194 protein-coding genes, 1 tRNA gene and 2 pseudogenes (1 of these 197 cut by a window edge) are annotated in these 228,557 nt (G+C 70.5%); 123 read left to right on the plus strand and 74 right to left on the minus strand.

Annotated features, from left to right (window positions below; translation table 11 throughout):
• Positions 1 to 73, minus strand: the start of a protein-coding gene (locus tag D0T12_RS20565; RefSeq protein ID WP_117401278.1) for a hypothetical protein. 164 nt of this gene lie to the left of the window's left edge; only the first 73 of its 237 coding nucleotides appear in the window; the start codon lies at positions 71 to 73; its stop codon lies off the left edge, out of view.
• A 278-nt stretch (positions 74 to 351) separates the two neighbouring features.
• On the opposite strand from D0T12_RS20565, the gene D0T12_RS20570 reads away from it, so the two are divergent.
• Positions 352 to 2,163, plus strand: a complete 1,812-nt coding sequence (locus tag D0T12_RS20570; RefSeq protein ID WP_199487588.1) for a DUF2334 domain-containing protein — start codon at positions 352 to 354, stop codon at positions 2,161 to 2,163.
• Positions 2,164 to 2,433: 270 nt separating this feature from the next.
• Here D0T12_RS20570 and D0T12_RS20575 read toward each other — a convergent pair whose 3' ends face one another.
• Positions 2,434 to 3,303 carry an alpha/beta fold hydrolase gene (locus D0T12_RS20575; protein WP_117401279.1) on the minus strand — a complete coding sequence of 290 codons (870 nt, stop codon included), beginning with the start codon at positions 3,301 to 3,303 and terminating at the stop codon, positions 2,434 to 2,436.
• Between the two features lie 292 nt (positions 3,304 to 3,595).
• Here D0T12_RS20575 and D0T12_RS20580 point away from each other — a divergent pair, with 292 nt between their 5' ends.
• From D0T12_RS20580 to D0T12_RS20600, 5 genes are all read left to right on the plus strand, one after another.
• A complete protein-coding gene (locus D0T12_RS20580; protein ID WP_158581557.1) occupies positions 3,596 to 5,341 on the plus strand; it encodes an amidohydrolase in 1,746 nt (581 codons plus the stop codon).
• Between the two features lie 404 nt (positions 5,342 to 5,745).
• Positions 5,746 to 7,284, plus strand: a complete 1,539-nt coding sequence (locus tag D0T12_RS20585) for a peptidase inhibitor family I36 protein (RefSeq protein WP_117401281.1) — start codon at positions 5,746 to 5,748, stop codon at positions 7,282 to 7,284.
• On the plus strand, positions 7,281 to 7,898 hold the full coding sequence (locus tag D0T12_RS20590) for a helix-turn-helix transcriptional regulator (RefSeq protein WP_117401282.1): 618 nt from the start codon (positions 7,281 to 7,283) through the stop codon (positions 7,896 to 7,898). Before D0T12_RS20585 ends, D0T12_RS20590 begins: the two co-directional genes overlap by 4 nt.
• On the plus strand, positions 7,898 to 8,512 hold the full coding sequence (locus tag D0T12_RS20595) for a DUF4255 domain-containing protein (protein WP_117401283.1): 615 nt from the start codon (positions 7,898 to 7,900) through the stop codon (positions 8,510 to 8,512). The genes D0T12_RS20590 and D0T12_RS20595 overlap by 1 nt, the downstream gene beginning before the upstream one ends.
• A complete protein-coding gene (locus D0T12_RS20600; RefSeq protein ID WP_117401284.1) occupies positions 8,509 to 10,500 on the plus strand; it encodes an ATP-binding protein in 1,992 nt (663 codons plus the stop codon). Before D0T12_RS20595 ends, D0T12_RS20600 begins: the two co-directional genes overlap by 4 nt.
• A gap of 47 nt (positions 10,501 to 10,547) precedes the next feature.
• Here the strand turns inward: D0T12_RS20600 and D0T12_RS20605 are convergent, their stop codons facing one another.
• Entirely contained in the window at positions 10,548 to 11,999 is a 1,452-nt protein-coding gene (locus tag D0T12_RS20605) for a COG1470 family protein (RefSeq protein WP_147339563.1), read from the minus strand.
• Between the two features lie 386 nt (positions 12,000 to 12,385).
• Between D0T12_RS20605 and D0T12_RS20610 the strand changes: the two genes are divergently transcribed.
• The 12 genes from D0T12_RS20610 to D0T12_RS20670 all read left to right on the plus strand — a co-directional run bounded on the left by D0T12_RS20610 (position 12,386) and on the right by D0T12_RS20670 (position 26,456).
• Complete coding sequence (locus D0T12_RS20610; protein ID WP_158581558.1) at positions 12,386 to 13,225, plus strand: toxin glutamine deamidase domain-containing protein; 840 nt, start codon at positions 12,386 to 12,388, stop codon at positions 13,223 to 13,225.
• Positions 13,226 to 13,365: 140 nt separating this feature from the next.
• Positions 13,366 to 14,934 (plus strand): phage tail sheath family protein, encoded by a 1,569-nt coding sequence (locus tag D0T12_RS20615; protein ID WP_117401287.1) that lies wholly within the window; start codon positions 13,366 to 13,368, stop codon positions 14,932 to 14,934.
• Between the two features lie 44 nt (positions 14,935 to 14,978).
• On the plus strand, positions 14,979 to 15,428 hold the full coding sequence (locus D0T12_RS20620) for a phage tail protein (protein ID WP_117401288.1): 450 nt from the start codon (positions 14,979 to 14,981) through the stop codon (positions 15,426 to 15,428).
• Positions 15,428 to 15,832, plus strand: coding sequence for a hypothetical protein (locus D0T12_RS20625; RefSeq protein WP_233526189.1), 405 nt, complete (start codon positions 15,428 to 15,430; stop codon positions 15,830 to 15,832). Before D0T12_RS20620 ends, D0T12_RS20625 begins: the two co-directional genes overlap by 1 nt.
• Positions 15,829 to 15,972, plus strand: a complete 144-nt coding sequence (locus D0T12_RS35945; RefSeq protein WP_170180762.1) for a DUF6760 family protein — start codon at positions 15,829 to 15,831, stop codon at positions 15,970 to 15,972. The genes D0T12_RS20625 and D0T12_RS35945 overlap by 4 nt, the downstream gene beginning before the upstream one ends.
• 3,354 nt (positions 15,973 to 19,326) lie before the next feature.
• Positions 19,327 to 19,752: a phage tail protein gene (locus D0T12_RS20635; RefSeq protein WP_117401290.1), complete on the plus strand. Its 426-nt coding sequence runs from the start codon at positions 19,327 to 19,329 to the stop codon at positions 19,750 to 19,752.
• Positions 19,752 to 20,456 (plus strand): CIS tube protein, encoded by a 705-nt coding sequence (locus tag D0T12_RS20640; RefSeq protein WP_117401291.1) that lies wholly within the window; start codon positions 19,752 to 19,754, stop codon positions 20,454 to 20,456. The genes D0T12_RS20635 and D0T12_RS20640 overlap by 1 nt, the downstream gene beginning before the upstream one ends.
• Positions 20,457 to 20,458: 2 nt before the next feature.
• Positions 20,459 to 22,294 (plus strand): VgrG-related protein, encoded by a 1,836-nt coding sequence (locus D0T12_RS20645; RefSeq protein ID WP_117401292.1) that lies wholly within the window; start codon positions 20,459 to 20,461, stop codon positions 22,292 to 22,294.
• Between the two features lie 13 nt (positions 22,295 to 22,307).
• On the plus strand, positions 22,308 to 22,745 hold the full coding sequence (locus D0T12_RS20650) for a GPW/gp25 family protein (RefSeq protein ID WP_117401293.1): 438 nt from the start codon (positions 22,308 to 22,310) through the stop codon (positions 22,743 to 22,745).
• A complete protein-coding gene (locus D0T12_RS20655) occupies positions 22,745 to 24,697 on the plus strand; it encodes a putative baseplate assembly protein (protein WP_117401294.1) in 1,953 nt (650 codons plus the stop codon). The genes D0T12_RS20650 and D0T12_RS20655 overlap by 1 nt, the downstream gene beginning before the upstream one ends.
• On the plus strand, positions 24,694 to 25,245 hold the full coding sequence (locus D0T12_RS20660; RefSeq protein WP_117401295.1) for a phage tail protein: 552 nt from the start codon (positions 24,694 to 24,696) through the stop codon (positions 25,243 to 25,245). Before D0T12_RS20655 ends, D0T12_RS20660 begins: the two co-directional genes overlap by 4 nt.
• Positions 25,242 to 26,456 (plus strand): NADase-type glycan-binding domain-containing protein, encoded by a 1,215-nt coding sequence (locus tag D0T12_RS20670; RefSeq protein WP_147339565.1) that lies wholly within the window; start codon positions 25,242 to 25,244, stop codon positions 26,454 to 26,456. Before D0T12_RS20660 ends, D0T12_RS20670 begins: the two co-directional genes overlap by 4 nt.
• 74 nt (positions 26,457 to 26,530) lie before the next feature.
• Here D0T12_RS20670 and D0T12_RS20675 read toward each other — a convergent pair whose 3' ends face one another.
• The 5 genes from D0T12_RS20675 to D0T12_RS20695 all read right to left on the minus strand — a co-directional run bounded on the left by D0T12_RS20675 (position 26,531) and on the right by D0T12_RS20695 (position 31,066).
• A complete protein-coding gene (locus tag D0T12_RS20675; RefSeq protein ID WP_117401298.1) occupies positions 26,531 to 27,115 on the minus strand; it encodes a hypothetical protein in 585 nt (194 codons plus the stop codon).
• A complete protein-coding gene (locus D0T12_RS20680) occupies positions 27,112 to 27,330 on the minus strand; it encodes a hypothetical protein (protein WP_117401299.1) in 219 nt (72 codons plus the stop codon). Before D0T12_RS20680 ends, D0T12_RS20675 begins: the two co-directional genes overlap by 4 nt.
• 339 nt (positions 27,331 to 27,669) lie before the next feature.
• A complete protein-coding gene (locus tag D0T12_RS20685) occupies positions 27,670 to 28,635 on the minus strand; it encodes a hypothetical protein (RefSeq protein ID WP_117401300.1) in 966 nt (321 codons plus the stop codon).
• A gap of 344 nt (positions 28,636 to 28,979) precedes the next feature.
• A complete protein-coding gene (locus D0T12_RS20690) occupies positions 28,980 to 29,888 on the minus strand; it encodes a DUF5753 domain-containing protein (RefSeq protein WP_199487589.1) in 909 nt (302 codons plus the stop codon).
• A gap of 362 nt (positions 29,889 to 30,250) precedes the next feature.
• Entirely contained in the window at positions 30,251 to 31,066 is an 816-nt protein-coding gene (locus tag D0T12_RS20695; protein WP_233526190.1) for an SAM-dependent methyltransferase, read from the minus strand.
• Positions 31,067 to 31,351: 285 nt separating this feature from the next.
• Between D0T12_RS20695 and D0T12_RS20700 the strand changes: the two genes are divergently transcribed.
• Positions 31,352 to 32,380: a LacI family DNA-binding transcriptional regulator gene (locus tag D0T12_RS20700; protein ID WP_117401302.1), complete on the plus strand. Its 1,029-nt coding sequence runs from the start codon at positions 31,352 to 31,354 to the stop codon at positions 32,378 to 32,380.
• A gap of 94 nt (positions 32,381 to 32,474) precedes the next feature.
• Here D0T12_RS20700 and D0T12_RS20705 read toward each other — a convergent pair whose 3' ends face one another.
• Positions 32,475 to 32,939, minus strand: coding sequence for a cupin domain-containing protein (locus tag D0T12_RS20705; protein ID WP_117401303.1), 465 nt, complete (start codon positions 32,937 to 32,939; stop codon positions 32,475 to 32,477).
• A 251-nt stretch (positions 32,940 to 33,190) separates the two neighbouring features.
• On the opposite strand from D0T12_RS20705, the gene D0T12_RS20710 reads away from it, so the two are divergent.
• From D0T12_RS20710 to D0T12_RS20725, 4 genes are all read left to right on the plus strand, one after another.
• On the plus strand, positions 33,191 to 34,714 hold the full coding sequence (locus tag D0T12_RS20710; protein WP_117401304.1) for an ABC transporter substrate-binding protein: 1,524 nt from the start codon (positions 33,191 to 33,193) through the stop codon (positions 34,712 to 34,714).
• A 132-nt stretch (positions 34,715 to 34,846) separates the two neighbouring features.
• Positions 34,847 to 35,767 (plus strand): ABC transporter permease, encoded by a 921-nt coding sequence (locus tag D0T12_RS20715; RefSeq protein ID WP_233526191.1) that lies wholly within the window; start codon positions 34,847 to 34,849, stop codon positions 35,765 to 35,767.
• A gap of 8 nt (positions 35,768 to 35,775) precedes the next feature.
• Positions 35,776 to 36,666: an ABC transporter permease gene (locus D0T12_RS20720; protein WP_117401595.1), complete on the plus strand. Its 891-nt coding sequence runs from the start codon at positions 35,776 to 35,778 to the stop codon at positions 36,664 to 36,666.
• Position 36,667: 1 nt separating this feature from the next.
• Entirely contained in the window at positions 36,668 to 38,446 is a 1,779-nt protein-coding gene (locus tag D0T12_RS20725) for a dipeptide ABC transporter ATP-binding protein (RefSeq protein WP_117401306.1), read from the plus strand.
• A gap of 96 nt (positions 38,447 to 38,542) precedes the next feature.
• On the opposite strand, the gene D0T12_RS20730 is transcribed toward D0T12_RS20725, so the two are convergent.
• The 7 genes from D0T12_RS20730 to D0T12_RS20760 form a co-directional block, all read right to left on the minus strand.
• Positions 38,543 to 41,005, minus strand: coding sequence for a M28 family peptidase (locus tag D0T12_RS20730; protein WP_199487590.1), 2,463 nt, complete (start codon positions 41,003 to 41,005; stop codon positions 38,543 to 38,545).
• A 298-nt stretch (positions 41,006 to 41,303) separates the two neighbouring features.
• Positions 41,304 to 42,491 (minus strand): ABC transporter permease, encoded by a 1,188-nt coding sequence (locus tag D0T12_RS20735; RefSeq protein ID WP_117401307.1) that lies wholly within the window; start codon positions 42,489 to 42,491, stop codon positions 41,304 to 41,306.
• Positions 42,488 to 43,195 (minus strand): ABC transporter ATP-binding protein, encoded by a 708-nt coding sequence (locus D0T12_RS20740; protein WP_456318668.1) that lies wholly within the window; start codon positions 43,193 to 43,195, stop codon positions 42,488 to 42,490. The genes D0T12_RS20735 and D0T12_RS20740 overlap by 4 nt, the downstream gene beginning before the upstream one ends.
• Positions 43,192 to 44,274, minus strand: coding sequence for a peptidoglycan-binding protein (locus D0T12_RS20745; protein ID WP_117401308.1), 1,083 nt, complete (start codon positions 44,272 to 44,274; stop codon positions 43,192 to 43,194). The genes D0T12_RS20740 and D0T12_RS20745 overlap by 4 nt, the downstream gene beginning before the upstream one ends.
• Entirely contained in the window at positions 44,271 to 44,672 is a 402-nt protein-coding gene (locus D0T12_RS20750) for a hypothetical protein (protein ID WP_117401309.1), read from the minus strand. The genes D0T12_RS20745 and D0T12_RS20750 overlap by 4 nt, the downstream gene beginning before the upstream one ends.
• Before the next feature lie 67 nt (positions 44,673 to 44,739).
• Complete coding sequence (locus D0T12_RS20755; RefSeq protein ID WP_117401310.1) at positions 44,740 to 45,648, minus strand: hypothetical protein; 909 nt, start codon at positions 45,646 to 45,648, stop codon at positions 44,740 to 44,742.
• On the minus strand, positions 45,645 to 46,202 hold the full coding sequence (locus tag D0T12_RS20760; RefSeq protein ID WP_233526192.1) for an RNA polymerase sigma factor: 558 nt from the start codon (positions 46,200 to 46,202) through the stop codon (positions 45,645 to 45,647). Before D0T12_RS20760 ends, D0T12_RS20755 begins: the two co-directional genes overlap by 4 nt.
• Before the next feature lie 346 nt (positions 46,203 to 46,548).
• Between D0T12_RS20760 and D0T12_RS20765 the strand changes: the two genes are divergently transcribed.
• Positions 46,549 to 47,277 carry a L,D-transpeptidase family protein gene (locus D0T12_RS20765; RefSeq protein ID WP_117401311.1) on the plus strand — a complete coding sequence of 243 codons (729 nt, stop codon included), beginning with the start codon at positions 46,549 to 46,551 and terminating at the stop codon, positions 47,275 to 47,277.
• A 21-nt stretch (positions 47,278 to 47,298) separates the two neighbouring features.
• Here D0T12_RS20765 and D0T12_RS20770 read toward each other — a convergent pair whose 3' ends face one another.
• A complete protein-coding gene (locus D0T12_RS20770; RefSeq protein WP_117401312.1) occupies positions 47,299 to 48,558 on the minus strand; it encodes an alpha/beta hydrolase family protein in 1,260 nt (419 codons plus the stop codon).
• 180 nt (positions 48,559 to 48,738) lie between these two features.
• Between D0T12_RS20770 and D0T12_RS20775 the strand changes: the two genes are divergently transcribed.
• The 9 genes from D0T12_RS20775 to D0T12_RS20815 all read left to right on the plus strand — a co-directional run bounded on the left by D0T12_RS20775 (position 48,739) and on the right by D0T12_RS20815 (position 62,565).
• Complete coding sequence (locus D0T12_RS20775) at positions 48,739 to 49,938, plus strand: sensor histidine kinase (protein WP_117401313.1); 1,200 nt, start codon at positions 48,739 to 48,741, stop codon at positions 49,936 to 49,938.
• Positions 49,935 to 50,726: a response regulator transcription factor gene (locus D0T12_RS20780; protein ID WP_117401314.1), complete on the plus strand. Its 792-nt coding sequence runs from the start codon at positions 49,935 to 49,937 to the stop codon at positions 50,724 to 50,726. Before D0T12_RS20775 ends, D0T12_RS20780 begins: the two co-directional genes overlap by 4 nt.
• Before the next feature lie 395 nt (positions 50,727 to 51,121).
• Complete coding sequence (locus tag D0T12_RS20785) at positions 51,122 to 51,892, plus strand: AAA family ATPase (protein WP_158581559.1); 771 nt, start codon at positions 51,122 to 51,124, stop codon at positions 51,890 to 51,892.
• Between the two features lie 321 nt (positions 51,893 to 52,213).
• Positions 52,214 to 55,048 (plus strand): AfsR/SARP family transcriptional regulator, encoded by a 2,835-nt coding sequence (locus D0T12_RS20790; protein WP_117401316.1) that lies wholly within the window; start codon positions 52,214 to 52,216, stop codon positions 55,046 to 55,048.
• A 322-nt stretch (positions 55,049 to 55,370) separates the two neighbouring features.
• On the plus strand, positions 55,371 to 55,748 hold the full coding sequence (locus D0T12_RS20795) for a hypothetical protein (RefSeq protein WP_117401317.1): 378 nt from the start codon (positions 55,371 to 55,373) through the stop codon (positions 55,746 to 55,748).
• Positions 55,749 to 55,804: 56 nt separating this feature from the next.
• Entirely contained in the window at positions 55,805 to 57,328 is a 1,524-nt protein-coding gene (locus D0T12_RS20800) for a DUF3375 domain-containing protein (RefSeq protein ID WP_117401318.1), read from the plus strand.
• A complete protein-coding gene (locus D0T12_RS20805; RefSeq protein ID WP_117401319.1) occupies positions 57,321 to 57,992 on the plus strand; it encodes a DUF4194 domain-containing protein in 672 nt (223 codons plus the stop codon). Before D0T12_RS20800 ends, D0T12_RS20805 begins: the two co-directional genes overlap by 8 nt.
• Positions 57,989 to 61,333, plus strand: a complete 3,345-nt coding sequence (locus D0T12_RS20810; protein WP_117401320.1) for an ATP-binding protein — start codon at positions 57,989 to 57,991, stop codon at positions 61,331 to 61,333. The genes D0T12_RS20805 and D0T12_RS20810 overlap by 4 nt, the downstream gene beginning before the upstream one ends.
• Entirely contained in the window at positions 61,330 to 62,565 is a 1,236-nt protein-coding gene (locus tag D0T12_RS20815; RefSeq protein WP_199487591.1) for a Wadjet anti-phage system protein JetD domain-containing protein, read from the plus strand. The genes D0T12_RS20810 and D0T12_RS20815 overlap by 4 nt, the downstream gene beginning before the upstream one ends.
• Positions 62,566 to 62,583: 18 nt before the next feature.
• Here D0T12_RS20815 and pntB read toward each other — a convergent pair whose 3' ends face one another.
• Entirely contained in the window at positions 62,584 to 64,041 is a 1,458-nt protein-coding gene (pntB, locus tag D0T12_RS20820) for a Re/Si-specific NAD(P)(+) transhydrogenase subunit beta (RefSeq protein ID WP_117401322.1), read from the minus strand.
• A 3-nt stretch (positions 64,042 to 64,044) separates the two neighbouring features.
• A complete protein-coding gene (locus D0T12_RS20825) occupies positions 64,045 to 65,574 on the minus strand; it encodes a Re/Si-specific NAD(P)(+) transhydrogenase subunit alpha (protein WP_117401599.1) in 1,530 nt (509 codons plus the stop codon).
• Positions 65,575 to 65,959: 385 nt separating this feature from the next.
• On the opposite strand from D0T12_RS20825, the gene D0T12_RS20830 reads away from it, so the two are divergent.
• Both D0T12_RS20830 and D0T12_RS20835 read left to right on the plus strand, forming a co-directional pair.
• Complete coding sequence (locus D0T12_RS20830; protein WP_158581560.1) at positions 65,960 to 66,511, plus strand: DUF305 domain-containing protein; 552 nt, start codon at positions 65,960 to 65,962, stop codon at positions 66,509 to 66,511.
• Positions 66,512 to 66,605: 94 nt separating this feature from the next.
• A complete protein-coding gene (locus D0T12_RS20835; protein ID WP_407642100.1) occupies positions 66,606 to 66,977 on the plus strand; it encodes an SCO4402 family protein in 372 nt (123 codons plus the stop codon).
• Positions 66,978 to 66,984: 7 nt separating this feature from the next.
• Here the strand turns inward: D0T12_RS20835 and D0T12_RS20840 are convergent, their stop codons facing one another.
• The 4 genes from D0T12_RS20840 to D0T12_RS20855 are packed head-to-tail and all read right to left on the minus strand — an operon-like array spanning position 66,985 to position 72,199.
• On the minus strand, positions 66,985 to 67,224 hold the full coding sequence (locus D0T12_RS20840; RefSeq protein ID WP_117401325.1) for a hypothetical protein: 240 nt from the start codon (positions 67,222 to 67,224) through the stop codon (positions 66,985 to 66,987).
• 9 nt (positions 67,225 to 67,233) lie between these two features.
• Positions 67,234 to 69,366: an alpha/beta hydrolase family protein gene (locus tag D0T12_RS20845; RefSeq protein WP_117401600.1), complete on the minus strand. Its 2,133-nt coding sequence runs from the start codon at positions 69,364 to 69,366 to the stop codon at positions 67,234 to 67,236.
• Positions 69,363 to 70,952 carry a peroxidase family protein gene (locus D0T12_RS20850; RefSeq protein ID WP_117401326.1) on the minus strand — a complete coding sequence of 530 codons (1,590 nt, stop codon included), beginning with the start codon at positions 70,950 to 70,952 and terminating at the stop codon, positions 69,363 to 69,365. Before D0T12_RS20850 ends, D0T12_RS20845 begins: the two co-directional genes overlap by 4 nt.
• A 2-nt stretch (positions 70,953 to 70,954) precedes the next feature.
• Positions 70,955 to 72,199 carry a cytochrome P450 gene (locus D0T12_RS20855; protein WP_117401327.1) on the minus strand — a complete coding sequence of 415 codons (1,245 nt, stop codon included), beginning with the start codon at positions 72,197 to 72,199 and terminating at the stop codon, positions 70,955 to 70,957.
• A 196-nt stretch (positions 72,200 to 72,395) separates the two neighbouring features.
• On the opposite strand from D0T12_RS20855, the gene D0T12_RS20860 reads away from it, so the two are divergent.
• The 5 genes from D0T12_RS20860 (at position 72,396) to D0T12_RS20880 (ending at position 77,177) form a co-directional block, all read left to right on the plus strand.
• Positions 72,396 to 73,373 (plus strand): acyl-CoA desaturase, encoded by a 978-nt coding sequence (locus tag D0T12_RS20860; RefSeq protein WP_117401328.1) that lies wholly within the window; start codon positions 72,396 to 72,398, stop codon positions 73,371 to 73,373.
• 83 nt (positions 73,374 to 73,456) lie between these two features.
• Positions 73,457 to 73,939 (plus strand): MSMEG_6728 family protein, encoded by a 483-nt coding sequence (locus tag D0T12_RS20865; protein ID WP_117401329.1) that lies wholly within the window; start codon positions 73,457 to 73,459, stop codon positions 73,937 to 73,939.
• A gap of 127 nt (positions 73,940 to 74,066) precedes the next feature.
• Positions 74,067 to 74,633 (plus strand): response regulator transcription factor, encoded by a 567-nt coding sequence (locus tag D0T12_RS20870; RefSeq protein ID WP_158581561.1) that lies wholly within the window; start codon positions 74,067 to 74,069, stop codon positions 74,631 to 74,633.
• On the plus strand, positions 74,620 to 75,162 hold the full coding sequence (locus D0T12_RS20875; RefSeq protein ID WP_233526193.1) for a helix-turn-helix transcriptional regulator: 543 nt from the start codon (positions 74,620 to 74,622) through the stop codon (positions 75,160 to 75,162). Before D0T12_RS20870 ends, D0T12_RS20875 begins: the two co-directional genes overlap by 14 nt.
• A 140-nt stretch (positions 75,163 to 75,302) precedes the next feature.
• Entirely contained in the window at positions 75,303 to 77,177 is a 1,875-nt protein-coding gene (locus D0T12_RS20880) for an AfsR/SARP family transcriptional regulator (protein WP_158581562.1), read from the plus strand.
• Between the two features lie 444 nt (positions 77,178 to 77,621).
• Here D0T12_RS20880 and D0T12_RS20885 read toward each other — a convergent pair whose 3' ends face one another.
• From D0T12_RS20885 to D0T12_RS20910, 6 genes are all read right to left on the minus strand, one after another.
• On the minus strand, positions 77,622 to 79,589 hold the full coding sequence (locus D0T12_RS20885; RefSeq protein ID WP_117401333.1) for a TOMM precursor leader peptide-binding protein: 1,968 nt from the start codon (positions 79,587 to 79,589) through the stop codon (positions 77,622 to 77,624).
• A gap of 101 nt (positions 79,590 to 79,690) precedes the next feature.
• A complete protein-coding gene (locus D0T12_RS20890) occupies positions 79,691 to 79,906 on the minus strand; it encodes a hypothetical protein (RefSeq protein WP_199487592.1) in 216 nt (71 codons plus the stop codon).
• A 13-nt stretch (positions 79,907 to 79,919) separates the two neighbouring features.
• Complete coding sequence (locus D0T12_RS20895; RefSeq protein WP_117401601.1) at positions 79,920 to 80,093, minus strand: thiazolylpeptide-type bacteriocin; 174 nt, start codon at positions 80,091 to 80,093, stop codon at positions 79,920 to 79,922.
• Between the two features lie 43 nt (positions 80,094 to 80,136).
• A complete protein-coding gene (locus D0T12_RS20900; RefSeq protein WP_117401335.1) occupies positions 80,137 to 80,316 on the minus strand; it encodes a thiazolylpeptide-type bacteriocin in 180 nt (59 codons plus the stop codon).
• Positions 80,317 to 80,349: 33 nt separating this feature from the next.
• Entirely contained in the window at positions 80,350 to 80,526 is a 177-nt protein-coding gene (locus tag D0T12_RS20905) for a thiazolylpeptide-type bacteriocin (protein ID WP_117401336.1), read from the minus strand.
• An 11-nt stretch (positions 80,527 to 80,537) separates the two neighbouring features.
• Positions 80,538 to 80,720: a lantibiotic protein gene (locus tag D0T12_RS20910; protein WP_117401337.1), complete on the minus strand. Its 183-nt coding sequence runs from the start codon at positions 80,718 to 80,720 to the stop codon at positions 80,538 to 80,540.
• A gap of 218 nt (positions 80,721 to 80,938) precedes the next feature.
• Here D0T12_RS20910 and D0T12_RS20915 point away from each other — a divergent pair, with 218 nt between their 5' ends.
• From D0T12_RS20915 to D0T12_RS20950, 8 genes are all read left to right on the plus strand, one after another.
• On the plus strand, positions 80,939 to 81,832 hold the full coding sequence (locus tag D0T12_RS20915) for an ABC transporter ATP-binding protein (RefSeq protein WP_117401338.1): 894 nt from the start codon (positions 80,939 to 80,941) through the stop codon (positions 81,830 to 81,832).
• 25 nt (positions 81,833 to 81,857) lie between these two features.
• Positions 81,858 to 82,598: an ABC transporter permease gene (locus D0T12_RS20920; RefSeq protein WP_117401339.1), complete on the plus strand. Its 741-nt coding sequence runs from the start codon at positions 81,858 to 81,860 to the stop codon at positions 82,596 to 82,598.
• A 137-nt stretch (positions 82,599 to 82,735) separates the two neighbouring features.
• Positions 82,736 to 84,955 (plus strand): TOMM precursor leader peptide-binding protein, encoded by a 2,220-nt coding sequence (locus tag D0T12_RS20925; RefSeq protein ID WP_147339566.1) that lies wholly within the window; start codon positions 82,736 to 82,738, stop codon positions 84,953 to 84,955.
• A gap of 2 nt (positions 84,956 to 84,957) precedes the next feature.
• Positions 84,958 to 86,937 carry a TOMM precursor leader peptide-binding protein gene (locus tag D0T12_RS20930; RefSeq protein ID WP_117401341.1) on the plus strand — a complete coding sequence of 660 codons (1,980 nt, stop codon included), beginning with the start codon at positions 84,958 to 84,960 and terminating at the stop codon, positions 86,935 to 86,937.
• Between the two features lie 26 nt (positions 86,938 to 86,963).
• Positions 86,964 to 88,601, plus strand: coding sequence for a nitroreductase family protein (locus D0T12_RS20935; protein ID WP_117401342.1), 1,638 nt, complete (start codon positions 86,964 to 86,966; stop codon positions 88,599 to 88,601).
• Between the two features lie 27 nt (positions 88,602 to 88,628).
• Entirely contained in the window at positions 88,629 to 91,463 is a 2,835-nt protein-coding gene (locus D0T12_RS20940) for a lantibiotic dehydratase (protein WP_233526194.1), read from the plus strand.
• Positions 91,464 to 91,488: 25 nt separating this feature from the next.
• Complete coding sequence (locus D0T12_RS20945; RefSeq protein WP_117401343.1) at positions 91,489 to 92,628, plus strand: lantibiotic dehydratase C-terminal domain-containing protein; 1,140 nt, start codon at positions 91,489 to 91,491, stop codon at positions 92,626 to 92,628.
• Complete coding sequence (locus D0T12_RS20950) at positions 92,625 to 93,782, plus strand: zinc metalloprotease (protein WP_117401344.1); 1,158 nt, start codon at positions 92,625 to 92,627, stop codon at positions 93,780 to 93,782. The genes D0T12_RS20945 and D0T12_RS20950 overlap by 4 nt, the downstream gene beginning before the upstream one ends.
• 4 nt (positions 93,783 to 93,786) lie before the next feature.
• Here D0T12_RS20950 and D0T12_RS20955 read toward each other — a convergent pair whose 3' ends face one another.
• Positions 93,787 to 94,143, minus strand: coding sequence for a hypothetical protein (locus tag D0T12_RS20955; protein ID WP_117401345.1), 357 nt, complete (start codon positions 94,141 to 94,143; stop codon positions 93,787 to 93,789).
• Between the two features lie 105 nt (positions 94,144 to 94,248).
• Positions 94,249 to 94,821, minus strand: a complete 573-nt coding sequence (locus D0T12_RS20960; RefSeq protein ID WP_117401346.1) for a hemerythrin domain-containing protein — start codon at positions 94,819 to 94,821, stop codon at positions 94,249 to 94,251.
• Between the two features lie 199 nt (positions 94,822 to 95,020).
• Between D0T12_RS20960 and D0T12_RS20965 the strand changes: the two genes are divergently transcribed.
• Positions 95,021 to 96,214: a hypothetical protein gene (locus tag D0T12_RS20965; RefSeq protein WP_117401347.1), complete on the plus strand. Its 1,194-nt coding sequence runs from the start codon at positions 95,021 to 95,023 to the stop codon at positions 96,212 to 96,214.
• A 166-nt stretch (positions 96,215 to 96,380) separates the two neighbouring features.
• Positions 96,381 to 96,731 (plus strand): NlpC/P60 family protein, encoded by a 351-nt coding sequence (locus tag D0T12_RS20970; RefSeq protein WP_199487593.1) that lies wholly within the window; start codon positions 96,381 to 96,383, stop codon positions 96,729 to 96,731.
• A 4-nt stretch (positions 96,732 to 96,735) separates the two neighbouring features.
• Here D0T12_RS20970 and D0T12_RS20975 read toward each other — a convergent pair whose 3' ends face one another.
• Positions 96,736 to 97,158, minus strand: a complete 423-nt coding sequence (locus tag D0T12_RS20975) for a MarR family winged helix-turn-helix transcriptional regulator (protein ID WP_117401349.1) — start codon at positions 97,156 to 97,158, stop codon at positions 96,736 to 96,738.
• Positions 97,159 to 97,239: 81 nt separating this feature from the next.
• On the opposite strand from D0T12_RS20975, the gene D0T12_RS20980 reads away from it, so the two are divergent.
• Both D0T12_RS20980 and D0T12_RS20985 read left to right on the plus strand, forming a co-directional pair.
• Positions 97,240 to 98,232 (plus strand): quinone oxidoreductase family protein, encoded by a 993-nt coding sequence (locus tag D0T12_RS20980; RefSeq protein ID WP_117401350.1) that lies wholly within the window; start codon positions 97,240 to 97,242, stop codon positions 98,230 to 98,232.
• Between the two features lie 98 nt (positions 98,233 to 98,330).
• A complete protein-coding gene (locus tag D0T12_RS20985) occupies positions 98,331 to 100,295 on the plus strand; it encodes a pectate lyase family protein (protein ID WP_147339567.1) in 1,965 nt (654 codons plus the stop codon).
• Positions 100,296 to 100,320: 25 nt separating this feature from the next.
• Here D0T12_RS20985 and D0T12_RS20990 read toward each other — a convergent pair whose 3' ends face one another.
• Positions 100,321 to 102,768, minus strand: coding sequence for a CHAT domain-containing protein (locus D0T12_RS20990; protein ID WP_147339568.1), 2,448 nt, complete (start codon positions 102,766 to 102,768; stop codon positions 100,321 to 100,323).
• Positions 102,769 to 102,851: 83 nt separating this feature from the next.
• Between D0T12_RS20990 and D0T12_RS20995 the strand changes: the two genes are divergently transcribed.
• Both D0T12_RS20995 and D0T12_RS35435 read left to right on the plus strand, forming a co-directional pair.
• Positions 102,852 to 103,331 carry a hypothetical protein gene (locus D0T12_RS20995; RefSeq protein WP_117401353.1) on the plus strand — a complete coding sequence of 160 codons (480 nt, stop codon included), beginning with the start codon at positions 102,852 to 102,854 and terminating at the stop codon, positions 103,329 to 103,331.
• A gap of 4 nt (positions 103,332 to 103,335) precedes the next feature.
• Entirely contained in the window at positions 103,336 to 104,829 is a 1,494-nt protein-coding gene (locus tag D0T12_RS35435) for a CpaB family protein (protein ID WP_158581563.1), read from the plus strand.
• Between the two features lie 6 nt (positions 104,830 to 104,835).
• Here D0T12_RS35435 and D0T12_RS21005 read toward each other — a convergent pair whose 3' ends face one another.
• On the minus strand, positions 104,836 to 106,068 hold the full coding sequence (locus D0T12_RS21005) for an acetyl-CoA hydrolase/transferase family protein (RefSeq protein ID WP_117401354.1): 1,233 nt from the start codon (positions 106,066 to 106,068) through the stop codon (positions 104,836 to 104,838).
• A 176-nt stretch (positions 106,069 to 106,244) separates the two neighbouring features.
• Between D0T12_RS21005 and D0T12_RS21010 the strand changes: the two genes are divergently transcribed.
• From D0T12_RS21010 to D0T12_RS21035, 6 genes are all read left to right on the plus strand, one after another.
• A complete protein-coding gene (locus D0T12_RS21010) occupies positions 106,245 to 108,617 on the plus strand; it encodes a phosphoketolase family protein (protein WP_233526195.1) in 2,373 nt (790 codons plus the stop codon).
• Between the two features lie 24 nt (positions 108,618 to 108,641).
• Entirely contained in the window at positions 108,642 to 109,742 is a 1,101-nt protein-coding gene (locus D0T12_RS21015; RefSeq protein ID WP_117401355.1) for an acetate/propionate family kinase, read from the plus strand.
• A 378-nt stretch (positions 109,743 to 110,120) separates the two neighbouring features.
• On the plus strand, positions 110,121 to 111,002 hold the full coding sequence (locus D0T12_RS21020; RefSeq protein ID WP_117401356.1) for a universal stress protein: 882 nt from the start codon (positions 110,121 to 110,123) through the stop codon (positions 111,000 to 111,002).
• Positions 111,003 to 111,110: 108 nt separating this feature from the next.
• Positions 111,111 to 111,995 (plus strand): universal stress protein, encoded by an 885-nt coding sequence (locus tag D0T12_RS21025; RefSeq protein WP_117401357.1) that lies wholly within the window; start codon positions 111,111 to 111,113, stop codon positions 111,993 to 111,995.
• Positions 111,992 to 112,495, plus strand: a complete 504-nt coding sequence (locus D0T12_RS21030; RefSeq protein ID WP_199487594.1) for a flavodoxin domain-containing protein — start codon at positions 111,992 to 111,994, stop codon at positions 112,493 to 112,495. Before D0T12_RS21025 ends, D0T12_RS21030 begins: the two co-directional genes overlap by 4 nt.
• Before the next feature lie 32 nt (positions 112,496 to 112,527).
• Complete coding sequence (locus tag D0T12_RS21035; RefSeq protein ID WP_117401359.1) at positions 112,528 to 113,568, plus strand: zinc-dependent alcohol dehydrogenase family protein; 1,041 nt, start codon at positions 112,528 to 112,530, stop codon at positions 113,566 to 113,568.
• A 70-nt stretch (positions 113,569 to 113,638) separates the two neighbouring features.
• On the opposite strand, the gene D0T12_RS21040 is transcribed toward D0T12_RS21035, so the two are convergent.
• A complete protein-coding gene (locus D0T12_RS21040; RefSeq protein WP_117401360.1) occupies positions 113,639 to 114,325 on the minus strand; it encodes a response regulator transcription factor in 687 nt (228 codons plus the stop codon).
• 190 nt (positions 114,326 to 114,515) lie between these two features.
• Here D0T12_RS21040 and D0T12_RS21045 point away from each other — a divergent pair, with 190 nt between their 5' ends.
• Positions 114,516 to 115,520: an Acg family FMN-binding oxidoreductase gene (locus D0T12_RS21045; RefSeq protein ID WP_117401361.1), complete on the plus strand. Its 1,005-nt coding sequence runs from the start codon at positions 114,516 to 114,518 to the stop codon at positions 115,518 to 115,520.
• A gap of 215 nt (positions 115,521 to 115,735) precedes the next feature.
• Positions 115,736 to 116,299, plus strand: coding sequence for a DoxX family membrane protein (locus D0T12_RS21050; RefSeq protein ID WP_117401362.1), 564 nt, complete (start codon positions 115,736 to 115,738; stop codon positions 116,297 to 116,299).
• On the opposite strand, the gene D0T12_RS37415 is transcribed toward D0T12_RS21050, so the two are convergent.
• A complete protein-coding gene (locus tag D0T12_RS37415) occupies positions 116,188 to 116,532 on the minus strand; it encodes a universal stress protein (RefSeq protein ID WP_117401363.1) in 345 nt (114 codons plus the stop codon). The two genes, D0T12_RS21050 and D0T12_RS37415, sit on opposite strands and share 112 nt — an antisense overlap.
• A 174-nt stretch (positions 116,533 to 116,706) precedes the next feature.
• On the opposite strand from D0T12_RS37415, the gene D0T12_RS21060 reads away from it, so the two are divergent.
• The 5 genes from D0T12_RS21060 (at position 116,707) to D0T12_RS21080 (ending at position 120,859) form a co-directional block, all read left to right on the plus strand.
• Positions 116,707 to 117,192: a cyclic nucleotide-binding domain-containing protein gene (locus tag D0T12_RS21060; protein WP_199487595.1), complete on the plus strand. Its 486-nt coding sequence runs from the start codon at positions 116,707 to 116,709 to the stop codon at positions 117,190 to 117,192.
• A gap of 156 nt (positions 117,193 to 117,348) precedes the next feature.
• Positions 117,349 to 118,257, plus strand: coding sequence for an ABC transporter ATP-binding protein (locus D0T12_RS21065; protein ID WP_117401364.1), 909 nt, complete (start codon positions 117,349 to 117,351; stop codon positions 118,255 to 118,257).
• Between the two features lie 9 nt (positions 118,258 to 118,266).
• On the plus strand, positions 118,267 to 119,004 hold the full coding sequence (locus D0T12_RS21070) for an ABC transporter permease (protein ID WP_117401365.1): 738 nt from the start codon (positions 118,267 to 118,269) through the stop codon (positions 119,002 to 119,004).
• Positions 118,995 to 120,206, plus strand: a complete 1,212-nt coding sequence (locus D0T12_RS21075) for a sensor histidine kinase (RefSeq protein ID WP_117401366.1) — start codon at positions 118,995 to 118,997, stop codon at positions 120,204 to 120,206. Before D0T12_RS21070 ends, D0T12_RS21075 begins: the two co-directional genes overlap by 10 nt.
• Positions 120,203 to 120,859, plus strand: coding sequence for a response regulator (locus tag D0T12_RS21080; protein WP_117401367.1), 657 nt, complete (start codon positions 120,203 to 120,205; stop codon positions 120,857 to 120,859). The genes D0T12_RS21075 and D0T12_RS21080 overlap by 4 nt, the downstream gene beginning before the upstream one ends.
• A gap of 18 nt (positions 120,860 to 120,877) precedes the next feature.
• On the opposite strand, the gene D0T12_RS21085 is transcribed toward D0T12_RS21080, so the two are convergent.
• Positions 120,878 to 121,732: a universal stress protein gene (locus D0T12_RS21085; RefSeq protein WP_117401368.1), complete on the minus strand. Its 855-nt coding sequence runs from the start codon at positions 121,730 to 121,732 to the stop codon at positions 120,878 to 120,880.
• An 18-nt stretch (positions 121,733 to 121,750) separates the two neighbouring features.
• A complete protein-coding gene (locus tag D0T12_RS21090; protein WP_117401369.1) occupies positions 121,751 to 122,026 on the minus strand; it encodes a hypothetical protein in 276 nt (91 codons plus the stop codon).
• Positions 122,027 to 122,231: 205 nt separating this feature from the next.
• On the opposite strand from D0T12_RS21090, the gene D0T12_RS21095 reads away from it, so the two are divergent.
• From D0T12_RS21095 to D0T12_RS37175, 4 genes are all read left to right on the plus strand, one after another.
• Entirely contained in the window at positions 122,232 to 123,107 is an 876-nt protein-coding gene (locus D0T12_RS21095) for a universal stress protein (protein ID WP_117401370.1), read from the plus strand.
• 233 nt (positions 123,108 to 123,340) lie between these two features.
• Complete coding sequence (locus D0T12_RS21100) at positions 123,341 to 124,189, plus strand: universal stress protein (RefSeq protein WP_117401371.1); 849 nt, start codon at positions 123,341 to 123,343, stop codon at positions 124,187 to 124,189.
• 15 nt (positions 124,190 to 124,204) lie between these two features.
• Positions 124,205 to 125,533 carry a sensor histidine kinase gene (locus D0T12_RS21105; protein WP_267900416.1) on the plus strand — a complete coding sequence of 443 codons (1,329 nt, stop codon included), beginning with the start codon at positions 124,205 to 124,207 and terminating at the stop codon, positions 125,531 to 125,533.
• A gap of 174 nt (positions 125,534 to 125,707) precedes the next feature.
• Positions 125,708 to 128,359, plus strand: a complete 2,652-nt coding sequence (locus tag D0T12_RS37175; protein ID WP_158581564.1) for a LuxR C-terminal-related transcriptional regulator — start codon at positions 125,708 to 125,710, stop codon at positions 128,357 to 128,359.
• An 8-nt stretch (positions 128,360 to 128,367) separates the two neighbouring features.
• Here D0T12_RS37175 and D0T12_RS21115 read toward each other — a convergent pair whose 3' ends face one another.
• The 3 genes from D0T12_RS21115 to D0T12_RS21125 all read right to left on the minus strand — a co-directional run bounded on the left by D0T12_RS21115 (position 128,368) and on the right by D0T12_RS21125 (position 130,969).
• A complete protein-coding gene (locus D0T12_RS21115; protein ID WP_199487596.1) occupies positions 128,368 to 128,601 on the minus strand; it encodes a hypothetical protein in 234 nt (77 codons plus the stop codon).
• Positions 128,602 to 128,642: 41 nt separating this feature from the next.
• A complete protein-coding gene (locus D0T12_RS21120) occupies positions 128,643 to 129,200 on the minus strand; it encodes an HdeD family acid-resistance protein (protein WP_158581565.1) in 558 nt (185 codons plus the stop codon).
• A gap of 149 nt (positions 129,201 to 129,349) precedes the next feature.
• On the minus strand, positions 129,350 to 130,969 hold the full coding sequence (locus D0T12_RS21125) for an MFS transporter (RefSeq protein WP_117401373.1): 1,620 nt from the start codon (positions 130,967 to 130,969) through the stop codon (positions 129,350 to 129,352).
• A gap of 206 nt (positions 130,970 to 131,175) precedes the next feature.
• On the opposite strand from D0T12_RS21125, the gene D0T12_RS21130 reads away from it, so the two are divergent.
• Positions 131,176 to 131,589: an SHOCT domain-containing protein gene (locus D0T12_RS21130; RefSeq protein WP_117401374.1), complete on the plus strand. Its 414-nt coding sequence runs from the start codon at positions 131,176 to 131,178 to the stop codon at positions 131,587 to 131,589.
• 85 nt (positions 131,590 to 131,674) lie between these two features.
• Here the strand turns inward: D0T12_RS21130 and D0T12_RS21135 are convergent, their stop codons facing one another.
• Positions 131,675 to 132,385 carry a hypothetical protein gene (locus D0T12_RS21135; RefSeq protein ID WP_117401375.1) on the minus strand — a complete coding sequence of 237 codons (711 nt, stop codon included), beginning with the start codon at positions 132,383 to 132,385 and terminating at the stop codon, positions 131,675 to 131,677.
• Positions 132,386 to 132,636: 251 nt separating this feature from the next.
• Between D0T12_RS21135 and D0T12_RS21140 the strand changes: the two genes are divergently transcribed.
• The 6 genes and pseudogenes from D0T12_RS21140 (at position 132,637) to D0T12_RS21170 (ending at position 143,481) form a co-directional block, all read left to right on the plus strand.
• Entirely contained in the window at positions 132,637 to 133,227 is a 591-nt protein-coding gene (locus tag D0T12_RS21140; RefSeq protein ID WP_117401376.1) for an RNA polymerase sigma factor, read from the plus strand.
• A complete protein-coding gene (locus D0T12_RS21145; RefSeq protein ID WP_117401377.1) occupies positions 133,224 to 134,189 on the plus strand; it encodes a hypothetical protein in 966 nt (321 codons plus the stop codon). Before D0T12_RS21140 ends, D0T12_RS21145 begins: the two co-directional genes overlap by 4 nt.
• Before the next feature lie 542 nt (positions 134,190 to 134,731).
• Positions 134,732 to 135,259: pseudogene (locus tag D0T12_RS37420) on the plus strand (TerD family protein); the annotation flags it as partial.
• Between the two features lie 1,639 nt (positions 135,260 to 136,898).
• The gene (locus D0T12_RS21155; RefSeq protein ID WP_147339569.1) at positions 136,899 to 137,366 is read left to right on the plus strand and encodes a hypothetical protein; all 468 of its coding nucleotides are present in this window, start codon (positions 136,899 to 136,901) and stop codon (positions 137,364 to 137,366) included.
• Positions 137,367 to 137,593: 227 nt separating this feature from the next.
• Positions 137,594 to 139,642 (plus strand): M48 family metalloprotease, encoded by a 2,049-nt coding sequence (locus tag D0T12_RS21160; RefSeq protein WP_158581566.1) that lies wholly within the window; start codon positions 137,594 to 137,596, stop codon positions 139,640 to 139,642.
• Positions 139,643 to 140,523: 881 nt separating this feature from the next.
• The gene (locus D0T12_RS21170) at positions 140,524 to 143,481 is read left to right on the plus strand and encodes an AfsR/SARP family transcriptional regulator (protein WP_117401382.1); all 2,958 of its coding nucleotides are present in this window, start codon (positions 140,524 to 140,526) and stop codon (positions 143,479 to 143,481) included.
• A 122-nt stretch (positions 143,482 to 143,603) separates the two neighbouring features.
• Here the strand turns inward: D0T12_RS21170 and D0T12_RS21175 are convergent, their stop codons facing one another.
• Positions 143,604 to 144,065, minus strand: coding sequence for a hypothetical protein (locus tag D0T12_RS21175; RefSeq protein ID WP_117401383.1), 462 nt, complete (start codon positions 144,063 to 144,065; stop codon positions 143,604 to 143,606).
• A gap of 298 nt (positions 144,066 to 144,363) precedes the next feature.
• The gene (locus D0T12_RS21180) at positions 144,364 to 144,996 is read right to left on the minus strand and encodes a hypothetical protein (protein ID WP_147339571.1); all 633 of its coding nucleotides are present in this window, start codon (positions 144,994 to 144,996) and stop codon (positions 144,364 to 144,366) included.
• 351 nt (positions 144,997 to 145,347) lie between these two features.
• Between D0T12_RS21180 and D0T12_RS21185 the strand changes: the two genes are divergently transcribed.
• Both D0T12_RS21185 and D0T12_RS21190 read left to right on the plus strand, forming a co-directional pair.
• Positions 145,348 to 145,560 (plus strand): hypothetical protein, encoded by a 213-nt coding sequence (locus D0T12_RS21185; RefSeq protein WP_117401385.1) that lies wholly within the window; start codon positions 145,348 to 145,350, stop codon positions 145,558 to 145,560.
• Between the two features lie 518 nt (positions 145,561 to 146,078).
• Positions 146,079 to 146,276 carry a hypothetical protein gene (locus tag D0T12_RS21190; protein WP_117401386.1) on the plus strand — a complete coding sequence of 66 codons (198 nt, stop codon included), beginning with the start codon at positions 146,079 to 146,081 and terminating at the stop codon, positions 146,274 to 146,276.
• A 405-nt stretch (positions 146,277 to 146,681) separates the two neighbouring features.
• Here the strand turns inward: D0T12_RS21190 and D0T12_RS21195 are convergent, their stop codons facing one another.
• Positions 146,682 to 147,365 carry a LysR family substrate-binding domain-containing protein gene (locus D0T12_RS21195; protein WP_233526197.1) on the minus strand — a complete coding sequence of 228 codons (684 nt, stop codon included), beginning with the start codon at positions 147,363 to 147,365 and terminating at the stop codon, positions 146,682 to 146,684.
• 55 nt (positions 147,366 to 147,420) lie between these two features.
• Between D0T12_RS21195 and D0T12_RS21200 the strand changes: the two genes are divergently transcribed.
• Positions 147,421 to 147,804 (plus strand): DUF5997 family protein, encoded by a 384-nt coding sequence (locus D0T12_RS21200; protein ID WP_117401387.1) that lies wholly within the window; start codon positions 147,421 to 147,423, stop codon positions 147,802 to 147,804.
• Positions 147,805 to 148,337: 533 nt separating this feature from the next.
• On the opposite strand, the gene D0T12_RS34920 is transcribed toward D0T12_RS21200, so the two are convergent.
• From D0T12_RS34920 to D0T12_RS21220, 5 genes are all read right to left on the minus strand, one after another.
• Positions 148,338 to 149,162 (minus strand): alpha/beta hydrolase family protein, encoded by an 825-nt coding sequence (locus D0T12_RS34920; protein WP_147339572.1) that lies wholly within the window; start codon positions 149,160 to 149,162, stop codon positions 148,338 to 148,340.
• Positions 149,163 to 149,203: 41 nt separating this feature from the next.
• Positions 149,204 to 151,171 carry an NACHT domain-containing protein gene (locus D0T12_RS21210; protein ID WP_117401389.1) on the minus strand — a complete coding sequence of 656 codons (1,968 nt, stop codon included), beginning with the start codon at positions 151,169 to 151,171 and terminating at the stop codon, positions 149,204 to 149,206.
• Positions 151,168 to 151,515, minus strand: coding sequence for a hypothetical protein (locus tag D0T12_RS21215; RefSeq protein ID WP_147339573.1), 348 nt, complete (start codon positions 151,513 to 151,515; stop codon positions 151,168 to 151,170). Before D0T12_RS21215 ends, D0T12_RS21210 begins: the two co-directional genes overlap by 4 nt.
• Before the next feature lie 611 nt (positions 151,516 to 152,126).
• Complete coding sequence (locus D0T12_RS35445) at positions 152,127 to 152,270, minus strand: hypothetical protein (protein WP_158581567.1); 144 nt, start codon at positions 152,268 to 152,270, stop codon at positions 152,127 to 152,129.
• A 312-nt stretch (positions 152,271 to 152,582) separates the two neighbouring features.
• Complete coding sequence (locus tag D0T12_RS21220) at positions 152,583 to 152,876, minus strand: hypothetical protein (protein ID WP_117401391.1); 294 nt, start codon at positions 152,874 to 152,876, stop codon at positions 152,583 to 152,585.
• A 263-nt stretch (positions 152,877 to 153,139) separates the two neighbouring features.
• Here D0T12_RS21220 and D0T12_RS21225 point away from each other — a divergent pair, with 263 nt between their 5' ends.
• Positions 153,140 to 154,501, plus strand: a complete 1,362-nt coding sequence (locus tag D0T12_RS21225; RefSeq protein ID WP_117401392.1) for a flavin monoamine oxidase family protein — start codon at positions 153,140 to 153,142, stop codon at positions 154,499 to 154,501.
• 101 nt (positions 154,502 to 154,602) lie between these two features.
• Here the strand turns inward: D0T12_RS21225 and D0T12_RS21230 are convergent, their stop codons facing one another.
• A complete protein-coding gene (locus D0T12_RS21230; protein ID WP_117401393.1) occupies positions 154,603 to 155,118 on the minus strand; it encodes an Lrp/AsnC family transcriptional regulator in 516 nt (171 codons plus the stop codon).
• A 99-nt stretch (positions 155,119 to 155,217) separates the two neighbouring features.
• Here D0T12_RS21230 and D0T12_RS21235 point away from each other — a divergent pair, with 99 nt between their 5' ends.
• Genes D0T12_RS21235 through D0T12_RS21245 form a run of 3 tightly spaced genes read left to right on the plus strand, consistent with a single transcriptional unit; the run spans position 155,218 to position 158,110 of the window.
• Complete coding sequence (locus tag D0T12_RS21235; protein ID WP_117401394.1) at positions 155,218 to 156,261, plus strand: threonine ammonia-lyase; 1,044 nt, start codon at positions 155,218 to 155,220, stop codon at positions 156,259 to 156,261.
• Complete coding sequence (locus D0T12_RS21240) at positions 156,258 to 157,322, plus strand: alpha/beta hydrolase fold domain-containing protein (RefSeq protein WP_117401395.1); 1,065 nt, start codon at positions 156,258 to 156,260, stop codon at positions 157,320 to 157,322. The genes D0T12_RS21235 and D0T12_RS21240 overlap by 4 nt, the downstream gene beginning before the upstream one ends.
• Complete coding sequence (locus D0T12_RS21245; RefSeq protein WP_117401396.1) at positions 157,319 to 158,110, plus strand: NAD(P)-binding domain-containing protein; 792 nt, start codon at positions 157,319 to 157,321, stop codon at positions 158,108 to 158,110. The genes D0T12_RS21240 and D0T12_RS21245 overlap by 4 nt, the downstream gene beginning before the upstream one ends.
• Before the next feature lie 561 nt (positions 158,111 to 158,671).
• Here D0T12_RS21245 and D0T12_RS21250 read toward each other — a convergent pair.
• Both D0T12_RS21250 and D0T12_RS21255 read right to left on the minus strand, forming a co-directional pair.
• Positions 158,672 to 159,304 (minus strand): isochorismatase family protein, encoded by a 633-nt coding sequence (locus D0T12_RS21250; RefSeq protein WP_117401397.1) that lies wholly within the window; start codon positions 159,302 to 159,304, stop codon positions 158,672 to 158,674.
• A gap of 49 nt (positions 159,305 to 159,353) precedes the next feature.
• Positions 159,354 to 159,914 (minus strand): NAD(P)H-dependent oxidoreductase, encoded by a 561-nt coding sequence (locus D0T12_RS21255; RefSeq protein ID WP_199487597.1) that lies wholly within the window; start codon positions 159,912 to 159,914, stop codon positions 159,354 to 159,356.
• Positions 159,915 to 159,954: 40 nt separating this feature from the next.
• Between D0T12_RS21255 and D0T12_RS35450 the strand changes: the two genes are divergently transcribed.
• Entirely contained in the window at positions 159,955 to 160,104 is a 150-nt protein-coding gene (locus tag D0T12_RS35450) for a hypothetical protein (protein WP_158581568.1), read from the plus strand.
• Positions 160,105 to 160,188: 84 nt separating this feature from the next.
• Here the strand turns inward: D0T12_RS35450 and D0T12_RS37425 are convergent.
• A pseudogene (locus D0T12_RS37425) lies at positions 160,189 to 160,413 on the minus strand (LLM class flavin-dependent oxidoreductase); the annotation flags it as partial.
• Between the two features lie 195 nt (positions 160,414 to 160,608).
• Between D0T12_RS37425 and D0T12_RS21265 the strand changes: the two are divergent.
• The 9 genes from D0T12_RS21265 (at position 160,609) to D0T12_RS21295 (ending at position 175,626) form a co-directional block, all read left to right on the plus strand.
• Positions 160,609 to 161,073 carry a MarR family winged helix-turn-helix transcriptional regulator gene (locus D0T12_RS21265; RefSeq protein WP_117401399.1) on the plus strand — a complete coding sequence of 155 codons (465 nt, stop codon included), beginning with the start codon at positions 160,609 to 160,611 and terminating at the stop codon, positions 161,071 to 161,073.
• 2,247 nt (positions 161,074 to 163,320) lie between these two features.
• Complete coding sequence (locus tag D0T12_RS35455; RefSeq protein WP_158581569.1) at positions 163,321 to 163,479, plus strand: hypothetical protein; 159 nt, start codon at positions 163,321 to 163,323, stop codon at positions 163,477 to 163,479.
• Positions 163,480 to 163,653: 174 nt separating this feature from the next.
• Positions 163,654 to 166,707: a CHAT domain-containing protein gene (locus tag D0T12_RS21270; RefSeq protein WP_158581570.1), complete on the plus strand. Its 3,054-nt coding sequence runs from the start codon at positions 163,654 to 163,656 to the stop codon at positions 166,705 to 166,707.
• Entirely contained in the window at positions 166,704 to 167,456 is a 753-nt protein-coding gene (locus D0T12_RS35460; protein WP_158581571.1) for a hypothetical protein, read from the plus strand. Before D0T12_RS21270 ends, D0T12_RS35460 begins: the two co-directional genes overlap by 4 nt.
• A 14-nt stretch (positions 167,457 to 167,470) precedes the next feature.
• Entirely contained in the window at positions 167,471 to 169,456 is a 1,986-nt protein-coding gene (locus D0T12_RS34925; protein ID WP_158581572.1) for a caspase family protein, read from the plus strand.
• A gap of 306 nt (positions 169,457 to 169,762) precedes the next feature.
• Entirely contained in the window at positions 169,763 to 170,032 is a 270-nt protein-coding gene (locus D0T12_RS21280; RefSeq protein ID WP_407642102.1) for an integrase core domain-containing protein, read from the plus strand.
• Positions 170,033 to 170,805: 773 nt separating this feature from the next.
• Complete coding sequence (locus tag D0T12_RS21285; RefSeq protein WP_147339576.1) at positions 170,806 to 171,948, plus strand: GTPase domain-containing protein; 1,143 nt, start codon at positions 170,806 to 170,808, stop codon at positions 171,946 to 171,948.
• Positions 171,945 to 172,571 (plus strand): hypothetical protein, encoded by a 627-nt coding sequence (locus tag D0T12_RS21290; protein WP_117401403.1) that lies wholly within the window; start codon positions 171,945 to 171,947, stop codon positions 172,569 to 172,571. Before D0T12_RS21285 ends, D0T12_RS21290 begins: the two co-directional genes overlap by 4 nt.
• A gap of 508 nt (positions 172,572 to 173,079) precedes the next feature.
• Positions 173,080 to 175,626, plus strand: coding sequence for a hypothetical protein (locus tag D0T12_RS21295; protein WP_117401404.1), 2,547 nt, complete (start codon positions 173,080 to 173,082; stop codon positions 175,624 to 175,626).
• Here D0T12_RS21295 and D0T12_RS21300 read toward each other — a convergent pair.
• From D0T12_RS21300 to D0T12_RS35465, 3 genes are all read right to left on the minus strand, one after another.
• Complete coding sequence (locus D0T12_RS21300; RefSeq protein WP_117401405.1) at positions 175,607 to 179,908, minus strand: nSTAND1 domain-containing NTPase; 4,302 nt, start codon at positions 179,906 to 179,908, stop codon at positions 175,607 to 175,609. The two genes, D0T12_RS21295 and D0T12_RS21300, sit on opposite strands and share 20 nt — an antisense overlap.
• Positions 179,905 to 180,228, minus strand: a complete 324-nt coding sequence (locus D0T12_RS21305) for a CU044_2847 family protein (RefSeq protein WP_117401406.1) — start codon at positions 180,226 to 180,228, stop codon at positions 179,905 to 179,907. The genes D0T12_RS21300 and D0T12_RS21305 overlap by 4 nt, the downstream gene beginning before the upstream one ends.
• Before the next feature lie 116 nt (positions 180,229 to 180,344).
• On the minus strand, positions 180,345 to 180,722 hold the full coding sequence (locus D0T12_RS35465; RefSeq protein WP_158581573.1) for a PAS domain-containing protein: 378 nt from the start codon (positions 180,720 to 180,722) through the stop codon (positions 180,345 to 180,347).
• Positions 180,723 to 180,932: 210 nt separating this feature from the next.
• On the opposite strand from D0T12_RS35465, the gene D0T12_RS21315 reads away from it, so the two are divergent.
• Positions 180,933 to 181,634, plus strand: coding sequence for a GNAT family N-acetyltransferase (locus tag D0T12_RS21315; RefSeq protein ID WP_158581574.1), 702 nt, complete (start codon positions 180,933 to 180,935; stop codon positions 181,632 to 181,634).
• Between the two features lie 328 nt (positions 181,635 to 181,962).
• Here the strand turns inward: D0T12_RS21315 and D0T12_RS21320 are convergent, their stop codons facing one another.
• The 3 genes from D0T12_RS21320 to D0T12_RS21330 all read right to left on the minus strand — a co-directional run bounded on the left by D0T12_RS21320 (position 181,963) and on the right by D0T12_RS21330 (position 184,158).
• Complete coding sequence (locus D0T12_RS21320; RefSeq protein WP_199487598.1) at positions 181,963 to 182,301, minus strand: helix-turn-helix domain-containing protein; 339 nt, start codon at positions 182,299 to 182,301, stop codon at positions 181,963 to 181,965.
• 463 nt (positions 182,302 to 182,764) lie between these two features.
• A tRNA-Lys gene (locus D0T12_RS21325) sits at positions 182,765 to 182,840 on the minus strand.
• 43 nt (positions 182,841 to 182,883) lie between these two features.
• Positions 182,884 to 184,158, minus strand: a complete 1,275-nt coding sequence (locus D0T12_RS21330; protein WP_117401610.1) for a cytochrome P450 — start codon at positions 184,156 to 184,158, stop codon at positions 182,884 to 182,886.
• Positions 184,159 to 184,182: 24 nt separating this feature from the next.
• On the opposite strand from D0T12_RS21330, the gene D0T12_RS21335 reads away from it, so the two are divergent.
• Both D0T12_RS21335 and D0T12_RS21340 read left to right on the plus strand, forming a co-directional pair.
• The gene (locus D0T12_RS21335; protein ID WP_199487599.1) at positions 184,183 to 184,578 is read left to right on the plus strand and encodes a PaaI family thioesterase; all 396 of its coding nucleotides are present in this window, start codon (positions 184,183 to 184,185) and stop codon (positions 184,576 to 184,578) included.
• A 1-nt stretch (position 184,579) separates the two neighbouring features.
• A complete protein-coding gene (locus tag D0T12_RS21340) occupies positions 184,580 to 185,257 on the plus strand; it encodes a dienelactone hydrolase family protein (protein ID WP_117401409.1) in 678 nt (225 codons plus the stop codon).
• Positions 185,258 to 185,502: 245 nt separating this feature from the next.
• Here the strand turns inward: D0T12_RS21340 and D0T12_RS21345 are convergent, their stop codons facing one another.
• Positions 185,503 to 188,289, minus strand: a complete 2,787-nt coding sequence (locus D0T12_RS21345; protein WP_117401410.1) for a helix-turn-helix transcriptional regulator — start codon at positions 188,287 to 188,289, stop codon at positions 185,503 to 185,505.
• Positions 188,290 to 188,390: 101 nt separating this feature from the next.
• Here D0T12_RS21345 and D0T12_RS21350 point away from each other — a divergent pair, with 101 nt between their 5' ends.
• On the plus strand, positions 188,391 to 189,464 hold the full coding sequence (locus tag D0T12_RS21350) for an alkene reductase (RefSeq protein WP_117401411.1): 1,074 nt from the start codon (positions 188,391 to 188,393) through the stop codon (positions 189,462 to 189,464).
• Between the two features lie 701 nt (positions 189,465 to 190,165).
• Here the strand turns inward: D0T12_RS21350 and D0T12_RS21355 are convergent.
• Entirely contained in the window at positions 190,166 to 190,510 is a 345-nt protein-coding gene (locus D0T12_RS21355; RefSeq protein WP_233526199.1) for a C40 family peptidase, read from the minus strand.
• A gap of 947 nt (positions 190,511 to 191,457) precedes the next feature.
• On the opposite strand from D0T12_RS21355, the gene D0T12_RS21365 reads away from it, so the two are divergent.
• The 3 genes from D0T12_RS21365 (at position 191,458) to D0T12_RS21375 (ending at position 193,147) form a co-directional block, all read left to right on the plus strand.
• Complete coding sequence (locus D0T12_RS21365; RefSeq protein WP_117401414.1) at positions 191,458 to 192,057, plus strand: nucleotidyltransferase; 600 nt, start codon at positions 191,458 to 191,460, stop codon at positions 192,055 to 192,057.
• Positions 192,058 to 192,128: 71 nt separating this feature from the next.
• Positions 192,129 to 192,389, plus strand: a complete 261-nt coding sequence (locus D0T12_RS21370; RefSeq protein WP_117401415.1) for a BON domain-containing protein — start codon at positions 192,129 to 192,131, stop codon at positions 192,387 to 192,389.
• Positions 192,386 to 193,147, plus strand: coding sequence for a metallophosphoesterase family protein (locus D0T12_RS21375; protein ID WP_117401416.1), 762 nt, complete (start codon positions 192,386 to 192,388; stop codon positions 193,145 to 193,147). Before D0T12_RS21370 ends, D0T12_RS21375 begins: the two co-directional genes overlap by 4 nt.
• A 3-nt stretch (positions 193,148 to 193,150) precedes the next feature.
• On the opposite strand, the gene D0T12_RS21380 is transcribed toward D0T12_RS21375, so the two are convergent.
• Entirely contained in the window at positions 193,151 to 194,173 is a 1,023-nt protein-coding gene (locus tag D0T12_RS21380; protein ID WP_233526200.1) for a DNA topoisomerase IB, read from the minus strand.
• 33 nt (positions 194,174 to 194,206) lie between these two features.
• A complete protein-coding gene (locus D0T12_RS21385) occupies positions 194,207 to 195,055 on the minus strand; it encodes an SDR family oxidoreductase (RefSeq protein WP_117401418.1) in 849 nt (282 codons plus the stop codon).
• A gap of 249 nt (positions 195,056 to 195,304) precedes the next feature.
• Between D0T12_RS21385 and D0T12_RS21390 the strand changes: the two genes are divergently transcribed.
• From D0T12_RS21390 to D0T12_RS21410, 5 genes are all read left to right on the plus strand, one after another.
• The gene (locus tag D0T12_RS21390) at positions 195,305 to 196,078 is read left to right on the plus strand and encodes an SDR family NAD(P)-dependent oxidoreductase (RefSeq protein ID WP_117401419.1); all 774 of its coding nucleotides are present in this window, start codon (positions 195,305 to 195,307) and stop codon (positions 196,076 to 196,078) included.
• Between the two features lie 9 nt (positions 196,079 to 196,087).
• Positions 196,088 to 196,900 carry a crotonase/enoyl-CoA hydratase family protein gene (locus tag D0T12_RS21395; RefSeq protein ID WP_117401420.1) on the plus strand — a complete coding sequence of 271 codons (813 nt, stop codon included), beginning with the start codon at positions 196,088 to 196,090 and terminating at the stop codon, positions 196,898 to 196,900.
• Positions 196,901 to 196,996: 96 nt separating this feature from the next.
• Positions 196,997 to 199,915 (plus strand): helix-turn-helix transcriptional regulator, encoded by a 2,919-nt coding sequence (locus D0T12_RS21400; protein WP_117401421.1) that lies wholly within the window; start codon positions 196,997 to 196,999, stop codon positions 199,913 to 199,915.
• 328 nt (positions 199,916 to 200,243) lie between these two features.
• Complete coding sequence (locus tag D0T12_RS21405) at positions 200,244 to 202,049, plus strand: M4 family metallopeptidase (RefSeq protein WP_233526201.1); 1,806 nt, start codon at positions 200,244 to 200,246, stop codon at positions 202,047 to 202,049.
• A 96-nt stretch (positions 202,050 to 202,145) separates the two neighbouring features.
• A complete protein-coding gene (locus D0T12_RS21410) occupies positions 202,146 to 202,949 on the plus strand; it encodes an SAM-dependent methyltransferase (RefSeq protein WP_117401422.1) in 804 nt (267 codons plus the stop codon).
• 32 nt (positions 202,950 to 202,981) lie between these two features.
• Here the strand turns inward: D0T12_RS21410 and D0T12_RS21415 are convergent, their stop codons facing one another.
• Positions 202,982 to 203,350, minus strand: a complete 369-nt coding sequence (locus tag D0T12_RS21415) for a nuclear transport factor 2 family protein (protein ID WP_117401423.1) — start codon at positions 203,348 to 203,350, stop codon at positions 202,982 to 202,984.
• A 102-nt stretch (positions 203,351 to 203,452) separates the two neighbouring features.
• Between D0T12_RS21415 and D0T12_RS21420 the strand changes: the two genes are divergently transcribed.
• Entirely contained in the window at positions 203,453 to 203,950 is a 498-nt protein-coding gene (locus tag D0T12_RS21420; RefSeq protein ID WP_117401424.1) for a winged helix-turn-helix transcriptional regulator, read from the plus strand.
• On the opposite strand, the gene D0T12_RS21425 is transcribed toward D0T12_RS21420, so the two are convergent.
• The 7 genes from D0T12_RS21425 to D0T12_RS21450 form a co-directional block, all read right to left on the minus strand.
• On the minus strand, positions 203,951 to 204,544 hold the full coding sequence (locus tag D0T12_RS21425; protein ID WP_147339577.1) for a hypothetical protein: 594 nt from the start codon (positions 204,542 to 204,544) through the stop codon (positions 203,951 to 203,953). It lies immediately after the preceding gene.
• Between the two features lie 259 nt (positions 204,545 to 204,803).
• Positions 204,804 to 205,229 (minus strand): alternative ribosome rescue aminoacyl-tRNA hydrolase ArfB, encoded by a 426-nt coding sequence (gene arfB, locus D0T12_RS21430; protein WP_117401426.1) that lies wholly within the window; start codon positions 205,227 to 205,229, stop codon positions 204,804 to 204,806.
• 203 nt (positions 205,230 to 205,432) lie between these two features.
• The gene (locus D0T12_RS37055) at positions 205,433 to 205,558 is read right to left on the minus strand and encodes a hypothetical protein (RefSeq protein ID WP_267900412.1); all 126 of its coding nucleotides are present in this window, start codon (positions 205,556 to 205,558) and stop codon (positions 205,433 to 205,435) included.
• Positions 205,559 to 205,825: 267 nt separating this feature from the next.
• Entirely contained in the window at positions 205,826 to 207,370 is a 1,545-nt protein-coding gene (locus D0T12_RS21435) for a sensor histidine kinase (protein WP_325050831.1), read from the minus strand.
• Positions 207,370 to 208,098, minus strand: a complete 729-nt coding sequence (locus D0T12_RS21440; protein WP_117401427.1) for a response regulator transcription factor — start codon at positions 208,096 to 208,098, stop codon at positions 207,370 to 207,372. Before D0T12_RS21440 ends, D0T12_RS21435 begins: the two co-directional genes overlap by 1 nt.
• Before the next feature lie 102 nt (positions 208,099 to 208,200).
• On the minus strand, positions 208,201 to 208,731 hold the full coding sequence (def, locus tag D0T12_RS21445; protein ID WP_233526202.1) for a peptide deformylase: 531 nt from the start codon (positions 208,729 to 208,731) through the stop codon (positions 208,201 to 208,203).
• A gap of 78 nt (positions 208,732 to 208,809) precedes the next feature.
• Positions 208,810 to 209,790 (minus strand): DivIVA domain-containing protein, encoded by a 981-nt coding sequence (locus tag D0T12_RS21450; RefSeq protein WP_117401613.1) that lies wholly within the window; start codon positions 209,788 to 209,790, stop codon positions 208,810 to 208,812.
• Positions 209,791 to 210,093: 303 nt separating this feature from the next.
• Here D0T12_RS21450 and D0T12_RS21455 point away from each other — a divergent pair, with 303 nt between their 5' ends.
• From D0T12_RS21455 to D0T12_RS21475, 5 genes are all read left to right on the plus strand, one after another.
• The gene (locus D0T12_RS21455) at positions 210,094 to 210,615 is read left to right on the plus strand and encodes a gamma carbonic anhydrase family protein (RefSeq protein ID WP_117401428.1); all 522 of its coding nucleotides are present in this window, start codon (positions 210,094 to 210,096) and stop codon (positions 210,613 to 210,615) included.
• A 122-nt stretch (positions 210,616 to 210,737) separates the two neighbouring features.
• Positions 210,738 to 214,655, plus strand: coding sequence for an AAA family ATPase (locus tag D0T12_RS21460; RefSeq protein WP_147339578.1), 3,918 nt, complete (start codon positions 210,738 to 210,740; stop codon positions 214,653 to 214,655).
• Between the two features lie 212 nt (positions 214,656 to 214,867).
• On the plus strand, positions 214,868 to 215,050 hold the full coding sequence (locus D0T12_RS21465; RefSeq protein ID WP_325050832.1) for a hypothetical protein: 183 nt from the start codon (positions 214,868 to 214,870) through the stop codon (positions 215,048 to 215,050).
• 420 nt (positions 215,051 to 215,470) lie between these two features.
• The gene (locus D0T12_RS21470; RefSeq protein ID WP_117401430.1) at positions 215,471 to 216,088 is read left to right on the plus strand and encodes a DUF47 domain-containing protein; all 618 of its coding nucleotides are present in this window, start codon (positions 215,471 to 215,473) and stop codon (positions 216,086 to 216,088) included.
• Positions 216,085 to 217,281: an inorganic phosphate transporter gene (locus tag D0T12_RS21475; RefSeq protein ID WP_233526203.1), complete on the plus strand. Its 1,197-nt coding sequence runs from the start codon at positions 216,085 to 216,087 to the stop codon at positions 217,279 to 217,281. Before D0T12_RS21470 ends, D0T12_RS21475 begins: the two co-directional genes overlap by 4 nt.
• Positions 217,282 to 217,309: 28 nt before the next feature.
• Here the strand turns inward: D0T12_RS21475 and D0T12_RS21480 are convergent, their stop codons facing one another.
• The gene (locus tag D0T12_RS21480; protein WP_117401431.1) at positions 217,310 to 218,989 is read right to left on the minus strand and encodes a bifunctional metallophosphatase/5'-nucleotidase; all 1,680 of its coding nucleotides are present in this window, start codon (positions 218,987 to 218,989) and stop codon (positions 217,310 to 217,312) included.
• A 98-nt stretch (positions 218,990 to 219,087) separates the two neighbouring features.
• Here D0T12_RS21480 and mshD point away from each other — a divergent pair, with 98 nt between their 5' ends.
• From mshD to pstB, 5 genes are all read left to right on the plus strand, one after another.
• Positions 219,088 to 219,948, plus strand: a complete 861-nt coding sequence (gene mshD / locus D0T12_RS21485) for a mycothiol synthase (protein ID WP_117401616.1) — start codon at positions 219,088 to 219,090, stop codon at positions 219,946 to 219,948.
• Between the two features lie 909 nt (positions 219,949 to 220,857).
• Positions 220,858 to 221,961 carry a phosphate ABC transporter substrate-binding protein PstS gene (gene pstS / locus D0T12_RS21490; protein WP_117401432.1) on the plus strand — a complete coding sequence of 368 codons (1,104 nt, stop codon included), beginning with the start codon at positions 220,858 to 220,860 and terminating at the stop codon, positions 221,959 to 221,961.
• A 92-nt stretch (positions 221,962 to 222,053) separates the two neighbouring features.
• Positions 222,054 to 223,049 carry a phosphate ABC transporter permease subunit PstC gene (gene pstC / locus D0T12_RS21495; protein ID WP_117401433.1) on the plus strand — a complete coding sequence of 332 codons (996 nt, stop codon included), beginning with the start codon at positions 222,054 to 222,056 and terminating at the stop codon, positions 223,047 to 223,049.
• Complete coding sequence (pstA, locus tag D0T12_RS21500) at positions 223,046 to 223,951, plus strand: phosphate ABC transporter permease PstA (protein ID WP_233526204.1); 906 nt, start codon at positions 223,046 to 223,048, stop codon at positions 223,949 to 223,951. The genes pstC and pstA overlap by 4 nt, the downstream gene beginning before the upstream one ends.
• Positions 223,952 to 223,969: 18 nt before the next feature.
• A complete protein-coding gene (gene pstB, locus D0T12_RS21505; protein ID WP_117401434.1) occupies positions 223,970 to 224,746 on the plus strand; it encodes a phosphate ABC transporter ATP-binding protein PstB in 777 nt (258 codons plus the stop codon).
• Positions 224,747 to 224,752: 6 nt separating this feature from the next.
• On the opposite strand, the gene D0T12_RS21510 is transcribed toward pstB, so the two are convergent.
• Positions 224,753 to 225,469, minus strand: coding sequence for a winged helix-turn-helix transcriptional regulator (locus D0T12_RS21510; protein ID WP_117401618.1), 717 nt, complete (start codon positions 225,467 to 225,469; stop codon positions 224,753 to 224,755).
• 200 nt (positions 225,470 to 225,669) lie between these two features.
• Here D0T12_RS21510 and D0T12_RS21515 point away from each other — a divergent pair, with 200 nt between their 5' ends.
• The 5 genes from D0T12_RS21515 (at position 225,670) to D0T12_RS21535 (ending at position 228,468) form a co-directional block, all read left to right on the plus strand.
• On the plus strand, positions 225,670 to 225,930 hold the full coding sequence (locus D0T12_RS21515; RefSeq protein ID WP_117401435.1) for a MoaD/ThiS family protein: 261 nt from the start codon (positions 225,670 to 225,672) through the stop codon (positions 225,928 to 225,930).
• Between the two features lie 116 nt (positions 225,931 to 226,046).
• Positions 226,047 to 226,745, plus strand: a complete 699-nt coding sequence (locus D0T12_RS21520; RefSeq protein ID WP_117401436.1) for an LmeA family phospholipid-binding protein — start codon at positions 226,047 to 226,049, stop codon at positions 226,743 to 226,745.
• Positions 226,746 to 226,793: 48 nt separating this feature from the next.
• The gene (locus D0T12_RS21525; protein WP_325050833.1) at positions 226,794 to 227,309 is read left to right on the plus strand and encodes a sigma-70 family RNA polymerase sigma factor; all 516 of its coding nucleotides are present in this window, start codon (positions 226,794 to 226,796) and stop codon (positions 227,307 to 227,309) included.
• Entirely contained in the window at positions 227,306 to 228,007 is a 702-nt protein-coding gene (locus tag D0T12_RS21530) for an anti-sigma factor family protein (protein WP_117401438.1), read from the plus strand. The genes D0T12_RS21525 and D0T12_RS21530 overlap by 4 nt, the downstream gene beginning before the upstream one ends.
• A gap of 38 nt (positions 228,008 to 228,045) precedes the next feature.
• Positions 228,046 to 228,468 carry a thioredoxin family protein gene (locus D0T12_RS21535; protein ID WP_117401619.1) on the plus strand — a complete coding sequence of 141 codons (423 nt, stop codon included), beginning with the start codon at positions 228,046 to 228,048 and terminating at the stop codon, positions 228,466 to 228,468.
• Positions 228,469 to 228,557 lie beyond the last annotated feature (89 nt).

Consider the following 228,557-nt stretch of genomic DNA (forward strand, 5'->3'; position numbering starts at 1 on the left):
TCTCCTCCGGTGATGCCAGGATCCCGGTGAAGACCAGCAGGACGCCGATCGTTGATTTCAGGTACACCGCCACTGACCCCCGCTTCCTTACATGACGATGAGTGGACGCTCGGCTACTTCGCAGCTCCCCACTACGAAGCAGAGCGTCCGGCGGCCCAACCGGACCGAGGCTCCGCAAGTGTTCCGAGGAAACGGTACCTCGAAGTAAAGTCCCTTCAAAATCCAGAGGATGGGAAAGCTGCGAAACGGCCGGATCGTGCCACCCTGAACCGATTAACCGGGCTCCCGGCACGGTATGCCGTCAGAGTACGGAGCTTTTCACTCTTCGTTAATGGACGTGGAGGCATGACCATGAAATGGCGCAGCCGAAAAGCGGCGGCCCTGCTGGCGGCGATGCTGTCGCTGGCCCTACCGGCGGCGGTGACCCCGGCCGCCGCCGCGACCGGGAACACGGCCGCACCGCATCGGGACGGCCCGAAGTGGCGGCATGGCGACGAGTTGGCTCCCACCCGCCCGGCGTCCTCGCTGAAGCTGCGGGACTGGGCGAAGGCGCAGGTGGCGGCCGACCAGCGCAGGATGCGCGGATCCACCACGATCCGTCCGCTCCGGGGCGTCAAGGTCGCGCCCCGCACGAAGGCGGCGCGCAAGGCCGGGGCCACCTCGGCCCTCGTGCTCTACGACACGACCGGCCCGTACGGGTTCCTCGGGGAGCTGTACGGGATGGCCACCGCGAACCTGGCGGGCCACTTCGGCGCGGTCACGGCCAAGCCCGTGTCGCAGTACGCCACCGGGGAGGTCGAGCAGCACACCGCCACCATCTACATCGGCTCGACCTACTACGGCGGCGACATCCCCGACGCCGTCCCGAACGCGTTCTACGCCGACGTCGCCGCCACGGCCCGGCCCGTCGTGTGGATCAACGACAACATCTGGACGCTCGCCGGGAAGATCGGTACCTCCGCGTTCGTCCGCAAGTACGGATGGGACCCGACCCGGTCGTCCTTCGACCCGATCGGCGCCGTGAACAGGGTCGACTACAAGAGCACCCCGCTGACCCGCATCATCCCCACCGGGGGCGACGGCGGCATCCTGCGTCCGCACATCAACGACCCGGCGGCGGTGACCACGCTCGCGACGGCGCACGACACGAGCACCACACCGGCCACCACGTTCCCGTGGGCGATCAGGTCCGGCAACCTGACCTACCTCGGTGAGATCCCGTACGCCTACACCAAGGAGACCGACCGGATCATCGCCTGGCACGACCTGCTGTTCGACGTCCTCGCGCCGGACACGCCCACCCGGCACCGCGCGGTGCTGCGGCTGGAGGACATCAGCCCGGCGAGCGACCCGAACGAGCTGATGGCCGTCGCCCAGTACCTGGCCGCGCAGCAGATCCCCTACGCGTTCCAGGTGATCCCCGTCTACACGGACCCGAAGGGCGTCTACAACGGCGGCGTCCCGGAGACCATCACGCTGGCCCAGCGGCCGCAGGTGGTCAACGCCCTGAAGTACATGGTCGCCAACGGCGGCAAGATCGTGGCGCACGGCTACACGCACCAGTACAGCGACGTCAAGAACCCCTACACGGGTGTGACGGGCGACGACTTCGAGTTCTTCACCTCGCACGTCGACGCGAACGACAACGTCATCTTCGACGGACCGGTCCCGGAGGACTCCGCCACCTGGGCGGCGACGAGGATCAACACGGGCAAGGCCGCCTACGGGCCGGTCGGGCTCCCCACGCCCACGCTCTGGACGACCCCGCACTACGCGGCCTCGGCCGTCGACTACGGCGCCGTCAAGGACTCGTACGCCGCCCGGCTGGAGCGCAGCCTCTACTTCTCCGGCCAGCTCTCCGGCGGCCCCATCGACGGAAAGCGGTACATCGGCCAGTTCTTCCCCTACCCGGTCCGTGACGTCGGCGGCGCGACCGTCCTGCCCGAGAACCTCGGGAACTACGAGCCCGACGCGCAGAACAACAACCCGCCACGTCTCCCCGCCGACATCGTCCGGGCGGCCCAGTACAACCTCGCGGTCCGTGACGGGTTCGCGAGCACCTTCTACCACCCCTACTACGGAACCGGCCCGCTCACGCAGATCGTGAACGGCATCCGGGACCTCGGTTACACCTTCGTCGACCCGACGACCCTGACCCCCTAGGGCAGGACGGCGAGTCCTCCGGCACACCGGCGCCGCGCCCATAGCGGCGCGGCCCCCGCCGCCGGAGGACTCGCTTCTCCCCGTCGAACCTCACCCGACGTCGCCAAGAACCCCCCAAAGCCCACGGCCGAGCGCCCCGCGCCCGGCGTAGCCGAGTTCACTGCCGGGGGAACCCGTCGTGGTGGCCGGGGTGTCCCTATGTGTGCTGGCCGAACGTTTCCGCCGTGGCGGCTGTGGTTCGTCCGGTGGAGGTGTTCGCGGGTCCCTCGCTCAGTCGGTGTCGTCGAGGACCTCGTGGAGCTTGCGGGCGAAGGCTTCGGGTTGTCCGGCGTAGCCGAATTCGCCGCCGAGGAAGCCGCCGTGGTGGCTGGGGAACACCGTTGCCTGCTGGCCGAGCGCTTCCGCTGTGGCGACCGCGGTACGTCCGGTGAAGGTGTTCGCGGACTCCTCGCCCACCGCGATCACGATCCGGGTCGGTGCCGCGGTGAGCGCGGCGATGTCGGGACGGTAGTCGGTGACGGCCCACGACCGGTCGGAGAGCAGCGGGTCGTCGCGGGAGCCGTCGTCCTCGGTCGGCAGCCCGAACGCGCTCGGGTCCGGGGCGGGCTGGGCGAAGTAGTCGTCGGTGAGTTCGCCCTGCCAGGACGTCATCGCGATGAACCTCGCCATGCCCGCCCCCATGCCGTTCTTCTCGTAGGCGTCCCGGATGTCGGCGCGGGCGCGTTCGACGGCCTTCGCGTCCGGCAGCACCGACATCAGCGGCGGCTCGTGCGCGACCAGCGTGGTCACGTCGTCGGGATGCGCGGTGACGAGGGCCAGCGACGTCACGGCGCCGCCGCTGCTGGCGAAGATCTCGACCGGGCCCGCGCCGAGCGCCTCGATGAGGGCGTGCAGGTCGGCGGCCTGGGTCTCGGGCGAGTTGTCGGTCCGGCCGTCCTTGCGGGTGCTGCGGCCGAGCCCGCGCGGATCGTAGGTGATCACGGTGCGGTCGGCGAAGTGCGAGGCCAGGGTGGTGAAGCCGGACGCCTCCATCGGCTGGCCGACCATGAGCAGCGGGGGGCGCCCGTCGGCGGTCGGCAGCGGGCCGTGCACGTCGTAGACGAGGTCGACTTCGGGTGTCTCAAGGGTTCGAGTGTCCATGCCCGTGGAGACCCTCCGCGCGTCCGAAACTCATCGGTCCCGACTGTGAAATCTCGCGTGATGACGTCGGCAACACCAGCGCCGCTTGTCCCTTGGGGCAGGGCGTTGACGAGCCTGATCAGGCATGGTGACTGTTGACTTTATCAACAGCACGGCGGAGACTACTTCCATCCGGCGCGGCCATCCGTCCAGGGGTTACGGACATGCCGCCTCTGCCGTTCGTGGCGCCGTCCCTGGACACCGGTCATGTGCCCCGGTGTCGAACGAGACGGGACGAGCACGGAGGAGAAGGATGACGCGGACCGACCACGCGGACGGTGACGCCGATCTCGTCGTTCACCACGGACGCGTACTCGTCCTCGACGAGCACTTCCGCGAGGCGGAGGCCGTCGCGATCCGCGACGGCCGGGTCCTCGCCGTCGGAACGGCCCGGGACATGCTGCGGCACGCGGGCCGCCGCACGGACGTGATCGACGCGGGCGGCGGCACGGTTCTTCCCGGCATCAATGACGGCCACCTGCACCTCAACGCGCACGGGCTGAGCGTTCCGCCGTTCACCGTCGATGTCGACAAGGCCTCGATCGGGGAACTCGTCGCCGAGGTGCGGGCCGCCGTTGACACCGCGCGGGCGCCGGACGCGTGGATCCGGGGCCGGGGCTGGCAGGAGCTTCGCCTGCCGCGTGCTCCGATCGCCGCCGACCTAGACCCGGTCTCGGGAGACCGCCCGGTCGTCCTGGACGACTTCTCCGGGCACGCCGTCGCCGTCAACTCGGCCGCGCTGCGGAGGGCGGGCATCACGCGCGACACCGTCCCGCCGTCCGGTGGCGTCATCGACCGGGACGCGGACGGCGAACCCACGGGTGTGCTGCGCGAGACCGCGCAGGACCTGGTTCGTCGCGTCGTCCCGTCCTTCACCCGCGAGGAACGTTCCCGGGCCGTCGACGCGGCGGTGCGGATCCTGCACTCCCAGGGCATCACGAGCACCACCGAACCCGGCATCGACCTGGCGACTCTCGCGCTCTACGCGGAGAAGGCCCGCGTCGGCGACCTGCCGCTGCGCCTCACCGCCCTGCTGAGCGCCGGCACCGGACCGCGGTCGCTCCGCGACGTCCTCACCGGCTACGAGCCCCCGCACGGCGTCGACCCGCGAACGCTTCGCGTCGCCGGAGTGAAGGTCTTCGCCGATGGGATCCCCCGGTTCAGGACCGCCTGGATGAACAGGCCGTACCTCGACGGCGAGAACGGCGCTCTCACCATCGACGGAGCGTCGCCCGAAGAGCAGATCGCGAACCTCCGCGAGATGGTCGAGATCGCGGCGCGGGCCGGGCTCCAGGTCGGGACGCACGCCTGCGGCGACGCCACGACCGACGCGGTCGTCGCCGCCTACGCCAGGGCGGGCCGCCACCGGCCTCCGGCGGATCCGCGCCACTACGTCATTCACTGCAACTTCCCGTCCGCCCGGACGCTGTGGACGATGGCGCGGCACGGCATCGGCGCCAACATGAACGCGGAACTGCTCCACCTCCAGGGGCGCGTCCTCGAATCGATCATCGGGTCCGACCTGGCGGAGTACCAGTGGCCGTACCGCAGCGCGCTGGGGGCCGGGGTCAACGTGACCTCCGGTTCGGACGCGCCCGTGGTCGCTCCGCACTGGCTCCGCGGCGTCATGACGGCCATGCTCCGCGAAGGAGCCGACGGTAGTGTCGCCGGGGAGGCGGAGCGCGTCACGCTGCCGGAGGCGCTGGCGACCTACACCCGCACGGTCGCATGGCAGGACCACGCGGAGCACTGGAAGGGCACCCTCGAACCGGGAAAGGTCGCCGACATCTGCGTCGTCGACGGCGACCTTCTCGACGTGGCCCCGCGTGACCTCCCCGACCTTCGGGTGACCACGACGCTGGTCGGCGGACGCGTGGTCTACGAACGGGCGAGAACGACCACCGCCACTCTGGCGTTCACCGCGCCCCGCACGAACGGGCACGCCTGCGATGACGGCGAGAAATGCTGTTGCCGGGTTTCCGAAGAGATTCTCCGGTAACGGGCAAGGGCACCGTTGAGCCGGGGAGGTGACCGAGACCTCCCCGGCGTTCCGCGAGACCACCCTATGCCCACGATCATGGAATAGCGGTCCCGGCCATCCGTGGCCATCCGTGGCCATCGCGTGCCTCCGCGCCGGACAGGGCCTGAACTGCGTGATCGCCGGTCGCGTATAGGAGGCTGTACCGCGGTTGGGCAGCCTACGGGGCTGTGGTGGAGAACGGGGTTCGCGAGGCTGATCCCCATGAAGTCGACGTGTGAACGCGGCGGCCCGCGGGGCGGTCGTGCGGGGGGCACCGGGCGAACCGGGGGCGGGGGCGTCGGGGTGGACGCCGTCGAGGGTGAGCGGTGGTCAGCCGTGGAAGCGAACGCGGGCGTTCCTGCGGCGCGGGGGTCGAGCGGGGCATGAGGGAAGCGTTGCCGGGCCCATGGTCGAGCGCCGGTGCGGTGTGCGGTGTGCTGGCCGTGGCGTTCGCGGTGGTGGGTCTCCCGGGCGGCGCCGTCCGGGCCGACGCGCGGGCCGACACGACGTGCCGCGACGATGACGGCTGGTGGTGCCTGTACGGGAAACCGGACCTGAAGGACGGCGGCGGGCTCATCGCCACCAACAACCCGGACACCGACCTCAAGATGAACGAGAACTGGTCCTTCTTCAACGACGCGACCCGCTCGGCGAGTAACCGGACCAGCAGCTTCGTCGGGCTGTACGACGATATCGAGTTCCGGGGGATGATGGCGTGCCTGCCGCCCGGAACGTGGGTGGGAGGGCTCCGCGCGGGTGTCAGTTCCCTGCGCATCCATCCCGGCCGCGACGAGGCGTGCACCGGTCCCCGAAGCGAGGCGCTGCCCCGGCCGGTGAGGTTCGACCAGGAGACCGAACCGACACCGGAGGGCGTCGAGGAGACCGGGAAACGTGAGGCCCCGAAGTCCCCGTCGGTGAAACCCAAGCCCACCAAGAAGCCCGTCAAGCCGAGCGCGTCGCCGGAGCTCGACCTGCCGCCCATGGTCGCCCCGTCGTCGCTGCTGCCCCAGGCGCCGCCCCTCGCCGTGCCCAGGGCCGCCGCCGGGAAGGACGACGGTGTCCCGCCGGCGCTCGCGATCGCCGTGGTGGCGTTCCTGGCGCTCGCCGGGCTCGGGATCGGCGGATGGCTGTTCGGCCGGCGGCGTTACGGCGCCGGCCCGGTGCCTCGGACCGCCACCGACCCGGGCGCGATCTTCCGCGTCCACCACGCGCTGCTGTGCCTGGCGGACTGGTGCGAACAGGACGGACGTGACGTGCCGCGGGTACGCGCCGTGACCATCGACGCCACCGAGGTGACCCTGCACCTCGCGGCCTCCGACGTGGAGGCTCCCGGGCCGTGGCGGGTCGCTCCCGGGGGGAGGACCTGGCACCTGTTCTTCTCCGACATCGACGGGCTCACCATCGGCACCGACCGGGTCGCGCCGTATCCGCTGCTGGTGCTGGTGCGTCCCGGCATGTGGCTGAACCTGGCGGCGTTCCCGGGGCCGGTCGCGCTGACGGGCCATCGGAAGGCCGCCCGCGGCGCCGCGGTGACGCTGGCGCGGCGGCTGCGGGAGAGCCCGTGGCGGGAGGGTGTCCGCGTCCGGACGGTGGGCTTCCCGCCGGAGGCGTCGGTCGAGGCGGAGGCGGGGACCGAACTAGCCCGGGTCGTGTTCATCAACGACGGCATGCAGGTTCCCGGCAAGATCCCGCCCGGTTCGGCGGTCGTCGCGGTCGGCCGGCCGGACGGCGCCGGAACGGTGTGGCGCGTCCGGTTCGGCGGCTCCGTCGTGCCGCCGGCCGAGGTGTTCGGGAAGAGCCCGGACCGGACTCCGGTCGGTGTCGGCACCCAAGGCTCCGGCCCGCACGCGGACGGCTCGGGCTCGGACGGCTCGGGCTCGGACGGCTCGGCTTCGGACGGTACCGGTGGAGGGGACGGATGACGATGGAGACGATTCCCGTGGCGGTCCACGCGCCCGACCCCATCACCTACGAGGGAGTGGTCGGCGGGCTGCGCCGCCGCCCCGAACTGACCCTGGTCGCCGAGACCGACGCCGTCGTCGCCGTCGTCGTCGCCGAGGCCGTGGACGACCAGGTCAAGGGGGTCCTGCGGCGGTTCTCGCGGTCGATCGGCGCCCGACCGGTGCTGATCGTCAGCGATCTGAAGGAGGCGCACCTACTGGAGATCGTTGAGTGCGGCGTCGTCGCGGTGCTGTGGCGGCGTGAGGCCGGGCCCGACGGCATCGCCCGCGCCATCGTCGCGGCGGCGGGCGGCGACGGCAGCCTGCCCCCGGACCTCCAGGGCCGCCTGCTGAAACAGGTCGCCCGGATCCAGCGCCGCATGGACGCCCAGGGGCTCAGCGCCACCGGACTCGCCGAACGGGAACGCGAGGTGCTCTGCCTCATCGCGGACGGCCTGGACACGTCCGAGATAGCGGGGAAGCTCGCCTATTCGGAACGGACCGTCAAGAACGTCCTGCACGGCCTGATGACCCGTTTCCAGCTGCGCAACCGGGCCCACGCGGTCGCCTACGCCCTCCGCGAGGGTTACATCTGATGTTCCACGAGGTCGACGAGGCGTTGCGGAAGCTGGTGACGACCCGCGCGTTGGGCGGCGGCGACGTGCGCCTGGTCTTCGACGCGCCGACCCGTGACTGGGCGGCGCAGCGCAACACCCCCACCGTCAACGCCTACCTCTACGACATCCGCGAGGACGTGGCGCGCCGGGAGCACGGGCCGGTCCGCGTGCGGGAGGAGAACGGCCGGGTGACCCGCTACCGGCAGCCGCCCCGCCTCTACCGGCTCTCCTACCTGATCACCGCGTGGACGAAACGGCCCGAGGACGAGCACCGGCTGCTGTCGGCGGTGCTGGGCTGCCTGCTGCGGCATGACACGCTGCCCGCCGACATGGTGCCGCCCGGCGGCCTGCTGGCCACGGCCGGCATGTCCATCCCGATCTTCGCGGCCGTTCCGCCGATGGACCCACGGTCGATCAGCGACCTGTGGTCGGCGCTCGGCGGTGAACTCAAACCGTCGCTGGACCTCGTGGTCGTCGCGCCGTTCCCGGCGTCGCCGGAGATCCCCGCGGGACCGCCCGTCACCGAGCTGGAGGTGACGGTGCGCGACGGCGTGCACGAGGTGTCGGAGACCCAGCGGAAGTCACTGGCGTGACCGACTCGACCGGTTACCTGCTGGCCCGGGTCGAGGCGCTCCGCATCCGCGTCCGGCTGCTGGTCGAGGCGCGGTCGGGCGCCGACCCGTCCGCCGACGACCCGTTCCGCGGCCTGCACGTGACGCCGGAGACGGCACTGCGGCTGGCCGCGGGACCGGGCGCCGCACCGTCCCGTGACGGGGAGTACGAACGGGCCGTCGAGGAGCTCGCGGAGACCGCGGGCACCGGGACCCGCCTGCACCGGCTCGCCGGGGCGTTCGGCCTCACCGAGCTCGACCTGGAGATCCTGCTCGTCGCGCTCGCGCCCGACGTGGACCGCACGTTCGAGCCGCTGTACGGCTACCTCAACGACGACGTGAGCCGCCGCCGCGCCTCCGTCGGCCTCGCCCTGGACCTGTGCGGCACGGCCGTGGCCTCCGCGCGGGCGCGGGCCCGGTTCGCGGTGGGCGCTCCGCTGGTCTCCGGTCGTCTCGTCGTCGTGCGGGACGAGGACCGTCCGTTCCTGAGCCGCGCGCTCCAGGTCCCCGACCGGGTCGCCGCGTTCCTCCTCGGCGACGACACGCCGGACGGCGACCTGGCCGGCGTGGTCCGGCCGGCCGAAGCCGCCGCCGCGGACCCCGCGGGGCTCGCAGGGCTCGCGGCCCGGCTGCGGTCCGACGATCCGCCGCTGGTCTACCTGCACGAGGCCCGTCCCGGCTCGGGCGTCGCGGCGGCACGGTCCGCCGCGACGTCCGCCGGGCTGCCCGTGCTGGTCGCCGACCCGGCCCGGCTGGACGCGGCGCTGGTCCCGGCCGTGCTGCGCGAGGCCACGATGCGGGGCGCGGCCGTGGTGGCCGGGCCGCTGCCGGACGGCGCCCTGGTGCGGGCCTTCGCGGAGGCGTCCGCACGGGTGCCGGTGCTGCTGGCGGGGCCGCAGCCGTTCGACCCCGGGTGGACCGAGACACAGCCCCTGGTCCTGGACGCTCCGGCGTGGGAGCACGCCGCCGGCGCGTGGCACGCGGAACTGCCGGGCGAGCTCGGCTTCGACCTGGACGAGGCCACCGCCACCTACCGCTTCACCACCGACCAGATCCGCCGCGCGGTGCGCTCGGCACGCGACTACGCCGCACTCGACGGCGCGCCCCTGGCGGCCGGGCACCTGCATCGCGGTGCGCGGCTCCAGAACTCCGGGGGCCTGCACAAGCACGCCGAACGGATCGTGCCCGCGGTCGGCTGGAACGACCTGGTGCTGCCCGACGAACCCGCGGGGCGGCTCCGCGAACTCGTCCAGCGGGCCCGCCACCGCGACCTGGTCCTCGGGGAGTGGCGGCTGCGCAGCGGCGGCGGCCGGGGCCGCGGCGTGGTGGCGCTGTTCGCCGGGGAGTCCGGCACCGGCAAGACCATGTCCGCGGAGGTGCTCGCCGCCGAGACCGGCCTGGACCTGTACGTCGTCCAGCTCCCGGCCGTGGTCGACAAGTACGTCGGCGAGACCGAGAAGAACCTGGAGCGGATCTTCACCGAGGCGGACCGGATGGACGCCGTGCTGCTCTTCGACGAGGCCGACGCGGTGTTCGGCAAACGCTCCGACGTCAAGGACGCCCGTGACAGGTACGCCAACCTGGAAAGCGCCTACCTGCTGCAACGGCTGGAGTCGTTCGGGGGGATCGCGGTGCTCACCACGAATCTGCGCGCCAACATCGACGACGCCTTCACCCGGCGCCTGGACCTGGTCATCGACTTCCCGTTCCCCGACGCGGCGCAGCGCCGGGCGCTGTGGGAGCACTGCCTGGCCCCACCGGTCCCCGTCGCCGACGACGTCGACCTCGACAGGTGCGCGCGGGAGTTCGAACTGGCGGGCGGCGCGATCCGCAGCGCGGCCGTCACCGCGGGCTACCTCGCGGCCGCCGCCGACCGCCCGGTCGCCATGGACGACCTCCTGGCCGGCGCGCGCCGCGAGTACCGCAAACTGGGCCGCCTGCTGCCCGGCGACATCCCCACCCTCGCCTGACCGCCCCGCCGCGCTCGCCCGTCACCCGGGGGCCGCGGGCTCGGGGGCTAGGGGATCGGGTCGAAGGGGATGCGGAGCGCGGCGATCATTTCCTGGTCCACCGGGACGTTGGAGCGCACCTCGATCGGGGAGTCGCCCGACCTGACCCAGAACCCGACGCTCAGCTTGCCGCCCTTCAGGTCCTGGAACTCCTCACCATCGGTGAACTCCAGGCCGACCTCCTCGGTGTACTTCTGCCATTCCTGGTTCGGCTCCAGTTTGAACGGCTTGAAGACCTCGCGGCGCTGGAGCTTCTCCTTGCCTCCGTCGAAGTTCCAGTCGAAGATCACCGAGACGCTGGCGTCGGGGTCGCCGTTGGACCGGACCCAGAAGTCGAAGGTCGTCTCGGTCTCCCCGTTGTAGGTGTCGTTCATGCCGCAGAGGGTGTACCGCACGGGACTCCAGGTGCACCCCCAGTCGTCGCCGACCTTCTCGAACCCCGGGCTCTTGACGGGGAAGCTCCAGACGGCGGGCTCCTCTCCCGGCTCGGGCGGCACGGGCCACGGGCTGGACTTGCTCAGATAGAACAGATTGTTCCCGGGGCCGCCGAGGGGACGCTCCTCGCCGTCGCCGTCGCTCGCCGGGGGAGGCTCGGCGCCGCCGCCTTCGGGCGGGGCCGAGGACTCCTGCCGGGGCTTCTGGTCGGGTGGCGGGGCCTTGTCACCCGGGAGGCTCAGCGGGTTGCCCACCGGGACCATGGCGCCGTCCCTCGCCCGTGAACCGAACTTGGGCGTGAACGTGAACCAGGCGATGGTGAACGCGACGGCGGTCGCCACCAGCAGGCCCAGGAACCCCAGCAGCCAGCGCGGCATGACCGCCCCCTGCACGAAGACGCCCCCGACCTCGACCGGCTCGACCCCCGAGCGCAGCACGTTCAGCGTGTAGGGGTGCGACTCGCGGTGCCCGAACCAGGTGATGGCGCCCGGGGTGATCCGTCCCTGGACCCATGCGGCCCGGCCCGGTTCGATCTGCACGTGGGCCGGACGCAACTCGAAGCCGAGCCGCCCGCTGTTGTCCTTGCCGGTCAGCGACGCGGTCAGCCGGGTGTTGCCGAGGTTGTCCACGGCGAACTTCGGCTTGGCCCGGAACCGGCCGCGCACGGTGTGCGGCAGCAGCTCCGCCCGCACTTCGGTGAACGGCGTGACCGTCAGGTGTCCTTCGACGACGGTCTTGCCGGCGGGCTGTTCGGTCGGCGTCACCTCCACCGCGAACGGGTGCCCGCCCGCGACCGCGTCCGGCGTCCTCGGCGGCCGGAAGGTGATCTCCGCCGTTCCGGTCGTGCCCGGGTAGAGCCGCAGCGTCCGCGGCTCCACCCGGGCCCACATGCCGGGCCCGCCGGCGACCCCGATCCGGTACTCCTCGACCAGATCGGTCGTGTTGCGCAGCTTCAAGGTGACGGTCGCGGCGTCGCCGGGGTCCACGGTCGCCGACGCCGGATCGAGAGAACTCCAGATGCTCACCGATCGGACGCTAGTTCGCCGCGAAAAGCACTGGTATGTCCCCGCGTGCACCTTCGGATGCACGCCTCCCTGCCCGTACGGCCGCGCGGTGCCCGCCGTGCGCGCACGTGCCCGTGGCCGCGTCCGTCCGGCGCCCAGGTTCTGGCACCGGACGGCCGAGCGGTCGGCCACGAGGTCCCGCGATGGTGCCCTTCCGGACCTCCCGCTGACGCGCCCCACCCGGTAGGTGTACGACGAAACGGTAGGAAGGTGATGCTGCCATGGATCTCAGTGAACGGCGAGAGCGGTCCCGATCCGGTGCACGCGCCCCATCGACCACATCCGCACGCGCGGGCGAGGAGCGGGCGAACCCCGCGCTCCCCGGCCGACCCTTAGGTGTGTCCGACATGCTGGCGCTCCAGCGGTCCGCGGGCAACGCGGCCGCGTCCCAGGCGGTGGAGGGCCGGCGGCCCGGTCACGGGCCCGGGGTGACCGTGCAGCGAGCCCCGACCAGGCCGATCGGCGCCCTGCCGAACTTCCCGCGGGACTACGGCACCAGCAATCTGGCCCCGCCCAGACCGCAGGACCAGCAGAACCTGGAGAACACCTTCCCTTCGTCCGGCGGCGTCTACAAGCAGTTTCCCGACCCGACCACTTTGGGCTTCTCCCTCGTCGGGGGCGTCTCCAAAGCGCTCAAGAAGGTCTCACCCCACGGCTCCGGTGGTCCCGCCGGTTCCGGTTCGACCGCCGCCGACTGGGTGAAGGGGATCAACTCTCAGCGGGACGAGCCCGGGGACGCCTACCGGCGCAACTGCATCGACGCCGCGCGGAGCTTCATCGCCTCGTGGTCCGGCAACCCGACCGCGGCCGCCCCGATCGCCGCCGGGGGAGTGGAAGCGGACGGCCCTAACCGGACGAAGGCCTGGCTGGGGACCGAATGGAAGACCGATGACCATGTGGCCGGCTCGCATGAGCAGGTCGATGGTGTGTGGGGGGCCGTGGCGACCCGATTGAAGGGGGCGGGGCACGGCGCGTCGAGCATCGTGGTGTTCAGGCGAGTGGAGTCGGGGAACGTCCACGCCGTCTGCGGTGTCAACCACAAGGACAAGGTGGTGTGGATCGACCCGCAGATCGGGCGGGTCAGCTCGGAGCCGATGTACAACGGCCAGCTCTTCATGACGATCACACTCACGCCTCAGGGAGCGCCGGTCGACGCGCCCCAACACACACTGACCGGGGCGCCGTGAGGGCTCCGACGAGCCGCCGGGTGGCCGCGCGGGCAGCGGACGGTGCCCTCCGGTAGGGACGGACGGACGTTCCGGGCGGGGCGCCTGGACGGCAGGGTTTCGATGAACCCACATCCGTTCGACCGGGGGAGTAGCTGCCAATGCCCACGTATCTGTCACCCGGCGTCTATGTCGAGGAGGTGGCCAGCGGGGCCCGCCCGATCGAAGGGGTGGGCACGGCTGTGGCGGCCTTCGTCGGATTCGCTCCCGAGGGCCCACTGAACGAGCCCGTGCTGGTCACCAACTGGTCGCAGTACGTCGCCTCGTTCGGGGACTTCACCGACGGCTACTACCTCGCCCACGCGGTGTACGGGTTCCTCAACAACGGCGGCAGCACCTGCTACGTGGTCCGCGTCGGCGGGGCGCCGCAGAACGGGGTGCGGAACGGCGCGAACACCGCGCCCAGGGAGATCGCCGCGGCCGAGCCCAGCCGGCTCGGCGGATTCCACGTCGCCGCGATCCCCTCCGGCGCCGACGGGACCGTCACCGTCGAGGTCGCCGACATCGACGGCGGCGACAAGGGCGGCGACAAGCCCGACGACCGGTTCAAGCTGATCGTCAAGGTCGACGACACGGTGGCGGAGAGCTTCAACGTGTCGACCAAGAAGAACACCCGCACCTACATCGTCACGCAGGTGAAGGAGCGTTCGAAGCTCATCACCGTGACCGAGGCGGCCTCCGGGCAGGTCGCCAGGCCCGACAACCAGAGCGTGACGCTGGCCGTCCCCCCGGCGCCCGCCGCGCCGACCGCCGACGGCCAGGCGGTCACCCCCGAGCACTACCTCGGCGACGCCGCCGACCGCACCGGCTTCGGTGGCCTGGAGGCCCTCGACGCGGTCACCATGGTCGCGGCCCCGGACCTGATGAGCGCCTTCCAGCGCGGCGCCATCGACCTGGAGGGCGTCAAGGCCGTCCAGCTCGGCATGATCGCGCACTGCGAGCTGATGGGCGACCGGGTGGCCATCATCGACCCGCCACCCGGTCTGAACGCCCGGCAGATCCACGAATGGCGGCAGGACACCGCCGGATACGATTCGCGCTACGCCGCCCTCTACTACCCGTGGATCAAGGTCTTCGACCCGTCGTCCGGGAAGACCGGGCTGATCCCGCCGAGCGGTCACATGGCCGGCATCTGGGCCCGCAGCGACGTCGAGCGCGGCGTCCACAAGGCCCCCGCCAACGAGGTCGTCCGCGGCGCCGTGGACCTGGGCCTCCAGGTCACCAAGGGCGAGCAGGACCTGCTGAACCCGATCGGCGTGAACTGCATCCGCTCGTTCCCCGGCCGCGGTGTGCGGGTGTGGGGCGCGCGGACCCTGTCGTCCGACCCGGCCTGGCGCTACCTGAACGTCCGCCGGTACTTCAACTACCTGGAGGAGTCGATCCTGCTCGGCACCCAGTGGGTGGTGTTCGAGCCGAACGACCACGCGCTGTGGGCACGGATCCGCCGCAACATCGCCGCGTTCCTGGTGACCGAGTGGCGCGACGGCGCCCTGTTCGGCGCCGGCGAGGAGCAGGCCTTCTACGTCAAGTGCGACGAGGAGACCAACCCGCCAGAGTCGGTCGACCTGGGCCGCGTGGTCTGCGAAATCGGCGTCGCGCCGGTCAAACCCGCCGAGTTCGTCGTGTTCCGGCTGGCGCAGATCTCCGGCGGCGGCGAACTAGAGGAATAAGGCATCCCCGTCAATAGACGACTTTCTCAGGTAGGAGGAGAACCATGGCATTCGAAAAGGGCGACTCTGCCGTCTCGCACAATTTCGGGATCCAGATCGACGGCGTGATGGTCGAGTACGTGCACCGGGTGACCGGGCTCGGTCAGCGGCAGGACGTGATCGAGTTCAAGCAGAACACGGCCCAGGGCGAGCCGGTCACCGCGAAGATGCCCGGCGTCCCGCAGGCGGGCGAATGCACGGTCGTCCGCGCCGCGACGGGCAGTTCGGCGTTCACCGAGTGGATCAAGAAGTCGTTCGAGGGCGACATGAGCTCGGCCCGCAAGGACGCCACGATCATCATGATGGACTACCAGCAGAACCCGGTCCGGCGCTTCAACCTCCGCAACGCGTGGTGCAGCGACCAGCAGTTCGACGACCTGGAGGCCGGTGGCACCTCGCCCGTCACCGAGACGGTCACCATCACGTACGAAGAGATGAAGATCGAAGAGGGCTGATGCGCCGCTCAGCCCCCATCGTGGACACGGTCCGGATGCAGACCGAGTTCACCTTCGAACTTCCGCGCGGGTACGTGGACGACGCCGGAACCGTCCATCGCGACGGCACGATGCGCCTCGCCACGGCGAAGGACGAACTGGTCCCCCTCCAGGACGTGCGCGTCCGGGAGAACCCGCCCTACCTCTCGGTGGTGCTGCTCGCCCGGGTGATCACCCGGCTGGGGTCGCTGCCGAGCGTCCATGACGGCGTCGTGGAGAGCCTGTTCGCCTCCGACCTGGCGTTCCTGCAGGACTTCTACCGGCAGATCAACACCGAGGGCCACACCCTGGCCACCGTCGACTGCCCCTCCTGCGCGGAGTCCTTCGAGGTGGACCTCGCCGGGAGCCGCCTGGGGGAATCGTGACGTACCCGCCGGAACGCCTGCACCGGGAGATCGCCTACATCGCCTACCACTTCCACTGGTCCCTCGACGAGATCATGGACCTGGAACACCCGGACCGGCGCCGGTACGTCACCCAGATCGCCTCGCTGGTGAGCGGCTGACCATGGGCATCCGTGATCTGTTCTCCCGCCGCCCCCGCACGGCGGCGGGACCCGGCAGCCCCGGGGTCCCCGACGCCGGTTGGCGCGCCCTGCCGCCGCCACGCCGCCCACCCTCGATGGGCACGGTCACCGACACCTCCTTCGGCGCGTCCCTGTCGACGTGGCGGAACCCCTATCTGTCGGGGGAGATGGCCCGCCAGGTACGTCTGGACGCGCCGAGCAGCGTCGGTGAGGACCTGCCGCGCCCGCGCCACGCGGGCACGTCCCCGCCCATGCCGCAGGCGCCCGCCCCGGAACCGCCCCCGGCGACGCCGCTGACCAGCGCCCGCGGGCCCGAGCGCCCACCCCGCCAGGTCCGCGCACTGAGGCCCCGGCCCCCGTCACCGCACGCCCCCGCGACCCCCGCCGAACCCGAGCTCCAAGCCGCTCCGGAACCAACGCCCGGCACCAATGCCCCCGCAGTCCCCCCGGTGCAGCGCACGCCCGCACCCCCACGCGTGCGTCCGCCGGATTCTCCGCCCCCGCAGTCCCCGACCACCGCCGGTTCCGAACTGCCCGACGTTCCAGGCCACCCGCCTGGATCGAATGCCCCCGCGCGCCGTCCGGTGCAGCGCACGCCCGCACACCCACCCGTGCGTCCGCCGGATTCTCCACCCGCGCAGTCTCCGGGTGCCTCGCCGGGCACCTCCGGTCCTGAGTTGCCCGACGTTCCGGAAGCGCCGGCCGGATCGAGTGCCCCGGCGCGTGGTCGGGTTCAGCGTCGGCCCGCTTCCGAGGGCGTGGGCCCGCCGGATTTTCCGGCGGCGCAGTCTCCGGGTGCCTCGCCGAGCACCTCCGGTCCTGAGTTGCCCGACGTTCCGGAAGCGCCGGCCGGATCGAGTACCCCGGCGCGCCGTCCGGTGCAGCGCCGGTCTGCAACTGGAAGTGGGCGCCCTTCAGACCCTTCGCCCGGCGCCCCACCGGAGCCGTCTGGACTGCCGGTCCAGCGCTCGACAGCGGGCGAGACGCGAGGACGGGACGCCGGGTGGCCGGCGACGACGGGGCAAAGGTCGTCGGCAGCGCCGAACGAGGACACGCAGGACTTCGCAGGGGAAGACGGCCCGGCGCGCAAGACCGGGGAGAGGCCCTCCGACCTGTCAGGGCCACGGCCTGAACGTCCGGCGCCCACGGCGCCGGGATCTGTTCGGAGTGTCGGGCTGGGTGCGCCTCTGCCCGCGGTTCCGTCCACGGGACGTCCGGTTCAGCGCAAGCCCGCGAGTCCGTCCGATGGCGTCCGGCCGCCGATCACGGGCTCTGCGCGCTCTCCTGAGCCCCCGTCGTCTCCGCATGAGGCCGCGTCGTCAGGGGAGTCCACGCCCTCCAGCCCCGAGCCCACGTGGTCCACGGCCAAGGACGCGCCGCCTTCGTATGAGGCCGCGCCGTCCACTGGCGAGCCTGCGTCACCGTCCAAGACCCGCCTGCCCGCGCCGAAAGCCACGCCTTCTTCAGGCGGGGTCGGGTCGTCTACGCCGACGGCGCCGGGATCTGTTCGGAGTGTCGGGCTGGGTGCGCCTCTGCCCGCGCTTCCGCCCACGGGGCGTCCGGTTCAGCGCAAGCCCGCGAGCCCGTCCGATGACGCCCAGCCACCGATCACGGGCTCTGACCACGCTTTCCGATCCCCGTTGTCTCCGCAGGGGGCCGCGCCGGCGGGCGAGCGCGCGCTACCGGCCAAGGCCAAGCCGTCCACGTCCACGGGGGCGGGGTTCGTCCGGCGCGCTGGGCTGGGTGCGCCCTTGCCCGCGGCTCCACCCGCAGGGCGTCCGGTTCAGCGCAAGCCCGCGAGTCCGTCCGATGATGCCCAGCCACCGATCACGGACTCCGCGCCTTCTGCCGAGTCCCCGTCGTCTCAGCAGGGAGCCACGCCGTCGTCAGGCGAGTCCACACCTGACGCCGCGCCGGCGGGGGAGCGCGCGCTACCGCCCAAGGCCAAGCCGTCTACGCCCGCGGGGGCGGGGTTCGTCCGGCGTGCTGGGCTGGGTGCGCCCTTGCCCGCGGTTCCGTCCGAGGGGCGTCCGGTTCAGCGCAAGCCCGCGAGCCCGTCCGATGGCGCCCAGCCGCCGATCACGGACTCCGCACGCGCTCCCGAATCCCCGCCGCCTTCACTGCGAGCCGCGCCGACCCCAGAGCCCACCCGGTCCACGCCCAAGGACGCGCCCTCCGACGGGACAGGGCCGTCGACGGGTGAGGCGGCGTGGTCTGTGCAGGCGTCGCCTGTGCGGCGCCCTGCTCCGTCGACTCCGGGGAGTCACCCCGGCTCGCCGACCGCGTCTGCGGCGCGGCGGGCCGAGCCGGAAGGAACGCGGGAACCTTCTGATCGCCGTCCCGCACTGCCGGGACGGTCGGCACCTGGATCAGCGGGGGAGGACATCGGACACGGCCTTCCTCGCGTTCCAGGGGCCCCGCCCGCCGCCTGGCCGGGGCGGCGGGCGGGGCCTGGCGAACCGGGCCGGCGGTCGGCCGCCGGGCGCCCGGCCGGGAGCGAGAAAACGGGACGCCGCCAGGCCACCCCGCCGGGGACGACTCCCGGCGGGGAGCCGCGTACCGAACCGTCCGATTCAGGTCTTCCGCCCGCCGCGTCCCGGAAGGGTGCTCGTGAGGCCCGGCGGGCGGCCCCCGCACAGCCGGGGCGGGCGGCCCCCGTGCGTCCGGTCCAGCGGTCGGTGATGCCCGGCGCGCCGCCTTCCGGGCCCGTCGAGGCCGGTGCGAAGGTGGTTCGGCCGCGTGCCGCTGCGCGTCGGGCCGATCGCGTCCCGGGAGCGGCGGCCGTCCCGACGGGACCGGCCGGAGGGGGCCGTCCGGTCCGGCGGCCGGCGCGTGCGGCCGCTCCGCGCGTCCCGCGCGTGGGGGCCGTTCGGACCGCTCGACCGACCGCCATCAGGCGGCCACCGGTTCAGCGCGCCGCGGTGCCTCTGCTCACCACCGCGTCGCATGATCCGGTGAGCCGGGTCCCCGGAGTCGGATCCGCTCCGGGCGTGCCCGTCGCGAGCCCGGGGGGCTCCTCCGGGAGCTCCCTCGCTCCGGAGACCCCCGGGCTCGCATCCGACCGTCCCGTGCAACGCGAGGCGGTGCCGCCGGCGAAGCGGGAACCGGCGCTCTCGCCCGTGGCGACGCCGCCGCCCGTACCGGTTCAGCGTGAACAGGCGCCGGCGCCGCCTCCGGCGAAGGGCGGGGCCGAGCGGCCGGGGGACATGGATCTGGATGAACTCGCCAGGCGCTTGGTGGGGCCGATGTCACGGCTGCTGCGGGCCGAGTTGCGGATGGACCGGGAGCGGGTCGGGCGGTTGCGCGACCAGCGGAGCTACTGAACGGAGTGCGATGACGACGAAGAAGGACCCGGGCTCGACGGTCTTTTTCCGGCTCACCATCGACGGGCAGAGCCTGGGCAGTTTCAACGGGTGCGACGGGCTCGCCGCCCAGGTGGACATCGAACAGCGGGAAGAGGGCGGCAACAACGGGCACGTGTGGCAGCTGCCCTCCCGCGTGCGGCACTCCAACGTCCGGCTGACCAGGCCGCTCACCGAGGAGACCACCAGGGTGATGGCCTGGATCTCGTCGGTCGCCACCGGGATCAAGCGGCCGACGGCGCAGATCGAGGCGCTGCGCGCGGACGGATCGCTGGTCGCCCGCTGGGGGCTGCTGGACGTGGTGCCGGTGAGCTGGACGGGCCCGACCCTCGACCCGAACAGCCCGGCGGTGGCGACGGAAGTACTGGAGATCGCGCACCACGGGTTCACGAGCTGATGGCGGGCAGGACGAGCCACGTCCGGGCGACGCTCAGCATCCACAACCCGCCGGCGGGCGCCGGGACGCGTCCGGGCGGGCTGATGAGGCGGGTCAAGTTCCAGTTCAACCCGGCGCAACTGGAGCTGACCAAGTCGGCCAACTGGCAGTACACGCCCGCGGTCGCGACCCGGGCGGCGGCGAAGGTGGAGTTCCTCGGCACCAACCAGCAGACACTTGAACTGGAAATGTTCCTCGACTCCTCCGACCGTCCCGGGCGCCCGAAGGTGCGCAAGGACGTCGAGGCGGTGCTGGCGTGCCTGCGGCCCGCGCCGTCCAGCCTGCCGGACCGCGCGTCGCCCCCGTGGGTGATCTTCGAGTGGGGCGGGTTCACCACCGTGCGGTTCGTCGCGTACGTGCGGCAGGTGAGCGCGTCGTACACGCTGTTCAGCTCGACCGGGGAACCGGTCCGCGCGGTGTGCCGGTTGTCGCTGGAGGAGATCCCGCGGGACACGCCCGGTCAGAACCCGACGTCGGGGGCGCTGACCGCGCGCAGCGTGCACACGCTGGTGGCGGGCGACACGCTGGCATCCCTGGCCTGGCGGGAGTACGGCGACGCGACCGCGTGGCGGGTGATCGCCGAGGCCAATGAGATCGACGACCCGATGCGGCTGGTACCGGGGCGGGAACTGCTGCTGCCCGCCGCCGAGGAAATGAGGGCCTGACGGTGGGGGGACAGGAGCCGGCGAGCTCGTACACCAACCAGCTCGTGGTGACCATCGACGGGCGCCCGCTGACGCCTGAACAGAAGGGAAGTCTGGTGGAGGGGTGGGTGGATTCCAGCGTGAACATGCCCGCCTCCTTTCAGCTGAGCTTCCGGGACCCGCACCAGCGGGTGCTGGGGGAGCTCAAGGTGAAGCTCGGGTCGAAGGTGGTGCTGCGCGCCATGGCCGTCGGCAAGGACGGCGGCAGGCCGCTGTTCACCGGGGAGGTCACCGCGCTGGAGGCCGACTTCGACGGCACCGGGAAGTACAGCGTGGTGCGGGGCCACGATCCGGGGCACCGGCTGCTGCGCAACCGGCGGGTCGAGGGGTACGAGAACATGACGGCGTCCGACATCGCCCGCAAGCTGGCGAGCCGGAACAAGCTGAAGGTCGGCCGCATCGACCCGACCAGGACGGTGTACGACAGGATCACCCAGCCGAACGTCACCGATTGGGACTTCCTCACGAGGCTGGCCCGCGAGAACGGCGTCGACGTCTACTTCTCCGACCAGGGGATGTTCCAGTTCGTCGAGCCGAAACCGGCGTCGGGCGCGCCGGGCAAGGGCACCAAGGCCGGGTCCAGCCCGTACGTGCTGGAGTTCGGCGTCAACCTGCTGCGCTGCCGGACCGGGGTGACCGCGTCGGACCAGGTCGACCGGGTGCGGGTGCGGGGCTGGGACGTCCGCCTGAAGAAGGGCGTGGTCGGGACCGCGACCGCCACCACGAACCCCGAACTGGCCATCGGCCTGACCGGCAAGGCCGCGACCGGGCCGTTCGGGAAGGCGGAACTCGTCGAGACCGGCGTGCCCTACGACACGTACGCGCAGGTCCAAGAGGCCGCGAACTCGCTCGCCGCCGATGTGAGCGCCGCGTTCGCCGAGCTGGAGGCCGAGGTGCGCGGCGACCCGAAGCTGCGCCCGGGGCTGCCGGTCGCGTTGAACGGGATCGGCCGCCCGTTCGAGGGCAAGTACACCGTCACGTCCGCCCGGCACGTGTTCATGAACGGGGAGCGGTACGAGACATGGCTGACGGTGTCCGGCCGCCAGCACCGCTCGCTGTTCGGGCTGGCCTCCGGCAGCGCCGGGCCCGCCGCGCCGAAGGTCCCGGGAGTGGCGTCGGCGATCGTCACCGACATCCAGGACCCGCGGAACGAGGGCCGCGTCAAGCTGCGGTTCCCCTGGCTGGACGGGACGTACGTCAGCGACTGGGCGCGGGTCGTGCAGTTCGGCGGGGTGCGCGGCGGCGGGCTGCTCATGCCCGACGTGAACGACGAGGTGCTGGTGGCGTTCGACCGCGGCGCCCTCGACCACCCCTACGTCATCGGCGGCCTCTACAACGGCCACGACCGGCTGCCCCGGTACCAGCCGATGCCGGTGGTCGGGCCGTCCGGCAGGGTGAACTGGCGCAGCGTCGCCTCCCGCACCGGCAACCGGATCGAGTTGCTGGACGCGCCCGCCCGCCAGGGCGTCAAGATCTCCAGCGGCGACGACCGGATGACCGTCGAGATGCGGGAGACCGGCACCCGGCTCACCGTGCGGAGCGACGGCACCGTCGACATCTCCGGCACCCGGGCGGTGACGATCGACGGCTCGGTGGTGACGATCAAGGCCGCCACCCGGCTCGACCTGCGGTCGGCGAGCATCGGGCTGAACGCGGCGAACATCGCGCTCAACGGCGCGAGCATCGCGCTGACCGGGGCGAACATCAGGCTCACCGGGATGGTCGAGGCCACGGGCAAGATGAACGTCACGCCGATGCTCACGATGAACAACAAGCTGGTCATGATCGTGCCGGTCTGAGCGAGGGGACGTGATGGGCGAACAGTTCGTCGGCGCGGGATGGGGATTTCCGCTGCGGGTCAGCGCGTCCGGCGGGATCGTGCTGGTCACCGGGGAACGGGAGATCGAGGAGGCGATCCGGCTGGTGCTGGCGACGGCGCCGGGCGAGCGCCCGGTCCGGCCGGAGTTCGGCTGCGCGATCCACGACCTGGTGTTCGCGCCCGCCAACGAGGAGACCGCGGGCCGTATCGCCTACGAGGTGCGCGCCAGCCTGGACCGCTGGGAGCCGCGCATCGACGTCTCCGACGTGCGGGTGAGCACGTCGCCCGATGACGGCGCGGTGCTGTTCGTCGACGTCACCTACGAGATCCGCGGTACCAACAACCCGCGCAACCTGGTCTTCCCGTTCTACGTGATCCCGTCGCACGACGACCCGTCGGAACCCGGCCCGTCCCCCGAGAGCGGAACCTGATGACCCTGCCCGCGCCCAACCTCGACGATCGGCGTTTCCAGCAGTTCGTCGACGACGCCAAGCGCTACATCCAGCAGCGCTGCCCCGAGTGGACCGACCACAACGTCTCCGACCCGGGCGTGACGCTGATCGAGGCCGTCGCGCACATGGTCGACCAGCTCGTCTACCGGCTCAACCGGGTGCCGGAGAAGAACCATGTCGCGTTCCTCGACCTGCTCGGCATCACGCTGCTGCCGCCCGCCGCGGCCCGCTCGGACGTGACGTTCTGGCTGTCGGCGCCGCAGGAGCAGGACGTGCTTCTGCCCACCGGCGTGGAGGTCGCGAGCGAACGCACCGAACACGAGGAGGCCATCGTGTTCACCACCGAACGCGACCTGCGGATCGTGCCGTGCGAGTTGACGGCGATCGCCGTGCAGCCGGAGGGGAGACCCGCGGTCGACCACACCGCCGACGTCCAGGGCGGGGAGGACTTCGCCTGCTTCTCCGCCGTGCCCCGTCCGGGGGACGTGCTGGCGTTCGGGCTGTCGGCGGCGGTCCCGTCCTGCGCGGTGCTGCTCACGCTGGACAGCCGGGTCGACGGCGTCGGCGTCGACCCCCGGCAGCCGCCGCTGCGCTGGGAGGCGTGGACCGGTGAGGGCTGGCGGTGGTGCGAGGTCGAGTCCGACGGCACCGGCGGGCTGAACCGGCCGGGCGAGGTGATCCTGCACGTCCCGGACGGGCACGTGAAGTCCCGGCTGGGCACCCGGGAGGCCGCGTGGCTGCGCTGCCGGGTGACCGATCCGCAGTCCGGGCAGCCGTTCTACTCGGTGTCGCCGACCGTCCGATCCGCCGAGGCCGCCACGATCGGCGGCACGACCGGCGCGGTCCACGCCGAGACGATCCTGGACGAGATGCTCGGCGAGGCCGCGGGAGTGCCGGGGGAGCGGTTCCGGACCGAGCACGCCCCCGTGGTGGCCGGAGACCCGCCGCTGGTGCTGGAGTCGTCCGACGGCGATGGCTGGGAGGAATGGCAGGTCGTCGAGCATTTCTCCGTGTCCAGGCCCACCGACCCGCATTTCCGGCTCGACGCGGCGACGGGCGAGATCTCCTTCGGCCCTGCCGTCCGCACCCCGGACGGGAGGCTCCAGCAGCACGGCGCCGTCCCGGCCAAGGGCGCGGTGCTGCGCGCGAGCCGCTACCGGACGGGCGGCGGCCGCGCCGGGAACGTGGCGCGCGGGGCGTTGAGCGTGCTGCGCACCTCGATCCCGTACGTCGCGCGGGTGGAGAACCGGGAGGCGGCCCGCGGCGGCGTCGACGCCGAGACGCTGGAGGAGGCCAAGGTCCGCGCCCCGATCGCGTTGCGCGCCCAGGACCGGGCGGTGACCCCCCGCGACTACGAGGAGCTGGCCCGCCGCGCCGCGCCGGACGCCGCCCGCATCCGCTGCCTGCCCGTGGACGGTTCCGGCGCGGGCGCCGTGCGCGTCCTGGTGGTGCCGCAGGCGGTCGCCGACCCGGGCGGCCGGTTGCGGTTCGAGCAGCTCGTGCCGGGCGACGACCTGCTGCGCCGGGTCACCCGGCACCTGGACGAACGGCGCCCGATCGGGATCAGGCTGGCCGTTGGCCCGCCGTTCTACCAGGGCGTCACCGTGGTCTCCACGCTGCACGCGTTCGGCGGCACCGAGGCCGAACGCGTCCGCCTCGCCGCGCTGGACGCCCTGTACGCCCACCTCGACCCGCTGACCGGCGGCGCGGACGGCCGGGGCTGGCCGTTCGGGCGGCCGCTGCAGTCGGGCGAGGTCTTCGCCGTCCTGCAGCGGGTGCCTGGGGTGGAGCTCGTCGACGAGGTGCGGCTGCACGCCGCCGACCCGCTGACCGGCAAGCGCGGCGAACCCGTCGACCGGATCGACCTGGACGCCACCGCCCTGGTGTTCTCCTACGACCACAAGGTCCGGGTCCTGGGTGGCGCGTCATGAGAGGCGCCGTCGACGGCCTGCTCTCGCCGCTGCCGCTAGGCCCGGCGCTGCCGTCGGTGTTCGCGGAGGACGACCTGATCCAGCGGTACGTGACCGGTCTCGACGACCTGTTCGCCCCGCTGCTGTCGGTGCTGGACTGCCTGGAGGCGTACTTCTCACCGGACCTCGCCCCCATGGACTTCGTCGGCTGGCTCGCCGGATGGGTCGGCGCGGAGCTGCACGGTGAGGAGTCCGAGCGGCAGGCCCGCGGCGCGGTCGCGGCGGCGACGGCGCTGCACCGGATGCGCGGCACCCGCCGCGGGCTGGCCGCCGCCGTCCGGATGGGATTCGGGGTGACGCCCGAGATCGCCGAGAGCGGCGGCGCGGCCTGGTCGGAACGGCCGCGCGGCGAGTTCCCGGGCGACCGGGAACCGCGCCTCGAAGTGTTCGTGAGGGTCCCCGACCCCTCCACGGTGGACGTGCGGAGACTGGACGCCCTGGTCGGCGCCGTCCGTCCCGCCCATGTCCCCTACGCCGTACACGTTGTGAAGAAAGGGGCCGAGCAGTGACGACGGCCGGAATCTGCGGGAACTGCGGGGCCACCCATCAGGGCGGCTCGTTCTGTGACCGTTGCGGCGCGGTGCTGAGCTGGGCGAAGTCCGAGGACCCCGCCCGGCCCACCGCGTCCTCCACCCATCCCGACCCGGTACCCGGGCCGCCGCCCCCCGACCGGGTACCCGGGCCTCCGAACCCGGCGCCCGCGCCGCCCACGGCACCGCCCCCGCCCGCGGTGTCCTCGGAGCCGCCGCCCACGGCGATCCCCGGGCAGGAGCCCGGGGACGTGCGGGTCTTCCCGCAGCCGGGACGGCGGCCCGCCGGGGACGAGCGGGCCCGGCGGCTGGTGATCCCGGTCGCTCCCGAGAACCCGGCCGCCGCCGTGGCCGGCCCCGCTCCCGTGCTGCCCGGCCGTCCGGAACCCGCCAGGCCGCAGGTGCGGCGCGCCGAGCGCGCCGACTGGTCCGGGGGCATCCCCTGCCCGTGGTGCGACACCCCGAACCCGCCCGGCCGGAACTTCTGCCGCCAGTGCGCGATGGCGCTGTCGGCGGCGGACAAGGACGGGTACCGCACCCGCACCTGGTGGCAGCGGCTCTTCGGCGGTGACGTCCACCGGGAGGCGCCCTGGGCGGGGGAGCGGCCGAGGCTGCGCCGCGGTGGCCGTGCCCGCCTGCTGTCCTGGGCCGCGCTGGTCCTGCTCGCCGTGCCGCTGGTCTGGACGGCGGCGGTGAGGACTGATGACGCGGTCAACGGGGTCGTCGACCATTTCGTCAAGCGGGCGCCCGCGCCGACGAGCGCGGCGAAGGCGTCGCACACCGACCCCAAGCACGGGCCCAAGTTCGCGTTCGACGCGCTCAAGAACACCTTCTGGGGCACCGGTCACGGCGGCGGCGGGCAGGGCATCTTCCTGGAGGCGACGTTCGCGCAGCCCCGCCGCCTGCTCAACGTGATCATCACTTCGGGGATGTCGACGCAGCCGGACAAGTACGCCACGCAGGCCCGTCCGCAGGTCCTGCACGCGACCGTGTTCTCCTCCGACGGCAGCAGCAGGACCACGACGCTGCAACTCGACGACGTCCCCGGCCCGCAGAAGCGGAAACTTCGCGGTGATAACGTCGTCCGGGTCCGGCTGACGATCCGTTCCGCCTACGGCGTCGCGGACGACCGGCAGGTCTGCATAGCCGAGGTCGAGTTCTTCACCCGGTCCACCGCCAAGACGCTCTGACTCCGAGGGGAGGACGGTCGCCCGGGGGCGTGCCTCGTCGACGGCGCCGACCATCCGAAGGCTTGGTCATCGCCTCACGAGCCGGACGGGATGTAGGTCCAGGCGTGGGTGCGGGTTTCCTTGACGTCCACGCAGGTCGCGGTGAAGTCCTTCGAGTCGATCAGGCGGTATCCCGTGGCGGTCCGGTAGACCGAATCGGAGATGATCAGCCCGAAGTCGGCGGTGCTCTCCTTCAACTGCCGCTTGAAGGTCTCCGCCTCCAAAAGGCGGAAGAGCAGGTTGACGGCCTCCCCGGTCACGCCGTAAGGGTCCTGGTGCACATAGCCGTCGTTGAGCGCCATGCGTAGCTGGAGCTCGTGTTGCGGATCGATGACGCTCCGGTTGTGGCGCCTGATTCCGGCGAGGGTCTCCCGTAGGAGGGGCGTCAGCAGCGTTTCCAGACCCGCCGAGTTGAGGATCATGAAGATGCCGTCGCCGCGGTCCTCGTGCCGGATCGCGCGCCAGCGGACACCGGCCGCCTCGCACGCGTTCTGCGTGATCGTGTACAGGGCCTGACGGACGGCGATCTTCGCGGCCTCGTCGCGCCGGGAGAATCCGGGGATGTCGTTGGCGACCAGCAGGCGATGGCGCGGCTTGGCCTCGATGAGGTTCTCGTTCAAAGGGCACCTGCTGTTTTCGTGAGTGGTTCGGCGAACGGGTCGTCCCAGAACTCGACGAGTTCCTCGGCGCTGAGCTCGTGCAGTAACGGCCGGCGGTCGATGAGCCGGCCCGTCCTGAGCATCCACACGGTCGTCAATGCCATCGCCAGCGCGGACTCGTCCGCGCACCGGGGACCGGTGTCGTCGGCGGGCACCTCGTTCTCCCGGTCGAACACTCGATTACCGCATGGCCGTGAACGAGACCGGAAAGCGCAATGGGCCGCACGGCGAACGGTGGTCCTGAGTGGCATCAACGAATTTCTCCAGCATGGTCTCGCCCATCGGGAGTTCAGCGACGCGACGAACTATTCCGTGCTGCTCGTGACCGTCGCTCATGCTTCACCGACAATGGTCGATCGGCGGACGAGAATTAACGTCCGCGGACGGCGGTGAACGCCGGTGAACGCTCGTGAACGATCGCGTATGCCCGCGAACGAACGACAACGCCGCCGACTTGTAGTGATATGTCCGTATGTGCACGCCGTGCCGGGGTCGGGGGGCGCGAACCGGGCCCGTCAGCGCGGCTCGTCGCCCTCCGCCGCGACGGGGACCGCCCTGAGAGCGGCCTGCTGGACGCAGGACAGGAAGAACTCCAGCGCCGCCTCATGCCCGCAGGCCTCGGCCCGGCGGGCCAGCTCCTTGGCGCGGGCACGGGCATCGTGGACGTCGATGCTCCGGCCGGGTTCGGGAACCAGGTCGGCGGCCGCGGGATGCCGAGCGGCGGTGGCGCTGACCAGCCAAGACTGGGCCCGTGCACAGTGATCCGGGTCGAGGGCCAGAGCGACGGCGAGCTGGTAGAGGGCCTCGCGGTCCCCGATCCTGGCATGCTCGGCGAGGACGAGGCCGTAGTCGCCATGGGCGACGAGCGCGGCCGACTCGTCGGGCGTCAGATGCACCGGATCGGCGCGGCGGGCGGTGCCCGGCGGAACCGGCGACGACGCCGACGGCATCACCGACAGCCGACTCCCGCCTTCCATTGGGCCGGGCGCGACGTCCGGTGCGGTGGTGCCCCCGCTGCCGGGGGGTTCGGTCGTGCCGGTGGCGGTCGAGGAGGTGTCGGTGTCCTGCCGTCCACCGTGCCGGGGGAGCGGCGGCTCGGGCCGGTTCTGCCGCTTGGCCTCGCGGAGCCGCGCCTGCCAGGCCTCCAGAACGCATTCCCAGTCGTGCGGGGTGCCGGTCTCCGGGTCGGATCTGATGCTGCCGTTCTCCACCGCGCAGCGCAGATAGGCGAGAACGACCACGGCGACCAACCGGGCCGACGGCGGGGTGCCCTTGGAACCGGTGAAGAACTGGCTCACGGCCGAACGTGACAGGCTGTCCGGCAGGCTCTCACGACCATGCTTGAGCGGGAATAACTCTTCCAGCCGCTCGACGTTGTGGATGACACTGGAGGAGTCGGGCTCACCACAGTCGGTGCGGAACTGCCGGAAATCCTCGAAGATGTTCTCATGCCCTGCGGGATAAAATGGCCGATGAGTCATGTCGTCCCGATCGGTAGCACTGTCGTATCGCCTGGTGGGGTTCCGCTGCCGGGCGGATGTCACATGGTGAAGGGCACCGGTTACGCGGGGCGCTCGTCACAGGTGAGCGGTACGGCCGCCGCTACGGGTTTCACGGTGCGGCGCACTGCGCACGTCGTGGGCGTGACCAACCGAGTCAACACGCCTCCCTCGCCAGATCCGGCTACGACCGACCGATCGGACACCGCTCATGGGTGCCGCCGGGACTCCGCGGTCGGACGCGTCCGCGTGGACCGCTGACGTCCACCCTGACATGGGGTGAGGCGTGACGTCTGTGCCATATGACACCTTACGATGTCATTTGATCACAGCGCGTCGATCATTTGGCCCAGGACGACCTCGGTCCGCTCGGGGGGCAAAGCCTGCGTCCCCAGAAGGTTCATCACGTGACGGTAGAAGTCGCCGTCACCGGGCCGGCGCGGATACACGGCGTTGCCGAGCTGCTCCAGGAAGACGAGATCGGCCAGTTCGGACTCGCGCCACCGCAGCAGGGTGATCGGTCCGGCCAGCGCCGGATGTCCCCCATGGGCGAACGGCAGGATCTGGACGGTGATGTGCGGTAACGCGCACATTGCGCGCACATGCTTCAGTTGGGCGCGCATCGTTCCCGTCCCGCCCACGGGCCGGCGCAGTGCCGCCTCGTCGATGACCGCCCAGAGTCGCGTGGGCGGATCCTGGTGAAGGATCCGCTGGCGTCGTATCCGCAACCGCACCCGGGACTCGATCTGCCTCTCGTCGGCCCCGCCGGACAGCAGCCTGATCTGGGCGCGTGCGTACTCCGGGGTCTGGAGCAGGTCCGGAACCGCCTGGACGCTGTAGGTCCGGACGATCGCCGCCGTCTGTTCGGCGCCCAGGTACGGCAGGAACCACGCGGGGATCACCATGCGGAAGGGCTGCCACCAGCCGGGACGATGCGTGTGGCGGGCCATCTCCACCAGGGCGACGCGGGTGCCGTGCTCCTCGACCTCGTAGAGGTCGCACAGCGCCACCACGTCGACGAGCCGAGAGCCGGTCAGGCCCAGTTCCATGCTCACCAGCCGGGCTTCGGAGCCGACCACCTCGGCCGCGTGGAGCCTGTCCAACCCGCGTTGCCTGCGCAGCCGCCGCAGCCGGGCCCCCAACAGCAGCCGCGGCATCGTCGGCCCCGGCGCCTTGTCGGCGCTCATCTGATCCGACAGTTGGGCGATGAGCAGGCCCCCCGGCGCCACGGTCACTCGTCCTCCCTCGCACGTGCCACTACGGCCGCATCGGCGGCGCGCCGCCACTTCTCCCACGTTTCGAGTGAGGTGTGGGACGCGTGGTTCTCATTCCCGGCCGTACCGGTTCGCGCCTCTCCCTCCAGCGCCATAGAAGTACAACCCGCGAAACCGGCCCGGACGGTTTTACGGCCGGGGGATGAATACCATCAGGCATCCTTCTCCCCGCCAGAGGCCTCGCGTCTACCGGGCCCCCGATCGCCGACCGGTGAGGTTTCGCATGACCTGCCGATGATGGCGTGCCCGCGCCGTTGTGCGCAAGGAACAGTCAAGGCCATAAGGGGCCACGGAAAAAGTCATCCGGATGTCGGCCGACCCGATCAGGGTTTGCGTGCCACCCCGCAGTACTGATCGGACTCGGCCGGTTCACCGAACGGCAGCGCCTCGGGACGCCAGCGCGTGCACGACACGACTCCGGGCTCGACCAATTCCAGCCCTGTGAACAGGGCCTCGATCTGTTCCGGACTACGGTGGATTCCCGGTGGCTTCCCGAACCGGTTCCATTGGCGGATCGCCTCGGCCATCCTCTCTCCGGTGACCTCGATCGTGGGGTGGGCGATGGCCAGGTGGCTGCCGGGCGCCGTCTCGTCCATCAGCCGACCGATGATCCGGAGGGCCTCCCGGTCGTCGGTGATGTGCCACGCCACGCCCAGCATGGTGACCGCGACGGGCCGGGAGAAGTCCAGGGTGTCGTGCGCGCCCCGCAGGATCGTCTCCGGGTCGTACATGTCGGCGTCGAGGTAGGCGGTCCTTCCCTCGGGGGTGCTGGTCAGCAGTGCCCGCGCGTGCGCGAGGACCAGAGGGTCGTTGTCGACGTACACGATTCGCGATTCGGGAGCGAGACGCTGCGCCACCTCATGGGTGTTGTCGACGGTCGGCAGGCCCGTTCCGATATCAAGGAACTGCCGAATTCCCTGTCCGATGAAATACTCGACGACCCGCTTCAGGAACCGGCGATCCGCGCGGGCCTGTTCGACGATGTCGGGAAGCACCTCGGCGATCTGGTCGCCCAACCGGCGATCGACGGGATAGTTCTCCTTACCGCCCAGCCAGTAATCCCATATCCTCGCCGAATGTGACACCGATGTGTCGATGCTCGGGGTCGACTGTAAATCTGGTGCACGTGATTCGTCCACGACGAACGTCCTCCGGTGTCGCCGAGTGCGCCTCATCGTATATCTTCCCCGGCGGGAACTGAACCCCTCGCCGTGGAAATCTGTTCCGAGCATCACCGGTAGTGAACAATCGCACCATTATCCGCCGATGTCGGATCGCCAGATCGCTCATTCGGCATAACATCTCGCACACGTTCAACCACCGACTCCGTGGTAGGCAGCCGTCCCGCGTACCCTTGGGGGGAGTGGGCGACCACGTCGGCGGCGGCTTGGGTCGAGATCCGAAACCAGAGGTGGCTACGGAAAGTGGCGGGAAGCAGGGGCGGGAAGCCCGATGGCGCGGCGCGTCCCGCACGCAGGCCCACGCTTCTCGACGTCGGGCGCCTCGCCGGGACGTCGACGGCCGTCGTCAGCTATGTCCTCAACGGCGGACCCCGCCCGGTGTCGGACAAGACACGGGTGAAGGTCGAGGAAGCCATTCAGATGCTCGGCTACCGGCGCAATCCTCTCGCCGGTGCGTTGAGCGGTGGCCGATCCAATCTCGTCGGCCTGCTGGTACCCGACACGGCGAACGCCTTCTTCGGTGAGCTGTCCCGCCATATCGAGGCCGAGGGGCGCCGCCGGGGGCTGCTCACCCTGCTCGGCAACATCGGCTATCGCACGTCGCTCGGGGACGAGTACAGCGAGGCCTTCTCCGAACTGCGGCCACGCGGCATCTTCGTGACGACCGGCGAGGAGCCCCGGCAGGGGGACGAGACGCCCCGGGTCTACGTGCAGTGGGCCGCTCCCGACACCACCTCCCCGAGCGTGCTCTTCAACGACTTCGAGGGCGCGAGGCTCGCCGTCGAACACCTGCTCCGGCATGGCTACGACGACATCCACTGCGTGGCCGGAGAGATCGAGGCGGGACCGGCGGTGGGCCGCGAAGGGGGCTGGCGCCGCGCCATGGAGGATGCGGGGCTTCCCACGGCAGGCGGGCTCGTCCGGGTCCCCTTCGACCGGGTCGAGGCGGAGCGGGCGGTACGGCCGGTGCTGGAGAACCCGAACCGACCCCGGGCGATCTACGCGACGACGGACGAGCAGGCGTTCGTGACGATCCGCGCGGCGGCGAACCTGGGGCTGCGGGTCCCCGACGACCTCGCGGTCGTGGGCTTCGACGGCGTCCGGGAGGCGCGGCTCGGCAGCCTTCCGCTCACCACCATCAGCCTCCCGCTCCAACAACTCGCGGTCCGCGCCTTCGACGTCCTGGAGGAGACCTACTACGAAGGCGAAGGATCGGTGCCGTCCGTCGTCCTGGACGGCGAGATCAGCATCGGCGTGACGTGCGGGTGCTGAGGACGTCCCGGTCGTGACCGCCGCCGGGCGTGGCGGCGCTCGCGCGGCCGCCCCGCCGGGTCCACTGCGGCGGGGCGGTGTCCTGGGGTGTGCTTTACGGCGCGGGTTCGTACTCGTCGGACTTGTAGATCGGGCTCAATGACAGGGCGCTGAAACGGAACGGCCGGTCGACACGGTTGAACCCGAGCGGGCAGTGCCGGATGCCCGCGGGGATGTAGACCGAGCCGCTCGTCGTGATCGTGTGACGCACGCCCTCGATGTCGAGGTAGATCTCCGCCCCGAGGTCGTCCACGTCGTCCGGGTTGTTGCCGTGCCAGATCAGGACCTCGTCATAGTCGTGCTCGTGCTCCTTCACCCAGAGCACGGGACCGTCACACTCCCTGATCCACGTATAGGTCAGATGGATCTTGCTCTGCGGCACCTCCTTCGCCCGCATGAGGGCGAGGGCCTCGCCCACGTTGTCCGGTTCGTCGACACCGGCGGCGGCTCCCTCGTTGACGAGGTCGCCGAGGCAGTTCTGCATCTTCCTGACGAAGAGATGCTCGTACGGACTGGGCATCGGCCCTCCATCTTCCTGGGGATCTGCTAGGCGAACTGCCGCGAGCGTAACAGCTCTAATCGATTAGACGAACCGGGGGAGTCCGACCAAGAGATTCAGAACACCCTCTTCCCTCCAGGTCAGATGGAGTCGTACTCTGTGGCGAAGCTCGTCCAGCCCTGGACTACGGAGTCAGTTCTAAACGATTAGATTCCTTCGCTTCGAACGGGAGTTGCCCGGTGTTCCGCAGACCCCCACGTTCCGTGCCCGGCATGCCGGCCGGACGTCTTCCCCTCAGGACTCTCGCCGTGGCGACCGGCTTCGCGCTGACCGCGGCCACGATCGCGGGCTGCGCCCCCTCGGAACCGGCGCGGGACGGTCGGGGCGGCACGCTCCGCATCGCCGCGGCCACCGACGCGGGCGAGACCCTGAACCCCTACGCGAGCAACCAGACGCCCACCCAGCAACTTCGCAGCTCCCTGCTCTACGAGGGCCTCACCCACCTCGACGCCACCGGGAAGTTCGAGTGGCGCCTCGCGACCGCCATGACCCCGAACAAGGACCTCACCGAGTGGACGATCAAGCTCCGTCCCGGGGTCACGTTCACGGACGGGAGCGCGTTCACCGCCGCCGACGTGGTGGCGAGCATCAAGTACCTGCGTGACCCCGAGCACGCCGTCCAGGGGCTCGCGCTCATCGAGATGATCGACGCGGCCCGGGTCGAAGCGGTCGACGAGCTGACCGTCCGCGTCGGCCTGACCAGGCCTTTCGGTCCCTTCAAGGACATCTGGGCGAACGTCTTCCTCCCGATGACCAAGGCTGGCTCGGCGCCCGCGAAGCCGATCGGCACCGGGCCGTTCGCCGTGACGTCCTTCGCCGCCGGGCGGCAGTCGAAGCTGGCGCGACACGACGGCTACTGGGGGGCCAAGCCCAAGCTCAAGGCGGTCGACATCGTCGAATACCAGAGCCAGCAGGCCCAGGCGAACGCGCTTCTCTCCGACGAGGTCGATATCGCCTCAAGCGCGACCCCGGCCATCGCGAAGTCGCTCGCGGGCAAGAACGGCATCGAACTGCTCGACAGCAAGGGCGACTTCACGCTCCGGATCGGCTTCAACACGACTGTGGCGCCGTTCGGTGACGTCCGCGTGCGGCAGGCGCTGCGCCTCCTCATCGACCGGCGGCAGGTGGTGTCCAATGCCTTCGGGGGGTACGCGCGACCGGCGAACGACCACGAGGCGGGAACGCCGCAATGCCCGGCCCCGAACGTTCCTCAGCGTGAGCAGGACATCGATCGGGCGAAGAGACTGCTCGCCGAGGCGGGTCAGAGCGATCTGGCGTTCTCGGTGGCGACCGACGGGCTCCTGCCCGGCATGAAGGAACTGGCCCAGGTCTTCTCCGAGAACGCCGCGAAGGCCGGGGTGAAGGTCGACGTCAACGTCGTCCCGCCCCAGCAGTTCCTCTCGAAGTGGGGCAAGTGGCCGGTGTACATCGACTTCAACACGCTTCCCTACCTGCCCTACGTGATCACCTCACTGCTGCCCGACCGCGTCGCGAACGCCGCCCACTGGAAGAACCCCGAGTTCAGCAGGCTCGCCGACGAACTGTTCGCGGCGAGCGACGAGGAGCAGTGCTCGATCATGAACAGGATGCACGGAATCGAGTACGCGGAAGGCCCGATGATCACGCCCGCGTTCGTCAACGTCCTGCTGCCCTACAACGGCAGGGTCCGTGGTCTGGTGCCGGACGTGAGCGGTCGCCCGCTCTCCTTCCTGTCGAACGTGACCGTCGGACGTTGACCTTCACCCCATCTCCGGGGCGCCCTTCCGCACACTCGAACGACGAAGGTTGTCATGACTCGACTGGCGACGCGGACACGCGTTCTCAAGCACGGTTCACCCTCGGGTCGCGGCAGCGTGTTTCCGTGGCTGGTGCGCCGGCTTCTTTTCGGCGTGCTCGTCCTGTTCCTGGTCTCGGTGCTGGTGTTCTTCCTGACGCAGGCACTCCCGGGGGACGTGGCCCGGATCATTCTCGGAAAAGACGCGACGGCCGAGCAGGTGGCGCTGCTTCGACGGCAGCTCGGGCTCGACCGGCCGCTCGTCACCCAGTACTGGGACTGGCTCACCGGTGTGCTCACCGGGCGGATGGGGACGTCCCTTCAGAACGGCGAGCCGGTGGCCGACCTCGTGGGGCCGAGAATTCTCAACTCGTTCACGCTGGGCTTCGTGTCGATGGTCCTCATCGTCCCGCTCGCCGTGGTTCTCGGGGTCTTCAGCGCCCACAAACGCGACAGCGCGCTGGACAAGACCTTCGTCGCGGTGTCCTCGCTTTTCACCGCGCTTCCCGCCTTCGTCGTCGGAATGCTGCTCATCGCCTTCTTCGCCACGTCGGTTCTCGGGGTGCTCCCCGGAGTCTCGAACATTCCGCCGGGGGACATGCCCTGGTGGCATCCGGCGAAGCTCGTCCTTCCGGTCGCCTCGCTCACGCTTCTCGGAGTCATGTACCTGGGACGCCTGGTACGCGCATCGTTCCTCGACGCCATGGACAGCGAGTACGTCCAGACGGCGGTACTGAAGGGGCTCAGCGATCGCCGCATCCTGTTCGGGCACGCCTTGCCCAACGCGGTCGCGGCCAGCCTCCCGGCGGCGGGCCTCGTCGCCGCGATCACGATCACGGGCGTTGTCGTGGTCGAGGAGGTCTACTCGTATCCGGGGCTCGGAACGGCCGTGGTCAGCGCGGTGAACGCCCATGACCTGCCCGTCATGCAGATCTGCATTCTCATACTCGCGACCACCTACTACCTCTTCAACCTTCTCGCGGACGTCTTCGCGGTGATGACCAGGTCGCGGTGAAGGAGCACATGGTGACGACGAATCGGACGACCGGTCTTCCGCCATCAGCGCAGGAAGGCGGAGAAGGCGACCTTTCTCTGCTCGGCCGCGCGGCCCGCACCGGGCAGGCGCGCCTGGGCATCGCGCTTCTCACGATGGTCGGACTGGTGGTCGTGTTCGGGCACTTCTTCGCGCCCCACGCTCCCGACGCCATCGCCGGACGACCTTTGGAGGGGCCGGGGTCGCGGTTCCCGTTGGGGACCGACGTGCTCGGCCGGGACGTTCTGAGCCGCCTCCTCCACGGCGGACTCAGCCTTTCCTGGATGGCGGTTCTCGCCGCCGGTCTCGGCGTGTTCCTCGGCACTCTCGTCGGTCTCACCGCCGCCTACCGGGGCGGAGCCGTCGACACGCTGCTCATGCGCGCCATGGACGTGCTGTTGAGTTTTCCCGAGATCATCTTCGTGCTGGTATTCGTAGCCATGCTCGGCCGGAGCACGCTGCTGACCGCGGTCCTGGTCGGTGTGGCGTTCGCGCCCGGAGTCTCGCGGGTGATGCGCGGAGCGGCCCTTCCGGTGATCGGCAGCGAATACGTGCTGTGGGCGAAGGCGAACGGTCTTCCGGCGAGGCACATTCTCGTCCGGGAAGTCCTGCCCGGGGTGACCTCGCCGCTCATGGTGGAGGCCGGAATGCGTCTCGTCTGGGCGGTCGCCGCGATCGCCTCGCTGAGCTATCTCGGTTTCGGCATCGCGCCCCCGGCGGCGGACTGGGGCCTGATGGTCGGGGAGAACCAGGACGGGCTCGCGGTCGCCCCGCTTCCGGTACTGGCGCCGATCGCGCTGATTCTCATGATGGCGCTCGGCGGCAACCTGATCGCCGAGTCCGTGGCCCGAACGGTGGGCCGCACGGAAGGGAGGCGCTGACATGGTGACCGAGGTGGAGGTCTCCGATGTCACCGTGACGGTCGACGCCACGGGGAACGCAATCGTCCAGGACGTCGGTTTCACGCTCGGCCGGGGCCAGGTCATGGGGCTGGTCGGCGAGTCGGGGTCCGGCAAGAGCACTCTCGCGCTCGCCCTGCTGGGGTTCGCGCGGAAGGGCACGACGATCACGGGCGGACGGGTGGCCGTCGACGGCGTCGACCTGCTCACCCTGCCGGAACCGGAGTTGCGCCGCGCCCGGGGAGGCAGGGTCGCCCATGTGGCGCAGGACCCGGCGACCGCGCTGAACCCGAACCTGAGCCTTGCGACCCAGTTGACGGAGGGGCTCCCGCAGCCGAAACGCGAGGCGCTGTCGCGCGTCCGGAAACTGCTGGAGACCGTGGGGTTGCCCGCCGACGACGCGTTCCTCAAGCGCCGTCCCCGGCAGCTCTCCGGCGGACAGCAGCAGCGCGTCGCCATCGCGATGGCCATCGCGGCCGGTCCACGGCTCATCGTCCTCGACGAACCGACGACCGGGCTGGACGTGTCCACGCAGGCCCGTGTCCTCGATCTCGTGCGTGAGCTCTGCCGCGACCACGACATGGCGGCGATCTACGTCTCGCACGACCTCGCCGTCGTGGCCGACGTCGCCGACCACGTCACCGTGATGTACGGCGGGCAGGTGGTCGAGAGCGGCACCGACCGGGACGTTCTCGTCCGCGGCGCCCACCCGTACACCCGGGCGCTGCTGGCGGCCGTTCCGTCCGCGACGCGTCGGCACCGGCTCGTCCCCATTCCCGGGCGCGCCCCGAGCGTCGCCGACGAGGGCCGGCGGGGATGTGTGTTCGCGCCGCGCTGCGACCACGCCCTGGCGAAATGCCGGACGACCCGTCCCGAACTCGTCCCCGCCCCCTCGGGGACGCTGGCCCGATGCCTGCGCGTGGACGAGGTGGCACGCGAACCCCGTGTCCGGCCGCGCTCGCACCAGACGCGCGTGGCCGCCGATGGAGGACGGGAGGTGTTCTCGGTCTCCGGACTGAACGCCGGGTACGGCGGCAGGCAGATCCTCTTCGACGTGTCGTTCGGCCTCGTCCGGGGAGAGTGCCTCGCCCTCGTCGGCGAGTCGGGGAGCGGCAAGACCACGCTGTCGCGGTGCCTCGTCGGCCTCCATGAGGAGCAGGAAGGGACCCTGATGTTCGAGGGCCGACCGATTCCGCCCGAGGCGGGCAAGCGTGGCAAGGACACTCGCCGCGAGGTGCAGTACGTGTTCCAGAACCCCTTCGGCTCGCTCAATCCCCACCGCAGTGTGGAGAGCAGCCTGCTCGTGCCGTTGCGGCACTATTTCGGGATGGATGTCCGTGAGGGCAGGAAGCGGGTGGGGGAGGCGCTTGAGCGCGTGGAGATCTCCGCGAAGCTCGCTTCGCGTCGCCCCGCCGAACTGTCCGGAGGGCAGCGCCAGCGTGTCGCGATAGCGCGTGCACTCGTGTGCGAGCCGAAGCTTCTCATCTGCGACGAGGTGACCTCGGCGCTGGACGTCTCCGTGCAGGCGTCCGTGGTGGAACTGCTGCGCTCGCTCCTCGGTGACGGACTTTCGATGATCTTCGTGACGCACAACCTGGCGGTGGTGCGCAGCATCGCCGACGGCGTCGTCGTGCTGAACCGGGGACGAGTCGTCGAGTCGGGCGAGGCGGAGCCGGTGCTCACGGCGCCGTCCCACCCCTATACGCGGGAACTGATCGAGGCCACCCTCGACGTTCCGGACGCCTCCGGGCATGCCGTCTAGCGAAGCGCCCGGTCCGGCCTTCCTACCCCCTGCGGAGAAAGGCCGGACCGGGCAGGTTCTGGTCGGGGGACCGGGCGTCACCCGGTCCCCGGACGGCTAGGTTCTTCTCTTGCCGGAACCCGACTGGGCTCCCACGGCGACCTTCCACAGGGCGTGGGCGATCGCGTCGGAGCAGCGGTCGAGGGCGGTCGTGTTGATGTTGTTGGGGTAGTTGTCGCAGGCCTGGTGGTAGCACCGGTCGAACGCCTGGTTCGCGGTGCCGCCCCACTTCTGCGCCTGTGCGGCGGACTTGCGGGCGGGCGCGCCGGTGAACAGGAACGTCGTGGCGATTCCGGCGTCGCGGAACGACCCGTCGTCACTGCAGCACTCGGCGACCTCCTCCGTCGGCACGTTGATCGAGTCGAAGTGCTCCTTGAGGTTCTTCGCCAGCGGCGAGTTCAGGTTGTCGATGAAGTAGCCCGGGTTCGGCGAGCCGACCATGTCGAAGTTGAAGTAGCCCTTGATCTTCGACCGGTCGGCGGCGGACAGGCGGCTCACGTAGAACTTGGAGCCGCGCAGGCCCTGCTCCTCGTCCGTCCACCAGCCGAACCGGACGTGGTTCAGCATGGTGGGCTTGGCCTGGGCGAGTTGGAGCGCCGTCTCCAGCAGCGCCGCGGACCCGGTGCCGTTGTCGTTGATGCCCGGACCCGCCCCGACGCTGTCGAGATGGGCGCCGAACATGTAGACGTTGTTCTCGTTCCCGCCGGGCCAGTCGGCGATCAGGTTGGGCCCGGCCCCGGCGGTGCACCCGGACGTGCAGGCCTGGCGGGTCACGGTGAACCCGGCCGCCTTCAGCTTCTGCTCGATGTAGGAGACGGACCCGGTGTAGCCGCCGCCGGTGGAGCGACGGTTGCCGCCGTTGCTGCTGGCGATGCTCTGAAGCTGCTGCAGATGCGCCTTGACGTTCTCGACGTTGATGTCAGGAGCCGCCGCCACTTTTGGGGAACCGCCACCCAACACCGTGTAGCCGGTGTCCTTCGCGCCCGCGGTACAGGTCGGCTCACCGGACTGGGCGCCCAGCTGGACGGCGTCCCAGGCGGCCTTGACCTTGTTGTACGCGGCGCAGGTGCTGTCGAGGTTCTTCGCGGCGGTCAGCGTCATCACCCGGTACCGGGCGTAGCTGGTGCCGGACGTCTTGAGCATCATCGCGTTGTAGAAGATCTTCGCGGCTTCCATGACGCCGATGCCCGTCACCTGACCGCCCTGGCAGACCGGGCTGGTCGGCTTGCCGCCGCCCGGGTTGGAGCCCTCGGCGAGCAGGTAGAACCAGTGGTTGCCCGGCCCGGCCGCCTTGTGCACCTCCATCCGCGGCACGGACGAGGAGTAGCAGTTCGGGTCGTTGTTGACCTGCGACGGGTTGTACATGTTGCGGATCGGGCCACGGCCCACCAGGTCGACCAGCTCGCCGACCGTGTAGTCGGGGGTGTCGGCCGGGTTGTTGAGGACGTGCTCGGTGACCGCGCCCCACACGTCGCCGACGAACTCCTGGGTGCCGCCGCCGGACATGCCGCCGGGGGTGAAGTTGTCCAGCCCGTGGCCGAACTCGTGGTTCACCACGTCGGTCGAGGTGAGCCACTGGTTGCGCTGGTTGTGGCCGAACTGGGCGTCCCGGCCGTTCCAGTAGGCGTTGACCGCGTTGAGGCCGACCCTCGCCGGGGCCCACTGGCCGTTCTGGAGACCGGTGCGTCCGAAGGACTTCAGCAGGTCCCAGAAACCGGCGGCGGAGTACATGACGTCCACGCAGCCGGCTTCCTTGTCCGTCTTGGACGAGCTGCCCCAGACATCGTCGGGCCCGGTGTAGATGCCGCCGCTGTAGTCGGCGCACGTCAGACCGGGGCGGCCCGGGTCGCGCATGGTGTAGTTGCTGCCGGACTGGGTCGTCCCGAACTTCAGGTTCGGTCCGCCCCAGATGCCGGTGCCCGTGCCCGCGACGACGGTCTCCTGCTCGGCGAACCGCTTGCCGGTCAGGGCGTCGACGTACACCTTCTTCCGGCTCGGCTGGGCGTCGTCGCTTCCGGTGACGACCGTCTCCCACGCGAGCCTCGGCTTGCCCAGCGCGTGCACGACCAGGCGCGGCTTGAGCTCGGCCTTGTCGGGCTTGGTCAGCGCGGCGCGGGAGCGTCCGGCGGCGCCGGCCGCGTCGACCTTCGCCGTGGTGCCGACCCGGATCTGCTGGTTCTGCGCGACCGAGAGCGTGCGCACGCGGCCCTTGCCGTCGGTGGCGACCACGAAGTCGCCGCCGACCACGGGAAGTCCCTGGTAGGTGCGCTCGTAGGCGACGTAGTACTGGTCCCACGGGGTGCCGACGACCTGGGTGCGGATGTACTTCTCGTTCTCGCCGACGAACAGGTCGGCGGAGTTGTCGGCGATCAGCCGATCGGCCGACGCCATCGCGGCGACCTTGGGGTCGGCGTCGGGCTTCTTGCTGGTCTGCGTGGACGTCATGGCGGGGGGCGCCATGCCCGTGACCGCGAGCGCGGCGGCCACCGAGGCCACCAGGAACTGGTTTCTGCGTTTCACAGCCGCATGCCTCCATCGAGCGGGGGTGAGGCCGTCCCGCGGGGGACGGGACGGCGGCCGACGCGACGACGGAACCGGGGAGCTGGTGCGCGCGCACACGGATCGGGGAGCTGTGCGCGCATGGACGGCCGTCGCGTCCTGCAAAGATCACAGTGTCATCCCAAGAACGCCTGCGGACCATCACAATTGGTCATAGCTTCGCGTTATGGGGAATGAACTGCGCCTTTTGGCGACTTCTCGGCCTTATTACCGAACAATTACCTGCGCCGGGAGGCCCACGGTGCCGGACGTGCCGCGGTCACGGGGAGGCGAGGGCCGTGGTCGGCGGGAGCCGGGACGCGCGGACGGCGGGGTAGCAGCCGGCGAGCACGCCGACGACGAGCGTCGCGGCGCCCGTCCCGGCGAGCGTCCAGAAGGGCAGCACCGGCGGATGGCCGCGCAGGACGGCGTAGACCATGGTGACCAGGGCGCCCATGGCCAGCCCCACGACGCCGCCGAGCGCGGACAGCAGGAAGGACTCGGCCAGGAACTGGACGCGGATCTGGCCTCGGGTGGCGCCGAGGGCGCGCCGCAACCCGATCTCGCGGCGCCGCTCCAACACTGAAACGATCATGGTGTTGGCGATGCCGACGCCGCCGACCAGGAGGGCGACCGCGCCGAGGCCCAGCAGCAGGCCGGTGAAGGTCCCGGCGGCGGCGGCACGCGCGGCCAGCGCGTCGGACGGGCGCGACACCGCGACGTTCTCCGGGCTCTCGGGATCGATGGTCCGGGGAAGGAGCCCGCGGACGGCCTCGACGGACTCCTCGGTGGACCGCTCGTAGAGCGTGGTCGGACGGCCGTCGAAGCCGAGATACGTCCGGGCGGCCGGGAATCCGACGAACGCCGACCGGTCGATCTCCGGGGCCAGGGGCAGGGGCCGCAGGATGCCGGTCACCGTGAACCAGCGGTCGCCGACGAACACCCGCACGCCGATGCGGTCGATGCCGAGCCGGTCGGCGGCCACCGAGCCGAGCACCATCGCGGGATACCGGGCGGTGCCGTCGTTGAGCCACGTCCCGGACCGGACGTCGCCGTCCAGCGTGCGCAGCAGGTCGAGTCCGGTGGCCTGCACGGTGATCCCGCCGGTCTCCACCGCGGGGACGTGGTCGGTGCGGCGGACCGTGGCCTCGATCCGGCCGGTCGCGCTCGCCGACAGGACCTGATCGACGCGCCGGACCCTGGCCTCGGCGTCGGGCGGCAGCGGAACCCGTTCCCCGCCGATCGACTCGCCGGGTTGCGCGCGCAGCAGGTTGGTGCCCAGCGCGTCCAGGCGGCGCAGCAGGTCCGCCTGACCCGACGCGGAGATCCCGATCACCGCGACCATCGTGGCGATGCCCAGGGCGACGCCCAGCGCGGACAGCGCGACCCGGGCACGGCGGGCGCGCAGCCCGGCGGCGCCGACCCGGGCGACGTCCCGGAAACGCAGGCGGGCGGGCTTCGGCGTCATCGTTCCGCTCCTCGGGGACGGACGTCCCGCTCGTGGACGGCGCGTTCGTCGGCGACCACGGCGCCGTCCCGCATGTGGACGCGCCGCGGGCACCATCCGGCGATCTCGGCGTCATGGGTGATCAGGACGACGGTGGTGCCCGCGGCGTGCAGATCGCCGAGCAGCGCGAGCACCTCGGCGCCGGAGGCCGAGTCGAGGTTCCCGGTCGGCTCGTCGGCCAGCAGCAGCGGCGGGTCGCCGAGCACCGCGCGGGCGATCGCGACCCGCTGCCGCTCGCCCCCGGAGAGCTGGTGCGGCCGGTGGCCCAGCCGGTGCCCGAGCCCGACGCGACGCAGGGCCTCGCGGGCCCGCTCGCGCCGCTCGACCGGCGGGCGGCCCGCGTACAGGAGCCCGTCGGCGACATTGCCCAGCGCGGACGCGCCGGGGTCCAGATGGAACTGCTGGAAGACGAAGCCGACGCGGGTGGCGCGCAGCGCCGACAGCCCCCGGTCGGACATGCGGGTGGTGTCGTGCCCGGCGACGCTCACCCGCCCGGACGTCGGACGGTCGAGCGTGCCGATCAGATGCAGCAGCGTCGACTTCCCCGAACCGGACGGCCCGACGATGGCGACGCGTTCACCCGCCGCGATGCCGAGATCGATGCCCCGCAGGGCCCACACCTGGGCGTTGTAGCGTTTGGTGACACCGGTGACCTCGACCATCATGCGCGCGGCACCCCGACCCGCAGGCCCTCGCGCACCTCCGGCCCGGAGATCTCCACGCGACCGCCGCCGAAGGCGCCCGTCCGGACCGCGACGACGCGGCGGCCGCCGTCCGGGCCCACCAACTCCACGCCGAGGCCGCCCTCGCGGAGGGCGAGGAGCGCCTCGACCGGCACGGTGAGCACCCGCGCCCGGCGCTCGCTCACCAGCGTCACCGTCACCGGCGTCCGGTCGAGGCCGCCGGTGTCCGCGTCCCCGGACGGCTCGATCACGACGTCGACGGTCGGTTCCGCGGCGGCGCCCGCCGGTTCGCCCTGCCCGGAGCCCTTCCGTTCGGCGACGCCGTCCACTGAGACGATCTTCCCCCGCAGCGTGGTGCCGTTCGGCAGCTCGACGGTCGCCGGGCCGCCCCGCCGCGCCAGGGCCTGGTCGGTCACCTTGAGGTCGACGTGGACGACGCGCTCGGTGCCCGACACGGCGAGCACGACCGTGCCGGGGCCGACCCTGTCGCCGACGGCCGCCTTCGCCTCGGCGACCCGGGCAGCCCCGGGCAGGAAGACCACCTGCGCGGCGTCCACGGTCCCCGTCTCCGCCAGGCCCGCGGCGTCCTGCCAGGCGCGCACGGCCCGTGCGGTAGCGGAGGAGAAATGGTCGTCGACGGTCACGGCGTCGGCGTGGCCCAGCGCGCGCAGCGACCGTTCGAGCTGCTCGACGTCGGGGCCGTCGGGGATGCCCGCGCGCAACGTCCGGTAGAGGGGAAGCTTTCCGTACATGAGCACGACCGGACGGCGCGCCACACGGTACAGCGCCTCGCCCTGCTCGATCACCTGGCCGGGCTTCGGTATGGAGGTCACGATCCCGGCTGCGGCGCCGGTCACCTCGCGTCCACCCGCGTAGGTGAGCGTGCCGTCGACGGTCTTGGTGTCGACCAGGTCACCGCGGGCGATCGTGACCGTGTCGAGGGGACGACGCTCGGCGGCGGCCGTCCCCTCGGCGCCGCCGCGGACGGTCAGCACCGCGCCGCCCGCCGCCAGCACCGCGACGACCGCCGTCCCGGCGACGGCGAACCGCCGGTGCCTCATCGGCGCTCCTCCCGCAAGATGTGGGCGCACGACTTCGACGCCTTGTCCCACAGCGGAGGGTTCTTGAGGTGGACGTCCGGCGGCGCGTTGTCCGGCATGTCGTAGCCGTTGGCCCGCATGCACCTGGCGAACGCGGCGAACCGGTCGCGGGTCTCGGGGTCGTTCATGTCGATGGTCCTGCCGGACGGACGGAGTTCCGCGCACGCCCGTTCGGCCCTGTCGGGAATGGCCAGTCCTCCCGGCGGCAGGTCCTTGGGGTCGTCCGGCATGTTGACGCCATGCTCACGCATGCACCTGGCCCATCGCAGCCGCTCCGCGTCGGCGTCGGCGGACGGACCGGCGCCGGAGGGGTCGGAACCACCTCCACAAGCCGCCACCGACAGCAGCAGCAATAGCACGCAAAGTAGTCGAACGAGCTTCACAGGATCTCTTCCTTCGGCATTCGAGGGTTTCCGGGCCGGGCGGCTACGACGTGCCCGGACACCTCTTGGGCTCTGAAAGGTCCGGCGTGCGGGTCCTGGTCTGGTCGGCGATGAGCAGCGCCTTCCCCGGTTCGGTCAGCCAGCCTCCGTGGACGTACCAGGAGACCGGCACCGAGGACCGGGCGCCGCGCAGCGGTACGGCGAACCGGGCGACGGTCACACCGTGCGCGCGCAGCATCGCGCGGACTTCACCGACCGTCCTGTTCACGAACCGGGTGCACTGGAGCGGCTCACCCGGATTGTCGAGCGGGGCGAAACCGATGTGACGCTCTCCCGGACGGGCCCGGCGCCCGAGCATGATCCTCGCGGGCCCCCGGTGCTCCGGCCCCTTGTAGGCGCGGTAGCCGACGGGGACCCGCACCCCGATCGTGCAGCGGCGGGACGCCGCGCACCTCCCCGGGCTCTCGATGGACTGGACGAGGTCGTCCCGCCGGGACAGTTCCGCGGCGCTCAACCCGTTCTTGCGCGGGTCGTACGGTTCGAAGACGGTTCCGACCAAGCTCGGCGAGACCGGCTCGACGCGCAGCTCGACGTCGAGCCCGGCCCCGCGGAGCTGAGCCTGGTACCGCTCGGCATCGGCGAAGGCGTCCGTCACCGTGACGACGTAGTACCCGCCTTCCTTCCTGATGTCGAGCGCCGCGGCCGGGGCGGGACCGAAGAAGCCGGGCACCACCCAGCTCACCGCGACGGCGACCGCCGCCAGCCCCGCGGCCGACATCACGGTGAACCGCCGACGCGGCCACCACGCGACCGCTCGCGGCACCCGCCGCCGCGTCCTCGCGGTCTCCCGAGGGGTGGCGGTGATCTCGTCGAGGAGTTCCCGCGCGCCCTCGCCCATCGGCGGGACGGCGCGCACCGGCTCGACGTGCTTCAAGATCTCGTCAAGGCTCATCCGAGGACCCCCTCCGCCATCGCCACCGCTCGTGCCCCGTACCGCTCCACGTCCACGCCCTCCCGGGCCAGCGCGCGGGCGAACCGCTTGCGCGCCCGGTGCAGGCGGGCCCGCGCCGTACCCGCCCGGCAGCCCAGGACCTGCGCGACCTCGCCCGGCGAGAGCCCCTCCCAGCCGGTCAACGACAGCAACTCCCTGTCGTCGGCCGACAGCCGCCCGAACGCCGCCTGGACCGCGCCGACCTCTGACGGCTCCCAGGTCGGAGCCGCCTCGGTGAACTCCCCGCGCAGCTTCGTGACGAGCAGTTCTCTCCGGGCGGCTCCCCGATAATGGTTGGCCAGGACCCGGCGGGCCACCGCGTAGAGCCACAGTCTCGCCTCGTCGCCCGGCGGCACGTCGTCCAGGCGGCGCCAGGCCGTCAGGAACGTCTCGCCGAGGACGTCGACGGCGTCGTCCGGTGAACTCGTCCGGCGCGACGCGTAGCGCGCCACGGCGTCGTAGTGCGCCGTGTACATCTCCTCGAAGCGCTGACGGTCGGTTGCGGCTCGGCCCACACGGTCCTCCTTCGGCCTCCGAACCGGCAGATGTCCGGACCGGCGCCCGCGTTACACCACCCGTGCGAACTTTCTCCGCCCACGTCGTCGGCGGTCAACCCGGCTTCCGCCTCGGCCGGTGTGAACCGGCGTGCCGGGCATTTCGGGAATCTTCTTTCGGGGTGACGACGAAAGCGTTCCATGCGTCGATGTTGGATTCGCAATTCCGTCGCACCGGCGGTGCGGCCTGTGGCAATGTCCAATTAATGGGTGTCGCCGGGGTCATGGAAATATCCCCTAATCTCGGGATATTGCGGGCAAGAAGGGCGAGCCCATGTTCCGCCCGCCGGTTCAGAAAGGGAAATTCATGAGATACGGGAAGAAGTTCCCGATCGCGCTCGCCGTCACCGCCCTCGCGCTGCCCCTCGCCCTCTCCGGTCCGGTGTCGGCCGACGTCGAGGAGGCGGACGGCCCCTGCGCGGCGCTCAACGAGGGAAGGTCGCGCCACCACGTGGGCTTCGGCAAGCACGTTCTCTTCGCCGTCGCGTCCGGCTACGGGACGGCCGAGGTGACCGTCACCGAGTGCGTGCGCAGGCACTTCAGCGCCCGGTGGAGGACGTTCCTGACCACCACCGGGCACGTGGGACGGAGCGGGTTCGCCGCGCCGGGCACCAAGCGGGAGGGCGACGGCAAGTCTCCGACCGGGTCGTACAGCCTGACCGAGGCGTTCGGCGAGGGCGACCCCGGGACCGCGCTGCCCTACCGGCGGCTCCGCGAGAGCGGCGACTGCTGGGGCTCGACGATCGGCGACCGCCGCTACAACCGGTACTACTCCGGTAGATGCCTGCCCGCCGACGAGAACCTGTCGGCGATCATGAAGAGCGGGCCGTACCGGCAGGCCGTCGTCGTCAACTACAACCGGATGCCGGACACCCCGATCGTGCAGGGGAGGGGCTCGGCGATCTTCATTCACATCGGCTCGGGGCCGACCTCGGGCTGTGTCGCCTTCGCGCGGCCCGAACTGGAGACCGTCATGAAGACCCTGCGTCCGCACGACCGCATCATCATGGGCACCCGGGCGACCCTGTTCCGCTGAGGCGACCGTGCGGGGCGACGGTCAGGGCGTCAAGCCGTCCCACCAGGTCAGGATCTCGGGGAGCGCCGCTCGCTTGGACTCCCCATGAAGCAGGTCCCCGAAGTCGGTGAGCGGCGCCTTCACGCCGTTGGCGCGGAGCGCCTCGACGCAATGTTCGGCGTTCAGGATGGTCACGTCCCTGTCACCGGTCGCGCCGTAGAGCCTGACGGGTGCCCGTGGCGTCCAGTCGGTGCAGGTGGTGTCGTTGGAGCGCAGGGCCCCCAGCAGGCTTCCGGTGGGGCTGGACGCCCACTCGATGAACCGAGGGGTGAGCAGTTCCCGCGGCGTCGCCGGGAGCGCGGCACCGATCTCCTGGTAGGTGTGCTCGCCGTCGAAGAGCTCTTCGACGGTCGCCGCGTACGGCTCGTTGAACACCTCGGACGGCTCGTCGTAGAAATGGTGGAGCCGGTTCAGCGCTGTCAGTGAGTAGGCGAAGTACAGCGTGGTCTGCTTGGGATTGAGCGAGTCCCCGTACAGCGCCTCGGGCATCTGCGCGTGCTGGACGTCGTACGCGCCGCTGACCGGGGCGACGGCGCCCAGACGGTAGTGGCCGTCCTCGCCGCGCTGGAGTGCCCGTCCGAGACCCATCGCCGCCGCACCGCCCTGGGAGAACCCGGAGACCAGCACGCGACGGTGAAGGCGCCGCTGCTTCTCCGCCGTGAACGTCCGGGCGGCGCGCAGCAGGTCGATCGACGCGGTCACCTCCGACCCGACGTCGCCGTACGGGTGGCGTCCGGGACCCAGACCGAGACCGAGGTAGTCGGGCGCCACGGTCGCGTAGCCGGCCGAACCGAAGAAGAACGCGTCGGCGCGCTGCTGTGGCTGGACGGACGGCGCCTGCGCCTTGGTGACCATCGTCCCGTGCTCCCACGCGACGACCCGGAGGTCACGTTGGTCGTTGCGTGGCAGCACGACGAGGCCGCTCGCGGTCGTCGGTCGGCTGTCGGGTTCGATGGTGCGGTAGACGATCCGGTAGGCGTCCAGGCCGTGGCGCACCCCGGCGGTGTTCATGCCCGCCTGCGTCAGGTACTCGGCGACCTCGTCCCGGGTCAGGCCCGCGACGGCCTCGGCGGAGACGATGGCCCCGCGCGCCGCGCGCTCGACCGAAATGGCCGTGGGGGGCGCGTGCGGAGGGGGTTCCGCCTGGGCCCGCACCGCCCACGCCGCGGGCATCGCGGCGGCGATCAGGGCGGCGGCGGCAAGGGCGAGGGGACGCCCGCGGGCGCCGGTCGACGTTCTCATTCGTTCCCCAACCTCTTGATCGGTGGCGGGCCCGTGCCCGCGTCGGTCAGTTGGAGACGCTAGGAGGGCGGGGTACGGCGGGGCGTCGGCTGAGGAGACGGTCTTGGACCGCCCGGCGCAACCTTCGATGCGACCGCAAGGATGATCACCGGGCCTTCCGAGTGCGCCTACTCTGCCGCAATGAGGACAGTTCGGACGGCGGTCACCCTGCGGAACGCGCGCCGTCGCCTCGCGGAACGGCCACGGCTCGGCGACACGTTGCTCGGCGTCGGCCTGACCGCGTTCGACGTCACGGCGATCCTGTTCCGGGAACCGTCGCCGAGCGCGGCGGGCGTGGTGCTGTGGGGGGCGCAGAGCCTTCCGCTCGTGTGGCGGCGCGGCCGTCCACTGGTGGTCCTCGCGACGATGACCGCCGCGTTCGTCGCCTTCGAGACGACGCGCGTCGTCCCGCACCTCACCCCGGGGCCCTACTTTCTCGCCCTCGCCGTGTACTCCGCGGCCCGCCACGCCCCTTACCCGTCCAGCCTGGGCGGGGCGACGCTCTCGGGGATCGTGGCCGTGGCGACCACGCTGCTCACCCGGGACGACGCCGCGCCGCGGCTGTGGGCGCTGGAGCCGGTCAACGCGACGACGTTCGTCGTGTTCTTCGCCGTCGCCTGGCTCGTCGGCGCGGGCCGCCGCCGCATCGACGGCGACGCGGCCCGCCTCAAAGATCTCAACGAACGTCTGCGGGCCGAGCAGGAGAAGAACGCCGAACGCGCGGTGCTCACCGAACGGGCCCGCATCGCCCGCGACCTTCACGACGTCGTCGCCCACCACGTGTGCGCCATCGCCGTCCAGGCCCGCTCCACCGAAGAGGTGCTCCAGGACGACCCGACCCTGGGACGCCAGGGCGTGGCCCTCATCGCGGACACGGCCGACGTCGCGCTGGAGGAGATGCGGCGCATCCTCGGGCTGCTCGCCGCCCGGGAGGAGGGACCACGGCCCGGCCCGTCGCTGCGTGCCCTCGACGAACTCGTCCACATACTTGAGGCCGCGGGTTGCCGGGTGACCCTGGCCCTGGACGAGGCGACCGGCGACGTTCCGGAGGCGACCCGACTGTCGGCCTACCGGATCGCGCAGGAGTGCGCGATGAACGTCGTGAAGCACGCCGCCCCCACCGAGGTCCGGATCGGGGTGCGCGTCGACGCGGGCGCGCTGAGCGTCCAGGTGGAGAACGGGCCGCCGCCGGCCGACCATCGGTCCGTCCCCGGCTCCGGTCTGGGGCTGATCGGCATCCGCGAGCGTGTCGCCGCCTTCGACGGCGACCTGGAGGCCGGTCCCCGGCCGGACGGCGGCTGGCGCGTCCACGCCACCCTCCCGCCCGGAGGGCGCCGATGACCGTCCACGTCCTTCTCGTCGACGACCAGGACATGGTCCGGGCGGCCCTGCGCGCCGTCATCGACCGCCGCGATGGTCTCCACGTGGTCGGCGACGCCGCCGACGGGGAGAGCGGCGTCGCCGACGCGTGGCGCCTGCGCCCTGACGTCGTCGTCATGGACGTCCGCCTGCCCGGGATGACCGGCGTCGAGGCGACGCGGCGGATCCTCACCGACTGGCCGCACCCCGGGCCGCCGCCGCGCGTCCTGATGCTGACCACGTTCGACCTGGACGAGTACGTCCACGCGGCGCTCCGCGCGGGCGCGGCGGGCTTCCTTCTCAAGAACAGCCCACCCGACCAACTCGCCCACGCCATCCGTGTCGTCGCCGACGGCGAGTCGATGCTCGCCCCGAGCGTGACGAAACGCCTCATCGACGCCTTCTCCGCGCTGCCTCCCGGAGTCGTGGACGGAGCCCCCCGCGCCACGCCACGCCTCCCCGGCCCGCTCGGCAGGCTCAGCGAACGCGAACTTCAGGTGTTCGTCCATGTCGCGCGTGGGCTGTCCAACGCGCAGATCGCCGCGGAGCTGGGCCTGACGGAGGCCAACGTCAAGAGCCGCATCAACCGCGCCTTCACCAAGCTGGGACTGGTCAACCGTGTGCAGGCGGCGATCCTCGCCCACGAGGCGGGCCTCGTCCCAGCCGCCCACGGGTCTCGGCCGCCCGGCGAGAGGACCGCGCGTAAGCCCGACGACCGAGAGCGGAGACGACCCGACCCTGAGCCGGCGCCGAACCGATACACGGACTGATGTTCGCTCGGCCACCAAAGAGTGGACGCTAGATGGTCCAGCGCTGGGACCAGGACGGCTACTGCCTGTCCTCCTCCCCGCTGGGCTCCTCGGAGGTCGGGTGGGGTCGTCTCTTCCGCTCCCGCCCACCGCATGGACCGGGCATGGATCAGGCATGGACGGCGCCCGGCAAGCTACTCGCCAGAGACCCCTACCCAGGCAAGGCGCAGGCGTACGACAGACGACCCAGAGGTGCCGGAGCGAACCGGAAAGCGCGCGGAGGGGGGCAACTGGTCGGACCTCCTCGGCCTGGACGGTCGCGCGGACAGCCGCGCGCAGCCGAAGCGGGCGGGGCCTCGCGGCCCGGACGCCGGCCGCGGGGGGAAGGTTGGTCGCCGACTCTGCAAGGAGTGAACGTGATCGAAGATGAATTGAGGCTCGCGGTTTCCGGGACCTTTTCGACCGGAAAGTCGACTACGGCCGAGATACTGTCCATCGCCACGGGCATCCCGCTCACACGTGCGATGACCGCTCACGAATTCTTGCGGGATCTAGTTCCAGCAGGGGGTTCTGAGAAACTGTCGGCGCGCGAGCTGGCCACCCTGGGGCTCGGGAGGTTGGAAGCGCGTATCCACCGGGAAGCCGCTCAGTCGGGCTCGTTCGTCTCTGATGGATCCGTCATCCAGGAATGGGTCCACGGTGTTGCCAAGATGCGGCTAGGCGTCGATCCGAAGGCCGTGCTGCCGAGCAGCCTCCTGAATGGTATCGCCGGCACCGCCCGTCGCAAGTCGTACAAGCAGTACATGGATGCGTACGGGGAAATCGTCAAAGCGTATGCAAAACGTTCCTACGATGGATACGTCCACCTGCCGGTAGAGTTCCAGCTTTCTTCGGACAGGCGCCACCCGGTCTCCGAGAGGTTCAGAAAACTGTCCGATGAACTCCTCATTCAGACCCTCAACGAACTGAACGTCCCTCACCTGACCGTCGTTGGCACGATTCGGGAGCGTATTGCCAGGATCATCGATCTCTTCGGTCTCCCGCTGAGGATGTCGCTCGATGAAGCGACCAGTATCGGCAAGGGTCGAGTGACAAGAGCCGCAGAACTTGTTGACATGAAAGCGTGCGCGCACACCATGTGCAGGCCCGGCGCGAAACTGCGCCGTCTGAAATACGCCATGCGTTGATGATCTCAAGCGTGGTCTTCGGCCGCGAAGGGGGCGTGGTCGTCCACGCCCTCCCGGCGACCATCGCTGAAGCGAGTTCGTCGACTTACGGAGCGTCCACCTTCGGGGCGGGTTGCGTGATCGCGGACGTGATCCGACGTTTCCGCTGTCCCGGCATGACATCGGAGGTGAGATCGGACTACAGAACTCGGGGGGAATATGTGAATAATGCGGTTATCGATCGGTAACGACACTAATTTGTATCGGTGTTGCATCTGGCGTCGGTGTCGAGTTGGGTGGTGACTCGACCTTGCCTGCTGGGATGCCGAGAGTTGATGTCGTATGCCTGGAGAATTCAGAATTCTGGGGCCGCTGGAGGTCTGGGTCGGCGGGAAGCAGGTGAGGTTGCGGGGGGCCGGGCGGCAGAAGGTGCTGGCCGCGCTGTTGCTGTCCGCGGGCCAAGTGGTGCCGCTGAGCCGGCTGGTGGACGCGGTCTGGCCGCAGGAGCCGCCGCCCACCGCGGAGAAACGCGTGCGCAATCTGGTCTCCGACCTGCGGAGGCTGCTCGCCGAGGAGAAGTCGGCCGGGCTGGCGGCGGCCGGGACCGGATACCGGCTGGACATCGCGGAGGACGCCCTCGACGCCGCCTTGTTCGACCGCCGAGTGAGGCGGGCGCGCCGGTACGCCGCCGATCGGCGACCGGCGGAGGCGGTTGCCGAGTTCCGCGCCGCCCTGGGCCTGTGGCGGGGGCCGGTGCTGGCGGGCCTCGAATGCCCGGCGCTGGAGCCGCAGGTGAACAGCTGGGAGGAAAGGCGGACGGCGGCGCTGGAGGAGGACATCGAGCTGGAGCTGGACCTGGGCCGCCACCACAGCGTGATCAGCGAGCTGGCCGAGCAGGTCGCCGCGCATCCGTTGCGGGAACGGCTGGCCGGGCAGCTGATGTTGGCCCTGCACCGAGCCGGCCGGCGCGCCGAGGCGCTCCAGGTCTTCCACGACATCCGCGTGGCACTGTCGGAGGAACTGGGCCTCGACCCCGCCGACCAGCTACGGCGACTGCACGAGCAGATCCTGGGCAGCGACCCCGGCTTGGCGGCGCCGGCGCCGGCGTCGGCTCGGGGGAAGCGCGTCCAGCAGTTGCCCCGCGACGTCGCCGACTTCACCGGCCGTGCCACCGAGCTGAACCGGCTCCTGTCGGCCCTGCCGGACGAGGGGGAGGCGGGCACCGCGGTGGTGATCAGGTCCATTGACGGGATGGCCGGGATCGGCAAGACCGCCCTGGCGGTGCACACCGCGCACCGGCTCGCCGACCGTTACCCGGACGCGCAACTGTTCATCGACCTGAAGGCGCACGCGGCCGAAGCCCAGCCCACCACCACGGCCGCCGCCCTGGACGCGCTCCTGCGCGCGATCGGCGTGCCCGGGGAGCGGATCCCGGACGAGGTGGAGCAACGCGCCGGGCTGTGGCGGGCCGAACTGGCCGGTCTCCGGGCGTTGATCGTGCTGGACAACGCCGCCACCGCCGAACAGGTGAGGCCGCTGCTGCCGGGCAGCCCCGACACCCTGGTGCTGATCACCAGCCGCCGCCAGCTCACCGACCTGGAGGCCGCCTTCACGCTGTCCCTGGAGGTGCTGCCGCCCGCCGACGCCGCCGCACTGCTCACCCGAATCGCCGGCGACGCACGCGCCGCCGGCGAACCGCGGGCCGTCCACGAGGTGGTGCGGTTGTGCGGCTTCCTGCCGCTGGCGGTCCGGATCGCCGCCGCCCGGCTCCGCACCCGCCCCACCTGGACCCTCGCCCACCTGGCGGAACGCCTGGGCGACCAGCGACGGCGGCTGGGCGAGCTGTCCACAGGGGACCGCAGCGTGGTCACCGCGTTCGCCCTCTCCTACCGGCACCTCGCCCCCGTCCAGCAGCGACTGTTCCGGCTGCTGAGCCTGCACCCGGGCACCGACTTCGACGTCCGGACCGCCGCCGAGATCGCCGACATCTCGTTCCAGGAGGCCGAACAGATCCTTGAGAACCTGCTGGACATGCACCTGCTGCAACAGCGCGCCGTCGGCCGGTACCGATTCCACGACCTGTTGCGCACCTACGCCGCCCAGCTCACCCGAGAAGAGGACACCGAGGCCGACCGGCGCGCCGTCCTGTACCGCATCCTCGACCACTATCTCGCCTCCGCCCGGCACGTCTACCGGCTGGAACGGAACGGTTGCACGCTCGCCGACGCGTTCGCCGCCACCCACTCGCCGGGGCTCGCCTTCGACGACCTGGCCGAGGGGCAGGCGTGGGTGCTGCACGAGCTCGACGGCATCCTGGGAGTCGCCCGCGAGGCCGCCGCGGACCCCGGCCTGCCGATCGCGGTCGCCGCGGACCTGCTGCTGGCCCTCGACCCCGTGGGCGACTTCGCGTTCCTGTGGCCGCGGCTCAACGGCCCCGCCGCCGCGGTCGCCGACGCCGCCCGGGCCCGCGGCGAACCGTCCGCCGAGGCCCGGGCGCGGTACATGCTCGGTGGCGGGCTCTGGCAGGTCGGCCGGATCGACGAGGGCGAGGCGCAGATCCGTCGCGGCATCCAGGCCGCTCAGGACGGCGGCGAAACGGCCGTCCTGGACCGGCTGCTCAACGTGTCAGCGCTGCTCGCCCACGCCGGTCAACGCCCCGAGGAGGCCCTGCGGACCTACCGGGAGAGCCTGGCGGTCAGCGAGCGCTCCGGCAACTGGGCGGCGCACCTGGAGGTGCTCAACAACATCGGCGCCGTCTACATCCGGGGAGCCGGGCGCCCCGCGGAGGCGCTGCCGTGGCTGGAGCGCGGGTTGGAGCTGCTGGACCGGGTCGGCGGGCAGCCGGTCGTCAGGCAGTACCTGATGACCAACCGGGGCAGAGCGAGGATGGAACTCGGCCGTCCGGACGAGGCGGTCGAGGACTTCCGGGCCGTGGTCGCCGCCAGCCGCGCACTCGCGTTCCCCTTCCAGGAGGCGGCGGCCCTCCAGGAACTGGTGCACGCGACCTGGCGGCTCGGACGTCCCGAGGAGGCACTCGACCACGCCGAGGCGAGTCTGGCCATCTGGCGGCAGCTCGGCCAGGAGACCAGGCAGGCCGAGGTCCTGGCCGTCCAGGAGACGATCCGCGCGGAGTTGGGAGAACCTCGTCCACCAGCCACCAGATCGGGCCTCCACTGAGGATATGGAGGCCGGTGAGCCGGTCACACGCGCAGCTCCAGGGGTCAGGATCACCGTCGGTTCGCCTGCGGACCTGTTCGGTCGAGGCCGTCGGGGCGGCGCGGTTCGGCCGGCCGGGGTCAGGCGGCGGGGAAGGCGGCCTGGACGACGAGGCCGCCGTCCTGGCGGGGGAGCGCGCTGAGGGTTCCGCCGTGCGCGAGCGCGATCGCGTGCGCGATGGACGATCCTGCGCCGCCGGACCCCCGAGGCCGCCGCGAAAGCGCGCGCAGACGCGGCGCGGGCAGGCGCCAAGCCGCTGCCGCTGTGGTTGGCGCGTGAGCACATGCTGCACAGCATCGGCAGCGTCAACGGCTCCGGCCCCGGGGTGGTGGGCCTGGCGATCGGCGGCGTCAGTGAGAGCGCCGTGGTCATGTCCGAGGAGACGGCGGACCGGTTGCGGGTCCGCATCGACCGCGACCGCCCGCTTGAGACGTTCGCGCACAGCCACCCGGTCGTCGTCTACCCCTGCTACCCGAAGGCGATCCGGCTCGGCGGCGTCACGGCCGGGGAGATCTACTGCGGCGCGAACCCGAAGATGGCGCAGAGTCCCAACGGCTTCGACGTGATGGCCGCCTTCTTCCACCCGTTCTACAAGCCCTGCAATGTCACCCTTGACTTCACCGACATGACCGTCCACATCGTCCGCGGCAAGGCGACCTGACGGGGGTGCCGGGTCTGGGCACCCGGTGTCGGCCGCAGGTCTTACTCTGGTCGGCGATGGCTACAAGAGGCGTGGAGGGCGCGTACCAGGGTGCGCTTCGGGCGTTCCAGAACCCGATGCTCGATCTGCTTCACCGGACCTACGCGCCGTTCGTGGTGACGGTGCTGGCGATGATGTTCACGCCGGAGCGGTCGACGGTGGCGGTGGCGGACGCCCACGCGGAGCTCGCCGACGCGCTCGACCAGTTGCGGGCCGCGGGCTACGGCGACGACGGCGACCAGCCGTTGCCCGCCGGGAACGCCCGCGACCTGTGCAGGCAGTGGGTGCAGGCGGGTTGGCTGGTGCGGCAGGTCGCCGACGACGTCGAGGTGTACCGGCTGTCCGCGCACGGTGTCGGCGCGCTGGAGGTGGCCGGACGGGTCGGCGGCGCCCGAACGCGGGTGTCGGAGTCCCGGGTCAGGACGCTGCTGGAGGCGGTCGAGCGGCTCGCGCAGGACGCCGACCCGGACGTGATGGCCCGGATGGCGCGCCTCCAGACGGAGATCGACCAGCGCCGCCGCGAACTCGACCGGCTCGAACGCGGCGGCGAGGTCGAGACCGTCGCCGACGACCAACTGCTGGAGGCGGCCGAGAACGTGCTGCATCTGGCGCGGGAGCTGCCCGCCGACTTCGCCCGCGTCGCCGAGTCGATCAAGGCGATGCAGCGCGATGTGGTCGCCGACCTGCGGCAGGACGTCCGGCCGACCGGGGAGGTGCTGCGCGAGTACCTGGAGCGCGGCCGACAGATCATGGACGCGACACCGGAGGGCCGGGCGTTCGCCGGGGCGCTGCGCCTGATCGGCGACCCGGCGCGGATCGACGACCTGTGGAACCTCCTGCGGACCGTGCTGCGGCACCGGTTCACCGAGCTGATGCCGGAACAGCAGCGGCGGGAACTCGCCGAGATCGCCCGCCGGATCGAACAGGGCGTCAAGGACGTGCTGGTCGCGCAGCGGCAGGCGTCGCACGTCATCACCACCCAGGTGCGCAACCATGACCCGATGCGGGACCGACAGGTCGACGAACTGCTGCGGGACGTGATGGCCGGATTCCACGCCTGGGTGCCGGAGTCGCGCCGTGGGGAGGTCGTCCCGCCGATGCGCCGGCTGCCGGTGGCCGCCGTCGGGCAGCTCCGGCAGACCATGAGCGATCCCCGGCCGCTCCAGCCGCCCACCCCGCTGCGGGAGTGGGACGAGGAGGAGGACGTCCCGGCCGCCGACACCCGGGCCTGGGGCGGCCCCCAGTACGCCGAACTGCGCGCCCACCTGGAGGCGTTCGCGGGTGACCCGGCCCACGAGGACGGCGTCGACGTCGCGGCCGCGTTCACCGCGGCGGACGAGCGGATACGGCGACCCGTCGACCTGCTCGGCCTGTTGGAGATCGCGCACGACGTCGGCATGACCGACACGGCCGAGGTCGCGGTCGTCGAGGCGGTCCGGCCCGACCAGACCCGGCGACGGTTCGCGTTCGGCGGCGTCCGAGCCGCGAACCCCGCCGCCCCCGCGAGACCAGCAGACGAGAAACCGGGCGACGATGAGTGAACCGGACGACGCCGACGACGGCTGGTCGACCGGCGCGGAGGCCGGGTTCATCGACCCGGTCCCGATGGAGGACGACCCGTCCGAACTGTTCGCCGGTGACACGGGCACCTTGGACGTCGACGTGCGGCGTGTGCTGGTACGGCTGCTGAAACGCAGGTTCCTGCTGGCCGAGAAGAACCAGGCGCAGTGGCGCACGCTGCTGGAGAACCAGCAGATCATCGAGTCGCGGTTGCACGACCTGTTCGTCCGGCTCGTGGTCGACCACGACCGGGGCATCGCCTACAAACAACAGGTGCGCTCGGCGGAACTCGACGTCCCGATCCTGCTGAAGGACGACCCCTACAACCGGGCCGAGACCCTGGTGCTGGTCCATCTGCGGACGGTCTACCAGCGGGAACGCGGCACCGGCGAGACGTCCGCGCGGGTCGACATCGAAGAGCTGGAACAGACCGTGCTGACCTACTTCGATCCGGACGACAACAACCTCGCCCGCGGCCAGCGCGAGATCCGCAACGCGGTGCAGCGGCTGGTCACCGACGGCCTGCTCGTGGAGGAGTCCGCGGGCCGGTACCGGATCACGCCGCTGGTGGAGGTGGTGCTGAGCACCGAGAAGCTCGCCGAGCTGAACCAGTGGCTGCGGGAACAGAACGGGGTCGCGCCATGAGCATGATCGACACCCTGTTCGGGTTGATCCCGGCCGCGTCGCGGGGGCAGCAGTGGGTGGCGCGGGATCTGCAACTGGTCAACTGGGGCGGCTACGACGGGTATCACCGCATCCGGTTCGCCCCCGGCGCGACCCTGTTCAGCGGTGGTTCCGGATCGGGCAAGTCCACGCTGATGGACTCCTACATCGCGTTGCTGATGCCGCACACCACGCCGTTCAACGGGGCGTCCAACGGCGGGGTGGTCGGCCGCCCCCGGGGCAAGGACCAGCGCAACATCCTCTCCTACGCCCGCGGGAAGCTCGACGAGTCACGGACGGGCGGCGAGACGAAGTCACGGGTGCTGCGCGGGGACGGCCGCGACACCTGGTCGGCGATCGCGATGACCTGGGCCGACCCGAGCGGCGCGGTGTTCACCGCGTTCCGGGCCTGGTACGTGCCGTCGTCCGCGCGCACCCTCGACGACGTCGTCGTGGTCCGCGCCACCCGGGACGACGACTACGACCTGCGCGACCTGGACGGTCCCGCGAGCCGCAGGCTCGCCCGCGCCGCCGTCGTCGCGACCGGCGTGACCTGCTTCGACACCGACCGCGACTTCACCGCCCGGCTGCACACCACGCTCGGTATCGGCGCCGCCGGCGACGGCCACAAGGCGGTCGGGCTGCTCGGCAGGATCCAGGCCGGCCAGCAGATCACCACCGTCGACGCGCTGTACAAGACGATGGTCCTGGAGGAGCCGACCACCCTGGCGACAGCCGACCAGGTCGTCCAGCAGTTCGACGAGCTGTCCGGCACCCGCGAACGAATGATCACCGCCCAGCGGCAGGTGCGGGCGCTGACGCCGATCCGCGAGCATCGGGAGGCCATCGACCGCGCGGTGACCCGGCTGCGGGTGATCGGCGACGTCGGCTCGTTCACCGACCCGACGTCCCCGGCGGCGCTGTGGCGGCACGAACGCCGCCTCGACCTGCTGCGCGCCGCCGAGCGGGACCTCACCGGACGCCGCCGCCGCGTCGAGAAGGAGGTGGCGGAGACCACCACCCTGATCAAGGCGGCGGAGGCGCAGCGGGACGCCGTGCTGGAGACCCTGCGCGCCTCGGGCGGCGACCGCCTGGACACCGCGCTCCGCGAGGTCGACAGGGCCGAGCAGCGGCTGGCCGAGGTCGAACGCGCACGGCAACGACTCGACCGTCTCCTGGACACCGTGGGCGCGACCGTTTCGACCGGTCAGGAGTTCGCCGCGCTGGTCGACTCGGCGCACCGGGCGCTGGCCGACACCGACGCGCGAAAGACCGCACAGAACCAGTTCGCCGAGGCGACCGCCGAACTCAAGGAGGCCGAGCGCGACCTGGCCGGGCTCCGCGCCGAGCGCGACGCGGTCAAGGCCCGGCGCGGCAACATCCCCACCGACCTGCACGCCGCCCGCGACCTTCTCGCCGACGCCGCCGGGCTCACCCCGGACGACCTGCCGTTCGTCGGCGAGCTGATCGAGGTGCGGACGGAGTTCGAACCGTGGCGGGAGGCGTTCAACCTCGCGCTCGGCGGGTTCGCCACCCGGATGCTGATCGACATCGGTCGGCTGAACGAGTTCCGTGAGGCGATCAACACGGTGTCCGTGGCCCGGCGCGTCCAGTTCGAGGGCGTCAAGACCGGCATGCGGGACGAGGTCGGGCTGGACGACAAGACGCTCCCCGGCCGGCTCGACTACCGGCCGTCGCCGTTCACCGCCTGGCTCAAGAGCGAACTCGCCCGCAGGTTCGACTTCGTCTGCGTCGAGACGCCGAGACTGCTCGTTCAGTACCCGAAGGCGCTCACCATCACCGGCCAGACATCGCAACGCGGCCGGGGCGCGCACGGCGGTCACGGCCGCGCCAACCTGCTGGGATTCACGAACACCAGACTCCTCGCCGACCTCGACACCCGGATCGACCACGCTCGGAAACGGCTCGACGACGCCGTCGCCCAGGCGACGAACGCGGAGCAGGCCCTCAACTCCTTCGAGGAACGACGCACCGCCTACCAGGCCCTGACCGAACTGTCCTGGGACCAGGTGGACGTCGAGTCCGTCACCGCCGAACGGAAGCGCTGGGCGGACGTCATCAATGAGGTCCGCGAGGGCAACCCGGAGATCGACCGGTTGCAGCAGGAGGCGGAGGAACTCAAGCAGCGGTTCAGCGGACTGACCGAGCAGGTCGGCCGGCAGAAGGAAGAAGTGAAGCAGCTCGACGAGGCATGGAAATCGATCGTCGACGAGGTGGACGGCGCCCAGCGGGCACTCGACAACGCCGAGGCGACCGGCACCGAGGTGAGCCGGGAGCACCGCGAGTACCTCGCGGGCCTGTTCGACGACGCTCCGGCAGGCACCGACCCGGCGACGGCGCTGAAGGAGTTCGACGCGGCACACCGGCGCGGCGTCGAAAGAATGCGTGACGACCGGAAGTCGGCGGAAGAGGCGATCGAACGGTCACGGAAGGCGCTGCGCGAGACGTTCTCGACGTTCGTGGAACGCTGGCCGAACCCGAACCTCGGCACCGACCCGGAAGCGTCCTACCGCGACTTCGACCGTCTCCTCACCGACCTGGAGACCAGTGGCCTCCACGAGTTGGAGACCGAGTGGCGCGACAGCCTCCTCAAACTCTCCGGCAACGACCTGACGAGCCTGGACAGCGAACTCGCCGCCGCCGTCCGGGAGATCCGCGACCGGATCGACCCGGTCAACCGCATCCTCTCCGAGCTGCCGTTCGCCGACGACGGGCACCGGCTGCGCATCGACCCGCAGGAAAGCCACTCCGCCGTGCGGGCCCGCTTCCGCAAGGAACTGCGGGACGTCCGCGCCGCCATCGACAAGGCCGCCACGGACGCCGACCGGGAACGCGCCTACCACCGGATGGCCAAGGTGATCGACCGCATCCGCCGTACCGCCCCCGACTTCGCCGACCTGGTCGACGTGCGGAACCATGTGCGGATCAGCGCGGAGAAACGCGACCTCGCCGGTAACCATGTCGCCGTTTACGACCACATCGGGGAGAAGTCCGGCGGCGAGTCCCAGGAACTGGTGGCGTTCATTGTCGGAGCCGCGCTGCGCTACCAGTTGGGGGACGCGGGCGCCGAACGTCCCCGCTATGCTCCCGTCTTCCTCGACGAAGCGCTGATCAAGGCGGACGCGCACTTCACCGGCCGTGCCATCGGCGCGTGGCGCGGGCTCGGCTTCCAACTCGTCATCGGCGCGCCCAATGACAAGCACAGCGCCATCGAACCCCATGTGGACGCGGAATATCTCATTCTCAAGAACAGTGAGGGACGATCATGGGCGAAACCCATCGTCGCGGTTCCCGACGCGTGACGTCCCGTCTGGTCACCCCGGCCGACGCGGTCGAGTCGCTGCGCCGCAAGATCCACCGGAAGTGGGCGGAGGCCGTGTGCGCCGATCTCGGCTCCGGCGACCCGGTCATGTTCTCCGTCCCCCTCCGCCCCGGAGTGTCGACCGGCACCGGGGTGACGCGGATCGGGCCCGAGGCCTGGACCGAGTGGCACATGAGCTGGCGCGAGTTCGCCGACCGGGACCATCCCGAGGGCGTGGTGATCGTCCGCAAGCCGGTGTCCGTCCGGGGGGTGACGGCCGAATACCCCGCCACCCTCGTCGTGGACCTGGACGCCGCCGTCGCCCTCACCACCGGAACCGAACCGCCGACGGAACCGCCGACCGTGGACGTCGCCCGCGCCCGTGAACTCGCGTCGTCGCTGCGGGCCACCGGCGCGCTGCTCACCCCGGCCACCATCCGCGCCGCCTACCGGATCGGAGCCGACGACGCCGAGGTGCTGCTCAAGGCGGTGGCCTGGCTGCGCCGGCACCCGGACGCGGGCGCGTGGACGGCCCGTCAACTCCCGGTCCCCGGCATGCACTCCAAGTGGCTCGACACCCATGGCGCCTTACTGCGCGACATCGCCGGACGCGACGTCCGAACCGAGGTCCGGCCCCGCCCGGCCGTGCTGCACCTGACCTATGTCGACCCCGACCACGCCGGGTCGGGCCGCCGCAGGCACGACGCGTGGACGACCGGTGACGTCCACGACCTCGCCTACCGGCCGCGGATCGTCCTCGTCGTCGAGAACCGCGACTCCCGGCTCTGGTTCCCGCCGGTGCCGGACACGATCGTGGTCGAGGGCGGCGGCAAGGCGGCCGCGGCCCTGCTCGCGAACGTGCCCTGGATCCGCGCCGCCGACCACGTCGTCTACTGGGGCGACATCGACGCCGACGGTTACGCGATCCTCGACCGGTTCCGCGCCGCGCTCGCCGACCCCGGCCCGGACGGCGCGCCGCCGAAAGAGGTCACCTCGATCCTGATGGACGACACCGACCTGCACCGCTACGCCAAGCACGGGCTGAATCACGACAAGGAGGGCCGCCCGCTCAAGAAGCGCGAGGCGACCCTGCGACACCTCACCGAGGCCGAGGCGACCGCCTACGACATCATCACGACGGGCCAGGCGTCGTTCCGCCGGATCGAGCAGGAGGCCATCCCCCTCGCCGACGCCGCCGCCCGGCTGCTGGACGTCACGAAACCGGAGCAGTGACCGCGACCTGAGGACGGCTCAGGACCGCGCGCCGGCCTTGGGACGTCCGACCACGGGCGTGAGGGCCTGAAGGATGTCGTCGACTCGTTCCTTGGCGTCTCCGAACAGCATGTGGGTGTTGTCGCGGAAGAACAGCGGGTTCTGGACTCCGGCGTACCCGGTCGCCATCGAGCGTTTGAACACGACGACCTGCCGCGCGTTCCACACCTCCAGGACGGGCATGCCCGCGATGGGACTCGCCGGGTCCTCCTCGGCGGCGGGGTTGACGATGTCGTTGGCGCCGATCACCAGGACCACGTCGGCGGTGCCGAAGTCGTCGTTGATCTCGTCCATCTCAAGCACCAGGTCGTAGGGCACCTTCGCCTCGGCGAGCAGCACGTTCATGTGCCCGGGAAGGCGACCGGCGACCGGGTGGATGCCGAACCTGACCTGGACGCCGTGGTCGCGCAGCCGCGCGGTCAACGCCGCGACCGGGGCCTGCGCCTGGGCGACGGCCATGCCGTAGCCCGGAACGATGATCACCGAGGAGGCGGCGGCGAGCGCCCCGGCGGTCTCCTCCGCGCTGATCTCCCGGTGCGTGCCCTGGTCGTCGCCGGACGCGGCGGGCGCCTCCAGACCGAAGCCGCCGGCGATGACCGACAGGAACGAGCGGTTCATCGCCCGGCACATGATGGCCGACAGGTACGCGCCCGAGGACCCCACCAGCGCGCCGACGATGATCAGCAGGTCGTTGCCGAGCAGGAACCCGGACGCGGCGGCCGCCCACCCGGAGTAGCTGTTCAGCATGGAGACCACCACCGGCATGTCGCCGCCGCCGATGGACGCGACCAGATGCCAGCCGAGCAGCAGCGCCACCACGGTGACCGCGACGAGCGCCCACGGGTCGGGCTCGATGACGAACACGACGGTGAGCGCGACGAAGGCGACGAGCGCCGCGACGTTCAGCGCGTTCTTGCCCGGCAGCATCAGCGGCGCGGACTTCAACTTGCCCGACAGCTTCCCGAACGCCACCACCGAACCGGTGAGGGTGACGGCGCCGATGAACACGCCGATGAACACCTCGGCGCTGTGGATGCCGAGCATGTCCTCGCGGGCGAGCTTAACCGCCTCCTCCCCGTCCGGGTGGTGCTCGACGTGCAGGTAGCCGCTCCAGCCGACCAGGACGGCGGCCAGCCCGACGAAGCTGTGCAGCAGCGCGATGAGTTCCGGCATCGCGGTCATCTCCACGGCCTTGGCCCGGTTCAGGCCGATCAGCCCGCCGACCACGACCGCGGCCACGAGCAGCCCGAACGCGGGAAGGCCGATGTCGCCGTCGATGGTGAGGGCCACGGTGGCGATGAGCGCCACGGCCATGCCGAGCATGCCGTAGGTGTTGCCCAGGCGGGCGGACTCGTGCCGGGACAGCCCGGCCAGCGCGCGGATGAAGAACAGGGCGGCGACGATGTACGCCGCGGTCGCCGTGGTTGCGATCGTCATCGTCTAGCTCCTGACGAACATGGCGAGCATGCGGCGGGTGACCGCGAATCCGCCGAAGACGTTGATGCTCGCGAGCAGGATCGCCGCGAGTGAGAGCACGGTGATCGCCGCGTCGCCCGTGCCGATCTGGAGCAGCGCGCCGACCACGATGATCCCGGAGATCGCGTTGGTCACCGACATCAGCGGGGTGTGCAACGCGTGGTGCACGTTCCCGATGACGTAGTAGCCGATCACGATGGCGAGCGCGAACACGGTCAGGTGCACCTGCAACGCCGCCGGGGAGAGCGCGATCAGACCGAACGTCGCGGCGGCGGCGACGGCGACACCGAGCCGGCGGAGCAACGGATCGGGCTTGCTCTCCGGGGCGTCCGCCTCGACCTCCCGCGCCGGCTGGGTCTTCGCCGGAGCCGCCGACACCGACACCGGAGGCGGCGGCCAGGTCAGCTCACCTTCACGGACGACGGTCATCGACCGCTGGACGACGTCGTCGAAGTCCAGGACGAGTTGCCCGTCCCGCTGCGGCGTCATCAACTTCATCAGGTTCAGCAGGTTGGTCCCATAAAGCTGGGACGCCTGCGCGGGCAGCCGCCCGGCCAGATCCGTGTAACCGAGGATGATCACGCCGTTGTCGGTGACGACCCGCTCGCCGGGAACCGTGCCCTCGACGTTGCCGCCGTTCGCCGCGGCCATGTCGACGATCACCGAGCCCGGGCGCATGGTCGCCACCATCTCCGCGGTGATCAGCCGTGGCGCGGGCTTCCCCGGGATCAGCGCGGTGGTGACGATGATGTCGACCTCACGACACTGATCCGCGTAGAGGGCGGCGGCGCGGACGTTGTAGTCGTCCGACATCTCCTTGGCGTAACCGGTGTCCGGGGTGTCGTCCGGCTCCGGCTCGGCGACGGCGAGATAGTCACCGCCGAGCGAGCGCACCTGGTCGGCGACCTCCGGCCGCGGGTCGGTGGCCCGGACGATCGCGCCCAGGCTCCCGGCCGCGCCGATCGCCGCGAGCCCGGCGACACCGGCCCCCGCGACCAGCACCTTCGCCGGTGGCACCTTGCCCGCCGCGGTCACCTGACCGGTGAAGAACCGTCCGAACTCGTGCGCGGCCTCGATCACGGCCCGGTATCCGGCGATGCCGGCCATCGAGGAGAGCACGTCGAACGCCTGCGCCCGGGAGATCCGCGGCACGGCGTCCAGGGACAGCGCGGTGATGGGACGCTTGGCGAGGTCTTCCACCAGTTCCGGCTTGAGCCGGGGGTTCAGCAGCCCGATCAGCGTGGCACCGGGCCGCAACGCGTCCAACTGTCCGGGCGCGGGCGGGTTGACGCCCAGCACCACGTCCGCGGCGGTCGCGTCGCCGATCGCGGCTCCAGCGGCCTCATACTGGTCGTCGGGAAAGCCCGCCCCGGCTCCCGCACCGGACTCGACGACCACCTCGTACCCGAGCTTCTGCAGTTGGGGGACGGTGTCCGGCGTCACCGCCACCCGCCGTTCCCCCGGTGGATCCTCCTTCAGAACCCCAATGATCATGACGACCACTCCACCTCTCTCGCCCATCGCGGGCCCCGCACGGGGGGCCGACCCGGCGGCGCGGGCCCGGACGGCGTCAGATATCTCGGCATCAACATAATTCTGCCGCGAACGAGCCCGCATCCGCTTTGCGCTGTGTGCCAGTCTTGACCATGAAAGTTTGGGCACTTGAACTAAGCACCGCTGCGCACAGTGAGCACGATCGTACGTTCAGCCCCAACGACCACCTCGAAGGGATGTCCATGCGAAGAACCAGCGCGTACCCCCGAACCGGTCCAACCCCCCGCCCCCGCTACCGCAGCACCCTCACGAGCTCACTATGACTCCAAAGCTCCCGCACCCCGCCACCCGCCACCCCCGCTCTCGACACAGCGTGCTAGCAGGGATGCTCGCCGCCCTCGCCGTCCTGTCCACGGCATGCGGCGGCACGAGCGATCCGGCAGAGGCGAAGCCCAAACAGAGCGCACCGGCCGACCATGACGCCGACGACGTCATGTTCCTCCAAATGATGATCGCGCACCGTCAGCAGGTGCTCGACATCGTCCGGCTGGCCCCGGACCGCTCCCGTCGCGGAGAGGTCCAAACGCTTGCCACGACCCTCGAAAAGGACAGCACCACCGAGGTACGGCAGATGACCTCGTGGCTCACCGCATGGTCGAAGCCGACCACCCTCCAGGGCCCGGTGAACTCCCACGCCGCCCACGGTGGCCTGCCGCTCATCGGCGCGGCGGAGATGAAGTCACTGAAACAGGCCAAGGGCCGTGATTTCGACACCACCTTCCTCAACCTGCTCCTCGGACACCAGCACAACGCGGTGCAGATGTCGCAGGTCGAACTGAAGAAAGGGGTCAACCCCGCGGCCAAGAAATACGCCAACGACGTCATCAAGAACACCACACCCTTGGTCAGCCGCCTCCTCGATCTGATCAACAGCTGACAAGCACATTCGCGACACGCCTCCGCGGCCGTGAGCGCGTCCCCCGAGAACGCGCTCACGGCTCGCCGACGAACAAGAGGGCTCGAAGAACTCGATGTTAGAATTCCCAGAAATGCGAGAGATGGTGGTGGATGCGGTTCGCACCTTTTCCGATATCGAGTATCAACAAAAGATGTGGGTCGACGAGAGGTATCAAGACCCGAATCTCATAGAGGACCTTGATCAGAATCTAAGCGCCCTCTACGACTTCACATCGGTCGCGGAGTGTCCGCACGATTACATCGGTGCGGTTTTGGTGGATATCGATGAGGCCGAAGCGATGGAGGCCCTGCATATCGCGATTGAGGAGTTTCTCGGCTCCGTCGACGGCTCGCTTGAGGATGCGGTACTCATCGCCATGCCGAACTGGCGGAAGGTGGTCGATCAGGCTCAAGCCACGCTTCGGGTTCTCACGCGGGAACGGTGAAGGCTGCTCACCTCGTGGCGCTTTCGGAGAGGGCTTGGAGGTGGGTGGCGGCTCGGGCCAGGTCGGTGGCGGCGATGGTGGTCGCCGTGAGGTGGGCGTCGGCGACGGCGGCGAACCATGGGGGTGTCGTCGGGTCGTCCTGGAGTCGCCGGGCCAGGGCGCGTAGGCGGGACGTGGCAGCGTGGAGGGCCTCGGCGTCGGCGAACAGGAGGGCGGCGGAGTCGGCGAGCGAGCGGCGGGTGGACATGGCGGCCTCCTAGGTGGGGAAGACGTGGGCGCCCGCGTCGCGGCGGAGTAACTGGTGCGGGCTGCGGCAGCAGAGGAACGGGCGGGCGCCGTCCAGGCCGAGGGTGCGCAGCGCGTCGGCGAGGGGGTGGTCGCCGTCCCCGACGTGCAACCGTGCGCGAGGGGCGAGATGCAGGCGGGACGGTCCCTGGGCGTGGACGACCGAGCGCAGGGTGGCGTCGGCTCGCGTGGAGTAGAGGACCGGTTCGCCCGAGCGTGACCGGTTGCTCGGGCCGAGGGGCCCGGAGAAGGTCAGGGCGCGAGTTTCTAGGGCGCCGACCGTGAGCGCGGCGGTCCGGGAATTCAGGCGGACGTGGATGGGGACGGTGAAGGCGTGCTCGCTCCACAGGTTCCGGTGGGCGGCGGCCGCGGCCGGAGTGCTCAATGCCGTGGCGAGCGTCCATAGGCCCGCCCCACGCCATTGTGGTGGGCGTCGCAGGTCCCGCCAGACGCCGACCGGGCGGGGGCACCACGGGTCGTGGACCAGGACACCGAGGGTGACCTCGTGGTGCGGGCCCAGCGTGCTCTCCCGGTGGTCGCGGACGTCCAGCGCTACCAGCGACCGCCCACCGGCGCGCACCGGGACGGCATCGCCCAACACGGCGGCGGCCGACGCGGCGTCGACCGTGAACCACGCCGTCAGGGCCGCCGCGTCCGACGTGCACACGGGCAGCTTCACCGGCCCGTCGGGAGTGGGCTCGACCCGGGAGGCGACGGTGAGGAAGGGGAAGCCCGCAGGGCGGCGCGCGTCGTCGTACAACTGGTAGAGGCGGCGGTCGACGACGGGGCCGTTGTAGGGCGCGAGCTGCCGCTCGATGTGCGCGCGGGCCTCGGGGAGGTCGTGCTCGACGTTGGCGGCGTACTGCTCCAGGCTGTGGCAGGCGGGGAACAGGTGCGTCGGGTCGGCGTAGTCCACCACGTACCGGCCGGGCTGTTCCGCGAAGCAGTTCCCGGCGCCCTGACCGTCCAGGCTCGGGATGATGTCGTGCTGGTTGGTGATGCTGACGACCCAGGTCGCGGGGTTCACGGGCGCCTTGAAGTCGATCGGCGAGCCGATCGCGATGACGTGGGTGAGGCGGTACCGGGCGTTGAGCGCGGCGTCCTGGCTCAGGCTCATGACGGCGGCGCCGCCCGCGCTGTGGCCGATGAGGGCGAGGTCGGCGCCGGCGGGGATGCGGTGGTCGGCGATCGCCTTGGCGAGGGAGCGGCTGTAGGGGCCGCTGTCCAGGACGGTGGCGCTGAACGCGCCGAGCAGGTCGGCGGGGGAGGCGCCGTCGGGTGCGCCCATCCGCATTCCTGGGGCCAGCAGCACGTACCGTTCGACGCCGTCGGGCCCGCGCACGGTGAGGATGAGCGCGCGGCCGGACGTCCCGATCGCGATCAGGTCGCCGAGCAGGCCGAGCAGGGACGCCTCCCGGCAGAACCGCGCGGCCTCGGGCCCGGTCGGCTCGGCGCGGACGGCGGCGCCCCGGCCGCGGTCCAGGCGCGCGATGACACGGTTGCTCAGCCCGGTCAGCGGGTCGGCGGTCGCGGCGCCCATGCCGGTGGCGATGAGCCAGGCGGTGTGGTCGTTCAGCGGATTGCGGTCGAGCAGCGCGCGCAGCGCGAGGATCTCGCTGAAGACGGGGGACAGGACGGTGAGGGCGCGCGCCCCGCCCCGGTCCCTGACGAGGGCGCGCAGCGCGCCGACCACGTCGGCCTGGCCCTCGCTGGCCGCCTCGATCAGCCGGCGCACCGGCGGGTCCTCGGTGAGGGCGGGGCCGGCGAGGGCGACCGCGGCGATCCGCAGCCGCAACGACGTGATCATGATGGAGACGGGCAGGCTCGCCGCGCCGGCCAGCCCGCCGACCTTGGCGCCGAGGACGCCGAGCACGCCGCCCGCCGGGGCCCAGCCGAGCCCGGCGGGGTTCGTGATGGCGCGGGCCAGCGACCGCTGCGCCCGCCATCCCGCCTGGGGTGCCCGGCACGCGGCGGCGGCGACCCGCGGATCGGCGAGCGCGGCCGTGGCGTGCGCGGACGCCTCGCGGAGCGTGTGCGCGATCTCGGCGAGTTCCCGCGCGGCGGCCCGCAACCGCGGCGCGGCGTCCTCGCCGTCCGGGGTCATCGCGGCGCTCCCCGCCACGTCATGCTCACGAACCGGGGCCGCGGGTCCTCGGGGGTGTTGCGGGCGAGCACGTCACCGATCGTGCGGGTCTCGGCGATCGTCCGCAGCCCGGTGCGGGTGAAGGTCTCGGCGGTCAGCACCCGGGGGGCCAGCAGCGGGTTCGTGAGCGCCTGCGAGAACGCGTCGATAGCGATGATCTTCGTGAGGAGTGGGGGCAGGACGGCGGCGGGCGACGCGGGCTCCTCGGCGAACAGGCCGACGTACAGCTCCAGGTCGTCGACGCTTCGGTAGCGGTCGGCCAGCGCGTCCTGAACACGCGGGACGCCCGAGACCTGGGAGAAGTCGCGCGCCCGGGGGAACCGGCAGTGGGCGCGGTAGTCGTTGTAGGACGCCAGGCCCAGGGCACGGCCGTCGGCGATCGAGGAGAGTTCCACCTCGTGCAGGATCGGGTCGGTATTGAACAGGCCGATGCGTCCGGCGCGCTGCTCGGAGGCGTCCTCGAACAGCCGACCCAGCCCGGGTTCGGGGAGCAGCGCGGCCCCGAACAGCGTCCGGGCGGTGGGGAGTTCGGTGTCGCCGACGACCAGGCTGGACGGGATGAGGCTGTGCCAGCGGTAGACGAGGTTGAACTCGACCGACGCCCAGTTCTGGCGGTGCCACGGTGCGCGCGCCAGCATCCGGCCGAGGCGCGGGTCCAGCAGGAACCGGAAATGGTACGGCGTGATGTGGTTGATGTACTCCTCGACGACCAGCCGGACGACCTCGACGATGACGATGTTGCGGGCGGTCTGGAAGAGTCGTTCGTCGTCCCAGCCGGGGTTCTCCGCCGCGAGCGTCCGCGCGACCCGGTTGTGCTCCCGCAGGAACAGCACCGTCAGCATCGTGAAGCCGACCTGGACGTTGCCGCGGTCGCCGCCGGTCGCGAACAGGGTGTCGCGCTGCGCGTCGGTGAGCCGTTCCATCCGGACGGCCGTCAGCGCCGAGAACTCCGGCTTGACCTTGCCGTTCTCGCAGAGGAAGGGCGGGAACTCGCCGCCGTTGAGGAGCTGGCTCTTGAGCAGGCCGCCCTCATGGGCACGGACGGCGTCGGTGGCCTCCGCGTTCAGCCCGTACAGCGGGTTGAGGTCGATCTCGTGGTTGGAGGTGCTGCGGCGCGGGTCGCGAGGCTCGCGGGACTCCCCGCGCAGGAACCCGTCCGTGAACCACTGGGCGAAGTACGCGAACAGGACGGTCGAGCGCGGGCAGGGCGTCATCTCGCCGTCGCGGACGAACAGTTCCGCGGCCCGTCGCACGGTCGGACGTCCGGTCTCCTGGTCGGCGACGGGCGGCAGGTGGCGGCCGCTGTAGGTGCGGTCGGTCAGCGAGGACCAGGACGTGTACGGCGCCATGGTGCTCAGCGGTTCGGGGCGCGGCGGCATCTCCCGGATCGCCTGGTCGATCACGGTGGCGTTGATACGGCGGCGCAGCGCGGTGGACCTCTGGGCGAGCCGCCACAGCGGACGCCCGCGCGTGAGCGCCAGATATCGGAGCCGGTTGCGGGCGCCGTCGGAGGCGAAGCCGCGGGCGCTCCGGTACGCGTCGCTCACGGTCAGGCCCCCTCGCGTGCCGGTGCGTCGAACCGCAGGACGAAGCCGTCGGGGAAGACGTCCCGGTCGCGGAGCACGTCCCCTTCCGCGCGCAGACCGGGCCGCAGCATGATCCGGCGGACGGTCTCGGCGATCACGACCCGGCCGGGGTGCACGCCCAGGCAGGCGTGCGGGCCGTGACCGAAGTGCAGCCAGGCCCGCTCGGATCGATCGGTCCGGAAGGCCGCCGGCTCCTCGACGGCGGCGTCGTCGAACATGGCGGAGGCGACCGCGGCCAGGACCAGGCGTCCGGCCGGGACGGTCGCCCCGCTGGGCAGCACATGGTCGCGTACGCAGTAGCGGACGATCATCTTCAGGAAGGGGTCGAACCGCAGCGCCTCCCAGACATGGGGGTCGAACCGTTCGGGGTCACCGGCCGCGGCGGCGGCCTCGGCGTGCAGGTCGGGCCGGCCGAGCAGCAGGGACACCACGTTGGTCATCGACCCGGCGGCGTTCTCCACGAACCCGAGCAGCGTCCCGGCGACGTTGACCGCGACGCGCTCGTCGTCGAACCCGAGTTCCGCGGGCAGCCGGGTGCGGACCAGCCGACCGAGCACGTCGGCGCCGGCGTCGTCTGCCGCCCGGCGCTCGGCGACCAGGCCGCGCAGGTACGCCATCATCTCCGCGCCCGCGGCGACCGACGCGGCCCGCACGCCGGGCTCGGCGGCGAAGTTGGTGGTCACGTCGGTCATAATCGTGCGCGACCAGCGGGACAGCGTCGGCTCGTCGGGCCCCGGGAAACCGAAGTAGCGGGCGCAGACCCGCAGCGGGACGGCCCGGAACAGGCCACGGACCGCGTCGATCTCCCCGTCCGCCTCGTCGAGGGCCCGTTCGGCGAGTTCGCCCGCGAGCGCGCGCACGGCGGGGACGTCCTCGGGCGCGAGCATGACCTGCATCAGACCCTTCTCACGCCAGTTCAACGGGGTTCCGTCGCGGCTCAGCATGTGCGGGGCGCCGAGCGCGGCCTCCAGCGCCGGCCGGTAGGCGCTGACCGGGAAGGAGGCCGGACGGGACAGCACGTCCAGGACGTCCGCGTGCCGGGTGACCAGGCTGAAGGCCGGGGAGGCGAGCACGGGCCGGTCGGCGCGCAGCTCGGCGAACAGATCCCGCCATTCGGTCCGTAACCAACCGGCCAGCTTGACCTGCGCGGCGGACGGATCGTCCCGCACGAGCGCGTCGTAGGTGGCGAGATACCCGTCAGTTCGCATGGCCTCAACTCCGCACTTCGTAGCCGCCGGGATCCAGAGAGTAGCCAGAGAGTAGGGAGTCCGGAGCCCGGACGCCAAGACTTCGGAAACGTGGAGTAGCTAAATCGATTCAAAGGGTGACTGTTGCCTATCTGTCAGGCAACTGCCGCCCGCTTCACCTCCGCAGTTCAATGAGGGCCGACCTTCGGGAGGAACGATGGAGGACCGGGCGCTGGGGGAGACGGTCGAGGTCTCCAGGTCCCGCAGGCACGCCTACCTGATCGTTCTGGTCGTGCTGCCGCCCGTCGTCCTGCTCGCGGCGGTGGCGGTCGTCTGGGGTCGCGCGGTCGGGCCGCTGGACGTCCTGCTCGCGCTGGTCATGTACGCCGTCAACATCTTCGGCATCAGCGTCGGCTACCACCGGCTGCTGACGCACCGCTCCTTCCGGTGCCCCCGCCCGGTCCGGGTGACGTTCGCGCTGGCGGGCGCGCTGGCCCTCCAGGGGCCGCCCACGTTGTGGGCCGCCGAGCACCGCAGGCACCACAAGTACTCCGACCAGCCGGGCGATCCGCACTCACCCTGGGCCTACGGCGACTCCGGCTTCGCCCTGGTACGCGGCCTGCTGCACGCCCAGGTCGGCTGGTTCTACAGCGCCCGCCGGCGGTCCAACCGCGCGCACTGGGTGCCCGATCTGATCGCCGACCCCGACATCCGCCGCGTGGACGCGGCCTATCCGGCGATCGTGGCCGCGTCCTTCCTGGTTCCGGCCGCCGCCGGGGGCCTGCTCTCCTGGTCGTGGGCGGGTTTCTGGACGGCGCTCTTCTGGGCGGGCCTGGTCCGTTACGCGGTCGTCCACCACATCACCTGGTCGGTGAACTCGGTCGCGCACTGCTTCGGTGACCGGGCCTTCGCCACCCGTGACCGCTCGTCGAACGTCCGCTGGGTGGCGCTGTTGACCTTCGGGGAGGGCTGGCACAACTGGCACCACATCGAACCGACCAGCGCCCGCCACGGCGTCCTGAAGGGGCAGGTCGACCCCAGTGCCGGCCTGATCCGCCTGCTCGAAAGGCTCGGCTGCGCCCACGACGTGCACTGGCCGTCCCCTGCCCGGATCGAGACGCAGGCGAGCCGTCACCGCGAGGAGAGCCGACGCGCCGCCCCGGTGACCCGAGGGGGCCATGTGGACGCGGGTTAGCGTCGCCCGTCTCCGGCACCCGATCACCCGAAAGCGACCGGCCGGACGATCGATCCTCCGCTCAGCGGGTACCAGGGGACGTTGTGCAGACCTTTCTTCCGCACGCGGACTTCGCCGCCACCGCCGGGGTCCTCGACCAGCGCAGGCTCGGAAAGCAGCGCGTCGAGGCGATCCAGGTCCTGCGCGGGCTGACGGTCCCGGGCTACGGCTGGCGCAACCACCCGGCCGTGCGGATGTGGACCGGGTACGAGGAGGCGCTGGTCCGCTACGGGCTGGAGATCTGCCGCTCGTGGTGCGCGCTCGGGCATCGCGACACCTGCGCCGCCACGCTGACGGCCGCGCTGGCGGAGACCTCGGGCATCGAACCGCCCCGGGACCAGGAGCGGCTGGCCGCCGCCGGTGAGCTGCCGCCATGGCTCGGCGACCCGGCGCTGCACCTCAGCCACCGCTCCGCGCTGGTCCGCAAGGATCCCGGGTTCTACGGGCCGATCTTCCCGGGCGTGCCCGCCGACCTGCCCTACGTCTGGCCCCGCTCGGACCGCGAACCCGCCGCCCGCCCGTCCTGACCGCCATGGAACCGTTGACCGTCGGACGCGGCGGCAACGGATCGACACCGGATCGGCCTCGCTCGACGAGCAACCGGACGCGGAGGTTAGCCACCCGTAAGGGTAGGTGATCTAACGTTCAATGATCATGGACTCGCAGACTCTGGATCTGGACGACTACCAACGCATATTCCGTGTTCTTGAGACGTCCGCGGACGCGGTGGGGCAGGACCGCTTCTTCGAACGTCTGGGAGACGCGCTGGCGCGGCATCTCGACTGGACCGGCGCCCGGGTGACCATCGGCACCCCGACCACGGGGCGAAGACCCGGCCCGGAGAACTTCGCCAGGACCCTCTGCGGCACGATCGAGGCGACCCCGGGCACCAGGGTGCTGATCAGCGTGTGCTTTCCGGACGGGCCGGGGCCGGGGGCGCGCGAGCGCGCCATCCTGCGCCGGCTCCAGTCCCATCTGGCGCCGTGGATGTCGGAGCATCTGTCCGGCGTGCGGCGGAACACGGCTTTGATATCGCTGACCAGGCGGGAGGAGGCCGTGGTGCGCCTGGTCGCGCAGGGCATGTCGAACCGCCGGATCGCCGACCGGCTCGGCGTCACCACCGACACCGTGAAGAAGCATCTGACGCGCGCCATGGCCAAGGCCGGCTGCCGGGGGCGCGCGCAGCTCGCGCTGTGGTGGCATGACCATGAGCCCGCTTGATCCCGCCGACTACAAACGGATGCTGCTCGTCCTGGACGATGTGCGCGGAGCGGCCGACATGGCGCGCTTCGGCGACCGGTTGCGGACCGCGCTCGCCGAGCATTTCGGTTGGACGGACGCGACCGTGCGGCTCCAAGAGGTCACCGGCGCGACGGACTCGCGGGAGGACGGCCGGTTACGGTCGGTCGTGCCATTGGCGGACGGGAGCGGCGACCGGCTTCTCATCATCGTGCCGAGGCCCGGCACGCCCCGGCGACGGACCGTCCTGGAGTTGCTCGGGCGGCAGCTCGCGCCGCTCGCGCGGGACGTCGCGCGGATGCCCGCGCGCCCGCTCCTGACGCCGCGGGAGACCCAGGTCGCGGAGTTGGTCGCGGAGGGTTTGGGCAACCAGCAGATCGCGGTACGGCTGGGCATCACGGTGAGCACGGTGAAGAAGCACGTGTCCCGCGTGCTGGCCAAGAGCGACTGCGATTCCCGGGTGCGGTTTGTTGTGTTGTGGCGGAGATTGACCGATTTTTCGGGTGATTAGTCTACGTTCCCACGCAGATGTTCCACCTTTGGACAGTACCGATTCCGGTTCTGATCGGAGAGACTCGGCCGCATACGGGGATACGGGGACGTCCAGCGGCACGCGCCGCCGCTGGACGAACGACTGCTGTGGAGGACACGGTGGTTGCACAGTTCAGGTTGCTGGGATCGGTGGAGATCGCGAACGGACGGCACGCGTTTCCGCTCCCGGCCACGAAACCGAGCGTCGTCCTGGCGGCGCTGCTCCTGCACGCCAACGAGTTCCTGGGCAACGACCGGCTGACCGAGATCGTGTGGGGGGACGCCAACCCGCGCAATCCGCGGTCCAGCCTCCAGACGTACGTGATGCGCCTGCGCCAGACCCTCGCGGCGAACGGGACGCCGGGGAGCTCCATACTCACGCTGCCCGGGGGCTACAGCTTGGAGGCGACTCCGGAGACGCTCGACCTGCTGCGCTTCCGGCAGCTCGTGGAACGGGCCAGGCGCGGCGGCGACCCCAGGGAGGAGTCGCGCCGCCTCAACGAGGCGCTCGCGCTGCGGCGCGGGCCCATGCTCGCCAACATCCCGTCCGACGTGCTCCTTCGCGAGGAGGTGCCGAAGCTGGAGGAGGAGTGGCTGGCCGCCCGCGAGCGGCGGATCGACATCGACCTGGCGCTCGGCCGCCACCGCGATCTCGTGGCGGAGCTGCGCGGACTGACCGCGACCTACCCGCAGCGGGAGCGGTTCTGGGAGCAGTTGATGGAGGCGCTGTACCGCTCGGGACGGCAGTCCGAGGCGCTGGCGGCCTACCACGAGATCAAGAGCATCCTGCTGGAACAGCTCGGCGTCGACCCGGGGTCCGGCCTGCAACGGATGGAACTGGCCATCCTCAAGGGCGAGATCCAGGTGACCGAGTTCGCCGACGACCCGCCGGGGCGTCCGGCTCCGCACATCCTGGGCCCGCACACCGCGGGCCCGTCCGCTCTCGGCCCGCTCGGTCCCGGCCCGCAGGCCCTGGGGCCGCACTGCCGGCTCCCGCCGCAGCCGCCCGGATTCGTCGGGCGCGGCAAGATCGCCGGACGGATCGCCGACGAACTGGCCAAGGGCGCCGGGGACGGAACGGCCGTGGTCACCGCGATCCGCGGCGAGCCGGGGGCGGGCAAGTCGGCCCTGGCGCTGTCGGTGGCGTACGACGTCGCCGGGCTCTTCCCGGACGGGCAGTGGTACCTGCGGCTCAGCACCGAGGCCGGGCGGCCACGCCCGCCGGTGGAACTGCTGGGCGAGCTGCTGGGCATCGCCGGACTGCGGCCGACCGACCTCGGCGAGGACCAGGCCGAACGGGAGGCTGCCTACCGCGCCATGGTCCGGGACCGCCGGGTGCTGCTCCTGCTCGACGACGCCCAGGACGCCCGGCAGGTCGAGCCGCTGCTGCCGGGCAGCCCCGGCAGCGCGGTCCTGGTGACCAGCCGGACCAGCCTGGGCGAACTCACCGCGCGGTGGCGGGTGCGCTCGTACGAGATCGGGCCGCTGCCCACGGAGAGTTCGCTGGAGTTACTGGCGGGCATGCTGGGACGCGAGCGGGTGGAGCGGGAACGCGCGGCGGCGGTCGCGCTCACCGAGATCTGCGACGGGCTGCCGCTGGCGCTGCGGATCGCGGCGGCGCGGTTCGCGGGCCGTCCGGGACAGGACCTCGGCGACTTCGTCGCCTGGCTGGCCGCCGACCCGCTCGCCCGGCTGGCGGTCGGGAGGCGGCCGCGGATCTCCGTGCGCCGCGCCTTCGAGGTGTCGTGCGAACGGCTCGGTCCCGACGCGCGGCGGCTGCTGTCCGCCCTCGCCGAGACCCGGGCCCGGTCGGTGTTCGGCGCGGACGACATCGCGGACCGTACGGGCACGTCGCTGCCCGACACCGAAGAGGCACTGGAGGAGCTGTTCGACGCCGGGCTGCTGCGCGGCCACGGCCTCGACCGGTTCGCCATGCCGACGCTGCTGCACACCTACACCCGTCTATTGCAGGACCGGCCCACTCCGCTCGCCTAGCGGCTCGCTGCGTGACCGTTCCTGGTGCGAACGCGCATCGCTTCGCGATCCGCCCGGTTGCGCTCGCCTTCGGCGTCGCTGCACCGGGCGGGTCACGCGTTCGCGTGCGGGCTGTGTTTATTGCAGGACCGGCCCACTTCGCTCGCCTGGCGGCTCGCTGCGTGACCGTTCCTGGTGCGAACGCGCATCGCTTCGCGATCCGCCCGGTTGCGCTCGCCTTCGGCGTCGCTGCACCGGGCGGGTCACGCGTTCGCGTGCGGGCTGTGTTTATTGCAGGACCGGCCCACTTCGCTCGCCTGGCGGCTCGCTGCGTGACCGTTCCTGGTGCGAACGCGCATCGCTTCGCGATCCGCCCGGTTGCGCTCGCCTTCGGCGTCGCTGCACCGGGCGGGTCACGCGTTCGCGTGCGGGTTGGGGCCACTTCGAATACGCCATAGGTCCCTGTCAGGGGAAGGGGTGGGGGACGCGGTGCACCTCCTCGTCCCGGAGGTCGTCGCTTCGTCGTCCAGCCTGTCGGAACGCCGTCTTCAGGCGTGACATGCGCAGGACGCGCTGTTTGCTCCAGCCGAAGTCGATGGGTACCAGGCCGGGCACGATCACGCAGACGTTGCGCAGGCCGGAGATCGCCTGTTCCGGGGCGGTCTGGTCCACCGCGATGACGTCGAACCCGGCGCCGACGAGCAGGTCACGGCAGAACCGCATGTCGTCGAGGAGGTTCAGGGTGCGGGGACGGTCCCGTTCCCAGTCGCGGTAGAGGTCGCCCATGTCCTGGAGGGGCCGGTCGGCGAGGAAGGTCCGCGCGTGCGGGGCCATCTCCGGCAGGCCGAACAGGGCGGCGTGGTGGGTGAGGTGCGAGACCTTGGAGAAGTCGCGCGCCATGCCGGTCAGCTCGTCGCCGAGCCGGGTGACCCGCTCGGGCATCGTGGGGATGTAGGAGGCGATCTCGCAGAGGGCGCCGCGCACGGCGGCGGCCGGGTCGAGCCCGGCGCCCGCCGCGAAGCACAGCGTGCCGACGCCGCCGTCGCGCCGGACGGCGACGGCGGTGACGACCGGGACGGGCAGGTCCACCCGGTTGTCGAAGAGCCGGACGTCGTAGCCGTGCATCCGCACCCGGTCCATCATGATCCGGGCGGACGGGTCCGGCACGGTCTCGGGGTCGATCTCGGGGAGTCGCGCCCCGCTGTACCAGGCGAGCAGGAACGCGTCCCGTTCGATGAGCTCCAGCATCCCGAACAGGACGGCCTCCTCCAAGCAGCCGCCGACGGCACAGCCGTTCGAGCACTCGTGGACGAAGTCGCCGTCCCCGGCCCGCCGCTCCATGTAGTAGGAGATGCGTTCGGGGACGAGCAGGGGCCGCTCGTCGCGCAGCGAGTACCCCCAGACCCAGGAGATCGGCTGGTCCGGGGCGAAGGCGGTGAACATGGGGTCGCTGCGGTAGACCTCGTCGTCGTACACGCCGCAGTCGCGGGGGTCCAGCGCGTCGGGGGCCAACCGCTCGTAGGTGTCGACCACGACGTCGTCGAGCCCTCGCCGCTGGCCTCCCGCGTACCGTTCGAGCCCTTCCAGGACGCCGCAGGCCAGGCTGTCGTCGAAGGAGTCGGAGTGACCGCTCCAGTGCACGTCGAAGAGCCGGTCGGCGATGCGCAGTTTGAGCTGCCCGTTGACCGGGGCGGTGGTCGGGCTGGTCACGTCGTGGTGCGCGGAGCGTCCGAGCACCCCGCACACGGGGTTGACCAGGGCGTCCAACGGCAGGTCGTAGTCCGTGGCGGACCGCAGGTGGTAGCTGTCGGGGGCGCGCTTGGCGCGGTCGGTCAGCTCCAGCCGGGCGGCCTCGCGGTCGCCGGGACGCGGCCGGCGGCAGGTGGGGCAGTCGGGGTCGGCGAGGAGCCGGTAGCGCCGGACCCGGAGGGTGTCGAAGCGCAGTTCGTGGACGGGCGGTACGCGGGCGTCGTCCGCCCGCAGCGAGGCGACCTGCTCGAACAGGTGCCACGTCATCTCCAGCGCCGACGCCGTGAGGTAGGGGGAGCCGGCGACGGAACGGATGGCGAGGCCGTTCTCCAGCGCCTCCCGCTCCTCGGCGCTCTGCAACCGCTGCCAGCGCCGGGCCAGGCAGTCCGGACACGGCGCCCGCTCGGCGTCGGTGATGGCCGGGCCGAACAGCGCCGAGAACGGTGTCAGGTGGATCGGGAACGTGCCCTGGGCGAACGGCGCGTCCGGTCGCGCCCCGGCCGGAGTGGACGCGGCGCGCAGGACGTCGGTCTCGCCCAGGACGGCGACCCGTGGAACCACCCGCAGGTCAGACCGGCTCGCCCGGTCCAGCAGGAACTCCTCTACCCGCGCCCTGTCCCGCTCCCGCGGTGAGGAGGCACCGGCCGTCCTCGGATCGGTCCTCGCCACGGTGGCTGTGTTCACATCGGTCCCTTCTCCGGCGTGCCGGCGCGTGGCGGGCGGACCGCTGGTCGGCGGCCCGCCCTGGAGTAATCACACGCAGTAGTGCTCACGTGCAGTAGTACTCAGGCGCAGCTCGCGGTGCTGGTACAGCTGGTCGTGCTACTGCTCGTGCTGGTACTGCTGGTGCTCGACCCGGTGCTGGTGCTGCAGTCACAACTCGTCCAGCCCAGCAGATCCTCGGTCGCCTCGACATGGTCGCGGATCTCGAACGTCTCGGCTTCGAGCGTCGCCATTCCGCTACGCAGATCCGACAGGCGGTCGTCGCCCGTACGTGCCATGGCACACCACCGCCTACGCGCAGCTGGCGGTGCTGGTGCAGCTGGTCGTGCTGCTGCTACAGCTACAACTGCTGGTGCTGCACCCGCCAGCCAGCATCTCGGGGGCGTCCTCGTAGTCGAGGACCTCGAAGGTCTCCGCCTCAAGCAGCTCGAAGTCGCTGCGCAGATCGGTGAGCTTGGTGTCCATCCGCATCACTCCTTTCCGTGCCGTTCGTTCGGGCTCTGCCCGGTCACGCGCAGCTGGCAGTGCTGGTGCAACTGGTCGTGCTGCTGCTGGTGCTGCAACTGCTGGTGCTGCACCCGTCGGCCAGCATCTCGGGAGCGTCCTCGTAGTCGAGGATCTCGAAGGTCTCCGCCTCAAGCAGCTCGAAGTCGCTGCGCAGATCGGCGAGCTTGGTGTCCATCCGCATCACTCCTTTCCGTGCCGTTCGTCCGCTGCCCGGTCACGAACAGCTGGTGCTGCTACTACTGCTGCAGCTACTGGTGGTGCTGGTGCAGCTCGTGGTCCCGGCGACCTCGTCCATCACCTCGACATAGTCGGTGATCTGGAACGTCTCGGTCTCCAGCAGTTCGAGCTCCTCCCGCAGGGCGGAGATCGTGCCGGTGTTGTTCTCGTTCATGGCGGCTCCGTCTAGTCGCAGCAGCTTGTGCCGCTGCTGCTGGTGCAGCTGCTGGTGGTGCTGGTGCAGCTGGTGGTGCCGGCCAACTCCTCCACGCCCTCGGTGTGGTCGTGGATCTCGAAGGTCTCGGCCTCCAGCAGGTCCAGCCCGTCCTTGAACTCCGACAGCGCCGGAGCCGTTCCGTCTTTGCGCATGGTCGATCCTTTCTCTCGAGTGGGGCAACCCTTTCGAAGCATGGCAGTGACCGGTCTCAGTGCCGGACTACCACGCTCACAGATCACTGTCAGACCGCTATCAGATCGCTGTATTCGACGCCGCGGCGGTCGACGACGAATTTCCGGTGCTGTTCTACTTGGCAGCGCGGATTCGGTTTTCGCGGTGAATAAAAGCCCGTGAAGAATGGAGGCCCGTTATGGCCGAGACGCTGGCGCGCGCCGTCGCGGCGACCCGCCGGTACGGCGGGATCGTGGCCGTCGACCAGGTGTCGGTGGAGATTCGCGCGGGCGAGCTGGTCGGCCTGCTGGGACCCAACGGCGCCGGTAAGACGACGCTGATCAACATGCTGATCGGGCTGCGCCGCCCCACCTCGGGGACCGTGGAGCTGTTCGGCGGCGATCCGCGTTCCCCGGCCAGCCGGCGGGCCATCGGCGTGACCCCGCAGGAGACCGGCCTGCCCGCGACGCTGCGGGTCGCCGAGTGCGTCGACTTCGTCGCCGCGCACTATCCCGATCCGGTGGACCGTGACGAGCTGCTCGGCCGCCTCGGGCTGGACGGCTTGCAGCGCCGCCAGACCGGCGGCCTGTCGGGCGGGCAGCAGCGGCGGCTCGCGGTGGCGCTGGCGTTCGTCGGCCGTCCCCGGCTGGTGGTGCTCGACGAGCCGACGACCGGGCTGGACGTCGAGGCCCGGCACGCCCTCTGGCAGGGCATCAGGGACTACCACGCCGACGGCGGGACCGTCCTGCTCACCAGCCACTACCTGGAGGAGATCGAGGCCCTCGCCGAGCGGGTCATCGTGATGGGGGACGGCACGATTCTCACCGACGGCTCGCTGGAGTCGGTGCGCGGCATGGTCGGCATCCGCCGCGTGAGCCTGCGGATCGACACCGTCCCCCCACTCGACGGGCTCCTCGGCGTGGAGCGCGAAGGCGACCGCACCAACCTGCTCACCCGGGACGCCGACCGGCTCGTCCGCGACCTGGTCGCCGCCGGGGCGGTGTTCTCCGACCTGGAGATCCGGACGACCTCGCTGGAAGAGGCGTTCCTGTCCATCACCACCGCCGGCGACGCCGACGCCGCCGCGGTCTGAGCGCCGCCGACGAGGGAGCGAGTTCATGCTGCAACTGGTGGCCACGCACGCCAAGTACCAGATCTTGGAGACGGTGCGGATCCCGATCGCCGTCATCGGCAACGTGTTCTTCCCGGTGGCGGTGATGCTGTTCTTCGTCGTGCCGTTCACCCGGGACGATCCCGCGGAAGCGACCCAGGCCACGGCCTCGGTGGTGACGTTCGCCCTCATGATGAGCTTCCTGTTCACCTACGGGGTGGGGGTCGCGGAGGACCGCGGGAAGCCGTGGGACTCCTACACCCGCACCCTGCCCGCCGGGTCCGCCCCGCGGTTCGCCGGCCGCATCCTGTCCGGGTTCACGTTCATGGCGCTGTCGCTGGTCTCGGTGGTGGTGGTCGCCGCCATCGGCACCCCGGCCACGTTGTCGCCCGCCGAACTGGCCGCGGCGCTCGGCGCGCTGGTCGTCGCGGCGATTCCGTTCGCCCTGCTGGGACTGGCGATCGGCTACTCGATGCCGTTCAAGGCGGCGCTGGCGTTCACCCAGATCGTGTTCTTCCCGCTCGCCTTCGGCGGAGGCCTGCTCGGCCCGCCGGGCGACGGCCCCGGGTTCGTGGAGACCGTGGCGCCGTACCTGCCGACCCGCGGAGCGGTGGAGCTGGTGTGGGCCGCGGTGGGCGACTACGAGATCAACCCCACGGCGATGGTCATGCTCGGCCTCTGGATCGCGGGCACCGGTGCCCTGGCGATCTGGGCCTACCGGCGGGACGAGGGGCGCCGGTTCAGCTGAGGCACGCCGGTCCGCCGGCGTCGGTTCGAAATGGCAAGGAGGCCACGGCAGTGGAGACCACGACGGTCAATGGAGAGAACGCTCGGGCGGCGGACGCCGGCGCCGACGCGGAAGTAAAAGGCGAAGATCTTTCGGATATGCGTCCCCGGCTTCGTCACGACGTATTGTTCGCCGACACCGGTAGCGGTGTCCTGTTCCGCAACAGCGAAAACGGATTCATCGTGCAGGGGCGGACCGCGTACCGTTTCGCCGCGATGTTGGCGCCGCATCTCACCGGCCACAATTCCGTGCGGGAACTCTCCGCCGGGTTGAGTTCGGCGCAGCGCACGATGGTCCTCGACTTCGTGCGCGCACTGCTCGACCGCGGCTTCGTCCGGGACAGCCGTCCGTCCGGCGCGTCGACGCTGCCGGAGCCCGTCGCGCGGCACTTCCGGTCGCAGCTCGACTACGTCGAGCACTACGTGGACGACGCGGCGGGAAGGTTCGCCGCGTTCCGCAACGCCGACGTCCTGGTCCTCGGCACCGACCAGGTGGCGGAGGCGGCCACGCTGAGCCTGCTGCGCAACGGGCTGCGCACGGTGCACACGGTGCTGGACGAGCCGGCGGCCGGAGCGGTGCGCGCGGAGGCCGCGCGGCTCACCGAGCAGGGCTGCGAGGCCGAGGTCCGGTCGGTGGCCGTGCAGGACCTCGATCCGGTCAGGTACGACCTCGTGATCGCCTGCGGCCTGGGCGCCGACGCCGGAACGGTCCTGCGGACCGTGCGGGCGCCGCGGCGGGGGATCGTGCTGCCCGCGACGTCCGTCGGAGACCTCCTGGTCGCCGGTCCGCTGCTGCGCCCCGGCACCACACCCTGCTGGACGTGCGCCCTGCTGCGGCTCGGCGACAACGAGGACCCGGCCGCGATCGCGGAACTGTGGCGCGGGATGACGCTGCGCGGCGCCGGACCCGACCGTCCGAGCCCCCGCCCGCCGGTCGCGGCGATGTTCGGCACGATGCTCGGCTACGAGGCGTTCCGGACGCTGACCGGATGCCTGCCGGCCGAGACCGAGGGCGCCGTCATCGTCCAGGACCGGCTGACCCTGGAGACGGCGCGCGATCCGCTGCTCCCGCATCCCGGCTGCCCCGACTGCGGCCCCGGCGAGGCGGAGATCGTGGCGGACGGGCACGCCCGGGTGCTGCACGCCGCCACGGGCGACCTTGAGCCGGAGCGGCCCGAGCCGCGGCGTCCCGACCCGGAGAGCCCCGATCCGGAACGGCCGCTGGCGGCCTCCGAGGCGACGGTCACCCCGGAGACGCTCAGGGACGAACTGATCGCGATCCAGGACCTGCTGTCGGAGCACGTCGGGGTGTTCGGCGCGTTCGACGACTCGGCGCTCGACCAGTCGCCGCTGAAGGTGACGCGGCTGCGGGCGGGGTCCACGGCCGACCCGGCGGCGCCCGCCCGCCTGATCGCCGCCGCCGACCTGCACTACGTGCCGCGGGCCCGGACCCGGGCGATGCTGGCCGCCGCGCTCGCCTACGTCGCCCGGAGCGGACCCGGCGCCTGGGCCGCCCCGCTGGACCGCCCGGGTTCCGATGCCGTCCCCCTCGACCGGCTCGTCACCTGGACCGGCCGTGCCGCCGGTGACCGCGACGCGGGCGGCCCGTGGCTGGCGGCGACGTCCCTGCTGGACGGCTCGCCCCGGCACGTCCCGGCCGCCGCCGTCCACCCGTTCTCCCCGGCCAACGCCGCCCTGCACGTCGAACCCGCCGCCGCGGGCGACGGCGCCGGAACCGGCGAGGCCGAGGCGATCCGGCAGGGGCTGCTGTCCGCGCTGGCCTACGAGGCGCTCCGGGAGGCCGCCACGGGCGCCGTCGCCGAGACGATCGACGTGACGGCGGCACCGGACGGATCGGAGATCGACTTCCTGGTCCGCACGGCACGGAACCTGGAACTGACGGTCGAGTTGGTCGACCTCGCCCCCGGGCGGCCCGCCCACCTGGTGCTGGCCCGGACGACCGGCGACGACCCGGACGACGGCCACGAGCCGGTGCCGTGGGCCGTGGGCGCCGCGCTGTCCCGCGACGCGGCGGTGACCATCGCGCTCCGCGACCTGATCGCGGCCGAGCAGCTGCGGCGGGCGCTCGGCGAGACGGACGCCGTGGACTTCGGCGACCCGCTGTTCCCCGCGCTGGATCCACGGGCGATCCGCTCCGGGGCACCCGGGACGTCCCGTCCGGAGACGACCGTGGCCGCCCTGCTGGACGACCTGCGCGCCCGCGACCTGGACGCGCTCGTCGTGCCCACCACCACGTCCGACCTGCTCCGGCACGGGCATCTCGTCACGGTGCGGGTGCTGCTGGCCCGGGGACGGTGACGATGGCTGCGATCGCGGACCGGCAGGTCCGGCCGAACCGGCATGGCCAGGAGGGCCGCCCGGAAAAGCCGCCCCTGGAGGACTCCCGGCAACGGGCGCACGACCGCCTGCGCGCTCTCGTCGGCGCGGACGGGCCGCAGATCCACGTGACCTGGCTCGGAATCGTGGACGCGCTGGCGCGGCCCACGCCCCTCCCCCCGGACGCCGTTCCGGGGACGGCGCTGGTCCCCGTCCACCTGCACGATGACAAGGCCGTCGTCGGACCGTACGCGACCGTGCTGGAGGGCGGGCGCTGGACCCGCTCGTGCCCCAACTGTCTGGCGCGGCGGTGGCAGGCCATCCGCTCCACCGACGAACGCGACGTCCTGGAGTTCGGTGCCCCGGTGCGGGCCGTCGGCGAGTCCCCGTATCTGCACGAGTTCGCGCTCGAACGCGTGGCGCGGGTCGCGTGCGCCCTGGCCGCGGAACGTCCGACCGACTTCGCCGGGCACCCCTACGTCTACGAGGTCGACCTCGTCTCGGCGCAGACCAGGCGCTTCCCGCTGCTCGCCGACTCGGGCTGCCCGCTGTGCGGCGACCGGCCGGCGGACGGCCCGGAGCGGACCGCCGAAGACCTGCGCTCCCGGCCCAAGCGCACCCCGGACGCCTTCCGCAGCAAGGCGCCCGACGCGTACGGCCTGTCGGTGGACGCCTACGTCAACCCCGTCTGCGGTGCCCTCGGACCGCAGGTGCGGCACCGCTTCGAATGCAGCACCACCGCTCCGGCGATCGGGCACATGGCCGTGCGCGGTCAGGGCTACATGCACGACTCCTTCTGGGGAGGGCACGCGTACAACTTCGACGAGAGCGTGCTTCTGGGCGTCCTGGAAGGTCTGGAACGGCATGCGGGCATGCGCCCGCGTTCCGTGACCACGGCCGTCGTCGACTCCTACGAGAACGTCAAGGACGACGCGGTCGACCCGCTGGAATGCGGGGTCTACGCCGACGGCTTCTACGAGGGCAACGACTACTTCGTCCGGTACACCCCGCAACTGAAGATCCCGTGGGTGTGGGGACGTTCGCTGCGCGACGACCGGCCCGTCCTGGTACCGGAGATCGTGACGTACTACCACGTGCACGATCCGGTGAACAAATACCTCCAGGAGTGCTCCAACGGCTGCGCCACCGGCTCCTGCATGGAGGAGGCGATCCTCTACGGGCTGCTGGAGCTGATCGAACGCGACGCCTACGTCCTCAGCTGGTACGGCAAGGCCCGGCTGCCGGAGATCGCCACCGAGTCGCTGACCGACACACGGTCCCGGATGCTGATCGACCGGATCGCCCTGGGCGGCTACGACGTGCGGCTGTTCGACACCCGCATCGAGTTCCCCGTCCCCGTCGTCACGGCGGTCGGGGTACGGCGGGACGGCGGCATGGGAACGTTCTGCGTCGGCGCCGGAACGAGCCTGGACCCCGAGGCCGCAGTGAAGTCGGCGCTGGGCGAGATCGCCAACACGATCCCCGGGTTCGACCTGCACTCGGCCGCCGACGCCGGCCGGCTGCGCGCCATGGCCGCGGACTTCTCCCTGGTGGAGACGCTGGCCGACCATCCGAGCCTGTTCGGGCTGCCGGAGATGGCCCGGCACGTGGACTTCCTGCTCGACCGTCCCGAGCCGCGGCCGATGGCGGAGATCTACCGCGACTGGTCCGACTCGCGCCCCTACCATCTCGACCTGCTCGACGACCTGCGCTACCTGACGGGCACGGTGACCGGGGCGGGCTTCGACGTCATCGTCGTCGACCACACCTCGCCGGAGCAGCGCGACGCCGGGGTGCGCGGCGCGGGCGTCATCGTCCCCGGGCTGTTGCCGATCGACTTCGGCTGGGGACGGCAGCGCGTCCTGCACATGCCCCGGACGCGCACCGCGTTCCGCCGCGCGGGCCTGCGGACCACCGAACTCGACGACTCCGAGCTGCACCTGGTGCCGCACCCGTTCCCGTGACCACCGGCCAGCGAAATGAGAACCCGATGAGCGTCGTGCACGACTATGTCAACGCGATCGTCCGCCGCCGCCGCGAGCCCATGGAACCGATCGGCTTCGAACCCGACTGGGCCGACAAGCCGCGCCGGCACAAGGTGTACCGGGAGGCGACGCGGTTCCCCCTCCCGGACCCGCCGGACGCGCCGGACGGCGAGAACGCCACCCTGGACGCGGCGCTGCGGCCGGGCCCGGGAGGCGAAGGCTTCTCGCTCGGCACCCTGTCCAGGCTGCTGCGCGACTCCTACGGCCTGCTGGGACGCAGGCTCGGGGTCCAGGCCAACAGCGACGAGCAGTTGCTGCCCCAGTACCGCAGCGCGGTGTGGTGGCGCGGGACGGCCTCCGGCGGCGGCATGTACCCGGCGGAGATCTACTGGGTGACCGGGTCCCGGGGGCCGATGCTGCCGGGCGTCTACTACTACTCCGCGCCGCACCACGCGATGCAGCGCCTGCTCGCCGGGGACGTGGTGGACCAGGTCCGCGCCGCCCTCGGCCCGGACGGCTCCGTCCCCACCGACCAGTTCCTCCTCGTCAGCCTGAAGTTCTGGACGAACGCGTTCAAGTACAACAGCTTCTGCTACCACGTCGTCACGATGGACATCGGGACCCTCCTGGGGACCTGGCAGATGACGTCGCGGTCCCAGGGCGTCTCGCTGCGGCCGATCCTGAACTTCGACGAGCTCGCGCTGAACCGGCTGCTCGGGCTGACCTCGCACGCCGAGAGCGTGTTCGCGGTCGTCCCGCTGCCCTGGGACGCCCCGGACACGCTGCCAGAACCCATGGCGGCAGAACCCACGTCGCCGGAACCCGCGCCGGTCGCCGAGGTGAACCGTCCGCGGGTGCACCTCCAAGAGGAGGAGCGCTCCCGCAGAGTGATCCGTTTCCCGCAGGTGGAGGAGGTGCACGCGGAGATCCTGGCCGCGGACCGGCCGCGCCCCACGGCCGCGGACCTGGCCGCCGCGATCCCCGCGCCGCCTCCGCATCCCGCGGCCGAACGGCTCGCGTTGCCCGACCCCGCACCCCTGCGGGCGAGCGTGCCGGAGGCGCTCCGGGGAAGACGCAGCAGCTTCGGCCGGTTCAGCGCGCACCGTCCCCTCACCCGCGCGGAGCTGAGCGCCCTGCTGATCGCGGGCACCGCGGGCGGACGGCTGGTCTCCGACGTCAAGGACGAGTCCGGCGGGCCGGGGCTCACCCGGCTGGCGGTGTTCACCAACCACGTGGAGGGCATCGCCCGCGGCGGCTACGACTACGACCCGACCCGCCACGAACTGGGCGTTGTGACGCCCGGTGACCCGGCGCTGTTCCTGCAACGCAACTACTTCCTGCCCAACTACAACCTTGAGCAGGTCGCCGCCGTGCTGGTGGTGCTGGCCCGGCCGGAGGCCGTCCTGGAAGTCGCCGGGCCGCGCGGCTACCGGTTCGTCAACGCCGAGGTCGGCGCGGTCGCGCAGGCGGTCTACACCGCGTCCGCGGCGCTCGACATCGGCTGCGGGGCGGCGCTGGGGTTCGACAACGTCTCCTATGCCGAGCGGCTGGGCATCGAGGGCACCGGCGAATGGCCCCTGCTGATCCTGATGGTCGGCAGGGAACGGCCGGGCGAACCGAACATCGACCATCGGATCGCCTGAGGGAGGTCGAGAACTGTGGGAGAGGCTTTGCGAACGGTTCCGGATACCGCGTCACCTGACGCGCCGGCCCAGGCGTTCCAGCCGGACGACAGGGCGGGTTGGCTGCTGACGCCGCTGTTCATGCTGCGGCGTGGCGGGCTGCCGATCGACACGGTGCGGCCGTTGCGCTTCACCGAGACGCTCCGCTGGACGGCGGACGTGCTGGAGTTGGAAGAACGGCTCGACCGGCACAAGGGCGGGGCGGCCGACACGCTCGCCGACGCGGTCGGCGGCCTGATCGACGAACGGCTGCGGCGGGACCTGCTCGCGCTGCGCCGCGACGTCTTCAACCGGCGGCTGCCGCGCGACCTCGCACGGGCCCGGCGGCTCACCGAGGAACGCGGCCTGCGGGGCGTCGGCGAATGGCTGGACCTGCGGGTGCGGTACGAGGACGTGCTGGCCGCGGGCGTGCCGGTGCTCGACGGTGAGCTGCGGCAGCGCCGCGAGTACGTCCGCGGGCTGGCCCGGGACCCGCGGCTGCGGCACGGCCTGCTGCTCGCGTCCCCCTCGCTCGACCGCTACCTGTCGGCCTACCTGGAGGCGCCGCCGGGCCCGCTCGGCAAACGCGCCCGCCGGATCGAGCGGTCTTTGCTGGAGTACGTCTACCGCAGCGCGTGCAAGACGAGCCCGTTCAGCACCTTCACCACCGTGGCGCTCGGCGGGTTCGAGCCCCACCCGTCCGACGGGACGATGCCCGAGACGGCGTCCGGGGCGGTGAACGGGGCGGCGACCGAAGCGTGGACGGGCGCGATGCTGGCCGCCGACGACATCGGCGGTCCGGGCAGCAGCCATGTCCGGATCAACGTGGCGATGCTGGCGCGGCTGTCCGAGGTCATCATGGAGGACGCGGCGCTGCGCGAGGACCTCCCGGTCGAGGCCACCTCCGGGTGGAGCGGCGAGCGCGACCGGATCCGCTACGTCCGCCGCACCCACCGGTCCGGCGACACCGAGGCCGCCGTCACGTTCGACTCCCTGCGCGAGGACCTGTTCTACCTGTCCCGCGGTTCGGTGCTCGACGAGGTGCTGCGCCTCCTCGAAGACCACCCGCGGATCCGGATGGGGGAACTGGCCGAACGGCTGCGGGCGGCCGACCCCGAGCGACGCGACCGCAAGGCCATCGAGCTGTACCTGAGCCGGCTGCTGAGGTTGAGCCTGCTGACCGTGCCGCTGCTCCAGGTCGACATCCACAGCGACGACCCGCTCCGCGGGTTCCGTGACCGGATCGCGCGGATCGACCGGCCCTGGGCGGTCGACCTGGCCGAGCGGCTGGACCTGGTCGCCGACCATCTCGCGCTGTACGGCGGCGCCGACCTCGACGAGCGGCGGCGGCTGGTGGACTCCGTCCGCAGCGAGTTCGTCGAGGCGCAGCACGAGCTGGGCCTGAACGAGGTCACCACGCCCCGCACGCTGGTCTACGAGGACGTCTCGCACCCCGAGGCGCACATCACCGCCGACCGCGAGGGGTGGGAGCGCACGCTGCTGCCGTCCCTGCGGGGACTGTCCCGGATCCTGCCGCTGTTCGACATGACGCTTCCGCAACGGCTGAACCTCAAGGGGTTCTTCATGGCCCGCTACGGCCGGGGCGGCCGGTGCGAGGACGTGCTGCGGTTCGTCCACGAGTTCCACCGCGACTTCTTCGACCAGTTCATGAAGGCCTCCCAGCGCCGCCGCGCCTTCGACGCCGACGGCGAGTACGTCCCGCTGGACAACTGGCTGCGGCTGCCGGAGATCACCGCGCTCGACGACGCGCGCCGCACGCTGGTGGACCGGATGCGCCACGCGTACGACACGCTGCCCGCCGACGCCGACGAACTGGTGCTGGACGACGAGTTCGTCGACGCGGTGGCGCGGGAGCTGCCGCCGTCCCTGGACGGCTTCGACCCGCGCAGCTTCTTCCTCCAGGTCGCCGACGACGGGGGCCGTCCGCTGGGCGTGCTGAACCGTACGTACTCCGGGCTCACGCTCTTGTTCTCACGGTTCGCGCACTGCTTCGGCGGCGGAGACGGTCTGGCCGAGCAGATGCGGAAGATCCTCGCCGACCTCCAGCCGGAGGGCGCGGTGTTCGCCGAGCTGACCGGCGGCTACGACACCACGAACCTGAACCTGCACCCGCCGGTCACCCCGTACGAGCTGGTCTGTCCCGGCGAGACCAGCTTCCGTCCGCAGAACGCCCAGATCCCCATCGCCGACCTGGTCATCGAGCACGACGAGGAGACCGACCGGGTGCTGCTGCGGTCCCGCACCCTGGACACCGAGGTGATCCCGGTCTACCTCGGGTTCCTCGTCCCGATGGCGCTGCCGGAGGTGCAGCGCGGGCTGCTGCTGTTCTCGCACACCACCATGGCGTCGCTCGACCTGTGGCACGGGGTCGACAAGCCGCTGCTCGGCGCGGCGATCGGCGGGCATCCACGGGTCCGGTACCGGGACCTGGTACTGACCCGGCGCACCTGGAAGATGGTGCCCGACCACCTGCCGGACCGGGCGAGCGCGGCCTCGGACGCGGAGTGGTTCCTGGCCTGGCAACGCTGGCGCCGCGACAACGGCCTGCCCGCCCGCGTCTTCGCCGCCGTCGACGCCGACGCGTCGGACGGGGCGGCGGGCGAACGTCCGGCGAACGCGCCGCGCAAACCGCAGTACGTGGACTTCGACAGTTACTTCTCGCTCGGCATCCTCGACCAGCTCGCCCGGCAGGCCGGCAGCCGGGTGGTCATGCAGGAGATGCTGCCGGACCACGAACAGCTCTGGCTGCGCACCGCGGAGGGCTCGTTCGTCACCGAGCAGACCATCGAGCTCACCCGGGTCGAGAACCGGCCCGGGAACTAGGCAAGGCGGACCAAGGGAGGTCACGATGGACGCGACGACGACGGCCACCGAGCCCGCCGTGGCGGAGGGACAATGGGAGGCCATCCACATCTTCTACGCCAGCGACCCGAAGCCGTTGCTCGGTGAGTGTGTCGCTCCGCTGGTGGAGGACCTGCGCGGGCGCGGGCTGCTGGCCCGCTACTTCTTCATCAACTACTGGCTGGAGGGGCCGCACGTGCGGCTCCGGCTCAAGCCGATCACCGAGGAGGCGGCGCCCGAGGTCCGCCGGATCGCCGAGGAGGCGATCGACGCCTTCCTGGCCCGGCGGCCCGCGCTGTACGAGGTCGACTCCGACTTCCTCACCGGCTTCTACGACGACATGTTCCGGCTGGAGTACAGCGAGGAGGAGCGGGTGGCCCGGTACGGCACCGATGGCCGGATGCCGCTGCGGCCCAACAACTCCCGCCACTACATCGAGTACGAGCCGGAGTACGACAAGTACGGCGGCCCGCACGGCGTCGAGCTCGCCGAATGGCATTTCGAACATTCCAGCGACCTCGTCCTGCGGCTCATCGACCGGGCGAACCTGCACCTGCGGCCGTCCACGCTCGGCATCGCCACGCAGCTCATGACGATCATGTCGATCTCGTTCCTGGCCGACCGGGACCGCATCGCCGACTTCATGGTGCGGTACCACCATTTCTGGCACGACTGGTTCAAGCTGAGCACGGGGGAGCGGGACACCGCGTACAAGGAGAACTACGAAGAGGTGGCGGTGGACCTCCGGCGCCGCTTCGACGAGATCTTCACCGCGATCACCGAGGACCGGCCCGACCGGCTCACCGGCTTCAGCCAGAGCTGGGCCGAGCACTGCGCGCGGCTCCGTGAACGGGTCGTCGACCACGCCGAACGCGGACTGCTGGTCTTCCCCGTCGCGGACGGCGGGCGCGCGTGGCCCGCGGCCGGAGCCGAGGTCCGGCGGGAGCCGATCACCGACCCGGCGGCGGCGCTGCGCATCCTGCTCACCCCCTACATGCACATGACCAACAACCGGCTGGGCGCCAACGTCGTCGACGAGTCGTACCTGTCGTACCTGCTGCTGCGCTCGCTCAGGGACGACGATCCGACCGCGGACGAGCCGTCATCGGACGCGCCCTCCATGGACGCGACGGCGGACCGCCGGTGAGCAGTGCCGGGGAGGCGCTGGCGGCGGCCCGCCCGCGCCTCCGCGACGACATCGTGCTGGGCCCGGCGGTGCGCAGCGGACCGGTGCTGGTGCACAACGTGAAGGACCCGGTCGTCGGCCGGTACTACCAGATCGGCCCGCGCGAGTACTTCGTCATGAGCCGCCTGGACGGCAGCACCTCGCTGGAGGAGATCGGCGTCGAGTACGCGGCGGAGTTCCGCCGGCGGCTCGGCGACGAGCAGTGGCGGCAGATCCTGTCCACCCTGGCGGCCCGCCGCCTCCTCACCGGCACCGAGGCCCCCGCCGGCGCCGCCGACGGCGCGTCCGCCGTCCCGGGGCCCGCGGCGGAGCCGGACAAGCGCACGCTGCTGAACGCGCGGGTGGCGCTGCTGGACCCCCAGCGGTTCTTCGACCGGATCCTGCCGTACCTGCGCCCGCTGTTCTCCGCGCCTTTCGTGGTGCCCGCGCTGCTGGCCGTCGCCGGACTCATGGTGATGGTCGTCGTGGAGGCCGGCACGCTCGCGGGGGAGGCGAAGCGGCTGTGGGAGGCCCCGGCGGCGGGGGTGACGGTCGCGCTGATCCTGTGGCTCAGCGTGGCCGTGCACGAGGTGGCCCACGGCCTGACGGCCACGCACTTCGGCGGCGGTTCGTCCGAGATCGGAGTGCTGTGGCGCTTCCCGGTGCTGGCGCCCTACTGCCGGGTCAGCGACGTCCTGCTGTTCCGGCGCCGGTGGCACCGGGTGTGCACGGCGTTCGCCGGGGTGTTCGCGAGCCTGCTCGTGCTGCTCCCGGTAGTGCCGCTGTACTTCCTGGCGCCGGAGGACGGCGTCCTGCGCCATGCCGCCGCCGCCCTGCTGCTGTTCGGGACGTTCTCGGCGGTCGCCAACTTCATCCCGTTCCTCCAGCTCGACGGCTACTTCATGCTCAACCACGCGCTAGGCATGCAGAACCTCAGGGTGGAGAGCTACACGTTCCTGAAACTGTGGATCGGCCATGTGAGGCGCCGCGACGGCGCCGCCGCGCTGGAGCGGTACCCGCGCCGCACGAAAATCGCCTACGCCCTCTACGGGGTGGGTTCGGTCATCTTCGGGGCGGTCCTGGCCTGCTGGTTCGCCATCTGGCTGCTGACCCTGGCATGGGGCCTGCTCGACTGAGGGGTCAGCGGGGACGGCCACCGAGGACGGCGGCGACGTTGATCACGCCGACGACGATCCAGACCACCAGGACGGCGGGCATCCCGCCGGAGCCCATCGTCCCGCCGATCGCCCCGGTCGCCAGGAAGCCGCCGAGCATGGAGGCGAACACCAGCTCCGGGGAGGTTCCCCGGCGCTCGGGTCGGGCGGCCGCGCTCTCGGCCAGCCGGGCCTCGACCCGAGCGTCCACCCGGGCCTCGATCGTGGCGTCGAGCCGTTCGAGAAACGACTCGACGATCTCGGGTTCGAAGTCGTGTCCGAGTTCCTGCCGCGCGGCCAGGGCGGCCCGCAGCTCCTGCCCGACCTCATCGTGAGCCGTCATATAAAAGCTGTATCCCGACTTCAAAGAATTGTCCAGAAGCGATCGAGAAACAGTCGCCCTAATGTGGGCTCCGAGGCGATATGAAGGGAATTCCGTGCCGGCCGGTCAGCCCTTGTCCCGGGCGTCGCGGATCAGGTCACGGACGCGGTCGACCACGGCGACCATGGGACCGGCGAGCAGGTTCTTGGTGGCGCTCTCGGTTCCGGGATGGGGACGCGTCGGCGCGGTGGCCTCGGCGGCGCGGACCGCGGCGGCGAAGCCCCTGAGCTGCGCGGGGCTGAACTCGTCCTTGAGCCGGTCGAACTCGTAGCGCTCCTCGGCGCGGGCATGGGTGAGGACGTCCATGCGCAGTTTGTCGATCGACTTGAGGAATCCCGGATCGTCGGTGTTCATGCCGTCCAGCTCGGTGAGGAGTTCCTTCGCGGCCCGCTCCTCGGCCAGCCGGTCGTCCACGATCCCGTCGCCGCCGGGCAGCCGCCGGGCCATCGGGTGGATGAGCTCCTCCTCGGCGGTCTCGTGCACCGCGAGGAGCCGCACCAGTTGACGGAAGGCCTCCTTGCGGGCCTCCCCCTCGGTGTGCATCACCTGGTCGAACAGGTCTCGGATCCGGCCGTGCTGGGCGCGCAGCAGGTCGATGACGTCCTCGGTCGTCCGCGCGTCGGTCGGTGTGGTCCGCATGAGCCCTCCCGGCTTCAGGGTCGTGAATCGCGCCCGGCGGTGGGCGACCCGCGTCCCGTACCCGGGGTTCGGACGCCTAAGCGAGCCGAAATGCGCGCCCGCAAAATCTTGGCCGGAATTCGGATCGGATGTGCGTTGTCGCGCTCCCCGGGTAGGGGCGCTTCCGCCGAGAGATCCGATTCACAGGAAGGTGAGCCCGATGGCGTTCAACCCGCTCGAACATCGTGGCATTCCGTTGGACGACCAGCTGCGCAACTGGGCCCAGCTGGACGTCGCCCCCGTCGACCCCGACCGTTCCGATCCCTACACCAAGTGCCGGATCATCGCGATGAACGGGATCGAGGTGGAGGCCATCATGTTCAGCCACCACTTCGCCCGTGTCTGTCCCGACGTCGAGGTCAAGCAGCAACTGGCCAAGGTCCGCTATATCGAGGCGCAGCAGCAGAAGGTCGTCAACTGGCTCCTGCCCGGTCAGGCGTCGGTGCTGGAGACCACGATCAGCTACGAGCAGGTCGCCGTCGACCTGACCGGCTGGGTCGCCCGCATGGAGCCCGACCCCTACCTCAAGCAGGCCTACCAGTTCGGGCTGCTGGAGGACTTCGACCACCTGTACCGGTACGCCAACCTGTACGAGATCATCGAGCACCGCAAGGCCGAGAAGGTCATCGACCAGTTGACCGAGGTCATGCCGGGCCGGCCCGGATACCTTCAGCACCGCAACCCGGTCGACAACGTTCGCGAACCGTACGACAAGGACGCGGCCGCGCCCATCTCGAAACTGCACGCGCTGACCATCATGGCGGCCGAGCAGCAGACGATGAACTTCTACATGAACGTCGGCCCCATGTACATGGAGCCGATCGCCCGGCAGCTCTACCAGGAGATCGGCCTGGTCGAGGAGGAGCACGTCACGCACTACGAGTCGCTGGTCGACCCGGGCGAGACGTGGTGGGAGCGGCTGGTCAACCACGAGTACAACGAGTGCTACATGTACTACTCCTTCATGCAGACCGAGAGCGACCCGCGCGTCAAGGGCATCTGGGAGCTGCACCTGAACATGGAGTTGGAGCACCTGCGGATCGCCTGCGATCTGATGCGCCGCCACGACGGCCGCGACCCCGAGTCCGTGCTGGCCCCCGTGCTGCCCGAGCCGGTCACCTTCGAGCCGAACAAGCACCTGGTACGTGAGCTGCTGTCCACCCAGATCGACTGGACGACGCTCGGCACCGGCTACGTCCAGGAGGCCCACCGCCGGTTCGAGGAGTACCAGGACAAGATCAACGCCGAGCGGGGCGCGCAGGAGCGCGTCATCGACGAACACCGCGACAAGTTCGGCGACGAGTACCGCCTCGCCACCGAAGGCCCCCACCCCGTCGAACGCCTCCGCGGCTGACCGGCAACGGCACCGGCGGCTTCCGCCTCACCGGCTCGGATTAGGGTGTCTTGCGGTGCGGTCGGCGGGATCCGCTGCTTGGGGGTGGTGTGCGGTGCTGGCTCGGCTTCCCTCCGAATTCTGGGATGTCCGGTATGTCGGGGCCCGGTTTCCGGGGTCCCCGGCCGTGGCCGAGGAACCCGGCATCGCCGCCGGTGCCAACTGCCAGTTGTTCGCCTATCGAGTGCTCATGCACTTCGGGCTCGATGCGCCCGCGCTGCGATCAAGCGAGTTGTGGGCCGACACGGAACGGACGACGCGGGTGTCGGCGCCTCGGCCGTTGGACCTGGTCCTCGTCAACGCCACCGGCGATGCCTGGGGTGCTCATGTCGGCGTCTGGGTCGATGACGACCAGATCCTTCATCTCAGTTCCGAGGTCGGACATCCGGCCGTGTGGAGCATGGACGACTTCGCGGCACGGGACCGGTACCGCACGGTGATCGGCTTCAAGCGCGTCACCCGCCGGCTTCCGGAATGAACCGTCACCCCATGGCTTTGCGCAGCAGCGCCGTCAGCTGGTTCTGCTCGTCGAGGGTGAGTCGTTCGACCGCCGTCCGGCCGAAGGTGAAGGCCTCCGCGAACCGCTGGTTCATCTCGTCCCCCCGAGGGGTTCGCACGACGATCCGTGCGCGGCGGTCCTCGGGATTCGGTTCCCGGACCGCGAGCCCGAGCGCTTCGAGCCGCGCGACGATCTGGGTGATGTTGGAGGCGTCGCACCCGAGTTCCTCGGCGAGAGCGCCCATGCCGCACGGCTCGTAGAGGCGTCCGAGCAGACATGCCTGCGCCGGGCTGAGCCCCAGCTTCGCCGCGGCCGACTCGTAGGCGCGTTCGTAGACGTCGACCAGGTCGAACAGGACGGCCTCGGCTTCGGACGAGGTACTCGCGGGTCTGTTCGGCAGCGACATGCCCCCAGTGTACGTTGCTTGATTCTCTCAAGTAATCATGCTGCAATGTACTTGATCCACTCAAGCAAATAGGAGGTCCCGATGGGCAGCAAGGCTCAGGACACGGCGAGCGGCGCGAGCGTGCCGGCGGAGATGAACGCGGTCGTGCTCGACCGGTTCGGGGGAGTCGACGAACTCAAGCAGCGCCGGATCCCGGTTCCGGAGTTCGGCGACGACGACGTACTCCTCCGGGTGGAGTACGCGGGGGCCGGGTCCTGGGACGTCCTGGAGCGTAAGGGCCTCTACGACAACGCTTTCGGCGCCGAGTCGACCTTCCCCTTCGTCCTGGGCTGGGACGCGGCGGGCACGGTGGCCGCGGTCGGGCGCAACGTCACCCGATTCGAGGTGGGCGATCGTGTCTACGCCGCGACGATCCCGGTCTTGCGGACCGGCTTCTACGCCGAATACAGCGCCGTCGAGGCCGAGCACGTGGCGCATGTGCCCGACCGGCTGCCGACCGACCAGGCCGGTGCGCTGGGCTGGGACGCCCTGACCGCGCTGACCGGCTTCGACGTGCTCGACCTCCGGTCGGGCGACTCGCTCATGGTCTTCGGGGCCAGCGGAGGAGTCGGGCACATGGCCGTGCAGCTGGCGCGGCACAGAGGCATCCGGGTGCTGGCCGTCGCGTCCGGGGACGACGGTGTCGCGCTCTCCCGGCGGCTGGGCGCCGACGCCGTCGTCGACGGCCGCAAGGTCGATGTACTGGCCGCGGCCTCGGAGTTCGCACCGGACGGGCTCGACGGGGCCTTCATCACCGCGGGCGGCGAGGTCGCCGAGCGGGCGCTCGGCGCGGTCAAGGATTCCGGTCGGATCGCGTGGCCGAACGGCGTCGAGCCCGAACCTGCCAAGACCCCGGCCGCGAAGGTGTTCCGCAACGACGGGGATCGCCTCGCCACCGACCGGCTGAACGCGATCATCGAGGCGAGTTCGTTCGAGGTCCACCTCGGCGGGGTCTTCCCGCTGGAGCGGATCGCGGACGCGCATCGTGCCCTGGACGAGCACTATGTCGGAAAGCTGGCCATCAAGATCGGGTAAGGCGCCGAGGGGCCCGAGGTGTTATGGGTCTTGTGCGGCGGGAGCCCGCCGCTGATGCTTGGTCTTCGAACTTGATCAAGTATGGAGGCGGCGGTTCGATGCGTGCGCGCCGACGTTCGGCGATGGCCGTGGCCGGGCTGGTGGGCTTGGGCGGCGCGATGCCGGTCGCGCCGGACGAGCCGCCAGGCCCGGCGCTGACCGGTCTTGATCTGACCGCCGCCAACCGCCGCCCTCCGGTGGACGGGCTGTACGACTGGTCCAGTGCCGGATACCGCGCGGGCGCCCGGCTCCCGACCGAGGCGGAACTCACCTCGGACGCCGACTGCCTCCTGGGGCCGGAGACACTCGCGAAGACTTATGACGTCGTCCCCGACGACGAAGGCGATGATGGCGCGGGGATTCAGCGGGCGATCGATCATGTCCGCGCCGAATGCAGCCCCAAGGCCGGTTACACGAAGCTGAGCCGGATCCAGCTCCCCGCCGGGCGGCTCCTGGTCAACGCGCAGATCAGGGTCGATGCCGACTACCTCGTCCTCACCGGCGCGGGCTCCGATCCCGACAAGGGAACGAAGATCGTTTACACGCCCGATGCCGCCACCCGGTACGACGTCCTGACCGCAGGCAACGCCGACTGGGACGAGGACGGCATGGTGTGGGGCCCGGCGAAGGGCGGCTGGATCTGGCCGGGCCGAGGTTTGTTCGCCGTCGCCTCCCGTGAAGTGGCCGCCAGGTACCGCGCCGACGCGCCCCGGCCGGAGCCCCAGAACTACGACAACGCCCCGGCCAACCGCCGGGACCTGTTCGAAGGCACGGTGAACGCCCACTGGGTCTCCGGCGCCACGCTGCGGGCGATGCCGGGCGAGACCGCGTACGCGGGCAGAAAGGGCCAGACAAAGGTCTATCTGAACGCCGGAACGACCGGCGCGATCATGCGTGGCTTCAAGGTGGGCGGCCATGTCAACGTCCGGGCGGCCAACAGCGTGAGGTTCTACGGCGAGATGTCGGTGCCGGCCGATCACGCCTCCTTGCAGAACCTGCACATGCGGCAGCAGATCTTCGGTATCACCGAGGTCGACACCACCGACAAGGTGATCACGCTCGACAAGTCGCTGGAGTTCGACGTGCCGGTCGACTCGACATCGGACGGATCACCCATGATCGACGGACGGGTGTACACCTCGAAGGCGGCACCGCTGGTCGATCCGGTGGTGGGCGTCGGCATCGAGAACCTGTACCTCACCCAGACGGCACCCAAGGGCAAGACGGCGAAGGACGCCGTGCACGACTACGGCAATTTCGATCCCGCGGGCCAGATGCACGGCATCGTCCTGAAGGGTGCGGTGAACGACTGGGTTCGAGGCGTCCGCGCGGACATGACCGGCTCACACCCGATCGTCACCGAAGAGGCCAAGAACCTCTCCATCGTTGACAACACCCTCGACGGGTCGTGGAACAAGGGCGCGGGCGGCAACGGCTATTTCCGTGGTTCCCGCGTCTGGGACTCGGTCTACGCCGGTAACACCACACGCCACCTGCGGCACTTCACCTTCCAGTGGTCGGCCTCGGGCAACGTCGCGATCGGCAACAGCTTCGACTCGGACCTGAACCTGCACGGCGGCTGGGAACGCCACAACCTCTTCGAACTCAACAACGTGACCGTCCCCTACGAGCACCGGCCGGGGAGATGCAGTGTCAACTGCGGTGAAGAGGGCGGCGGCAAGCCCGGCGACGGCACCTGGTTCCCCATCTACTGGTCCGCGGGCGCCAAGGCGGTGAAATGGTCGGGTTCGTCGGGGCCCGACAACGTCTTCTTCCGCAACGCGCTGCGTAAACAGGCCGACGACCCGAACGCCCCCTACTTCGACTACTACGGCGACCGCAAGAAAATCTACCGGTTCGGCGTGGACGGCTCCGGCGCCTGGCACCACCTGGACGTCGACGGTAAACCGATCAGCGACTGGCTCGACAACGAGCGGCACGACTACACCGGCGGCCACGGCGTCGCCGACACCGCGACGTCCGAGTACCCCTCTATCTTCCTGTCCGCCCTCCCGAAGCGGTAGATGCCCAAGCTCCGGTGCGGGATGCTCAGCGGCCCACATGGACGAAGGGTGCCCACAGGTCCACTTTCTCGGCGCCGAGGAGGTCGCGGAGGTCCACGGTCGCGGCATGCAGTGCTCGGGCCACGGTGTCGGGCGAGCGGACGTCCGGTTCCGCGGCCAGCGCACCGAAGACGTGCTCGGCGGCGTGGGCGACCGCCAGGTCCTTCGCCGGCCACAGAGTGCCGACGACGTCCTGCCAACCCGCCAGGCGGAGCGCACCGGCCAGACTGAGCGCCTCGTCCAAGTTGTGCAAGCCGCCCACCGCGGTCTGGCAGGCGCCGAGGAACGCGACTTCACCGGACTTGGCGGCACCGATGAGCCGGCCGACGGTCAGCAGACCGTCGGAGAGCCGCAACCCGCCCATGACCGGATGCTCCATGTCCTGGTGACCGTGGCAGGCGAAATAGACGTATGAGTGATGCTCCAGCTCGGACAGGACCCGCTCCCGTGTCGCGTCCTCGTTCTTGAGCGCGGTGTGACGTCCCGCGAACTCCCTCGCAAGGAACTCCGTCTCCACGGGGCGCAGTCCTTCGTCGGCGATCGCCGTGATGAGCAGCCGTGGCGGCTCACCGGTCGACGGTTCGTCCCGCGCCGGGCCAGACAGGAACGACAGTGCCGGAGTGTAGGACGACACCACCCGGTCGGGGACGTTCCCACCGCCGTCATCGCCGTACCGGCCCGCCGCGTGCAACGGCACCATGGACAGGAAACTGGTCGGACACCACCAGATCCGCGGCATGGGTCCGTCGCCCGTGTCGCGGTCGTGGCCGAGTTCGGATAGGACGGGTTCGGCGATCACGTCCCAACACCAGGCGAGGAGCTTGCTCGTGTGCGTGCGCGGGTCACCGGGGAAGTCGTCCTCGCTGAAGGCGCGCAGGAAGGCGAAGACGACGTCGAGTCCGGCCTCGAAATCCAGCCCCGGCAGCGGCACGACCCGTACACCGTCGCTGGAGACGATCAGGGCGTCGCCGCGCCAGCGGCTCAGATTGACCACGACCGCGGGTCCGTCCACCGCCCAACGCGCGATCAGGTCCGCCGCGGTGGGCGGGGCGATGGGCGCTCCGGCCGCGTCCGCGCGGTCCTGCGCGTGCAGCACCAGTCGGCCGCGTTCCAGTAGTTCCACGGCGAGTTCGGGATCGTCCAACTGGAGGGCGCAGGCGGCGGCGTCGACGGACAGGCCCGCCCAGGAGCGCCGGGCCAGTTGCACCGTGCGGTCGGAACGGCTCAGATGAGGGCCTGCCAGGTCGTGCAAGGCGTCGAGGGCCGTTCGGTAGGCGTCCATGGCCGACTCCCAGCGGCCGCGACCCCCCTCGAACAGGCTCCATTTCTGTGCCGCGTCCAGCCTCGCCCACGCACTGCCGCCGGGCGCGACGGTCGCCTCGCGCAGGGCCGCGACGGCGGCCTCGGCGTCGGTGGGGTCCTCGGTCAGCTCGAACCGTATCCGCTTCGCCGTCCCGAGGTTGGTGAGGACGTCCGCCCGCGCCGGATGGTCGGGCCCCGCGGCCTGCTCGGCGATTTCGCCCGTGCGGACGGCGTCGGCCGCGAGGTCGGGTCGTCGCAGCATCTCGGCCGCGTTCATCAGCACGCCGGTGACATGGTTGAGCAGGTCGACGTAGGAGGGGCTCTCGGGAGAGATCTCCGGCAGGGCGCGTCGGATCTGGCGGACGGCCTCCCGGGCCAGCTTCCGCCGCCGGCTTTCCCAGTGCCGGGCCCCGGTGATGTAGATCAGCGCGGCTTTCGCGAGTATCTCGGGCGGCGGAGGGATGCGCAGACTCGTCAGCATGCACGCTTCCGCGGCGTACTGCACCGCCTTGTGGAGTGCGGCGGCCTCGCCGGAGGCGTCGAACAGGGTGCGGTGGGCGGACGCCAGATCGATCGTGGCCTCAGCCCGCTCCGGAGACCGCTTCCGGTAGCCCTTGTACACGAAGTGGCGCAGTTCCACCCCGCGATGCAGATTCACCAGACGGCTCCACGTCTGCCACGCGGTCATATGGGCGTCCGCTACGGCGTGGGCCAGGTCCAGCGGACGGTCCCGCTCCGGCAGAGCGGCGAGATACGCCTCGCCCGCGGCAATGGCCTCGTTGAGGCGGGCGCCTTCGTCTCCCGTCTGCAAGGCGATCCGCTCCGCGACGGCGACGTGCATCAGAACCGTCGGGTACAGGTCGTGGTCGACGGAAAGGGCCCCGAACGTCGCTTCTGTCAGTTGCCGGAACCGGGTGAAGTCGTCGGACGAACCGGATTGCTGGAACCGGACCAATAACGCCAGCTGAAGCGCGACCCTCCGTGCCGGGTCGTCATCGCCGCTCTCGACCGCGGCGGCGTGCGCGTCCACGAGTTGGTCTAGTTCGGCGCCCGCCGGCATCGGCCGGGCGCGGGTGAACATTCCGGCGAGCGACGCCGCATCGCTCAAAAACGTCGAAAACCGTCTGGTCATTCGGCACCCTTGCTGTGAAGCCTACGCGCGGCGCCCGGCGAGCAGTAGGGAAACGGTGTGATCGGTACGCGGAACGGAGATTCATGACGGAACGGATGATCGCCGAGTTGGCGGTCGAGGCCCATGTGGCTCATGTCGGCGAGCCCGCACGCGAAGGGGACGTCACCGTCTTCGTCGACGATGACGGGCGTCCCGCCTCGGCGCTCGGCCCGCGCGGGTCGCTGGAGACCCTGAGCGTCGAGCCCGAGGCGTCGTTGGCCCGGGTCACCGGTCTGCTCAAGGAGACCGGTCTGATCGGGCGTGTGCTGAAGCAGGCGGTCCTGGTCGTCCTGGTGGGCGACGACGGCACGATCACCGGCGTCGTCCCGCCGCGGGTTCTGGCGAGCGTGCTGATCGAAGAGAGCGACCTGCGCTCCGACCCCGAACTGCACGGCCGCGACGATGTGCCGGCCGGAACGTCCGTCGTGTACTGCGAGCAGTGCAAGCTTCCCGGGCGCTACCACGTGGTCGACCCCGGCAGAACGAAGTGCGTCCACGGCGACCATCCGGTGCGGCGGAGCTGACTTCGTGGGCGGTCTGGTGGAGGGTGCGGCCGGGCTGCTGAGCAAGCGCCTGGTGGTCACCACGTGGATCCCGTTGTTCGTGTTGCTGAGTGCACTGGCGGCCTTGGTCGCGGCCGGAGCCGGGTGGGACGCGGTCACCCGGACGTGGGACGCCGTCCCGGCCGACCTTCGGATACTCGCGGGGTTGGCGCTGCTCGCGGCCACCACCCTGCTCGCCCATCTGCTGAACGCGGTGCGTCCTCAGCTGTTCCGGCTCTACGAGGGGTACTGGCCGAAGCGGCTCGAAAACCGCTACCGGAAGCGGCACGTCCATCGTCATGCGAAGCTGCTACACCGCGAAACGGATCCTTGGCCGACCTCCTATCCGAGGAACCAGGACAAGGTGCGTCCGACCCGCCTGGGGAACATCTTGTACGCGGCCGAAGAACATCCATGGTTCAAGTACAGGCTGCCCGCGAACGAGATCTGGCCACGTTTGTACGCCGCGCTACCCGAGTCCTTCGTACGGACGTTCTCGGGGGTCGCCGCCGCTGTGGAACTGATGGTCACGTTGAGCCTGCTGGCGGTCGTGTTCGCCTGCGTCGGAGCAGTGCTGGCGGTCGCCCTGCTGCCCTGGTACGTCGCGCCTCTGGTCATGTTGTGCGGTGCCTTGGTCTCCGGTTTCTGCTACGTCGCCGCCGTGCGCGCGGCCGTCCCCTACGCCAACCAGATCCGTGTGGCCTTCGACGTCCACCGCTGGAAGCTGTTGCAGGCCATCGGCCTACGGTTGCCGACCTCGTACAACGAGGAACTCGACCAATGGCGCCAGTTGCGCAAGCTGTGGTTCGGGGCGGGGCCCGACTCCGAGCATGAGGGCGCGCTGCGCTACCCCGAGGAAGCGGGGCCCATCGTCCTGAGCCTGCCGCCCGCCGCCGCGCCTCCGGCTCCGACCCCTGCCCCGGCCCCGGCACCGGGCGGTCCCGTGCCGTCGCCCGCGCCGCCCGCCCCTCCGGCCGCGGTCCGATCGCCCAGCCTGACCCGTGACCTCGCGCTCGTCCTCGCCGCCGCCCTGCTGTGCGTCACGGCCATCGGGCTGGTCCGCGCATCGACCGCGTCCGAGCCGACCGAGACCCGCCGCGCCCTGCCCGCCTACCACCAACTGAAGGCGGAGGACCTCACCGGACCGGACGCGGCACTCGTCAACCGCTACACCCTGGGTTCCGTGAAGGCCGGTGAGCCGCTGGCCAAGGCCGACCTCGGGCCGCGCCTGCCTCCGAACGCCCTCGCCCAGCGGTCGATCAGCGTCGTCACCCTCGCCCCGGGAAGTGCGGAGCTGGTCCGCCCCGGCGATCGCGCGACCCTTCGCTGGACACCGAACAAGGACCGGGACGAACCCGTCAGGACAGTGGGCGACGCTCTCGTCCTCCGCGTGGGACCTAAGGATCGCGCGGTCGTCGCCGTCCCCGCCGCCCGGCTGGCCGACCTGCCGACACGAACCCCCGTCCAGATCGCCCGATGACCACCGTCAGCGCAGGCGGAAGCCCAGTTGACGGCCCTCCTCGCGTAGTTCGTCGCGTGCTGAGGGGTGGGCGACCTGGTCGATGAGCTGTTGCGCCTGGGACGCGGCGTCGTGTCCCCAGATGGTCGCGGTGCCCTGCTCGCTGACGATGTAACTGTGCTGGAACGAGGTGACCGGGCCCGCCAGGCGGGGGATGACGGTGGAGACGTCGGCGCGGGGATGCCAGGACGGCAGCGCGATGATGGCGTGGCCGCCGGGGGAGTGCAGGGCGCCGACGACGAAGTCGGTCTGGCCGCCGAAGCCGGAGTAGATGACGCCGCGCACGCGGCTGGCGTTGGCCTGGGCGTACAGGTCGACCTGGAGGGCGGAGTTCACGGAGACCAGGCGGGGGCGGCGGGCGATGAGGTTGGGGTCGTTGGTCTTCTCGGTGCGCAGCATCCGGACGCGTTCGTTGCGGTCGGCCCAGTCGTAGAGTTCGCGGCTGCCGAACGCGAACGAAGCGGTGATGGGTGTCGTCGAGTCGAGCGCGCCCGCCTTCTCCAGGGCCAGGACGCCGTCGCTGAACATCTCAGACCAGACGGCGAGGCCGCGGCGGCGCAGCAGGGAGGCCAGGACCGCGTCCGGAATGCCGCCGATGCCGAGTTGCAGCGTCGCGTGCTCGGGGACGAGGTGGGCGACCCGTCCGCCGATCTCGCTCGCCGCCTCTCCCGGCGGCCGTGTCGCGGGCGAATCGAGGGGCTCGTCGCTCTCGACGGCGTAGTCGATGTCGTCGATGGCCAGGACGGCGTCACCGTAGGTGTACGGCATCTGGGGGTTCAGTTGGGCGATCACCAGACCGCCGCGGGCCCGGACGGCCTCGATCGCTGCGGGCAGGATGTTGACCTCGATGCCGAGTGAGACCGTCCCGTCCGCGGGCACGGAGGTCTGCACGACGACGACGTCCGGCGGCAGCCCCGCCTTCAGAAGGTTGGGCACCAGTGACAGCCGGGAGGGAAAGTACCGCAGGTTGGGACGGTCGCGCATGCCCGCTCCGACGAATGGGGTCTCCAGGTCGACGCCGTCCCGGTCGGGCAGGTCGCCCTGGGCGTTCAGCATGAACAGCCGGTACTCGGGGAGGGCCTCGTCCAGGACGGCCAAAAGGCGGCGCGGGGTGGCGAAGTTGCCTCCGGCGACCACCCGTGGCCGTCCCGGCAGGCCCGCCAGGATGGCGCCGAGCCGCCCTTCCGAGATCACGCGCATCGGCGTTCCTCCTCGTTCTCTTTCCTCACAGCGAATACCCCTGACGTCCCGCGCACAACGGACCGAGGCCCCTGCGTGTCACCGATGGACGGACGGCCCGCCGGAAGTGACCTTCGGCCCTGACCTCGGGGCGGCGCGGTGTGATGCGCTGAGATCAACGAGCGCATGGAGGAATTGTGACGTCGACGAGCGCGAACGGCATCCTGCCGGCCGGTTCCGAATTCGACCTGATCGACGCCTATTGGCGGGCTGCGAACTATTTGTCGGCCGGGCAGATCTATCTGCTGGACAATCCGTTGCTGCGGGAGCCGCTGCGACCCGAGCACATCAAGCCACGGCTCCTGGGGCATTGGGGCACCTCACCCGGGCTGAACTTCTGTTACGCGCACCTCAACCGGGTGATCAGGGCACGCGACCTCGACATGATCTACATCATGGGGCCGGGGCACGGCGGCCCCTCGGCGGTCGCGAACGCGTGGCTGGAGGGCACGTACAGCGAGGTCTATCCGCTGGTCTCCCAAGACGCGGCGGGGATGCGGCGGCTGTTCCGGCAGTTCTCCTTCCCTGGCGGCGTGCCCAGTCATGTGGCGCCGGAGACGCCCGGGTCGATCCATGAGGGCGGTGAGCTGGGTTATTCGCTGGCGCACGCCTACGGGGCGGCGTTCGACAACCCGGACCTGGTGGTGGCGTGCATCGTCGGGGACGGCGAGGCGGAGACGGGCCCACTGGCGGCGAGCTGGCACTCCACCAAGTTCATCGACCCGGTGCACGACGGCGCGGTGCTGCCGATCCTGCACCTCAACGGCTACAAGATCGCGAACCCGACCGTGCTGGCCCGGATCTCCGAGGACGAGCTGGTCCGGCTGTTCGAGGGGTACGGGCATGCTCCGATCGTGGTGTCGGGGGACGACCCCGCCGTCATGCACGAGCAGATGGCGACCGCACTGGACCAGGCGCTGGACGAGATCCGCCGCATCCAACGGGCGGCCAGAGACGAGGGCGCGACCGACCGCCCCCGCTGGCCGGTGATTATCCTGCGGACGCCGAAGGGCTGGACGGGCCCGAAGGAGGTCGACGGGCTTCCGGTGGAGGGCACCTGGCGATCCCACCAGGTGCCGCTCGCGGGCGTCCGGGACAACCCCGCCCACCTCGCGGAGCTGGAGGCGTGGCTGCGCTCCTACGCCCCCGACGAGCTGTTCGACGAGGACGGCCGGCCGGTCGCGGCGCTCCGCGACCTCGCGCCGGTCGGGGAGCGGCGGATGAGCGCGAACCCGCACGCCAACGGCGGGGTACTGCTGCGCCCGCTGGAGCTGCCCGATCCGCGAACGTACGCGGTGCCGACGGACAAGCACGGCACGGCTACCGCGGAGGCGACCCGTGTGCTCGGCGACTATCTGCGCGACGTCGTGGCGGCGAACCCGTCCACGTTCCGGATCATGGGCGCGGACGAGACCGCGTCCAACCGGTTGGGCGCGGTGTTCGAGGTGACCGACCGCGTCTTCGAGGGCGAGGCCCTCGCCACCGACGAGCATCTGGCCCGCGCCGGACGGGTGATGGAGGTGCTGAGCGAGCATCTGTGTCAGGGCTGGTTGGAGGGTTACCTCCTCACCGGGCGGCACGGGCTGTTCAACAGCTATGAGGCGTTCATCCACATCGTGGACGCGATGTTCAACCAGCACGCCAAGTGGTTGAAGGTCACCCGGGGCCTGCCGTGGCGGCGTCCGATCGCGTCCCTGAACTACCTGCTGTCCTCGCACGTGTGGCGCCAGGACCACAACGGCTTCACCCACCAGGATCCAGGTTTCCTGGACGTGGTGATGAACAAGAAGGCGGAGATCGTTCGGGTGTACCTGCCGCCGGACGCGAACACGTTGCTGTCGGTCGGCGACCATTGCCTACGTTCCCAGGACTACGTGAACGTGATCGTCGCCGGGAAGCAGCCCGCGCCGGTCTGGCTGCCGATGGAGGAGGCCGTCGCGCACTGCACCCGAGGCATCGGAATCTGGGAATGGGCGTCCACGGACGGCGACGCCGAGCCCGACGTCGTTCTGGCCTGCGCGGGCGACATCCCCACCCTGGAGACCCTGGCCGCGGTCGACCTTCTACGGCGGTTCTTCCCCGACCTGCGGGTCAGGGTCGTCAACGTGGTCGACCTGATGCGGCTACAGCCGGTCGAGGAACACCCGCACGGGCTGTCCGACACCGAATTCGACGCGCTGTTCACCACCGACAAGCCCGTCATCTTCGCCTTCCACGGCTACCCGTACCTGATCCACCGGCTCACCTACCGCCGCGCAGGGCATGGCAACCTGCACGTCCGCGGCTACAAAGAGGAAGGCACCACCACCACCCCGTTCGACATGGTCATGCTCAACGACCTGGACCGTTTCCACCTGGTCATGGACGTCATCGACCGCGTCCCGTCCCTCGGCGGACGCGTCGCCCACATCCGCCAACGCATGGCCGACGAACGCCTACGTCTACGCGCCCACACCCGCGAACACGGCGAAGACGCACCCGAGATCCGCGACTGGACCTGGCCGTACTGAACCGGACGAACCGAGGGAGCTTCGATGCGGATCCTCACTGTGAATCCCGGTTCCAGCAGCGTCAAGTTCAGCCTGGTGGAGGCCGACGACACCGTCCGCTCACACGTCGAGATGCCCACCGGCGGCGCGGACCGGGAGGCCGAGCGCGTGCTGGCGTCCGTGGCGCGGCTGCCACGCCCGGACGCGGTCGGCATCCGTTTCGTGCACGGCGGACGCGACTTCACCCGTCCCGTGCTGATCGACGAGGAGGTCACCGAACGGCTGCGCGGGCTGACCGGTCTGGCGCCGCTGCACCAGCCGCTGTCGCTGTACGCGCTGGGCGAGGTTCGCCGGGCGTTCCCCGACGTCCCCGCCGTGGCCTGCTTCGACACCGCGTTCCACGCCACCCTTCCCGAGGCCGCCGCGACGTATGCGCTGCCCGCCGAATGGCGTGAACGGTTCGGCGTCCGCCGGTACGGCTTCCACGGGCTGTCCCACGCCTACGCCGCCCGCCGGACGGGAGAACTCCTGAACGGCGGTCCCGCCGACCTCACCGGCCTTCGGCTTGTCGTGTGCCATCTGGGGTCGGGCGCATCGCTGTCGGCGGTGGCCGACGGCCGGTCGGTGGACACCACGATGGGGTTCACCCCGCTCGACGGGCTGGTCATGGCGACCCGGGCGGGCGGCATCGACCCGGGCATCCCGATGTGGCTGCTGGCGCACGGCGTGCCCGCCGAGGAGATCCGCGACGCGCTGGAACACCGCTCCGGGCTGCGCGCGCTGACCGGGACCGGCGACATGCGGGCGTTGCGGTCCCGCGCCGCCGCCGGAGACGAGGCGGCGGTGTCGGCGCTGGCGGTCTACCACCACCGGTTGCGCGGCTGCGCGGCCGCGATGACCGCCGCGTTGGGCGGGCTGGACGCGCTGGTGTTCACCGGCGGGGTCGGCGAGCACGATCCCGAGGTCCGCCGACGCCTCGTCGGCGGCCTGGCCTACCTGGGCGCCCGGATCGACCCGGAACGCAATGCCGCCGCCCGCGGCGACACGGTGATCAGCCCGCCGGACGCGGCGGTCGCAACGGTCGTCGTCACCGCCCGCGAGGACCTGGAGATCGCCACGGGAACCCGCTCGGTGATGGGCGGCTGACGAAGGACACGGGCCGTGGGCTCGGACGTTCTCGCTCCCCGGTCGAGGTTCGCCGGGTCGCGGTGCGCGGTGACGGGCACGCGCCGTCCAGCCGAGTCGCCCATAGGTGGAGTCGTATCTCAGCAGGCGCGCCGACGCCCCCGCACCCCGCCGCAGGACGACAGGGGACCTTCGTCCCTGATGCGACCGGTGGCACTGATGTTCACTGGAGGTGAGTGGGGGAAGCCTGGGTGAACGGCACGGAGAACGGGAGCCCGCGCACCCGTGCGGAGAGTGACGTCGCACAAGCGGCGCCGGACTTCCCCCACTCTCCGAAGCCGAGCTCAGGGGCCGAGGTCACCGCGGATTTCGGCGCCGACGAGTGGGGGAGGCCTGGTGATGGTCGCACTGCCGAGGGCCCAGCGGTCGCACGTCCTGCTCGGTTACGACGGGAGCGAGGAGAACGACGCCGCGTTGCGCTGGGCGGTGGAGGAGGCTCGGCTTCGGGGGCTCGACCTGACGATCTGCCATTGCTGGCGCTGGCCGTATCCCGAGGGGCACGTGAATCCCCGCGTCAAGGCGGCCATCCAGCGGGTGGGGGAGAACCTGTTGCGCAAGGGCGCCCGCCGGGTCGAAGACCTGGGGGTTCCGGGGAAGGTACACCCGCTGCTCCGGCCGGGGCCGGTGAGCGACACGCTGGTCTGCGAGTCCGGCGACGCGGAACTGATCGTGGTCGGCTCCCATGAACAGCGCCAGGTGCCCGCCGGGTCGACGGCGGTGCGGCTGCCCGCGCGCACGCATCGTCCCGTCGTCGCGGTCCGGCGGTTCGGTCGGCCGCGGGGGCTCGTCGTGGTCGGAGTCGACGGGTCCGAGAGCGCGGACGCGGCCCTCGGATTCGCGATCGAGGAGGCCGCGCTGCGCGAGTGCGATCTGCGCGTGGTCTACGGGGCGTGGGAACCCGGTGCCGTGCCCGACTGGGAGCTGCCCCTCTTCACCGACAAGAAGAAGCTGTACCGGGCACGGGCCGCCGAACTCGACGAACTCGTCCAGCCGTGGAGTGAGCGCTATCCGAAGGTTCCCCTGGAGGTCTCGCTGCTGTTGGAGCGTCCCAGGGAAGCGCTGCTGGACGCGGCGGACGGCGCCGACCTCCTGGTCGTGGGCGACCGAGGCGTCGCCGGCGTCCACCCGCTGCTGGGCGCGACCAGCTCGGCGATGCTGCACCACGCACCTTGCACGGTCGCGGTCGTCCCTCCCCGCGACGCCGCTCGCCGCGCCGCCTGACCGGCGGTCCCCGGGCCCTTAGGGCCGAAGGTCCCCTCGAACGGTGGACCCACGCCTCTGACCCTCGTGTCCGTGGGCGACGAGGCTGAAAGCCCAGGAGGTGACGAGATGGACGGACGAGAGGTCCTGGTCGGCTTCGACGCTTCACCGGCCGCCGAACGCGCGCTGCGTTGGGCCGCGGTGGAGGCGTCCCGGCGGGGCGTTCCGCTGCGGGTTTGTCACGCGTGGAACTGGCCGTATCCGCAACGGCCCGCGGACGGCGACGCGAAACAGATCGTCCGCGGCATGGGGGCGCTGACGCTCGACGACGGGGTGAAGCTCGCACGCGAGACCGTCCCCGGTCTGGACGTCCGACCGGTGCTGCTGGACGGGACGCCCTCGGCGGCGCTGCTGGCCGCGTCGGCGGACGCGGCGCTGATCGTGGTCGGCGCCCGGGGGACGGGCGGATTCGACAAGCTCCCCCTCGGATCCGCGGCCGTGCACGTCCCGGCGCACGCCGACCGTCCGGTGGTCGTCGTGCCCGCCCACGAGGGGTCGGTGCGGGCGAAGCGGATAGTCGTCGGGATCGACGGATCTGCGGCCAGCGTGGCGGCGCTGCGGTTCGCGCTCGCCGAAGCGCGCCTGCTCGGCGCCGTGGTGACGCTGGTGTGCGCCTGGTGGGACCCTGGCGCGCTGCCCGGCCCCGACCGGCTTCCGTTCACCGACCCGCAAGCCGTCAAGGAGCAGGCCAAGGCGCGGTTCACCAGCGCGGTTGGGCCGTGCCTGGTCGACTATCCCGACGTCGCGGTCGAGGAGCGGTTCGTGCGGGAGCGCGCTGGACGCGTCCTGGCCGACAACGCACGCGAGGCGATGCTGCTGGTCGTGGGCGATCGTGGGATCGGTTCGTCCCCCGCCACCCTGCTCGGCGCGGTGACCCGGGCCGTGCTGCACGAGTTGCCGTGCCCGGTCGCGGTCGTCCACGAACGCGACCCGAAACCCGAGGAGTCGTCATGATGCGGGTGCTGGTGGTCTACGCCTCCGAACGCGGCGGGACCGCCGAGAGCGCCGGCTGGATCGGTGTCGCGCTGCGGGAGGCGGGGCTGGACACCGACGTCCGCCCGGCCGGAGAGGTCGCCGCTCTCGACGGATACGACGCCGCCGTCGTCGGCGGCGCCCTGTACGCGGGGCGCTGGCACCGGGAGGCGCGGCACTTCGTCCGCCGTCACGCCGACGCGCTGGCGCACCGGCCGGTGTGGCTGTTCAGCAGTGGGCCGCTGGATCACACCGCCGAGCAGCGACAGATCGCGCCCACGCCCGGCGTTGGCAAGATCGCCCGGCGGCTCAACGCCCACGGGCACGCGACCTTCGGCGGACGCCTGTCCCCCGACGCCCACGGCTTCCTCGCCTCCAAGATCGCCAAGCGGTCGAGCGGCGACTTCCGCGACCACGACCAGGTCGCCGAATGGGCCGCCGGCATCGCCCGGGAACTGCGGGGAGCCACGAAGACCGGATAGGGCCGCAGCAAGATCGACGAAGGAGGAGCGACATGCGAGCGCTGGTGTACCACGGCCCCGGGATCAGGGCGTGGGAGGACGTCCCCAAACCGGGGATCATCGAGGACGGAGACGCGGTCGTCCGGGTCGACGCGGTGACGATCTGCGGCACGGACCTGCACATTCTCAAGGGCGACGTCCCGGCGGTGACCGATGGGCGGATCCTCGGCCACGAGGCCGTCGGCACCATCGAGTCCGTCGGCCCCGGCGTGCGGACGGTCAAGCCCGGCGACCGGGTGCTGGTCTCGTGCATCACCGCCTGCGGGACCTGCCGGTTCTGCCGGGAGAGCCGCTACGGGCAGTGCCTGGGCGGCGGAGGCTGGATCCTCGGCCACAAGATCGACGGGACGCAGGCCGAGTACGTGCGGGTGCCGTTCGCCGACACCTCCGTCCACGCGCTGCCCGCGGGCGTACCGGCCCAGGACGTGCTCATGCTGGCCGACATCCTGCCGACCGGCTACGAGGTCGGCGCGCTCAACGGCGCCGTCCAGCCCGGCGACGTCGTGGCGGTCGTCGGCGCGGGCCCGATCGGACTCGCGGCGATCATGGGTGCGCGGCTGTTCAGCCCGAGCCGCGTCGTCGCGATCGACCTGGCCGACAGCCGGTTGGAGGCGGCCAAGGGCTTCGGCGCCCACGTCACGGTCAACAACTCCCGGCAGGACCCGCTCGCCGCCGTCCGCGACCTGACCGGCGGGCTCGGCGCGGACGTGACGATCGAGGCCGTCGGCGTCCCGGAGGCGTTCGAGCTGACGGTCGCCCTCGCCCGCCCCGGCGGACGGATCGCCAACATCGGCGTGCACGGTGCCCCCGCCACGCTGCACCTGGAGGAGCAGTGGATCCGCGACGTCACCATCACCACGGGCCTGGTGGACACCTTCTCCACCCCGACCCTGCTCCGCCTGGTGGCCGGGGGCCAGCTCGACGCCGGACGGTTCATCACCCACAACTTCACACTGGACGAGTTCCCGAAGGCGTACGACGTCTTCGCCGACGCCGCCAATACCGGCGCGCTCAAGGTCGTATTGAGCCGCTGAACTGAAAACCGTGAAGCCTCGGCCATTCACACATGGTCGAGGCTTCCGCAACGCACAACAGGGTCGGGCCCTACTCGCGCCTCCCCTTGGCGGAGTCGCTCTTGAGCTGGGCGGCCAGGGCGGCGGCCTGGGTGCGGCGGCTCATGCCGAGTTTGGCGAAGATGTTGGAGATGTAGTTCTTGACAGTCTTCTCCGCCAGGAAGAGCCGCTCGCCGATCTGCCGGTTGGTCAGGCCCTCGCCGATCAGCTCCAGAATGTGGCGCTCCTGCTCGGTCAGGCCCTGGAGCGGGTCCTTCTTCTTCTCCTGGCGGGTACGGATGCGTTCGAGCATGCGGGCCGTGCTGCGGGGGTCGAGCAGGGACTGGCCGGTGGCGACGGTGCGGACGGCGCCGACCAGGTCCGAGCCGTGGATCTGCTTGAGGACGTAGCCCGCCGCCCCGGCCATGACGGCCTCGAACAGGGCGTCCTCGTCGTCGAACGAGGTGAGCATGAGGCAGGCCAGTTCCGGCATCTGGGAGCGGAGCTCGCGGCAGACGGTCACCCCGTCGCCGTCGGGGAGGCGGACGTCCAGGACGGCGACGTCGGGCCGGGCGGCGGGGATCCGCGCCAGCGCTTCGGTTGCGGTGCCGGCCTCGCCGACGATCTCGATGTCGTCCTCGGCGGACAGCAGTGCCGCGACGCCGCGCCGGACGACCTCGTGATCGTCCATCAGGAAGACCCGGATGGTCCGTGGGCTCTGTTCGGCTTGACCGGTCATGGCAGATCGTTCCCTCGACTCGGCGGTGACGTGGTCGACGTTACCCAGCGACCGGCGACCGGTCACAGGGACCAACGTCCCGCCCCGACCTCGCCGGACACGAACGGAGGACCCCCGCCCGCGGGGACCTTCGGCCCTGCCGCGGGTCAGGCCGCGAATGGTGGGCTGGAGAGGTGACCAAGGGGGAGTGATGATGCCTTCAAAGAGCAGGGACGTCGCGACCGACGTCGTCCGCCGCGCCGTCGAGGACGCCGTCTGGGCGCCGTCGGTGCACAACACCCAGCCGTGGCGCTTCGGGGTCGGTGGCGCACGGATCAGCCTGCGCGCCGACCCCGACCGCCGGCTGGACGTCGCGGACCCGGACGGCCGCGAGATGCTGATCAGCTGCGGAGCCGCGCTGTACAACCTGCGGCTCTCGCTGCGCGTGCAAGGGTTCGAGCCCGTCGTGCGGCTGCTGCCCGACCCGGACCGGCCGCATCTGCTCGCCGACGTCCACGCCGAGCCGCTGCGAGAGCGGGCGGGGGAGGTGGCGGAGCGCGAGTACGCGCAGATCCGGCGTCGCCGCAGCCACCGCGGCGGGTTCCGGCCCGACCCGGTCGCCGCCGGGGTCCTGTCGGCGCTGCGGCATGCCGCCGAGCAGGAGGGCGGCCGGCTCGTCCAGGCCGTCGACGCCAACGTCAAGGGCGCCCTGGCGGCGTTGACCGCCGCCGCCGAACACGTGCAGCGACGCACGTCCGCGTACGCGACGGAGATCGCCCGCTGGGCCCCGGCACCGGCCACGGCCCGCAGGGACGGCGTCCAGCAGGGCGCCTATCCTCGGCAGACCCCGCGCACCGAGCCGCACTTCCCGGCCCGCGACTTCGCCCGCGGCCAGGGCTGGGGCGTCGAACCCTCCACCGACGACGCGGTCCGCACCGGGGCCGTGGTCCTGCTGGTCACGGCGGACGACACACCCGCCGCCTGGCTGAACGCGGGGCAGGCGCTACAGCGCGTCCTGCTGCGGGCCGCCGAACACGACCTGGCCGCCGCGTACCACACGCAGGCCCTCCAGGTTCCGGAGCTGCGCGCGTTCGTCCGGACGCGTTTCTGCGGCGACGCGTACCCGCAGATGCTCCTACGCCTCGGCGTCCCGGACGGGGAAGACCTGACCACCGTCCGCCGCCCGGTCGACGAGGTCCTCACCGAAGAGAACTGACCAGAAGGCTTGCGCCACCCCGCCGCCGCAATGGCGGCGGGGTGGCGCAAGCCTTTTCGCTGCCATTTCCCCGTGGGACCTTCAGCTCTCTAAAACCACGACGACAGCGGGACCTTGGTCCCGACGCGCAGGTCCTAACGGACCTACAGCGCCGAATCCCCAGACGGTTGAGTGAGTAGTGAGGAAATCAGCGATGCGATGGAAGGTGAGAGGCGATGGCAGTCTCCGAGCACAAGAGCCGTAACGGGCGCAGCACCCTGATCCAGGTGGTGACCCCCAAGCCCCTGACCGAGTCCCCGGCGGCCCGCCACGTCTGGGCGGTGGCGCGGTTCGCGGTGGGCTGGGTGTTCGTCTGGGCGTTCCTGGACAAGATGTTCGGGCTGGGCCACGAGACCCCGGCCGCCAAGGCGTGGATCGACGGCGGCAGCCCCACCGAGGGATTCCTGAAGAACGCCCCGGAGGGCCCGTTCGCCGGCTTCTACCACGACATCGCCGGAGCGGCCTGGGCCGACTGGCTGTTCATGATCGGCCTGGGGGCCATCGGCGCCGCCCTCATCCTCGGCATCGGCATGCGGATCGCCGCCGCGACCGGCGCGGCCCTGCTGGTCATGATGTGGACCGCCGTCCTGCCCCCCGAGAACAACCCCTTCATGGACGACCACCTGATCTACGCGATCCTCCTCGTCGGCCTGGCGCTGGTCAGCGCCGGCGACACCCTCGGCCTCGGCCGCTGGTGGGGCGATACCCGCCTCGTCAAGCGCCTCCCCCTCCTCAAGTAGCCCCCGAAACCCGAAGGGCGCCCACCACGGTGGGCGCCCTTCAAGCGTGTCAGCCGGGGGAGAGGAACGGGCGACGAGCCCACAGGGTGCCGGTGCCGTGTGGCCGGACGACGGACGACGTCCAGCCGCGCGTGGCGTTCGACGGCCTCCCGCGCGGCGCGCCGCAACGCGGCCATGGAGTTGGGGGATCCGTCCACCCCGACGACGACGGAACGGTGCTCGGGCCTGATCATCACTGGTGTCCTCCCTTGTCATCTCCACCGTCCCAAGCGCGGTGGTCAGAGGGCAGTGCCGAGCGTCCCGGCGGGGCGGGACCTTCGGCTCTTACCTGCGGAAACCCCCGCGAGGGACGCTGGAGACAGGCCAAAGAGATCGGAACATGGGCGGCGGTGAGGGGAGTGAGGCAGATGAGCGTTGTGACAGGGGTGGATCTGGCCCGCGAGACGTTCCTGGGCGGCATGCGATCCGCCGACCTGAGCAGGCTGGCAAGGGCGGCCCGGTTCACCGAGGTACCGGCGGGACGACGCGTCTTCAACGAGTCCGAGCCGGCGGAACGGTTCTGGATCATCCGTGACGGGACCGTGGCCGTGGACCTGCGCAGTCCCGGCCGTGGCTCCGTCGTCATCGATACCTTCGGCCCCGGGACCGTGCTGGGCTGGTCATGGCTGTTCCACCCCTACCGGTGGCGGCTCGGGGGCGTCGCCGCGACACCGCTCCGGACGATCGAGTTCGACGGACGCCTGGTCCGCATGTTCTGCGCGGTGGACCCCTCGCTGGGCTTCGAGCTGACGCGCCGCTTCGCCCAACTCGTCGTGGAACGGCTTGAGGCGACCCAGAAACGGCTGCTGGAAAATTCCCATGTGCATCTGGTGAACGACGCCTCTCTGTCCTAGGCGACGGGCGGGCATCGTCCGTTCGGTTGATGGGCGCGCCGACCGGGGGATGGCACGGTTCATCCCAACGGCGATCTGATGGGGCGATCCCGTTCGCCCGCGTCCCCGGCATCGTCAATGGCATCGCCAGTAAGCCTCCAATGAGGGGACGAGCCGATGCCGGTCATCGAAGTGCGCAACCTTCGCAAGCTCTACCGGGCCAAACCCGCGGTGGCGGACGTGTCGTTCACCGTCGCGAAAGGAGAGATCTTCGGCATCCTCGGCCCGAACGGCGCGGGCAAGACCACGACCGTCGAATGCGTCACCGGGCTGCGCCGTCCCGATTCCGGCACCGTCCGCGTCCTCGGCCTCGACCCGCGCCGCGACGGGCGCCGCCTGCGCGAGAAGGTGGGCGTCCAGCTCCAGCAGTGCGAGCTGCCCGGACGGCTGACCGTGCGGGAGGCGCTGGAGCTCTACGCGTCCTTCTACGACGACCCCGCCGACCCGGCCCGGCTGATCCGGCGGTGGGGCCTCACGGAAAAGCGCGACACGCCGTTCGGCAAGCTGTCCGGCGGCCAGAAACAGCGGCTGTCCATCGCCCTGGCTCTGGTCGGCGGCCCTGACATCGTGGTGCTGGACGAGCTCACCACCGGACTCGACCCGCAGGCCCGCCGCGCCGCCTGGAAGATGATCGAGGAGATCCGGGAGGACGGGGTCACGATCATCCTGGTCACGCACTTCCTCGACGAGGCCGAGCGGCTGTGCGACCGCATCGCGGTCGTGAGCGACGGTCGGATCGCCGCGCTCGACAGCCCGCGGGGGCTGGTCGCCCGGTCGGGGAACGGGATGTCGCTGCGCTTCCGCACGCCGGTGCCGGTTCCGGACGGCCTGCTCACCGGCCTTCCCGAGGTCAGGGAGGTGCGCCGCAGAGGAGACCAGATCGCCGTCGCCGGCGGGGACGACGTCGTCCAGGCGGTGGTGGGGACGCTGACCCGGCACCAGATCAGGCTTCACGACCTCATGGTGGAGCGGCCCACCCTTGAGGACGCCTTCGTCGCCCTGACCGGCCGCACGTTCGAGGACTGAGGGGGACCGATGCGCGCGCTGCGCCGCCTGACGCTGACCGAACTGAAACTGTTCCTGCGAGCCCCCGAATCGGTGTTCTTCGTGCCCGGCTTGCCGCTGCTGCTCGTCACGGTCTTCGGCGTCATCCTCGATCCCGGCGACGCACCGGACCGGCTCCGCGGCCCGCTCATGGACTACTTCCCGGCCATGGTGCTGTCGCTGACCCTGGCCATCCTCAGCATCTTGATCATGCCGTCCACGCTGGTGGGCTATCGCGAGAAGGGCATCCTGCGGCGGATGGCGACCACGCCGGTCGGCCCGGATCTGGTGCTGGTGGCGCAGACACTGGTCAGCGCCATGATGGCGGTGGCGACGCTCGTGCTGGTCACCGTCCTCGGCACCGTGGCCTTCGGATGGTCGACGCCGGGCGACGTCGCCGGGGTGGCGGTGGCCTTCCTCCTGGCCGTCTCGGCCCTGCTGGCGGTCGGGCTGTTCATCGCCTCGATCTCGACCTCCGGGGGCATGGCCACCGGCATCGGCCTGTTCGTCTTCTTCCCGAGCCTGTTCCTGAGCGGGGTCGCGATGCCCGCCGAGGCGATGCCGCCGAACCTCGCCTCGGCCGGGGAGTTCACGCCGCTCGGGGCGGCGATGCGCGGGCTCCGCGACTCCTGGACCGGATCGTTTCCCGAGACGTCCCATCTGCTGACGCTGGCGGTCCTCACGTGCGTGTTCGGCGCGGCGGCGGTCAAACTGTTCCGATGGGAGTGACGCGGGCGCCGGCGGGGGACCGGTCGCTGTTCTTCGTGCTGGGCGTCGCGGGACTGGCGGCGTCGACCGTCTTCTACCTGGCCGGTGGGGCGGGCGCGACGGACGGCACCCCGGTCGTGGTCCCGCTGGTCGCCGTCGCCCTGGTCTGGCTCGCGCTCCCGGTGCGCCTCCCCGGCGACCGGCACTGGGCGAGACCCGCGGCCTACTACGCGGGCCTTCTGATCATCGCGACCCTGCTCGTCCTCCAGAGCCCCGCGTTCTTCGGCTTCTCATGGATCGGGTACCCGTACGCGTTCGCCCTGTTCGAGGCGCGCTGGAGCCTCGCGGCCGTGACGGCGAACGCGATCGTCCAGTACGCGACGCTGCTGTCCGTGGGCGTCCCCAGCGACGCGCTCGTCCACGTCCTGCCCGTCGGTGCCTTCGCGCCGGTGGTGGCGGCCGGCTGGGTGACCGCGGCCGAGCAGCGAAGGACACGCCGCGCCAACGCCGAGCTCGCCGAAGCCAACCGCCGCCTGGAGATCAGCCTGGCCGAGAACGCCGGTCTTCAGGAGCTGCTGGTGGCCCAGGCACGCCAGGCGGGTCGGCTGGACGAGCGGGGACGCCTCGCCCGCGACATCCACGACACCCTCGCCCAGGGCCTGACCGGCATCATCACCCACGCCCGCGCGGCCGGACGCGCCGCCGACGACCCGGCGCAATGGCGGCTGCACGTCGACCGGATCGAATCGCTGGCCGCCGACAGCCTCAACGAGGCCCGCCGATCGGTGCAGGCTCTGCGGCCCGGGCCGCTGACCGGCTCCAGCCTCCCCGAGGCACTCACCGGCATGGCCGGGCGCTGGTCGGCGTCGCATACCGTCCCGGTCACGGTCGAGGTCACCGGAGAACCGGTGCGGAAGGCCACCGAGGTGGAGATCACCCTGTTCCGTGCCGCCCAGGAGGCCCTCACGAACGTGGCCCGGCACGCCCGCGCCTCCCGCGTCGGCCTCACCCTGTCGTACCTGGACGGGACGGTGCTGCTCGACGTCCGCGACGACGGGATCGGCTTCGACGCCCCGCCGGGGTCGGGGTCGGGGTTCGGCCTGGAGGCCATGCGGCAACGGCTGCGCGCCGTCGGCGGCACACTGGTGGTGGAGAGCACGGCGGGCGAGGGCACGGCCCTCAGCGTGACCGTTCCCGACCCCTCCGTGGAAGGCCGGCCATGACCGCGAGCGACCCCGTCCGCCTGATCATCGTGGACGACCATCCGATCGTCCGGGAGGGCCTGCGCGCGGCGTTCGGCAACGAACCGGACTTCACGGTCGTCGGCGAGGCGGGCGACGGCGCCGAAGCCCTCACCCTCGTCGACCGTGTCGCACCCGACGTCGTCCTGATGGACCTGCGCATGCCCGGCGTCGACGGCGTCACCGCGATCCGGCGGCTCAGGGAGAGCGGCCGCGGCGTGCCCGTCCTGGTGCTCACCACCTACGACTCCGACGGCGACGTCGTCCCCGCCATCGAGGCCGGCGCCGCCGGTTACCTCCTCAAGGACGCGCCGACCGCCGAACTGCTCGACGCGGTCCGCGCCGTCCACCGCGGCACGTCGGTCCTGTCACCTGCACTGGTCGCCCGGCTGATGGAGCACACCCGCCGACCGGCGCCCGGCTCCCTCACCCGGCGGGAGTTGCAGGTTCTCCAGCTCGTCGCCGACGGCGCGGGCAACCGCGAGGCCGCCGCCGCGCTGTTCATCAGCGAGGCCAGCATCAAGACGCACCTGACCCACATCTACAACAAGCTGGACGTCCGCGACCGGGCCGCGGCGGTAGGCGAGGCCTACCGCCGCGGCCTCCTTCCGACTCCCGGTGATCGAACCTCCTGACCGCGAACCTCCACGGGGTCAGTCCTCGTAGGGGCGGACGACCGCGACCGGGCCGCGGGCGTGGTGGATCAGGCCGTGGCTGACCGATCCGAGCGGGATGGAGCGGCCCCGGGAGCCGACGACGACCAGGGCGGCCTTCGCGGAGGCGGAGGTCAGCGCGTCGACCGGGTGTCCGATGAGAACGTCCTCGGTGATCTTGACGTCGGGGTGCCGGTCCCGCCAGGGCGCCAGGACGGAGCTCAGGCGGGTGCGGAGGATGTCGGTGACCAGGGGCGCCTCCACCCGCGCCTCGATGGCGAGCAGCGGAGGATGCCAGGCGTGTAGAGCGCGCAGCGGGACTCCGCGGGCGGCGGCCGCGGCGAAGGCGTGGTCGAGCGCCGGGGCCGGGTCCTCGGTCAGGTCCAGGCCGACCACGACCTCGTTCGCCGTGGGGTCTTCCTGGTCGCGGACGACGATGACCGGGCCGGGGCAGTGCCCGGCGAGCCGCAGACTGGTGGAGCCGAGCAGCAGCCCGGCGAAACCGCCCCGCCCGCGATGGCCGACCACCACCGCCGAGGCCTCGTCGGCGTACTGCCGCAGCCCGGCCTGCACGTTCTTCTGGCGGATGAGCATGGTCTCGATGGGGAGGTCGGGCCGCCGCTCGTGGGCGAGCGCGCTTCCGTTGCGGAGAACCTGGTCGCCCGACTCGGCGAGGGCCTCGGCGATGCCGTCGGTGGTGTGCCCTGGGACGTCCAGGGTCGTCGTCTCCACCACGTGCAGGATGCGCAGGGTCTGCCCGGTCCGGGCGGCTTCGTCCGCGGCCCACGCGATGGCGCGGTCGGACGGTGTGGAGCCGTCGGCTCCGACGATGACGGTCGCTCGTTGGGTGGACATGGCGTTCCTCCTGGACGGTCAGTGAGGGCGAATGTGTGTCAGGGGCGGCAGCAGGAGCAGTTCGTGTGCCCGCCGTGCCGTCAGAACGGTGTCGCCGTCATCAGGTGGGTCCAGCGGAGTTCCCTCCAGGGCGGCGGCGAGCAGCCGGGTCGCCTCGGTGAGCGCGGCGACCTGCCGCTCCAGCGTCGCGACACGGTGCTCCAGGGCCGGATCGGAATCCGACCGGGAGTCGTGATCTGCCTCGCCATCGCGAAGCTCCTTCTGCGTCGGCGTGCCGTCGGGTGGCGGCTCCACGGTGCCGATTCCAGGGTCCGCCCCACCCCGGGCACGGCCGTAGGGACCTTCGTCCCCCGGTGACCGCCGTACGGCCCGCGTCGCCGCGATCCGTTCAGGAGGGTCGAAGGTCCCTCATTCCACGGACCGACGCCCCTCTCGGGGTAGGGGCTCCGCAGGTCAGGGTGAAGGTGACCGAACGGCGACTCGCGAGGGGTGGGAGAGCATGAACACTGAGCCGATCACGGGTGTGGTCGTCGGCTATGACGGCTCGGAAGGCAGTGTTCGGGCCTTGGAGTGGGCCGCTGACGAGGCTCGGGCCCGCGGCGTCCCGTTGAGCGTGCTGCACGCCTGGGGCGCCTACCACGGCGGCCCGGTCGCCGTGCCCGTCCTCGACCTCCAGGAGATCGCCGAGGAAACCCTGAACGGCGCCCTGGAGCATGCCCGGAAGGTGGCGCCCGACCTGAAGGTGCGGGCCGTCCTGAAGCGCTGGCCGGCGCCCGCCAGCCTGATCGAGGCGAGCAGGAGCGCTGACCTGATCGTGCTGGGCCCGCGCGGTCTCGGCGGATTCGCCGGGCTCGTGCTCGGATCGGTGGGCGCGCAGGTGGCCGCCCATGCCGCGTGCCCGGTCATCATCGTCCGCGGCGCCCTGGACCAGGGGCAGACGCCTGGACGTGTCATAGTCGGAGTGGACGGTTCAGCGGCCTCGCGGGCGGCACTCTCGATGGGTTTCGCTGAGGCCGACGCACGCGGACTGTCGCTGAGCGCGGTCGTCGCCTGGGATCCGGTGTCCGCGAAGGGGCTGCCTCCGCTGGTGGACGAGTCGGGCCTCCGCGAGGCGACCGAGACCGCCCTCGCGAGGCTGATGATCCCGCTCCGCGAACTCCATCCCGGGGTGGACGTGAAGATCGCGGTCGTGATCGGTGCCCCACGGGAGGTCCTGATCGCCGCGTCGGAGGGGGCGAGCCTGCTCGTCGTCGGCTCGCGTGGGCTGGGCGGCTTCCGTGGCCTGGTGCTGGGGTCGGTCGGCCACGCGCTGGTCCACCACGCGCCCTGCCCGGTGGCGGTCGTCCACGCCCCCGACAAGCACGACACCGCCTGACTCAGCGTGCGGTCTCGTCGTGGAACACGGTGATCGCGCCGCGTGCGGCGGCCCGGCCGCGGACCCGGTTCAGCCAGGCGGCATCGGCTGAATCGGGAGCGTCTCCGGCCCAGCTCGCCTTGCCGACACGGCGGCGGGGTCCCGCGAGGAAGCGTGGAAACCGGTGGCCGTGCCCTGCGGGACCCGCCCGGGCCGCGCGGTGACCGACCGACTCTCACCAGGAGGAGCACCCGATGTCCGAGCCGATCGTCGTCGGTGTCGACGGATCCGACCAGGCGGACCGCGCCCTCGAATGGGCCGCGGCCGAGGCCGTCCTGCGCGACCGCCCGCTGCACCTCGTCCACGCCGTGGAGAGCTGGCCGTACAAGGCGCCGATCTTCGTCCCGCCCGAAACACCCGAATACCTGAACCATGTCGGACGCAGGGTCTTGGCCGCCGCCAGGGAGCGTGTCCAGGAGCGGTGGCCGGACCTGGTCACGACGACCGCGCTGGTCACCAACGAGGCGCCGCAAGCGTTGCGGGAGCAGGCGGAGAAGGCGTTCGCGCTGGTGCTGGGCAGCCGCGGGCGCGGCGGGTTCGCCAGCCTGCTGCTGGGCTCGGTGAGCCTGCGCATGGCCGGGCACTCGCCCGTCCCGGTCGTGATCGTGCGCGGGGACGCCACCGACCGCGGTGAGGTCGTCGTGGGCATCGACCTGCTCGGCGACGCCGAAGCGGTCCTGGACCACGCCTTCGACGCCGCGGCCGTGCACGGCGCTCGGCTCCGGGTCGTCCACGCCTGGCAGACGTTCGCCACCCTCGTCGAGGCCGGCTACGCCTTCGACCACGAACAGATCGAACTGGGCCTGCGCGACCAGGTCGTCGCCACGTACAAGCCCCCGCGGGCCAAGTACCCGCGTGTCGAGGTCGTGGACGAGGTCGTCATGGCCCACCCGGTCACCGCGCTGTCCAACGCCTCACGCAACGCGCGTCTGCTGGTGGTGGGAGCCCACGGCCGACGCTGGAACATTACGCGACTCGGGTCGGTCGGCCATGGCGTCATCCATCACTCTGAGTGCCCGGTCGCCGTCGTCCCCATCGGCTGAACCCGACTGCCGGACCTGGGTGAGCATCCCGACTCGTACGGGTTCCCGCCGAACCATCCGCCGATGCGGACGTTCCTCGGCGTGCCGATCCGGGTGCGGGACGAGGTGTTCGGCAACCTCTACCTGACCGAGAAGGCGGGCGGCGGCGAGTTCGACCAGGAGGACGAGATCGTCGTGACCGCCCTGGCCACCGCGGCCGGTGTCGCGATCGAGAACGCGCGGCTGTACGAGGAGACCCGGCGGCGCGAGCGGTGGCTGGAGGCGTCCCAGGAGATCTCCACGGCGCTGCTGTCGGGCACCGACCCGCACGAGGTGACCGCGCTGGTGGCGCAGCGCGCGCGGGAGATCGCCGAAGCCGAGCTGGCGACGGTCGCGCTCGCCGAGGAGGGCGACACGCATTTCGTCGTGGAATGCGCGGACGGTTCGGGCTCCGAGGACCTCATCGGGTTGCGGCTGCCGCTGGACCACTCCGTGGCCGGGCCGGTGTTCGCCGAGGGTGTGGCGTTGCGGCTCGCCGACGGGAGCGAGGCGGCCCGCGAGGCGAAGATTCCCGCGACGGTGCCGGTCGGGCCGCTGATCGTGGTGCCGCTGGGTGTGGGCGCCGCGGCGCGCGGCGTGATCTCGGTGATCAACCCGCCCGGCGGCGCCGTGTTCTCCGACGGGACCCAGCGGTTGCTGGAGGCGTTCGCCGGGCAGGCGGCCGTGGCGTTGGAACTGGCCGAGCGTCGCCGCGACGCCGAACGGCTGATCCTGCTGGAGGACCGGGACCGCATCGCCCGTGACCTGCACGACACGGTGATCCAGCGGTTGTTCGCCACCGCGATGGGGTTGATGGCGACCCTGAAGCTTACGCAGCGCAAGGAGGTGGCCGTCCGGGTGCAGCGGGCGGTCGACGACCTGGACGACACCATCCGGCAGATCCGCTCGTCCATCTTCGCCCTCCAGGGCCCCGACGAGGAGGAGTCGCTCCGCAGCCGCCTGCACGCGCTGGTCGACATGGCGGCTGAGCAACTGGAGTTCGCGCCGTCGGTGAGGTTGGACGGGCTACTGGACACCGCGCTCGACGACGAGACCGGCGAGCATCTGCTGGCCGTCGTCCAGGAGGCGCTGTCCAACGTGGCCCGGCACGCCCACGCGACCGAGGCCTCGGTGACCGTCGACGTCGGTGACGATGTCACGGTGCGGGTCGAGGACAACGGCGTCGGCATCCCCGAAGGCGGCCGCCGCAGCGGCCTGCGCAACATCGACGAGCGGGCCAGAACTCTGGGCGGCTCGTGTGCGATCGAGCCGCGACCCGATGGCGGAACCACGCTGACATGGCAGGCGCCCGTCAGAAAGGACTGACCGGCACCTCGGCGGAAAGCGTCCCGGCCCGTTGTCGCGGGACTTCGGTCCTCTTTCCATAAAGATGGTTTTGTCATAGGTAATTCCAAAGATTCGCCTATATAACGTTACATACGAATTTGCTGGTTTTCTGGTCTAGTGTGCAGCCCTCTCGTGAGTGGGGGAGGAGCCGTCATGAGCGAGGCGCCGGCGCGGGACCCGGCTTCCGATCTCAAGCGTTCGAAGGCACCGTCGCCGAGCTCCGACGCGAAGGCGCGGGTGCCCGGCCGTCGCAGTTGGTTCGTCACCCGTCCGCGCCTGACGGAGCGGCTCGATCTGGGCACGAGGGGCCCGCTCACGGTCGTGACGGGGCCTCCCGGCGCGGGCAAGACGGTCGCGGCCGCCACCTGGGCGACCATGGGAAGCACGCCCGGGCCGGTCGCGTGGGTCTCCCTGGACGAGGGCGACCATGAGCCGAACGCGTTCTGGGCCCTCGTGGTCGCGGCGCTGGAACAGGCGGGAGTGACCGACCTCCCCCGGCCCCCGGAGCGCGGGCACGGCATGTTCTGCGCGCGACTCGTCTTCGCCTTGTCGGGCCGCGCGGCCCCGGTCGTCCTCGTGCTGGACGACTTCCATCCGCGGCTCGGCTCCGAGGTCGCCCGCGATGTGGCCCGCGTCCTCAAAGGCGCCGGTCCGGTGCTGCGGCTGGTGCTGATCTCCCGGACCGACCCGCCCTTTCCCCTGCACCGTTACCGGCTGACCGGTGAGCTCGTCGAGATCCGGAGCGCGGATCTGGCCTTCGACGACGGTGAGACCCGGACCCTGCTCGCCCACCACGGGGTGTCGGCGACCCCGGAGTCGATCAGCGTCCTGCGCGAACGGACCGAAGGCTGGGCGGCCGGTCTGCGCCTGGCCGCCATGACGATGCAGGGCCATCCGGATCCTGACGGTTTCGCCGCCGCGTTCGCGGGAGACGACCACGCCGTCGTCGACTACCTCGTCGCGGAGGTGTTGAACGCGCAGCCCGCCGCGGTCCGACGGCTGCTGCTCAGGCTCAGCGTCGTGGAGCGCTTCGACGCGGAACTGGCGGTGGAACTCGCCGGGCCCGACGCGGGTGAGCTGTTCGCGGGCGTCGTGCGGGAGAACGCCTTCATCCTCCCGGTGGACCATGGCTGGTACCGCTTCCACTCGCTGCTCGGTGCGGCGCTGAACCTGACGTTGCGCCAGGAGCATCCGGCGGACGTCGCCTCGCTGCATCGGCGCGCGGCCGAATGGTTCAGCCGTGCCGGGGCGCTTGAGGAGGCCGCCCGGCACGCCGTCCTGGCCGGTGACCCGGCCTACGCCTCCCGGCTCATCGTCGACGGTCTGGCGATCGGCCGCGTCCTCGGCCTGGCCGACGGAGACGCGCTCGCCTCCCTCCTCGGCGATCTCCCGGAGCGTGCCCTCGCCGCATCCGCCGAGCCCGAACCGCACCTGGTGGCCGCCGCGGTGTCGCTGGACCGGGGCGACGACGCGGGACGTGCCGTCCACCTGACCCGGGCCGAACGCCTTCTGGCGGACCTCCCGGAAGACCAGGCGGTCCCGGCGCGGCTGGCGGCGGGACTGATCAGGCTCGTCGCCGCCTGTCCGGAGCGGCAGCGGGACCTTCGCGACCTCGTCCACGACCTGGACGGCCTGTTGGACACCCTTCCGTACGGGTCCCGGCGCGACCTTCCCGAGGTGGACGCACTCGTCGGCTACGCGCACGGCCTCCTGGAGTTGCGCGCCGGTCGGCCCGCCCGCGCCGAAGAGGAACTCAGGCGTGCCCTGCCCGCCGCCGAGGCCGGGGGCGACCTCCAGCGCCGCCGGTGCCTGGGCGCGCTGGCCCTGGCGGGGGCGCTCCAGGGCGGCCTCGGCCGGGCGTCCCGGCTGATGTCGGCGGCGGCGCGGCTGCCCGAGGTCTCCACCGGTCCCGCGGGACGGCGGGTCGCGGCGGTCCATCTCGCCTGCGCCTGGGTGGCCCTGGAGGACGTCCGACTGGACGAGGCGCGCGACGAGCTGGACAAGGCCAGGGTCGCGAACGCCGAGTCCCCCGACGCCCTCCTCGCCGCCCTGCACGACCTGCTCACCGCGCGCCTGGACGTGGCCGCCGGCCACCCCGACCGGGCACTGACCGTGCTGGGCGCGATCGGCGGCGACGCCGCGGGCACCCCCTGGTTCCGGCGCAGGATGCGGCTGGTCGAGGCCGAGGCACACCTCGCCGGCGACGCGCCGGTGGAGGCGATGCGCGCCGCCCGTGCGGTCGGCGGCGCGGAGGGCGCGGTCACGCTGGCCCGCGTCCACCTGCACGAGCGGCTTCCGGACGCGGCGTCCCGGACGGTCCGTCCCGTGCTGAGGGAGCCGTCCGCGCCGGCCGCCGTCCGGGTGGAGGCATGGCTGCTGGACGCCTACCTGGCCTACCGGGAGGAGGACACCTCTCGGGGCCGCCGCTCGCTGGAACGCGCGCTGCGACTCGGCGAGCGAGAGAGGATCGGGCTGCCGTTCGCCAGGGCCCGGAACTGGCTGCTTCCCGCGTTGCGCCAGGACCCGGAGCTCGTGCGGCCGCACCGCCGGTTCCTCGGACCGCTGGGCCTGGGCGGCGGCTCGGACGACACAGCCGCCGACCCCGCCGTCCTGGCCCGGCTGAGCAAGCGCGAACTGGAGGTACTGATCCTGCTCTCCAGGATGCTGACGACGGACGAGATAGCCACCGAGTTGTACATCTCGGTCAACACCGTGAAGACCCACCTGAAGAACATCTACCGGAAGCTCGCGGTGACGCGCCGGGGCGAGGCCGTCCGCCGCGCACGCCGGTACCGGCTGCTCTGACCCCCGTCCTACGAGGGCGGGAGCCGGCGAACCTCGACCAGTTCGAATCCGAGCGCCTGGATCCGGTCGAGGATCCCGTACAGGGCCGCCTGATCCAGTTCCCGGCCGCGCAGCACCGTCTCGGCCGGATTGAGCGTGACGCTGAGCTCCTCGAAGGCGAGCCGGAGCGATTCGCCGACCCGGCCATTGATTCTGATCTCGTAGTCGCACGCCCGAGGCGCTCCGTCGCGGGATATCGGCACGTCGCCTCCTCTCAGCCCGTCCGGCACGGAGTTCCGCGAGGTCACCGTGCGGACGCGGCCCGCCTGTCGGCCTGCCGGATCCAGAGGGTGACGAGCACGCCGACGATCCCCCAGGTGATCAACCAGAGACCGAACAGCCAGGTCAGAGCCACGAGACTGGCCGCCGGGTAGGCCAGGACGACGATTCCGGCGAGCGCCGAGAGGCAGGCCAGGAACAGTTCGGGGCCCCGTCCGGGCCGGTCCCTGTCCGAGAGCACGGCGACGGCCTCGATGATCCCTCCGACCAGCCAGAACATGCCGAACAGCACGGCGAGCACGGTGACGGTCTGGAACAGGTCGCGCAGGGCGAGGACGCCGATCGAGAGTGAGAGGACCCCGAGAACGGCCATGAGCGTACGGGCGCCCGCGGTGAGGCCGCCGGCGACCGACTGCGCGATGCGGACGACCCCGTTGAAGATGAGCTGGAGCCCGACGAGCACGGCCAGCGCGCCGACGGTCACTTCGGGCCAGGCCACGACGATGACGCCCACCACGAACGAGATACCGCCGAGTGCCAGGGCCATCGCCTGATGTTCGTTCACCATGTGGGTGAGTGCCATGCGTTGTCCGTGGTGAGGGACGGTCCCACCCGTCCTCGGAGATGTCGCCGACATCGCCGCTCCTCCCGTGTCGTCATACCGCGTCTGGATTTCCGGGCTCTTGGACGACTCGTCCGTCCTCGAAGGGCCCTCTAGCGGAATGACACCGTTCACGCGGGTCGTGCCGCATCCTCCGCCGCGGGTGATTGAGGTCCGGACGCCCCGACGGTGCGCGGAAGATCGCGGGTGAAGGCCAACGAGCCCAGCACCAGCAGCGCGGTGGCGACCAACCCCGCCTTGAGCGACAGGATCTGCGCCTCCCCGTAGTCGTCGACGAGCGCGTCCGTCGTGGCCTCGTCGAGGCCCGCGTTCCGCGCGGCCGCCTCTATCCGGTCGGTGGAGACGAAGTCGACGCCGGTGCCGGCGGCCACGCCGACCTGTTGGGCGACCTGGGCGCTGACACGGTCGTTCTGCTCGACCTTCGACATGAACGCGCCGGTCAACCCGGCCAGGACGATCGCCCCGATGAGCGCGATGCCGAGCGAGGAACCGAGCTGCTGGCCGGTGTACTGCAGGCCGCCCGCCTCCGCCCGGCCGGACGAGCCGACGGACGACTGCACCAGGTTCCCGAGCTGGGAGACCATCAACCCCATGCCGGTGCCGAGCGCCCCCATCGAGATCGCGAACGCGGCGCCCGCCAGGTCCGGCCGTACGGTCGCCATCAGCGCCAGGATCGCTCCGCCGGTGAGCACCAGCCCGGTACGGACGATCGCCCGCACCGAGAACCGGGACGACAGCCGGGAACCGACCGCGGCGGCGACGAACATCATGATGGAGACGGGCAGCATCCTGACGCCCGTGTCCAACGCGTTCATGCCGAGGACGAGCTGTAGGTACAACGGCATCACGAAGAAGACGCCCATGAGGATGAGGTTCTGGGAGAGCAGGCCGATCAGACCTGCCCGGAGCGGCGGCGACTTCAGCAGGTCCAGATGCAGCAGGGGATCCCCGGCGCCATGCTCGCGGCGCCGCTGCCAGGCCGCGAAGCCCCACAGGAGCGCGCCGCCGAGCGCGACGACGAAGAGGGTCGGCGAAAGGCCGAACGGCTCGACCGGTGCGTCCTTCGGCCGGATCCACCCCCAGGTGCTCGACTGGAGGGCGCCGAGCACGATCGTTCCGATTCCGCAGGCCGACAGCACCGTGCCCACGAGGTCGAGGCGGGGCGCCGGGCGGTCACGAGCGGGCTCCGTCAGCAGCCGCGACATGAGGAGGACGAACGCGACCAGGACCACCTCACCGACGAAGATCACCCGCCAGGTCAGCTCGGTCGTCGCCCAGCCGCCGAGAATCGGGCCCACCGCTATCCCGGCGCCCGCGACCCCGCCGATCACGGCGTAGGCGGCCGCGCGCTCGCGTCCGGTGAAGTTGTCGGCGACCAGGGCGACCAGCGCGGGCAGGACCAGCGCGGCACCGGCGCCCTCCAGCACCGACCAGCCGACCGCCAGCACGGCCAGGGTCGGCGCCGCCGCGGTCAGCGCCGAGCCGCAGGCGTAGACGACCAGCCCGGTGACGAAGGCGCGGCGCCGCCCGATGATGTCGCCGATCTTTGCACCGGTCAGCATGAACATCGCCATGACCAGGCAGTACAGGGTGATCACCGCCTGGATGGCGGAGACCGTCGTGTCGAAGTCGTCCACCAGCGTGCTGATCGAGACGTTCATCACGGACTGGTCGAGGACCATGACGAACTGCGCGGTCGCCAGCGCGATCAGCGGCCCCCGTCGTCCCATCGCCCGCCTCCGATGCGCCATACCCCCATCACCCTCCGCATTCCGCTTCGACCTTCCCGGTGGACGGCCAGTCATGCGGACGCCCCGCCCCCGGGGGCCGGCGGCGCGGCTTCGAGAGCCACCCGAAGCGGGTGATGCAAGGGCCGGACGGCTGTGAGGAGCATGGGCCGCATCGGAGACGAACGCCCCACGACTGGAGGATCGTCATGAACGACATCGCCGGACCCATCGCCGCGACGGACTACCCCCTGCTGAACATCTTCTGGACCATGCTCTGGTTCTTCCTATGGGTCCTGTTCCTGATGCTCATCTTCAGAATCATCGCCGACATCTTCCGCGATGACCGTTTGGGCGGCTGGGGAAAGGCGGGATGGTCGATCTTTGTGATCGTGCTGCCGTTCCTCGGTGCCTTCGTCTACCTGATCGCTCGCGGTCGGGGCATGGGCGAACGTGACCTGCAAGCCGTCCAGAAGCGCGACGAGCAGTTCCGCGCCTACGTTCGCGAGACCGCCGGAGCCCCGTCCAGCACCGACGAACTGGTGAAGCTGGCCCGGCTCAGGGAACACGGCGACATCAGCGAGGCGGAGTACGAGCAGGCGAAGACCAGAGTCCTCGCCTGACCTCACGGCCCGCCGCAGGTAGGCCAACTACCTAGGCCCCGGCACCGCGACAGCGCCCGACTGAGGCGCGTCAACGGTTCCGGGGCTACGGCGCGCCCGCCTGACAACCGGCGGCTGTGCTTGGAGCGGCGAGGACGTAGGGCTGTGCCCGTCCGGGCACGGTCAACGACGGCCCTTCCAACAGGGGCGGCTTGTTCTCCCGCAGGTAGTTGGGAAGCTTCGGGTCGCGGGTGCCGTCGTGCAAGGGCTCCAACCAGGCGACGGATGAGATCGAGGTCCCGGGACGGGAGTGCCATGCCTGGCCGCTGACGTCCACGAAGGTCAGCCCGTAGTCGAACCTCGGCAGCGTGGGCCCCCGCAGTCGCCCGGCCGTCTCCGGATACGACCTGGCGATGGCGCCGAGATCGAAGATCGCCTGCATACAGGGCGGGAAGCTGTACCAGCCGCGCACGGCGACGGGCTCGGTGTTCTTCCGGCCGAGTGTGAAGTAGATGCGAAAGTTGTAGATCGGCTCGCGTGAGCGGTTGCTGACCATGACGGATAAGCGGTCGAGGCCGAACTCTCGCTCCGGCCAGATGTTCACCAGCCTGGCCTGCCGCTTCTTCTGATCCTCCGCCGCCTCCGTGGCCTGCTCCCTGGCGAGCTGGGTCTGGCAGCCGGTGAAGACCATCGAGGCCGCGGCGATGATCAGGCCGCCCGCCGCCGCGTACGCGGAGATCGTCGCGGCCCGCCCCTCACGGACCGGTTCCGCGTCCTGCCGCCTCTGTGGAGCCGGAGCTCCAGTAGGTCCGCCCACCCGTGACTCCTCGCGTCGTGCCCCTTCGGCCGTGGGGACGGCTTGGTCGGCAAGGAGTGTGCGCGCTCCGACGGCGGTTCGGCGTGAAAACCGGGTTGTTCATATGGATTGGGCTCCGGGCTCAGAGATGTGGGCTCCTGACCGCGTCCGCACGAAATCCCGATGCGCCTGAAATGCTCTTCCGTGAGCCGGACACTCCCTGACCGTCGGGCACGCGGCGTCCCCGCGGGCGCCCGCCGAGAGGAGATGGTTTGGGAAACGAACGCTCGGCCCGGTTCGAGGAGCTCTACGAGACTCACCTCGGACACGTCACGGGCTACGTGCGGCGGCGCACCGGCGATGCCGATGACGCGGCGGACGTGATAGCCGAGACCTTCCTGGTCGCCTGGCGACGCCTCGACGACGTTCCACCGGGTGATGAGGCGCGCTTCTATCTGTACGGCGTCGCGCGGCGGACCCTGGCGAACCTGCGCCGCGGGCAGCGGCGGTACCGGGACCTCACCGCCAGGATCGGCCGGAACCTCGCCCGGGACCTGGCGGCGACGCCGCTCCCGGAGCCGGACCGTCCCGAGATCGGGGCGGCCTTCCGCGCGCTGCCGGAGGGCGACCGGGAACTGCTCGGCCTGGCCTCCTGGGAGGGGCTCGACAACGGTCAGATCGCCACCGTGCTCGGCGTGAGCCGCAACGCGGTCCGCATCAGGCTGCATCGGGCCCGCCGCCGGTTCGCCCGCGAGCTGGACCGTCGCGGCGCCGGCCACATGGTCGCCAGCGCGTCCGCCGCGCCACCCGATCGTCTCGCGCCGGAAGCCCGAGTGCCGTCCAGAAAGGTAGGGTCCGCATGACCAACGAAATCGACTCCCTGATCCGGCACGCGGCGCCGCTGTCGGACGCCGAGGCCCTGCGGCCGGTGCCCGCGGACACGCGGCGGGAACTGCTCGAACAGATCATGACCGCGGACACCGGTGAGACCGCCGCTGATTTCGGCGGGCCGGCCCTTCCGCCGCGCACGCGCCGCCGCTGGACGGTCGGGCTACCCGTCGCCGTGGGAGTCGCCTGCGCGGTCGCCGTGGTGGCGCTGGTCGTGCAGCCCGCCGAACGCACCGAGGACGGCAAGAGGCCGCGTCCCGGACCGTCCACGAGCGGCAGGCCCGGCGGCTTCGACCCGCTGCCGGTCGCGGCGCTGAGCTTCACCAGGCGCAAGGACCACATCGAGGTCCGGATCAAGGACCCGCTCGCCGATCCGCGGCGCTACGAGAAGGAGTTCGCCGCCCACGGCATGAACATCAAACTGAGCATGGTGCCGGCCTCGCCGAGCGTGGTCGGCACGATCGTCTTCCAGGACGAGGGCGAAGGCCCGGACGAGAGGAAGATCGAAACGATCGAGGAGGGCCGCTGCGTGACCGGGGGCGGCGGCGACGGGAAGTGCCTCCGGGGACTGCGCATCCCGATCGGCTACCGCAACAGCGCGGAGATCGCGTTCGGCCGCGAGCCCCGTCCCGGCGAGCACTACAACTCCACGAACAGCGCGTTCGCGCCCGGCGAGGCCCTGCACTGCTTTGACATCAGGGGACTCACGGTCGAACAGGCGGACCGGCGGCTCAAGCAGCGCAAGGTGACCGCCACGATGTTCCACTGGGAAACGGCCAACTACGGCTACACCGAGGGACGCGCCGAACTCCCCGGAAACTGGTACGTCACCGATGCCGATCCATGGGCGCCGGGCCAGGTCATGCTGTCCATCCAGAAGGACCGGCCGGTCATCAAGAAAAGCGCGTACTGGCAGGCCCTCTTCAGGGGCTGCTGACGCTAAGGCCAACTGCTCGGTCCCTTGACGACCGAGCAGTTGGCCTTAATCCTGCGCGCGAATCCTCCCCACCGCCTGACACACCGACAAACTCTTGCGCGGCGGCGCGTACGAGTTCGACGAGTCGGCCACGAGCGGACAGTTCGAGTCGCCGACCCCTTGCGCCAGAGGCCCCGTCCCCGCGGAAACCATCGCCACTGCCCGTGGACCGGCTGAAGCAGACCCCTGGACGTGATCTCAGCGTGGGAGCCGGCGGCATTGGCGCAGCCGTCGTTCCACGACCGGGGGAGGCCGCCTAGAGCACGCGGCATGAGGCCGGTGCCATCGCCATTTCCATGCTGACCTTCAGCGAGAAACCGGCAGATGTGTGGCCGGGTGTGGCCCCCACCGCGCCTGGGCGGGCTTCACCGCGTCTGATGTGCGTACGCTGGCACTGCGCATGCAGATGATCGCCCTGAGTGGTCGCACGAGTTCTGTGGCTGTCAAGCTCCCGCTGCACGCGCGGGTTCGGCGCGTGCAGAGGAGCGGACGCAGTGCATCAGATGACCAAGGGCGCCAACGTCGACCTGTTCGGCCTGTCCACGGCGACGGGGCCGTTCACGGTGGCGTTGAGTTGGATCGATCCTTCCGGTGAAGGTGAGGCCGATGTCTCAGTGCTCTTGGTCGACGCCGGTGGCAAGGTCGGCAGCGACGCGGATTTCGTCTTCTACAACCAACCCGCCACCGTCGACGAATCGGTGCGCCTGCTGGGCAAGACGCCCACCGCCGTCGGCAGCGAGGACCGCATCCTGGTCGACCTGGACGCGTTGCGGCCCGCCGTCGAACGCGTCGTCATCGCCGCCAGCCGCTACGCGGACGCCACGTTCGGGGCACTGGACGATCTGCGGCTGACCATCTCCGACAGCGCCGGAGAGGTACTCCTGACCTTCGACATCAAGGACGCCGACACCGAGACCGCGTTCATCTTCGGGGAGTTGTACCGCAGGAACGACACCTGGAAGTTCCGCGCGGTCGGCCAGGGCTACACGTCCGGACTCGCGGGTCTGGCCACCGACTTCGGCATCAGCGTCGATGACGGCGACGAGGAGGAAGGCGACCAGGCCCCCGCGCGGCCGACCGCCGCACCCGGGTCCGCCCGGCCGGAGCCCCCGGCCCTCGCCGCCGCGGGGCAGCCCGCTGACCCGACCCCTCCCAAGGGGGATGACCGTCCGAAACGGGTTCGGACGGTCAGGAAGAAGACGACCGTGCCCAAGGCGGTCAAGGTCAACCTGGCCGAGAATCCGTCCTGGCAGCACGCGCGACTGTTCCCGGTCACGGGGCTGCGCAACGACCAGGAACGTGAGGTGCGTGCGACCGCGACGCTGCTGGCGGTGATGGCGCAGGTGCCCGAGTTCGGCCGCCGCCTGACGGCCCGTTTCAACGCTCCGGCGGGCACCATCCAGACCTTCGCCGAAGCCTCCTTCGGCCACGGCGACGGCAAGGTCCGTCCCGACGGCGTACTGCGTGTGGCCAGGGCCGGCCGGATCTGGACCGCGCTGATCGAGACCAAGACCGGCGGCAATCCCCTCAAGGCCGACCAGGTCGAGGCATATCTCAAGGTGGCGGCCAAGAACGGCTACGAAACCGTGATCACCCTGTCCAATGATCTCGCGCTGGACAACGAGCATCCCCTGAAGGTCGACAAGCGACTGCTGCGCAAGGTCGCGCTGCGCCATCTGTCCTGGGCCGAGGTCGCTCACGAGACCGAGATGCTCTGTGTCCACGACGGCGTGGCCAACCCCGTTCACGCCTGGCTACTGAGCGAACTGCTGCACTACATGCGTCAGGACAGTGCGGGCTGCCAGGGCTTTCGGGACATGGGCGCCGCCTGGGTCCCGGTGCGCAACGCCGTCACCGCGGGCACGCTGCGCCTCGGCGATCGGCGGGCGATACAGGTGGCCGAGAGCTGGGAGAAACTGATCCGGCAACTGTGCCTGCGGCTGAGCGGTGAGACGGGTCTGGCCATCGCGCCCGTGCTCCGCAAACGACGGGACGGGGACGCCTCAGTGCGCCGCCTGCAGACCGTCACATCCTTAGTGGAGTCCGGTCGCATGAGCGCCGAGATCCGAATCCCCAACGCCGGCGGCCCGGTCCTCCTCGAAGCCGACCTGCGCACCGGACAGGTCGAAACCACGGTCGAGGTCCCCGCCGCGGCCCGCGCCCGTCCGCTGACCCGCGTCCAATGGCTGCTACGCCAGTTGAAGGACGCCCCGCACGAACTCCGCGTCGAGGCGCTCGCCCCCAAACACAAGACCGGCCCCTGCGACCTCCTGAAGAACCTCGTCAACGAGCCCGGACTTCTCGTCCCCGAAGACTCCTCACAGATCGAGACGTTCCGCCTGACCCTCGCGACCGGGCTGGGAACCAAACGCGGCACCGAGGAAGCCGGCTTCGTCCGCAGCATCGACACCGCCGTGAATCGCTTCCACCAACAGATACTTCAGGTCCTGAAACTCGACCCCGCACCCACCGCCGAGGCCAAGGACGCCAGCGGCTGAGTCCCATGTTTCGAGAGCGCGTTTCACGCGGGCCACGCTTCGGAATTTCGGTCGGCGGCTCATGGCAACGTGGTCTAGATCTTTCGATGAGTTTCGGTTGTGCGCCTAAATGCATGGAAGCGGGAGATGGCCCGCTCTTAGCGTGGTCTCGGCATCGGTGAGGGGTGAGTACATGGCGAAGACGGACACGCGCGAGTTACACATACGCCAGATTGCTCAGGAGGTGATCTCGGAGGTCGCTCCAGAGGAAAAGGCGGCCTTCCCCGTGGTCGCCGACCAGTTCTTCCGCTCCGGGGAAAAGGCGCTCTCCGGGCGTGGACGGCGACACGGCGCACCGATCAGTTGGGGGCTCGGCGAGGCCGTCGCGCTGTTGACTCCGGTCGTGCTCCTGGTGCTGAGCCAGGCGGTCGAGGAAATCACCGGTGAGGCCGTCCGGGCGCCGATACGGCCGTTGCGCCGGGTGCTGCGACGACGGATGGGCAGGGAGGACGACCGACCTCGGCTGGAACTCACCGACGAACAGGTCGCTCATATCGGGAGGATGGCCGAGCAGGTTCTTCTGGACCGTGAATACGAGCAGGCCACAGCCGAGAATGTCGCGGCGGTGTTGGTACGGCGGCTGAGGCAGGACTCCGAGTGAGGCCACCCACCGGGACCACGACCCGTTTCTTCCTGCTCATTGGAGCAGTCCTCGCGACCGGTTCGCTGGCGTTCACCGCCCTGTACTTTGCCGTCCCCGAGCATCAGGAACGCCAGCGGGCCGCTTCCGCGTGTGAAGCCCGTGAGAAGGCCACCATCGCACCGATGCGCACGGCAGCCGATATCGAGCCCTACGCTCGTGGTCTGGATCGGGTCAAACGGTGCTACGTGCCTGTCTACCGCGAGCAGATCCGCTGGGTACTGGTGGGGGATACCGCGATGCTCGGCCTGGCGGGGTTGCTGTACTTGCTGCACCCGTGGTGGCGGGTGCGACGCTGGCGGCTGGCGGAACTGCGTGGTGTCGACGACCCGGGAACGGTCCAGCGGCTGGACACGCTGAGCCGGGAGATGGGCTTGGCCCGCTCACCGACCTGGATGGTGTCGGCTGACGGCGGGGTCGACGGTCTTGCGTTCGGGTTGCCGGGGCGGCGGCGGGTGATGCTCACCGCCGGGCTGCTGAAACGGGCCGGCGCGGACCCGACCGTCCTGCGTGCGGTCGCCGGGCATGAACTGGCCCATCTGCGCAACCGGGACGTGGACGTCACCTACCTGACCATCGCGCTGTGGTGGGCGTTCGTCGCGGCGACCCTCGTCCCGACCCTGGTGGTGGTCACCGCACATCCCGAGGTGTTCACCGGCCCGCCCGGCTGGTTACCAGGAACGCTGTGGCGGACGGCGGTGATCGAGACGCTCCTTCCGATGGCGGTGCTGACGGCGATAGTGGTACTGACCCGCAACGCGATCCTGCGGGTGCGGGAGGTGCACGCCGACACGACCGCGGCCACGCTGGCAGGGCCCGACGGCAAACTGGTGATGGAGCGGGCACTGCGACACGTGCCCGAGTCGACGTTCCGGTTCCGGCCCCGGTGGACGCGTATGCACCCCACGCCGGGGCAGCGGCGCGCGGCTCTCGCGTGCCCGTCCACGTCCGCAAGGCCGTCCTTGTGGGAGATGGCGGGAATTGGACTGACGGCCGGCCTGTTCGCCGTACCCGCCACGTTCGAGTTGAGCGCCGCATTGGTCACCCGTAACCTGCTGCAACCGCAGGCCATCATTGGGCTGGTCACCGGGCTGCTGGTCGCGGGACTGCTGACCACCACGCTATGGCGATGGGTCGCGGACCGTCCTGAACACCGGCCCGGGCTGCGGACGTGCCTGGCGGTTCCCACGGCGCTCGTCGCCGGATTCATGGCCGGTGACCCCATCAGCTTTCATAGCAGTCATCCGCTGTGGTCGGAAGAATCAGGGTGGTGGCCGTCGCTCCTCACCTACGCCACCGCCGGGCTCGCGCTCGCGGGGGGTATGACCGCTGTGGCGGTGTGGACGGCGTCCACGATCCGCCACGCTCCGGCTCGGATGGCTTCGATCCTGGTCACCGTGGCAACGCTTGCCGGGGCGCTGTTCTTCATCAGCTGGTGGCAGAGTGTGAGTTCCGGGTGGGGGCCCGTTCAGCTCGGTGCGCCCCCTCGGCCGGATGGCTCCAATGCCTGGTACACGACGGTCACCCGGCTGACCGGAACCGACTGGCTGCCGGTGGAGGCGCTGGTGATCAGCCCTGCGGTACCGGTGGCGGTGTTGTTGCTCAGCAGCGCCCCGCTGCTGACCGCCGCGCGGCGCGGAACACGACCCAGCCCGGCGCTGCGCATCGGGCTGGCAAGCGGCCTGGCGGCGGCGTGCCTGGCCATCGCTCTCGTCCTCGCGGCCGAGACCGCCCTCCCCACCACCGTCCGCTGGGCACCAGACTGCCATCTGTCGTTGACCTGCACCAGTTTCCTGAACGCCTTCACCGACACCCAGAAAGCCATGATCCTCCTCGTGCAGGGCGTCGTGGCGTTCGCGGTCTCGGCGCGGCACCGTGCCCACCGACCCGCACTGGTCCTGCTGGCCACCACGGTCTCCGCGCTGGTGGCGACCGCCGGAACGGTGTTCGTCGCCACGCCGCTGATCCGCTGGACGGGGCTGATGGACCCGCCCATGGACAACTGGTTCGCGGTTCCCAACGCGGCCGACTTCGCCACCATCACCTTGTACACGGTGCTGGTGGAGGGTCTGGTGATCGTGGTGCCCTGCGCGGCACTGGGCGCGCTCCTGAGCCGCCGGTTCGCCCGCACCGACGAAACACCGCTACCCCGCCGCCCCGCGATTCTCGCCGTCACAGCCGTACTCGTCCTCGCCGCCGCGATCCGCATCCCCACCGCTTGGACCTACTGGGCCTGACCGGGCGAAGAACCGCTCCGGCCCACTAGGAAACGCGACCATGGGCGGCTGGACGCGACGCGGTTCGCGATCCAGGGCGGGGCGCTTACTGGCACGGTCGGCGATGCGCTCGACGAGCACGGCCTGGCGATGACGCTGCCGGTTCCCAGCGCGCCCGGTCTCATCGGTGCGCGTTGTCGGGCGGCGTCGGGTTCACCTCCGCGAGGACGGCTTCGTCTGCGACGTCATGGAGTCCGCGACGCTCGTCACGCCGCGGGGCGTCCGGCTCGACGTCGATGACGTGGCGGACGCGGAGGTGATGGGGGCGAGCCGGAAGGCAAGGACATCGCTGTCCGAAGACGGCGTGACCATGCCAGAAGATCATCGATAAGCCGCATGCGGGAAACGCGCGTGCGGATTGATCAATTGATCAGAGGGTGGGGAAACGGACCCGGCCGGGCGAATCACTGTGGGCAGAAGATCAGGTGCCGCCTGACATGGGAGGTCGTTCACGGTGAATGGGGACGGCGCGCCGCTCGTGCCGTCGGCGCGGGAACCGCTGTCGATCGAGCCGGGCCGGGCCACGGCGTTCCACTGCTCGTCGGCCGGCGGCGACCACGCCGCCGGCCGACAGCGGGTCGCCGTTCCAGAACGACCGTCGCGATCGTGTCCAGCGAGCACCTGAGGGTCCGGCCGTTGATGGTTTCCGTAGGGATGTTCCGTACCATGATCCCGGCGTGAGCGCCACTCCCGGCACCGTCTGTCCGATTTGCGACATATGCGGTTGATCTCTATCGCTTGTACCGGATCTGATCGATAAGCTATCGCCGAGCGATTTTTGACAATCGATTGGACCGGAAGTGGACGCGAGACTGACACTACGGATCCAGGTGCTAGGGCCGATGCGCGCATGGCTCGACGACGAGCCGCTCCTGCTCGGGCCGCCCGCCCAACGCGCCGTGCTGGGCCTGCTCGTGCTGGCCGGCGGGCAGCCGGTCGGCCTGGCCACCCTGGTCGACGCGTTATGGGGTGACCGGCCACCGGCCAGCGCCGTCAACGTCATCCAGACGCACGTGAAGCGGCTCCGCCGGCTGCTGGAACCCGGGCGGACGCCGCACTCCCGCAGCGAGGTGCTGCCTTATCTGGGCGACAGCTACCGCCTCGGCGTCCCTGCGGACCAGATCGACATCATGCGCTTCCGCCGCCTCGTCCGACATGCCGCCGACGGCGGGGGAGTGGCGGTCCTGACCGAGGCGCTGGCGCTGTGGCAGGGCCGGCCCTTCGCCGACCTCCCCCTGCTGGCCGAGCACCCGCGGGTGCTGTCGATCATGGCGGAGCATCGGGCGGCGCTGGGCCGGTACGGCGCCGCCATGCTGGCGGCCGGGGCGGTGGACCGGGCGATCAGCGCGTTCGAGGAGGTCGCGGTGGCCGATCCGCTGGACGAGATGGGGCAGGCTCGGCTCGTCCGCGCGTACGCCGCCGCCGGCCTCAGAGCACAGGCATGCACCACCTATCACGCGGTGCGACGCCGGCTGGCCGACGAGCTCGGCGTCGCCCCGGGGCCGGAGTTGACCGCCGCGTACCAGGAGATCCTGGACGACGATTCGCGGGCACACGTGCTGACCGGGCCGCCCATCGCGGTCGTCCGGACGGTGCCCGCCGAGTTGCTGGCCGACGTTCCGGTTTTCATCGGACGGGCGTACGAACTCGGCGAACTCGACCGGCTCACCATCGCGCCGGAACAGGACACGATCGTCATCGTCGTCGTGTCCGGCACCGCGGGCGTCGGCAAGACCGCTCTCGCCACCCGGTGGGCGCACCGCGCCCGCGATCGCTTCCCGGACGGCCAGCTCTACATCGACCTGCGCGGCTACGACCAGGAGCAGCCGGTGTCCCCCGACGCCGCCCTGGCCAGGTTCCTGCGCTCGCTCGGCCTGCCGGGCGAGCAGGTGCCGGGCGACGTCGAGGAGCGCGCCGCCCGGTACCGCAGCCTGCTCGACGGGCGCCGCATGCTGATCCTGCTGGACAACGCCGCCTCGGTCGACCAGATCCGGCCGCTGCTGCCCGGGTCGGCGGGCAGTGTCGTGTTGGTGACCAGCCGCGACAGCCTGCCCGGCCTGATCGTGCGGCACGGTGCGCGCCGACTGGACCTCGACGTCCTGCGCCGGGAGGATGCGCTGGCGTTGCTGCGGCGACTGGTGGGCGAGTGGGCGACCGCGGAGATCGGCGCGGCCGAGGCGCTGGCGACGCAGTGCGCCAGGCTGCCGCTCGCGGTGCGGATCGCCGCGGAGCTGGTGCACCGGAGGGCACCGGCGGCCTTAGCCGAGGTGGTGGGCGAGCTCGCCGATCATCGGAGGCGGCTGAACCTGTTGTCCACCGGGGATTCGCACTCCACCATCGGCGTCGTGTTCTCCTGGTCGTACCGGGACCTCCCGCCCGGCGCGGCCCGCATGTTCCGGCTGCTGGGGCTGCATCCCGGTACCGATGTGGACGGCTTCGGGGCGGCCGCCCTCCTCGGCGGCGAGGAGGCGACAGCACGTGAATGCCTGGAGTTGCTCGCCGGCAGGCATCAGGTGCAGCGCATCGGGGATCGGTACGGCATGCACGACCTGCTCCGGGCGTACGCCAAGGATCTGGCCGTCCGGAACGGCGAGGTCGACCTGCCGCGCCGCGTCCTGGAGTTCTATCTGCACACCGCGGCCACGGCGATGGACGTGTTGTATCCCGCCGAGCGAGACCGGCGGCCCCGGGTGCCGCGTCCCGCGGGGGCGTTGCCCACGCTGCACGACGTCGGTACGTCGCTGGCCTGGCTGGACGCCGAGCGCGCCAACCTGGTGGCCACCGCCGTGCACGCGGCGGAGCACGGACACGCCTGGTACCCGGTGCGGCTCGCCCTGGTGCTTCTGCGCTATCTGGAGAGCGGCGGTCATTACGCCGATGCCGTCGCCCTGCACGAGCACGCGTTGCGGGCCGCCGAGAGCGTGCCCGATCACCGCAGCGCGGCACAGCTGCGGATCAACCTCGGGGTCGTCGCCGTCCAGCAGGGGCGGTACGCCGAGGCCGGCGCCGAGCTGCGGCGGGCGCTGGAACTCGCGTACGAGGTCGGGGATGACTTCGCCCGGATGCGCGCGCTCGGCAATCTCGGGCACGTCTACCAGTGGCAGGGTCGGTATCGCAAGGCCGCGCGGATGCTCGCCGAGGCGATCGCCTTGGCCCGCGACACCGGCGCCAAGGGCACCGAGGCGCGCGGCCTCGGCAACCTCGGCCATGTGCGGTTGCGCCAGGGCCGGTACGCCGACGCGGCGGAGGACCTCCGCGCCGCGATCGCCATCTGCCGGGATATCGGCGACGCCGTGGGCGAAGCCTACGCGCTGGTGTACCTCGGCCATGTCGAGTCCGCCCTCGGCCGGTACGACGAGGCGGGCGAGTACCACGAGCACGCCCTCATCCTGTTCCGCGGCGCGACCGAGCCGGCCGGCGAGGCGTACGCGCTGGACGGCCTGGGCGGCGTCGACCTGTCGCGCGGTGAGCATGAACAGGCCCTCGACCGCCTCAGCGAGGCGCTCGAGCTGTTCCGACGGATCAGGGAACGGGCCGGCGAGGCGCGCGTGGCGAACAGCCTCGGAGAGGTCGCCGCGGCCATGGGCCGTCCCGCCGAGGCGCGGGGGCATCACCTGGCCGCGCTGCGCCTCGCCGCGGAGATCGGTAACCGGTACGAGCAGTCGCGCGCCCAGGCCGGCATGGAGCCGCTGGGAGAGGTCGAGGGTCGGCTCGCGTCGAGCGCGGTCGCCACGTCGGTGACGTCCAGCGGGGAGACACCCACCATGCTCGACGATCCGATGAGCGAGTCGATGCTGTAGCACGTCCGGGGTTGCCGACGTCCATTGGTCAGGCCACCGTTCGAGGCCACCCTGACGATGGCCGAGGTCCGGATCGCGGTGGGCCGGATGACGATCCTGCGCCGCCGACTTGGGCATCTGACTCAAGGCGATATATCAGTGGTGCTTTCTCGGATCTGTCGTTGGTCAGTCTTGTCGATCAGGGTCGCGCCGGTCCAGAAATCCTCGAGGACGGTCGTGACCGATACGTGCGTTATCACACACGTGAAGTCGGGAACCTCCAACCCCGTCACCTTGAGCGGCACTCTCGCGGCGCCTTCGACGGTGCCGTCGTCGCTGATCGGATAGTCCTTCACATCCAGGGCGGTCGCCGACCGGTGGATGCGGAGTATCGAAACGCCTCGCTTGCAGATGGCGTCCACGTCGGCGGTCACCTTGACGGATATCGTGGTCACGTCCGCCTTCAGCACCACATCCACTTCACGGAACGCAACGGTGGCGACGGTACCGTCCCAACTGACATCGGTGGCCTCCGGCACGAAGTGCGCGCCGTGCGCGAGTGCGGCGCTGGAGCCGCCGATCAGAAGCATCGCGGCGGCCGCCATTGTCGAAATGGTGGCTGTGGCGAATCTCGTCAGAACGCGCCGTGCCGTACCCAGTGATATGCGAGGAACGCCGGGTTTCCGGCTGGTGATCGATATCGGAGTGTTCGTGATGGACGGCATGTAAGCGCTCCCGGCCAGCATGAGTGTGAAAAGCAAGATGGTCCGTATTTCACGCGCCACGGGCCGGCCCCGAACGAGGTTCGGCGGCGACCGGTGCCGGTGCCAGCCCGGAACCGATCGCCGCCGCCGTCAAGGTCTCATTCGACAGGTCAGCCTAGAACCCACCGAGAGGCCTCGGTCAGATCGGCTCGAAGTCGATCGGGACGTCGTCACCGTCCTGGTCCTTCGCGCCGCCGGAGTCCGGGTTGACAACCGTGAAGTCCTTGGTCGTTCCGTCGAGCTCCAGCCTTAGCGTCTCGAACCCGATGCGCAGGGTGGACACCCCGCGCAACGCGGCGGCTTTGACCCTGAACGTGATGTCGATATTGACATCGATCAGCTGCTCCCGGCGGAAGACCTCCTTCAGGACGCTCTGACTGGTGTCCTTCTTGAAGCTGAGAGCCCACACCTTGTAGCCGGTCGATGACGGAAGGTTGTAGACCTGCCACAAGCTCTTGAAGTCGTGGCTCCGAAGCCTGCCCTGAATACGTCCTTCGAGATCGAAGCCCTGGCTCTGGATCGTGAGTTTCTGGAAGGTGCTGAAACCGTGGAACGCTGTAACGGTGTCCCCGGCCGCCAGCCTCCCGACCTGAGAGTTCGAAAGAATGACGTTGAACCGACCGTTGGTGACGTCGATCACCGGTGTTCTCGACGAGCCGGCGGCGCTGGCCGGGCCGGCGGCAGTCAGAGTTCCGCCCGCGGCGAAGGCCACGACACTGGCGGTAATCGCCACCGCGGTCCGGGCGCGAGCTTTCCGCAAACGATTGCGCATGTCCCTTCCTTCATTTCCGGTGTGAAGTGATCCGATGCGGTATAAGCTATTCAGCCGCACTGGACGGGCACTGGACATTCACTGGACACCATCCGAACGACACGGCCGGGCCCGGGGGTGCCGCCCGGTCAGCTCAACGGGCGCACACCGTGGGTCTCGTCCCTACACGAATGCAGCGGCCGCCTTGCTGACACACTTTCCAACTACGAAAACTGCCCGAGGATCGCTCATCGATTCAGTTACGCCGAAGAATTGTTCGACGGCGCCGTCATGAGCGCTTGCTGATCACGCAGCGCCACCTGCTCGCCGAGATGCTGACGAGAACGTGCCGTACGAGGCGTTCCAGGTGACGTGACCCCGGTCCTTGCCGACGCCGTCCCCGGCCTGCTGCCGACCAACGGTCCACTCGGCATCATGCTCGACACCACCACGCTGACCCACAACGACAAGAAATCGGTGACGCGCCCATCTCTCACCTGCGTAAGGGACGTGGCGATCGTCCGGCCCTTGCAGGCGAAGTTCATTACCGAGACCGACGCGGCCTTCGCGGGGCCGGGCCCATGAGCGCCGCTGACCGGTGTTCGGCTGTCCAGCGGCGCTCGGCGTGCCGCCAGAGGCCGGTCGGTGTGGAAGGGAGGGCAGCGGTAGTTGCCTGGGGGATAGACCTGCGATGCGTGCGGCGAGCCAGTTCATCGCCGGGGCCGCCCGGCGTGGGTTGGCCAACGAAACGGGCTGGGCGCTGGACGACGTCGCTGCGAGGAGCGCTGGTCCGGGCGCAGCGGTTCGCCGAAGCGAAAGGAGTCGATCTTGTTGGCGGTCCGTGGTGCAGGGAGCACCGGGTGGCAGGGCACGCAGGTTCCGAGCCGGTCGGCGGCCGCACGTTGGTGCCAGTCGAAGGATTCGAGCGGGTTGTGCACGGCCAAGCTCGTTCTCCGGTGGTAGTCAGAGCGGGGTCGAGAACACAGCGACCGCACGCGAGACGTCGGCGAGATGACACACCAGGCCCGACTTGCTTAACTATGGACGACCTTGTCGTTACTGTCGTACCCCCAGAGTCGGCGAAGCGGTCACCGGAGGTAGCGATGAGGTCCGGACGGTGGATGCTCGTCGCCTGGTTGATCGTGGGTGCGCTCGCCGCGGGACAGCGCCACTACTACACCGAATTCGACGGCAGCTGCGCCAGAATCGCCACGATCGGAATCACCTTGGCCTCCGGCCCGCTCAACTACATCGGCCTCAACCCCACCGCCAACTGCAAGGTTCCCCAGCCGAGCAAATGACATGTCGGCTCTCGACCGCGTCATCATGAAGGCTTCTGACGACATCTTGAGCCTCCCTCCGTCGCGGGACACCGTGAGGCTCCCCGATTTTGCGGTCGTTCGTGAGCCCTCGATCCTTCGTGAGGTCGGTTGCACCATCCGGGTCGGCTTTCTGCGCCCCATGCCGGGGCGCTGCTGGCGTGTGACGTCCCGGACCCTTCATCGGCGCCCGCAGGTAGGTGCCGGCGGTCAGCGAGCATCACGCTCGTCGCATCCAGGTGCCACCGATGAACGCGGTCACGGAATGGCGGATGCAGGTCTGCCGCCGCGAAGTCGGTGCCTACACCGATCGCCGAACCGGACGAGCTCGCTCGCCCAGGTATTCGAAGAGGGACGGCGGGATGGTGGCGATGAGCGCGACTCTCGTCACCTCCGGCGTCGCTTCTGGCGGCGGTGGTTGGGGGCGGGGCGCTGTTGCGGTGGCTTCTTCCGGGCGGGCTGTTGCCGGGGATTGCGGCCACGAGAGCTGTTGGGGGTGCGTCCGCGGACGATGCCGATCAGTTCCTCCATGAGGTCGGTCGTCTCGGCGTCGAGCCAGGCCAGGCCGATCTGGGACTGGGGAGCGTCGGTCACGGTTCGGTAGGTGAGGTCCTTGCGGTGGTGGAGGCGGGCAAGAGACTGCGGGAGCAGCAGGACACCGGTTCCCGACGCCACCAACTCGATCGCGCCGACGGTGCTCTCAGGACGGGTGAAGGCAGGTTGCCCGGGGCGGTCGTCCCAGGTCAAGACCTCGTCGAGGGGCTCGAACACGTCCTCGTCGGCGAGATCGGCGAGTTCCACCTCCTCCACCGCGGCCACCTCGTGATCCTTTGGCACCACGACCACGGTCGTCTCCAGGTACAGCGGGATCACATGGAGGGCCTCGCGATCGACGGGCAGGCGTACGAACGCCGCGTCCACGCCACCGTCCCGCAGCAGGGGGACGACCTCGGACGCCGGCATCTGCACCAGGCGTAGCGGCACATCCCGGACCCGCTCGGCCCATACCCCGGCCCACTTCCCGGGCGTCACGCCTGGTACGTAGGCCAGCCGGAACTCTCTATCGCTCACTCCGCCACCCTAGTCACGTCCGGACGATTCCCTTCCGCTGGCTACTCTTGACGTCATGGGCACGTCCAAGGCAAAGACCCCGCAGACCATGAAGTCCGCGACCGCGGCCAAGAAGCTGGGGATCCTGCTGTCGGCAGCACCCGCCGAGTTCCAGGAAGGTCCTGTCTCCCGGGACGAATTGAACGCGCTCCAAGCCGACCCGCCCTCGTGGCTGGCGGACCTTCGCCGTGAGGGCCCCCACCCCCGCCAGGTCGTCGCCGCCAAGCTCCGCGTCTCGATCTCAGGTCTGGCCCGCGCCGGCATCACGGGCCCTCTCACCACAGCCGAGATCGAGAATCTGAAGGCAGAAAGGCCCGACTGGCTGGAACGCGAGCAGGCCGTCCAGGCCGAGGTCCGCAGGGAGCAACTCCGCCTCAAGCAGCACCGCGCCAAAGCCTGACTCACGGGAACCCCCGGCCGCGCGCACCGCTGCCCCGCTGCCCGCGATGAAGGCCGCCTTGCTCAGGGCGCCCTGCACGAGCGTGATCCTCGGTAAGCGCAGCGCCCAAGGCCGCGTACACACCTCATCGGCTACTCCGTCGCTCAGGGTTCTGACCACCACCGATCGGCCTTGACTTCCGAGTTCGGGCGGCGGCGGACTGACCGACCGGAAGCCTGTGCCGGGCGTTGACCACCCCACACCCTGCCGACCCGTGACCACCTCGCTGGCGCCCAACAAGTGGCAGGTGATTTCGGCCGGACGGCGAACGATCGCTGGACGGTGACCACCCGATCACCAAGTGGTGCGAGCGCATCTGGTCGCAGCAAATGAGCGAGGCCGTCCGGCGCCGTGTACCTACTCCGTCCGACAAGGGCGGCGCGACGGAGGCCGAATCGCAAGCTGCCGGAACGGACGCCATGTCGCTCCCGCTTTCGCGTCCAGCGGCAGTATCCGAGGCCAGCACGGAAGGTCCGTGGTGCCTCGTGTTGTTATCAGTTGCTTGATGCCAGGATGGCGGCTACGGTCTCCGCTGGTCGTTCTACCAGGGGGATATGCCAGTCGCCTCTGCGGGAGGAGATCGAGCTGACTTTCAGTGATGGGTGTACGGCTCGCCAGTGGATGATCGCTTGATCGACCTTGATCAGAGGATCCTGGGTCGCGGGATTTGCGCGCAGGTAGTGGATGCGTCCCGTCAGGTCGGTGTGCCGCAGTCTAAAACCGCCGATGTAGGCGGCCTGCGAGGTGATCGCGGGCATACCCACCTTTGCGCTGCGGGAACGTGAACGAACGATAAGGCTCGCGTCGGCGTCGACCTCGGGGGTAGGTCTTGACACGGGCAGCCTGCTCAGGGCGTTCCAGACGCCGCTGGCGAGGGGGCCGCCACGGTAGCGGGAGGCTAACCAGAAAGACCAACCAGGGCGCCGGACGTCTTCGACACTAGCGGGTGCTGTATCGAGGACGAGACCTGGGGTGCCGGGGAGTTCGTGTTTCGCGCGCAGTAGAAAGTCGTACGCGCACATGCCGCCCATTGAGGCGCCGTAAAAGACCAAATTGTAGGGGCGAAGCCGATTGATCTCCGGTAGGAGCGCAGCGTGAATGCGGCTCGGGTCGACCCCACGATCCGCGTACTGAACGACCAGCAGACCAACGTTGGCGCGGAGATGGGGGGCGAAAGCCTGGGCGACCTCTGCCGCCGGCATGATGAAGCCCGGGAATACGACGATCAGCGTTTCGGTGGCGCGGGAGCGTGCGTCGACACGGACTACTCCTACGTCCGTTCCCGTCCGGTGGGCAAGCCCGGCGAGCGTGTCGGCCACCAATAACAGGGAGATCGTTGTAAGGGCCAGGCCGGTGCGTCTCAACTTTCGGTGTCTGCCAGGCTTTCGTGCAGCCGGCGATGGCGAAATTCCAGATAGGGCCCCTTCTGACGGAGCGCTCCCCTCTTGCGGGCGTCGTTCAGAAATCCCCACACGTGCAAGGGTAGGCGACGGGTCAGCGGCATCCACCATCGAATGAGCAACGCCCAGCGGCCCCAAGCGGTCGTGCCGACCCCCCACGCGAGGCCGATGGCCATGCCGATGGGTATCGCCCGGCGGCCGGTGACCGTCGCCGCCGCCAGGCTGAAGGCGAGCCCCACGCTCACCATCTGTACGTAGGCCCAGTGCCGGTTGGCCACCAGGAGGTCGCTCGGTGTGGCCGACCACTCCAGACGGGGACCGCCCTCGAACGCCGCGGGTATGGCGAAGGAGAGACCGATCAGGCAGCAGTAGCCGATCCAGACGCCGTACCCGACTGACGGTATCCGGTCGAAGATCCCGAAGATCAGGCCGAGAGCGGCTCCGCCCGTGGCCGAGCCCGCCGCGCCGAGTTGGAGTTCGGTCGGCAGCGATTTGGCGAGTTCACCCAGCTCCCAACGCCGGATCACGTACGTCAGAGCACTACCGACTGCGGTGCCGAGCACCGCACCTACGGGCAGTGTCCACAAGCCCACGTGCATCGCACCGACATAGGTCAGCAGGCCCACGCACGCGCCTCCGACCAGCCCTGCCCCGCCCAGAGCCAGTGCGTACCTGGTTCGGTCGGCGAGGCCGACCTGAAGGCGGACGAGTTTGGGGCCTCGCCACCACCCGGCCCCGACCGCGAGCAGGCTCATCAGCCCTGCGGCCGCGGCACCGCCCAGCGGGCTGTGAACGGCCGCGCCCGTGAGAAACCCGATGACGACGGCCGGCAGGAAATAGGCCATGACCCTGGACGGCCTGCCGAGAAAGTCGCCCAGCTCCCACCAGGCTAAGCTCTTGCGACCGATGGGCAGGAGCTTGGCGACGTTGCGCAACCAGTGCACTCCGTGCGTCTCCCACCTGGGTTGCTTGCTCCTTCTGCGGCCGTAGAGGCTGGGTACATAATTTTGCAGCAAGTACGCTTGGATCGACTCCGCCGTCGGAAAACGCTCGCCATCGGCGAACAGTTCGAGCGCGGAACCGTCGCTGTCCATCTCACGCGCGAGTCCCACCATCAGAGGCGTGTCGAGTGCACTGCCGAGGCGGTCGGGCGCTTTCATGAGAGCCGCACGCCAACGGCGGCCATGTTCGTCGTCGCCGCTCGCGAGGTAGTCGGTGATCACGTCGATGTCCAGCTTCTGTAACTCGGCCGTGGTCGTGGACCACAGTCGGCCCGCGGTCTCCCTCGCTTGGCGGAAGGCCTCCGGGCGGCTGGTCAGGACCAGCGGAGTCGTGACGTCGTTGAGGTCGCCGAGTGCCCGCCTGTGCATTCCGGTGGCGACTTCGTCGAAACCGTCCAGGATGGGCAGGATCTGACCACGGCTGCGGAGATACTCGGCGATCGTGGTATCCCCGCTGCCGCGCGTGGCGACGAGAAAAGGGAACTCCGAGACCAACTGCTCGACGATCCAGTCGTCCAGCTCGACTTCCTCGGGGTTCCAGCCGCTGAGGCTGACGATGGCCGGTATGGGGGCGGTGGTCGAGGTACGCGTCTCCCGCAGGCTGAGGACCAGCCGGTCGATCAGAACGGATTTGCCCGCACCCGCCTCACCAAGGATCACGAGCCGACCGTTGGTGGCCCTCCGGTAGAGGGCCGCGGGATCCACCCCCTCGCTGCCGTCGTCGGCGCGCCAGAGCACTGACAGCTCGGACGGAATCCTGTCACGCAACATCTTGAGGCGCTGCCGAGCGTCCTTCACGACGTGATCCGCGAGCCTGGCGGCGGCGTGGTCGAGCTGCTGATCCCACGTGGCTCGGGGAACGTGCTCGAAGACCTGCTTGAAATCTCCCTTGACCCTGACGAAGAACGCATTTTGCGAGGGACTCATTGATCAGTCCTGGGGGCTTCCTGCGTGACATCCCGGTCCGCGCGCACCTTGCGCATCACTTGCTCGGAATCCTTGCCCTTTTGGTGAACGTCCCCGCCGGACTGTATTCCGTACATCTTCTTGGAGACCTTGTCACCCGACTGGAGCACCGAGCCGCCGGCGCGGACGCCGCGCATGCGCTGCTTCGCCCTATTCTGATTCGGCGCTCTGGACAGCAGGATCTGGAGCCCGCCGCCCACGAGGACCAGGACGCCCAGGGCGATCCACGCCCCCAGGTTCCAGTCGTCGATGAGTAGACCTGTCACCACGTTCACAGCCGCCGCGATCGCGAAAGCCACGATCACTGCGATTCCCCGCATGAGGCCCGAGCTCAAGAGATGACCCCCTCAATCCATGCCGCCACAAAGATCATTTATGGCGCCAGTGATCGTCATTCGCCGCTTCGCCTCCGGACGAACGAGAGTAGTCGAACGAAGCCCCCAAGCCATTGGTGAAGGAGGCCTTCCGGTGACCGATTGTGGCCTCCCGAAAGATATATGCGGCAACTGTAGGACCAATGCCGTTCAGGTAAGGGCTTGGGTCGATAGCGTCGCCGGGTTAAAGTCGATCAAGGCTGATGTCCGGCTAGTCGACGTTGGGCTCGCCGATAGGTACGTCCGTGCAGGTAAGACGTCGCGCCTGGCAGGCAGTGGGGGCCGGCCCCGGGCGGTTCCGGAAGGGCCACGGCTGAGTCTGAGGCGATCTCCCTGCCCGAGCGGGTGGCGGAGTACTTCGAGTTCCTCAAGACCAGGATCGCGACCCCCCGCAAGTACGGTCCGGCCGTGTGTCTGTCGCAATACCTCGGCGACCGCCTGGTTCACATGCTCCGCTACCGAGGAATGGCACGTCGGGGTGTCCTGCTGCGCCGTGCGGACGTCATCGCCGCTGGATGACCGGATCAGCTCCGGCTGGGCGGTCAGCGCGGCGTCGTGCACCAGGGCGGCCCTGGATCCGGTACCGGTGTCCAGCCAGGGACCGTCCGCCCGGACCCGGGCAGCGGCCGTCCGACCGGATGCCCGTCGCCGTCGACGAACTCCTCGGTCCCGTAGACCAGCCGCAAGGCTCGGATCGTGCAGCACCACGCCGAGCGCGGCTTCCAGCGAGCGCGGCGGCAGCGGCGTGCCGAGCCGCGCGGCGAGCCCGCCGACGGCTGCCTGGTCCAGCCCGGCACGGACTAATCCTGTGAGCAGCCCGACCGGCCACAGGACGAGCAAGAACAGCGCCGCCGTCCCGAGCAGGCTCTGGAACGGCTCGTAGGGCCGCCCGGAGCCGTGGACAGCCCCTCCCGCGCCCCAAGGACGAGGACCCCCGGCACGCCCCCGTATACCACCGGCGCGAACACATGCCGCTGCGGGGCGGGCACCCCCGCCAGTCACCGCCGGACCAGCGCCGAGGCGAGCACCAGGGCGTATACCCACAGCATGGCCGTAACCACCAGCAGCAGCGGACGCCCGTCGTCCACCGGCAGCACCTCCAGGCAGACGCATTCGTCCTCCTCCGTCCGCCCGAATTGCAGCCACGTCACCAGCACTGCGCCGTGGAGCACGTACACGAGCGCCACCAGGGCCCGCTGCCCGCGCGTACGGGCGACGCCGTCCGGGACGACGAGCACCAGATGGGCCAGCACGGCGAGCGAGCCCAGCGCCGACGACTCGAGGGCCGACACTGGCGAGTTCGCCTCACCGAAGATGCGTATTCGTTGGTGTCGAGGGCTCTGCGGCCACCGCGTGTGGTCCCTGGGGCGTGCAGGAGGTTCGACCGAATCGCCCCGAGACCACAACCGCCCGGGTATTTTGTTGGTGATCAAGAATCACGAGTCAGCGCCGATGGTGGTCGGTGGGTGCGCTGGCGTGTTCGCCGTGCCGCGAACGCGCCGCACCCTAGGGGTGTCGCGTGCCGTGGCACGGCCCGACGCACCAGGAGCAAGTCATGACCGACCACCGTTCCCACGTCACCGACGTCATTGTCGTCGGCGCCGGAATGTCGGGTTTGAGCTGCGCCGACACACTGCTGCGGCAGGGCGTGGACGTGCTCGTACTCGAAGCCCGCGACCACGTCGGCGGGCGCACCCGCCTTGTTGAGGCCGACGGCGAGATCCTCGACCTGGGGGGCCAGTTCATCGGTCCCGGTCAGGATCGTGTTCATGCCCTGGCCAAGGAGCTCGGGATCGAGGTGTTCGCCACCCACGTGGCAGGCGACCACCTCGTCGAGACCTCCTCTGGCCGCGTCCGGCACTGGCGGGGGACCGTCCCCCGGCTGAGCATGCCGCAACTGCTGGACCTCGCTCAGGCGCAGGCGCGGTTCGAGCGACTGGCCCGGACGATCGACCCCGTCGCCCCGTGGAGCAGCCCGAACGCCGCCGTGCTCGACGACCAGACCCTGGCCACGTGGATCGGCCGCACCCTGCGCACTCGAGGTGGGCGCCGGTTGTACTCGCTGGCCACCCGGCTGATGTGGGCCTGCGAGCCGAGCGAACTGTCACTGCTGCACGCCCTGTTCTACGCCCGGTCGGCGGGCAGCCTGCAGGCGGTCATGGCGACCGAGGGCGGCGCCCAGCAGGACCGGTTGGACCAGGGTGCCGGCGAGTTGGCCCGGCGCCTGGCCGCCAGGCTCGGCGACCGCGTTCGCCTCGGCGCGCCGGTCCGGTGGATCGCCCAGAACGACGATGAAGTCCTGATCGGCACCGAAGCCGGCGACACCGTGCGTGCCGCCCGCGTCGTCGTCGCGATCCCGCCCGTCCTGGCCGGACGCATCGGCTACGACCCGCCGCTGCCTGCCGGCCGGGACGGCCTGACTCAGCGGCTGGCGATGGGCAGCGCTATCAAATGCCTGATCGTCTATCCGGAGCCGTTCTGGCGCTCGGACGGCCTGAGCGGGCAGGCGCTGAGTCTGCGTGGTCCCCTGAGCGGCGTCACCGACAGCAGTCCGCGCTCGGGGAACCGCGGTGTACTGGTCGGCATCCTCGAAGGCGCGGTGGCGCGGGAGCTGGCCGCCCTGCCGGAACATGAGCGCAAGAGCGCCGTCCTGGACCAGCTCGCCCGTCTGTTCGGCCCCCGCGCCGCCCGACCGTGCGCCTACCTGGAGCAGGACTGGAGCGCCGAGCCCTTCACCCGAGGCGCGTACGCGGCGCTCTTCCCGCCCGGCGCGTGGACCCAGTACGGCCCCGCGCTCCGCACCCCCGTGGGCCGCATCCACTGGGCGGGAAGCGAAACCGCGACCCGCTGGTACGGCTACATCGACGGGGCAGTGCGCTCCGGCCAGGCCGCCGCTGACGAGGTGCTCATGTCGTGAGTCTGGCCGGCCAGGCGACGGTGCTCTCGTGTGGTCCGCCCGACCGTCGCCAGTGCCGGGGACGTCCGTCACACATCAGGCCTTCACTTGGGTTTCTCTGCCTATAGCCGCCTGTCTTGTGGGCGCGTGGGCTGTGGTGCGGGAAGCGGGAGGGCCAGGCCGGTCTTGAGGGTGTCGAAGACGACCAGGGTCTCGTAACGCTTGATGTTGGCGTCGGCCTTGAACAGGCGGTCGCCGAGCCGGCTGCAGTCGCGCATGCTTCGTGCGGCCAGGACGACGACGTAGTCCCACGGCCCCGCGACCCGGTAACACTGCTGGACCTGCGGGTCCGAGCGCGTCCGTTCAGCGAAGGCGCGGTGGTGCTCGAACGATTCCTGGTCGAGGGTCACCAGGACCGCGGCCAGGACGGTGGGGCCGAAGCGGTGCGGGTCGAGTACGGCGACCTGCCTGCTGATGAGGCCGTCCTTGCGGTAGCGGGCGATCCGTCGCTGGACGGCGCTCGGTGAGAGTCCGACCTGTTCGCCGAGGTCGTGCAGGGTGCGTCCGGCGTCGTACTGGAGCAGGTCCAGAAGGAGGACGTCGATTTCGTCCAGGCGCGGCGGCGGCGATTCGGGCATGCAAGATTATTGCGTCGCAGCGGGAAAATTCTCAATCGCTTCGATCGGGAGTTCGAATAGCGTCGACCGGGACCGGAAGTCACCGAGGAGGCGACGTGTATGGACCTGGACGTGGCGCGGATCGAGAAGGCCGTACAGGTGATCGATCCGGTGTTCCTCAACACCCCGCAGTACCTCGACGAGCAGCTGAGCCGGGCGCTGGGCGGCCGCGCGGTGACGGTGAAGGTGGAGACGGCCAATCCGGTGCGCAGTTTCAAGGGCCGGGGCGCCGATCTGATGCTGAGCGCGCTCGCCCCGGGCACGCCGGTGGTGTGCGCCAGTTCGGGCAACTTCGGGCAGGCCGTCGCCTACGCGGGGCGGGCCCGCGGGATGCCGGTCGAGGTGTTCGTGGCCGAGACGGTCAATCCCGCCAAGCGGGAGCGGATGGAGACCTTCGGCGCCCGGGTCATCGCGGCCGGGACGGACGGCACGTCGGCGCGTGAGGCCGCGGCCGCCCACGCCGAACGCCATCCTGACCGCGTCTACCTGCGGGACGGTCTACAGGCGGCGATCGCCGAGGGCGCCGGGACGATCGGAGTCGAGTTGACCCGCGGCACTTCGGGCTTCGACTCGGTCGTGCTGCCGGTCGGCGACGGCGCGCTGATCAACGGCGTGGCGCGCTGGATGAAGGAGCACGCCCCCGGCACCCGGATCGTGGGGGTCAACGCCGAAGGCGCCCCCTCGATGCGGGAAAGCCTGCGCGCCGGCCGCGCGGTCCGCATCGACCGCGCTCGCACCTTCGCCGAAGGCATCGCGGTGGTCGGTCCGCTGGAGGCCTCGGTAAGGCGGGCCCGCACCCTGGTGGACGAGATCGTCCTGGTGACCGACGAGGCCATCGCGGCCGCTATGGAGCTCGCGGCGCGCACGCTCGGGATCGTCCTGGAGCCGGCGGGGGCGGCGGGCCTGGCGGCGATCGCCGACGGCGCGGTCCCCGGCGATCGATTGGCGACGGTTCTGACCGGAGCCAACCCGCGTCCTGAACAGGTCCGGGAACTGGCGGCCCGGCTGACCCGGCCCGCCCGCAACGCGCCGGCCCCCGTCGGACACCCGGGCCCTGGGGCATCGGGCCTCGCAGAACCTACAACTTTCCAGGTCAGGGAATGAGCGAGATCACTACTGTGAAGCGGCCGCCGGAGCCGGACTGGCCGGCGATGACGGACGAGGAGTTGCTCGCCTACCGCGAGGCGGAAAACCGCTTCCGGGCGTCCAGCGCGGCGCGGGCGCTCCTGGGGGAACCCGATCCCGGCGCCACGATCGAATGGCAGCGGCTGGTGCTGCCCGACCGCGAGATCCCGGTCCGGGTGTACCGGCCGGCCGCCGCACGCGACGGCGACGGCACCGACCGGGCCGAGCTGCCACTCGTGCTCCACGGGCACGGAGGCAGTTTCGTGGGCACGGCGGTGCAGTGCGACTGGGCCAACAGCCATCTCGCCGCTCGGCTGCCCGCACTCGTCGGCTCGGTCGAGCACCGCCTCATCGGCCCGGAGACTCCGCTGTCGGATGCCGTCGACGACGGCTGGGACGTGCTGCGGCACATGGTGCGGCACGCCTCGCAGCGGGGCATCGACCCGGCGCGCACGGCCGTGTTCGGCGAGAGTTGCGGCGCGTTGATCAGTGCCCTGGCGGCGATCGGGGCCAGAGAGGCCGGGCTGACGCTCAAGGCGCAGGTGCTGGTCAATCCCGCGGTCGATGTGACCGAGACGATGTTCGACTACGCCTCGATCGCCGAGTTCAGGTACAGCCCGACCCGAGCCGTGCCACAACTGCGCGTGTTCCAGCGGCTCTCCGTCCCCCAGAGAACCGACGCTCGTGCGCTCTCGCCCCTGTACGCCGACGACCTCAGTGGGCTGGCCCCGGCTCTGGTGGTGGTGCCGACCCGGGACGCGGTTGTTCGTGCTCAGCGCAAGCGTCGGGTTGACCGGGCTGCTCGCCAGGGACACCTCCGGCGAGACCGGGCTGCCGCCGGCGCTGGGGTGGTCCGGGATGGCTCCCTGCCTGGCAGCCTTCACGGCGGTCGCGTTCCTGTGGAGGCGACCACGGGTTTCGGGGAGGGGGCGAGGGCGCCGCAGTGCGCTCGACGTGGACCCCATGGCCCCAGACTCGACGTCCCGGACCCGCGCCGACAGGGTTCACGACTCCCACACGCGATGGGGGAAAAGCAGTGAAGCGCATCGGCGTCATCGGAGTGGGCGAGATCGGCCAGGCCATCGTGACGGGCCTGTACGGCGGGACGGACGAGTCGCCTGAGGTGTTCCTCAGCCCTCGGGGAGCCCGCACAGCCGCGGAGTTGTCCGAGCGCCATGAGGGCGTGCGGGTGTGCGCCGACAACCAGGAGGTGGTGGACCGCTCCGAGGTGGTGATCATCGCCCTCCGCCCCTCGGGCCGGCACGAAGCACTGGCCGGGCTGAAGGTGGACGGCGACAAAGTAGTGATCAACGCGATGTCGGGTGTCGGCAACGACGACCTGCGCCGGACACTCGCCACCGACGCCGCGTTGGTACGGGCGATCCCCCTGCCCGCCATTCGTGAACGCCGCTCGGTCACGGTGACGTACCCGTCGCACCCGACGGTGGACTCCCTGTTCGAGCGCCTGGGCGGGGTGCTCCCGGTCGCCGACGAGGCGGCCTTCAACGTCTTCTCCGCGCTCACGGGAACGCTGACCGCCCACTACTCCTACCTCGCCACACTCACCTCCTGGGCCATCGGCCACGGCCTCGCCTCCGACGACGCCGACGGCTACGTGCGCAGCCTCTTCCGGGGAGTCGGCCGGGCCCTGAGCGACCAGACCCGTTCCCTGCACCAACTCGCGGCCGACCACGAGACCCCGAAAGGGAACAACGAACGTATCCGCACGACCTGGTTCGACTCGGCCAACTCCGAAGCCCTCAACAAGGCCCTCGACGAGCTACTCACCGACCTTGATGAGGAACCACGGAACAGCGGTCAACGGTAAACGGCAACCTCACCTCTCGTCTTCCGCAAAATGGTCGTTCGCCGGAGATCCCCGGTCTGCCGCCTCGGAGGAACCTGGCGACGCGAGAGCTACGGCGGTGCCACGTCATCAGCGCTCCAGCCGACGTGGCGCCGCCCGGACACCGGAGCTCGTCCTGCCGTCCAGGCACGGGTCTGGAGCCGGTCATTCGTAGGATCGGCGGGCCTGAGAGCTCACGCATGGCTGCGAGCTGGTCGCCATGAGGCTGCTTGAAATGCAGCTTTCAGTCTGATCGACGCGGTGTCGTCCGATGCCGAGCGGATGGTCGGCGGGCGACCCGGCCGCTTGGGTTCGAGCGGGCAGCGTGCCGGCCCGCGTTCAGGTCACGGTGCCAGCGCGAGCGTCGCACGTTCACCAAGGACCACAGGGCCGGGACTATGGCTGCCTACGACGTGCTGCCCGAAGGCAGTCCGAACGCGACGCCCTGCTGCGCGCCGAACGGCTCCACCACTCCCAGAGAAGTCGGCTGGGCCGGGCGGCACCTCTGCGGGGGCACGCCCGGCCCGGGGTGCGGTTCGGGGGCTACTGGGTGGCGTACTTCGCGACGGCGGTGTTCGCCACGTGGTGGTGCCGCCAGGACGGCAGGTGCTCGTGGATGAGCTCCCCGAACGCTGGTGCGAGCGGCTGGTCGACCCAACCGCGGAGGATCTCCGAGCCGACGGCAAGCCAGTTGACGGGGATCGCGCCGGCCTGAACGAGGCGCATGACCGCCGTGTCGTGTGTCTCTTTGGTGGTCGCCGCAGAGGCGTCCACGACGATGTAGACCTCGTAGCCACGGTCGAGAGCGGTCAAGGCGGTCAGGGCGAGGCAGATGTCGGTCTGGATGCCCGCCATGATGAGCTTCTTGCGTCCGGCGGCCTCGATGGCCGTGGCGAACTGGTCGTCCACGAAAGCGTCGAAGACCGGCGGACGGTGAATGACGGGAGTGTCGCCGAGGACCTGGGCGAGCTCCGGGTAGAGAGGACCTGCGGGAAAGTCCTCGGGAGCGGCGGTGACGATCAGCGGCAGCTTGAACAGCTTCGCGGTTTTGGCCAGCGCGAGCGTGCCGTTGAGGTTCTCTTCGATCGTGTGCGATCCGATGAGGTTCGAAAAACCGACCTCGTGATCGATGAGGACGACCGCGCTGTTGTCAGCGGTAAGTGGCGTGTAGGGCATGGCTTTCTCCTTGGTTGTTTCCCCTGTGGTCACCGTGACGCGGCTGGTGTCAGTCAGCCGGCCTCCCGCGAGTCGCCGCGAGCGTGAGGATGTCGCTCACGTCCTCGACGGCCATTTCGATGCGGCCATAGACGCGTGGGGTGAGGAGGGTGGTGCCGTCGAAGTCGCCGGAGGACGCGAAGACGGCGACCGGAAGGGTCATCGATTGGAAGAACCCGAACAACGGGCGAAGGGCGTGCTCCAGAACCAGCGCGTGGTGATCCCCGCCGCCGGTGGCGGCGAGGAAGACCGGCTTGTTCGCGAGCGCGTACTGGTCGACCAGGTCGAAGAAGTGTTTGAACAGCCCGGTGTATGAGCCGCGGAACACCGGGGTGGCGGCTATGAGCAGGTCGGCTTCCTCGGCGCGGCGGAGCGCGTCCTCGATCTCGGGGGCGACGCCCTCCCTCTCGAAGGCTCCGGTGAAGGCGGGGCCGAGCCGGTAGACGTCGATCCGGGTGTGCTGGACCGCGACGCCGTGGACGGCGAGCACGCTGGTGAGCGTTCGCAGCACGACGCCGACCAGTCCGACGGTCTTGGACTTCTCGCTCGGGCTGCCGTTGACGACCCCCACCCGCAGTGTCCGAGCCTCCTCCTGCGAGATGGCGCCGCCGATGAGCTACGGCCTGGACCGCGCCCTGATCCAGATCGGCTTCGGCGGGATGCCGCGGAAGGACGTCCTCGAGGCGATCGAACTGCTCGGCACCGAGGTCGCCCCCGTCGTGCGCCGCGAGGTCGGCTCCCGGAAGGAGCAGGCGGCGTGACCGCCACCGTGAGCGACCGACGGGCTGGTCGAGTGTGGCGAACTGTTCCCAGACCCGCACCGGGTCGTCGGAGCTGAGCACGGTGACCGCGCTGGTCAGCCTGATGTTCGTGGTGGCCTGGGCGGCCGCGGCCAGGACAACGGACGGGGCCGAGCCGACGAAGTCGGTTCGATGGTGCTCGCCGACGGCGAACAGGTCGAGCCCGACTTCGTCGGCGAGCCGCGCCTGCTCGATGGTCTCGTGGGCGCGCCGGTGCGCGGAGGGAAGCGTGCCGGTATCCGGGTCTGCGGTGATCTCGGCGAACGTCATGAAGCCGATCTCGAAGGGAGATCGCTCGCCGGTGACGGTGGTGGGCAACGTGCTCTCCTAGCGGTCTTGTACGGACGCCGTTCGGTGTCCCGACCACAGTAAGCTGCCTGCGCAGGCAAATATTCCACCTAGTGCGTTGCCTGCGCAGACATGTACACCCGCCGATGAGGACGGCCGTCGCGGTACCCTTCGGAAGTGGCGACTCCACGTCTGAGCGACCTTGAGAACGAGGCCTGGCAGGGCTTCCTGTACGCCCATGACCGCATCTGGCGTGAGATCGAGGCGGGGATCGCCCCGCTGGGCGTGAGCATGGCCGAGTACAGCGTCCTGTCCCTGCTCGGTCGAGCCGGTCGCTCCGGCATGCGGATGTCCGAGTTGGCCAGGGATCGACTGATGTCGACCGGCGGTTTCACCCGGCTCGCCGACCGGCTGGAGCGCCGTGGGCTCATCGAGCGTCAACGTGCGGCCGAGGACGGACGCGGCTACGTCGCCGTCCTGACACCCGATGGGCGCAACCTCCTGCGCAAGGCATGGAAGCAGCAGCATGCCGACCTGCGCCGACTCTTCCTCGACCGTCTCGACGACGACGACCTGCGCGCCCTCACGCGAATCTGGTCACGTCTCGCCCCGGAGACCGACGACGAGGCGAGCCTGCGGTGACCGGCCTCAGCTGAACCGCCTGCCGGTCACCCCTGCCCAGGGGACACCCGGCACGGCCTCCAGCACAGCGACCCGGCCGACTCACCAAGGCACGCGCCGCTCAAGGCCATTCGTCGCCGTACACCTCGAAGGCGCCGGCCACCGCTCCGGCAGAGGATTCGCCAGTTGGCCGGTGAGACCCCGGGCCGGGGTCACCGACGCATCCACGGCGAGCTGATGGTGCAGACAGTCCGACGCGACGTCGGCCAAGCGAGCAGATGGCGACCGCTGATCGGCGCGCCATCGAGGTGCCCCGGCTTCCATGATGGGAGGCAAGCCACGAAAACCTCGTGCCGCTCTGACCCGAGGCTGCGCTGTCGTGCTCGGAAGACGAGATGGTCAAGGCATCGAAGAGGGCGAGCAGGGCGGCGTATCCCTCCGAGGTGTCGGCGTAGAAGCCGCGATGGGCGGATGCCCGTGCGCTACTGGTGGTCGTGGCCGTAGGAGCCGGCCTGCGCGATCAGATCGGGCAGCACTCAGCCGTTGCGGAAGACGGTGCGGGCTGTGATGGAGGGTGACCTGATGGTAGGGACTTGTGCTGCCGTTGCATGCGAACCGCTCCTTCAGATGCGAGTAATGGTGAAGCGTCTGGTCGTGCCTAGGGGGCCGGTCCGCTGAACCTAATCTGCCGCGTACGCGTGGTTCCGCAGGCACTGCTGCGTTCGCATCCAATGCGATTGGACGTGCTTCGCCTGCGGAGAGCAAGTTCGGGTGAAAGATGCCTACCCGGGCTCTCAGTCGTCCGGCCCGGTCGGCGACTCCGACGGGTCCTCCGAATCCTGCGGGTCGATCTTTTCCCGGCAGGCCTCCGGATCCCCTTCCTGCTCGATGCACTGCCGGATCTGCTCTTCCTTCGGGGGAACCCCCGGCGCCTCTCCGGTCTCGTCGCCCGACGGCTGAACCGGCTCGACCGACCCAACGCCCTCCGGCCCGAACTCCTCAATGCAGCTCTGTCGAACACTCTCTCCTTGAGGGTGTTTGCACTCGGCTGGAAGGCTCCGCTCGGGCTTCTGAGTCGTCCGCCGAGGGCTCGATGCCGGAGCCTGTCGAGTCCGACTCGGGTCCGACGTCGTCGGGCTCGGCGCTTGAGTGGTCGGCGATGTCCGAGTCGTCGGGGGAGCGGGCGGATCTTCTTGCGCGCACCCGGTAGCCAGCACCGCCGCCGCTCCCATGATCGTTGCGACCGCGATCTTCGCGCTTGGCTTCTGGACGGGTGCGCTCCGACCCGACTGGGAGCCGGGCGCTGAAAGATCCTCCTGTTGACGCAGCGTATTCGGTGCGCGGCGCTCGGACTCGGAGATCCGCGTCTTCGCGCTTGGCCTGCTCACCTTCATCGGCTGGCCCCCTCGTCGGACGTCCTCCCAGGTCAGAGCCATGTTCTAGGGGGACGTGCCCGGAGAAACGCGGTTCGAACGCGAACACCATGCAGGGCAGCGGCGAAAACCGCACCGTCCACCCCGAACCACTCACCCGCCGGCCCCGACACCACCGGCACCTCCGGCCGCCGCGGACGCGCCAGTTCGATCAGCTCCCGAGCAACGCCGGCTTGGGCAGGAGGGGATGGTCAACTCCCGTGGGTCTGGCCAGGGAAGGCCGGAGCAGTCGGGCCATCGCGAGCCCGGGGCGAGCCGCCGAGCAGCCAAGGGACGAAGTCGGGCACGTCGGACGCTCGACGAACCGGGCATTTCCGTTATTTGGCCTGGTCAGGGTGGTGGGTCGCGTGGGACTCGAACCCACAACCTACGGATTAAAAGTCCGAAATTATCGTGCCGGAACGAGTTTAGCAGTGTCATTGTATGTTGAACCGTCCGTGTCTCGCCCGATTTCCCTGCCGCTCAATGTCACTGCATGCCGATTCGTTTTGAAACCGCCGAGCAGACAACGAGCCGCCATCCGTTGTGATGATCTTGTGGCCTACTCGGAGGAGGCTTCGCCTGACCTGTACGGATGGAGTAATCGGCAAGTGCAGGGCTGGTCTCGCTGGCCTCCCGCTACACCACGCATCTATCCGGCGACGACCTGGTCGGCATCCTCGCCGAGCGTGTCCGCTCGGCCCGCGATCTTGCCGGCCTGCTGCGCTACCGGCTGCGGCTCTGCTACGCGACCTGCACCGACACCGGAACCTGCGCGTCGACGAGATCGGCGAGCACTACGCCGAGCGACTCGGCTGCGCCCGCCGCCTACCGGTCGGGGAGTCGATCGCCCATCATGAGGCCGAGGCCGAAAAGCCGCGTCGAGATGTGGGCCGAACTGGACGCCGCCCGCGCCCGCATCGCCGCCCGCCAGGCCGAGCAACGCGTGGCCGCCGCGCAGGCCCGCGCTGCGAGCCGGCCCCGCTGGTGCCCGCCGCCGCGGCGCCCCAGTTGAGCAGCGGGCCGAGGGGCAGGCCGTAGCCGCACCCCAGGCCGGGTTCCTCCGGTGATGGGACGGTTCGTCCGTTCGTGGCCAAGGTTGGACATCCGCCCATCCGTTTATCGGCAAAATTGCATAATGGCTTTCGGGGGTGGTTCCATGGGGGATGATGAGCGCGAGCGATTGAGGGTGGCCGTCCACGCCCGCTTGGTCGCAGTGTCCGGAGTCGATGATCTGGCTGATCTGATGACCCCAGAAGCCACGGCCGAAATACGACGATTGTATTCCCTTGTATCCAGCTATGACGTCCTTTCCCAGCATACGCTGGCCTGGGCGCTCTACTATCGCTCGCTGTTCCCGCTCGCCTCGGCGGCGACCGAAAGAGAACTAGCCGTCGCGCTGTTCGTTCGTTGTCTGCTGGCGGGGGTCGAAGCCAGTGACATACCGGACGACCTAATGGACGAGGTCGTGAACGAAGCCGGGCGGCACTCGACTCCCCCGCTGCGTGAAGCGAGCCGAACCAAAGATTCCTCCTCGGTCGAGGACGCCCTGCGGCTTTGGCGGCGGATCGCGGCGGCCTGTCGGGAAACGCATCCGCATCGGCCGGTCATCCTCAACAACCTGGCGGTCCTGCTGCAACTCCGGGGCAAACTGAACGACTCCGCGGAGGACGACCGTGAGGTCGTCGGCCTGCTCGAACAGGCCATGGAGGCCACGCCGGGGGACGCCAAGGATCAGCCCCTGCGGCTTTTCAACCTCGGGGTGTCCCGCCGTCGCATGTTCGATCACACTCGTGACGAGGAAGATCTCGATGAGGCGATCAAGTACTTCCAGCGATCACTCGAAATTTCACCGGAAGACGATCCGGGCCGACAGGAAACTTACGCGGCACTCAGCGAGGCGTACCGCGTCGGCGCGTCGCGCATGCGGATCGACGTACTGAGCACGGGCGAGAAACTGCGCACGCAGTTAAGCGAGGCAGTTTATGCGGTTTGCCAGCTGATCACGGTCCGGGACCTGGAGGAGAAGAAGCGGACCATCGAGCGGTTACCGCAATTGCGAAGCCGCGCCGCTCTCAGCGTCCTTGACGACTTCATCGAGAACGCCGCGGCGCTTGGTACGGACTCCCCGCTGCCGGTGCCGTTCCTCCGGGCGCATCGGAAAGTCCTAGCCGGGCTGCAGGAGTCCCCTACCGCTGAGGAGACCTCAACGGCCGAGCCTCCTGAGTTCGTCCCGCCCGGACCCGTTCCGCCGCAGGTCGTCGAGGCGCAATCGCTGCTGGCCGACGGACGGGTGGAGGAGGCCGACGTGCTGCTGGCCCGGACGGCCGAGCGGGGGCGTTCCGATGACGACCCGCATACCGAGGGCCACGCGGAACTTGCGCTGCACGACCTGGTGTTCGGCTCCCTCCACCCCGCGCCCGGAAGCGTCGACCGCCTGGCCGGCCATGCCGCAGCCGCCCAGGAGGCGTTCCACCGGGCGGGGAACCGCGACGGCCTGACGTCGGCACTGCGCCGCCGGCTGGCCATCGCCGTCCATTTCCAGGACGCGCCGATGGTGACCGATCTGATGCCGCGTCTCATCGTCCTGGACCCGTTCGGCGGCGTATGGTGGCACGCCTACCTGAGGGCCATCGACAGCGACGACCTCGGCTACCGGCGTGCTCAGTTAGAGTGGTGCGTGGATCACGCATGGCGGCTCGGCCCGGACGCGGCGCACTACCGGGCGGTGTGCGAGCGGAAACTGGCCTTTCTCGATGGGCATGTGGCGACCGAGGAACTCACCCTTCCCGCTGACCTGGCCGCCCTGGTCGAAGGCGTCGAGAGGAACGGACCGACCGGCAATGACGGTGAGCGCCTCGCCGCGGCGCTCGAACGGGTCGAGGCGATGCGCTCTCACGCGCAGTCCGTCACCGTTCAGCGCAGTTTGTCCGCCGTTTACACGCGTGCCTACCAGGCTCTGTCCCTCTGTACAGCGAAAGCTGTCGGCCCCGGTGCCGTCGAGGCGAGCGTGGATGTGCTGGAACGCAATTCGAGCCGGTCGCTGCTCTTGCAGATGGACGGCGGTGCGAGCGTCAACGACGCCCCGTCCGATTCGCCGCACCTGGACGAGCAGGTGTCCGCCTACATCCGGGAGCCGACGCCGCATCACCTCAAGCTGCTGACCCTCACTTTCGACGCGCGGCGGGACCAGGAGCGGCGCGCCCAGCGCGGCATCATGAGGCGTGTGGCCGGTCCGTCCCGAGGGCCCGCGCCGATCAGGGTCGAGGGGCTGCGCGCGCTGCTCGGCGACGACGCGGTCCTGTTCTTCGGCGCGACGGGCCGGGCGGTTCTGATCACGTCCGATGACTGCGCGGTCGTTGGCGAGTTCGAACCCGATGCGCTCGACAGGGAGGCTGGCGTTCTGCACCGGAGGCTGTCGGAGGGAGCACCGCCCGCCGCCCTGGGCGGCCTCCCGGTTCTGGACGAGCTGACGCCCCAGGTGCGCGAGCGTGTCACCGAGGGCTCCAGGCTGTTCGTCGTCCCGAGCGGACGACTGTGGCTCGTCCCGCTGGGGATCCTGGGCGAGCCGCGGCTGTCCGACGTCTACGAGGTCGCGACCGTCCCGAGCCTGAGCGTGCTTGCGAGGCTGCTGCGCTCGGGTCCCGCGCCGGAGCCTTCCGGTGGTGCGCTGATGGTGGGGTTGGCCGACTCCGACGGGTCGCTGCGGCACGCCCGCGACGAGGTGGACGCCGCCGCCGCGCACTACCCGCGGTCGCGGGTGTGGACGGGTGGGGACGCCACGGTCGATACCTACCGGACCGCCGCCCCGGGAGCGAACGTGATCCATCTGGCCTGCCACGGGTTCTACTTGCCCGACCATCCCGACTTCTCGGGTCTGAGGCTGGCCGCCGCGCGGGGCGGCCCGGGGATGCTGTGGTACTTCGACATCGGCCGGACGCGCCTCGCGGCGTCGCTGGTGGTGCTCGGCGCCTGCCATGCCGGGACCGGCGGGGTGCTGTCGGGCTCGGAGTACACCGGCATACCCGGTGCGCTCCTCGCCGCGGGGGCGCGGAGCGTCCTCGCCCCGCTGTGGGCGGTGGACGACCGGGTCACGGCGTGCCTGCTGGAGTCGTTCCACGCCTCCTACGCCGCCACCGGTTGTCCCGCGTCGGCGCTCCGTGAGGCGCAGCGGGCGTGCGGCGGGGATGCGATCGACACGGTGGGATCGGTGCACGCCTTCCAGCTCTTCGGGCTGTCATGAGCGAGGCGAACGTCCGCGACATCGACCCGCCCGAAGACGGCACGGACGCCGAACCGCCTTGGGAGCTGTGGCTCGGGCACGACCTGGAGCAGTACTTCTCGTTCTTCACCGAGATCCACTACGTCGCCCTTGGCGGATTCCCCGACGGGACCCTGGACGACCTCGCCACCATCCGCAGGTGGGTGGTGCACCAGCTGCGCGAGCTGCGGCTACCGGACGTGCTCGTCAACGCGGTGGACGACGCGGTCGCCGACGTCCGGCCGCTGACGGACCCGTCCGTGATCACCGACCGGGAGCGGTGGCGGAAGCGCCGTGCCGTCGGCGCGACGTTCGAGGTGCTCCTCCAGCTCACCCGCGCCCACGTGCCGCCGCGGCACCGGCGGTACTACGACTTCGGCGTCATGCTTCGCCAGATCAACACCCGGGTGACGCTGATCCGGACCGCGCCGGCGCTGCCGTCGTGGGTCGAGGAGGGCTGGCCGAACCTCGCCGAACGGTACCGGGACGAATTGCGAAGGGAGTGCGCCACCTTGGCGTCGTGGGTCCGCGACAAGGGGCCGGGCAACTCGGCCGACCCCGCGCAGAGCAGCCTGGACGGCGCATTCGACGCCCTGGCCGACCACCTGGAGTCGTGGCTGGCCGAGGAGAACGAGATCGACGACGTCTTCCTGGAGCGGCTCCAGACCGCCTGGCGCAGGTCGGGGCTGCTCGGCTCGACGAGGACCGCGCGCGACATCACTCGCCACTGACCCAGAAGGAACGCATGCCCGCAGAATCCCGCCGTGAGGACGCCCCGGCTACGGGGCTCGTGTACGCCCTGCTCGTCGGTATCGACGCCTACCGGCCCCCCGTCCCGCCGCTGGCCGGGTGCGGCAACGACAGCGCCGCGGCGGCGATCTTTCTGCGCACGCTGCTGGGCGACCGGCTACGGCTGGTGACGCTGCGCGACGCGGCCGCGACCACCGGCGGCGTTCGGGGAGCGTTCCGCGACCATCTGGGCCTGGCAGGGCCCGGCGACGTTGCGTTGTTCTGGTTCAGCGGCCACGGCTCGCAGGCGCCCGTCCCGGAGCAGTATTGGCACCTGGAGCCGACCGGGATGCACCAGACACTGGTCTGCGCCGACAGCAGACACGAGGCCGACGACCTGACCGACAAGGAGCTGTCCGTACTGCTCGACACGGTGGCTGAGCGCGGCGCGCACGTAGCGGTGGTGCTGGACTGCTGCCACTCCGGCGGCGGCACCCGGGACCCACGGGCCCGAGTCAGGGGCGTCCCGCCCGCCGAGACGGCCCTGACCGGAGCGGAGTACGCGGCCGCGTGGCTCCGCGAGACCGGGACGGGCGAGGCGCCCGCCGAGCATGTGGCCTTGTCGGCCTGCCGCCCGTTCGAGACTGCCAAGGAACTGCCGATCGGCGGCAGGGTCGGCGGGGCGTTCTCTCAGTCCCTGCTGGCCGCGCTGCGTTCCCTCGGCCCGCGCGCCAGCTACCGGGCGCTGCACATGGCCGCCCGAACCCTGGTGGAGAACCGAGTCGGCGGCCAGACGCCTGTGCTGTACCCGGTGCTGCCGGACGGCATCGCCGACGAGCCCTTCCTCGGGGGCGCCGTCGACCCGGCCCCGGTCTTCACGCTGGGGCGGGTCAAGGGCCGCTGGCGCGTCGACGCCGGGGCCTGCCACGGCATCCCCGAGGGCGAGGTCGTCCTCGCGGTGGCGGATTCGGATCTGGAGGCCGCAGGGCGTCGGCTGGCGGTGACCGAGGTGCGTCCCGGCGACTGCGATGTCCGGCCGGTCGGTTGGACGCCCCGGCCGGATCGCCGCTACCCGGTGCTGGTCGCCGAGCGGCCTGTCCCGTTCGTCGCGGCCGAGGTGGGCGGGCGTCCTGACGACGACCGGGCCGCGGTCGAGGCGGTCCGGGCCGCGCTGGCGGCGCGGAACGGCCTGGTCAGACTGATTGAACCGGACGAGCCGACGGCTGGCCTGCGCTTGCGCGTCGCCGCCCCGGTCCTGGACGGTCATCCGGTCCTGTCGATCGTGCGCAGTGACGGATCCCCGGCGGCCGCCCCCGTCGCCGGCCACGGGCCAGCCAGCGTCCGGCTCGTGGCCGCCCAGGTCGAGCACATCGCCCGATGGATCATGATCAAGGACGCCCGTGGGCCGGCCTCCCCGATGGACGACCTGGTCCGGGTCGAAGTCGTGCTGGCCGCCGCGCACCAGCCCCTCGCCCCCCGCACCGGCGGGGCCCTGCCGCCGAACAATGCCGGCGAGATCGAACTGTCCTACACCCGCACACCCGACGGATGGCGAGCCCCGGAGGTCTTCATCCGCATCCACAATGCGTCCGACCGGCGGCTCTGGTGCACGCTGCTCGACCTGACCGACCGCTACCGCTGCCATTCGGCCCTGTTCCCCGGTGACTTCATCGGCGCGCGGCAAACGGCCGTGGCCGTGGAGGGCAGGCGCGTGGCGGTCTCCCTACCGGCGGATCGCCCGACCGAGCCGGGCGCGGCCGTCCGAGACTGGTGCAAGCTCATCGTCTCCGACACCGAAATCAACACGCTCCCCTTCAACCTCCCCGCCTTAGACGAGGCAGGCACCTACCGCAGCGATCTCCGGGGCCTCCTCGTCAGCGGCCTCCGCGATATGGTCCCTCCGCTCCGGGACGAGCTCAGAAAGGGCTGGTGGACGACGTCCGTGACCCCCATCGTCACTCGCGTCCCCGCTCGGGAAGTGCCGCGTACAGGCACCTCGTAATCAAGCGGGCGGCACTGCTCGCGGAGCTGCTGAACCGGCTTATGGGGCTTTAATATCCGCAATCTAGCATTTGCCTAAATTTCGGTTTCGCTTTCCACACGGTGATCGATATGTGGCGTTGCGGTATTCGTTGATTGCACCGCCGAGGAGGCGTGTCCGGCGGATGGCGGCGTTGCTGCTGATGGGAGTCGGTTCGGGCCGGGGCACCATGAACCTGGGGGAGCGCATCGGGGACTTGCGGTTCGTGAGCCATGATCGTGATCCGTTGTTCACAACCGCGTTCAGCGAGGTGTTAGAGCCGACGGGCTGCGGGCGACCACCACCCTGCCGAAGACGCCACGCATGAACGCCATTTGCGAGCGCGTCATCGGAACCCTCCGCCGCGAGGTCCTGGACCGGGTGCTGATACTCGGCGAACGCCACCTGGCGATACTCCTCCGCGAGTACCTGATCTACTACAACGGCCATAGATTGCACCAGCCCGGCAGCAACGACCTCCAGACATCGAAACGCAGCCTGTCCGCGCCGTGGCGGACCTGCGATCCATCCGCAGAAAACACGCTGTCACGGGCGTGATCAGCGAATATCACCACGCCGCATAAGCCCACCTCAGACCCTGTAACCCACCATTCGAGCGGCACACCCCTGCGAAGGCGCCGATGGCGGGTGATCTTGGGGCGCTAATCCGCCGACCTGTTCCGTTGAACGCCGCAGGCATGGTAGAGCACCTGAGGGAATGCTGGTCGAGATCAGGCGGCTGGACGCGGCGAACGAGGACGTGGCCCTGGGCGCGTGGCTGCGCGGTGAGCTGGTCGGCGTGGTGAATCACAGGGGTGTCGGGACGCTGCTTCTGGTGCAGCCGGGAACGGAGGCGCGGGCCGGCGATCGCGAGCTTGTCCACCCTGCACGCCGTGTTTCAATGGCTTTCCGAAGTCCAGGAGGCATGCGGGTAGAACCCGAAGCTGTCAATCATGGGGTCCTGGGGTCAGCCCGTAGCTGGCGCTCGGGTTGCGGTCACGGCATTAGACGGCAGAACGTAACTAATCATTGCCGTCTTCGGGCTCCCGGTACACATCGTCGGCGTCGTCTTCGGTGGAGAAGGCGGTGGAGGCGCGGCCTTGTGAATCATGGAGGTGCGAGACCGGTCGGCCACATCAGGTCCTGACCTAGAACGGACACGACGGGGTTTTGGTGGTCCGTCAGAGCGCATAGTTGAGGCTGACAGGATGGACGGGGGATGGATGGCAGGCTTAACGATCAATGTGATGGTTCTCGGTGAACGGGGATCGGGGAAGACCCTCTACCTGGCGGGTCTGTACAGGCAACTGTCGTACGACAGCATAAAGAGCGTGGTCACGCTCAGCCCGAACAATGTGCACACCCGAATTCTTGACCGGCTCTACGAGGAGGTGACCAGTGTGGAGGACGGTCATTTCCCCGAGCCGACCGGGTGGGGTGTCGACATCTGGTCCTTCGAGTGTTCCGTGTTCGCCGGTGATGGCGAGCGAATCAGAGCTTTCTCGATCTTCGACATCAATTACGCAGATTACGCGGGCGAGATGCTCGACGGCGGAGGTCTCGATGCCCAGGAGCTCGGTGAGAACCAGGTCATCAAGCGCTTCGACGAGGCGGTCGAGCGCGCGGACGTCTTCATCGTGCTCATCGACGGGCATCGGCTCCTGCGGCTCATGCGCGGCGAGCCGCGGTGGGAGCCGTGGCTCGACAACTACCTGAGAGCGCGCCTGGCCACGATGACCAAGGTGGCCAGGAAACGCCATACCTGGCGGCCAGTGCAGTTCGTCATCACCAAATGGGACATTTTCGAGGACGAGTTCTCCTTCGAGGACGTCCGCTCCAAGATTCTGGCGCAGCCCAGCCTGCATGACTTCCTGGAGGGGCGCCGGGAGAGCGGCGGCGCGCCCATTCGCCTGATCCCGGTAAGCGTGACCGGGCGGTTCGCGCGCCTCGACGAGGAGGGCGTGATGGTGAAGGTGCCGACCGAGGCGATCAGGCCGCTCAACCTCGACATCCCGTTCGCCGCGGTTCTGCCTGACCAGATCCGCGCCGCCCGGCAGGAGGCCGCGCAGAGAGCTGCCGGAGACACTGGCAACGGTCTGGCGGAGAACAAGATCACCGACCGGATCAGGTGGTTCGAACGGGTCCGCAGGGGTAGTGACACGGCCAGAGCCCCCCTCCTCAACCTGGTCGGCAGGTACTTCGACAACAGGGGAGCCACGCCGCGGGGCAAGGCCAATGCCAGCGCCGCCTTGGAACAAGCCTTTCAGTGGCTGGACCAGCTGGCCGAACGCCGACAGCAGGCCGCCGAATACGAACTGAGCGAACTGCGCCGGATCCATCGGGCCAGGCAGGCGAGAATCGAGAGCCACAACGCGGCACTGTGCCTGGCGATCGAGAGTTTCGACGCGCGCCTGCGCGAGTTCGAGAAGGCCTTTCCAGGGTCGTTCCTCCTGGAGAGGAAGTTCACCGAATGAACGCTTCTTCGCAGGCTTGGCCGTTCGTCATCGTGCAGACGAAGATACTGCTGGCCCCCGACTTCCTGCTTGGGCCGCGGCTCTCTGGGCGGTTGCTCGACGCCGCCAATCCGGGGCCGCTGTCGACCGAGAAGGCCAGAGCCAGGACGATCGAGCTCTCCGGGCGCCAGAAGGCGACGATCTACTTCCGCGCGGTGCGGATCGCGGGCAAGGACGTGGGGCGTGACACCGAATGGATCCGTGACGTGGGCTCACGCCCCATGGTGATGATCGAGGGTGTGGTCCTGCGCGGCGGCCATGGTGAGATCGACGAAGGCCTCCTCGACTTGGCTCGCACTCAGGTTCTCCCGGCGGTTCGCGACTACGTCGATCATCCGGCTACCCGCCCGGAAGTGCGCGCGTCCTGTCCCGTCGGAAAACAGTTCGTCTCCGAAGCCGAGGAGCCGTTGATAGAACGGCCACCGGTCACGGTCCCTACCGGCGCTGCCCTCAGGCAGGAAGCGGCCGACAGCCGTCACGGGCAGTCCCTACGCCTAACCTGGAGGATCGCGGTCGGGCTTGGGGCGCTCGGGGCGGCTATGGGGATCATCATCTGGAAGATTCTGCGGGCGGTCATCGGCTAGTGTCCTGCGCCTGGAATCAGTAGGGCACCGGACGCCGGTGACCGCCGACCCGCCACGGGTCCACCTCCATCGCCCGTGCCTCCAGGGAAGGCGGGAGACTGTCGCGGTGGTGGGTGCACTTTTCGATATCCGGCATCGGGGGAACGGCGCAAGGCCCGCAGCCGCCTGTTATGGCCGGTGCTGGACGACTCGTCCGTGTACATCGCTCGGCTGGGCATTTCGGATGGCTCGTCCTCATGCCCATCTCGCGCCGTGAACGCCTCGGTGCGTCCGCACCGCAATTGAGTCCGGGGAAATGCCAGCGGTGCGACGACAGCGGATGTCTGCACAGTCGCCAGCGTCACCGGACGCGGATGACCGCAGGAGATGTGACTAGGTTGCGCCAACGCTCCGGGCTGTGCGTCGATTGGTCCGCGGATAGGTTCGTAGAGACATTCTGATTGTGATCTAGAAGCGGCTTTGGAACCATCGTGAGTGCTCGGATGTTCGCGGTATGGAGTGCTGATAAATGACTGAACTGGTCGACTTCTCATGGATGCCTGATGCCTGGTTCGTAGGACGTGAGGACTTACTGGCCGAGCTCACCACGACGACCGGAGAGCGGCGGATTCACCAGATCGTCGGCGGTGCGGGCACGGGCAAGTCATCACTTCTCTTCCAGACCGGCCGCAGGCTCGCCGCCGGCGGGCTGGCCGTCGGGTACATCAGCGCCAGCCGGATCGCCGCGGTCGCCGCGGCCCCCGCGGGAACCCCGGACGCACAGGCGCGCACCACGCTCAACTGGTGCCGTACCGCGGCCCGGCTCATCGCCACAGACCTTGACGGCGCCCGTGTGACGGACGCCGCCCGCCAGAGGAGGATCCAGGACGCCGCGAACCGGATCATCGACACGGTCTGGCGTACCGAGCGCATGTCCGATCCGAAGTATCGCGGTGCGGACGGCTCCGGGCCGGACGCGCGCATTGGCCGCCAGGACGCGGTCGCCGCCCGGCCCGACGACCTTGTCTGGCTTCTGTTCGACGAGGTCAGAGACGTGCTGTCGGGTTGCGAGGAACAGTCCAACGACCACGCGGGCCTGGCCGTCCTCATCGACGAATTCGACCGTGTCGAGGGGACCCCGACCGCCGGATGGCTGCTCGACCTGCTGGTCAGCCTGCCCGCAAGCGTGAGGATCGTCGCGCGCCGTCCGGGCGGCCCGACGCCCGAGGGCGTTGTCCATCACCTGCCCCCGCTCAGCCGCTCGGACGTCGCGAGCTACCAGCGGATGCGGCTACCGTCCTCTGAAAACCTCGATCGTCACATCGCCCAGACGGTGGAGATGACGCAGGGGTACGCCCTCGCGGTCGGCATAGCCACCGACCTGTACGCCGCGTACGGCGAAGAGCTCGACCTGCGACGGGCGTTCGGCACGACCGGGAACCTCCCGGAGGGAGCCGGGACGTCCTTACGGCTGGACGCGATCGGCGCGGCGCTGGACGGGCTGCTCGACGATCTGTGGAGCCCGGCCTCCTGGACGCGCGACCGGGGCCGTCTGCGCCTGCTCGACAGGCTGAGCGTGGTGCGGCGGTTCGACGAGCCGCTGCTCGCCGCGCTCCTCCAGGACACCGGCGCGGTGGCGGCCGAAGTTTCCGCGCTGCAGACCGTTCTGCGGCATCAGTCCTTCGTCGTCGGGTTCGACGACGACCTCGAACAGGGCCTGCGGCTGCACGAGGCCGTGCGCGGCCGACGCGAACGGGCGCTGCTCGGCCAGGACCCCGCCTTCTACCACCGGATTCACGGTTACGCCGCCGCACATTGGGAGAGGCTGCTCAACGCATTCGAAACCGACGAGGATGATGCGCTCTACCGCACATGGCATCGCTACGAACACCCCGAATGGCACGTACTGCAGACTGACTGGCTTTTTCACTTGGCCCGCTCGGATGCCGAGCCGCGAACGGTCGACCTCGCCTTCGCACGGGTCTTTTTCGACGCCTTCTGGTGGGTCGGTGAGGCGGTGCCCTTTCCGCTCTGCGACGAGATCCTCGACCGGTTCGAGGACATGCCCCATGCGGACGAGTCACCCGCGAGCCGTGAATGGCTCGGGTATCTGAGGATGTTCCGCAGTTCCTTCCCCAGCACGCTGCGGCCCGAGTACGCCGAGCCCGGGCAGTGGGAACGCTCCTGGGAGGCGCTGCGGGGGATGAGCGCCCTGCTCGACCGTGCGGCGCACGGCGTCCCGCAGGACTCTCCGGAGGACGACAACGTCATGCAGGTCAGGGGCCTGATCCATACGTACCTCGGTGAGGTGGGCGCTCGCCTGAAGCGGCCGCTCGGGGAAGTGCTGGCCGCATACCACGAGGCCAGGATCGCGTTCGACTACCTGGAAGAGGAGTGGTGCCTGCTGTGGGTCGACTATCTGAGCACCGACGTCCTGTGCGCTCCGCAGTACCCGGGGCATTTGGACGAGGCCGAGCGGCAGATCCGTCCCCTGGAGGCGAGGATCGCCGAGCAGGCTGAATACGAGCTGCGCGTCCTGCTCGCCGAGACGTTCGGGGAGATCAACTGGCGGCGCGCGTTCGAGGTGCCGCCGCCCGAGGTCGCGGGGCGCCTGCGCGCGGCCCTTGACGCCCATGCTCGCGCGGTCATGCACGCCTACGTCTTCAACACCCGCCAGGAGACGCCCGACCAGGCGCCGAGCGAATACACCAGGGTGCTGTACGAGTCGCGGTTGGACCATGTCCGCGCGCGCATGCGCGACCTGAAGCTGATCAGTGAGGACACCTCGCGTGCCGGTGAGCTGCGGGAGACCGCCCGGCGCGAGTATGAGGCCGCCCTGGTCCGGATGGAACGGCTCTTTCGCCCGTACTGGGCCCACGTCCGGCAGACCAGAAGAACCGCGCCGTCCGGTCTGCGGGAGGTTGGCAGCGACATGCTGGAGGGCATCTTCCCTCCGCCTCCCACCGGGGCGGACCTTGACACCCGGTCCAGTTCGTTCGCCGACGCCGTCCGGCATTTCCTGCGGGTCCGGCTGCGCGAGTTGGACGACCGGTCGGTCACCGCTCCGCTTCCCTGACCGGCGGGGGAAGCTCGAAAAGAATCACCTCGCGTCCCGATCCCACGGCCAGCACTCCGGGTGCGCTGTCGAGTGCCGTGACGGGATAGGGACAGGCGATCCGGTGGAGGGGGCGGGGATCGGACGGGTCCTGCACGCTCCAGATCATGACGTAACGATCCGTACCCCCACTGATCACCACGGGATGGTCGTCGAGTGTCGTGGCCAGCACCGCGAGCACCTCGCCGTCATGGGAGAGGGTCGCGAGCTGCTCGACGTCCCGTAGATCCCAGAGGCGGACGCGGGTGTCCTCGCCGCCGGTGACGACGAGCGGACCTCCTCCGAGGTCGGCGCAGGCGACCGCGTTGACCGCCCCGGTATGGCCTCGCAGGTAATTGCGGGTCTGCAGCGTGTCCAGCCACCAGACCTGGGCCCGCTCATCGGTGCGGGCACCGACCAGCACGGGCCGGCCGTCGAGTTCACCGCAGGTCAGTGCGGTGCTGGCGCCGCGGCGCTGCGGGTCGGGCCGCAGGTGCCGGGGAACCGGCGCGCCGGGCCGCCCGGCTTCCGGCACGTCCCAGACCCACAGGCCTCCCCGGGCGTCGGCCGCAGCCACCTGCAACCCGGGGGCGCCACCGTCGATCATCGACGCCATGCTGCGGCAGGTCACGGCCGAGATCGGTCCAGAGGGGACGTCGAGCACCATCGGCTGCGCGCCGCCGTCCAGGTACCGGACGCTCACCTGCCCCTCGGCGCCGCCGAAGACCGTCACCGGCTCATCGCCCAGCACAGCGCAGCCGACCGAGGTGACCGGGGCCCCGAAGTTCGTGAACGGCTGCTGCGGCTCACCTGACACCAGATCCCAGCACCGGACGGCGTCGGCGGCCACGCTCAGTACCACTGGCTCGCCCGGGACGCACGCGACCGCCGACACCTCGGCCGAGTGGCCGGGGCGCGGAGCCAACGCCGTGGTGCCCGACCCGCTGTACGACGTGCGCCGCTGACGGCGCGAGCCCCCCGTGGCATGTGAGCTGCCTATGGCGGGTGAACTGCCCGTGGCCCGTGCGGCACGCGAGCCGCCCGGACGTCCAGCGGTACCAGATACGGCCGAAAGATCCCAGGCTCTGACGGTACCGTCGTCGTCCCCGCTGACCGCGAACGGCGGCTGGTCGGTTCCGCCGCCGGCCGAACAGGCCGTGTCCCTTTCCGCGCATACGATCTGGCGTACCGCGCTGGTGTGCCCCACGAGGGTCTCCACCCGTCGCCTGACCTCGAGGTTCCAGACGCCGATCGTTCCGTTGGCGTGCGCGGTGAGTGCGATCACGGCACGGCCGATTCTCGTACAGGCCACGGTGAGAGCACGCTCGTCATCCATGCCCAGTGGTCCCAGGGGCTCACCGGTGTCGAGGTCCCAGAGTTGTACCGGCCGATCCCGATGGCAGGTGACCGCGACCGGGGCACCATTGAGTTCGGTGCAGGCCACGGCCTGCACCTCGCTCACGCCGTCGATCGAGGTCGGCCGCCGCACTCCGGCGCGCAGGTCCCACACCTGGGCTCCCCCTGTGCGTCCGGCCAGGACGGCCAGCGCCGCCGTCGCGCCGGTCTGGAGGCAGGCGACCACCAGGTCCGGTGAACCGGGGAACCCGGCCAGGGGGTGCCAGGCGAAGGGGGGCGACGGACGTAGGCATCCGGCAGATCCGTCGGATCCAGCGGCGCTGCCGCAGACCAGGACCGGCCCGTCCTCAACCATGGCGCCGGCCAGGGCGTGGGCACCGTACCCCGGGATGGTCAGGTGTTCGGACGGGGCCCGGGTCCGCAGGTCCCAGGCGCTTACCGTGCCGTCGTCGCCGCTGGTAAACGCCACGGGCTGGCCGTCGACGTCCGCGCAGGCGATGGCCTGGACAATGTCGGCACCGTCGGGCAGCGGGCATCGCATCTGGGAGCCGTCGTGGACGTCCCAGAAGCAGAGGTAGCCGTCCAAGCCGCCCGTGAGGGCGATCTGGCGGCCGTCGGGAAGGCGTGTCGCGGCGATGGCGCTCACCCCGGCGTCATGGCCGTGCAGGCTCCACAGCAGCGCGCGGCTCGCCTGGGCCCCGCTTGCCCAGCGGGGCCGCACCGGTAACGGGTCGCTGAGCCCGCGGAGCAGGGTCGTGGCCTGGAATCGGGCGGCGTCGATGGCGAGCAGTTCCCGGCGCTCCTTCAGCTGCAGGCGGCGGCCGTCCGGGTCCAGGCCGGTACCGGCCTCGGTTCCCCGGTAGTGGTGGGCCGAGGTGCGATAGACGTCGCGGACCGCCCTCCCTTCCGGCGTCCCTTCCGGCGCCGTGGTCCGGTTGAGCGCTCGCAGCAGCGACGCCGGCTCGGCGTGCACCAGGAACTCGGCATCGCCGATCAGCTTGTCGAGCACGCCGGACGCTGCCTCGGCCGCGTGCTCGGCCAGATGGGCGATCAGGTAGGCGGGCGCTGTGTCCCATCCGGTGCCGTCCCCCGCGCCGCCGTGGACGTCCAGCAGCGTCTCGACGATCGCCTGCTGATCGTGGGACCGCTTCGGTTCGGACGGCAGCAACTCCTCGTCGAGGGCACGATGGAACAGCCTTCGTGTGATCCCGTCCGCGCTGCTTCCCGTGGTGAGCAGATAGCCGGCCATGGGCCCGGAGTGCATCCACTCCGGGCTGAGGTGCTGAATCCTCCTCGGTTCCAGGGCGCGGACGAACAGGAGCCACTGGTCGTCGGTAAGCCCGGCGCCCCGGGCGTAGGCGAGGGCGGTCAGCAGGCAGCGCACGGCGGTCCGCTCGGCCACGGGAAACCGGTTCAGGCAGCCGGTGAGCGCCTCGCCGACGCCGGAGGGGACCATCTTCTGCGCGTCGAACCCGGGATCGGCCGGATCGACCGGCGCGTCCGCGCGGGCGAGCGCGATGGCCGCCAGTGCGGCGACCAGGTAGTTGCCCTCGGCGCGGTCACCGATCACCCGTGCCAGCCTGGCGCGCAGTTCCGGGTCGCTCCGATAGGCACGCCACGCCGCACCGGACGGTTCGTGGATTTCCACCTGGGCCAGCACGGCCGCCGCGGCCCTCTCCAGTCCTGGAAGATCCTGGTACTCGCCATCGAGGTCGACTAGATCGCAGCTTCCGCCGGGCGGCTTGAGAGGGGTCAGCAGGTCGTCGCCGTCGCTGTCGCGGTTCAGCCGGCAGGCCACCGCCACGCGCACTGCGGGCACCCGTGCCAGGGCCGACAGCACCGCGGCCATCTTCCTCGCTTCGCCGTCGGCCGCCTCGTCCAGCGCGTCGACCGCGATCTGGACGGGAGCGGCCGCTCCGGCCTCGTCCAGTGATTTCAGCCCTTCGATGAGCGCGTCGGGGGAGGGCGACCGCGGCAGGCCGCACAAATCGGCCACCGCGTCCAGCAGGGCGTCCACCGTGGTGTCACGGGCAAAGAACGCCAGGCTCCCACCCGCGCTCGCCTCGGGCTGATCGATGATCGCCCGGGCCAGTACCGAGGACTTCCCCGCGCCGGGCCTACCGGTGATCACCAGGGCCCGCCCCTCGGGCGCCGTCGCCCTCAGATGCTCACCGACCCTGCCGACGGCCGCCCGCCGACCGCGGAACAGGTCCGCGTCCGGGTCGCCGGCCTGCCGGGCATAGGCCCGGCAGGTGAAATGCGCCGCCGATCCCGCACCGGCGAATGACCACGGGCGAGGGAGGCCCTGCCACACTCTTCGTACCGCGCTGACCGGCACGAAGCGGGAGACCCGGAGGTCCGGGATGGCCCCCCGTAACAGGCCGACCAGGCACGGGCGCTCGCCGGCGAAGGCGATGACCGGACCGCCGCTCTGGCCCTTCAGCGAGCCGAGGGCCCTCTCGGGCCAGTCGACCTGCACGAACCCCTTGGCGATTTCTGTCGGGTTGGTGAAGTCCCTCCATGCGCCCTCGGCCTTCAGATCCTCCGCTGGGTAGCCGAAGAGGTGCACCTTGTCAGGGAGGCGCCGCACCGGCCACAGCGCCACCGGCGCTGGCCCCACCGGCGCACGGTCCAGTTCCAGCAGCGCCACGTCCAGCTTCTCGGGATCGGCCTCGGGCCCGAGGTCGACGCGCCTGGCCCGGACCATCGGCAGCCCGTCGAACCGCAGCCCTATCTTCGACCCGGCGCAGCCCTTCAGGACGTGCGCGGCGGTCAGCACATGGGTCGGACCGACCAGGACTCCGGAGCCGAGGGGGACCCCCTTCTCCCCTTGCCCCACGTCGCCCGCCCTCAGCCGCCGGCACACGAGAGGCGCCGCCGCGACCACGCCGTCGAGGGGACCGCTCATTCCTCTGCCGTCCCCCCGCGCCTCCAGGTCAGCGTCACCTCGATCACGCTCTCGCCCTGTGCCTTGACGAAGTACCAGCCGACCTTCCCGGACACCTTGACGCCGAACTTCATGGTCAGCTCGTCGACTCCGGTGACCGTGGCGCGGGTGGAGGCGGCCAGTTCCTGCGCGGTGCTCGCGATGCGCGCAAAGCGCGCCTGCAGACGGCCGTGGTCGGCGATCTCCTCCTCGCCTCCCTGGTCGTCGAACAGGGAGGCGCTGTCCGACTCGAAAAGGACCTCGGATCCGTCCTCCAAGGTATAGCGCACGAATTCCGTCATGACCCTGCCTTCTTCTCTGTGATCCTACCCGTCGCTGGCATGACAAATCCGAGAGCGTGTGCAGTACGGCGAACCTGCTCGCCCCAGAAACGGACCAAATTATGGGCCGGTCGGAATCAGAGTTCAGGCAGTGCGTCGGCGCCCGCGGGCGGTTCCGCCGCCGAGAAAAGCGCGACGGCGCCGGCCGGGCTTCCCCATGGATCACGGAGCAGTATCAGCCGGACGGCGAGCGGCCGCACCGAACCGTCCTGGCAGTGAACCGGAAGCCGCACGGCGCCGCGGTCGAGCCCAGTGTCGGCGGTCGTCGCGGGAGTGGCCATGAGCGCACGGAACGCGGCCCAATGCGCTTCCTTATACTCGTCTGGCACGATCACATCAAGGCTTTGACCGACAATGGCACCGGCCTGATGGCCGAGCAGCTTCTCGGCCCCGGAATCCCATGACCGGATCAGGCCATCGGTGTCGGCCACCACGACTGCATACGAATTCTTCACGCCCACCCCTTCTTGCCCTAGCCCCCACGGGGTACGGGACGTATCATGCACTGACGCGATGGCTGATTGCGAATCCTTACCTCCGCGCAAACACGAACATACCGAAGGCAGGCTTTCTCGCCGGGGATTCGGTGCAATCTTGGTATGAGTCCCCTCACCAAGGAGCAGCCCGTGGCAGGATCGGCTCCCTCGGCGTGTCACGTCGAGCCAATGGCCTCCATCGATGATTCCGGCCTGACCGATTTCTACGAACGCGTACTGGTGCCGAACTTCCCGGCGGACGAGCTGGAGGCCGAGGCCAACTTCATCGCCAGCGTCCGTTCGGGCGGCACCCATGTCCTCGCCGCGCGGACGCCCGCAGGCGACATCCTCGGCGGTGCCGTCGGCGACTGGTTTGGCGGCAGCCAGGTGGCGCTGCTGTCGTATCTGGCGGTGCGGCCCGGAGTGCGCAGCGGCGGCATCGGTACGCAGTTGATGGCCGCAGCCACCGACGCTTGGACCGCGCGCTGGAATCCCCGCCTGCTGGTCGCCGAAATCGAGGATCCGCGGTACCACCACGCCACGGCCTACGGCGATCCACGCGCGCGCTTACGCTTCTACGAGCGGCTCGACGTGCGGTTCCTGCCGATCCCCTATTTCCAGCCGGCGCTCGGCAAGTCCGGACGCCGGGTGCCCGGCCTGATGCTCATGGTCTTCGGCGGTACGGTGCTGCCCCGGCGCGAAGGCATGGTGAACGGCGCCCATGTCGAGGAGTTTCTGACCGAGTACTTCGAGGTCTGCGAAGGACCGCCGGCTACCGACGACCTCCAGCTGAAACGGCTGCTGGAGGCCTGCCGCGCCCCCGGCGGTCTACCGCTCCTCTCCGCCGCCGAACTGCCCGACCCCCGAAACAACGAGCCTGGTTCCCTCTGAAGGAGCCCCAGAACAGCAGACGCCCGGGAGCCGGTCCGGATCCTCTCTTTGCCAGGGTCGCGCCTTGCGTCCCGTGTCGAGATCCCAGAGGTCCATCGCGGTTCCGTGGGAGGTGACCACGTAGTTCTCGTCGCGGGTAATGTCCACGGTCCCCTCTGCGTCCGGGACCTTAAATAACCGCTTCCCGACGTCGTGTCCCACACGCTCACGCCCTCGGGCTCACCGAGGAGCAGCCGCTAGGACTCCGAGTAGTTCCTGGGCGATCCGGAAAGGGTCCACGGGGGGCTTCACGACGCCCGCCTTGGCGAGCAGTTCGCGTGCGGCGACATCAGCTCTGGCCATGACCGCCTCCCGCCAGCTCGCTGGCTGCGGATGTCACGTTGGCCAAGGCTTCCGCAAGGTGCTCTGGCATCCCCGACTCGACTCCGCCAAGCTCAGCCAATACGGGCAACAGGTCAGCGGCGCTGACCCTCAACACATCGGCGATCAAGGCCAGCTTGTAGGGGGGTGGCGCCTGGGAACCGGCTTCGATGTTGGTGATCGACGCCCGAGAGAGCCCGACCATCTGGGCAAGCTGGGCTTGGACGAGATCGGCGTCCTTGCGGGCAGCGCGGATCCTGGCTCCCATCGCCTGATTGAACCGAACTTCCTGATCGTGCTCTTCCACCGGACCCCTTCGATGTCAGCGTGGCTGTCATCACTGTATATGCGCATCGCCGACGCCGGAGGAGACCCACCCAGGTGCTTGTTCGCACACGGGCGAAAGTTGCCTCTGCTGGAAAGCCGTGTTAGTGCACCGCGAAGAGGGTGTTGCCGCAGATGGGACGGTCGCTGCGTCTGTCTAGTGGCGGCGCCCGGGGTGAGTGGGGGATCTGGTGAGGCGTCGAGCGCATCCGGATCGGCGTTACGTGCGTCTAGCGGTGATCCCCGCTCGCGGAATTTTCCTCGAAGCTCAGGGTGCCCGCCACCCATACACGATGGCGGGCGGGTGCCGGGGAACATCGTTGGAAATCGGGGGTGACCAGGCCCGATCCGTGCCCACGAGCAAACCTCGAGCAGACAGCGGGCCAGAGCGGGGCGAATCGGGCGGCGGGCAAACTGGGACAATCTCGTGTTTGCCCTGGTCAGGGTGGTGGGTCGCGTGGGACTCGAACCCACAACCTACGGATTAAAAGTCCGGAGCTCTGCCAATTGAGCTAGCGACCCGTCCCGCAAGGGTACCGAGATCGGGGAGGGGTTTGCGACGGGGTTACGGGGCCAGGTGGACGGGGAGGTGCTTGAGGCCGTTCTGGAAGTTGGAGGCCAGGCGGACGGGCGGGCCGGTGCGGGTGATGTGGTGGGGGAGGAGTTCGCGGAAGATGGCGCGCATCTGGGTGCGGGCCAGGTGGGCGCCCAGGCAGAAGTGGGGGCCGAAGCCGAAGCTGACGTGATCGTTGGGGGTGCGGGTGATGTCGAAGCGGTCGGGGTCGGGGAAGGCGGACTCGTCGCGGTTGGCTGAGGCGTGGTAGACGACGACCTTGTCGTTGGGCTGGATTTCCTGGTCGCCGAGGGTGATCGGTCGCGTGGCGGTGCGGCGGAAGTTCATGACGGGGGGCCAGTAGCGGAGCATCTCCTCGACGGCGGAGGGGAGGAGGGACGGGTCGGCGCGGAGGCGGGCCAGTTCGGACGGGTGGTCGAGGAGGGTGAGGAGCCCGCCGGGGATGCCGTTGCGGAGTGTCTCGTTTCCGGCGACGGCGAGGAGGAAGAACATGTTCTCGAACTCTTGGGTGGTGAGGCCGCCTTCGAGCATTCGGGACATGATGTCCTGGTTCCGGCGTTTCTCGGCGGCGAGGGCGTGGGCGTAGGCGAACATGTCGGCGAGGGCGGGGTAGGAGCGCGGGTTGACGGGGTGGCCGTCCGGGCGGGTGGACGGTGTGGGGCGGTGCCGCATGGCCGCGCGGGCGATGGGGCTCATGGTGGCGGTGTCGGCGGTGGAGAGGGCGGCGTACTCGGTGTCCTGGTAGCCGATGACGCGGGACGCCCAGTCGTAGAGGAGGCGGCGGTCGGACTCGGGGACGCCCATGATGTGCGCGAGCGTCCAGACGGGGAGGTCGGCGGCGAGGTCGACGAAGTCCGTTTCCCTGTTGAGGGCGGAGGCGATGAGGGTTCGGGCGCGGTCGTTGATGGTCTCTTCCAGGGCGCGGACGGAGCGGGGCGTGAAGGCGGCGGCGACGATGCGGCGGAGGCGGGCGTGGTCGGGCGGGTCCTGGTTGAGCATCATGGCGCGGACGAAGGCGAGGTCCTCGGGCGTGTCGGGGTCGCGGATCTGGGTGGCGCCGAGGTTGGAGGAGAAGAGGTCGGGGGAGCGCAGGACGTGTTTGACGTCGGCGTGTCGGAACACCGCCCAGTAGCCGGTGCCGGCGGGCCAGGAGCCGACGGCCGGTTCGGGGATCCAGGTGACAGGGGATGTGGCGCGCAGCCTTCTGAACGTGTCGTAGGGGACGCCGGACGCGTAGGTGGCGGGCAGGAAGATCTCCTCGTCCATGTCCTCAGCGTGCATCATGTGACGGTGAAGCCCGAAGAGATCCTGCGTGACGATTTCGCGCCGTGGGTGCTGGAACTGGGGTTGGTCGTCGAGGAGGTGGCGGAGGACGGCACGGTCGTGCTGCGGCTGCCGTGGTCGGACCGGTTGGCGCGGGAAGGTGGCGCGCTGTCCGGGCAGGCGTTGATGGCGGCGGCGGACACGGCGGTGGTGATCGCCGTGTCGGTGGCCAAGGGCGGGTTCGTTCCGATGACGACCGTGCAGCTCAGCACGTCGTTCCAGCGTCCCGTCATGGGACGGGACGTGCTGGTGGGCGTTCATCTGTCGAAGCTGGGACGGACGCTGGCGTTCGCGGAGATCGACATGACGGTCGGTGGGACGACCGTCGCACATGCCAGTGCCGTTTACGCGATCTTGGAGTGATATGTCGCGCGTTGAGAGGGTCGTCGTTCCGGACGGCGAGTTCAGTCTGCACGTGTGGGGCGACCGGGGGCCCGGGATCCTGCTCGTCCAGGAGATCTTCGGGGTCGGCGAGTACATGGAGGCGGTCGCCGAGGATTTGGTGGCGCTCGGATATGTCGTGGCCGCGCCCGACATGTTCTGGCGAATCGAGCCGGGGTGGACGATCCCGCACAGCGAGGAGGCGGTGCCGGAGGGGACGTCGATGGCCTCGCGGTTCGACTGGGAGAGAGGTGTGGAGGACGCGGCGGCGGCGCTGGACGTGCTGAAGGGGCTGCCGGGCGTGGGCAAGGTCGGTGTTCTGGGCTTTTGTTTCGGTGGGACGCTCGCCTACAGGTTGGCGGCCAGGGCAGAGGGCGATTCGTTGGTTTCGTTTTACGGGTCGGGTGTGCCGGCGGCCTTGGAGTTGATGGAGTCCATTGAGGCTCCGGCCCAGTTCCACTTCGGTGGGAATGACCCGTACATTTCTCGGGAGGACGTCGCCAAGGTGGAGCGTGCGATGCGGGACGGCATGGAGATCCACGTCCAGGAGGACGGTGGGCATGCCTTCCACAACCGCAAGGCGCCGATGTTCTACCAGCCGGAATCGGCGGAGCGTGCGTGGCGCCTCACCGAGCGATTCCTGGCCCGAACTCTCTCGTAGTCTTCAGGGATGCAGGTCTAGGAGGGTGCTGGCTGCGCCTTCCATATAACTGGAAGGCGTCGCTGTTCTGCAGGTTGGAGAGTGTGTGGCGGTTCAATGGTCGTAGTTTCAGGGTGCGGACGGCATAGGGTGCAGGTCTAGGCGGGTGGTGGGCGCGACTTCCATATGATCGGAAGGCGTCGCTGTTCTGTCGCGGAACGGGTGGAGTGTGGCGGTATAGGGGACGATTTCTTGGCCGGGCTCTGTCATGAGGTTTCGAGGGTGAGGCGGGACAGTTCCTTGCGGGACGAGATGCCGAGCTTCGGATACGCCTTGTAAAGGTGGTATTCGACCGTTCTCGGGCTGAGGAAGAGTTGCGCGGCTATGTCGCGGCTGCTCGTTCCCGTGGCCGCCAACCGGACGACCTGGAGTTCCTGCGGGGTGAGACGGTCAATAAGGTCGGGAGCGGTCGGTATCGAACCTCCGGATTCGCCGGTGGCGCGCAGTTCGGCGCGTGCGCGTTCCAGCCAGGGCGTGGCGCGGAGGCGCTCGAAGATCTCGATGGCCGAGCGGAGCGGGACACGCGCCTCGGCGCGGCGGCGGGCCCGTCGTAGCCACTCGCCGTAGAGGAGCAGGGTGCGCGCCCGCTCGAACGGTCGTGTCGCCTGCTCGTGTAGCCGAATCGCCTGTTGGTACGGTTCCTCGCTGTCGGTCATCAGCGCCTCGCAGCGCAGGGACACCGCGAGGGCCCATGGCTGTTCCCCCGCCTCGGCCCAGGACCGGAACCGCTTGAGGGCCGCCTTCACCCGGGCGGGCTGTCCGGCGCGCACGGCCGCCTCGACCTGGTCGGCCGCGGACTGGGGGCTGTGGCGCGCCGGTTCGTGGGCGAGTTCCTCGTAGCGGCGCAGCGCGTCCTCGCAGCGGCCGAGCCCGAGGTCGAGGAGGGCCAGTGCGCTGTCGCCGAGGCCGCCGTGCGGCGGGGGCACCTCGGCGACCAGTTCGCGGAGCCGGGTCTCGTTCCCCTCGATCGCCGCGATCCGTGCCAGCACGGCGCCGAGGCGGCCCTCGCGGTGGGGGCGGCCGGTGTCGCGGGCGAGCGCGATCGCCTCGGCGACGGTGGCCTCCGCGTCCGCGTGCAGGCCGACCGCGATCTGCGCCTGGGCCAGCGTCTGCAGGATGTTCGGCAGCGCCCCGATCAGGCCGTGCCGGCGGCAGTGCGCGACCTCGGCGCCCGCCAGTTCCAGCGCGGCCTCGTCCGCCCCGACGATCAGCGCGAACTGTGCGCTGCGAACGCGTTCGGCGCTGTCCGCGGCGGGTTCCTCATGGGTGCCGGTCAGATGCGCGGCTCCGTTGGCGCCGCGTACTCGAAGCCGGCTCGACACCGCGGCGGCGGACGTTCGCGAAGGGTCGCCCGTCGCGGGTGAGCCGTGCGTGCTGCGCGTGTGCGCGGCTCCGTTGGCAACGCGGGTGCGACCGCGTGCTTCCTCGACGAGTTCGGTGAGCAGCGGGACGCCTTGTGCGTGGTCGTCGCGGGCCAGCAGGGCGAGGGCCTGGGTCGCTCGATCGTCGGGAAGCAGCTCGGCGGCGCGCAGCACGGCGGTCAGTTCGCCGGACGCCCACCCGTACATGGCGCCGGTCCGGAGCATGGCGGCGTGTTCGCCGGGCGCCGCGTCGGCGGCGTGGGCGACCAGCATGCGGGACGCCGCGCGGGGGTCGCCGCGTTCGTACTCGACCGTCGCGTGGACGCGGGCGAGCCGGGCGCGCTCCGCGGGGTCACCGGTGAGCGCGTCGGCCTGGACGGCGAGGTCTGCCGCCTCGTCGAGCCGGCCCGCCTGGAGGGTCAGGGACGCGGCGGCGCCGAGGCGCGCGGCGCGGGCGTGGGCGGACGGTGTCAGGTCGGCCGCCTGCCGGTACAGCGTCGCCGCCGTCGCGTAGCCCATGCGGCGGACGGCGCGCTCCGCCGCGTTCTGGACGTCGACGGCGACGTCCTCGTCCGGTGCCATGGCCGCCGACGCGCGGTGCCGCGCACGGCAGTCGTCATCGTCGGCGGTCTCGGCGAGCGCCCGGTGGACGGCGACGCGCTGCGCCGCGACCGCGCCGTGGTACGAGGCGGTCCCGATCAGCGGGTGGCGGAACTCGATGTCGCGTCCGGTGACCGACACGAGCCCGGCGCGTTCGGCCTCCTCCAGGTCGGCGAGGCCCACGCCGAGACTTCGCCCGGCCCTCAGCTGTGACGGCATGTGCCCGCGTCCCTCGGCCGCCGCGATGAGCAGCACCAGCCGGGTGCCCTCGGGAAGCCGGCCGATCTGGTCGCGGAACGAGGCGAGCACCCGGTCGGCGACGGGCAGCGGGTTGGGGCCGTCCGACGGTCGGGCCCCGGACACGCCGAGCTCCTGGAGCGCGAGGGGGTTTCCGGCCGCCTCCTGGATCACCCGGGCGCGGACCGTGGGCGACAGGTCGCGTGTCGCGAGGAGCCGTTCGGCGTCGCGCTGTTCGAGCCTTTCGAGGCGCAGTTCGGGCAAGCCCGTCCCGGTGAACGCGCCGTCCCGGGCCGCGAACAGCATCACCACGCCCTCGGCCGCGAGCCGCCGGGCCGCGAACAGCAGCGTCTCGGCGGTCGGGGTGTCGAGCCACTGGGCGTCGTCCACGACGCAGAGGAGGGGACCGCCCTCGTCGGCGAGGTCGGCGAGCAACGTGAGGACGGCGAGCCCGGTGGTGAACCTGTCCCGGCCGGGTACGGCCTCCGGGCCGCCGAGGGCGGAGCGCAGGGCGGCGGCCTGGGGGGTGGGCAGCGTGTCCAGCCGGTCGCGGACGGGCCACAGCAACTGGGTGAGGCTGGCGAACGCGATGCCGGACTCCGCCTCGACCCCGGTGACCCGCAGGACGTGCGGGATGCCGTCCGTGGGGAGAAGCCGGGCCGCCTCGGCGAGGAGCGCCGACTTCCCGATGCCGGCCTCCCCGCGGAGCACGAGCGCTCCGCTGCGGCGATGGTCGCGTGCCTCAGTAAGAAGCCCGGCGATTCGCGCCTGTTCGTTGTTCCGCCCGTAGAGCACGCCTCCAAACTACGGGGCCGGACTACGGAATCCATACGGATTCGCCCGGCGGGCGGTGGCTCATACGTTCCTGAGCGAGGAGAAAACGCTAGGAGGACGTCATGAAGGAACTGTTCGAGCCCTTGTCCTTGGGAAAGCTGCAACTGCCCAACCGGCTGCTGATGGCGCCCATGACTCGAAGTCGGGCGGACGAGGACGGCGCGGTGACCGGGTTGACCGCCGAGTACTACCGGCAGCGCGCGAGCGCCGGGTTGATCATCACTGAGGGCACCCAGCCGAGCGTTCGAGGTCAGGGGTACATCGATACGCCGGGCCTGCACTCGGAGCAGCAGATAAAGGCGTGGCGGGCGGTGACCGAGGCCGTGCACGCCGCGGACGGCCGCATTTTCGTCCAGCTCATGCACGCCGGGAGGGTCGGCCACCCCGTGCTGTACCCGGACGGGGGGTTGCCGGTCGCGCCGTCTCCCATCGCCTCGGGTGAGCGGCTTTACACCCCGGACGGGTTGCTCGACCATCCCGTCCCCCGCGAGATGACCCTGGACGACATCGCGCAGGCCGTCGAGGAGTTCGTCACGGCCGCCCGCAATGCCGTCGAGGCGGGGTTCGACGGCGTGGAACTGCACGGAGCCAACGGCTACCTGATCCAGCAGTTCCTCGCCGACGGCAGCAACACCCGCACCGACATGTACGGCGGGACGGTCGCCAACCGCGTCCGGTTCGCCGTCGACGTCGCCCAGGCCGTGTCCGACGCGATCGGGGCCGACCGGGTCGGCTTCCGCGTGTCTCCCGGTGGCACCGCGAACGGCGTCAGCGAGAGCGACACACCCGAGCTGTACTCGGCGCTGGTGGCTTCCCTCGCTCCGCTCGGACTCGCCTATCTGCATGTGATGGAGGTCGGCGGCCGGGACACCACGCTGCGTATCCGCGCCGAGTGGCCGGGCACCCTGATCCTGAACCCGCACCCGACCCCCGACTCGTACCCGGCGAAGCCGGAGTACGGCGTCGAGGCCCTGCGTGAGGGGGCCGCGGACGCCGTCGCCCTCGCCGAGCTGTGGCTGGCCAACCCGGACCTGCCCGCCCGCATCCGGGCCGGAGGCCCCTACAACAAGGCCGACTCGGCGACCTTCTACGGCGGCGACCACCGTGGCTACACGGACTATCCGACGCTCGACTGACGGGCACGCCCGGCACCGGGACGCGGTGTGTCCGAGCGACAGAGGCCCAGCGCCGAGCGGGGACACCGGCGCGGGGCCTCGGCTGAACGCACCCCGAACCAGAGGCCTGGTCAGAGCCCGTATCAAAGCCGCGGTCAAAGATCTGTTCAGAGCCTGAGCCGCAGGCCGGGCCGGGGCCAGGAGCCTGGGCTGAGGCTGGTTCAGAGCCCAATCCAGAGCCCTGGCCAAGGGCCTGGGTGAAGGCTGGGTTAGGGGTCGGGCCAGAAGGCTGGTCTGAGGCGGGGGCAGAGTCGGGGGCGCGGGCCAGGTCGCTGACCGGGTCTGATGGATGAGAGCCCTGACTGGAGACCCCGTCGAAGACCTGGTCAGAGCCCCGGCCAGAGGCCCGGTCAGAGGTTTGGCCAGAGGCCCGGTCAGAGGCTTAGCCAGGGCCCGGGCTACAGACTGGGCCCGGGGCCGGTTCAGAAGGCTGGTCTGAGCCCGGGACCCGGCACAGGTCACAGTCGGGGGCTGAGACCTGGCCAAGGAGCTTGTCAAAGGCCTGGCCAGGTCTCGGACCAGAGGCCTGGCCAGGGCTCGGACCAGAGGCCTGGCCAGGGGTCGGGCCAGGCCTCTGGTCCGAGCCTGGGGTGCGGGGCAGGCCACGGCTTGGGGCAGTGACCTGGCCGGAGGGCTCGTCAGAGGTAGGGGCTGAGGGTGGGTTAGAGGCCGGGGCGGACGCCGCCCTTGAAGTTGCGCTTGTAGTAGGCGTTCAGCTTGACCTTCTTGACGCGTTTGCCGCGGCCGGGTGCGTGGATCATGTAGCCCTTCCCGACGTAGATGCCCATGTGGGTGCGTCCGCCGTAGAAGAACAGGAGGTCGCCCTTGACGGCTCCCTTCCAGGAGACCTTCTTCTTGACCGAGCGGTAGATCTGCTGGGTCGTGCGCGGGAGTTTCACCCCGGCCTTGCGCCAGGAGCCTCCGGCCAGGCCGGAGCAGTCCCACGAGTTGGGCCCGGTTCCGCCGTAGCGGTACGGGTCGCCGATCTGCTTCGCGGCGTAGTTCACGGCGTAGGCCGCGCGCTTCTTCTGCTTGGCCGCCCGCGCCGCGGCGGAGGCCTTGGTGGCCGCGGCGGACGCGAGTGTCGCCTGCTGGGGAGGTGCGGCCGCAGCGGGGGCGGCCGGGACGACGGCGGTGATGAGCGACGCGCCGAGCGCCGTCGTCGTGGTCAGGACCAGGCCCCGGGTGGTGATGCCGGGCTTCAGGCGGTTTCGAGGGGTATGCAGGATGACTCCAGATCTCGCGGGTGATGCCTACCGGGCAGCCGTCACCCACGGGATGTTCGTCAGGGGGTTCGGCCGCCGCGACCGGTTGGTGTCCAGGCGCGCGTGAGTTGGGTGCGGCTGGATCTGGGTCGCTTCCGGTTCCGTGCCTCTCGTCTGCACGGATTCGGCGTCCGACGGCGGCGGCTCGGGCGGCGTGGTCCGGGGGGACGACCGGTGAGGTCCGCGCGGGTCGTCTGAGGACGACCCAGCACGCCGCGGCCGCGTGTCGGTATGCGTGTTCTGTTATCCGGGCGGCCAACTGTGCCGCTTGAACCGAGCAGGAACGTATGCACTCTCGGGCGAGCATGGCAAATCCCCCTGGCCATTTTCGTGCGGGCGGGCATCGCGAAGTCGACGGTCGGACCCGCCTTGGCCTGCGCCGATTCCCGCCACAATTCTGTTCGTGTGAGCCGAGTCACAATCTTGAAATCGGGGCTCTGTGGTTATGGTCGCCCGCTCGGCAAAGGCGGGTCACTAGAACGTCGTTCTGTGGATAACTTCGGCGACTCAGTGTGAAATTTGTGGCGTCTATCACAGATCGGCAAAGTCGTCCGATATGGTGGCTCCTATCGGCTCGGGAGCCCGGCCGCGGCCGCCGGTGGGCATGACACGCGTGGCCACGGGTACCGGCACGGCTAGCGCTGTCGACCGGGGAACGCGTGGGGGTTGTGCAGACCGAACCCAGGGCCATGCCACGGGGGTCCGGCGGCGCGGGGCCGGGCGCAGGCCCGGACGGCGGGGCGGAGGGCCTGCTGTCGAGCCTGAAGCGCGCCGCCGCCGCGCTCCGCGACGCCGGTGTCGAGTACGCGCTCGCGGGCGGCTTCGCCGCGTACGCGCACGGAGCGGCCGTGTCCACGCACGACGTCGACTTCGTGGTGCGGGAACGGGACGTGCCGGCGGCGTTGGACGCGCTCGCGGGCGCGGGCATGAGGCATCTGGAGAGCCCGGAGAACTGGCTGGAGAAGGCGTGCGACGGGGAGCAGCCCATCGACCTGATCCATACGCCGTCCGGCCGTCCGGTGGACGGCGAGCTTCTCGGGCGGGCCGAGGAGATGACGGTCGGGGCGGTGCGCATGCCCGTCCTGCCCGCCACCGAGCTGGTGATCATGCGGCTGCTGGCGTTCACCGAGACGACCTGTGACTTCAGCGGGTTCCTGCACGTGAGCCGGGCACTGCGGGAACAGGTGGACTGGCCGCGGGTCGCCGCCGAGACCGCCGAGTCCCCGTACGCCTACGCCTATCTGACGCTCCTCGCCCGGCTCGGCGTCATCGGCCCGGACGTCCTGTGACCGTCGCCCGACGTGTGGCGGCCGATGGGCGGGAAGGTACTCCAGACGGAGCGTGACAGAGGGGGCTGATCATGACGGAGCGGGACATGGCCGATCTGCCCGGATACGTTTCCGCGCACATCCAGGAGAAACTCGCGGCCCAGGCGTACGAACTCGGCATCCGCGTGGACGTTCGCGGCGACGTGGTGCATCTGCGCGGCGAGGTGGTGAGCGAGGAACGGCGCCGGGAGGTCGAGGAGATCGCGCGGGGCGCCGCGCAGGGACGCGAGATATGCAACGAGGTGCATGTCGTCGCGGTCGGCGCGCCGGACGACGAGGAGCGGCTGTCATGATCCGGGTGGCCGCTGCGGGAGACCTGCATGTCGGGCCGGAGGTGGCCGGGACGTACCGGACGCGGCTGTCCGCGCTCGCCGAGCACGCGGACGTGTTCCTGGTCGCCGGCGACCTGACCCGCCACGGGACGGTCGAGGAGGGCCGGGTCGCGGCCGGGGAGCTGCGCGATCTCGGGGTGCCGGTGGTCGCCGTCCTCGGCAACCACGACTACCACTCCGACGCCGAGGACGAGATCACCGACATCCTGCGCGACGCCGGTGTGACCGTCCTCGAAGGCGACGGCACGGTCCTGGACTGCGGCGGGACGAAACTGGGCATCGCCGGTGGCAAGGGGTTCGGCGGCGGGTTCGAGGGCAGGTGCGCCAGCGATTTCGGGGAGCCGGAGATGAAGGCGTTCATCTCGCACACCAAGGACTTCGCGGGACGGCTGGGCGCCGCGCTCCTCGACCTGGACGCAGACCTGCTCGTCAGCCTTACCCACTACTCGCCGTCCGCGGACACCCTCGAAGGGGAGCCCCTGGAGATTTATCCGTTCCTCGGCAGCTACCTGCTTGGGGAGGCGATCGATTCGGCCATGGCGGATCTGGCGATCCACGGTCACGCCCACAAGGGAACGGAGAAGGGCCTCACGTCCGGTGGCGTTCGAGTGCGGAACGTGGCACTGCCGGTAATTCAGCACGCGTACGCCATGTACAGCCTGGACATCCCAGCGAGGGTCGACAGTACCCAAGCGCGGGAGCGCGTCTCCGCCTGGTGACCGTCAGTCGGTGGAACGGAGCAGTTCGAGGACGGCCTGTTCCACCGGGCCCTGTGTGGCCAGTTCGCCTTCCGAGGTCTCCATGCCCAACGTCCCAAGGGCGGGTGCGATCGTGCGGCCCTTCTCGTAGAGGTCGATGACGCGCGGGTCGATGTAGGAGGCTCGCGCCACGGCCGGGGTGTTGCCCAGATAGGCGGCGACCTCCTTGACGACCCTGACGACGGCCCGTCTGCGGGCGGTGTCGCTGTCGCCCGCGCGCACCGACACCGCGAGGCCGACGGCGGCGAGGACCGTGGCGTGCCAGGTGCGGAAGTCCTTGGCGGTGAAGTCGCCGCCGGTGACCTCCCGGACGAAGTCGTTGATGTCGGTGGTCGTGACGTCGTGCCAGCCGTCCCGTGTCCGGTAGGCGAGCAGTTCGGGGGAGTCGTCGCGGCGGCGTTTGAGTCCGCTCACGACATTGCAGACGTCCTCCTCCGCGACGGACTGGTAGCGCTCCTTCGAGCCCTTCGCCGGGTACTCGAACGCCACTTCACGGCGCCGGCAGGTGACGTGTTCGCGCAGGACGGTCGCGAGCCCGAACGTTCCGTTCCCGGCCGCGTACGCCTCACCGCCGATTCTGAAGAAGCCGAGGTCGATGAGACGGACGGCGGCGGCGAGGACCCGTTCCCGGCCGTATCCGCGTCCGGAGAGATGCTCGGTGAGCGTGTCGCGAACCTTGGGCAGCCGGTCGGCCAGTTCCAGGACGTGTTCGTGTTTCTCCTGGTCTCGCTGTTCCCGCCATGCTCCGTGGTACAGGTACTGACGCCGTCCGGCCGCGTCGGTGCCCATCGCCTGGATGTGGCCGTCCGGATCGGGGCAGATCCACACGTCCTTCCACGCTGGCGGTATGACCAGAGACCTGATTCGTTCCTTCTCGGCGGGGTCGGCCAGAGGACGGCCGTCCATCCCCAAAAACACGAAGCCCTTGCCGGATCTACGCCGTCCATAGCCCGGCTCACCGGGGTCGCTGCGCTGCAACTCCGTCAAGACGACTCCACCGGACCGGCCATCAACGGTTCCTCATCCGGGGTGGATTTCGCCGCCCGCAGGCACAAGGGTCTGGCCGGTGTAGTACGACGACTGCCGGTTGGACGCGAAGAACACGTAGGACGGTGCGATCTCGTCGGGGTCGGCCGCCCGTCCCATGGGCGCCTGCTGTCCGAAGCTCTCCACGCGTTCCTCGTCGAACGTCGCCGGGATGAGCGGCGTCCAGACCGGACCGGGCGCGACGCAGTTGACGCGGATCTCGCGGTCCATGAGGTTCTGCGCGAGAGACGTGGTCAGCGCCATCGCCGCCGCCTTGCTGGCCGAGTAGTCGATGAGCGTCTTGTTTCCGCGCAGCCCGTTGATGGACCCGGTGATGATGATGGACGACCCGCGCCCCATGTGGTCCAGTGCCTGCTGGACGGTCCAGAACAGAGCGAACACGTTGACCGCGAACGTCCGCTGGAGTTGCGCGTTGTCGATTTCACGGACGTCCTTCACCGGTGTCTGCGTCCCGTGATGCAGGACGAGCACGTCGAGCCCGCCGAGGTCGCTGACGGCGCGCTCGACGACGTCCCGGCAGTGCCGTTCCTCCGCCAGGTCACCGCCGAACGTGAAGCAGCGGCGCCCGGCCGCCTCGACCAGGTCGGCGGTGTGCCGGGCGTCGTCGTCCTCCTCCAGATACGTGATCGCCACGTCCGCGCCCTCCTTGGCGAACGCGACGGCGGTGGCGCGTCCGATGCCGGAGTCGCCGCCGGTGATGAAGGCGCGGCGCCCGTCGAGCAGGCCGCTTCCGGTGTAGTCGCGCATCTCGTCACGGGGTTCGGGGGCCATGTCGCCCGTCCGTCCCGGGTAGGACTGGCTCTGTGCCGGACGTTCACTCATCCCGTACGCCTCACTGCGGTGTTCCTCACCGCGGTACGAGCCCCGCGGTCCCCGTTCGCCTGACTCACGAAGTTGGCCTTACTCACGAAATGCGGGGTGCCCGACGCGGCGGCGAGCAAACGCTCCCTTTAAGGAGACCCACGAGTGACTCCGCTGTCCGCGACCCGCCGGGGTGTGGGCGGGGCGTGGCCGCGTCGCCTCGCTACCATCATCCCGAACTAGATTCGGTCCCTATGTAAGGTGCTGCCCATGGACCTGAACGGAGTTTCCGCCGTCGTATCCGGTGGCGCGAGCGGTCTCGGCGAGGCCACCGTCCGCGCGCTGGCCGCCGAGGGAGTCAAGGTCGTCGTCGCCGACCTGAACGAGGACAGGGGCAAGTCCATCGCCGACGAGGTCGGCGGTGTCTTCGTCAGAACGGACGTCACCGACGAGGGCCAGGTGCACGCCGCCGTGCGGGCCGCCGTCGACACCGGACGGCCGCTGCGGGTCATCGTCAACAGCGCGGGCATCGGCTGGGCGTCCCGGACGGTGAACCGCGACGGAACCCCGCACGACCTCGGCCAGTTCGAGACCGTCATCCGGGTCAACCTGATCGGCACCTTCAACCTGATGCGGATCGGTGCCGCCGCCATCGCCGAGACCGAGCCGGTGGACGAGGACGGCGCCCGCGGCGTGGTGATCAACACCGCGTCCATCGCCGGTATCGAGGGACAGACCGGGCAGGTCGCCTACTCGGCGTCCAAGGGCGGCATCATCGGCATGACGCTGCCCGCCGCCCGCGACCTGGCCGCGATCGGCGTGCGGGTGAACACCATCTGCCCCGGCATCATCGACACCCCCATCTACGGGCGGGGCGAGGCCGCGGAGGCGTTCAAGGCCAAGCTCTCCGCGCCCGTCCCGTTCCCGAAACGGATGGGCCGGGCGTCGGAGTTCGCGCACCTCGTCAAGTCTTTGATCGAGAACGACTACATGAACGGCGAGACGATCCGTTTCGACGGCGGCATCCGGTTCCAGCCGAAGTGAGGTCCTGACATGACCGACGCCGTGTCCACCGAGGGTGGACGTCCCCCCACATCTCCCGGCGATGAAGCGGTGCTGACCCACGAGGACGGCGGCGTCCTCGTCGTCACGATCAACCGTCCACGGGTCCGCAACGCCGTCAACGGCGACGTCGCACGGGGGATCGCCGCCGCCATGGACGAGCTCGACTCCCGTAAAGACCTGTCCGTCGGCATCCTGACGGGCGCGGCCGGCACCTTCTCCTCCGGAATGGATCTCAAGGCCTTCCTCGCCGGGGACGTCCCGGCCGTCGAGGGACGCGGGTTCGCGGGCATCGTCGAGCGCCCACCGGCCAAGCCGCTGATCGCGGCCATCGAGGGGTACGCCCTGGCGGGCGGCTGTGAGCTGGCGCTGGCCTGCGACTTGATCGTGGCGGCGCGGGACGCCCGGTTCGGGCTGCCCGAGCCGAAGCGCGGGCTGGTCGCGGCGGGCGGCGGCCTGCTGCGGCTGCCCCGGCGCATCCCGTTCCACATCGCCATGGAGATCGCCCTCACCGGCGACGGGTACCCGGCGGAGCGGATGGCCGAGCTGGGGTTCGTCAACCGGCTCACCGAACCGGGCGGCGCGCTCGCCGCGGCGCGGGAGCTGGCCGCCACGATCGCCGAGAACGCGCCGCTGGCGCTCACGGCGACCAAGCGGATGATCGTCGAGTCCGCCGACTGGACGTCCGACGACATGTGGCGCAGGCAGCAGGAGATCGTCCTGCCCGTCATCTCCTCCAGGGACGCCCAGGAGGGTCCGGCGGCCTTCGCCGAGAAACGCAAGCCCAACTGGAAGGGTGAGTAGCGTAGCTCCAAGATGTGTGGAGTATGGCCGTTGTAGGCGTCTCTCACGGTGGTTATTGTCGGTGCGGCGTCCGATTCCTCCGGAAGGGAGCGAGCCATGGACGTCGGTGCGGCGCCGGCGAGAGTTCGCCAGGGAGCACCGCCTTCGCTGGTCGGACGTTCGGCACTGCTCGCGTCCATTGAGGCCCGCCTCACCACGAACGGCAGTGCCGTTCTGACGGGTCCGAGCGGAATCGGCAAGACAGCCCTGCTCGAAGCGGTCGGTGCCGCGGCCGCCGCGCGGGGAGAACTCGTCCTGCGGGTCGCCGGAACGGAGACCGAACGGTGGGTGCCCTGCTCGGGGCTCGCCGAGCTGCTCGATCAGCTGCCCGACCGGCTCACCGCCGAACTGCCGCGCGAACGGCTGACAGGGCTGCCCGTACCGCATTCGGCGACGTCCGGTGAGCGGGCCTCGGACGGTTCCCCCGACCGTTCGCCCGGCCGGTCGTTCGCGGACCGATCGACGACCGACCATGTCGCGTGCAGGCTGGCCTTCCGGGGGTTGCTCGCCCGCTGCGCCGAGGAACGCCCGGTGCTGCTCGTCGTCGACGACGCGCAGTGGCTGGACGCCGAGTCGGTGCACGCCGTCCGCTACACGGTGCGCAGGCTCGCCCCGCGCGGTGTGCGGGCCGTCGTCGCGGGACGCTGGCCGGACGGTTTCGCCGCCGGTGACGGGGGCAGCGCGCCCTGGACTCCCACCCCCGACACCCTGCACCTGCCCGTCCCGCCGCTCGGGCCGGACGAGCTCGCGGAGATGTTCGACAGCTACGGGCTGCCCGTCCGCGTCGTGAACACCCTGCACTCCGACTCCGGCGGCAACCCCTACCTCGCGCTGGCGCTGGGCGGCGCGTTCACCGACCGCATCCCCCGGCACTGGCGCCCGGCCCCGCTGCCGCAGCGCGTGCAGGCCGTGATCGCGGAGCGGCTGGCGCGGCTGCCCGCGCAGGCGCACGAGACGCTGCTGATGGCGGCGCTGGCGATCCGGCCGACGATCGACCTGCTGCGCCGGGCCGGACGCGCCGAGGCCGCGCGGGACATCCGGCACGCCGCCGGCCTGGGTCTGCTGATCACCGAGGGCGGCGGGATCAGGTTCACCCCGCCCGCCGTCGGCACCGTCCTCGCCGAGTCCGCCGACGCGCGGCATCTGGCGCGGGCGCACCGGGCGCTCGCGGTCGTGGTGCCGGACGCGGCGGGACGGACCAGACACCGCGCCCTCGCCGACCCGGGCCCCAACGCCGAACTCGCGCATTCGCTGGTCACCGCGGCGGAACAGGCCGTCCGGCAGGGGGCGCACCGGATGGCCGCCGAGCTGTACCGGCTGGCGGCGGACCGGTCACCGGCCGAACCGGCGGCCGAGCGGTTGGAGTGGCTGGTCGCGGCGGCCGAGACCGGCGCGAACGGCGGGCTGCCCGACCTCGTGCACCGCGCCGCCGAGGCCGTCCTCGCCGCCGACGCCACCCGGGCGCAGCGGGTGCGGGTCAGGCTGGCCCTGCTCGACCTGTCCGGTCAGGGGCTCGCCGAGATGGGCGAGGTGTTCGCCGCCGCGCTGGTCGACGCGGACGGCGACCCGGCGCTGCTCGGGCCGCTCCGGGTCCGGATGGCCCTCGGCGCGCTGCTGAACGGCGCGACCGACCGCGCCGAGCACGAGGCCGACGGCGCCTTGGCGCACGCGCGGGCGGCGGGCGACACGGCGCTGGAGGCCAAGGCCCTCGCCCTGCGCGCCAACATCGCGCTGATCGAGGGGCGCGGCGACTACGTCGGCGACATGCGGCGCGCCCTGCGCCTGCCGGAACCGCCCCTGGACGGCCAGCTGCACACCACCCCCCGGTACATCGCCGCCTACTGCGCCATCACCGAGGACCGGCTGACCGAGGCGCGCGCCGAGCTGCTGCGGATGCTGGCGCTGGTGGAACGCGGGTCCGGCGAGGAGGTCGTGCACGTCCTGCGGAACCTGACGGAGATCGCCGTGCGCACCGGCCGGTGCCGGGAGGCGCTGGACTTCGCCGACCGCGCGATGCGCGTGACGAAGGAGGCCGCGTTCAGCCCAGGGCCGGCCTGGTACCACGGCGCGCTGGCGGAGCTGGCGGGCGGCGGCGTCCGCCGTGCCGTGGTGCTCGCCGAGCGGGGGCTGCGGGCGTCCGAGCAAGAGAACGACGTCGTCTTCCAGACACGGCTGCTGCACGTCCTCGGGGTCGCCCGGATGCGGCTGGGCGACGTCCGCGCCGGGGTCGACACGCTGGGGCGGATCGACGCGCTCGCCGCCATGGACGGGCAGCGCCGCGGGCTGCGGTCACCGATGGTGCTGCGCTGGCACAGCGACCTCGCCGAGGGGCTCGCGGCGCTCGGCGAGGTCGACAGGGCCGAGGAGGTCATCCGTACGACACGCGCCGCGGTCGGCGGCCGGGCCAGGGGCGTCGGCGTCACCGGTCGGCTCGACCGCGCGGAGGCCTGCGTGCGCGCCGCACGCGGCGAACCCGACGAGGCCGTCGAACTGCTGCGGCGGGCGACGGCGCTGTTCGAACGGCTCGGGCAGCCGCTGGAGGCGGGGCAGTGCCTCCTCGAACGGGCCCGGATCGAGCGCAGGCGCCGCCGCGCCGCGGCGGCCCGGCAGGCCGCGGCGGACGCCCTGGAGATCTTCGTGCGGTGCGGGGCGCGGCCCTGGGCGGAGCAGGCGCGGCACCGGCTCGCCCGCCTGGACATGGGCGCGCAGGACGGGACGGCGCCGTTCGGCGCGATGGCGCACACGGCGCTGACGGAGGGGGAACGGCGGATCGCGCTTCTCGTCGGGCAGGGCGCCACCAACCAGCAGGTGGCGAATCGACTGTTCCTCAGCGTGAAGACCGTCGAGGCGTCGCTCACCCGCATCTACCGGAAGCTGGGCATCCGGTCCAGGGCGCAGCTCGGCTCGCTGCTGGGTGCCGGGCTGGACGGGCTCGGCGGCGGCCTGGACGGGTCGGGCGCGACCCTTTCCCGGTAACCCACCGCGTACCTCCGCGGCCTCATCGGGGTTCCCCTCGCGCGGGAGGGCAGCTTCTCCCGGTCTTGGTCCCTTGTCCACCCCTGCGGCATGTAGGGGTTTCCCTTGCGTCGGTACCGATCTCCCTACGTATGTGGCGCGCGGCGAACTTTACGGTGACATGCACACAAATGCATGCGATCGTTCCCGAGTCAACCATCCTCCGGCACTCCGGAGCTCCGCGGGCGCTTTCGACGCGTCCGGCGGAGCGAGCCCCCCTCCGCCGTCAACTCCCCCCGAGACGGCCGGTAGACAAGGAGACCGTGTGAGATCCACAACCCCCCGACGCGTGCCAAGGCGCGTCACGACCGGCACGGCGCTGGTCACCGTCGCCGCGATGGCGGTACTCGGTATGCAGACGGTGTCCGCCGACGCCGCCCCCGCCAAGCCCCCCGCCAAGGGCGACCCCGGCCAGATGCCGGCGAACGTGAGCGCGCAGGAGTACCGGGCGCTCATCGGCAAGGCCCAGGCGCAGCAGGACGAGACCGCGTCGCAGTTGAAACTCGGCGGCGAGGTCGAGCTCAGGGTCAAGAGCGTCATCAAGAACCGGGACGGCAGCACGCACGTCCGCTACGCGCAGACCTACGACGGCCTGCCCGTCCTCGGCGCCGAGGTCATCGTGCACCGCGCGCCGTCCGGCGCCGTCACGCGCGTCACCCAGTCGGCCACCGGGCCGCTGAAGGTGGACACCGCGCCGAAGACGCTGGCGTCGACGAAACCGGCGACGCCGAAGGCGGCGGGCAGCAAGGCCCCCCGCAAGGTCGTCTGGATGGACGAGGACGGACGGCCCGTCCTGGCCTGGGAGACGGTCGTCGGCGGGACGCAGCGGGACGGCACCCCCAACCGGCTGCACGTCATCACCGACGCCGTCACCGGCAAGAAGATCATCGAGTGGCAGGGCGTCCACACCGGCACCGGCCGCAGCATGTACTCCGGCACCGTCGAACTGGGCACGTCCGGTTCCAGCGGCTCCTTCGTCATGCGGGACACCGGGCGCGGCAACCACGAGACGACCGACCTGCGCGGCGCCCAGTCGGGCAAGGGCACCGTGTTCACCGACAGCGACGACACCTGGGGCAACGGGACGGCGAGCGACCGCCAGACCGCCGGTGTGGACGCCGCCTACGGCGCCGGTCAGACGTGGGACTACTACAAGACCGTCCACGGCCGCTCCGGTATCCGCGGCGACGGCGTCGGCGCGTACTCGCGCGTCCACTACGGCCAGGCGTACGTCAACGCCTTCTGGGAAGACAGCTGCTTCTGCATGACGTACGGCGACGGTCAGGGCAACAACAAGCCGCTGACCGAGCTGGACGTGGCCGGGCACGAGATGACCCACGGCGTCACGTCCAACACGGCCGGGCTGATCTACCAGGGCGAGTCCGGCGGTCTGAACGAGGCGACGTCCGACATCCTCGCCACCGCCATGGAGTTCTGGACCAACAACGCCAGCGACGTGGGCGACTACCTCATCGGCGAGAAGATCGACATCTTCGGCAACGGTACGCCGCTGCGGTACATGGCCCGCCCGAGCCAGGACGGCAACTCGCTGGACAACTGGTCCTCCCGCGCCGGGAGCGTGGACGTCCACTACTCCTCGGGCATCGCGAACCACTTCTTCTACCTGCTGTCCGAGGGCAGCGGGAAGAAGGTCATCAACGGCGTCAGCTACGACTCGCCGACCTACGACAACAAGCCCGTGACCGGCATCGGCCGGGAGAAGGCCGCGGCGATCTGGTACAAGGCCCTCACCGAGGAGATGCAGCCGCGGACCAACTACGCCGACGCGCGCCGCGCGACCCTTGAGGCCGCCGCCGGGCTGTACGGCGAGAAGAGCGTCGAGTGGACCACGACCGCCAACGCGTGGGCCGCGGTCAACGTCGGCGCACGCGTGAACCCGCCCGACGACAACGAGCCGCCGGACGACAACGAGCCGCCGGACGACGGCAGCGCCTGGGCCGCCGGCAACGCCTACAGCGCCGGTGACGTGGTGACCTACGAGGGTGCGAAGTACCGCTGCCTCCAGGCCCACACGTCCATGCCGGGCTGGACCCCGCCCAACGTCCCGGCCCTGTGGGAGGCGATCTCACGGTAGCGACCTGACGAACGACCTGCGGCGATCCCTTTCCGGCGCCGCGGCGCCCGTGCTCGCGCGGGCGCCGCGGTGTTCGCGGGCGTCTATTCTCGGTCCATGATCGGCGATGAGGACGAGATCGTCCCCCAGGGAATCGACGTCACCACCCCGCACATTGCCCGTATCTACGACTACTGGCTCGGTGGCAAGGACAACTACGCCGCCGACCGGGCCGCGGCCGAGCGGGTGATGGCCGCCACGCCGACGATCAAGCCGGGCGTCACCGCGAACCGGGCGTTCCTCAGCCGGGTCGTCCGTTTCATGGCCGGGGAGGGCGTCACCCAGTTCCTCGACATCGGGACCGGCATCCCCACCGCCGACAACACGCACCTGGTCGCGCAGGCGGTGAATCCCGCGAGCCGCGTCGTGTACGTGGACAACGATCCGATCGTCCTGAATCATGCCCGTGCCCTGCTGGCCGGGGTCACCGCGCCCACGGCGTTCATCGACGCCGACATCCGCGACACCGACCGGATCCTGGAGGAGGCCGCCGGTCTCCTCGACTTCGACCGGCCCGTGGGGCTTCTTCTCATCGCCATCCTGCACTGCGTCCCGGACGACGACGACCCGCGTGGCATCGTCCGCACCCTCATGGACGCGCTCGCGCCGGGCAGCTTCCTGGCCGTCACCCATCCCGGCATCGACCAGCTTCCGGAACAGATGTCGGCGGCGGAGAAGACCCTCACGAAGGCCATGGGCTACCGGGTCACCTTCCGCACCCGCGACGGCGTCGGCGGCTTCTTCGCGGGTCTCGACCTGCTTCCGCCGGGGGTCGTTCCCGTCCAGGACTGGCGCCCGGACCCGGACACCCCGCCGTCCGCCATCACCGGAATGTGGGGCGCCGCAGGCCGCAAGCCCTGACCGGCGGGCGCCCGGACCAGCGGACCACCGGGTCAGCGGAAGTCGTTCTCCTTCAGCTCGGTCACCCAGGCACGGCGCTCGGCGATCTTGCCGTCGCGCATGACGAACACCTCGGCCATGGACATCCGCATCTCCCCGCCCTCCGCGCGGCGTGCGACGCCGGTGAGCTCGGCCATGATGACGTCGTCCTGCTCGACCATGCGGACGACCTCCAGTTCGGGAGGGTCGATGAAGTGCGGCGCGCCGTCGATCGCCTTGTCGTAGGCCTCCTTGCCGGTCAGGCGGAACGCGCCGAAGACCGTCCAGACGATGTCGTCGGTCAGACAGGACAGGATCTGCTCGTGGTCGTTCTTGCGGAAGCCGTCCAGGTACCTGGTGACGGTCTCGACGTTTCGTGACATGGCGCTTCGCCCCAACACTAGGAACTGCTTGCTTTGTGCAAGCGCTTCGGATCGTAGCCAGGCGTGGTTGTAAAATGCAAGCAGCTTGTCTCTGGAGGTGCCATGGCCGAGGGGCCTCGTTCCGGATGCCCGATCAACGCCGCGGTCGAGGTGCTCGGCGACCGCTGGACGCTTCTCATCCTGCGGGACATGGTGTTCGGTGACCGCCGCCACTTCCGGCAGCTCCAGTCGCAGTCGGCGGAGGGCATCGCGTCCAACATCCTGGCGGACCGGCTGCGGACCCTCGTCGAAACAGGCCTGCTCACCCGCGACGACGCGGGACGCGGCCAGCGGGCGACCTACACCCTGACCGAGGCCGCCATCCAACTAGTGCCCGTGCTGGTGCACCTGGGAGCGTGGGGCGCCCGCAACCGTCCGACCAGCCCCGAACTGCGCGCGGGCGCCGAGCTGATGGAGGCGGAGGGCCCGGAGCTCTGGAACGACCTGATGGCGGAACTCCGCGAACGGCATCTCGGCGTTCCCCGTCCCGACACCGGCGGCCCGACCGCCACCGAACGCCTCGCCGCCTACGCCGAGGCCATCACCCGGTCGAGCCGCTGATCAGAGGATGTCCAGGACGGCTGTCATCAGGCCCGCGCGATCCTCGTCCCGCATGGTGTCGATCTTGGTCAGCCCGATCGTGGGCAGGTTGATGACCATGCCCAGGCTGATCTCCTCCTTGGAGACCACGCCCAACGCCCACACGACGTCGCAGCCCGGAATGGAGTTGAGCGCCGTCCCGGAGATGACCACCGCCGTCCCGAGGCCGTCGGTGACGATGTCGCCCTGCCGGAGGTGGTCGCCCGCCCGCAGCGCCTCCCGGTGCGCCTCCTGGAGCTCCGCGGGCGTGTTGCGCCAGGGCTGGTCGCCGGTGATGCCCCACCGCACCCAGTCGAGGGCGTCGGACACGTACTCCTTGCTCGCGGAGTCCAACTCCTCCGGATCAAGGTCGGCCTGCGGGACGTGATCCAGGGCGGCGAACGACAGTGCCTGGCCGTCGCCCCGCGTGCGAAGCACCCACACGTGCTTCGTGTTCGGCAGGCTGTTGTACCTGTCGTTGGACACCACGAGACACGGCTGCTCCCTGGTGACAGTAAGGATGCCGCCGAGACTCTTGCGCTGGATCAGCGCATAGTGGAACGTGCCCTGTCGCATCGCGCAATTACAGGGTGCAGTCCGCGCGGGTGTCAATACGTCCTTTTAATGAGCCGCGCCGTTTGTCTCGGACAGCGTCGCCTTAATCACTCAACGTCCACACCGGGGACCGCACTGCCACCGCCCCTCGCCTGCGGATGCGCGCCGCAGGCCATGGCCGCGGGACAATGCCGGTAATTCCGGCGGCATCGTGCGTCGAGGCCGCCCTGCCGGTCGCCTTCGGAATGGCGGTGCCCGGTGTTCGGGGTCGTCGTAAGGGTCAGTCCCAGCGCATGGCGCGTTGGCGTTTTACGGCGCTACGCCGCTTCTTGTTCTCCAGGCGGCGTTCGTTGATGCCCCGGGGGATCTTCTTGGGGACGCGTTTCTTCGGGGGCGGGGCGGTCGCGTCGGCCAGCAGGGTCGCCAGGCGGGTGCGGGCGGCGTCCCGGTTGCGCTGCTGGGACCGGTACTCCTCGGCGCGGATGGTGAGGACGCCTCTGACCAGGCGGGTCGCGAGGCGGTCCAGGGCGCGGGCCCTGAGGTGGTCCGGCAGAGACGGGGAGTTCGCGACGTCGAAGGAGAGTTCGGCGGCGGTGGCGCTGGTGTTGACGTGCTGCCCGCCCGGCCCCGAGGAACGGGAGAAACGCCAGCTCAGCTCGGACTCCGGAATGGAGACCGAGCCGCGGACGTGGATGCGGTCGGACATGTTCCCATTGTCGCAGGAATGAGTGATCTTGTCGTCCGAGTAATCTCCGCGCGGGCGTGCGGCCGCGGAACGTCGTGCGCGATCCCGCGGCCGCTCTCCCATGCCGGGTCCCTTCCGGCCCGGCCCGGCCGGAAGGGACCCTCTGCCCGGTTCGCCGTCCGTCCGCCCGCTCCCCCCAGAGCTTGGCCGGACGGCTTCCCGGGTCAGACCGGGGCGCCGGCGACGGTCTCGCCGGCGGTGTCGGAGCCGACGACCCGTGCGGGCGCCGTCCGACCGTCGGAACGGGTCACCGTGGGCTCGCGGGCGTCCGACACGGCATGCGCGTTCATGCGGTCCCCTGTCGTTCACTCACCATGGAGCGTGCGCGGCGGGGCTGCAGACTGGCTGTAGCCAACCTGAAAGTGTGCTGAAAACGGACATCAACCAAAAACCGCGGTCGGGGGGACGTGCGGCGTGGCGTCCCCCCGACCGCGGGTGCCGTGGCGGCGCGGGGTACTGCTGGCCAGGGCGCGGCCTCCCGGTCCCCGCCGGGAACGGGGCGCGCCCTGTGCCGACCACTTAAACGCACTCAGCTGAACGTTGCCTGAACGTCCCCTTCAGTCATCGTCCAAAGGCAGGACGACCCGGAACGTGGCGCCCTCACCGGACGAGGAGTCGGCCTCCACCAGCCCGTCGTGGGCCGCGACCAGCGCGGCGACGATGGCGAGGCCGAGACCCGTGCCGCCGCCCGCGCGGGAGCGGGCCTCGTCGGCGCGGTAGAAGCGTTCGAAGACGCGTTCCGCCTGTTCGGGGGCGAGTCCGGGGCCCGAGTCCGCGACCTCCACGCTCACGGCGGGCGCGTCGCGCAGTGTCCCGGGGGAGAGGCGCACGTCCACCGGTGTGCCCTTGGGAGTGTGCGTGAGGGCGTTGGTGAGCAGGTTGCCGAGCACCTGGCGCAGCCGCGCCTCGTCCCCCCGCACCTGGTACGCCAGACCTCCCTCCACCGAGAGGTCGATCTTTCGTTCGGGTGCGAGGACTCTGGCGACCTGGACGGCGTCGGCGGCGACGGCGAGAAGATCCACCGGGCGCCGCTCGATCGGACGCTGCCGGTCCAGCCGGGCGAGCAGCAGCAGATCCTCCACGAGCAGGCCCATCCGGGACGCGGTGTCCTCGATCCGGCCGATCAGCCGGTCGAGTTCCTCGGGGGTGCGGGCCGCGCCCTGCCGGTAGAACTCGGCGAAACCGCGGATCGCGGTCAACGGGGTGCGCAGCTCGTGGCTGGCGTCCGCGATGAACCGCCGCATCCGCTCCTCCGACCGGCGGGCCGTCTCCTCCGACCGCCGCGCCGCGGCCTCGGAGTCGGCGCGGGCCCCGAACGCCGCCTCGATCTGCGCGAGCATCGTGTTCAGCGACCGGCCGAGCCGTCCCATCTCGGTCCGCGGATCGCCCTCCGGGACACGGCGCGACAGATCGCCCGCCGCGATCGCGCCCGCCGTCTCCTCCACCGCCGCGAGCGGCCGCAGGCTGGCCCGGACGACCAGCACGCCGAGCCCGACCAGGACGCTCAGCACCAGCAGCCCCACGATCGCGTCGATCGTCACGAGGCTGCGGACAGTCCGGTCGACCTCCTCCAGGCTGAACGCGAGGACCAGCACACCGCCGGAGACCGGCGCGGCCAGGATCCGCCACTGCGACCCGCCCGTCCCGTTCACGGTGAACGGGCGGTCCATGCGCTCGCTCATGTCGTCCGGCAGCCGCGGATGGCCCGACTCGCTCCACGCCGAGTTCTGCCACACGATGCTGCCGCTGGTGGCGCGGACCTGCGCGTACATCTCGCTCGGAATCCGGACGTTGATCTCCCGCTGCCCGCTCCGCAGCCCCTCGACGACCTGGTCGACCGCCCGCCCCACCGAGCCGCGCAACTGGTCGTCGGCCCGCCCGACGAGGTACTGCCGCAGCACCGACGCGCCCGCCGCGGCCATCACGGTCATCCCGAGCGTGACGAGGACGAGCATGCCGGCGATCAGCTTGACGCGCAGCGACGTCCGTCCCCAGAGGCGGGCCATCTCGCGGCGCGGCCACGGAAGCGGGCCCTCGCCGGGAAGTCCCGCCCGGGCCGGCGCCGGCCGGGGGGCCGTGGACGCCGGGAACCGCGTGGCCATCAGCCCGATCTCGACGGCTCGCGCAGGACGTAACCGACGCCGCGCAGGGTGTGGATGAGCCGCGGCTCGGCGTTGTCGACCTTGCGGCGCAGCGCCGACACGTACGACTCGACGATGCCCGCGTCGCCCCGGAAGTCGTAGTTCCACACGTGGTCGAGGATCTGCGCCTTCGACACGACCCGTCCCGCGTTGGCCATGAAGTACCGCAGCAGCTTGAACTCCGTGGGCGACAGCTGGATCGCGCGCCCGCCGCGCCACACCTCGTGGCTGTCCTCGTCGAGCTCGACGTCCGCGAACACCAGCCGCGGCGGCGGCTCGGTCATGCCGCCGCGGAACCGCCGCAGCACGGCCCGGATGCGCGCGATGACCTCCTCCAGGCTGAACGGCTTGGTGACATAGTCGTCCCCGCCGATCGTCAGCCCCTTGACGCGGTCCTGCACGGCGTCCCGCGCGGTCAGGAACAGCACCGGGGTGTGGTCGCCGCCGGACCGCAGCCGCCGCGCGACGTCGAAACCGTCGATGTCGGGCAGCATCACGTCCAGGACGATCAGATCCGGGCGGTGCCGCCGCGCCGACTGGACCGCCTCGGCCCCGTTCGTCGCCGTGACCACGTCGAACCCGGTGAAACGCAGGCTGCCGGCCAGGAGCTCCAGAATGTTGGGCTCGTCCTCGACGACGAGCAGCGTCGCTTCCGCCGCCCTGCCGCCGTTCGCCGTCCGATCGACCAATGGCACAGTCCCCCCTCGACACTTATCGGAGAGGTTCCCACTTCAACCTGAATGTCCCCTGAATGCTCCCCGGGTATCCGTTGAGCGCGCCGGATCGCCGGTCTAGCGGTCGAGCGCGCGGATCGCGCGCATCGCCTCGCGGCGCGCGTCGCCGGACAGGACGTCGATGTAGACGCCGCCGTCCAGGTGGCCGCACTCGTGCTGGAGGCAGCGGGCGAAGTAGCCGGTGCCCTCGACGCGGACGGGTCTTCCCTTCACGTCGACGCCTTCGACGACGGCGTGCGCGTGGCGGGGCGTGTCGAAACGCATCCCCGGGACGGACAGGCAGCCTTCCGGCTCAACGAGCATCTCCCCGTCGGCGACCACGAGCCGGGGGTTGACGACGTGACCGACGTGCCTGCGTCCGCGGTCGTCCTCACAGTCATAGACGAACGCCCGCAGGCCCACGCCCACCTGGTTGGCGGCCACGCCCGCGCCGTCCTCCTCGTACATGGTGACGAACATGTCGTCGACGAGGCGTTCCAGCGCGGCGTCGAACGTCCTGACCGGGTCGCACTCGGTGCGCAGGACCGGATCTCCGAGGATTCTGATCGGACGGGCGGTCCCGCCCCGCGTGTGGGTCCTCTTGCTCACCTCAAGGATCTTATAGACGGTCATGTCCGCCCAGGGACGGCCCTGGGCGGACACGTCACCGTCCGGCGTCGCGGCGGGCTACAACTCGATGGGCCCCCGGGGCTGCTGCGGCGGAACGACCGGGGTCGTACCGGCGGGCGGCGGCGGGGCGATCGGCGCGCCCGATCCGCCCGGCTCCTCGGTCGGACGGGCGTGCTTCGGCTGCTGGGGGGCGGCGACGACCGGGATGTCGGCGGTCGGCTCGGGCTTCTTCACCGGCGGCGTGCTCGGCTGCGCGGGACCGGCGGCGGCCGGCTTGGCCGGAGCCGGAGCCGGGGCCGGGGCGGGCGGGGCCTGCTTGCTCCGGGGGGCGGTCTGCCGGACGGCGTCCTCGACCATCTTCTCCAGCGGGCCCGCCTCGTTCTCCGCGGTGAGGAGGCGGTGCAGCGTCTCGCTGATCTCGGTGAGGCGCTGCAGGGCCTGGGTGTGGTTCTTGGTGAGCGACGTCAACCGCTGCGTCGCCCCCTCGTTGATCACGCTGGCGCGGCGCTCGGACGCGGTGAGGGTGCGCTCGGCCTCCAACCGGGCGCTGGTCACCGTCTGCTCGGCCTCCTGCTTGGCGGACGACAGGACGGTGTCGGCCTCCTTCTTGGCGGAGGCGAGCACGCTCTCGGCCTTGTCCTGCGCGTGGGCCAGATTCTTCTCGGCGTGCGCGCGGGCCTCGTCGATGATCCGCTTGGACTCCAGTTCGGCGTCCTTGCGGATCTCCGCGCCCTTGGTCTCGGCCTGGGCGACCTTGTCCTGGGCCTCGTCCTCGGCGAGGTTGATGATCTGGCGGAGCCGGTCGCTGAGGTCGTCGCCGGTGGGCTTGCGCGCCTCCCGGAGCTCGGCCATCTCGCGGCGGAGCCGCTCGGAGTCGTCGTGGGCCCGGGCGAGCCGCGCCTCGAGTTCTCGGTTCTTCTGAAGGAATCGCGCGATGTAGTCGTCGACCTGGCGGCGGTTGTAGCCGCGCATGACGATCTCGAACTCGTGCGTGTCGTCTTTGAGGAGGTTCGGCAGGATTTCGGCTTCGTTGCTCATGATGCCTTGGGGGTCGTTGGCGGGGGTCATCACCCCGTCAGGGTCGGGTTGCTCTCCTCACCCGCCGGTGAGCGGGTCCACATGCGGAAACGTCAGGACGACTCTTGTCCGGTCCACCCCATTCGCGCAACCGGAACGCGCTTCTCGCCGCCGTTTCTTCACCTGGTGAGGCGACAAACTATCCAATCCCGGAAAATTCGTGCTATCTCGGCTGGGCGTGTCGCGGGCCGCTTCCGGCCCCTCCGGCCCGTCCGGTGGCCCCGTCCGGTGGGCGGCGGCGCGGCGGGTCCTAGCATCGGCCCCATGAGGTACCTGGGATCGTTGGGTGAGGACCGTCCGGACGTCGACCCCGAGGCGTGGATCGCGCCCGGCGCGGTGGTCGTCGGCCGGGTCAGGCTGGGACGCGCGTCCAGCGTCTGGTACGGCTCGGTGCTGCGCGGCGACGACGAGGAGATCATCGTCGGCGAGGAGTGCAACATCCAGGACCTGTGCTGCCTGCACGCCGACCCGGGGACACCCGCCGTCCTCGAAGACCGGGTCAGCCTCGGCCACAAGGCGATGGTCCACGGCGCCCACGTGGAGACGGGGTCGCTCATCGGCATCGGCGCGATCGTCCTGAACGGCGCACGCATCGGCGCCGGGACGCTCATCGCCGCGGGAGCCCTCGTGCCACCCGGTAAGAAGATCCCGTCCGGCGTCCTCGTCGCCGGAACGCCCGGCCGGATCGTCCGCGAACTGACCGACGACGACCGACTCGTCCTGACGCACACCCCCCAGGTGTACGCGGACAAGGCCCGCCGCCACCGCACCGCCGACTGGCACTGACCCCGTCCGAGCACCACCGACGCCGGGTGGCGTCGTCAAGTTCGGATTAGGCCCCTTCTGACCTGCGAGGACTTGAGGAACGTTCCGGTGGGGGAGAGCCCTGCCGGTTTCTGCTGACTACGATGACCATCGTGGTTTGGGGACCGGGCTATGGCAGTGCTCCGCCGCCCAGCCCCCCGACGGGGCAGGATCCGTTCGCGGAGGCAGAGCGGGACACGAGGGCGATGGTGGCCGCCGCGTGGTGGCCGTCGGCACCTCCGCAGCAACGCCATCACTCCATCGGCGGTCGCCTGCTCGCCCTCCCCGACGGCACCTGGTGGTTGTTCGGCGCCTGGGCCCGCTGGTACCGGCTGCACCCGTCCGACGGGCAGTGGTACCTGTGCCCGCCGCCCCGGACCCCGGCCGTCCGGATGGCGGCGCGGCGCGCGCAGCAGGGGTCCGGGCAGGTTCCGCACCTGCCGCCGCACGTGATCCCCGCCGGGCCCGACTTCGCCTACGACCCTCCGGCGGGCCTGCCGTTCGTCGGGCACGGGTTCGCCACCGAGGTGACGGCGCGCGTCCGGTCGACCGTCGAGTCCGCCGCGGCGCTGCACGCGCCCGACTACCCGCACTGGTCGCCGGAGTTCTCCAACGACACGCCGTCCACCGTGGCCCTCGCGTGGGGCGTGATGCTGTGGTGCTCGTCCGCGCCCGCGTTCGACTCGCGGCTCGACGCGCAGATGCTCGACCTGTGGAAGCCCTACCGGGCCAAGCCGCTCCCGCACGTGGACGGCCCCCGCTGGCTCACGCCGCCGCCCCTGGAGGCCCTGGTCGGGCTGTACGCCGAGCGCCTGCGGGCCAGCCGGGTCGACGCGGCGGTCGTCGTCCTGCGGACGATGTGGGCCGTCGCCAGCGCCCTCCGCGACGACGTCCGGTTCCAGATGCGGGCGGACGCGCTGCTCGCCATCCTCGGCACCACGCTCGCCAACCCCACGGTCGACTACGCGGCGCTGCCGTACGGCGACCAGGCGATCGTCCAGCAGTGGCTGACGCGGTGCCCGCCGAACCTGGTCCCCGCGCTGCGGAACGAGAGCTCGCCGGGCGACAACTTCCGGCACGCGTTCTACACGCTCAGTGAACTGGTGGCCGACCTGTCCGGCGACCCCGTGGACCCCGCCTACATCGAGCCGCGTCTCGTCGCCGCCGCGCTGCTCGCCGCCGACCTGGACGTCGTGCGCAAGGACGTGGCCGGCTCCATCGTCCCGTGGCTGGACCCGGAGATCCGCTACACCGTGCAGGCGGTGTCGGAGCAGCAGGGGCATCCGCTGCGCCGGTTGTGGCCCCAGGACATGCGCCTGCCGGAGCCGCTGCGGTCCGCGGCCGGGTCGGGGCCGGGCGCCGAGACGCTGCTGGCCGCGATGTACGAGCTCGACCTGGCCTGGTGCCGCCTCGGCGGGATGCCCGCCCGGCCTCGCGGCTTCCCCGTTCCGACGGCGATCGTCGCCGGGATCATCGGCCGCAACCGGGCCCGCGCGACGGCCGCCGCCCCGACCGCCACGCCGCCGCCCAGCCCGGCCCCGGCGCAGCCCGCCCCGTTCGGGATGCAGAGCCAGCCGGGGGTCGCCCCCGGCACGCCCCCGCAGCCGCAGGGGACGCCGTCCGAGCCCGACCGCCCGTTCGTGCAGCCGCCCGCCCAGCCGGGTTGGGAGAACGCGCCGGGCCCGCGGGCGGACGACCAGATGGCCGGACAGGGGCAGCAGGCCGCGTTCGCCCACCCGGACCCGATCATGGGCGGTCAGCAGCCCGCCGGGGACGAGGGGAGCGTCGCGCCGCCCTACACCGAACTCGGGTTCCAGCGTCCCGGCGCGGCGCCGCCCGCACCGATGCAGAGCACCCCACCGCCGCCGTCTTCGCCCGCTGTGCCGGAGCCGCAGCTCGGCGGCTACTCGCCCCCGGAGGACGACACGCCGGACGGGAGCGTCGCGCCGCCGTACACGCAGCTCGGCTACCAGCCGGCGGGTGCCGCTCCGCCACGGCAGATGCCGCAGCCGCCGCCCGACGTCCCGCAACCACAGCCACAGGCGCAGCCGCAACCACAGGCGCAACCGCAGTCACACCAGCAGCCACCGCCGCAGCCGACTCCGGCCGCCGCCTCGTTCGATCCGCACGCCACGCGCATGGAGGACTCGGGGCCGCCACCGGCTTCGCCGAGCCCGCCCGGCACGCGGGTGCTGCAACCCGATGACCTGGAAGCCGACGAAGCCCCGCAGCCGCCGCCCCCCGCACAGGGCGCCGGGCCGGGGACGAAGGTCATGTCCAAGACGATGATCGGCGACTTCGACTTCCTGGACGACACGCCCGCGCCGGAGCGGCCCGTCCACGAGATCCCGCCCCCGCGGGACCGCGGCGAACGCCGCGTCCTGGAGCGGTTCGGGTTCGGGTTCGTGTACGGCGACCACGACGTGACGGACCTGCTCGCCGAGCTGCGCCGCCAGGTGCAGGAACGCAACGCGCCCGTGAACGACGGCATCGAGGCGACGCGGGTGGACGGCGCGCCCAGCTCCATCAAACCGGCGGTGCCGGGCGTGCTGCTGGTCGGCGGCCCGCACTCGGGGCAGCGCCGGCTCTCCCGCATGATCGCGCTGACGCTGGCGAACGCGGGCCTCGGCGACGGGTCGATCCGCGCGCACGACGCCGAGGACGTCCGGGACGCGCCCGCCCAGCGGGTCGGCCGGATCCTCGCCCAGCCCGGCCCGGTGATCCTCTTCGAGCGGCTGGACGTCGCGATCCGCTGCGCGGCCGACCAGGCCGCGGTCGTCGGCGCGGTGCGGCGGGCCCGCCGCGACCCGGTGAACACGACGCCCGTCATCGCCACCTGCGAGCCGCAGGCGTACAAGCAGCTCCTTCGGGACCATCCGAAGCTCGTTCAGGCGTTCCGCGTCCACCGGCTGCCCGATTTCAGCGATCTCGACAACCGCATGACGCTGCTGCACCTGCTGGCCGAGGAGCGGCGCGTCACCATCGGGGCGTCGGCCCTGGAGGTCGCCCGCGAGGACCTGAACCGGCTCCGCGGGCCGGGCGATCTCGTCAACGCGCGGCTGGTCGAGGCGTATCTCGACCAGGCGGCGCAGCGAAACATGGAGCGCGCGGGGGCGTCCCACGACCGTCTCGTGCTGACCCCGGACGATCTCGCGGGCGTCGCCGAGGGCATCGAGCCCGCGCTGCGCCCGCCCGGCGACATCGACGGCTACCTGCGGCAGCTCGACCAGCTCACCGGGCTGGAGGAGGTGAAGGCCGCCGTGCGCGAGCTCGTCGAGGAGGCGGGGCTCGTCGCCGACCGGGCGCGGTACGGGGTGTCCGCGGGCGAGGGCCGGCACCTGGTCTTCGTGGGGCCGCCCGGGACCGGGAAGACGACCGTGGCCGGTCTCATCGGCGGCGTGTACGCGGCGCTCGGGCTGCTGGCGTCCGGGCATGTGGTCGCGTGCCGTCCGGTCCACCTGGCGGGACGTGACCGGGCCGACACCGAGAACCGTGTCGCGAGCATGGTGGATCAGGCGCTCGGCGGGGTGCTGCTCGTCCAGGAGGCGTATCGGCTCGACCGGAGTCCGGCCGTCGTGGCCGAACTGCTGCGCCGCATGAACGCGAGCCGGGGCAGGTTCATGGTGGTCTGCTCCAGTCCGGCCGCGGAGATGGAGGGCTTCCTCGCGGGCAACCCGACCTTTCGCGCCGAGTTCGGCCGGATCCTGGAGTTCACCGGGATGGGCGACCGCGACATGGTGAGGCTTTTCCAGAGCTACGCCGAGCGCGACCTGTACATGCTGGACGAGGAGCTGAGGGTCGAGCTGCTGACCCGGTTCGAGCGGATGCGGGACGACCCGCAGTTCGCCTACGCGCGGACCGTCCGGGCGCTGTTCGAGCAGACGGTGGCGCGGCAGGCGGCCCGGCTCGCGGGCGCCGACGTCAACGCCGCGACCGTGGCCCGGCTGACGGCCAGGGACCTGCCCGAGACGGCCCTGGAGCAGATGCTCGGCGACTTCCGTCCCGGGACGAACGGGACATAGGTATTAAACAGTCGATAGCTGGGAAGGCTTCCGGGAAGTCGCCGAAGGGCCGGGTCCGGCCCGGGGCCGGACGGCCGCGGGGTCGGCGCGGAGCCCCCCGGATTGACAGGGTCACGTGTGGCCCGCGAATGGCCCTCTTGGGTCATGTGCCCGTCCAGGTGGGGCGCGTAGCCTCGGACCTGGGTGTGGGGAACGAACGGAGGTGGACGCTGGTGCGACAGTACCTCGATTTGCGCGTCCACGACCGTGTTGCGCTGGACGAGATCGAACTCTATGCCGAGATGCTGAGCGCGGTGGCGGCGGCCAAGCGACCGCTGACCGTCGCGGAGATCGACATGGTGCTCGGAGTGCGGTCCGACGAAGCCGGTCGTCGCGAACTGACGCCACGGGACTGAGAGCGTCCCAGGGGGTCCGGGAGGGCGTCCTCCCGGAAGAAGAGCGAAAGCAGTCGCACGGGGCGAGCCGGGGACGCGTTCGCCGCGTCCCCGGCTCGTCTCATGCGAGGGGCCCGTCATGCGAGGGGCCCACGGCCGGTTCGCCGCCGAATTCGGTCGACCTCCCGGCCATCGCGCTCTGTAACAAATCTCACTGGTGACCTCAACCGGCCTTGACCGGAGGATCCCGCCGAACCACCCCGAAACGCCGTCCGTCCCCCGCAGATAGGGGCCTCCTGCGAGGTATGTACCCGATGATCCGGGGCAATCCTGGAAGTGAGAGGATGAAGGACACCAGCCGAAGCTGGGGCAAAGGTTCTTTTTACGGCTGGTAGCGCCTACGATCCTCTGCGGACTGTTCCGGCACATCAGGAGAACGACGTGCGCTTGCGTCTCACGCCGCGTGAGGACAGCTTCTACGACATGTTCGCCGATTCCGCGAACAACCTGGTCACCGGCGCCAGGCTGCTCGTGGAGCTCATCAGCGACGATGCCGACCGGGCAGCGATCGCGGAGAAGATGCGCGCCTGCGAGCACGCCGGCGACGAATGCACTCACGCGATCATGCGGCGGCTGAACGAAACGTTCATCACACCCTTCGACCGCGAGGACATCTACCGGCTGGCCTCGACGATCGACGACGTGATGGACGAGATGGAGGAGGCCGCCGACCTCGTCGTCCTCTACAAGATCGACGAGTTCCCGAAGGGCGTCGTCCACATGGTGGAGGTGCTGGAGCGGGCTGCGGAGCTGACCGCCGAGGCGATGCCGAGGCTCCGGTCGATGAAGGAGCTCAACGAGTACTGGATCGAGATCAACCGGCTCGAGAACCAGGGCGACCAGATCTACCGCAAGCTGCTCGCGCAGCTGTTCAGCGGTGACTACGACACCCTGACCGTGCTGAAGTTGAAGCAGATCATCGACCGGCTGGAGGACGCGGCCGACGCGTTCGAGCACGTCGCCAACACGGTCGAGACCATCTCGGTCAAGGAGTCATGAGCGTGGAAGACGAGTCGCCGGAAGGGCGCGCCAGCGCCGTCGGCGGCCCGGTCGGCGTGGCGTTGACCAAGGACCAGCCCGCGGGCGCCGAACCGACGCTCGGTGAGCAGGTCCGCCGCGGCCCGGCCAGGTTCTGGCCCGTCCTGCTGGTCGGCTTCCTCGCGGTGGTCCTCGCCGGAGCCCTCGGCCTCCGGTCGGACGCGCAGACCGCCGTGCTCATCCTCGTCGTCGTCATCGCGCTGGTCTTCGACTACACCAACGGGTTCCACGACGCCGCCAACGCCATCGCCACCTCGGTGTCCACCCGCGCGTTGACACCCCGGGCGGCGCTGCTGATGGCGGCCGTGATGAATCTGATCGGCGCGCTCCTCGGCGTCGAGGTCGCCAAGACCGTCAGCGAGGTCATCACCCCGCCGACGGGGCTGCACGGCCTCACCGTGGTCGCCGCCGGCGTGCTCGGCGCGATCACGTGGAACCTCATCACCTGGTACTTCGGGCTGCCCTCCTCGTCCTCGCACGCCCTGATCGGCGGCGTGGTCGGGGCCGGGTTGGCGTCGGCGTCCTCGGTGAGCTGGAGCACCGTCGTGGAGAAGGTCGCCATCCCGATGGTGATCTCGCCGGTGGCGGGGTTCGGCCTGGCCTATCTGGTGATGATCGCCATCCTGTGGATCTTCCGCCGGGCCAACCCCGGTCGGATCTCCCGCCGCTTCCGGATCGCCCAGTCGCTGTCGGCGGCGTCGATGGCGCTCGGCCACGGCCTCCAGGACGCGCAGAAGACGATGGGCATCATCGTCCTCGCCCTCGTCACCACCGGCCACTCCGACGGCCAGGACGTCCCCCTCTGGGTGATCATCGCCTGTGCGGGCGCGCTGTCCCTCGGCACCTACGCCGGCGGTTGGCGGATCATGCGGACGCTCGGCCGCAAGGTGATCGAGCTGGACCCTCCCAAAGGATTTGCGGCTGAATCAACAGCCTCCATGATTCTTTACGCCACCGCTTACATCTGGCACGCTCCAATTTCGACGACGCACACGATCACGTCCTGCATCATGGGCGTCGGCGCCACCAAGCGGCTGTCGGCCGTCCGGTGGGGGGTCGCGGGCAACATCGTCACCGCGTGGATCCTCACCATGCCGATGGCCGCGTCGGTGGCCGCCGTCGTCTACTTCGTCGTCCACTTCTTCGGAGGCTAGGGCGGGCGTCCCGGCCGGGGCCGCGAGGTCACCGGCCGGAGATGCGGTCGAGCGGCGGCGGCGCGATGGTGCCCTGCTCCGCGAAATAGGCGACGAGGGCGTCCAGGTCGATCGGGCCGAGTACCTGGTCGGTCCCCTCGGTGAAGACGCTGAATCCGTCGCCGCCGCCGAGCAGGAAGTTGTTCGCCGCGACCCTGTAGGTGGCCGACGGATCGATCGGTGTCCCGTCGACGGTGATCCCGGACACGCGGTCGCCGACGGGCCTGGACCGGTCGATCGTGAAGCGCAGGTTCGCCGACGGCTGGAGGATCTTCTCCCCGGCGGACGTCCACTGCTGTTCGAGAAGGGCGTCGAACCGCGCCCCCGTCAGGGACACCACGCCCATCACGTTGCTGAACGGCTGGACGGCGAACGCCTCGCCGTAGGTGACCACGCCGTCGCCCTCCGAGCCGCTCGCCGCGAACGTCAGGTCGGTGCGGACACCGCCCGGGTTCATCACCGCGACCTGCGCGCCGAGTCCCCTCATCGAAGCGAGCTGCGCGTCGGCGATGACGTCGCCGAGCGCGGTCTCGCCCGCGGGCGACTGGGCACGGGTGAGATCGGCGGTGATCCTGCCGACGGGCTTGTCGGCGATCTCGGAGACCCGCTCCTTCCACGTCTGGACGAACCGCTCCGTCGCCGGATCAGGGGCGATGTCCCGTGTGACGACATGATTGTCGCCCCGCACGGCGGACCGGACGATATCGCCCGTCCGGCGGTTCACCCGGAGATCGACCTGGGTGATCACACGTCCGAACGAGGACCCGGACGAGAACAGCCGCGGCCGTCCCTCCGGGTCCTTGACGGTGCAGAGGTACTGCTGGTGGGAGTGTCCGGACAGAACCACGTCGATCTCCGGGTCGGCCTGCGCGGCGATCCGGGAACCGGCCCCGGGCTGGACGCCGCACTCGTCCGGGCGGGACCCGGGCTCGACCTGGTCGCCCTCGTGGACGAGCAGGACCATCGCGCGGACGTTCCGCCGCCTCAACTCACGGGCGGCGCGGTTCGCGGCGGCGACCTCGTCGACGAACTCCAGGTCCTTGATGCCCTCGGCGGTGACGATGCTGGGAGTGGTCTTGGTGACGACGCCGATGAAGCCGATCCGCACACCGTTGATCCGGCGGATCGTCCACGGCTTCATGGCGGGCCTGTGATGCCGCTTCTTCAGCACGTTCGCAGCGAGGTAGTCGAACCGCGCACCGCGCCACGTGCCCGCGGGAGAACAGCCGTCGACGGGGTGGCACCCGCCGTGCTGGATGCGCAGCAGCTCCCGGTAGCCCTCGTCGAACTCGTGGTTGCCGACCGCGGAGGCCGTGACGCCCACGTCCCCGAGGAACTGGACGGACGGCTCGTCGTGGTAGGCCGCGGAGATCAACGGCGTGGCACCGATCAGGTCGCCCTGCGCGACGGTGAGGGTGTCGCGGTCACGCAGCCGGTTGAGATGGGCCGCGACATAGGCGGCGCCCCCGGCGAGAACCGTGTCGCCGTTCTCGTCGATGACCCTGCCGGAGCTGCCGGACGGCGGCTCCAGGTTCCCGTGGAAGTCGTTGAGCGCGAGCAGCCGTACCGGTGCCGTCGGGGCCGGATGCGCCGCCGCGGGCCGCGCGGCGAGGCCCACGATGGTCAGCCCCGCCGTCGCGCAGGCCAGGAAGGTGCGTCGTCGAGTCATGCCGTGGACGGTAGGCGCGCCCGGCATACGCCTCCCGGCGGCCCGATGACGTTTCTGTGACAACTTGATCAGGGGATTCGCCGCATACAGTGTGGATCATGGACAAGGTGCGCCCGATGGGCGACGGCGATACCGCTGACGTGCTGGAACTGGTCGAGGCGGCCGCGGACGCCGACGGGGTCGGGCCGCTGTCGGAGCACACGATGCTGGCCCTGCGCGGCGCCCGCGCGGGAACGGTGATCCGCGACCGCGGCGTGATCGTGGCGTACGCGCATCTCGATCCGGCGGACGGTGACGAACCCGCGGCGGCGGAACTGGTCGTCCACCCGAAGCATCGGCGCCGCGGGCACGGCCGCGCGCTCCTCCGCGCGCTGAGCGCCGAGACGAACGGCCCCCTGCGGATCTGGGCCCACGGCGACCTACCTGCCGCAGCGGCCTTCGCGCACGCGGAAGGTTTGACCCGGGCCCGCGCCCTCTTCCAGATGCGCCGCCCGGCATCCGACCCACTCCCGGAGCCGCACCTCGCGGAGGGCATCACCCTGCGGACCTTCGAACCCGGCCGGGACGAACGGGCATGGCTGGAGGTGAACGCCCGCGCGTTCGCCGACCATCCCGAACAGGGCTCCTGGACGATCGAGGACGTCCGCGACCGCGAGGCCGAGGCCTGGTTCGACCCGGCCGGCTTCTTCCTCGCCGAACGCGACGGCCGCCTCGCCGGTTTCCACTGGACGAAGATCCACCCGGACAACATCGGCGAGGTCTACGTCATCGGCGTCGCCCCGGACGCGCAGGGCCTAGGCCTCGGCCGCGCCCTCACCCTGACGGGCCTGCACCACCTCCGCGCCAGGGGCGTCGACCAGCTCATGCTCTACGTGGACGAGTCCAACACCGCCGCCGTCCACCTGTACGAGTCCCTCGGCTTCACCCACCACGCCGTAGACGTCATGTACGCCACCTAGCAATCACCGCCCCAGCTCTCCTCGCCACACAGCCGGCCGAAATAGAGCCGCCTCACATACACACCACAAGCCGATGCTCCCCCGGAAGGATTCAGTAGGTGTCGGATTGGCTATTCGCCATGAAGTTGCGGCTTGTGTCCGCGATGAGGGGGAACGCGACGGCGAGCGCGCGGAGCGTGCCGTCAACCTTGTCGGAGATCTCCAGTGTGTACTCGTTTCCCGAACCTGTTGAAGAAGTCCCTGGTGCCACGCACTTTCGTTCGCCAGTTCCTGGTGGTGACCAGGCGGGCGATGGACGAGAAAGGCAGGACCGGTCCGACGGCGAAGCCGATCACCTCGCCCGCCGGGCCGGTGACCCTCGTCCACACACGCTGCGGGAACCGCTGCCGCTTCTCAAGCCGCAGCAGTTCAACGGTCGGTTCCTCCGCCTGGAGTCGGTCGCCGTGGCGAGAACGCTCCGTCGTTCGTCGCTGAAGGTGTACCCCAGAAGCCCCGTTTCGTCATCGAAACCCTCGTTCGTCACGACAGGACAAGTGCCGAACTCGTTCGTATGGCGTAACTCCCCGCACGGGGTGAGCAAGGTGTCGAGAGCGGCTGGGTCCTCTGGCCGGGCTTGTCGTGTGGAAGCGGTTCGGCGGCGGTGAGCGGAGGCGTTTTAAACCTGGATTGTCCTGTCTGGGGGAGTTCTTTGCGCTTGTGAGCTGCGTTGTTAACCGGGCGGACATGACAAATCGGGGCATTCTTCGCAGGCGCGGTCATCTGCGTTCATCGATCGTTCACCTGGATCGGTGGGGCTGGTCACCTGGCGTGCCTAGCGTCGCTGTCGACGGTGACCCCGGCGTCTGTAGAGAGCAGCGGACCAGGACCGGCCCGGGGGGCCGCCCGACGAACTATTGAGGAGACCCTCCGGTGAAGAACGGTTCCCGACTTGCCGCCCTCGGCGGCGTGGTCGTCGCGGGGGCGTTGGCCCTCACCGCCTGCGGGAGCGACAACAACACGACGAAGAGCTCGGCCAACGCGCCGGTCGGCGACATCGACTGCGCGAAGGGCAGTGTGAACGCGGCCGGTTCCAGCGCGCAGAAGAACGCGGTCGAGGAGTGGACGAAGGTCTACGCCAGCGAGTGCGCGGGCGCCAACCTCAACTACAACCCGAGCGGTTCGGGCGCCGGCATCCAGGCGTTCACGAGCGGCCAGGTGGCGTTCGCCGGTTCGGACTCGGCCCTCAAGCCCGAGGAGGTCGCCCCGGCGCAGCAGCGCTGCCAGGGCAACCCGGCGCTGAACCTGCCGATGGTCGTCGGGCCGGTCGCGGTCGTCTACAACCTGCAAGGCGTGGACGGTCTGAAGCTGTCGCCCGAGACGATCGCGAGCATCTTCTCCGGCAAAATCAAGAAGTGGAACGATCCGGCCATTGCAAAGGAGAACTCGGGCGCCAAGCTCCCGTCCTCCGACATCAAACCGATCTACCGGTCGGACGAGTCCGGCACCACCGACAACTTCACGAACTACCTGAACAAGACCGCGCCGAGCGTCTGGACGTGGGAGAAGGCCAAGAAGTGGCCCAACTCCACCGGCCAGGGCGCCCCCAAGTCGGACGGCGTCACCAGCCAGGTGAAGAGCACCGCGGGCGCGATCTCCTACGTCGAGATGTCGTACGCGGAGAACAACAAGCTGCAGACCGCGCACGTCAAGAACGGCGCCGGTGAGTACACCGAGCTGTCGCCGGACAGCGCGTCCAAGGCCGTCGCCGGAGCGGAGATCGTCGGCACCGGCAACGATGTCGCGCTGAAGATCGACTACACGACCAAGGAGCCGGGCGCGTACCCGATCGTCCTGGTCACGTACGAGATCGCGTGCACGAAGGGGCTGCCCGCCGAGCAGGCCAAGTTCGTCAAGTCGTTCTTGACCTACACCTCCAGCGCGGCCGGCCAGAAGATCCTCACCGACGTCGGTTACGCGCCGCTGCCGCAGAGCGTGCTGACCAAGGTCCAGACGTCCGTGAAGGCCCTGTCCTGACAACGGACGACGTCCCCCGCCGCCCCGCCACCGACGATCTCGGTGGCGGGGCGGGCGTGGGTGCGGCCGATGTGATCCAAGGAGGACCCCCCATGAGCAGTGAGAGCGGTGTCGAGACGCGGGCCGCCGAGGCGCAGGTGGGCGCGCGACACCGCGCCACCGGCGCCCGGATGAGCACCGGACGCGCGGGCGACAGGATCTTCGCCGGGGCCGCCCGCGGCTCCGGCATCGCCGTGCTGGCGATCGTGGCCGCGATCGGAGCGTTCCTCGTCTGGAAGGCCGTGCCCGCACTCCAGGAGAACGAGGCGAGCTTCCTCACCAGCGAGGAATGGAACCCGAACGCGACGCCGCCGAGGTTCGGCATCGCGCAGCTGGCGTTCGGGACGGTGATGTCCTCGCTGCTGGCGATGCTGATCGCCACGCCGGTCGCGATCGGGATCGCCCTGTTCATCTCGTTCTACTCGCCGCGGCGGCTGGCGGCCGGACTCGGCTATGTCGTCGACCTGCTCGCCGCCGTCCCCAGCATCGTGTACGGGCTGTGGGGCCTAGCCTTCCTGTCCCAGCACATGGAGGGGATCAGCAAGTTCCTGAACGGCGCGCTCGGCTGGATCCCGCTGTTCGGCGGCGACAGTCCCGGCAAGAGTTCGATCTTCACCGCCTCGGTGGTGCTGGCGATCATGATCCTGCCGATCATCTCGTCCATCTCCCGCGAGGTGTTCCTCCAGGTCCCGCAGGCCCATGTGGAGGCGTCGCTGGCGCTCGGCGCCACCCGCTGGGAGATGATCCGCATGTCGGTGCTGCCGTACGGGCGGTCCGGCATGATCGGCGCCTCGATGCTCGGCCTCGGCCGGGCGATGGGAGAGACGATCGCCGTCGCGATGGTGCTGACCTTCGTGCCCGGGATCAACTGGCAGATCCTGGAGAACGGCGGCGCCACGTTCGCGGCCAACATCGCCAACAGCTTCGCCGAGGCGTCCGTCAACGGGCGCGGCGCCCTCATCGCCTCCGGCCTGGTCCTGTTCGTGATCACCCTGGTCGTCAACATGGCGGCCCGCGCGGTCGTCGCGCGCCGGAAGGAGTTCGTGTGACCACCCACTCGACGGGCCTGACCACCCACTCGACGGGCCTGACCCCGGTCTCACCGGGCCGGAAGGTCAAGGACCGGCTCGTCCAGGCCCTGGTGTACCTCGCGTTCGCGCTCGCCGTCATCCCGCTCGTGTCGGTGCTGTGGACGGTCGTCGTCAACGGCGCCAAACGGCTCGACCTGACGTTCTTCCAGTTCTCCATGAACGGGATCGGCGGCAGGGACTCCGGCGGCGGCGCCTACCACGCCATCATCGGGACGCTGGAGCAGGTCCTCATCACCAGCGTCATCGCCGTTCCCCTCGCCGTGCTGACCGCGATCTACCTGGTGGAGTACGCGGGGAACGGCCGGCTCGGCAAGGCGATCAGCTTCACCGTGGACGTGATGACCGGTATCCCGTCCATCGTCGCGGGCCTGTTCGTCCTCGCCCTGTGGCTGCTGACGGTCGGGTTCGGCTTCTCCGGGTTCGCGGGGGCGCTGTCCCTCACGATCCTGATGATCCCCACGGTGGTGCGGGCCACGGAGGAGATGCTGAAACTCGTCCCGAACGACCTGCGGGAGGCGTCCTACGCGCTCGGCGTGCCCCGCTGGCGGACGGTCTGCTTCGTCGTCCTGCCCACCGCCATGACCGGCATCGTCACCGGCGTGATGCTCGCCGTCGCCCGCGTGATGGGGGAGACCGCGCCGCTGCTGCTCACGATCTTCTTCACCAAGGCGATCAACAACAACCCGTTCGAGGGCCCGCAGGCGTCCCTGCCCACCTTCATCTGGGACCAGGCGTCCGACCCCAACCAGAACTCGATCGACCGGGCGTGGACCGGCGCCCTCGTCCTGATCGGGATCATCATGCTGCTCAATCTGATCGCCCGGTTCGTCGCCCGGCGCAGCGCCCCCACCGGCCGCTGACCCCTAGAAAGGACCACCATGGCCAAGCGGATCGAAGTCTCCGGGCTGCACGCCTACTACGGCGGCGTCCACGCCATCGAGGACATCTCGATGACGGTCGAGCCGCGCTCGGTGACGGCGTTCATCGGACCGTCGGGCTGCGGCAAGTCCACGTTCCTGCGCACCCTCAACCGCATGCACGAGGTCATCCCCGGCGCCCGCGTCGAGGGCAAGGTGATGCTGGACGACGAGGACCTGTACGACTCGGCCGTCGATCCCGTCGCCGTCCGCCGCGTCGTCGGCATGGTGTTCCAGCGGCCCAACCCGTTCCCCACCATGTCGATCTACGACAATGTCGCGGCGGGTCTCAAGCTGAACGGCGTCCGCCGCAAGGGCAGGCTGGACGAGATCGTCGAGGAGTCGCTGCGCGGCGCCAACCTGTGGAACGAGGTCCGGGACCGGCTGAGCAAGCCCGGCGCGGGCCTGTCCGGCGGTCAGCAGCAGCGTCTCTGCATCGCCCGCGCCATCGCCGTCCAGCCGCAGGTGCTGCTGATGGACGAGCCGTGCTCCGCCCTCGACCCGATCTCCACCCTCGCCATCGAGGACCTCATCGAGAAGCTGAAGACCCAGTACACGATCGTCATCGTCACCCACAACATGCAGCAGGCCGCCCGCGTCAGCGACCGCACGGCCTTCTTCAACATCGCCGGGACGGGCAAGCCGGGCAGGCTCATCGAGATCGACGACACCAGCAAGATATTCACCAACCCGGAGCAGAAGGCCACCGAGGACTACATCACCGGCCGATTCGGCTGACCCGGTTCAGGCGCGGGCGGGGCTCTTGTCCTGCGACTCGTCGGGCCGGTGGTCGGGGACGAAGCGGTAGCCGACGTTGCGGACGGTTCCGATCAGGGACTCGTACTCGGCGCCCAGCTTGGCGCGCAGGCGGCGGACGTGGACGTCCACCGTCCGGGTGCCGCCGAAGTAGTCGTAGCCCCAGACCTCCTGGAGGAGCTGCGCGCGGGTGAACACGCGCCCCGGGTGCTGGGCGAGGTACTTCAGCAGTTCGAACTCCTTGAACGTGAGGTCGAGGACACGGCCCCTGAGCCGGGCGGTGTAGGTGGCCTCGTCGATCGTCAGGTCGCCGCTGCGGATCTCGCCCGGTGTCTCGTCGGCGTCGTCGGACGCGGCGGCGCGACCGGCGGCGAGCCGCAGCCGCGCCTCGACCTCGGCGGGCCCGGCGGTCTGGAGCAGCACGTCGTCCAGCCCCCACTCGGGGGTGAGCGCGGCGAGACCGCCCTCGGTCACGACGGCGAGGAGAGGGCAGTCGAGCCCGGTGGTGCGCAGCAGCCTGCACAGGCTCTTCGCCTGGACCAGGTCGCGGCGCGCGTCCACCATGACGACGTCGGCGGGCGGCGCGTCGATGAGCGCGGACGCCTCGGCGGGCGCGACGCGCGTGGAGTGCAGCAGGAGCCCCAGCGCGGGCAGGACCTCGTCGGAGGGCTCCAGCGCGTTGGTCAGCAGGAGCAGACTGCTCACGTGCCGCCTCCCGTCCACAAAGACGTCAGGACCCAGGCGGCTCATCCTCAAGCCCGCCGACGGCCGGTGGCTCAAGGACGAGGCGGCCATGAAGGGCTCTCAGATGAACTCCATGGCCTCGTCGCCCGGATCCCTCCTCAGAGCATAACCGAGTCGCTGGTGGTGGCCAGGGGGTACTGGGGAGGCGGCAGTATGGACGTATGGCCATGGGGACGGTGCGGTACTGGGCGGCGGCGAAGGCCGCGGCGGGGACGCATGAGGAGCCGTACGACGCCGGGACGCTGGCCGAGGCGCTGGCCGCGGCGGTGTCGAAGCACGGGCGGGGCGGGGAGTTCGAGCGGGTCGTCGCGCGCAGTTCGTTCCTCGTGGACGGGACGCCGGTGGGGAGCCGGCCGCACGAGTCGGTGACGCTGCCGGAGGGCGGGGTCGTGGAGGTTCTTCCGCCGTTCGCCGGCGGTTGATCTCATCGTGGTGTGACATTTCGGGTCATGACGTCATTCTCCGGTGCGACGCTTTCCTGGCCGTCCGCGCACTATGGTGTGGCGACGCGCACGTCGCAGCCCCCTGAAGGAGACCCATGCGGAAGGTACTGCTTGTCCTGCTGATCCTGGTCGCCGTCGGCCTGGTCGCCGCCGACCGGATCGGGGTCCGGGTGGCGGAGGACAAGATCGGTGAGCAGGTGGCCGCGCAGTACAACATGCAGGAGCAGCCCGAGGTCACCATCCACGGCTTCCCCTTCCTGACGCAGGCGCTCGGCGGCGACTACGACCACATCGAGGTCGCCATCGGCGAGTGGACCGACCAGGGCGTCACGGTCACCGGCGTGAAGGTCGAGATGCGCGGGGTGAACGCGCCGCTGTCGGAGGTCACGCAGGGCAGCGCCGCGAACGTCACCGCCCGTACCGCGACCGCGTCCGCCGTCGTCCCCTACGCCGCGATCCAGAAGCGCGCCCCCGAGGGCGTCAAGGGGATCAGGCCGAAGGGCGACGACCTGGAGGTCGACCTGGAGGGGAACGTCCTCGGACGTTCGGTGACCAGCACCGCCATCGTCGCGGTCAAGCCGACCGCGCGGGGCATCGCGGTCACTCCCCGGTCGGTGGCGTCGAACGGGGGCCCGCAGGTCCCGCTGGCCCTGGTGCGGCAGAGCTTGACGTGGACGGTCCCGCTCGCCGACCTGCCGGTCGGGTCGCGGATCAGCGAGATCCAGCCGACGCCGGACGGGCTGCGGGTCGCCGCCACCGCCGAGAACGTCCGGTTGAACGATCTCCAGCGGTGATCACGCGGCACCGGTGAACCGGTGAGGAAACGCATACGTGTCAGTGGTGTGGGTCCCACCGCGGATGAGGCGTTGCTGCGCGCCCTGTACAGCGAGCACGGCGGTCCCCTCCTCGGATACGTCCTGCGGCTGACGGGTGGGGACCGCGCCCAGGCCGAGGACGTCGTGCAGGAGACGCTGCTGCGCGCCTGGCGGAACCCGCAGGCCCTTGCGGGACGTCCCGTCCGGCCTTGGCTGTTCACGGTCGCGCGGAATCTGGTCGTGGACGCGCACCGTGCCAAGCAGTCACGACCCCCGGAGACGGGTATCGACGACCATGTCATGATGACCGCGTCCGGCTCGGACGACATCGACCGGGCCCTTGAGTCCTGGACGGTCGCGGAGGCGCTCGCGGGGCTGAGCCCCCCGCACCGGGCCGTCCTGGTGGAGACGTACTACAAGGGCCGGTCGGTGGCGGAGGCCGCGAAGACGCTCGGCATACCGCCCGGCACGGTCAAATCCCGGACCTACTACGCGTTGCGGGCGCTCAAACTCGCACTGGAGGAGCGGGGGTTGGCGCCATGAACGACTGCGCCGACGTGCGCACCTCGCTGGGGGCCTACGTGCTCGGCTCGCTCGACCCCGCCGACCGGGCCCGGCTGGAGTCCCACCTGCCGGGCTGCCCCGCCTGCCGGGACGAACTGGCCGGCCTCGCCGGGTTGCCCGCGATGCTCGGACGGGTCGACGAGGCGCAGCTCGCGCAGATGGCCGGGCCGCCGCCGGAACTCCTGGACGGCCTGCTGACCCGCGCCGCCGGACGGCGAACCGGACGGCTCACCTCGCTACGGCGACGCGCGGGATGGGCGCCGCTCGCGGTCGCCGCGTGCCTGCTACTGATCGTCGGCGCCCTGTTCGGCGGCCTCGTGTTCCCCTCCGGGACGGACGAGACCGCGGCACCGCCCCCGCCCTCGGCCTCCGCCCGCGGCGCCGAGCGGATCGCCGCCACGAACCCCGAGACCAAGATCAAGGGGTATGTGCTGCTCAAGCAGAAGAAATGGGGCACGGAGGTCGAACTGCATCTGGCGGGCGTCCCGAAGGGGTCGCGCTGCCGCCTGCTGGTCGTCGCGCGGGACGGGCGGCGGGACGCGCTCGGCAGCTGGTACGTCCCCTACGACAAGGGCTACGGCGCCTACACCGGCTCGACGATGTTCCCGCGCGGTCAACTGTTCTCCCTGGAGATCGTCGGCCTGGACGGCGCGCCGCTGCTCACGATCCCGACCTGAGGGGAAGAACACACGACCCCCGAGAGTTGTCCCTGTCGATGACGGGTGCACTGACAGCGGTGGCCGTACTGGCCGCCGCCACGCTGTTCGGCCTGCTGTGGCGGCGCCGTGACGGCGTCCTGCGCGAGCGGAACGGGAACGACGAGGTGAGCGAGATACTGGCGCCGGGCGACCTCGGAACCGACCTCGGTGAGAAGGCCACCCTGGTGCAGTTCTCCAGCGCGTTCTGCGCGCCGTGCCGGGCCACGCGCCGCGTCCTCGGCGAGGTAGCCGGCATGGTCGACGGAGTCGCCCACGTCGAACTCGACGCGGAGGCGCACCTCGACCTCGTCCGCAGACTGAACGTCATCCGCACGCCCACCGTCCTCGTTCTGGACGCCGCCGGACGCGTCGTCCGCCGCGCCTCCGGAGCCCCGCGCAAGCCCGACGTGATCGCGGCCCTGGGAGAGGCCATCCCGTGAGCCATACCAGGATGACCTGGGCTAAGACGAATGTCACTGTCTCGGAAGGCGAGACGGATGTGACAGCGCGTGGATTGTCGGCTTAACAT

Origin of the sequence: Actinomadura spongiicola, from assembly GCF_003432485.1 — a bacterium.
Lineage (GTDB): Bacteria > Actinomycetota > Actinomycetes > Streptosporangiales > Streptosporangiaceae > Spirillospora > Spirillospora spongiicola.

What these genes read in the sequence shown, in the direction of transcription:
- D0T12_RS21475 (WP_233526203.1), top strand. Translation starts at nt 216,085, where the DNA reads ATGAGCGTGGAAGACGAGTCGCCGGAAGGGCGCGCCAGCGCCGTCGGC.
- D0T12_RS20855 (WP_117401327.1), bottom strand. Translation starts at nt 72,199, where the DNA reads ATGCGAACTGACGGGTATCTCGCCACCTACGACGCGCTCGTGCGGGAC.
- D0T12_RS20770 (WP_117401312.1), bottom strand. Translation starts at nt 48,558, where the DNA reads ATGAGAACGTCGACCGGCGCCCGCGGGCGTCCCCTCGCCCTTGCCGCC.
- D0T12_RS20650 (WP_117401293.1), top strand. Translation starts at nt 22,308, where the DNA reads ATGGGCGAACAGTTCGTCGGCGCGGGATGGGGATTTCCGCTGCGGGTC.
- D0T12_RS20825 (WP_117401599.1), bottom strand. Translation starts at nt 65,574, where the DNA reads ATGATCATTGGGGTTCTGAAGGAGGATCCACCGGGGGAACGGCGGGTG.
- D0T12_RS21395 (WP_117401420.1), top strand. Translation starts at nt 196,088, where the DNA reads ATGACCGACGCCGTGTCCACCGAGGGTGGACGTCCCCCCACATCTCCC.
- D0T12_RS20945 (WP_117401343.1), top strand. Translation starts at nt 91,489, where the DNA reads ATGGACGCGACGACGACGGCCACCGAGCCCGCCGTGGCGGAGGGACAA.
- D0T12_RS35455 (WP_158581569.1), top strand. Translation starts at nt 163,321, where the DNA reads ATGAGGCCGAGGCCGAAAAGCCGCGTCGAGATGTGGGCCGAACTGGAC.
- D0T12_RS20955 (WP_117401345.1), bottom strand. Translation starts at nt 94,143, where the DNA reads ATGACGGCTCACGATGAGGTCGGGCAGGAGCTGCGGGCCGCCCTGGCC.
- D0T12_RS21025 (WP_117401357.1), top strand. Translation starts at nt 111,111, where the DNA reads ATGGACGGACGAGAGGTCCTGGTCGGCTTCGACGCTTCACCGGCCGCC.
- D0T12_RS21240 (WP_117401395.1), top strand. Translation starts at nt 156,258, where the DNA reads ATGAGCGAGATCACTACTGTGAAGCGGCCGCCGGAGCCGGACTGGCCG.
- D0T12_RS21420 (WP_117401424.1), top strand. Translation starts at nt 203,453, where the DNA reads ATGGCCGAGGGGCCTCGTTCCGGATGCCCGATCAACGCCGCGGTCGAG.
- D0T12_RS21085 (WP_117401368.1), bottom strand. Translation starts at nt 121,732, where the DNA reads ATGTCCACCCAACGAGCGACCGTCATCGTCGGAGCCGACGGCTCCACA.
- D0T12_RS21330 (WP_117401610.1), bottom strand. Translation starts at nt 184,158, where the DNA reads ATGGACGAGGAGATCTTCCTGCCCGCCACCTACGCGTCCGGCGTCCCC.
- D0T12_RS21455 (WP_117401428.1), top strand. Translation starts at nt 210,094, where the DNA reads ATGAGGTACCTGGGATCGTTGGGTGAGGACCGTCCGGACGTCGACCCC.
- D0T12_RS20870 (WP_158581561.1), top strand. Translation starts at nt 74,067, where the DNA reads ATGGACTCGCAGACTCTGGATCTGGACGACTACCAACGCATATTCCGT.
- D0T12_RS21520 (WP_117401436.1), top strand. Translation starts at nt 226,047, where the DNA reads ATGCGGAAGGTACTGCTTGTCCTGCTGATCCTGGTCGCCGTCGGCCTG.
- D0T12_RS20935 (WP_117401342.1), top strand. Translation starts at nt 86,964, where the DNA reads ATGAGCGTCGTGCACGACTATGTCAACGCGATCGTCCGCCGCCGCCGC.
- D0T12_RS21535 (WP_117401619.1), top strand. Translation starts at nt 228,046, where the DNA reads ATGACGGGTGCACTGACAGCGGTGGCCGTACTGGCCGCCGCCACGCTG.
- D0T12_RS21435 (WP_325050831.1), bottom strand. Translation starts at nt 207,370, where the DNA reads ATGGCCACGCGGTTCCCGGCGTCCACGGCCCCCCGGCCGGCGCCGGCC.
- D0T12_RS21155 (WP_147339569.1), top strand. Translation starts at nt 136,899, where the DNA reads ATGGCGAAGACGGACACGCGCGAGTTACACATACGCCAGATTGCTCAG.
- D0T12_RS20775 (WP_117401313.1), top strand. Translation starts at nt 48,739, where the DNA reads ATGAGGACAGTTCGGACGGCGGTCACCCTGCGGAACGCGCGCCGTCGC.
- D0T12_RS37055 (WP_267900412.1), bottom strand. Translation starts at nt 205,558, where the DNA reads ATGAACGCGCATGCCGTGTCGGACGCCCGCGAGCCCACGGTGACCCGT.
- D0T12_RS21045 (WP_117401361.1), top strand. Translation starts at nt 114,516, where the DNA reads ATGATGCCTTCAAAGAGCAGGGACGTCGCGACCGACGTCGTCCGCCGC.
- D0T12_RS35460 (WP_158581571.1), top strand. Translation starts at nt 166,704, where the DNA reads ATGAGCGAGGCGAACGTCCGCGACATCGACCCGCCCGAAGACGGCACG.
- D0T12_RS20705 (WP_117401303.1), bottom strand. Translation starts at nt 32,939, where the DNA reads ATGCCCAGTCCGTACGAGCATCTCTTCGTCAGGAAGATGCAGAACTGC.
- D0T12_RS21120 (WP_158581565.1), bottom strand. Translation starts at nt 129,200, where the DNA reads ATGGCACTCACCCACATGGTGAACGAACATCAGGCGATGGCCCTGGCA.
- D0T12_RS21200 (WP_117401387.1), top strand. Translation starts at nt 147,421, where the DNA reads ATGGGCACGTCCAAGGCAAAGACCCCGCAGACCATGAAGTCCGCGACC.
- D0T12_RS21040 (WP_117401360.1), bottom strand. Translation starts at nt 114,325, where the DNA reads ATGACCGGTCAAGCCGAACAGAGCCCACGGACCATCCGGGTCTTCCTG.
- D0T12_RS20640 (WP_117401291.1), top strand. Translation starts at nt 19,752, where the DNA reads ATGGCGGGCAGGACGAGCCACGTCCGGGCGACGCTCAGCATCCACAAC.
- D0T12_RS21210 (WP_117401389.1), bottom strand. Translation starts at nt 151,171, where the DNA reads ATGAGTCCCTCGCAAAATGCGTTCTTCGTCAGGGTCAAGGGAGATTTC.
- D0T12_RS20925 (WP_147339566.1), top strand. Translation starts at nt 82,736, where the DNA reads ATGCGTCCCCGGCTTCGTCACGACGTATTGTTCGCCGACACCGGTAGC.
- D0T12_RS21225 (WP_117401392.1), top strand. Translation starts at nt 153,140, where the DNA reads ATGACCGACCACCGTTCCCACGTCACCGACGTCATTGTCGTCGGCGCC.
- D0T12_RS20725 (WP_117401306.1), top strand. Translation starts at nt 36,668, where the DNA reads ATGGTGACCGAGGTGGAGGTCTCCGATGTCACCGTGACGGTCGACGCC.
- D0T12_RS21480 (WP_117401431.1), bottom strand. Translation starts at nt 218,989, where the DNA reads ATGACTCGACGACGCACCTTCCTGGCCTGCGCGACGGCGGGGCTGACC.
- D0T12_RS20595 (WP_117401283.1), top strand. Translation starts at nt 7,898, where the DNA reads ATGTTCCACGAGGTCGACGAGGCGTTGCGGAAGCTGGTGACGACCCGC.
- D0T12_RS20570 (WP_199487588.1), top strand. Translation starts at nt 352, where the DNA reads ATGAAATGGCGCAGCCGAAAAGCGGCGGCCCTGCTGGCGGCGATGCTG.
- D0T12_RS20615 (WP_117401287.1), top strand. Translation starts at nt 13,366, where the DNA reads ATGCCCACGTATCTGTCACCCGGCGTCTATGTCGAGGAGGTGGCCAGC.
- D0T12_RS21460 (WP_147339578.1), top strand. Translation starts at nt 210,738, where the DNA reads ATGACCATCGTGGTTTGGGGACCGGGCTATGGCAGTGCTCCGCCGCCC.
- D0T12_RS21450 (WP_117401613.1), bottom strand. Translation starts at nt 209,790, where the DNA reads ATGAGCAACGAAGCCGAAATCCTGCCGAACCTCCTCAAAGACGACACG.
- D0T12_RS21295 (WP_117401404.1), top strand. Translation starts at nt 173,080, where the DNA reads ATGACTGAACTGGTCGACTTCTCATGGATGCCTGATGCCTGGTTCGTA.
- D0T12_RS21030 (WP_199487594.1), top strand. Translation starts at nt 111,992, where the DNA reads ATGATGCGGGTGCTGGTGGTCTACGCCTCCGAACGCGGCGGGACCGCC.
- D0T12_RS21250 (WP_117401397.1), bottom strand. Translation starts at nt 159,304, where the DNA reads ATGCCCTACACGCCACTTACCGCTGACAACAGCGCGGTCGTCCTCATC.
- D0T12_RS20740 (WP_456318668.1), bottom strand. Translation starts at nt 43,195, where the DNA reads ATGATGGTCGAGGTCACCGGTGTCACCAAACGCTACAACGCCCAGGTG.
- D0T12_RS20890 (WP_199487592.1), bottom strand. Translation starts at nt 79,906, where the DNA reads ATGGCACGTACGGGCGACGACCGCCTGTCGGATCTGCGTAGCGGAATG.
- D0T12_RS20810 (WP_117401320.1), top strand. Translation starts at nt 57,989, where the DNA reads ATGAGCATGATCGACACCCTGTTCGGGTTGATCCCGGCCGCGTCGCGG.
- D0T12_RS35450 (WP_158581568.1), top strand. Translation starts at nt 159,955, where the DNA reads ATGAGCTACGGCCTGGACCGCGCCCTGATCCAGATCGGCTTCGGCGGG.
- D0T12_RS20720 (WP_117401595.1), top strand. Translation starts at nt 35,776, where the DNA reads ATGGTGACGACGAATCGGACGACCGGTCTTCCGCCATCAGCGCAGGAA.
- D0T12_RS20985 (WP_147339567.1), top strand. Translation starts at nt 98,331, where the DNA reads ATGCGTGCGCGCCGACGTTCGGCGATGGCCGTGGCCGGGCTGGTGGGC.
- D0T12_RS20875 (WP_233526193.1), top strand. Translation starts at nt 74,620, where the DNA reads ATGAGCCCGCTTGATCCCGCCGACTACAAACGGATGCTGCTCGTCCTG.
- D0T12_RS37175 (WP_158581564.1), top strand. Translation starts at nt 125,708, where the DNA reads ATGAGCGAGGCGCCGGCGCGGGACCCGGCTTCCGATCTCAAGCGTTCG.
- pstB (WP_117401434.1), top strand. Translation starts at nt 223,970, where the DNA reads ATGGCCAAGCGGATCGAAGTCTCCGGGCTGCACGCCTACTACGGCGGC.
- D0T12_RS21365 (WP_117401414.1), top strand. Translation starts at nt 191,458, where the DNA reads ATGCCACGGGGGTCCGGCGGCGCGGGGCCGGGCGCAGGCCCGGACGGC.
- D0T12_RS20765 (WP_117401311.1), top strand. Translation starts at nt 46,549, where the DNA reads ATGAGATACGGGAAGAAGTTCCCGATCGCGCTCGCCGTCACCGCCCTC.
- D0T12_RS21530 (WP_117401438.1), top strand. Translation starts at nt 227,306, where the DNA reads ATGAACGACTGCGCCGACGTGCGCACCTCGCTGGGGGCCTACGTGCTC.
- D0T12_RS20800 (WP_117401318.1), top strand. Translation starts at nt 55,805, where the DNA reads ATGGCTACAAGAGGCGTGGAGGGCGCGTACCAGGGTGCGCTTCGGGCG.
- D0T12_RS21080 (WP_117401367.1), top strand. Translation starts at nt 120,203, where the DNA reads ATGACCGCGAGCGACCCCGTCCGCCTGATCATCGTGGACGACCATCCG.
- D0T12_RS21230 (WP_117401393.1), bottom strand. Translation starts at nt 155,118, where the DNA reads ATGCCCGAATCGCCGCCGCCGCGCCTGGACGAAATCGACGTCCTCCTT.
- D0T12_RS21005 (WP_117401354.1), bottom strand. Translation starts at nt 106,068, where the DNA reads ATGCGCGTGATCTCGGAAGGGCGGCTCGGCGCCATCCTGGCGGGCCTG.
- D0T12_RS21060 (WP_199487595.1), top strand. Translation starts at nt 116,707, where the DNA reads ATGAGCGTTGTGACAGGGGTGGATCTGGCCCGCGAGACGTTCCTGGGC.
- D0T12_RS20710 (WP_117401304.1), top strand. Translation starts at nt 33,191, where the DNA reads ATGCCGGCCGGACGTCTTCCCCTCAGGACTCTCGCCGTGGCGACCGGC.
- D0T12_RS37415 (WP_117401363.1), bottom strand. Translation starts at nt 116,532, where the DNA reads ATGATCAGGCCCGAGCACCGTTCCGTCGTCGTCGGGGTGGACGGATCC.
- D0T12_RS20910 (WP_117401337.1), bottom strand. Translation starts at nt 80,720, where the DNA reads ATGCGCAAAGACGGAACGGCTCCGGCGCTGTCGGAGTTCAAGGACGGG.
- D0T12_RS21425 (WP_147339577.1), bottom strand. Translation starts at nt 204,544, where the DNA reads ATGCGACAGGGCACGTTCCACTATGCGCTGATCCAGCGCAAGAGTCTC.
- D0T12_RS20840 (WP_117401325.1), bottom strand. Translation starts at nt 67,224, where the DNA reads ATGTCCACCCGCCGCTCGCTCGCCGACTCCGCCGCCCTCCTGTTCGCC.
- D0T12_RS21515 (WP_117401435.1), top strand. Translation starts at nt 225,670, where the DNA reads ATGGCCATGGGGACGGTGCGGTACTGGGCGGCGGCGAAGGCCGCGGCG.
- D0T12_RS21370 (WP_117401415.1), top strand. Translation starts at nt 192,129, where the DNA reads ATGACGGAGCGGGACATGGCCGATCTGCCCGGATACGTTTCCGCGCAC.
- D0T12_RS21290 (WP_117401403.1), top strand. Translation starts at nt 171,945, where the DNA reads ATGAACGCTTCTTCGCAGGCTTGGCCGTTCGTCATCGTGCAGACGAAG.
- D0T12_RS21235 (WP_117401394.1), top strand. Translation starts at nt 155,218, where the DNA reads ATGGACCTGGACGTGGCGCGGATCGAGAAGGCCGTACAGGTGATCGAT.
- arfB (WP_117401426.1), bottom strand. Translation starts at nt 205,229, where the DNA reads ATGTCCGACCGCATCCACGTCCGCGGCTCGGTCTCCATTCCGGAGTCC.
- D0T12_RS20980 (WP_117401350.1), top strand. Translation starts at nt 97,240, where the DNA reads ATGGGCAGCAAGGCTCAGGACACGGCGAGCGGCGCGAGCGTGCCGGCG.
- D0T12_RS20655 (WP_117401294.1), top strand. Translation starts at nt 22,745, where the DNA reads ATGACCCTGCCCGCGCCCAACCTCGACGATCGGCGTTTCCAGCAGTTC.
- D0T12_RS20795 (WP_117401317.1), top strand. Translation starts at nt 55,371, where the DNA reads ATGCTGCACAGCATCGGCAGCGTCAACGGCTCCGGCCCCGGGGTGGTG.
- D0T12_RS21035 (WP_117401359.1), top strand. Translation starts at nt 112,528, where the DNA reads ATGCGAGCGCTGGTGTACCACGGCCCCGGGATCAGGGCGTGGGAGGAC.
- D0T12_RS20625 (WP_233526189.1), top strand. Translation starts at nt 15,428, where the DNA reads ATGCGCCGCTCAGCCCCCATCGTGGACACGGTCCGGATGCAGACCGAG.
- D0T12_RS20575 (WP_117401279.1), bottom strand. Translation starts at nt 3,303, where the DNA reads ATGGACACTCGAACCCTTGAGACACCCGAAGTCGACCTCGTCTACGAC.
- D0T12_RS21170 (WP_117401382.1), top strand. Translation starts at nt 140,524, where the DNA reads ATGCGCGCATGGCTCGACGACGAGCCGCTCCTGCTCGGGCCGCCCGCC.
- D0T12_RS21075 (WP_117401366.1), top strand. Translation starts at nt 118,995, where the DNA reads ATGGGAGTGACGCGGGCGCCGGCGGGGGACCGGTCGCTGTTCTTCGTG.
- D0T12_RS20900 (WP_117401335.1), bottom strand. Translation starts at nt 80,316, where the DNA reads ATGCGGATGGACACCAAGCTCGCCGATCTGCGCAGCGACTTCGAGCTG.
- D0T12_RS20685 (WP_117401300.1), bottom strand. Translation starts at nt 28,635, where the DNA reads ATGACTCATCGGCCATTTTATCCCGCAGGGCATGAGAACATCTTCGAG.
- D0T12_RS20805 (WP_117401319.1), top strand. Translation starts at nt 57,321, where the DNA reads ATGAGTGAACCGGACGACGCCGACGACGGCTGGTCGACCGGCGCGGAG.
- D0T12_RS20620 (WP_117401288.1), top strand. Translation starts at nt 14,979, where the DNA reads ATGGCATTCGAAAAGGGCGACTCTGCCGTCTCGCACAATTTCGGGATC.
- D0T12_RS21175 (WP_117401383.1), bottom strand. Translation starts at nt 144,065, where the DNA reads ATGGCGGCCGCCGCGATGCTTCTGATCGGCGGCTCCAGCGCCGCACTC.
- D0T12_RS21385 (WP_117401418.1), bottom strand. Translation starts at nt 195,055, where the DNA reads ATGAGTGAACGTCCGGCACAGAGCCAGTCCTACCCGGGACGGACGGGC.
- D0T12_RS20845 (WP_117401600.1), bottom strand. Translation starts at nt 69,366, where the DNA reads ATGACCCCGGACGGCGAGGACGCCGCGCCGCGGTTGCGGGCCGCCGCG.
- D0T12_RS21400 (WP_117401421.1), top strand. Translation starts at nt 196,997, where the DNA reads ATGGACGTCGGTGCGGCGCCGGCGAGAGTTCGCCAGGGAGCACCGCCT.
- D0T12_RS20895 (WP_117401601.1), bottom strand. Translation starts at nt 80,093, where the DNA reads ATGGACACCAAGCTCACCGATCTGCGCAGCGACTTCGAGCTGCTTGAG.
- D0T12_RS21145 (WP_117401377.1), top strand. Translation starts at nt 133,224, where the DNA reads ATGACCAACGAAATCGACTCCCTGATCCGGCACGCGGCGCCGCTGTCG.
- D0T12_RS21350 (WP_117401411.1), top strand. Translation starts at nt 188,391, where the DNA reads ATGAAGGAACTGTTCGAGCCCTTGTCCTTGGGAAAGCTGCAACTGCCC.
- D0T12_RS20860 (WP_117401328.1), top strand. Translation starts at nt 72,396, where the DNA reads ATGGAGGACCGGGCGCTGGGGGAGACGGTCGAGGTCTCCAGGTCCCGC.
- D0T12_RS20580 (WP_158581557.1), top strand. Translation starts at nt 3,596, where the DNA reads ATGACGCGGACCGACCACGCGGACGGTGACGCCGATCTCGTCGTTCAC.
- D0T12_RS20990 (WP_147339568.1), bottom strand. Translation starts at nt 102,768, where the DNA reads ATGACCAGACGGTTTTCGACGTTTTTGAGCGATGCGGCGTCGCTCGCC.
- D0T12_RS21070 (WP_117401365.1), top strand. Translation starts at nt 118,267, where the DNA reads ATGCGCGCGCTGCGCCGCCTGACGCTGACCGAACTGAAACTGTTCCTG.
- D0T12_RS20635 (WP_117401290.1), top strand. Translation starts at nt 19,327, where the DNA reads ATGACGACGAAGAAGGACCCGGGCTCGACGGTCTTTTTCCGGCTCACC.
- D0T12_RS20905 (WP_117401336.1), bottom strand. Translation starts at nt 80,526, where the DNA reads ATGAACGAGAACAACACCGGCACGATCTCCGCCCTGCGGGAGGAGCTC.
- D0T12_RS20920 (WP_117401339.1), top strand. Translation starts at nt 81,858, where the DNA reads ATGCTGCAACTGGTGGCCACGCACGCCAAGTACCAGATCTTGGAGACG.
- D0T12_RS20610 (WP_158581558.1), top strand. Translation starts at nt 12,386, where the DNA reads ATGCTGGCGCTCCAGCGGTCCGCGGGCAACGCGGCCGCGTCCCAGGCG.
- D0T12_RS20965 (WP_117401347.1), top strand. Translation starts at nt 95,021, where the DNA reads ATGGCGTTCAACCCGCTCGAACATCGTGGCATTCCGTTGGACGACCAG.
- D0T12_RS21125 (WP_117401373.1), bottom strand. Translation starts at nt 130,969, where the DNA reads ATGGGACGACGGGGGCCGCTGATCGCGCTGGCGACCGCGCAGTTCGTC.
- D0T12_RS21415 (WP_117401423.1), bottom strand. Translation starts at nt 203,350, where the DNA reads ATGTCACGAAACGTCGAGACCGTCACCAGGTACCTGGACGGCTTCCGC.
- D0T12_RS20780 (WP_117401314.1), top strand. Translation starts at nt 49,935, where the DNA reads ATGACCGTCCACGTCCTTCTCGTCGACGACCAGGACATGGTCCGGGCG.
- pntB (WP_117401322.1), bottom strand. Translation starts at nt 64,041, where the DNA reads ATGACGATCGCAACCACGGCGACCGCGGCGTACATCGTCGCCGCCCTG.
- D0T12_RS20930 (WP_117401341.1), top strand. Translation starts at nt 84,958, where the DNA reads ATGGCTGCGATCGCGGACCGGCAGGTCCGGCCGAACCGGCATGGCCAG.
- D0T12_RS21050 (WP_117401362.1), top strand. Translation starts at nt 115,736, where the DNA reads ATGGCAGTCTCCGAGCACAAGAGCCGTAACGGGCGCAGCACCCTGATC.
- D0T12_RS21375 (WP_117401416.1), top strand. Translation starts at nt 192,386, where the DNA reads ATGATCCGGGTGGCCGCTGCGGGAGACCTGCATGTCGGGCCGGAGGTG.
- D0T12_RS20915 (WP_117401338.1), top strand. Translation starts at nt 80,939, where the DNA reads ATGGCCGAGACGCTGGCGCGCGCCGTCGCGGCGACCCGCCGGTACGGC.
- D0T12_RS21410 (WP_117401422.1), top strand. Translation starts at nt 202,146, where the DNA reads ATGATCGGCGATGAGGACGAGATCGTCCCCCAGGGAATCGACGTCACC.
- D0T12_RS21015 (WP_117401355.1), top strand. Translation starts at nt 108,642, where the DNA reads ATGCGGATCCTCACTGTGAATCCCGGTTCCAGCAGCGTCAAGTTCAGC.
- D0T12_RS20585 (WP_117401281.1), top strand. Translation starts at nt 5,746, where the DNA reads ATGAGGGAAGCGTTGCCGGGCCCATGGTCGAGCGCCGGTGCGGTGTGC.
- D0T12_RS20975 (WP_117401349.1), bottom strand. Translation starts at nt 97,158, where the DNA reads ATGTCGCTGCCGAACAGACCCGCGAGTACCTCGTCCGAAGCCGAGGCC.
- D0T12_RS21065 (WP_117401364.1), top strand. Translation starts at nt 117,349, where the DNA reads ATGCCGGTCATCGAAGTGCGCAACCTTCGCAAGCTCTACCGGGCCAAA.
- D0T12_RS21190 (WP_117401386.1), top strand. Translation starts at nt 146,079, where the DNA reads ATGAGGTCCGGACGGTGGATGCTCGTCGCCTGGTTGATCGTGGGTGCG.
- D0T12_RS34925 (WP_158581572.1), top strand. Translation starts at nt 167,471, where the DNA reads ATGCCCGCAGAATCCCGCCGTGAGGACGCCCCGGCTACGGGGCTCGTG.
- D0T12_RS20660 (WP_117401295.1), top strand. Translation starts at nt 24,694, where the DNA reads ATGAGAGGCGCCGTCGACGGCCTGCTCTCGCCGCTGCCGCTAGGCCCG.
- D0T12_RS21340 (WP_117401409.1), top strand. Translation starts at nt 184,580, where the DNA reads ATGTCGCGCGTTGAGAGGGTCGTCGTTCCGGACGGCGAGTTCAGTCTG.
- D0T12_RS21315 (WP_158581574.1), top strand. Translation starts at nt 180,933, where the DNA reads ATGGCCTCCATCGATGATTCCGGCCTGACCGATTTCTACGAACGCGTA.
- D0T12_RS20745 (WP_117401308.1), bottom strand. Translation starts at nt 44,274, where the DNA reads ATGAGGCACCGGCGGTTCGCCGTCGCCGGGACGGCGGTCGTCGCGGTG.
- D0T12_RS20735 (WP_117401307.1), bottom strand. Translation starts at nt 42,491, where the DNA reads ATGACGCCGAAGCCCGCCCGCCTGCGTTTCCGGGACGTCGCCCGGGTC.
- D0T12_RS20830 (WP_158581560.1), top strand. Translation starts at nt 65,960, where the DNA reads ATGCTCGCCGCCCTCGCCGTCCTGTCCACGGCATGCGGCGGCACGAGC.
- mshD (WP_117401616.1), top strand. Translation starts at nt 219,088, where the DNA reads ATGGACAAGGTGCGCCCGATGGGCGACGGCGATACCGCTGACGTGCTG.
- D0T12_RS21100 (WP_117401371.1), top strand. Translation starts at nt 123,341, where the DNA reads ATGTCCGAGCCGATCGTCGTCGGTGTCGACGGATCCGACCAGGCGGAC.
- D0T12_RS21305 (WP_117401406.1), bottom strand. Translation starts at nt 180,228, where the DNA reads ATGACGGAATTCGTGCGCTATACCTTGGAGGACGGATCCGAGGTCCTT.
- D0T12_RS20835 (WP_407642100.1), top strand. Translation starts at nt 66,606, where the DNA reads ATGTTAGAATTCCCAGAAATGCGAGAGATGGTGGTGGATGCGGTTCGC.
- D0T12_RS21300 (WP_117401405.1), bottom strand. Translation starts at nt 179,908, where the DNA reads ATGAGCGGTCCCCTCGACGGCGTGGTCGCGGCGGCGCCTCTCGTGTGC.
- D0T12_RS20590 (WP_117401282.1), top strand. Translation starts at nt 7,281, where the DNA reads ATGACGATGGAGACGATTCCCGTGGCGGTCCACGCGCCCGACCCCATC.
- D0T12_RS21130 (WP_117401374.1), top strand. Translation starts at nt 131,176, where the DNA reads ATGAACGACATCGCCGGACCCATCGCCGCGACGGACTACCCCCTGCTG.
- pstC (WP_117401433.1), top strand. Translation starts at nt 222,054, where the DNA reads ATGAGCAGTGAGAGCGGTGTCGAGACGCGGGCCGCCGAGGCGCAGGTG.
- D0T12_RS21180 (WP_147339571.1), bottom strand. Translation starts at nt 144,996, where the DNA reads ATGCGCAATCGTTTGCGGAAAGCTCGCGCCCGGACCGCGGTGGCGATT.
- D0T12_RS20755 (WP_117401310.1), bottom strand. Translation starts at nt 45,648, where the DNA reads ATGAGCCTTGACGAGATCTTGAAGCACGTCGAGCCGGTGCGCGCCGTC.
- D0T12_RS21020 (WP_117401356.1), top strand. Translation starts at nt 110,121, where the DNA reads ATGGTCGCACTGCCGAGGGCCCAGCGGTCGCACGTCCTGCTCGGTTAC.
- D0T12_RS21390 (WP_117401419.1), top strand. Translation starts at nt 195,305, where the DNA reads ATGGACCTGAACGGAGTTTCCGCCGTCGTATCCGGTGGCGCGAGCGGT.
- D0T12_RS20960 (WP_117401346.1), bottom strand. Translation starts at nt 94,821, where the DNA reads ATGCGGACCACACCGACCGACGCGCGGACGACCGAGGACGTCATCGAC.
- D0T12_RS20995 (WP_117401353.1), top strand. Translation starts at nt 102,852, where the DNA reads ATGACGGAACGGATGATCGCCGAGTTGGCGGTCGAGGCCCATGTGGCT.
- D0T12_RS21095 (WP_117401370.1), top strand. Translation starts at nt 122,232, where the DNA reads ATGAACACTGAGCCGATCACGGGTGTGGTCGTCGGCTATGACGGCTCG.
- D0T12_RS20790 (WP_117401316.1), top strand. Translation starts at nt 52,214, where the DNA reads ATGCCTGGAGAATTCAGAATTCTGGGGCCGCTGGAGGTCTGGGTCGGC.